Here is a 221,402-nt window from a genome sequence, read left to right as displayed (position 1 = left end):
GGACGATGCCTATCCGGAACTGGGGTATGATTCTAAATCAGTTTTTAACTATTTTTGAAGAGAGGGTTAGGCTTTAAGCTTCGCCCAACCCCGATTAGAAAGTTTACACAGTTAATGCGATAGTCCCTTTTTTTGATCGGGAAGGCATACTTTCATTCAAATGGGGTGTCTTAGCCCCCTATCAGTTAGACATTTCTTCTAAAATAGTTGTGTTGTAAACTGCATTTTCCTGATAGGTAGCCTCCCACTTTTGCTGCGGTGTCACAAAACCAATCGACCGGTGAAGGCGATTGATGTTGTAATGAGTGATAAAACGCTGCAACGTCTGCTTGGCCTCATAATAGCTGGCAAATTCATTACGCTCAATAACTTCTCTTTCCAATATGCTGTGAAACGCTTCGATGTAAGCATTCTCTTCTGGAGTAGCTACATGCGTAAACTCCTGTTTTACTTCTGATCCTCTCAGAAAGTTACGCACTCTGTGCGCAATAAATTGGCTACCATTATCATTGCGTAGGACAACTCCTTTCAGTTCATGATCACGGTTCACCCGCCGTAGTAAATTGATCAGGTCCATTTGGCGAATGCTGGGTTGAAATATCCAATCTAAAATTTTACGCGTGAAGACATCCAACACACAGAGCAGGTAATAATTTCGCCGTTCACCATGTATCCAAACATATTTGATATCCCAACATAGGTATTCAAGCGGTTTAGTGGCTTCAATGCGTCCGCTTCGGCGGTCCGATGAACTGAACAAACTCCCGTTTACCACTTGGCCGGATCACCTTTCCCAATAATAACCCGTTTTCATTCATCAGCCGATACACCCGCGCGGGCGGCCCCGTTTTTCTTATTGATGACGAATTCTTTCTTGAGTTCGTGGGCGGTATATTCGTAGCCAAATGCATTAAACTCGGTATCGAGCAATAACCGGATACGGGCTACAACTTCCTGATTTGATACCCAGGTTCCATCTAACCTCAAGGTCATCTGGCTGGGTTTAGCACCCGGCTTGCCAGTCTTCGCTTTATAATAAGAAACGCTACGCGGCAAATCCAACCATTGGCAAAGCTCGATACGGCTTGTATGCTGCTCATACTGATTCATAACGGCTATCTTTTCCGTGGTCCGATAGATGTTTTTTTTAGCAGTTCGCTTTTTACCGCCGGGCGGCCCCGCTCGATTTCCAATGCCTGCTTTGCGATAATCCGTTTCAATCGTTCGTTTTCTTCTTCCAAAGCACGGAGTTGTGGATCAACCCGAGGATAGGAGTCTCTCAAGCCTTCTTTTCCCTTAGCGAGATATTTTTGCCGCCATTTCCTGAGCAGTGAGGGGGATAAGCTATACTTGCGACAGACCTCCGTATGGCCGTCTCGAATGGATTCCTGGACAATCGAGTAGCGATCGTCCGGGAAAAGGTTCGTCTTACTTTGTTCATAGATTCCTGAAATTAAGGGACTAAACTGTTTTTACAATTTTGTCCAACCATTCAGGGGGCTAAGACAGAAACACCTAAACCGGCATACTTCTTCCGCGCGGGCGGCCCCGTTCCAATTGTAGAAGGTCGCTTCGCTAATGCCCATTTTACGGCATACTTCCGCAACAGCAACTCCTGTTTCAGCCTGTTTAAGAGCAAACACAATCTGGGCTTCTGTGAATTTGACGGTCGGCCGCTGCCGTCTTTTTCATGACAATTGCTTTTGTATTTAAAGTACAACAATTGTCCGAATCCTCTATTTTTCAATGTCCACTTATTAGGGCTAAGATCAGTCAGGTTGAGAGGAACAACTAAATGAGCAACCAGTTTTACAACTTATATTACTTTCATAAAATCCTTAATTTTACATGCATTTTTAGTTGTAAATTAGTGTTATATGTTTCTCTCTATCAATACTTTACAACTTTTATTTTAAAAATATAATCAAAATAAAAATTCAATTTTTAAAATAATGCAACTAGGGGAGAGCTGAGATGAAGTTCGTCATCAGTTTCCGTTTGGCAAGACCACTATTTCCCAGATCCGAAAAACAATTCGATGGTTCAGACTATTTACCAAAGGAATGGATTTCCTGATGAAAAGTCGGACTCTAATGAACGAGAATAAATCAATTTTAGAAAAAGCTAATTTGGCCATCAGTAAGGGGGACAATGAGGAATTTCTATCCCATTGCACAGAAGACACTCAATGGGATTTTGTAGGTGACAGAATCCTGCAAGGAAAAGAAGCTGTTCGACAATGGATGACAACGGCTTATGCAGAACCTCCCAAATTCAGGGTCGATAACCTAATTGCTGAAGGCGATTTTGTTACGGCCATTGGTAAAATCAGCCTGAAGGATGAAAGCGGGGAATTAGCCAGCTATTCTTATTGCGATGTTTGGCGGTTTCGCAACGGCAAAATGGCCGAGTTGAAAGCTTTTGTTATCAAAGCCTAGTCAACAAGTCATAACCCCTGTAAAATGGATTGTTAAAATCCGAATGAAATTTTTAGTAGAATCAGCCAGACCGGTTTTATTTAGGGACATTTTAATGTGTGCCGACTCAAATCTGTAACTTATCCGGATTGCGAACGTATAATAGACGGGTGATTTCAGTGCCTTCCCAGCTAATGTAAGTCATCGAATCCAACTCACCCGTTACCCGGTGGAAGATTAAACTTGCTGGCATTCCGTTGACAAAAGCCGGTTGGTGACGATAGTCGTCGGTCTGATTTTCCGGAATCTGAAGGACGCCCAATAAAAACTTCAGCACTTTCTCCAGGCCAAACAGGGGTTTTAGTCCAGCTGGGCGTTTGCCTCCGCCGTCGCTGAATAATTCAATGTCTGATCTGAGAAGCTGGTTGAGTGACTCACGATCCTGATGCTGCAAAGCGCCCAGAAATGCTTCCGTAAATGTGCGTTGAATGGCTGGTTCTACCGGTCGGGTTTTGTGGCTGCCGAGTTTTTCATGGGCCCGGTGCAACCACTGACGGCAGTTTTCGGCTGAGAAGCCCGTGAGTTCGGCGATCGTGCGATAGTCTTCCGAAAAACTTTCCCGCAGGATAAAAACCGCCCGTTCAATGGGATTAAGCCGTTCCAGCAGAAATAATAGACCATATTCAATGGTCGGAGGTTGATCGGCATCCAGGGTAATATACGGTTCGGGAAGCCAGGGGCCAATATAGCTTTCCCGTTGCTGTTTCAATTCCTGGAGCCGATCAATGCTCTTATTGACGGTCATCCGTCCCAGATAGGCTTTTGGCTGCTCGACGTCATGGACTGATACCCATTTTTCATAAACATCCTGAACGATATCTTCTGCTTCCTCGATGACACCGAGCATAGTATAGGCGATGCGAAACAGGTAAGGCCGCAGTTGAAGGACTTGATTTGTAATCACCATAAGCGACGGAAAGACAGTTGTTTTTCCCGACCGATCTACAACGTATCAACTAAATCAGTTAGCATGTTGATGGACTTTTTTTTGAACAATGTCGCAGATCATGTCGGAGTGAATGTTTAAGCCAATATTACCCATGTTGTAATAAAACTCAGTGGCTACGATCCAGACAATCTCACAGATCGAGCGTTCATCATAATGCTGAGCGAGTTGGTGGAATAATTCGGAGTCCATCTTGCGGTCGCGGGCCAGCCGGGTAACAAAATCGAGCAACACTTTTTCGTTTTTAGAAAAGAGTGGGCTGTCCTGATAGTCCTGCAAGGCATCAAATTTAGCCTGGTTCATGGACGCTTTGATGGTAAAGGCCCGGCCGATGTCGATGCAGAAAAGGCACATATTAATGTGGGCTACCTGTTCACGCACAAGCATAACCGTTTCAGCTGGAAGCTGAAGCTTTTTGTCAAGTTGCCCTATTTTGCCCGAAAATGAGCCGAAAGCGACTGGCATTCTGGCAGCCATAACTTTTAAGGGTGTGATAACTTTGCCGAATCGTTGGCGGGTTAAAAAGTACAGTAATTTCCAGAGTAAACTCTTAGGCTTTTCAATGGGAGCCAGAAATGGAGTGTTCATCTTTCTCAGCGTTTTCTCCTGAGACTGGATGAAGTCTATTTTGTGACAATAGTGGGCTAAAATTTCATAGACCTTTCCTATCTCCCCAATGGTTTTATCAAAAATCAGCCAGAAGTATTATCAAGACCACGATTGCTACTGCGAATTGTGGATTTCGTAATCATTCAGACAGTGTCTGAACAATTCTTCTGGTTACATTTGATTCTCTTCATTGACGGCTTTTATTATGTTGGTCTTAAATAATACGATAACCTTACTCGCGAGCCAGCGCAATCAAAATGGCACCGGCAGCCATAAGAACAGCCCCAAAAATAACTTGCCCATTTACTTTTTCCTTCAGAAAAATAACCGCCAGTACAATAGTAAACACCAGGGAAACCTTGTCGAGTGGTGAGGTTCGGGCAGCGTCACCTAGTTTCAAAGCCCGAAACGAAAGCAGCGAGGAAATGCAGGTAATAATTCCAGCTACAATAAGATAAAACCAAACCTTGCGATCAATACGGCTCACGTCCGATAGTGTACCCTGTCCAATGACAACGCCCCAGGATACCACCAGAATACAAATAGATTGGATCGCGAAAGCGATACTTGAATCGACATGCTTGATCCCCATTTTCGAGAGCGTAACTACGATCGAAGAAGCAAGGGCTGCCAATAATGAAAAAAGGATCCACATCAGATCGAGTATAATAGGTAGAGATTTATAAATGGAGAAAGTAACAAAAATGATTTAAAATCCGATTCTTAGGACAAATCTCCAAATTTTTATAAGGTGTACGCTTTTGCTGTTCTCATATAATTCATACTATACTTTCCAGCAAGTGCCAACCAACACACCTTAGTTTTATAATATAGTTACAATATACCCGTAAATTAGTAAATAGTGAATTTTTGGCTTTTTCGAGTAATAGCACATGTGAAAATAAACAATTTAAGTTTTGGTAAGTTATATAATATAAGTATAACATACATTTAACGCTATGAAAATTGCAGTAGAGGAAGGGCAGAATAAAGCCGTTTTGGCCGACGGCCTGCAACAGGTAACCATCACCCACATTGAAGAAGGGGTCAGCGAACACAAAGGCACTCCATTTTTTGCCGTTCGGTTCGAAAACGAAGATGGATATGTATCCCAGCGGTTTTACCAATCCAAAGCAGGCATGCCCGCCATTATCAAATTGTTTGACATGGTAGGCATCGATGCGCAAGAAGAAAAGGAACTTGATACCAAACAGCTGGAAGGAAAGCAACTGACCATTGAAGTAGGAGAGCGGTCCTACAACGATCCGGAAAACCATAACGAACGGACGTTAAAGCAGGCCATCAATTTTCTGGCCAGTTAATGGTTTGGCAGGTACACTGCTATTTTTCTATTCAGAAAGCTCTGGCAACTGTCAGGGCTTTTTGCATATAAACCCGGATTGGACCGAAAGTCGATCAACCCTTCGGCCAGTCTTTTCATCGATTTTCCGGATTGGTTTTCACAATCGATCATATATTGCCGACAGAATCTTTGAATCAGGCAATGGTCGGGCCCTGCCCCCGCGACATTCCTTTTTCATGCGTGCTGATGTCACCCTGGAGGTGCTCAACTACAATTCCTTTACCGGTCAGTTCATCCACGGCCTGGTTTACATCTTCCACCGGAAAATTGAGGAAGGTAAAAGTGGCCGGGGAAGGATCCTGTTTCGGGTAAAATAGTAGTTTGTTGCCACCGCCCAAGTGCAGTGTTAACAACGATATTCCTTTGTGTTCCTCAGTAACCTCCAGTCCCAGCGTCTGCTGACAAAACGTTTTGACCTTTGGGCGATCATCGACCAAAAACCTGCTGAATGCGTTGGTGGTCGTAAACATTGTAACGGCTGATTGACGTCATTTTTGAATTGCCGGATTTCTACTGGCATCGATAGCGATCAACCCGTTTAGTTTCAGGATAAACAGATAAATGATCAAAACCGGTCTAGGTATTGTACATCGTCAGCCGAAAATGGACAGATACGGCCGGGCTGACGACGTACACGCTAGTGGTCAAAGCGCATACTGAACGTCGATGGCCGGCCTTCTTTTGAAGCGGGTAATACGAACGTTATCCACTTGTCTTTCCTACGCTGGGCGACCGGCGCTCCATTGATGACCAGACGGATATTTTTAACCGGGTACGGGAATTTGATCGACAGGGTTTGTGACGTGTCGCCGGTATACTGGCCGTCCGTTCTCCCATTCTTCATCATATAATAGATCGCACCGTTGCGTAATGATAATCGTTGGCCAAAACCAGAACGCCAAAAGGCCTCAGGGGCTACCGGTGAAAGTTGGAGCGACCCGTCAAGACCATGTTCGGCCCCAAATAAAAACCGCTGAACAATCCGGATCAGATTGGCCGGATACTCATTGTACTTTTTAGCGCCGTAACCACCGTTGGCATTGTACCGCTCACGCCAGTAGTAGCTACTGTCGCGACCGGCCTGGCTCACCGCCCGAATACTGCTGATCAGCCCTTCTGCGTCACCCATATTCGCCCTCGCCCAGGCTTCCAGATACCACACCCGGCCCATTGCGGCTAGGTCCTGGTTATCAGCATAGGTAGTTTCCCAGCTCTCGTACGTTGCAGGTTTCGTTGCAATTCCGGTTGGCATGCCCTTGTAGTAGAAGCCCTTAGCACTTTTCAGTTGGGGCCATACTACCTTCTTTTGCTTTTCTGATGCAACCCCGGTAGCCAGGGCGGTCCAGTCGACATCGGTGAGGCCATGCCCCTTGACAACTCCTTTTTCGGGATGAATGTATTCGGCATACTGAGTTCCCTGCCAGAATTTTTTTTGAAAGAACGACGCCACACGATCCGCAAGCACACGGTATTTTTGGGTAGCCACCAGGTTGCCAACAACCTTGTTTAGAGCCGCCAATCGCCGGAAGGCGTCTACCACATGCCCTTGAGATACCCCGTCGAATTCCACCCGCGTAGGACGCTCGACGTAATACCCGGCGCCACCCACCGCGCCTTCCTCCGAAATCAGGGAAGCCAGGTAATCGGCCGTTCGGTTGATGGAAGGCAATTGTTCTGTAAGCCATTGCTTATCAGACGTGAATCGAAAGATCACATCGGCATTCTGAATGTAGGTAGTTCCCGCCAATGCTCTCAACGGATCCTTCGGTACCCAGTGTTGATACAAACCTCCATTGGGATCAACTTCAGCCTGATAATTTTGGGGGCCGATCTTTTTCCCGGCGTTCGCAGGAAGGATGGCCAGGGGTAGCCTCCCATCCGGCTTTTGAAAAGACTTCACATAGTCCCAATTTGCTTTTACCGTATTGATCTGTCCCAGCCACAGCAGTGCGTCACTCATCTGATGTCCGTCCAGAGAAGGATAGCTATTGCCGTAACCAAAGCCTTTTCCGTCGGCACAAACCGAAAAATAGCCATTGAAAACAGCGGGATTAACCGCTGCCAGAATATTCTGATGAGCGGCCTTATAGTAAGCTTCGGCGATGAGCGGGTCCGGCAGATAAAGGGTATCTTTCGATTGTGCCCCCACTCTTGATGAAACTGAAAAGGCAAACAGAATGATGAGTAAGCCCCATTTTGTGTATCTTACTGTACGCATCTGCGTTTTGTTTTAATCCGGCAACAAATCTCCCCTTTTTTAGATCAGTATTGCTGAAATTTGGACAGCCTCAAAGAAAAAAACGCCCAAAGACGACTGTCGTGTCAGACGTCCATTCCAACGTTCACACAGTTTATGTTTTTTCCTTGGATTGGAAAAGGGGAAAAATGGACTTCAATCAACACATCATACCTTTCTTGGCCCAACAAATTATAGGGCAAATCAAAGGTGTATTTGGGATCAATATGTCTGTTCAGAAAGGTGTATTTTTCGATTACAACTGACCTCATTCCTGAGCTGAATTACTCCGCCCCATCCTTCCCGCTATATCCATTTTTGGGAATTTTAAGCGCCAGGTACGAATATTTACTTAAACTCAAAATTGTAGGTTAAACTGGGGATGGGGGCACCGAAAATACTCAGTCGGTAGGGATTGGTTGCCTGCCCTTCGGTGCGGTAAAAGATTGAGTAGGCGTTTTTTCGCCCATACAGATTATACACTGTAAATGTCCAGTGTCCCTGCCAACGCCGGTCTTTCAGGCTGGGGCGGTAAATATTCCAGGCAAAATCCAGCCGGTGATAGGCCGGTAGGTGGTTTTGATTGCGCTCGTTATAGTACGGATAATTGCGGTTCTGGTAACGGATGAATCCTTCGGGAGCCGTATAGGGCCGACCGGTGCTGTAGGCAAAGTTGAAGGAAAAACTGTGCGTTTTATTGTAGTTGATGTTCAAACTGGTATTGAGACTGTGCGGCCGGTCATAGTTCGCCCGGTACCAGTTGCCCCCATTAATCTGCTGATCAAAATTATCGCCCTGGTTGACCCGGTTTAAGGTGCGGGCGTAGGTATAATTGATCCAGCCGGTTAATTCGCCTTTCTTTCGGGACACCATCACCTCCAGGCCATAGGCTTTACTTCGCCCCGCCAGCAACTGGGTTTCGGGGTACGGTTGCAACAGAAAATTGGCCCCCGGTTTGTAATCCAGCATATGCAGCGTACGTCGGTAGTAGACCTCGGCCGATAACTCAAAAATGTTATTTCGGGAGTTCTGAAAATACCCGGCCGACCACAATTGGCTTACCTGAGGCTGAATGTAGGTATCCGACGTTTTCCAGCGGGCTGTCGGCAGGGGAGTCATCGTATTGGTAATGACCTGTAAATACTGACGCATCAGGTTATATCCGAGTTTGAGGGAAGCGTTTGGCGTCAGAGCGTACCGGAATCCCAACCGGGGTTCCAATCCGCCGTATTGTTTGGCGATCTGCCCGGCCCCGTATACCAGCGAATCGATCACCGTGGTTGCATCGGCCACAGCTCCAATCTCATACCTACGCACCACCGACGGCCCCATCGTCAGGAAATGCGAATACCGCAGACCCGCCGAAACGGCCAGTTGATCCGAAAGACTCATTTCATCTTCAAGATGGATACCTAACTCCAGCGCCTGTTCGCGGGGTGTTTTCTGATAATTGACGGAAAGGCTGTTGCCGGGCCGGAGTTCACCGGGGTTCAACCGGTACTGAGTCACACTCAGGCCTAATTCCCACTTCTGTTGCGTGAGTTGATAGTTGAGTGTCGACTTGACCTGCCGTTGCAGCAGCGCCTGTTTAAGCTCCACTTTATTGTAGGTGCTGTCTTCGGTGGATAGGATTCGGGGAATAAACTGAGCCACCAGCGCGTTGGTTTTTATATTGAGCCGGGGGTTGATGGCGTAGAACCAGCTTACCATACCATTGGCGGTTTGCTGGGCAAATTGGGTGTTAACCGCGTTGACATTAGCCAGACTGCCCACCAGATTGGTCTGAAACAGGTCCTGACTGTAGTAGCCCAGGGCCGTAACCGTACTGCGCGGGTTGACCCGCCAAAACACCTTCGCGACCCCATCGCCAAACTTCGCCCGGATGTCATCGAAACGTGGGGAGACCAGTCGCAACAGAAAATCATTGAAAGCCCCGCGTGCCGAGACCAGCAGCCCCAGTTTGCCCTTGATGAGGGGGACGTCCGCCGTCAACCGATTGGCGACCAGGCTAATGCCCCCGCTGAGTTCAGCCCGTTCCAGGCTGGGGGTTTTCAAGTGGATATCCAAGACGGATGCGGCCCTACCGCCATAGCGGGCGGGGACATTGCCCTTGTAAAGGTCCAGGCCACTGACGGCATCGGGTGGAAATACGGAAAACAACCCAAACATGTGCGTCGGGTTGAAGATGGGCGTTTCATCCATCAGGATCAGGTTTTGATCGGTGGTGCCGCCCCGGATGTTCAAACCGTTGGCCGCTTCGCCCACGCTGGTCACGCCGGGCATCATCTGCAGACTGCGCAGAATATCGACTTCGCCCAGCGCGGCAGGCATTTTTTTTAGGGTCGCGATGTTGATCTGGCTGACGCCCAGCAGGGGTTGGCGCACATGGCGGTCGTACCCTTTGTTCGAAATGATGACTTCTTCCAACTGGCTGGCCACCGAAGGTAAAGTGATGTCCAGCTGGGTATCCTGGCGAATCGAGCGGACAGCGCGGAACGTTCGGTAGCCGATGAGTCGGACGACGATGGTGTGGGAACCCGACGCGAGTGAAAGGGAGAAATGGCCCTGCATGTCGGTGTACGTTCCGGTCGTGTGCCGGTCAAAATCGATGACGATGGCGGCCCGGTTTAGGGGCTGTTGGCTGGACGAATCGCGGACGGTGCCCGAGAGGGTGTAGCGGTTTTGAGCGGGTAAGTGAAAGGCCAAAAAGGTCAACAGCAGAGCCGTCAGTACTCGGATACGCATAATCGAGGTTCAGGTCAAAGTCGTGTTCGGGTCGGTATACGGTTTTTTTAACCAATAGATACGCGATTGGCCGGAGAGGTCTGATTGATCTTAACTGCCCGGAATAATCAGTAACAAATAACAAAATTCATAGGAATAATTTAGTTATTTAGAGGTTGAATAACTAACCTATGCGCTTTTATTCAAGGTTTCTGAAGTTGATTGGGGTGGTCAGCTTCCTCATCGGGGGCTGTGTTGATGCCATTGAGCTACCCTTTAAGGATACGACGAATCTGCTGGTAATCGAGGGAACGATCACGAACCTGCCCGAAACCCAGCGCATTCGCCTGAGCCGGGCCAAAGCCGACCCGATCACCGGGCGTTTGGGAACCATAAAAATCTCGAAAGCCATCGTTGAGGTGCTGGTTGATTCGAGTTTGGCAGTCCCCTTCACGGAGAAAGATTCGGGTACCTATCAGGCACCCCTGAGCTTTAAGGGCCAAGTGGGTCATGCCTACCAGTTACGCTTTACCCTCCCGGATGGCAGAAATTACACATCAACGACGGAGGTAATGCAACCGTCCCCGCCAATTGGTCAGCTTACCCCGCAGTTTAATGCCAACAGTCTGCCCCTCAATCAACGAATCAATGGTGTGTATGCGGCAGCCTATGATTTTTTTCTGACGACTCAGGACCCCACTGATCAACATAACTATTACCGCTGGAGCTGGAAACTCTGGGAACGGCAGGAGTGGTGCCGTACCTGCGATAACGCCTATTATTCGGAGTATTATCCTTTTGATCAGAACAGACGCTTTGAAGATTGCGTGGATGTGAGTCGGTATATTCAGTCCGAGTATTTTACGTACGATTATTCCTGCCGCACACCCTGCTGGCAGGTTTTCGAGGGCTACGATATCAATGTGTTTGACGATCAATATTCCAACGGAGGAACCATTGTCAACCGGAGGATCGCCCAGGTACCCTATTACCAGGCCGGGGGCTGTCTGGTCGATATTCGCCAGGGGGCGCTGACGGCCGGTGCCTACCGCTACTATAAGCTTTTACAGGACCAGACGCAAAATACGGGTGGATTGGCAGACACGCCCCCGACGGTTTTAAGTGGCAATGTGCATAATTTGGCCAACCGAAAGGAGGTGGTAATTGGGTATTTTACAGCCGAAGGGGTTTCATCACTGCGTTACTGGCTGGATCGCCGGGATGCCCAGACAGCCGCTCCAGGATTATATCAGGCCCTGAGTAATGGGAAAAATCCCCATCCGGAAACCAATGCCCCCGAAGATCGGGGGTATGGAATCTTTGATGGGTCAGACCGTCCACCGACGGCCGTCTGTCTCGAAAGCGACTCTCGCACCGCGTTGAAACCAACCGACTGGCGGGATTAAAAATACGTTCTAGCTACAGATGCGCTTTTGTACGTTGGGATCGTACATAAAAGCGGGGACCGGTCCGATAGATTGTGGACCTCCATCACCTTTTTTGAACGGTATTAGTTATTTTTTAGCTGGTTATGCGCTCATTAACGCTGAAGTTTTTGATTTGCTTAAGTGCTGTCGTAAGCTTGCTTACCTGTGTCGATCCGGTTGAATCGACAATCTATAGTTCGCTGAATGTACTGGTTGTGGATGGCACCATTACGGACAAAGCCGAGCCGCAGCTGATTCGACTGAGTCGCTCTCGGGCGGATCGACTCACCGGTCGCTTCGGGTATGTACCCATCACCAAGGCTAGCGTACAGATCGTAGTTGATTCAGTAGACGTAGTCATTGCCCCGGAAACAACCGATGGCCGCTATCAGCTACCGGCCGACTTCAGGGGGCAAGTCGGCCATACGTACCAACTCCGGTTTACCTTATCGGATGGCACCCGGTACGAATCAACCCCGGAGCTTCTCCAGCCGGTGGCTCCGATCAGGCAAGTTCGGGCGCTCTTTAATCCCACCAGTTTAAGCGCAACGGAACGACTGGCCAATTTTTACTATCCAGCCGCCCATGATTTTTATGTAGACTTTACCGATCCGGCGGATCAAACCAATTATTATCGGTGGGATTGGATGGATTGGGAACACCAGGACTGGTGCCGCACCTGCTCGCAGGGACTTTATCAAATCAGGGATGCGCAAGGCCACTTCATCGAAGATTGTGTCCCAGCTAATTCGAATTTCTTTACCGCTACGTTTGATTATAACTGTCGAACGGCCTGTTGGGAAATACTTTACAGTCATGACCTGGTGGTATTCAGTGATCAGAACACCAATGGAAATCCGGTGAAAGGCTTGCGCATTGGCCGGGTACCTCTGTATTCGAACGACCCTTGTCTGGTTGAAATCAGACAAAGTTCCTTAACCAAAAAGGCTTACCAGTTTTTTAATCGCCTGGATGAGCAAACGCGGGCCCTCGGGGGTGTGGCCGATAGTCAACCTGCTTTATTGGTAGGCAACGTCCATCAGGTGGCCAGGCAAAATGAGCCGGTGGTCGGTTATTTCACCGTATCCAGTGTTTCTGCCGTCCGGTACTGGTTAACCCGAAACGATGCGATTGGAATGGGTCCTGGCTTATTTGTCGCCCTGAACGGGCGTGGTCCCGTCGATGAACCCCAATCTGTTCAGGGCCGTCCCCCCCTGGCCGTTTGTGTCCCGAGTGATACCCGCACACCGGTAAAACCGCAGGGGTGGCAAGACTAATTTCTCTTCTATAATCCTTGATCTGTTGCAAAAGTCGAGGTGAAGATAGTGTGATCAACCATCAATTGATAGCTTAATAACCCTTTTCTCAAGGAAAACCACCAACCAATCTTGGTTCAGAAAATGTGTAAATAGACGCAAACTTCCCTTTATTTTGACGGAAATACACCTGGCGGCAGGTTGGCTTAAAAGAAGCTTTAACTGCACTGCCAATTTACATACAACCCATATATAACAATAACAGGCAGATGTCTGTCAAATGAAGTCGCAACAAGCGTAGGGCTTTGGTAATGTGGTACTCGATGGCTTTGGGCGATAGATGCAGGTTTTCGGCAATCTGGGCAACGGAAAGTCCTTCGAAGCGGCTTAACAGGAAAACCTGCCGCGTGGTTTCCGGAAACGTATCAATTTGTTGCTGAATCAGAGCGGTCGTTTCCGCAAAGGCCAGTTGTTGTTCGGTGGTTTCTTCGGCCGCGGTCTGGGTGTAGGCCGCATAATCGGCGTAGAGACTGGCGCTTTTCTGTTTATCCAGCAAGTCGTACAGCCGGAACCGGATTGCGCCATACAGATAACTTTCCAGATTGGTTCGCACCACCAGTTCTTCCCGCTTGACCCATAAACTCATAAAAACTTCCTGAACCAGTTCCTGTGCCGTCTCCCGGGATCGGGTGTAATTGTAAGCTACCGTAAAAAGACGCTGCCAGTAGAAATCGTAGAGTTGGGTAAAAGCATTCCGGTCACCCTGTTTCAGGGCTTGCAGCCATTCCGATTCGATTGCGCTATCGGGCGAAGACCACTTGGACATTGCATGCGGTTTTGTTCAAAAGTTGAAGGTATATGATTTTTTCTGCAATTGGAATCCCTCAAAAAAATCTTTAAAAAAGGTAAGATTCGGTTTAGGGGTTGGGGTGAGTTGTCCTACTTACAGGAAAACCCCCAACCGAATTCATGGGAAAACAATACCTGCAAACCCTGATCCGCAAACTTTTGCGCGGGAAAGCGACCGATGCTGAGAAACGGCAATTAGAAAGCTGGTGGAAGCATTTCTCCGATGATGATTCGTACCTGCGCTCGCTTTCCGAAACGGAACGCCAGTCCCTCCGCAACACGATGCTGTCGGGCATCTGGCAGCAACTCGCTGAAAAACCGCTCGACGAAAAGGCAGCGAACAAGCCTGAAAATACCGATCTGCCGGTTTCCAAATCCGGGCGGGTGTTGCAACTGCCGGTGGTACGCTGGGCGGCTGCGGCAATTGTTCTGCTGGTTTCGGGATGGCTGTTTTATCAACACCTGACCGGGCCACAAACCATTCGGACAGCATACGGCGAACAGCGCACGGTGGAACTGCCCGATGGATCGGTGGTGACGCTCAATGGCAATTCATCGCTGAGGTTTTCGGCCGATTGGGCCGAAACCGGTCAACGCGACGTCTGGCTGGAAGGGGAAGCTTTTTTCGGGGTCCAGCATACTCGTAATCACCAGAAGTTTGTCGTTCATACACCCGATCAACTGGCCGTCGAGGTGTTGGGAACCCGGTTTAACGTACAAAACCGCCGAGGTACGACGCAGGTTGTTTTGCAGGAAGGAAAAGTTAAAGTGACCGACCCGACCCAACAAACGTACACGCTGAAACCCGGCGAAGAAGTTCGCTACTCCCAGACCACAAGGCAATTAAAGCCCATTCGGGCCAATCTCAACCGCGAACTGGCCTGGAAAACCACCATCCTACTGTTCACCGATCAGCCCGTTTCCGAAGTGCTTCAGGAGATACGGGACAGTCATGGGTTGCAGGTCGAGTTGCGCAATTCGGCCGTTGGACGGGAATTATTCAGCGGTTCGATTCCAGCCGATGATGTGAAACAGGTATTGAGCAAAATCGAGAAAATCTACAATGTTACCGTCACCTTCGACGGCGATCATTACATCATTGAGTAGTCAGTTTCTATCCTTTACCCTTATGAAAACACGTGTACTTATCTGGGCCGTTATCGGTTTGTTCCTTTCCGGTTTGCCTGCCATTGGCCAGGATGTGGCCATGGCATCGGCCCGTTCGCAGCAAACAAACCGCCAGAATCAGCAGGCCTTAATCGATGTCCTGAAAAATCTGGAAAAACAACACCACGTTGTCTTTGATTACAACCGCCGGGAGTTGAAAGATAAATTTGTTGCGCCGGTCACCAACGCATCGGGTTCACTGGAACGGACGTTGCAAACCCTGCTGGCACCGTTCAATCTGGTGGTTGAAAAAAACAATCCGCATTCGTACCTGATTTACAACCGGGATCGGAAACGGCCGGAAACGAAGTCAACTGGTGATACTAAAACCGCAGAACCGCCCACCTCATCCGGCACGAATTCAGAGACACAACCACAGCCATCGTTTTCGTCGGCAGTATCTCCAACGGGCTCTTCACCCATTCAGGAACGAACCATCAGCGGAAACGTGACCGATGTGGCCCGGAACGAGTCGTTGCCGGGCGTCAGCATCATTCAGAAAGGGACGAACCACGGAACCACGACGGACAAAGACGGAGCCTTTCGGATGCAGGTTCCCAACGAAGATGTCGTGCTGGTTTTCAGTTATGTGGGCTACGAAAAACAGGAAGTGGCGGTCAGGTCGCAATCGACGCTGACCGTTCGCCTGAAAGCCGATGAAAAATCACTCGAAGAAGTTGTGGTGGTGGGCTATGGTACGGTCAAAAAATCGGACCTGACTGGTTCCGTTGCCAAGGTGGGCGAAGCCAACATTAAAGCGACCCCGATTGCCTCACTCGACCGGGCTATGCAGGGCCGGGCGGCCGGGGTGCAGGTGGTAACGAATTCAGCCCGGCCGGGTGGCAGCTCCACCATCCGCATCCGGGGTTCGGGGTCGGTTAACGCCAGCAACGACCCCCTTTACGTGATCGACGGTTTCCCGACCGGAAACCTGAACTCGATCAATACGGACGATATTGAGAGTATCGAAGTGCTGAAAGATGCGTCGGCGACGGCCATCTACGGCTCACGGGGATCAAACGGAGTCGTCCTTGTGACGACCAAACGCGGCAAGACGGGCAAGGCGGTCGTCAGCTACGATGGCTACTATGGAAGCCAAACTCCCCGGTATCTCATTCCACTGCTCAATGCGCGTCAGTTTGCGGAATTGGTGGACGAAGCCCAGACCAACAACGGCGGAAAACCGTATTTCGACGGCAGTTCCGCCGACCGGCCGCTGGCCAGCACCCTGGGTGAAGGCACCGACTGGCAGCGAACCGTCCTGCGAAATGCGCCCATCCAAAGCCATCAGCTTTCGGTGGCGGGTGGGTCGGCTACGGCCCGGTACGCGATTTCGGCCGGTTATTTCAACCAGGACGGGATCATTCCCCGCTCCAATTTCAAGCGCTACACGCTGCGCACCAACCTCGACAACGAACTCTCATCGCGGGTTAAAATAGGAATGACCATTCAGGGGGCCTATACGATCAACAATGGCCCGCGCACGGAAACCGCTGGCAACCGGGCCGTCGACGGCGTGATCGCTTCAGCCTTCAATTTTTCCCCAACCTTTCCGATCTATAACGCCGACGGCACTTACTATAAAAACGTGGGCGTTCTAAACGGTCTGGGTGCCGACAACCCGGTGGCCATGATCAACGAATTTACCGACCAAACCTCGTTGATCCGGTTGCTGGCTAACACCTACCTGGATGTAAAAATCGTGGAAGGCCTGACGTTCAGAACCAGCTTGGGGGCGGATTTACAGACCTCAAAAAATAATTTTTACATTACCCGGCTGGCTACGCTGGGCGCCAGTCTGGGGGGCAGCGGATCGGTGAGTTCGACGCAATCGATTAACTGGCTGAACGAAAATACGCTCAACTTTAGCCGCCAACTGGGTACCGACCACACCGTCAACGCCGTAGTCGGCTACACCTTTCAGGGGATCAATTCGGAATCGGTGGATGCCAACGCGAACACCTTTGCCAATGATTTCGCCCTATATAATAACTTAGGATCGGGGTCAACGCTGGTGGCTCCGAGCACGGGAGCCAGTCAATGGCGACTCATTTCGTACCTGGCCCGCGTCAATTACTCCTTCAAAGACCGCTTTCTCTTTACGCTAACCGGCCGTCGTGACGGGTCGAGCCGCTTCGGTCCAGCGAACAAATTCGGTTTCTTTCCGTCGGGAGCTTTCGCCTGGAAACTGGCCAATGAACCCTGGATGCAGAATCTGCCGGGCGTGTCGGATGCTAAAATCCGGGTCAGCTACGGCTTATCGGGGAATCAGGAAATCGGGAACTACCAGTACTTGGCCAACATCGCGTCGGCACCCTACGTTATCGGGGGAGCCTTGCAGGTGGGTGCCGCAACCGGTGGCATCGGTAACCCCGATCTGCGCTGGGAAAAAAATGCGCAATTTGATGTCGGGTTCGATGTAGGCCTGTTCAACAACCGGCTTCAGGTATCGGCGGATTACTACAACAAGCTGACCTCTGATCTTCTCTTCAGCGTGAGCGTACCCACCTCGTCCGGCTTCGCGAACACGCTCAAAAACATTGGTAGCGTTCGCAATACGGGCTTCGAACTGTCCCTCAACACCATCAATGTGGACCAAGGTGGTTTTCGCTGGACGTCGGAGTTTAATATTTCGTTCAACCGGAATAAAATCCTGACCCTCGATGGCCGACAGGAGTTTCGAACCGGTTCTGACGCGACCATTTCCAATACGGGGCAAAACCCGATTCTGCTGCGGGTAGGCAGCCCATTAGGCAATTTCTACGGTCTGGTGACGGACGGTATCTTTCAGAGCCAGGCCGAAGTAGATGCTTCTGCGCAGAAAACGGCAAAACCGGGTGACCTTCGCTATAAAGATATAAACGGCGATGGGTCGATCAGTGATCTGGACCGGGATATCATCGGCAACGCCAATCCCAATTTTTTCGGGGGCTTCAACAATACCTTTTCGTACAAAGGCATTGACCTGAATCTCTTTTTTCAGGGGTCCAGTGGCAACGAAATCATCAACTATGCGACATTCGATCTCATTAACCTGACGGGCGGCAACAACCAGTCGGCGCGGGTGCTAGAACGCTGGACACCCACCAAGGGCGGGAATACCATTCCGCGCGCCAATGCCGCCGGCGGATCGCGGCTCCTGTCCAGCCTGCACGTGGAGGACGGCTCCTACCTGCGCCTGAAAAATATTTCGCTGGGGTATACGCTACCGCTGCGCTGGGTTAGCCGGGCGGGATTCTCGTCGGTCAAAGTCTACGTGGCGGCTCAGAATTACCTGACGTTCACCAAGTACACAGGCTACGACCCGGAAGTCAATCGCTACGGCAGCTCGTCGCTCAGCCAGGGAATTGACTATGGCGGGTACCCGGCCGCTAAAACCTTATTAATTGGCCTGAACCTGAAACTCTAAACCGACCTGCGTTCATGAAAAATATCCGTCTTCTCCTCACGATTCCGGCGTTTCTGGCGTTCGGTTGCGAAAGCCAGCTGGACCTGTCGCCCGTGACCAACCTGACCAATGCCACGTATTATAAAAATGCGGATGATGCCCGGGCGGCATTGGGGGCCTGTTACAACGCCATTGGGAATCTCGACCCCAACATCGACATCACCACAACCGACGATGCCATTCCGTTCCTGACGGGGGATGCCAACCGCCCGCTACTCTGGCGGTACAACCTTACCCCGGCCAATTCGCTGATTGGAGCTTACGTACCCGCCTACCGGGGAATCAACCGTTCCAACACCGTGATCGATCGGTTACCGGGCATTGCGATGGACGAAGCGCTCAAGAAACGCTACGTCGCCGAAGCCAAATTCCTGCGGGCCCTCCACTACTTCAACCTGGTCCGGTATTACGGTGATGTGCCTTTGGTGACGGCCGAGACGGCTTCCCTGGATGGCCTGGAAATAGCCAGATCGCCGGTGGCGGATGTCTACGCCCTGATTGAAGCCGACCTGAAAGAAGCCGAGAGCGTATTGCCCAAGAGCTATTCAGCCGCCGAAACGGGCCGGGCCACACAAGGAGCCGCCAAAGGGATCTTAGCCAAAGTATACCTGACCAGAGCGGGTACAACCCCCGGTTCACCGTATTGGGCCCAGGCGGCCGCGAAAGCGAAGGAAGTGGTTGACCTGGGGGTGTATGACCTCTACGCGAATTTCGCCGATGCGTTTGCGCTGTCGGCCCGGGGCGGGCGCGAAAATATATTCGAGGTGCAATACATTACCGACGTTCGGGGGCACGGCATTGGGCGTAATTTCGGGGTTCGGCAGGCGCTGATCTATCCCAGTGGCGGAGCGGGGATCGCCCGCGTGAGTGCGTCACTGTTCAACGCCTATACTGCAGCGGATAAACGGAAAGCCGTTACCTTCCTGACCTCGTACGTATACAACAACGTAACGACCAACCTCTCGGTGACCGACCCGGACCCGACCAAGGCGGTTTCGTTCCAAAAATTGTGGGATAAAACCGCCAAAACTTCCGGCGGTGAAGGGACCAGTATTCCCATCCTCCGCTTTGCCGACGTGTTGCTGATGCAGGCCGAAGCCCTCAATGAAGCGAATAACGGCCCAACCCCCGAAGCGTACGCAGCCCTGAACCGGGTGCGGACCCGGGCCGGATTAACGCCACTCGCGGGGCTTTCCGCAGCCCAGTTCAGAGAGGCCGTCTGGCTCGAACGCCGGTTGGAACTGGCGTGTGAAAATAGCCGGCGATTCGACCTGGTCCGTACAAACCGGCTAGTGGAAGCCGTTAAAGCGGAAAACAGCTTTAACCGAAACGCGACCATTCAGCCTTTCCATAACCTGCTTCCGATTCCGCAAACCGACATGGATGCGAACCCGAAACTGGTACAGAATCCGGGCTATTGATCGTCAGCAACTTGTCTTTCGTAGACACCGTATCTACTACCCAAAACCATGGACCAAGTACATAAACGGTTGTTCAACCGTCGTACCTTTCTTAAATCGACAACCGGCGCGGTTGGTAGCCTGGGGCTGGCCGGGCCGGCATTCAGCCTGAGCCAATGGGTTGGCACGACGGATGTCCTTCCCGAACTGGCGTTTATCCGGCAACGAATGGCCGACCAGTCCCTGGTCATCGCGCCGGAAGCGAACTGGATCAGTGTCGATCAGTTGCTCCGGACCCTGGATCCGACGGGTCACTGGCCTGATCTGGAAGCGCAGTTCAAACCCGAACACGAAGGGGTCAAGCGGTACGGCCACTGCACCCGAATTCTTAAACTGGCTGGAGCCTTTCACTCCGCTACCGGCCCGCAACGCACCCAACTGGCTGACGCCCTGCACCGGTCGCTGGGTGTATGGCTGGGCAAGCCCCATCCCCCCTCGGCGGGCTGGTTCTATCAGATTGGATCGCCTTTAGCGCTGGGACAGGCCGCCCTGCTGATGGGGAACGAACTGTCTGCTTCTGAAAAAGCGCAGGTTGTAACCATCCTTAAAACCTGCGTGCGTCCCGATGGGGTATTGGACTATTCCGGCTCTCCGGCGACCGGCGAGAACCTGATGCACGAAGCCACCATTCAGGTGATAGCCGGTTGTTTAGCGAATGATCCGGTTTACGTTGCCCGATACGCCAAGCAGGCAGAGCAGGAAATTGGCCCCGGTCGGTCCGAAAGCATTCAGGTCGATTCCAGTTTCCACCAGCACGGCCCCCAGTTTTATTCCGGGGGACTTTACGGCCTTGGATTTGCCCGCGACGCGACGGCTTTAGCGCTCGCCCTGCATAAAACCGCTTTCGCCTTTGCGCCCGACAAACTGGAAACCCTAACCCGTTACGTCCTCGACGGGCTGCAACCCCTGACGCGGGGCCGTTCGCTTGATTTTACCACCGTGGGGCGGATGGTGGCCTGGCCATTAAAGCACGGCCCCGATCATGATTCCGGTTTCGGGGCAGAAGCCGCATGCGACCACCTCATACCCTTCGGCGGCAAGCGCCAGGCTGAACTCCAGGCGTTTGCCCGGCGACTAAGAGGTGAAGCGGAAGCCAAAACCGCTCCCGCGGGCAACCGGTTATTCTGGATGTCGGACTATATGGCACACAACCGACCCGGTTTTCTGGCTTCGGCCCGAATGTCGTCGCGCCGGGTGTATAGTCACGAGTCGGGCGGGAAACAGAACGAACTGGGCTATCACCTGGGCGATGGGGCGATGTGTCTGATGCAGACCGGGGATGAATACCGGAATATTTTTCCACTCTGGGACTGGCGCCGGGTTCCGGGGGTGAGTTGCGTCTATAACCCGGCCGTCCCACTGCCACTACATAGCTGGGGAATCGGCTCGTACGGCGGCAGCGATTGGGCGGGTGGGGTATCGGATGGAACGTCAGGCGCAGCCGCCATGGAAGTGCATCGGGCCGGGCTGCACGCACAGAAGGCCTGGTTTTTTCTTGATGAGGTAGTTGTCTGCCTGGGAGCAGCCATTAAATCTTATGATACCACCTTACCCGTGGTGACGAGTGTGAACCAGTGCTGGGCGAAAGGCCCCGTCACGACGAGCATGAACACCGCTGCCTTAGCCGCCGACGAAACCCATACGCACAAAACGGCGGGCTGGGTGCACCACGACGGGGTAACCTACCTGTTTCCGCAGCCGTCGAACCTGCGCATCCGGACCGAACGCAAATCGGCTCCGTGGCAAACACTCAACACGGCTCCGCACCGGGAAGCCCGGGAAGACCCCGCCAATCCGCCGGCGGCCGTCGAGGGTGAGGTGTTTAGTCTCTGGATCGAACACGAAAATGCCGCGAAAGAGGGTTTTAAGTACAGCTACGTGGTGGCACCCGGTTTGATGCCTGACGGTATTGCCGCATTTAACCAAACCAAATCGCCGACCATTGTCTCCAATACGTCCAGCTTACAGGCCGTTGCTACCCCGGACCTCGTGCAGGGAATCTTCTGGAAACCCGGTTCGCTGGTGTTGCCGGACCAGCGCAAACTGGAAGTCGATCAACCCTGTGTCGTCCAATGGCGACGAACCGCCAACGGACGCTGGACCCTCGCCGTCGGAAATCCGACGCACCGGGCCGGGAAGGTGATGGTCCGGGTACAGGATACGGCCCTTTCCACATCACCCATCGTGGCGACCTTTACCTTTCCAGAAGGGGCAGAAGCGGGACGGCCACTGGTTCAAAACTTTCCTAAAGCCTAATGCTATATGACCTCACGCCGACATTTTATTAAACTATCCGGCCTGTCGATGGCCGCCACCGCGCTTCCCCTCCGTCGATCACTTCCAGATGCTAAACCGATCATCCTGCTCAAGTCGTCGTGGAATGACAAGAACATTGGCGACATTGGACACACACCGGGGACGCTGAGGTTGCTGGAACGGTATGTGCCCGAAGCGCAGATTCTGCTGTGGCACGCAGCTCCCCGCCCCGTAACCGAAGCACTGGTCGCTAAAAATTTCCCGAAAGTTCGGCTGATTTCCGGTGGGTTTGAGCCAGACAAGCCCGATAGCCCGGTCACCAGGGCCTTCAATGAGGCCAGTTTGTATATTCATAATTCGGGCATGTCCATGAATTACGGCCTGTTCAATTTCGAATGGGGCAGTACGATGACGAACCTGGCCCCGATGCTCTACTGCCGCGAGCGAAACATTCCGTTCGGGCTGTATGGGCAGTCGTTTGACAAATTTGCGTCACCCGCCGACCTGATCTACCGCGATGTGCTGAACCAGGCCGCCTTTATCTACACCCGCGACAAAGAATCGCTCCATTTCCTGAGCGAAAACAGATTCAAACCCGCGGTGCTCGAATTCGGGCCGGACGGCTGCTTTGGCATCGACGTGCGCGACGAAGAAAAAGGGGTGGCTTATCTGAAGCAGAATGGGCTGGAAGCGGGCAAATTTCTGACCGTCGTCATTCGAACCAACACGCCCCCCCTCGATGCCGCCGGCAAAGGGAACCTGCTGAACCCGGCCGAGCCAACCCCGGAGCAGAAGGCCGAAAATCTTGACTGGATGGGCAAGATGAACCAGCTTATTTCCAATTGGGTGCGAAAAACCGGTCTGAAGGTCCTGATTGCCCCCGAATCGCTCAAAGAAACCAAATACGGCCGTACGCTGCTTTACGATACCCTCCCCAATGAGGTGAAAGCAAACGTCGTTTTCCGCGAGCCGTTCTGGAGTGCCGACGAAGCGATGTCGGTTTTCGCCCGGGCTCACACTCTGGTTGGCATGGAACCCCACTCACTCATCATGGCCCTGGCCCTGGGAGTGCCGGTTATCCACGCCCGCGCCCTGTGGCACGGGCGCAAGGGATGGATGTTCCGTGACATTGGGCTGAATGACTGGCTATTCGATATCAACAAAACGTCGGCGGAAACGATGAACGCGACGCTGATGCAGATTCACCAGAACTACCCACAGGCGAAAGAAAAAGCCCGTAAAGCCATGCTGGTGGTCGCGGAGCGGCAAAAAGCGTCCATGCAGGTCGTGCGTAAACTCGTCAAATTAGCGTCGTAAATTAGTCAATATGAACAGTTTAAGTACCTCAACCCGTCGTCAGTTTCTCAAACAGACGCCCGCCCTGATCGGGCTTCTTGACGCTATTCCGGCGCTGGCGCAATCGGTCGCAGACCGTCCGGCCGACAAAAAATCGATTATTCTCCGTTCGTCCTGGCAAACGGTCAATATTGGCGATATCGGGCACACGCCGGGCGTTCTGACGCTGCTGGAAAAATACCTGCCCGGCGTCGAAGTGCGGTTGTGGCCGTCGAGCCTCGACAATGGGGTAGAACCCCTGATGCGTCGGCGGTTTCCAAACGTACCGATCATCCGTACGCCGGAGGAAATCGCGCAGGCGTTTAAAGAATGCGTGTTTCTGCTGCACGGTTCCGGCCCCTCGCTGGTGGCAACCAGCAGCGTGGTTCGTTGGGATAAAGAAACCGGAAAACCGTTCGGGGTGTACGGCATTACGTTTCCGGGGGTCTACAGCCCTGACCCGAAAGCGATGGTGACGCCCAATCCGCAGGCCGTCGAGATGTTGAACAAGGCGAAGTTTGCCCTGTTTCGGGATTCGATCTCCCTGGATTTCGCCAAAAAGAACGGCGTTCATAATCCCGTGATGGAATTCTGCCCCGACGGGGCCTTTGCCGTCGACCTGCGAAACGATTCGGCCGCCACGGCCTTCATGAAGGAACACGGGCTGGAAGAGGGCAAGTTCATGTGTGTGATCCCGCGGACCCGTTTTACACCCTACTGGGAAATACCGAGCAAGAAAACCCCGTTCGACCAAACCCGGCACGACCGGAATCAGGCCATGCGGGAGCACGACAACGCGCCCCTGCGGGAAGCGATTATTCAGGTGGTTCGGCAAACGCCCCTCAAAATTCTGATCTGTCCGGAAGACGAAACGCAGGTCAAACTCGGCAAAGAAATACTGTACGATCCGCTACCAGATGATGTAAAGAAGAAAGTGGTCTGGCGCGACCGGTATTGGCTGACGGACGAAGCCGTTAGTACATATATCCGGTCCGCGGGTCTGTTCGGGCTGGAAATGCATTCGCCGATCATGTGCATCGGCAACGGGATTCCGGCTATAGTTGGCCGGTTTGCCGAGCAAACCAGCAAAGGCGCCATGTGGAAAGATATTGGTCTGGGCGACTGGCTGTTCGATTTTGACAAAGAAGAAGACATCGCGCGGTACGCGTCGGCGGTCCTGGCGATGGCCAAAGACCCCAAAGCCGCCCGCGCGAAGGCGGCCAAAGCCCGTCAATTCGTCGAGCAACGGCAGCGCGAAACGATGGGCTACGTGAAGCAACAGGTGATGGTGTAGCCGCAACCCCATATCAATGCGTTTTTGATTCAATTATTCGATTTCCTAAAACATGCTTAACCGACGCAATTTTCTGCAGCAGGTCCCTCCCTTGGCCGGTCTCCTTTTGGGGGTGCTTCCTGGCCTGAAAGCGAGCAATCTGGCTACCAAACCGATCCTTCTTCGCTCCTCGTGGCAAACCGCCAACATTGGCGACATCGGGCATACCCCCGGGGTGCTGACGCTGCTCGAAAAATACCTGCCCGGCGTTGAAGTGCGGCTGTGGCCAGTTAATGTGGGTGATGGCGTGGAAGCCATGCTGCGAAAGCGGTTTCCGAAGGTCCCCATTCTTCAGTCGCCCGACGAGGTTGCCCGGGCATTTACCGAATGCGGTTTTTTGCTGCACGGCTCCGGTCCGCAGCTGGTAGCGCGCAAGGACCTGGAACGATGGGTGCAGGAAACCGGTAAACCCTACGGCATCTACGGCATTACGTTTCCCGGCGTTTATGGCTTCCCCGAAGAGCGCAGCAAATTCAATCCGGTCGATATCGGCCTGTTGAGCAAAGCCCGGTTTGCGTATTTCCGCGACTCGGTTTCGCTGGCGTTTGCGAAGAAAAACGGGGTAAACTGCCCCATCATGGAGTTTTGCCCCGATGGCGCTTTTGCCGTCGATGTCCGGAACGATGCGGCTGCCGATGCGTTTTTGCGGGAACATAACCTCGAGCCCGGTAAATTCCTCTGTGCCATTCCCCAATACCGGTTCTCGCCCTGGTGGGAGTTACCTCAGAAAAAACAGGCTCCCAACGATGCCAAACGGGCGTATAACGACAAAATGAAAGAGCAGGACAACGCCCCCATCCGGGAAGCTATCATCCAGGTAGTTCGGCAAACGCCCCTGAAGGTGCTGTTGGTGCCCGAAAACGAAACCCAGGTCCGTATCGGCAAAGAAATGCTCTACGATCCGCTACCGGAAGACGTAAAAAAGAATGTGGTCTGGCGCGATCATTACTGGTTGACCGATGAAGCGGTCAGTACCTATATTCGGTCGGCGGGGTTGTTCGGGCTGGAAATGCACTCGCCCATCATGTGCATTGCCCAGGGTGTTCCGGCGATCGTTTGTCGGTTTGAAGAGCAGACCAGCAAAGGTGCCATGTGGCGCGATGTTGGCCTGGGCGACTGGCTATTCGACATGGATACGCCCGGCGACGTAGCGAAAATCGTTCCGACAGTCCTGGCGATGGCCAAGGACCCCAAAGCGGCTAAAGCGAAAGTAGAGGAGGCCCGTAAATACATCACACAACGTCAGCGTGAAACCATGGCAATTGTAAAAAAGAATCTGGCAGCCTAAAAGACGTTCATCAAAACTATACGCAGACAAAAGAATAAAGAGAATAGACAAGCGATTAACCGACTAAAAATCAACAAGATAAACGACCATCTTTTTTCTTTTGCTCAGTACTGGACATAAAATGTACAACGGAGTGGCACTCCGTTGCCGGACCTGAACAAGCATCGGTTAGTAAAGCCATTACCACAACGGAATACCACGCCGTTGTACAAATGTCCAGTACTGAGTTTCTTTTGTCTAACTGTCTCCTAGAAAAACAAAAACCGCCCCTTTCATCCATCGAGATACGAATTAAGCCCCCTGCAAGACGGATGTGAATGTATGGGCGGTAAACTGGCTCCCCTGATCAGGCCCTGGGCGGTCTGGGGCGGTTTACTAAAAGTGGGGTCTCTATCCTGATTTTGGGTCGGTGCGGAAAAGCTATCATACCGCTGCTCCATGGCTTCCCGGCGGATCAGTATGACGTTTGCTCGTTCTCTTTCCCAATTACATGTACCTGGTTTATTGACCAGAAAAACGCCATAAAATACCTGCAAGCCACCTCGGCCTTCAACGCACAGGAAGGAAATAGGCTGTAAAAAGCAAAAGTAATTTTAAGAATTTGCTTTGAATTTTGAATAAAAATTTTGTTTCAATATTATTGGGTACGTAACCGAAACCAAAAAACAAACATGATATACGGCGTTTGGTCTGAACGGAGAAAGAAGATTTCATCAAGTCTCTTTTCGCACTAGTGCGTCATGAGTAGCAATACGGACGTTTTTCAATTCTTCTAGGTTAAACGGGTTATGGCAAAATCAATCAAGCAATTGTTCAATCGACGGAGCTTTCTTGGGCTGGCCGGTCTATCGACGTCCTCGTTCGTGATGCCGACTTTCCTGAACGGCAACAAAGGTGATATTTCCCTCCCCGTCGCGCAAGAACCTACCCCGGATTACCAGACGCTGCGGGAAGGCGAGGCTTATTTCGATACGAATAAAATGGTGATCTCCGCATACAAGTCCATGCGGTACTACAAAAAGAAAGAGCTTAGCTACCATTATGATCAGATCCGCATTTACCGCATGGAGTGCCCTGATTTTAAATTTGGAATTGATTACAGTGAATATTTCCGAACCCTTGACCACAAAAAAGCAGCCCTGATTTTTCAGGGAAAAATGGAGCCTTCGCTGGATAACAAGTTTCGTTATGAAGACAAGGCCATCAAACTGGGCACGGTTTACTGCTATTGGATTGGTTCCGCTCTGGGCGTACCGGAAGGACCCTTGCCGGTGAAGGCGCGGGACCCGGAAATCTGGTGGCCCTATGAAACGGTTCAGAAACGGGCCGACGAGCTCCAAAAGAAGTTTCCTGCGCTCGTTCAGGTCAATCAAATTGGGGTAACGACCAATAAAAGACCCCTGGTTAGTCTTAAAGTGGGTCAGGGCAAGCGCTGCATTGCCCTGGTTGGGGCCGTCCATGCGGGCGAAGCCGGTCCCGAAATTATTCTTTATGTGCTGGAAAACCTCCTGGAAAACCACCCTGACTTGCTGAAAAAAGTGTCGGTGGTCGCCATTCCGTCGGCGAATCCGGATATGCGGGAGCGGCAGGTGAAAGGAAATCCCTGGTATCTGCGCCGGAATGCGAACCTGGTGGATATCAATCGGAATTTTCCGGCGAATTGGGGGGACGTGGAGACAACCTACGGGTATTCAACGGATGATCCCCAGTCGAATACATACCGTGGGGCCTTTGCGGAGAGCGAAAACGAAACCGTCGCCATCATGCAGTTTATGAAAAGTCACAAACCGGAAGTGATCTTTTCGTACCACTGTTTGGCCAGCATAGCGGGACAAACCTTAGCGGCTTCCAAGGATGGTCTGCAAAGCAAATCCTTTGTCGATCGGAGCAATGCCTATGCCAACACGCTCTGGCAGGGCATGGCTAACCGGGATGCGGCCCAGGAGAAGGTACTCTACCTTTGTACGGCGGGCAGTATGCCGACCTGGAGTTACAAAGAATTAAATACGCCCGCTTTTGATATTGAAGCACCGTTTGAAGCCGCTGATTTAGCCCAGTGTAAAACCGATCAGACCGATCGGGCGCTCTTAAAAAAGTACCAGGAAATGCATTTGCGCGGCATTACGGCCGTTCTCAAAAGCATAACTTTCTGAACCTGGTTATTCCTCAATAAAAATGGAGCTCAATTGAGGTCAATAGGTCTGTTTAAAAACAGGTATTTTATTGAAATCATTTGACCTCATTTGTGCAAGGCTATTTTAATGTAATACAAGCAATTACTTCCTAGTAGGAGTTCTTTTTACGATCAGTACAGACCACTAATTGATTCGATCACCACGAAGTAAGATTTCCTCCTCACACTATTTCCTATTCAATAATTTTCGCATATTCGGTTTTCTCCGAGATATTACCATTCCTTATTGCCATGCGGGAGTCTGGATGGTTGGGCGGGTTTGGCCTGATCGCATCTTTACTGGTTCTTTGGCATGGTGCGGGTTTATTGGCCAGTGCGCAGCAGGCTGCTTTACCAGCGCCTGAGCTACTCACCGACCGCCAGGGCCTGCCGCAGGCATTTGTTCCTGACATCGTCCAGGATCGTCAGGGTTTTATTTGGGCAGCCACACGCGATGGCCTTTGCCGCTACGATGGCAACAGGTTCAAAGTATTTCAACCCACTGCCGGGGGACGACCGTCACTCTCGTCTGCCGGAGTCAGTCGCTTAACCCTCGATTACCGCGGACAAATCTGGATTACGTCCGAATTTGGTGACCTGGACCGATTTGATCCCCGCTCGGAACACTTCAGCAATGTGTCTCAATGGCCCGCTTATCGAAAAGCGATGGGACAACAAAAACTCACTTCCTTCTGTATCGACCACCAGGAACAACTGTGGCTGGTCACGGCCATCTCCAACCGATTACTTCGGCTAGACCTGAAAACCGGCCAAATCACCCGGTTTTATCTCCCCAACCAATCTACTGGAGCGATCTTCGATATCACGGAATCCGCCGATGGTCGAATCTGGTTGGCAACCAGTCAGGGATTTTTGTATTTTGACCGGAAAATCCATCAATTTCGGCCCTACAAACTACCGGGTTCGGAGGTAGCCAGAAGCGCAGAAAATCATGGCTTCAATCAACCCATCTATCGCCTGTTTGCCGCTTCTTCCCGCCACATCTTGCTAGCCGGGCCCCGGCAACTCATCTGGTTACATCCCCGAACGGGGGCGGTTCAGACGTATCCGTTGCCGGATGGTACTCCCGACTGGGTACAGGCTAATTTCACGCAGGATCGCACCGGAAGAATTTACTTCGTGTTTGGAAATGCGCTCGCCCGGTTAACGTTTCCGAAAGGTGTGGAGATCGTGACGCGGCAGCAAGCGTCTGACTATAAAAATTGGGGCACTCGCCTGTGGGTCGACCGGTCGGATGTGTTGTGGGAAGGTACTCGGGGCGGAGGCATTCGGAAATACGACCTGCGGGCCATGCCGTTCCAGACTCAGGCCTATCAGCGTTCGTTTCACGACGACATACTGGGTGAATCGGGGCTGGCCATCCCGGCCGGTGAACGGCCATTGACTATACGGAAAAGCAGTTATGACTTTCGCTATACGGTTGGTAATAAAGGTGATTTTTGGTACAATACGGGCTCCTCCCAGATTCAGCGGGTGGATCTAAAAACAAAGCGGGTTGAACACCGCCCCTTGCCCCAGCCATTTGAAAACCGGGAGTTCGGCGATAAACCGTGTCCGTTGGCGACCGATCCGCATGGGCAGATTTGGGCAATACACGATTCGGTAGCCTGGTTCTACGAGGAACGACAGCATCGCTGGCAAACCGGGCCTTACCGAATTCCGGCGGCACAAATTGGTGTGGTGCTGGTATTTACCATTGATGAAGAAGCCTTTTGGCTGGCCACCGACCAGAAAGGGCTTTGGCGGCTGGATCGAAAATCCGGTCAGCTGCAGCAGTACGCCAATCAACCTCAAGACCCGCAATCGCTGAGTAACAATGCCTTATTTTGCTTGTCGCAGGATCCGAAGGTACCGCACCGGCTCTGGCTGGGTACCTTTGGTGGTGGACTGTGTGCGTTTGACAAACGAACCGGCCGGTTTCGGCGGTTCACCGACCGGGATGGATTGCCGAATAACGTGATTTATTCGGTGATTCCCGACCGGCACGGATCGCTGTGGATGGGGACCAACAAAGGCATTTGTCAACTGGACCTTCGAACTTTCAAAACCAGAACATTTACGCGGGACGATGGCTTGCTGGCCGATGAGTTCAACCGCTTTCACTGGTTATATTTGCCAGGAGCAGTGAGTTTGGGGAATGCCATCCCGGTCGCACAGGCTGCTCCTTCAGGCGAACGCATCGTGATGGGTGGACTCGAGGGGATCACCAGCTTTGATCCAATCCGCCTTACCGAGGATGCCTATGAACCAACCGTCGAGTTGACATCCTTACTGGTGAATAACCAGCCGGTTGATTCGCTACCCACAAAATGGTCGGATGCCAACGGGGAATACGTATCCATTCCGGCGGCTCAGGAACTGGCATTGGCCCACGATCAGAACTACCTGACAGCTGAGTTCGCCGTCATGCAATTTAACCGGCCAACCAAAAACACATACCGCTACCGACTGGAAGGTCTTGATGACCAATGGACGGCAACAAAACGACCCATTGCGGTTTACACCGCCCTGCCACCGGGTCATTACATCCTATGGCTCAATGCGTCGAATACGTCGGGGCACTGGAGCCGGTACATGCGTAAACTGACGGTAATCATCCATCCGCCATTCTGGTCGACCTGGTGGGCTTATCTGTTGTACGCTTTAGGAGCCATTGGGTTGGGCTTGGTGGGCGTACGCGTGTATGCCAACCGGGTGAGACTGAAGCAGTCGCTCGCCTTACAGCAGCGCGAAATTGCGCTCGGTCAGCAGGAAGCCAGACAACTCAGGGATATCAACCAGATGAAGTCGAACTTCTTCGCCAACATTACCCACGAGTTCCGAACGCCGTTGACGCTGATTCTGGGGCCAACCGAGCAAATGGTCAGTGAGAATCCGGAACCGAAAAATTACCGCCGACTGACAACCATCGAACAGAACGCCCATCAGTTGTTGCGACTCATTAACCAGTTGCTGGATCTTTCGAAGCTGGAAGCGAGTGTCATGCCAGTTCATGAGTCGCCCGGTGCACTGTCTGAAAGCATCGCTTACTGGCTACAACCGTTGGCGGAGCAGGCTACCTCGCAGGGACTCACCCTTACCTTTACCTCCGGGGTGGAGGGCACCCACTGGTTTGATGCCGAAAAACTGGAACGCATCGTTTCCAACCTGACGGCCAACGCCCTGAAATTTACAACAGCGGGCAGCATCCACCTTTCGCTGATGCCCGCACCTGAGGGGATACGCCTAACGATTTCCGACACTGGCTCAGGTATATCACCGGAACAGCTACCGCACATTTTTGACCGGTTTTATCAGGTAAAGCCGTCGGCCAGTGAAAAGGGAACCCCTTCCAAGCTCCGGCAGGGGACGGGGATCGGGCTGGCGCTGGTAAAGGATCTGGTCAACTTACAGGGTGGGCGAATTTCGGTGACCAGTGTAGTCAATCAGGGGACCACTTTTGTGGTGGATTTACCCTTTCGTCGCGTAGCTGAATCCGCTTCGGCCGGCGAGGTAGCTAACCTGAACGGTATCCATGAGGAACAATGGGGGAAGGCGGATGACGAAGCCGCATCGGCGGACCGTCCGCGAATCCTGATCGTGGAGGATAACGACGAATTAGCCCTCTTCCTCCTTGATAGTCTGCCTCCAACCTACCGTCTTCGCCGGGCGGTTGATGGGCGTGATGGATTGGAGCAGGCGCAGGAATACCAGCCCGACCTGATCATTTCCGATGTGCTTATGCCCCGGATGGATGGTTTTGCGCTGTGTGGCCACCTGAAAACCGACCTTCGCACCAGCCACATTCCGGTGATTCTGCTCACCGCCAAAACCTCGACCGAAAACCGGCTGGAAGGGCTTTCGCAGGGAGCCGACGATTACCTGACTAAACCCTTCCAGGTGCGGGAGCTTCACCTGCGGGTTCGTAACCAACTTGACAGCAAACGACGGCAGCGCGACTGGGTGCGGACCAGTCTGACCCAACCCGGAACGAATGCAACTCCGTCAGTTAGTCCCCCTATAGACCCGTTTCTGGACCAACTCTACGCATTGATCGAATCCCATTTAGACGACCCGATGTTTAACGTGGAAAGTCTGGTCACGGCGCTGGGCATGAGCCGTTCCAGTCTTTTTCGAAAAGTCAAATCCTTAGCGGATCTATCGGTCAATGAATTAGTTCGCAACTACCGACTGAAACGAGCCGCCCAACTCCTGCGCGAAGGCCATGCCATTACCGAGACGGCTTACCGGGTTGGCTTCGACAGCCCATCCTATTTTTCAAAATGCTTTCGGGAACTCTACCAGCTAACTCCCCGTGAGTTTATCGCGCAGGGCTGATCGTTCAGGTGAGAATGCGGCATTTGATAGCCTGCTGCACAACCTTTGACCGATTTTTTATAGTATTTGGCCTATTCATTATGGTCCCGCCCGGCTGGAATGAACAAGTTTGTGAGCGTCAAGTCCGTCCGGGCTTGACGCTCCAAATCGTTCTATTCCAGTCATTCTTATGTTTGCACGTACCCTCGAAGGTGGCTTACGGGCCGAAGCCCTAAGCGATGCTACTACCTACTTTCGGTTGAGTATCGGACCCGCCCTGCGTCAACAGCCGGGCTTTCTGCATGGTCAGTTGCTGGCCAATTCGGCGACTAATCAGTGTATGTTGCTGATGATTTGGGAGACCCAGGCCGACCGGCAGGCGGCTGACGCCAACCGATTGCTACAGACTCTTTTGGGGCACCTGCAACACTACTGTATCCAACCCCTGGTACCCGCTGATTATGAACTAAATGCGCAGGTTAGCTGAGGTCAGGTAAACCGGTAACCGACGCATTTTCCACATTTAGGCCAGGTATCTAATCAAGTAATAAACGCATGAAACTTTTGATCCGCACCATCCTGCTGCCTGTTGTTTTCCTAATTGGGGGAAACGGCCGGCTGGTCTGTGCCCAGTCCGCCGAGATTGATAGCCTGAAACGGCAATTGGCCCATCAACCCGCCGACACCAATCGGGTTCGGTTGCTGAACCAGTTGGGGCGTCTTTATTTAGACATCAAACCCGATACCACCTACCGACTCGCCCAACAGGCTTACCAGCTCGCGCAGGAACTGGACGACAAGCCGGGCCGGGCACGGGGACTAAGTATAATGGGCAGCAGCCTGGCCAGCCTGGGCGACTATCCGAAAGCCATCCGTAGTTTTCAGCAATCCTTACAGATTAGCCGCTCCATCCACGATTTGACGGCTACGTACCGAACACTTAACAACATGGCGGCTCCCTATCAGGATCAGAAGGATCATCGACAGGCGTTACGTCTGCTCCAGGAAGCCCAGCGTATTTTTGAACTGGTTCATCGGAACGATTCCCAACGGGACGCCCATAGTTATGCTACCCTGTATGGCAATTTGGGAGAAGCCTTTCTAAAGATCGACCAGTTGGATTCGGCGGACTACTACTTGCGTCAGGCCCTCCCCTTGTCGGAGCAGCAAGGCGGCCGAATCGTTCTGGAACACAATCTCTACCAGTTGGGCGATTTGCAGTTGAAACGTCATGATACAACCGCTGCCCTGGCCTACTACCGCCGGGGCCTGGTGGCGGCCCGGGAAAGTAACACAACGGTTATCCTGGCCGACATCTATTTGCGCATCGCTACCGTCTACCAGGCAAAGGGGCCGATTGATTCCTGCATTGTCAACGCCCGCCGGGCCCTCTTAGCCGGGCAGCAAAGCGGTTATTTAAATGTCATTCTTTCCACCAGTGAACTCCTTACAAAGCTCTATGAGGGACGTGATAACACCCAGGCGTTGCGCTATTATAAAGTAGCCGTTGCGGCTAAAGACAGTCTTTTCAGTCAGGAAAAACTCAAGCAACTCCTCACCCTGGGCTTTGAGGAACAGCAACGTCGGCAGGAACAGGCGGCAACAGCGGCTTTGTACCAAAACCGCATCCGACTGTACGGGCTCTCGGGCCTGGTGGCCGTGGTGGTGCTGGTAGCGGGGTTACTTTGGCGGAACAACCAGCGTCAACGGCGAAGCAATCAGTTGCTGACGCTTCAAAAAACCGAACTTGATCAGCAGCGTAGCAAAGCCGAGCAGGCGCTGCGCGAGCTCCAGACGACGCAGAACCAGCTCATTCAAAAGGAAAAAATGGCCTCCCTGGGTGAACTTACGGCAGGTATTGCCCACGAAATACAGAACCCGCTCAACTTTGTCAACAATTTCGCCGAGGTGGGTACGGAACTGGTTGACGAGTTTCGGGAGGACATGGTCCCGCAGCTTCTCCCAGCTCAAAAGGAACTGGCCGGCGCATTCCTGGAAGACCTCAGTCAAAGCCTGAACAAAATAGCCCACCACGGCCGCCGGGCCGATGCAATCGTGAAAGGCATGCTGGCGCACAGCAGGGCCACTACGGGTACCAGGGAGCCGACCAATCTCAATGCACTGGCGAACGAATACCTCCAGCTGGCCTGTCAGGGAATGCGGACAAAAGACAAAAATCCCGTTGACGTGACCATTCACACTGATTTCGAGGAGGGGCTAAGGCCGGTAATGGTGATTCCCCAGGACATTGGACGGGTACTGCTGAACGTGTATAACAACGCCTTTTATGCCGTTCAGGAAAAGAAAAACCGCCTGCCGACGACGGAAAGCTACCAGCCAACGGTCTGGCTTCGGACCTGGCAGGAGGCTGATCAGGTGATCATTGAGGTGCACGATAACGGCATGGGGATTCCTGAATCCGCGATAGAAAAGGTCTTCCAGCCATTTTTCACGACCAAGCCGACCGGCGAAGGAACCGGTCTGGGACTATCGCTCAGTTATGACCTGGTGACGAAAGGTCATGGCGGCAAACTTTCGGTGGTTTCTGAGCCGGGGCAGTTTACCCGGATGCAAATCGCCCTGCCGTTGGGCCTGATCCCGCAACCCGCGTAAGTCAATTTCCTCATTAATGGCCTGCTGACCCATTTTTGATAGTATTTGGAACATTTTTTATAGTCCTGTCGGGCCGGTTCAGCCCACATTTGTGAACACATACCTAATCCATTCGCTTATGAACTCTTTTCTACTTCCAGGCAGTTTATCGGCCCAATCGTTCAGGCAATCAGTCAGGGGCCGCAGGCTGCTGTTGCTCCTGCTTTTTTATTGTGGACTGCTCACAATGGCCTACGCTCAGTGTCCAACGGGGGATGTAGTATTAAGTTCCCAGGAAAAGATCGATGCATTTCCGGCCGGGTGCACCAATTTGCCGGGTTCATTAAACATTTTTGGTGATGATGTCAGCAGCCTGAGCGCACTGAGTGGTTTGCAAAGCATCGGAGGGTATCTGAGTATAGGTGAAACACCGGGCCTGGTCAACCTGACCGGGCTGGACAACCTCACGGCCGTCGGGGGGGATTTTTTTATTCTGGGAAATGCTTCACTCAAGAGCCTGACGGGCCTGGGTAAGTTGATTCGCATTGAAGGCGTGGCGAGAATCACAGCCAATCCTCAACTCACCAATCTAACGGGGCTGGACAACCTCACGGCTGTTGGGGGATACCTTGGAATTGATAATAATGATTTATTAAATAGCCTGACCGCCCTGGAAAAGTTGAAAAGCCTTAAGTCGCTGGATATTAGTTATAATCCGAAGCTCAGTAGCCTGACGGGGCTGGAAAACCTGAGCACGGTTACCGAATACCTGACCATTAGTAGCAATGATGTTCTCAATAACCTGACTGCCCTGAGCAAACTCACCAGCCTTGGCGGTCTGGGTGTTGTTAACAATCCTCAGCTCATCAGCCTGACTGGTCTCGATAATATTACCACTCTCACCAAAGGAAGCCTGTTAATCACGAGCAACGAGAGGCTCACCAGCCTCAGCGCGCTGAGCAAATTGACCCGTATGGATATGGATCCAGTTTCTGTAATCTATTCAATAACTATCGACAACAGTCCCGGACTCACCAACCTGACGGGGCTGGACAACCTGGTGGATTTCCAGGGTGATCTTTATATCACTAAAAACGATAACCTGGTTAGCCTGGCCGCCCTGAGCAAGCTCACCACCCTCCGGAGAATAGGAATGGATAGAAATCCCAAACTGAGCAGTCTGGCAGGACTCGACCGGGTGACAACTGTAACAGGGAACCTATCTTTAGAGAGCAACGCTGCTTTGAACAGTCTGAAAGGACTGAGTAGTCTAACCCGCATTGAGCTCAATTTAACCATCAAAGACAACCCCCAACTGAGCGAATGCGCTATCGATGCCATCTGCCGCTATTTAGCCTCTCCGCCGGGCGAAGTGACCATCTCGAACAACGCTCCTGGTTGCAACTCAGTCGACGATGTTCAGGCCAATTGCCTATCCATCACCCAGCAGCCGACCAGTTCTTCGACCGTTTGCGCAGGCTCAGCCGTGGCCGTCTCCGTCAGTGCTATCGGAGATATTCGAGGCTATCAGTGGTATAAGGATGGCGGAGTAGTCAGTGGGCAGACCTCGGCTACGCTCACCCTACCCGCCACCACCACGGCCAGTGCAGGTTCCTACGTGGTGGTGGTCAGTAGTTTGGTCAGCAGCCTGACTTCCACAGCCTTCAACCTGACAGTCAGCCCCGGCCCGGCAGCTCCGGTACTCAGTGTAGCCGCTACCCTACCCATCCTGCAAAATACGCCCTTTGTAACGGCGAACATCACGGGCTGTGACGGCGGCACGGTCGATTGGAAGGGCAGTAATGGTCAGACGGGAAGCGGCTCGGTCATCAGTGTTCCCACCGCGATAGTCACATCGATCGTCTACTCGGCAACCTGCACGACGGGCCGTTGTGCTTCACCGCCCGGCAGCACGACCGTCACCATCAGTCCACCACTGGTCAGCGGCAGCTTCGACGGTTTTGTCAATGGGGCGGATTGCAGCACGTTTCGGGGCTGGGCCTGGGATCGCAACAAAGTGAATACTCCGGTTTCGGTCGATATTCTCGACGGACCTACCGTCATCGCGTCGTTTCTAGCCGATGTGTTCCGGCAGGATTTGCAAACGGCGGGCAAGGGCAACGGCAAACACGCCTTCAGCTATGCCATCCCCGATCTGATCAAGGACGGACTGGCTCACAACCTCTCCGCCCGCGTCAGTGGCAGCAGCTTTATTCTGAAAGATTCGCCCAAATCACTGATCTGTCAGGGTACCGGAACGCCCAGCAATAAAGCCCCGGTTCCACCTTCGCCTACCGTGTTGATCGCTCCTCTAGCTGCTCAGGTTGGAGTGCCCTTCTCCGGTACCCTGGTCGCCTTCACTGATCCCGAAGGACAGCCGTTGACTTACACCCTAAGCGGTTTGCCCGACGGTTTGTCGATTAACATGACCAGCCGGTTGATCTCGGGAACCCCCACCGTTGCGGGCACATTTGTGCTGGCTTACTCGGCCAGCGATGGGGTGCTGACCAACTCAGTGAGCTTTCCGCTGACGGTCAACCCGGCCTCCACCACCACCGTCACCGGGGATTTTGAGGGCTATCTGGATAAACTGGATTGTGGCGGCATCCGCGGCTGGGTGTGGGATCGCAAAAAGCCCAACACGCCACTGACGGTCGAATTTTATCTGGATGGTCCGGGAACGGTATTGGGCAGTACCGTGGCCAATATTTACCGCCCCGATTTGAAAGACGCCGGAAAAGGCAACGGATCACATGCCTACAATTTCAGCCCGCCGGGGAGTGTGACCAACGGGACAGTCGTCCGGGCTCGGGTGCTCGGCAGTACCTACGAGTTGAAAGGCTCGCCCAGGGCGTATCAATGTGCCCCGGCACGGCTATCGGCCGAAACCGGTTCACCGCTTCAGGTGACGGTGCTGGGCAATCCAATCCGTGATCAGCTGGTCGTTGAGGTGCGGGGCGTGGAAGGACAGCCGCTAGGCCTACAGCTGACGGATCTGAGTGGTCGGCGGGTGAAGGAGTGTCAGATCGAGCAGGCGGGTGCGGTGGAGCGCCAGACGCTGAGTGTGGGTTCTGTGGCTTCGGGTCTGCTGGTGCTGCGGGTTAGCAGCGGTCAACAATCCGTTACTCTGAAGGTGCTTAAACCCTGAGGTGCTCAAGCGGTGAAATCCGCTTTCTGACTGAACTCGAATAAATGGAAATGAACCGACAGTCCCGTGAAGTTTTGCTGGACTGGCGGTTTTCTTTCATCGGAAAGGGGAGAAAGGGCATCGGACCCGATTCGCAAATCATAGCTTTTTGACCCTATTATGTCTGAAAAGAGAAATTGTGCCCAATTCGGGTCAGCGGGTCCGTTCAAAAAAGACTCTACATGCCTTTAAACAGGATCCAATTTTAAGGTTAAAATTCTGTGTTTGCCGTCCATAGAAATCAGATGGAAGTGCTGATTATAATCGGGTAAGGAATCTTATGGGTAAGCTTCGCCGATCGGCCTAGTATGGTGCGGAATACTATCGATCAATGGAACAACCCTTAAAGCTCACTGGACAGGCTAACCGATAAACAGCTGATAGACCGATATTTCGTGAACTCAATACCGGGGGCGACATAGCCCGGTTTGATCGGTTCCTGCCGAACCGGGTCCGTGCTCAGGTATTTTTTATGGCTGTCACACAAAACAGTTACCACCCGGGCTTTGGGACCCATTTTCCGTTGTAACTTGATGCGGTCTTTCATGCTGCCGGTCAGGTTGTAATGCTCACATGTTACGTAAAGTGAACGGGGCTGTCCCTGATCCGTATAGTATAATTCCAGCATGGGCGTGTTGCCAACCAACTTCCAAAGTTGTTCTAGCTTATCCTCGACATCGGCTGTCAGGGTTGTTTCTGGTGCTAAAATCATGTGAGGGGAGATTTATTTGGACGGGACAACGTAAAAAATTGGACAGGTAAACGGACCTCCTAGGCCCGGCTTTTCGTATTGAGCAGGTATTGATAGTTGATTGTCAAATTTTGCATGCAACCGGCTATGGGTAAACCATCAAAAGCCTTTACGGGTAAGTCAATGCGAGTGCCATCATCATCCATCAGGAAAGCGGATACCAGAACGTTGCCAATGGAAATAAAGCTATTCAATACGTCCATGAGTGTTTCAAATTCTGCACTACAAACACAGGGAAGATCGGAAGCCTGAAGGGTAAAATGAAGGGTCATGGCAGTAGAAAGTTAGGGTAGAGAGTCGGTCACAAACCTAGGGGAAGAAACAGAAACGTACGATAACGCCTGTTCCAAATAACATAACGCCTGTTCCAATTGCGATGAAAAGTGGCAAATGGGTGGTAGTTACAGGGCTAAAATAGGCGGGAAAGATGATTAGGGCTGTGCGGCAAATTCGCTGGGGGTAAGCTGATAGAGTTCCCGGAAACATTTGCTGAAGTAAGCGGGACTCTCAAAACCAACTTCATAGGCTGTTTGATTGACACTCTGCCCGGTTCGCAATAGTTGGGCGGCCCGTTTGAGCCGGTAATTTCGCAACAGATCATTCGCCGACAGATCGGTCAACGCTTTTACCTTCCGAAACAGGCTGGTTCGGCTCAGGCCCAGTTCCAGCATCATCTGCTCAATGCCAAACCGGGGGTCACTCAGATTCGATTCCAGCAACTCATACAACCGGTTCAGAAAAGGATCTGCCGGCTCTGTGGCCGGACGGGAATCCGACGGATTTGGATTGGCCAGACTGGCCCGCACCCACTCACGCTGCCGTTGTTTGCTTACCAGCTGGTTGCGCACCCGAAGCTGGAGTTCGGACACCTGAAACGGTTTGGTCAGGTAATCATCCGCCCCCTGTGACAAGCCCTCGATCCGACTGTCGACGGAGGCTTTGGCCGTCAGCAGAATAACCGGGATATGACTGGTCCGCAGGTCGGTTTTCAGCCGGTCGCAGAGGGTAAAACCATCCATCCCCGGCATCATCACATCCGATATAATCAGGTCCGGCAGGTACTCCAGGGCTTGCTCCAGCCCATCGAGTCCGTTGACGGCTTTGCGAATGCGGTAGTGCAGGGGCAGGCTGTTGGCAATAAACTGAGCCAGTTCGTCATTATCTTCCACGATCAGCACCCGGGATTCATTGGATTCGTCTAAAGCAGTCCAGACCGGAGTGGTGACTTCCCGGCTCGCCGGGATAACCACTTCCGGCATAACGGCTACCGAATCTGCCTGTCGGTAAGGTAACTCAACCACAAACGTGGTGCCCTGGTCTACCAGGCTCTCGACGGAAATTTGCCCGCCCTGCAATTGTACCAATTCATGAACGAGCGCCAGACCGATTCCCGTGCCCGGGGGCGTGGCCGGATTGGACTGATCAACCGAGCCCGGTCGGCCTGTCCCAGCGGGGAACCGCGCATCACCAACCGATCGCGGCCCGACCGATTGCGGCCCGACTTGATAAAAGCGGTCGAAAATATGAGGAAGATGCTCGGCTGAAATGCCCATGCCTGTATCGGCAACAGTTAGTCGGATATGCCCCGAAGCGGTTTCTAACGACACCTGAATGGAACCGTTTTTCGTAAATTTCAGGGCGTTGGCCGTCAGATTATAGACAATGCGTTCGAGCTTTTCGGCATCGAACCAATACTCTCCCGTGACTTCAGAACGGAATACCAGGCTCAATCCCTGGCTCGTGGCCTGATCACGAAGGGGTTGCAACCAGTGCCGGATGAATTCCGTCAGGTTCCCTCTGGACTCGTGAATGGACATGACACTCGCTTCCAGCTTGGATAGATCCAGGAGTTGATTGATCAGCCGTAAGAGTTGATGGGCATTCTGTTCAATGGTTTGCAATAAACGTCGACGGTTTTTAGGCTCCGTTTCTTGGCTCATCAGCTGTTCGGTCGGCCCCAGGATCAGCGTCAACGGCGTGCGAAACTCGTGGGTGATGTTAGTAAAGAAGTTGGTTTTAATCGCATCGACGGCCCGCAGCTGTTCGGATTCCTTCTGCCGCAGTTCAATAGCCTGATTTAATCGCAGCCGATTCAGGTAGATTTGCAGCAGGCCCAGGACAACGCCCAGACCCAGTAGAAAATACAGACCAAAAGCCCACCAGGTTTCCCAGAACGGTGGCAAAATCGTAATAGCCAGCATACGAACATGGCGACTCCACCGACCCGAAGTGTTGGACGCATTCAGCAACAATACGTAATCGCCCGCGGGCAGGTTGGTATAAATGGCTTCGGGTCTGTCAACCTGTTTCCAGTCGGTTTCCAGTCCTTTTAACCGGTAGCGATACCGGTTTTTGCCCGGCTGATTGAATTGCAGGGCGGCAAACTGAACCGTGAGGTAGTTCTGATTATAGGCCAACGTAAGTTGATTCGTGGCCTGTATGGGTAACGTACCGAGTATCGATCGGTTTGCGGCAGAAGCGGTATCGGGATCAACCATTCCCGGAATATCCGGCTGAATGATCTGGTTGTTGATTTGCAGTTCGGTCAGCTCAACGACGGGTTCAAATGCATCCTGACCGATCTGCCGGGGATCAAACCTGGTGAAGCCTTCCAGTCCGCCCATCAGGATTTTCCCATCCGGAAACTGGACGTAGTGGTAGCTATTGAACTCATCGGCCATGATGCCGTCATCCCGCGTAAAGGTCTCAGTCCTGAAGGTCCGGCGGTTCATCCGGCAGAGTCCTTTATTGGTTCCCATCCACAGATACCCCTGCCGATCCGCTTTCACCGAGTACACTACGTTGTTGGGCAGGCCATTGGATTTGGTAAACCGGAGGACCCGACCGGTTTTTTTATCGAAGAGACAAAGCCCATTGCCAAAGGTCCCGATCCATAGGCGATTGGGATCGTCGGGGTCGGCCGAAATACTGTAGAGTGAGTTGCTACTGAGGGAAGCCCGATCGCCCGGCCGGTTGACAAATTGGTGCAGCTGGCCGTTCCGGCGGTTCATCCGCCAAAGTCCACCTGACCGGCTGGCCAGCCAGAGAAACTGGTTATCCACCACAAGTTCCGTAATGGGATTTGTGCTTTGACCGGAAATGGGGTATGGGAAAGCCGTCCAATGTTGTTTCAGCTCATCGAACCAATACGCCGTGGTGTCATAAACCGCCCAAACGCGCCCCTGGGGGTCGGTCGTCAGCGGACAGGGAATGTACCCGGGGGCATTCCAGCGAAAGGTAACAGGTAGCGGCAACCGCTCGGCCTGACGGGTTTTACGATCCAGGCGGTAGAGATCCGACGTGCCCACATTAAACCAGAACCGGCCCGAAGAATCGAAGGCGGAGCGAAAATTATAGCTGCTCAGGCCACTCAGTGTCGCCTTGATCACCCGCCAAACGGGTGGCAAACCCAGCGAGTCGTTCGTGAGTAGGTCCTGGTAAAAATTACGGCTATACCGGCGCGTCTGGAAAGGCAAGGGTTGCAGATTGTAGGTGCGGATGCCCGAACCGGCGGTACCGATCCATAATACATTCGTGCAATCGACGAACAAACTGCTACACCCGTCGTTCAGCTGATTCCAGCGGCCCAAGACCTGGACCCCTTGCTGGTCGGTAAACCGAAACAGGGTGTTAAACTGGTCGAAGTAGACGGCTCCCTGCCGGTCCATGGTTATCCTGTGACCATCCACGTGGTTTCCCTGGGCGGGCATGCGGTACGAGCGTAACTGGCCCGTCCGGGGCTGAAGCAACGTCAGATACCGTCGGGATAGGGCCATAATCTCTCCGGTTGGCCGGCTATAGACCCGGTAAACCGTATCCTCGGGCAGCGATTGAGGATTTCCGGGTTGGTGTTGCAGGTCAACAAAGCTGCGCGTGGCTTCGTCGAACCGATTCAGCCCCTTTGCCGTAGCTAGCCAGATTTGCCCATCGGCTGCTTCTACCACATCCGTTACGTAATTACTACGAAGTGATCCGGGCTGATCAGGCTGGTGGCGAAACCACTGGCCCTTGTTTTTTTTAAGATCCCAACAAATGACGCCATCGCCAAGCGATATCAGCCAAAGCCGATCCTGTCGATCGGTCCGCAACGAATAGGCTATTTTAATTTTTGTAAGCCGGCGAAAGGCAGCTTGCCGGGACAGATTGACAAATGTTTCGCTTCGGGGATCGAATTGGTCGATATCGCCCTGTTCAGAAACGATCCAGATTTTCCCGTGGTGGTCCAGCTCGATTTGATTCAGTCCGGCAAAGGAGAGCGATGGTCGCCCGTCGGGATCGGGCTGGAAAACTTTGAACCGTTGCCCATCGTAGCGGCAGAGTCCATCGCGGGTGGCGACCCAGATGAAGCCCTGTTTATCCTGAAGAATAGAAGGCACAAAGGCCTGGGGCAATCCCTGGCGATCAGTAATCACTCCGGGTTGGGGCAGGCGAAAAGATTGCGCCAAAAGCCAATCCGATGGGGTCAGCAGACTCAGCAGAAAGACAAAAATTCGAACGAACGACGGTATATGAACAGGCAATTTGAATGACAGAGTTGGGCTTACGTATTAAAGTAGAAACATTTATTGGTTTACTAATGGGAGTCAAGTAAACCATAGTTTTAACCGGTGCGGATTCTAAATGTTTCCGAATAAGCAGATCCCCCCTGTTAATTTGCTTCTCTCCCCGGATGGTCCGCACGTTCCCGGCTATTTTTGGACCAATTGGGCAAAATGGAACATCTCTTATCGGATTTGGACCATTTGTTATCGTCTGATGCGGTATTCATACCCGACCTTTGGCCTGATCTTGGGCAAGGACGGCCCCCTTCACTTTTGGGACAATCAATGCAGCAGGTCTATTCCCCCAGCGGTAGAAGCCGGGAAAGCCGATAGGTCGGTAGGTGACCAGGCAAGATCAATGCTCCGCCAAGGGAGCCAGTTGGTGGTAGGTCCGTTCAATTCATCTTTATCATTTTACCCAGCATGAGACAACACTACACATTTGCCCGTCAACCACGACACGTCAATTTCCGCTTGTTGGGCAGGCTTCTGTCGGGCCTGCTTTTGCTGCTGACCGGGTTGAACGCGCAGGCGCAAAAAACCTGGATCGGGACGACGACGAACTGGAACACCGCCAGCAACTGGAGCCCGGCTGGCATTCCTACGGCCAGCGACAATGTCGTGATTGCCGCCAGTGCCGCTACACAGCCCGTTCTTACGGTCTCGGCGTTGGCTGGTTCCGTAGAAGTACAGAGCGGAGCCTCACTGAGTATTACCAGTGGTGGTAAGCTGACCTTAAACGGCTCCAGGGACTTTGGTAGCGGCCAAACAACAGCTTTCTACACGGTTGGCACGGTTACTAACGCGGGGCAGTTAGTGATTGGCAACACGTCAGCGGTAGGTCGGTATGGACTTATAAACAAGGGAAGCTTCTCCAACGAAACGGGGGGGGGCATCGCTATCGACCGATCAACCAGCTATGGTTTGCAAAACAGTGCTACTACAGGAAGGCAATTCACGAACTCAGGGCACATCATCATCGGGGCTAACACAACGGTGGGAATCGTAGGCCTGGCAAACGCGGCTCGCTTCGATAATAATCCAGGGGGTGTTATCTCCATTAACAGAACAGAATGGTACGGCCTGGAAAACTCTTATATATTCAATAACGCGGCTCAGATTTCCATCGGAGCCACTGTAGAGGTGGGTTACGTTGGATTTTATAACCTGGGCTCCCTGGACAATAGTGCGGGTGGCATTATCACCATTGACCGAACGTCCAAATTTGGTATGTGGAACACTGGCATCGTTAACAACGCAGCCAGAATTACGATTGGCAGCATCGCACAAGCAGCCTATTGGGGACTCTATAATCAGACTACATTCAACAACAATCCGGGCGGAGTTATCGCCATTGACCGCACAACCAACCTTGCCTTGAAGAACGAGGATAACAGGACTATTGGTTTAAGTGATCCTTCTGATGATATATATCCTTATCCTGACCGTATACCACAGCTCGCTGGCCCTGGCATCGATACATATGCCGAGTTTACCAACAAGGGTCAGATTATTATCGGAGCCATCGAACAATTCGGCTTGAATGGTATTCGTAATGTAGGCAATTTTTACAACACCGGTTGTGACGCCTATATCGAGAGCTATGGCAACGTAAGCCATTGGTTGGTACGCCGGGTAAACAAGGTAAACCAAAACTTTGATGTATATACCAATTTTAACAACTCCGGTTTCATCATTGAGTATGCGCCTTGCTGTAGTGGCAATATTACTTATAATTCAGGGGTAATACGAAATCTCAATGGGGGCTATTTTGATGTTGACCACAACACAGGCCTATTGACCACTACCCCAGGAGGTGGGCCCAATGACGGTCCCATTGTGACGGCCAACCCCTCTCTGACCATCAGCCAGGGACAGACGACTACCCTGACTGCTTCGGAAGCGCTTAGTTACCGATGGTCGACCGGGGAAACGACGGAAAGTATTTCGGTCACTACGCCGGGCACCTACTCCGTGACGGGTACCGTTGGAGAATGTTCGGGCACGACCAGTGTGGTCGTGAGTGAACGAACAGAGGCTCCTTCGGTCAGCATCAATCCCAGCAGTGCGACCCTGAGCTGTTCCACTCCCACGGTGAGTCTGACGGCCAATGGAACGGGCACCTTCCGCTGGAGTACGGGGGCGACCACTTCCCAAATCAGTGTCAGCACGGCGGGTACCTACTCAGTAACGGTAACATCATCCGATAATCGTACAGCTACGGCCAGTGTGGAAGTGAGTGGCACTACCAACGCTCCTTCGGTCAGCATCAACCCCAGCAGTGCGACCCTGAGTTGTATTAGTCCTATGGTGAGCCTGACGGCTCATGGCACGGGGAGTTTCCGCTGGAATACGGGATCGACCAATGCCCAGATCAGCGTGAGCACGGCAGGCACTTACTCCGTGACGCTCACCTCACCGGGTGGCTGTACGGCCACGGCCAGTGTGACCATCTCGGGCAGTAGTGAAGAGCCGGTGGCCCTCATCACGCCCAGCAGTGCAACACTGACCTGTGCCAATCCAAGTGTGAGTTTGGTGGCCAGTGGGGGCAACACCTACCGCTGGGAGGACAACTCCACGAGTGCCAACCGGACCATCACCACGGCAGGCACCTACTCGGTGACGGTCATCAATGGAGCCAGTTGTTCCGCCACCAAGTCGATTACCATCTCAGGCAGCAGTGAAGTACCGGTGGCTACCATCACCCCGTCGAGTGCGACCTTAACCTGTGGGAGTCCAAGTGTGAGTTTAGTGGCCAGTGGAGGCACCACCTACCGCTGGGAGGACAACTCCACCAGTGCCAACCGCACCATCACCACGGCTGGGACGTACTCAGTGACGGTCACCACCGGTGGCTGTTCGGCTTCTACCAGTGTGACCATTAGTGGAGATCCAACAAAACCGCCCATTCCGAATATGGCCAGTTCGGCCGTCATCCAGGGAGCACCGGCCGTAACGTTGACCGCCACCAATTGTAACGGAATCATCAACTGGAATGGACCGGGAGGAACTTCGGGGACCGGCACTATTACCGTTGCTACCACGACGCCCGGATCGTTTGTCTATCAGGCCACCTGTACCGTCAGTAGCTGTACCAGTGATCCCGCCAGCTTGACGGTGGAGGTAATGGCTCCGACGGTGATTGGTTCCTTTGATGGTTTCATCAACGGCGCGGACTGCTCGACCTTCCGGGGCTGGGTCTGGGACCGTAATAAACCCAATACCGCTATTTCCATCGACATCCTTGACGGAGCAGCCATCCTTGCGACAATCCTGGCGAGTGAGTTTCGGCAAGACTTGCTCGACGCGGGCAAGGGGAACGGGAAACACGCCTTTTTCTGGCCGATCCCCGAACGTCTCAAAGACGGTTTGCCGCACAGTCTCTCAGCGCGGGTGACGGGCAACAGCTTTGTGTTAAAAGATTCACCGAAAACCCTGATCTGTCAGGGGAACCTTACACCTGAAAGTAACCAACCACCGAAACCCCCAACACCGACGGTTTTGGTTACGCCCGTAGTGGCCCAGGTTGGCGTTCCTTTCTCGGCCATGTTGGTTGCCTTCACCGATCCGGAAGGCGGAACCTTGAGCTACGAACTGAGTGGTTTGCCAGAGGGCTTAAGTCTGCAACTGCCGAACCGGATCATCAGCGGCACACCGACTCAGTCGGGGATATTTGTCCTAACCTATCAGGCTACTGACCCGCTGGGAGCCAGCAACTCCGTCAGCTTCCCGTTGACGGTCAACCCGGCCTCCACCACCACCGTCACCGGGGATTTTGAGGGCTATCTGGATAAACTGGATTGTGGCGGTATCCGCGGATGGGTGTGGGATCGCAAAAAGCCCAACACGCCACTGACGGTCGAATTTTATCTGGATGGTCCGGGAACGGTATTGGGCAGTACCGTGGCCAATATTTACCGCCCCGATTTGAAAGACGCCGGAAAAGGCAACGGATCACATGCCTACAATTTCAGCCCGCCGGGGAGTGTGACCAACGGGACAGTCGTCCGGGCTCGGGTGCTCGGCAGTACCTACGAGTTGAAAGGCTCGCCCAGGGCGTATCAATGTGCCCCGGCACGGCTATCGGCCGAAACCGGTTCACCGCTTCAGGTGACGGTGCTGGGCAATCCAATCCGTGATCAGCTGGTCGTTGAGGTGCGGGGCGTGGAAGGACAGCCGCTAGGCCTACAGCTGACGGATCTGAGTGGTCGGCGGGTGAAGGAGTGTCAGATCGAGCAGGCGGGTGCGGTGGAGCGCCAGACGCTGAGTGTGGGTTCTGTGGCTTCGGGTCTGCTGGTGCTGCGGGTTAGCAGCGGTCAACAATCCGTTACTCTGAAGGTGCTTAAACCCTGAGATGCTCAAGCGGTGAAATCCGCTTTCTGATTGAACTCGAATAAATGGAAATGAACCGACAGTTCCGTGAAGTTTTGCTGGACTGTCGGTTTTCTTTCATCGGAAAGGGGAGAAAGGGCATCGGACCCGATTCGCAAATCATAGCTTTTTGACCCTATTATGTCTGAAAAGAGAAATTGTGCCCAATTCGGGTCAGCGGGTCCGTTCAAAAATTGGTTTTACACTGCAATAAAATGACCGCAGTTGTGCAAGGCTATTCCATGTAATTTAGTCACACAGGCAGTTACCCACCTTTACACCGAAAGCTGCACCAGGTCTACTCAATTAAAGGATCGGCGAAATTCAACCGGTGAAAGATGGGTGTTGGCTTTAAACAATTTACTGAACGACTGCGGGTAGTCAAACCCCAGTTCATACGCAATTTCGCTCACCGACAAACTCGTTCCGGAGAGCTTTTCTTTCGCTTTCGCAATGATCCGATCGTGCAGATGCTGCTGCGTACTTTTTCCGGTCAGTGTTTTTAACAGGCCACTCAGGTAATTAGGTGAAACATTTAAAGCTTCGGCTATGTCAGGAACGGTGGGCAGCCCATTTTTTGCTACCGTGTCATTTTTAAATAGGTCCGTCAGTAGGTCTTCCAGCCGAATCAGGATATCGTGAGTGCTGACCTTACGGGTCGTGAATTGACGCTGATAGAACCGATCGGCGTAGTTCAACAGAACCTCTACCTGGCCTACCAGGATGTTTTGAGTAAACGCATCAATGTGCGAATGATATTCCTGGCGGATGGTTTGCATGATACCGGTAATGATGGCCTCTTCCTGTTCAGAAAGGAACAAGGCTTCCTTGACCGAGTAATCAAAGAATTCGTACTGCCGGATCGTTTTGGCTAAGGGCGTATGCCATAAGAAGTCGGGATGAAAAATCAATAACCATCCCGAATGTTCTAAGTGCTCATCAGACCCCGTTTCAATACCGATCTTTTGGCCCGGCGCCATAAAGGTCATGATACCCTCATCAAAATCATACACCTGCTGTCCATATTTTAGCTTAGCACCAAAGTTCCTTTTCAGTGCGATGGCGTAAAAGTCAAGGATCCAACTTCGGGGATGATCTTCGGCAAGCTCCCTCATCTTCTCAAACTCCACCACACTCACCAACGGATGCGCCGGACCGGGAAGTTTCCTGAACTGATGAAATTCACTGATGGTTCTGATGAGGTAGGGCGGCTGGTTTACCATGACACAATATCCTTATTTTTGATGAAACGCGGCCGCAAACTCCCTGGCAAAATCAGCGGTTTTGACCTTACCTAAGGCAACGGGCCGGTTCCGGTAATAATCTTCCGCAATAATACCACTGTGATGGCCTGCCTGTAGTTCCACTAAACTTCTAGCCATATGCGGAGGCATACCGGCGGCTTCCAGGCGGTTTAGCATTTGTTCGGCCGGAACCACGATCCATTTTAAATCCGGTTTTCCGATGGTTTCACCTAAAATTCGGGCTACTTCGTTACAGCTCAGTTCGTCACTGGCGACATAGCGTACCTGGCGACCTACCGCAGGTGTTTCAAATTCCTGAGTAACGGCAGCGGCAATATCCGAAGGCGCTACCAATACGGTGCGATCCTCTCCGCCATAATTAGCGGCCATGATCCCGGCGCTTTTAATAGCTGGCACAAAGCTGAACAAATTGTAGTAGAAAGACGTGGGACGCATATGCGTAATACTCACTTCGTCCGGAAGTTCATTCAGGATCTGCTCCAGATGGTAGGCACCCGCAATTCCGCCGTTGCCTTTATCCAGATGCGCTCCCCAACTGCTTAAGTTCACCACCCGTTTGATGCCCGTTTGGCGAATGGCCTGCGCATAGTTGTTGCCGATTGTACGGAAATAGGCAATGGGGTCGAGAGTTGGGTCAAAATAGCTTACCGGCGGCACCATCGTGTAGACCGCATCAGCCCCTCTAAACGTATTGACCAGAAAACCGGCATCCTGAATGGAACCGATGGCAGCGGTAGCACCCAAACCCTGAATGGCGCTCTGCTTATCGGGGTTGCTGCTGATCACCGTTACTTTATATCCCTTTTGTACCAACGCTTCGGTGAGCGGTTTGCTGATGTGTCCTAATGAACCTGTGACAATGATTTTCATAATGCTGTTTTTTTTGCAAAAATCGTCAGTCACCGCTCCATAGGCGTAACCAAATCTATCCTTGTTGTATCAATATATATGATGAGAGCTCATCTGGCTAATTCATAAAAATAATTCGTTGAAAACCGGTTTAATTGAACGACCGTCTGAATTCCAATGGTGAAAGGTTCGTTTTCGATTTAAAGAGTTTACTAAACGATTGCGAGTGCTCAAATCCTAAGGTATATGCCACTTCACTTACCGATAAATTGGTGGTAGACAGCGTTTCTTTGGCCTTTTCAATCAGTTTATCGTGAATATAGTGCTGGGCATTCTGTCCAATCAATGACCGCAGCATATCACTCAAATAACTGGGTGTTAGGTTTAAGTGGTCCGCCAGATAGCTCACACTTGGCAATCCCTGACTCAACGACCGTTCATCGTTAAAATAATGATTCAATAAGTCCTCCAGCTTTTGCAGCAGATCGTGGTTCACGGCTTTGCGGGTTATGAACTGACGTTTGTAGAAACGATTCGCATAGTTCAGTAACAATTCAATTTGGGAAATAACCACGTCCTGACTGAAATCATCGATCCGGCTGGACAATTCTTTTTCAATCATCTGAAAGATCTCAAAGATCGTTCGCTTTTCATCTTCTGAAAGATGCAGCGTTTCCCGGGTTGAATACGAGAAGAAGCCGTAGTTTTTGATGGTTCTGGCGAGGGAATACCCTAAAAAGAAATCCGGATGAATCAGCAACGTATAGTCGGAACACGCGCTCACCTCGTTGTCATGGCTACCGACGACCTGGCCCGGAGCAGCGAATAACAGCCCCCCTTCATCAAAATCATAATAGCTCTGGCCGTACTTTAATTTGCCGTTCAGCTTGGGTTTGTACGCTATTTTATAGAAACCCAGCACATGGTGATGCGAAATCCGGGACTCATCGACCTGCGTGTAAGAACCGTTGATCAAACTGACCAATGGGTGCTGCGGTTTCTGCAAACCAAATGCCAGGTGCGCATCGGCCAGCGATTCCACTTTTTTCGGACTGTTTTCTACTTTGTTCATCTGTCAGGTTATAAAAAATGATAACCGATGCCATTTCAACGATCGGTTACCAAGAGTACATAATCAACCATTTTCGTGGTCTGTGGGTTCGCTATCCGGGTTAGCCCTGAGCCGAATTGGAAACGTCTTCCCACGCTTCCCAGGTGGCTAACCGCTCTGCATAGGCCTCACGCACCCAGGGTAAATTGTGGCTGCCGAGAAAAAACCGGAGTGGCGGTTGTGGAGCATCAACGAGTTGAAAGAGCGCCTTTGGCGTTGCGTTGGGATCGCCCCGTTCCTGGTCCCTCAACCTACCAAAGAACTCCTCTTTAAAAGTTGCATAGATGTCGAGCCCTTGTGCGAACTTTAAGGATTCCGGGGTTCCGAACTCGGTGGCATAAGCGCCCGGTTCGAGAATGGTTACATTGATCCCGAATGGTTTGACTTCTTCCGCCAGGCTTTCGTGGATGGCTTCAAATGCCCATTTCGACGAAGCGTAATATCCGATCACCGGTAAGGTTACGTGCCCAAGATTGCTGGAAGTGCCGAGGATGTGACCGCCCCCCTGCTTTCTCAATAGGGGCAGAGCCGCCTGAATAACAGAAACCGGGCCGATGACATTGGTTTCGTACAGTGCACGAATATCATCCGCGCTCGCTTCCTCAATAGTGCCAACCAGGGAATAACCGGCATTATTCAACACAATATCAATCCTGCCGAAGTGAGTGTGAGCTTGCTCCACAGCTGTTTTTGCCTGCTCAGGCCGTGTCACGTCAAGCTCCAGTGTCAGTAGGTTCTGTCCATACTTTTCCTTCAGGTCGGAAATGCTTTCCAATTTTCGGGCAGTAGCCGCCACCAGGTCGCCACGCCGAAGGGCGGCATCGGCCCAAACGCGTCCAAAACCACGGGAAGCACCCGTGATGAACCAGACTTTAGGAGAAATTACAGGGGGTGTTGCCGTTTGAAAGGCTACATTTTGATTCTGATGTATCATAGTAAATACCTTGAAATTATGATGCGTCAAAGGTCAAGGTATACCAGTCATTATCTGTAGTCTAATTGAGGGGATTTGTAGTCAAAATGAGAAAAGACCACAACATTAAAAGGGTATGATCTAAACTGTTTGGCCCCATTGAACCAATAATAATCAAAACCAATCAAATAGACCGGTCCGCTTTACCATCCGGATCACACGAGCCTTTTATCCTACACTACGGTTTCTTATCGAAAATGGCAGATTAACCACAAATTCATGACTTTCTGAGAATATTAATTCTTAACACACATCTGGGGCACATTTTGGGTCAGCATATCGGTTCAAAAAATAAGCGAAAAGCGCCACTACCGCAGACCATAATACCGCATTTGCGATTAAAGATCCAATTTAAGATTGGGAGCGCAAACTAAGTTGAGCATTGCTGACCTGGTCACCAGTAGACGTTCTTTTTTCTACGAATGAGTATGATAAAGCAATCATTCTCCGTCTCAATAAAGCGCGTGGCTGTTGCACAGCTCCGCTTTCTACATTAATTTTTCATTGTTTGAATATAGGAATAGGATCGTCTACCATCGTCCGCCCTGTCCGTTATTGTACGATTTATGTCCATTTTTGGACAAAATTTCACCACATAAATTGGTAAAACGGCGATTCTAAGGTCATTAGACCAATCTTAAAATTTTGGCCAGGTATTTGTACGACAAAGTCTATACTAATACTAACAGATTCCGCTCGACCTCGTTCGGCACCCTGATTGCAGATCCGCCTTATTTAACTTTTGAAATTGAACAGAATCAATTCTTACCGCTTTCCGCTATGAAACGACCCTTTTTAGGTGAGTTAGAAGAAGTCGTCCTGCTAACGGTGGCCGCTCTGCAGGAACTGGCATACTGCGCGTCGATTACCCAAACCATCGATCAGCAGATGGCCCGCAGCATCAGCTTCCCCACTGTCCATACCACCCTGCAACGTCTGGAAGAAAAAGGATTCGTCTCCTCCCAGATGGGTGGTGCCACTTCCGAGCGGGGAGGTCGTCAGAAACGGCTGTTCACCGTCACGGTGGCGGGTCAACGGGCGCTGATCGAGTGTCGGCAGGTGCGCAGCCAATTGTGGGAACAGATTCCAACCCCGGTGTTACAGCTATGGGGCGTATAACGAAAGGTAGTAAGGGCATTCCAGAACCCGCGGATCGCCGAACGTCGTTGGACCGACACTCGGCCCGGCAGCCGCCACGCTGGGCAGAATGGTTGCTAAGCCAGTTCAGTCCAGTCGGACTGGAGGATGAACTGCAAGGGGATCTGCAGGAGATGTACACCTACTGGGTGAAAATGGTCGGTTTGCGGGGCGCCCGTTGGCGGTATTCGCTGGCAGTCCTGCGACTAATTCGCCCCTTTAGCCGGTCTCGAACCGGGCCAACACAAGCCTATTCTCAACCCCCTATCCTGAGCCCAACTATGCTGCTGAACTATGTCAAAGTTGCCTGGCGCAACCTGCTGAGAAGCAAATCCTTTTCGTCCATTAATGTGCTGGGCCTGACCCTGGGGCTGACTTGCTGTATGCTGCTGACACTGTATATCCGCAGTGAATGGTCCTTTGATACCCACCACCAACATGCCAGGGAACTGTACCTGTTGGGGTCCCGATCGACTGTTGGGCAGAATGCCGGACGGGAGCATGCCGCGGTCTCGGCCCCCTACGGACCAGCGCTCAAAGCCGAATACCCGGAGATTATCCAGATGGCCCGATTATACATGGCCGATGAGAAATCCCTGCTTCAGGTCCGTGAGCAGGGAAAACCATTGCAGTCGTTTTATGAGACGAAGGGCTATCAGGTCGATTCAACCTTCTTCGATTTATTTACGTACGCCTTTATCGAAGGCAATCCGCACAAGGCGCTGACCGACCCCCATTCCGTCGTGCTGTCGGAAGAGGTGGCGGCTAAGTTGTTTGGCTCCGCGTCCGCGCTGGGACGACTGGTTCGGATTGGGGGCGACGCGGGCCTGAGTGAAGACTTTAAAGTAACGGGCGTATACCGTACCTCCGCCACCAACTCGCACATCGACGCTCGGTTCTTCCTGCCTATTTATACCGGCGACATCGGCCATTTCCTACGGGAAGGGCATCCGGATTTTGCCAATAACAACATGTTCCTGACGTATCTGCGCCTTCAGCCGAATACCGCCGTTCAGGCATTAGCCGCCAAGCTGCCGGCATTTATCGAAAAATACGCCCGTGCCGACCTCAAACTGGTTGGCTTCGACCAGCAGTTATTTCTCGTTCCGGTACCTGACCTTCATTTGTACGCCCATTTTCCGTCCGTTGTTACGCCCACAAACAGTGTTATCTATCTGTATATGATCGGGTCCATTGCGCTCTTTACCTTACTGATTGCCTGTATCAACTTCATGAATCTGGCCACGGCGCGGTCGGCCAAACGAGCCGCGGAAGTTGGGGTTCGGAAAGTCATGGGAGCCCATCAGGGCGCGCTGGTATGGCAATTTCTGGGCGAATCGATCGTGCTGACGTTTTTGGCATTTCTGATTGCGCTGGCCCTGGGCATTTTACTGCTACCCCTCTTCAATCAATTAACGGGCAAAGCGCTTTCGATCCGCGAATTCGTTGAGCCGCAAATTCTCCTTATTTTTCTGGGCATGGCGTTACTGACCGGCCTTCTGGCGGGCAGTTATCCCGCTTTCTATCTGTCACTCTTCAATCCGGCAAAGGTGCTTAAAGGCAAGTTCACCAACTCGCTGTCGGCAGTGGCATTGCGGAAGGGATTGGTGGTGTTTCAGTTTGTGGTGTCGGTGGGTCTTGTACTGGCGTCCTTTGTCATTCAGAAGCAGATGCACTACCTGCGCGACAAACCCCTGGGTTTTACGCAAAACCAGCAGATTGCCATTCCCTTCCGCAGTGGTGATTCGCGGACTACGTATACGGCTTTTCGGAATGAAATTCTCCAAAACAATCAGGTTGTGTCGGCGGCTGGAACCCAGTTTTACCCCGGTATTGCAAACCTGAGCGACATGGTGTTTCACCGACCTGACCAAAGCGTGGAACAGGGGCACGATATTCGCACCAACCGGGTCGATTTTGAGTATCTGCAAACCATGGGTTTCCGGCTGAAGCAGGGGCGAATGTTCTCGCGCCAGTTTCCCGGTGATACGGCCAATCGGATCGTCGTCAACGAAGCCACTCTGCGCCAATTCCAGATACCGGAGACTAACGCCATCGGACAGCATCTGAACTTTGACTGGCAGGGCGAAACGATTCCGTTTGAGATTGTGGGTGTCGTACATGATTTTCACTATGAAGACCTGCACCAGCCTATCACTCCCTATGCGTTCATGCTGAGCCGACGACCTAGTTTCAACTACATTATCGTCCACGTCAACACCGCTGACATGACCAACATACTGGGCTTTCTGGAACAGAAATGGAAAACCTTGCGACCGGATGAGCCGTTTGAATACACCTTCCTGAATGAAGATTTTCAGAAGAACTACCACGCAGAAAACCGTACCTCGCGCATTGTCCGCACGTTTACCCTCATTTCCATCCTGATTTCGTGTCTGGGCCTATTCGGGTTAGCGACATTTTCTGCTCAGCAACGGACCAAAGAAATTGGTGTGCGTAAAGTGCTTGGGGCATCGGTTGCCAGCATTGTCCTGTTACTTTCCAAAGATTTCCTGAAACTGGTCCTCATTGCCATCGGAATTGCCTCGCCCCTTGCCTGGTACGCCATGCACCAATGGCTTCAGATTTTCGAGTATCGAATCGCTATTCCATGGTGGGTATTTGTTGCGGCTGGCGCATTGGCGCTAGTACTGGCTTTTATCACCATCTCGCTGCAAAGCCTCAAAACCGCCCTAACCAATCCAGTAAAAAGCTTACGTTCTGAATAACTTAATAGCCATGAAAACTACCTTAATCGGTTTACTCGTTGCCTTTTTTCTACCCCTGGATTTTGATCAATCGGCTCCGGCCGAGGAAATCGCGGGTGTTCGGCAGGCATGCTTCAACTACATCGATACGTTCTATCAGGCCGATACCACGCTGGCTTACGCGAGTGTGCACCCAACCCTTCAGAAACGAGGCTTTTCATTTGATCAAAAAGCGGGCAGTTATTCCAAGCAGCTGGAAATGCCCTTTCCGGCACTGATCCGGCTGGCCAAGATCTGGAACAAGGACGGTAAACGAGCTACCGCAACCTCGCCCAGAAAGGTAGAGGTATTGGATATGGCCGACAAAACTGCCACCGCCAAAGTAACGGCCGTCTGGGGCATCGATTACCTGCATTTAATGAAGGACAATGGGCGCTGGATGATCGTTAATGTACTCTGGCAGTCACCCCCAAAATCGTTGTAGGCATTTCCCTTACTGCTCCCGATTGCATAAACGGATTAAGGGGTCAATACTTACTTATTTAAATCGACGACCAAAAAACATAGGCTATGGCGAGCAGGCTTTTTCAACCGCTTTTTTATTTTGCCTCAACCTTATGGGGAGTGTTTTTCATGCTATCGCCTGTAATCTGCGCACAAGACAATCCATCGTATGAGGACCGAATTGACTCTCTTTACGCCCACCTGAATCAAACAACGTCCCCGGGTATCGCCCTTGCCGTGGTTCGGGATGGGAAAATAATACTGAGCAAAGGATACGGCATGGCCGATTTGGAGCATGGTGTAAAGATGACACCAGCTACGGTTTTTGACCTGGCCTCGCTGGCAAAACAGTTTACGGGCTTGCTCATTTGCAAGCTGGCTACCGAAGGTAAAATTCGGCTCCAGGATGACATTCGAGCGTATATTCCTGAGCTGAACGATTTTGGGAAAACGATCACCATCGAACACTTGCTGCAGCACAGCAGCGGCATTCGCGATTGGTACGGCTCCTTTTATATCGCCGGCGGTCGAACCGATGATCCCATAACATTTAACCAGATACTCAATTTTGCCTACCGTCAGAAATCATTGAATAATGCGCCAGGCACCAAATACCTGTACTCCAATACGGGCTATAACTTATTGGCCGAATTGATACAGAGAGTCACGGGGAAAAGCTTTCGGAAATGGGCAAATGAGCAAATCTTTGATCCCCTTGACATGACGAGTACATTGGTACAAGATAATTACAGTGAGCTGATTTCAAACCGTGCATTTGGCTATGTCAAAGGCGCTAATGGTAGTTGGTATAAGCCCGTCAATGCCTTAACCGGTCTGGGTTCGAGTTCGGTATTCAGTAACGTTGAAGATATGGCCAAATGGCTCATTAATTTTGGCAGTGCCAGGGTTGCTGGCAGTCAGGCCCTTACCCTCATGAAAACGCCCGGACGGTTGAACGATGGCACGATCAACCGCTATTCTTCCGGCATAACCTCCGGTAGCTATCATGACCTACCCATGTTTACCAGTGCCGGTTCCTGGGCTGGTTTTAGTACCTTCGATGTTTTTTTTCCGGAACAAAAGTTTGGCGTGGTGGTACTCACAAACAGTACATTCTTCAATGCGCAAACCGCAGCGATTCAAATCACCGATATTTTCCTGGCGAATCAGTTCAAGCCACAGCCTCAAAGTGGCATGGCGGTAGATTCGGAGCAATCAAACAAGGCCCCAGTGGCGTTAGAAATGGATGCTTTCACGGGTGTTTTTAAACAAGGTAAAAGTAATTACCTCCGCATTGAAAAAGATGGCAATATTTTAACGGCATGGCTGCCGAACCTGGGTAAAGTTTCAGCGGTACGCGTTTCAGCAAACCGTTTTAGGGTAGAGGACGAAGAAGATGGCTCTGAACTCCTGTTTCAGCCTGAAAAGGTGATGACCGTGAAGTACAAAGGCCAGCAGTTTACCCGCTTGGATACCAACGAGCCAGTTATGGCCGGGCTAAAGGATTATGCCGGAGACTACTATAGTAAAGAGCTTGGGACCACCTACCAGGTTATCGTTAAAAATGATAAGCTGGAACTGGTCACCCCCAAGCGGCCCAACCTGCAGTTATCACCGGTCTGGCCGGGTGGATTTACGGCCCAAAATCCATTTATCAATTTATGCAGTTTTGAACGGGATACAAAAGGGATCGTCTGTGGTCTTCTGCTCAATGGCGATCCCAGAAGCAGTAACTACCGGTTCAAAAAAATAGCCAGTAAGGCATAGCGTGAATACGGCCTACGTTTGAAAAGAGTATCGAGTTTGTTTTAGAACCTAACCCTTATCCCACGCATATTCCCTGTTAACTTGCTCTTATTTTCATTATTTATTCTCAAAAACACTCGTGGCTAATTCCATGGTGGTTTCACCACCGTTCGCAGGATTGGATCAAATGAATCCGCTTTAATTGAGGCATAACTTGGTTCACTTAGTATTAGTAGGATATCTGTAATCCTGTAATCAATACCACCATTTACTATTTTACAATAGAGAGTTCAGTATCTAATCCCTTTTTGACCTTACCCTTTTTGTAACTTAATAAGCGGCTGCTCTGGGGCAGTATGTTCGTTCAAGAATTCATCAAGAAAGTAACCCAGTAGACGATATAAAATCAAAATAGTTGGTCATCATTTATGTAAGGCTTGTTCAGGGTACTACAAAACACGTATACGGATTTAAGGGAACACAAGAACCCATTCATTCAAAATCCTGATCCATATTCATTTTTTATGGAGCAAAGTTGTCAGTAATGGGATTAAAATTGTCAACCATTGATTAAAACCTGCACGCTTTTCTGTGATAAGGCCCGTTACCTTTGGTGCGAATAAATCCGTTTACAGCCTCAATAGATAATTGTCCAATGCAGGAAACTCATTCGTTCAAACCTTCTTTAACGTTAATCGATTCCACCATGCTGGTTGCCGGGAGCATGATCGGTTCCGGTATTTTTATTGTCAGTGCGGATATTACGCGAAATGTCGGCAGTGCAGGCTGGCTGATGTTCGTTTGGGTCATCACCGGATTCATGACCCTGACGGCAGCCCTGAGCTACGGAGAATTGAGTGCGATGTTCCCAAAAGCCGGTGGACAATACGTCTATCTGAAGGAGGCTTATAATCCGTTGATCAGTTTTTTATACGGCTGGAGTTTTTTTACGGTCATTCATACGGCTACGATTGCAGCTGTGGGAGTAGCTTTCGCCAAATTTACCGCTTATATTTTCCCGCCATTCAGTGAAGACAACGTTCTGATTGACTTAGGCTTCCTGTCTATTTCGGCTGCGCAATTGCTGTCAATCCTGGTGATTGTATTTCTCACATTTGTCAATACCCGTGGCGTAAACAGCGGTAAAATCATTCAGACCACGTTTACTTTGGCTAAGTTGCTGAGTCTATTAGGATTGATCGTTTTCGGCCTTTACGCCCTAAAACCGGAGGTCTGGAGCGCCAACTGGGCGGATGCTATCATCTGGGATCTGCACAAATTGCACCCTGACGGCAGCACGGAATCCTATACTACGCTGGCGGCCTTCGGAGCGATTGCCGCAGCCATGGTGGGGTCAATTTTTAGCAGCGATTCGTGGCATACAGTGACGTTTATCGCCGGTGAAATCAAAAATCCGAAGAAAAATATTGGACTTAGTCTCGCGTTGGGGACGCTTATTGTAACCGCAATCTACCTGTTGACAAACATTATGTATACCGGTGTTTTGTCGTTGCAGGCGATTGCGTCGGCCGACAAAGATCGGGTGGCTGTGACGGCTTCCCACGTGATCTTTGGAAACGCTGGTACGGTCATCATCGCGCTGATGATCATGGTTTCTACATTCGGCTGCAACAACGGGTTGATCATGGCCGGTGCAAGGGTCTATTATTCCATGGCAAAGGATGGATTGTTTTTCAGAAAAGTGGGCCAACTGAATGCAAAGTCTGTTCCGGGTCTGGCCTTATGGATTCAGTGCGTGCTGGCCAGTATCTGGAGTCTGAGCGGAAAATACGGCGATTTGCTCGATATGATTTCCTTTGTGGTAGTGGTCTTTTATATGCTGACCATTGCCGGAATTATTATCCTCCGCAAACGGTTACCGGATGCGCCAAGGCCGTATAAAGCCGTCGGTTATCCGGTGTTGCCGGTTATTTACATTTTGATGGGACTTGCATTCTGTATCCTACTAATTATCTATAAACCGAATTATACGTGGCCGGGCCTGATCATTACGCTCACTGGAATACCGGTTTATTTTCTCATCGTAAAAGCCAATTCGGGCAAAGGAAAAGTTACAGTAGAACCGTCAGAAACTGAATAGTAGACCATGCCATTTACAGAAGCGTAAATGGCATGGTTTTAAGCTTTTTAAACGCATGTTGCCAACAAAAGAAAACTACCGACTTTTGCTCTTATAAGCGCGAATGTAGTCACTGGGTGACATGCCGGTTGTCTTCCGGAATACGCGGTTAAAATTCGTCGCGCTGTTAAAACCGGTCGAATACGCGATCGTAGAGATGCCATCATAACTGCTGTTCATAATCCGTTTGCAGGCTTCGTTAATCCGGATTTCATTCAGAAACGTATTGTACGTTTTTCGGGTATGCTTTTTAAAGTATTTACAAAAAGCATGGGGCGTAATGTTGGCAATATCGGCAATTCGGTCGAGCGTAATATTCTCGGCGTAATGGTCGAGTGTAAACTGAAAGATGTCATTCATTCGGATACCTTCTGAATCGGAAATGGGATAACTTAAGAATCCAGTGTGCAGTGATTTCCACTCCTTCACTTCTTTTGAGAAATACTGGAATAGTTTGATCACGGCCAGAAGACGTTCCAGACTTGACTTGTTTTTTAGCTTTTTAATAACTCCTCCAACCTGAATCGCATGTTTCGGGGGAAGCTGCAGTCCATTCTGGATGGTTTTAAGAAACCGGCTGATCAGGCCCATCTCCGGCAGTTCCAGAAAGGCTTTGGGAATACGCTCCAGATCAAAAAAAATGTGAATGGCGTGGGCGTTCCCGACCTGCGGATGGATGAAATGATGCGGGTCCGATTTGAAAATATGGGGTTGATTAGCCCCCACAATGTAGACGTCGTTGGGTTTAAATGACTGGCTGTAATTTCCGACCATCAAGGTTCCGGAACCGTTAATAATCAGCGTAATCTGCAGCTGCTTGTGTCGATGAAAATAATTGTAAAAGTGTGAAAGGAAATCTTCGTCTACAATTACGGAATCCTCTTGCGGAACCGGCGGAGTAAATTGTAGTACTTTCATAGTGGTAAGATAGGAGTTGTTTAACCATTTATTCTAAGAATAATACAATACAAGTCATGAGAAGATTGCCCAGATGAATCAAGGGCTGCACTGTAACCAACTGTAGTACGAATCTTTTAATAGAGAAGGGAGTCTAAACCAATATTAGCCAAATTTTGCTTTTGGGGCAATATGCAGGATACTATTTGTTGAAGATTGGCTAATACTTATGGAAACTATGGGAGTTTAACTAGACGGTAAAATAATAGGTGGTATTTTGTGAATGTATTTTTGTATTTCTGAAATAAATCTAATTCGAAATTTGGCCACAAGGGTCGCCGGTTTTCCTCAAAGATGGCGTCTCCGGATTTCTTTTCGGATCAGAAATAATTCACGGCTGGTCTGGCCGGCGACTGAACTATTTTCCTGGGCGCGTCGCATTAAATAGGGGATGACGTCAGCAATCGGGCCGTAGGGAAGGTATTTGCTGACCTGGCAGCCCGCTTTGGCAAGATTGAACGTAATGTGATCGCTCATACCGTACAATTGGGAAAAATGAACATGCGGATGATCCAGCGGAAAGTATCTGGCCCGCAGCAGGTTGACGGCATACTGAACGCTGTATTCGTTGTGACTGGCAACAATCAAAGAAACCGTATCCAGGTGGTCGATGCAAAAGTCAATCGCTTTGTTAAAATCAACGTCACAAGCAGCTTTGTCGGGCTGAATCAGCACCGTTTCCTGCCTTTCCTGAGCCCTTTTTCGCTCTTTTTCCATGTAGGCCCCGCGAACAATTTTTGCCCCTAAAAAAGCCCCGTTTTTAGAAGCCAGCGCGTGGCTTAATTTCAGGAAATCGAGTCGGTCGTGGCGGTATAACTGGATCGTGTTGAAAACCACGGCTTTCTCTTTATTAAACGCCAGCATGATTTCCATCGTGAGCGCATCGATGGTATTCTGGATCCAGGATTCTTCGGCATCGATAAGAATTCCAATGCCCTTTTGTGCGGCAGCGGTGCAAATTTCAACCGTTCTTCGGACCACGCGATCCCATTCCTGTTTTTCAGCAGCCGTCAGCGGACTGGTGTCAATCACGGTGTTAAACCGCGAAACCAGTGCCAGCTCATTCAGTTTTTCGAGTAATTCAAACCGGGCCAATGCCGTAATCTTGATGCCAATGAGCGGCACGTTGGGCCGGTTTGACGCATAGGTGATCACCCGGATAAATTCCTCTTTTATGGTGTCAAAATCCGCTTCGGTTGCCTTGCCTTCAGCGCCGTAATCCAGAATGACCTTGACGTTGAACTGGTTCAGTTTTTCAATCAGGCCCGTTGTTTCATCGAGAGTTTCTCCGCCGACAAACTGTTCAAAAATGGTGGATCGGATCAGACTTTTGACGGGGAGTCTCCATTGAACCGCCAGTTCAGTCAGTTTTGCCCCCAACTTGACCAGCCAGTTCTGGTTCATCAGGTAAAACAACGCATTGGCTTTTCGCAGTTGAGTATCTGATTTGTACGCAAAGGCATCGGCGGTATTATCCAGCGGAACAATCGATTTTATCTTCATCATACACCTACGGTTTTTTCTACAAATCTAACTGCGGAATTCCGGGGGTACGGGTTTTGGCAATATTGGATGATACATGGACAATTTCTGACGCAGCCTAAGCCAAAGGCGCCTTTACCTTTGAAATGCCGTATTTCTAACAACTAGATCGTTATGTCAAATGGATTATTCCGTGTTCCGGAACCCACAAATGAACCTGTTTTAACGTATGCTCCCGGTACGCCCGAACGTTCTTCCTTACAGGCGGCTTTGGCCATTGCCCGCTCCCGGGAAGTCGATCTTCCAATGTACATTGGTGATGCCGAGGTCCGTACCGATAAAAAAATAGCCATCCATCCACCCCATGATCATCACCACCTGCTTGGATACTACAACGAAGGAGATCGTAGCCATGTTCAGATGGCCATTGATGCTGCCCTCGCGGTAAAAGCCGACTGGGACGCACTTGCATGGAACGAAAGGGCGGCCATTTTTCTAAAAGCCGCCGACCTCGTGGCAGGGCCGTACCGGGCCAGAATCAATGCGGCTACGATGCTAGGCCAGTCTAAAAATGCCTTTCAGGCTGAGATTGACTCCGCTTGCGAATTAATTGATTTTCTGCGGTTTAATGTGTATTATATGGCCCAAATCTATGCTTCGCAACCCAATTCAGGGGCGGGTGTCTGGAACCGGATGGACCATCGGCCGCTGGAAGGATTTGTGTTTGCCCTGACCCCGTTCAACTTCACCGCCATTGCGGCCAACTTGCCGACATCGGCGGCCATGATGGGCAATGTGGTGGTCTGGAAACCGTCGGAAAATCAGGTCTATGCCGCTCAGGTGATTATGGAGGTATTGAAAGAAGCCGGTTTGCCGGCTGGAGTGATTAACCTGATTTACGTAGATGGTCCTATGGCCGGTGACGTCATTTTTAGCCATCCCGATTTTGCCGGGATCCATTTCACCGGTTCCACCCCGGTTTTTCAAACCATCTGGAAAACCATCGGGACGAACATTGCCCGCTATAAGAGTTATCCCCGCATCGTTGGCGAAACCGGCGGGAAAGATTTTGTCCTGGTGCACCAAAGTGCGGATGCCGATGTGGTTTGCACGGCGTTGATTCGGGGCGCATTTGAGTATCAAGGACAAAAATGTTCGGCGGCTTCCCGGGCGTATATTCCCCAGTCTCTGTGGCCAGCCGTGAAGGATGGGTTGATCCGGGAGTTGCAAACGATCAAAATGGGGCCGGTCGAAGATTTCGAAAATTTTGTCAACGCGGTTATTTCGGAAAAATCATTCGATAAAATTGCAAAATACATCGATCAGGCCAAAAAAGAGGCCGGCGTTGAAATCGTCGCGGGCGGAACGTGCGACAAAACACAGGGGTATTTTATTCAACCGACGGTTTTACGCGTCGATGATCCGCAGTATGTTACCATGTGTGAAGAGCTGTTCGGGCCGGTTTTGAGCGTTTACGTATATGACGATGCGGACTACGAATCGGTCATGGCCGTCATCGATAAAACCTCGATCTACGCGCTAACGGGATCGGTGCTGGCCAACGACCGGTATGCCATCGAAAAGGCTTTGGCGGGTCTGCGAAATGCCGCCGGAAATTTTTACATCAACGATAAACCGACTGGGGCCGTGGTCGGTCAGCAACCGTTTGGCGGAGCAAGAGGCTCGGGAACCAACGACAAAGCCGGTTCGGCGCTGAACCTCCTCCGCTGGGTGTCGCCACGGACGATCAAAGAGACATTTGACCCGCCCCGGCGTTACGGTTATCCGTTTTTAAACCCGGAAGGGTCCGTATAACCCACCCAGGTAAATTTGATCGGTAAGCCAGCAGGATGTTCTCATCATCCTGCTGGCTTTTTTTTGGATTTATTTAATAGCAATCGGAAGCCATCGAAGGCTTGTGTTGACTAATGACTTGTCAAAATTTATCAGTATAAGTTACGAGTTAATGCAGAATATTATTCTATTAGTAAGGGTATCAGTAGATTATAATTCGGCAACTTAACCAAAATTGTCTTTTGATAAATAGATATTAGCCGAATGGGTTTGAGGGTATTTTGAGTACTAAAATGTTGCTTTTCTTTGCTTAACCAACACCCAAATCCGTACTGTCTATGAAGGCTAAACTACTATGGTTTTTGTTTTTATTCTGTCACGCCTGGCTGGTTTATGCGCAGGATAAATCCATTTCAGGAACGGTGATGGCGAAAGAGGACAATTCGCCGTTACCGGGGGTATCGATCGTGATCGAAGGAACATTGAAGGGAACGCAAACCGATGCTGACGGAAAATTCACCCTGCAGGTGCCGTCCGGAGCGACGTTAGTGGCTTCTTTCGTCGGGTATCAGAAGTTTCGGGTGCCGGTTACGAGTCAGACGGTTTACACGATAACACTCGAAACCGAGGCCAAGACCTTGCAGGAACTGGTGGTGGTGGGCTACGGAGCGCAGAACCGCCGGACGGTATCCGGGGCAATTTCGACGGTAAGTGCCGACCAGATCAAAAACATTCCGAGCCCGAGTCCTGATCAGATTTTGCAGGGTCGGAGTCCGGGTGTTCAGGTCAGTGCCGGTTCGGGTGAGCCGGGAACCAGCGTGATGGTTCGGGTACGGGGAGCAACGTCCATCAACGCCAGTTCGGAACCGCTGTACGTCATCGACGGTGTTCCCATTGTTTCCCAGAATTTAGCACGTACCACGTTTGGCTCACCCACGAATCCGCTTTCGGATATCAATCCGTCCGACATCGAATCCATGGAAATCCTGAAAGATGCGTCGGCAACGGCCATCTACGGAGCGCGGGCCGCCAACGGGGTGATTCTGATTACGACGAAACGCGGAAAATCCGGTAAGCCGACAGTCGCGATTTCGTTCTACGGCGGCACTTCCTCCGCCTGGCGTAATCCCAACAAACTCCGCGTCGATGGGCCGACGTTTGAAAAACTGCAAAACGAAGCGGCCGCCAATAACTGGTCGGATACCTACGGTTCGGTAACGGCTCTCAACCCGTCGGGAGTAGCTTTTAAGGCGCCTTATGCCAATCCCGATGCGGCTATCAATACGAACTGGCTCGATCCAATCATGCAAAATGGCGGGCTGTATAACATCGATGCGTCGATTTCCGGTGGCAACGAAAAGGTGAAATACCTGGTTTCGGCCAATAATTTCCGGCAGGAAGGCTTGATCAAACCGACGCTCTTTAACCGGAAATCCTTCCGGGCCAACATCGACTTTGTCGCTTCCGACGTGTTGCGGTTTGGTACGAGCATCATGTATACCAACAGCCAGCGTAACCGGGTTCAGAACGGGAACAACACCAGTTCGGCGTTAGCCAATGCGTTCTTTTATCCGAGTAACATCCCGATTTATAACGCGGATGGTACCTACAACCGACCGGTTTGGGAAAGCCCGGTGGCCCTCGCCAATGAAACCGATTACCTCATGACGACGGATCGGATTATTGGTAACTTCTTTGCCGACTGGACGATTGCCAACGGCCTGATTTTCCGGACCAACTGGAGTATTGACAATAACTACATCAATGAAAACCAGTATTCCAACACCAACCTGGTGGCGGGTGCCGGTGACATTGGCGGTACGGCAACGAGCAGCGTGGTGCATGATTTTAACTGGATCAACGAAAACGTACTGACGTATCAGTTCCGACTGGCCGACAAACACAATTTCAACCTGTTGGCCGGAACCACGATTCAGAAAAACGTCAACAACTATTCGTCGGCGACCGGTAGCGGTTTTCCGAGCAACAGTTTCCGGACCATTGCTGCGGCTGCCGTTAAAAATTCCAACGCCGATCAGACGGCCTGGAGCATTGCGTCATTCTTCGGCCGGGTCAATTACGACTACGACAAGAAGTATTTGTTCACGGGTAACTTCCGGTACGATGGTTCGTCACGGTTTGGGGCTAACCATCGCTGGGGTTTCTTCCCGTCCGCTTCCGTCGGCTGGGTGATGTCGGAAGAAAACTTTATGAAAGGGTTTAAGGCCATCTCCGAATTTAAATGGCGGATGAGCTACGGGGTTACCGGGAACCAGGGCGGTATCGGCAACTTTGCTTCCCTCGGTTTGTGGGGTGGTCAGCGCGGTGGCCTGCGCGGTGGGGGAGGGCCCACACCGGGTTCGGGCGGATCGGCCGCTTACGTCAATTATCCGGGGTTCAACCCCATCCAGTTAGCGAACCCTGACCTGAAATGGGAAACCACCGCTCAGTTTAACATCGGGTTTGATATGGCGCTACTCAGCAACAAACTGCGCTTCACCTTCGATTACTACAACAAGCAGACGAAAGACATGCTGCTGGAAGTGCCCACACCCCGTTCGACCGGCTACAGCGTGCTGTTGCAGAACTACGGAGCGATGGAGAACAAGGGCTTTGAGCTAGGCATCAACGCGTCGCCCAATGTGGGGAATAAACTAACCTGGGACATCGCGTTCAACATTTCCCATAACAAGAACCTGGTGAAAAAACTGGCAGCCCCGATCAGCGCGTTCACCCGGGATTACATCCGGATTGAGGAAGGCTACCCACTGTTTTCGTTCTACGTGCATGAGCAGAAAGGGGTTGATCCGCAAACCGGTAACATCATCTGGCGGGCCGGTGAAGATGGCAAGTTCAACATCAACCGCGACCGGTTTATCATCGGTAAAAGTGCCTGGCCGGACTTTCAGGGCGGTTTGTCGAATACCCTCAAGTACGGAAACTTCGACCTGACGGCCTTTTTTCAATACAGCTACGGGAATTACGTCTTCAACTACAACCGCTATTTCTTCGAACACGGCGGGGAGCGGACCACGGGGTACAGTGCCCAGCAACTCGATCGCTGGCAAAAACCGGGTGATGTAACCGACATTCCGCGTATGGCCCGCGTCAATTACGACATCAACTACCGGCCCTCGCGGCACGTGGAAGATGCGTCATACCTGCGGTTGAAAAACCTGACGCTGGGTTACAATATCCCGAAAACGATCGCTTCCAAAATTGGGGCCGGAAACGTCCGGGTGTATGCTTCCGGTCAGAATGTGCTGACTTTTACCAAGTACACCGGTCTGGACCCGGAAGTATCGGTGAGTCCTTCCGAAACCGTTCAGGGGGTTGATCAGGGCGTTATGCCGCAGCCGCGTGTGTGGATGGGAGGGATCAATCTAACATTTTAATTCTCAGTATGATGAAGAAGATACTAACCGCTTTATTACTCATCGCCACGGCTTCGTCCTGCAACAGCATTCTGGAGATTGAGCCATTGGCCCAAATCAGTAGCAACCAGGCTTTTACTGACCTGAACAGCGCGCAGGGCGTTGTCAACGGGCTGTACAATAACCTGCAAATCGTTTACCAGTGGCGCGTTCAGGTCATCAGCGACGTAGCCTCGGACATGTCGCAGCAGATCGATACCTGGGACGCGCTCATCGCGGCCGATGAATTCAACTGGGGAGCCGATAATTCCGAAGTCGAGGATTTGTATACGACCCTCTACCGCTGCATCGACATTTCCAACAGCATCATTGCCTACGTGCCGGGCATGACCATTGCCCAGGCGGATAAAGATGACATGATGGGTCAGGCGTATTTTGTCCGGGGGCTCGCGTATTTTGACCTGGCCCGTTTCTGGGGCGGTGTTCCGAATGTCTATGGTACGGACGGTGCGGTCATCAAACTGACGCCTTCGGTCGGTATTTCGCAGGAAGATTACGCCAAGCGAAGTACGTTGCGCCAAACCTACGACCAGGCGGAAAAGGATCTGGTGGAAGCCCTTGCTAAACTCCCCGAAACCCGCGCGACGGCGGTTTTGTCCAAAGCCAAAGCGACCAAACCGGCCGCCCGAGCCTTGCTGGCCCGCTATTACCTCTACAACCAGCAGTGGGCCAACGCCGAGAAATACGCCACGGATGCCATTGCCAATAAGCCGCTGAACACGCCGTTCGAAACGATTTTCAAGACGAAAAACAGCGCCGAAACCTTGTTTGAACTCCAGTTCAACGAGAACGACGGGCAGGGTATTCGGCAGTGGTATTATCCGTCGAGCCAGAATGGTCGGGGCGGCACGGCTTTGCACGATGCCATGTATGCTGAAATGGTGGCCAATCCGGCGGATGTCCGGGGTACGCTGGTGGCCAAAAATACCACCGCGAACGTGTATTACCCCACCAAATGGAGTGCGGCTCAGAACGCCGACAATTTCCAGTTGCTTCGAATGTCCGAGCAATACCTGATCCGGGCCGAAGCGCGGGCGGAGCAAAACAACGTGACCGGTGCCGCCGATGATCTCAACGCCGTACGGACCCGGGCGGGCATTGCCAAAACGACCGCCAGCACCAAAGCCGATCTGATTACCGCCATCTTGCAGGAACGCAAACTGGAATTTGTGGGCGAAGGCCAACGCTGGTTCGATGTGATCCGGCGCGGACTGGGCATGACGGTTTTCTCCAATGTGCGCCGGTCGAAAGGAAGTTTGCCAAGCTATTCCATCAAGGTCGCGGGTCGGCAGGTGCTGCCTTTTCCGTCTGCCGAAGTTCGGACCAATACCAACATCCAGCAGAATGAAGTGTACCGTTAATCAGTTTGTTTTCAACTAGTTCCCAGTTACCTCGACAAAACCCGTTTCCGATTCACAGTAACTTATGAAACACTCGATTTCCTTATTCCTCTTGTGCTTTGTTGCCTGTACGGTGGCATTCGCACAAAACCGTACCCTTAAACTTGACGCCGACGTAACGACCAAAGACCAGGTTACGATCAAAGGCAAGGTGGTTCCGTATACGGCCACAGCTGGTAATCAGCCGGTTTGGGATGAAAACGGTAAACCGATTGCCTCCCTGTTTTACGTGTATTACGAACGTTCGGATGTGACCGACCGAACGACGCGGCCGCTGTTTATTTCGTTCAACGGGGGGCCTGGCGCGGCTTCCTGCTGGATGCATCTCGGCTATACCGGTCCGAAACGGGTTTTGGTGGATGACGAAGGGTATCCGGTTCAGCCGTACGGTTTTAAAGACAATCCAAACTCGATTCTGGACGTAGCTGACATTGTTTACGTGGAACCGGTCAACACCGGTTTTTCGCGGGCCATCAACGACTCGATTCCGAAGTCAAAATTCTTCGGGGTAACCGCGGATATCAAGTACCTGTCGGAGTGGATTGCGACTTTCGTGAATCGGAAAAACCGCTGGCCGTCACCGAAGTATCTGATCGGTGAAAGCTACGGAACCACGCGGGTTTCGGGACTGGCGCTCGAGCTGCAAAATGTACACTGGATGTACCTGAACGGCGTCATTCTGGTGTCGCCCACGGGTCTTGGTCTGGAACGGGAAGGCCCGGTTGCTGCCGGAAACGTGCTACCGTATTTTGCGGCAGCGGCCTGGTATCACAAAGTCTTGCCAAAAGATCTGCAATCGAAAGACCTGAATGCCGTTTTACCCGAAGTCGAGCAATTTACGGTGAATGAATTGATTCCGGCGCTGGCCCGGGGCGGTTTTCTGGATGCGGAAAAGAAAAAACAACTCGTTTCCAAAGTGGCCCGGTATTCGGGTTTGTCCGAAAAAGTGGTCGCCGAAAACAACCTGGCTATACCGACCTCCTATTTCTGGAAAGAACTGCTGCGGGACAAAGGCTACAACGTGGGCCGGCTGGATTCCCGCTACCTCGGTATCGATCGACAAACGGCGGGTGAACGACCCGATTACGCGGCTGAAAATACGTCGTGGCAGCACACCTTTACGCCCGCTATCAACACCTATTTACGCGAGCACCTCAAATACAAAACCGATCTGAAATACTACATCGCCGGGCAAACCCGCCCGTGGGATCGCGAAGGATTGAACGCGGATAATACCGGCGAAAACCTGCGGCAGGCCATGGCCCAGAATCCGTACCTGAACGTGATGATTCAGTCGGGTTATTACGACGGAGCGACGGATTATTTCAATGCGAAATACAACATGTGGCACATCGATCCGAGCGGCAAAATGAAAGATCGGCTGGATTGGAAAGGGTACCGGAGTGGTCACATGATGTATCTGCGTCAGGAAGATCTTGTTACGTCCAACGAAGATATCCGTCAGTTCATCATCAAAACCACGCCCAAACCGGGACAACCCGCCAAATACACGGAAGCGGGCGGCAGCCGCTAAGGATCCGGTCAGATGTCTCAACGGTTTGTACTCCATTACTTTTAACCTGTAAAGAAGTCCATGAAGCGAATTATAATTGCCTTAGTACTCGGAATCACCACGGCTTCGTTCACGCTGGCCCAACAACAACGACGGCCCGGAGCCGGTGGGCCGCCCAGTCCGGCCGCTGGCGCACCCGCTCCAACACCGGGCGGTGCAAACTATTCTCCAAAGCCCGGCCCCAACGACCTGAAGCTGTTGATGGATTCGACCATCACAACCTCCAATACCGTGACCATCAAGGGGGTAAAGGTTCCCTATACGGCCACCGTTGGTACGCAGCCGGTCTGGGACGAAAACGGCAAACCGATTGCCGGGGTGTTTTTTACCTATTACGAACGCTCGGATGTAAAAGATCGGGCGAGCCGTCCGCTGGTGATTTCGTTCAATGGTGGGCCGGGTACGGCGTCGGTCTGGATGCACATGGCCTATACCGGGCCTAAACTGCTGAACATCGACAGCGAAGGTTATCCGGTGCAACCGTACACGATCAAGGACAATCCGAACTCAATTCTGGATGTGGCCGACATCGTGTTCATCGACCCCGTCAATACCGGTTATTCCCGCCCGGCGAACAACAGCATTCCGAAGTCGAAATTCTTCGGCGTCAATGCCGACATCAAGTACCTGGCCGACTGGCTGAGTACGTTTGTCAGCCGGAAAAACCGCTGGTCGTCCGCCAAGTATCTGATTGGTGAAAGTTACGGAACGACACGGGTTTCGGGTTTGGCGCTGGAGTTGCAAAACGCCAACTGGATGTACATCAACGGCGTCATTCTGGTGTCGCCGACCAACCTCGGGATCGAACGCCGGGGACCGGTTTCGGCCGCCAACATGCTGCCGTATTATTCCGCGACAGCCTGGTACCACAAGGCGTTAAGCGCTGATTTGCAGAAGAAAGACCTGGTGGCCCTGCTACCGGAAGTTGAGAAATTCACCATCGACGAATTGATTCCAACCCTGACGATGGGCGGTTTTGTCGATCCGGCGAAGCGGAAGCAGGTGGCCACCAAATTTGCGATGTATTCCGGGCTGTCGGAAAAGGTGGTGCTGGAACACAACCTGAACATTCCGTCGTCTTTTTTCTGGAAGGAACTGTTGCGGGATCGCGGTTATACCGTGGGTCGGCTGGATTCGCGCTACCTGGGGATCGACAGCCAGGGCGCGGGCGAACGTCCGGAGTACGCGGCTGAGCTGACGTCATGGCTGCATTCGTTCACCCCGCCGATCAACTATTATTTCCGGCAGGTACTCGGCTACAAAACCGATCTGAAATACTACATGTTCGGTCCGGTACAACCGTGGTTGCGCACGGGTGAAAACGCCGACAATACCGGCGAAAACCTGCGGCAGGCAATGGCTCAGAATCCGTACCTGAATCTGCTGGTGCAGTCTGGCTACTACGACGGTGCCTGTGATTATTTCAACGCGCAATACAACATGTGGCAGATGGACCCCAGCGGGAAACTCAAAAACCGCATGGAATGGAAGGGCTATCGCAGTGGTCACATGATGTATTTGCGGCAGGAAGATCTGGTTTCGGCCAACGAAGACATCCGCAATTTTATTAAAAAATCGACGCCAAAAGCCGGGCAACCGGCTAAGTATACGATGGCTCCCTAAACCGCTCACGGCGGTTTGCAACCCCTGTTTCCCAACCCTCTGAAGGTACTGATTTCCTGGTTCTTCAGAGGGCTTTATTGAATTCCGGCTGAACGAGACGATACAGCAAGATGAAAAATTATTTACTGAAACTAGCCATCTGGGGGCTCGGCCTGCTGCTGACGTCGCGGGTCTACGGCCAGACAACGTTGTTGAAAGCCCTGGAGAAGTCTGAGGGCGACGGACCGTACGAGCAGCTTATTATTCGGTCGGCGATTCTGATTAACAGCACCTTATCGCCCCCACTCGGGCCGGTTGACATTGTTATCGAGAAAAACCGCATCACGAATATTGTCACCGTTGGCAATGAAGTGCAACCCATCGATCCGCAACGGCGGCCCAAACTCAAACCGGGCGGAAAAGAACTGAATGCCGCCGGGATGTACATCATGCCCGGTTTTATCGATACCCACGCCCACATTGGGTCGGGAAGCCGGGGAACCCCGTCTGAGTACGTGTTCAAGCTCTGGATGGCGCACGGGGTGACGACCATTGCCGAACCGGGGAGTATGAACGGCCTGGACTGGACGATCGACGCCCGGGAAAAGAGTAACAAAAATCAGATTACCGCCCCGCGCATCCGGGCGTATACGCGTTTCGGTTTAGGAAGTCCAACGCCCATCTCTACCCCCGAACAGGCCCGGCAATGGGTCCGGAACAATGCAAAACTAGGCGCCGACGGTATTAAGTTTTTCGGGGCTGCTCCGGACATCATGACGGCGGCACTCGATGAAAACAAGAAGATGGGATTGCGCTCGATGATGCACCATTCGCAGACGGATGTCGGCCGCTGGAACGTCATGAACAGCGCCCGGGCTGGTCTGAATTCACTGGAACACTGGTACGGTTTACCCGAAGCCCTGTTTGCCGACCGCACCGTGCAGAATTATTCGCTCGACTACAATTACACCAACGAGCAAGACCGGTTTGGCGAAGCGGGAACGCTGTGGAAACAGGCCGCTGCGCCTTTTACGGAGAAGTGGAACAAAGTAATGGACGAGTTGATTGCGTTGAAGTTTACGCTGTCGCCAACGCTGAACATTTACGAAGCCAATCGCGACCTGATGCGGGCTCGGCGGGCGGAGTGGCACGAAGAATACACGATGCCGAAAGTCTGGACGTTCTTTACGCCGAGCTGGAACGCGCACGGTTCGTACTGGCATTCGTGGGGAACGGAGCAGGAAATTCAGTGGAAAGAAAATTACCGGCTCTGGATGGCTTTTCTGAACGAATATAAAAACCGGGGCGGGCGGGTAACGACGGGCACCGACTCGGGTTTCATTTACGAAATCTACGGTTTTGCGTTTATCCGGGAAATGGAATTGCTGCGGGAAGCCGGTTTTCACCCGCTGGAAGTCATCAAAGCCGCGACGCTGAACGGAGCCGAATCGCTCGGGATTGACAAAGACCTGGGCAGTGTCGAAATCGGGAAGCTGGCTGATCTGGTGATTGTTGAGGAAAATCCACTGACGAACCTGCAGGTTCTGTACGGAACCGGCGCCATCAAACTGACAAAAGAAAACGAAGTGATTCGGGTCGGTGGCGTAAAATATACCGTCAAGGACGGCGTTGTCTACGACGCCAAAAAGCTGTTGTCCGACGTGAAGAAAATGGTCGCGGACGAAAAAGCCAAAACCGGTTTTATCATTACCCAGCCCGGTATGAAACCTCCTTCCAATTGAGGTGGTATATCACACTCCTCAAAGTACGTGATCGGTTGAAAACCACGTTTACTTTCACTCAGTTCGTCGGAGGTATCCTATGACAAGATCTGTTTAGGGTTAATTTTTAGAAAAATCAATTGAACTGGGTAGCCGCATCGAAATGGAGTTCTATATGCGTCAAGAAGTAAGTTCAAAAAGCCCTCAACATTCGTTTCTCGGAAGCCTTAATTTTGGATTTGGTGGTCTGTACCAAATTGAACCCGCTTTTAATAGTAGTCAAATTTTAGCATTGGCTCAAACCTGCCTAAAAAATCCCTCCAGTCAAATGTAGCAAGTCCACTTTTGGCTGACGACCATACTGTTCAGCTTACTGGAAAAGATTCCCAACAGAGTTTGAATTTTGTGGGATCGAATCATCAAATAGCAAACGAGTGGGGATCGTTTCCAGTAGTCTGAACAGGTTTAATGTTACGATCACTATTGCCCGGCTATTTATTCCAAAATCAATTCTTTCTTCAGAAAGGAGTTTGGGTACGTCGTCAGCCAAAGGGTCGGTTGGAGTGTGGTCAAAGTTCCGTCCGTTGAAAATAACGCTACCGTTAACGGCTGGTTCAGCAGGCGGTTTTTAAGCGGGAAATAGAAGGTCACATGTCCATCGACCGTATCGACGTGTTCCCAGTTGTTGTACGGAAATGACGGGCTCCGGTCGGTGGGAGCGATGACTTCATTTCCACTGCGGATGGCCGCGAACAGTCCCTCGGTTTTGTAGTTGCCCGGTACGGCCAGGGCCAGATAACTGCCCGAATCTGCTTCGGCAATTGAAAACGAATGCGCCCAGGCCAGCTTCGCTTCTTTCTCCTTTTCAAACAGATTGCTGGCTTTCCATGCGCTTGCGGGGAGTTTTCGATTTTTGTAAAATCCCTCAATTTCCCGAACAGACAACGGGGCATTTGCCATTTTTACGTACCGATATGGTCCGCCCACCGGAACCGTCAGGTATAAAGTGCTCCCGATTCGTTTCACCGTTGCCGACTGCCAGCGAACCAGATCATTGGAAAAAGCAACCGAACCGGGCTGGTAGTCAGCGGGAATCTGGCGGAGAACGAGCTGGTCGATGCGCGTTGGATGCTGCAAATCGATCCGCAGGGCGCCGGGCTGAATGACGCCTTTCGTGTAGGTACTGGCGTAGGCGTTAAAGGCCGTGCCAGTATCGCCATCAAAGGCGTAGCGATCCCACGATCCGGTTTGAACAAACGTCGGATCGTTGAAAAAAGCGTCGCGGGCGGCCTGGACTTCCGGATATTTCGTTTTCCCCGCACGGGCCAGACTGCGCACTTCCAGCGCATTGTTGTCGTTGGCAAAACACATCGTTTCGTAAACCGCCCGGTAGTTTGATGGCATTGGGATGGGCGAAAGCGTACCCGTTTTCCGGTGCGAAGCATCCTTCTGTAACTTTCCGGGAAACGTCACCTTCATCCCGGAATCGATAGCGTCAACGGTTTTTCCATCCAGCGTTGCTTTGGTGAACGCCCGGTTTCCTGTTTTAATCTGAACGGTATGCGTTGTCCCCGGTTGTCCGAGTAGCTGAATCACCAGCGGTTTGCCGGGCTGGTCATTGATCAATTTGTAGTCAATTCCGGAAATCGAAAAATCAGTATCTTCGGCGGTTATCATAAACAGGGCCGACCGAAACGGTTGAACCTCCACCGGCACCGATTTGCCGTACTCAAAAACGCCGATGACCTTCTCGGTCGGGTGAATCTGCTTGACCGTGAAACGCGGAGCCGGTCCCAAACCGATGGAGCTATCGCAATGCATAGACCGAATCTCGCTGGTCCAGCCCAGATTCCGCAACGTGATAAACCGGGTGGTAGCGTTTCCGCGGGAAACCGCCTTGTACCCGTAATCCGTTTCAGGCAACGCAATGGCCTCCGTCAGAATGGATCGGTATTGCCGGTGGAGGTTGTAAATGCGGGCCAGGGTCGGAAATTCGTCGTCGCGCAGCAGCCAGGGATTGCCGTAAATCTCGGGCGCCATGATCAGGCTGCGGTTGAATGCCTGCAAAATCAGGTCGTCTTCCCAGAAATCCAGTGCCGAGGAAAGGCAGATGCCGTGGTCTTCGGTCAGGCGCAGCAGGTTGGGCGGGTATCCGCGCTTCATGTTTCCCTGCCGGTGGTGAATGGCCGTTGCATCATTGAAATTATTGACGTCGATGTACGTTTCCTTGCCTTCCCACAAAAAGGTCGTCGTGTATTTTTTAGCCTCCTCACTCAGTGAAATGCGGTGATTCAACACGATCAGATCGGGCGAATACCGCCGGGCTTTTTGCATGGCTTCAATGAAGTACAGTTCTTTTTCGGGACGCAAATCGCTGCAACAGGCGTCCATTTTGAAAATTTTGAACCGGTAATCCCGGCAGAGATTCGCCAATAGGTCCACGCGCTGTTGGGCTTCTTCGGGGGTGTTGCCGTAACCGTCCGGACCAATCCACAAGCCCAGGCGCGTAGCGATGCTGTCGGCGCGTTGGGCAATGGTTTTGAACCCGTTGGGATACGCTTTTCGGAACCAGGGGGAGTTCAGATTGCCGTAGGCCATTTCTTTCGGTGTCGACGAACAGTTGGGCCCGTTGTCGAACACCCCGGCATCGAGCAGAAATACGTCGAGTTGCATGCCATATTGCCGTTTCATCCAGCCGAAGAAGCCGAGGTTTTTCAATGTTTTCTGCTCATTGGAGCCGTTCCAGTTTCGGTTGATCCAGTCGAAATACATCGCCATCGAAGGCGTTTTTTCATCGGCTCCGGGATAAACGGTTTTGTCGGTTTGAGCGTAAACGGACGTGAGTATAAAAAAAGCAAACAGGCAGCAAATCAGGCGCATCATGTTGAACAAGACTATCGAATGGAGTTATTTCTTTCGCAAGCGGACGACGTAACCGCCCCCCGGCGCCAGATGAACCGGCAGAACATCCTTTTTGGTGACGGTTTTTGTCGATAATTTATAATCGGAAGCGTAGCGATCGGCATTCACGCCATCTTCGCAAATGGCAGCTTCGTAGGTACCTTCACCCAGAAAATCAAGGGAAAGCGTCAGATCGCGGGCCGTGGAGTCGGTCATGGCACCCACGAACCAGTCCTGATTCTTTTTACGGGCCGTCATCAGGTAATCGCCCACGCGGGCGTCCAGCACCCGGGTCGTATCCCAGGTGGTCGGAATACTGCCCATCAGTTCCATAAAAGCCGGTTCGGCCAGGCCCTGCGACGGATTCCCGGAAAAAAACTGAATCGGACTTTCGTAGACGATGAACATCGCCAGTTGCTGACAGCGTGTGGTCATCGACATCACATTCTCACCGATGGGCCGGAAGGTTTTGGGGGTGGCATTCGCGAGCAATCCCGGTTCGTAATCCATCGGGCCACTGAGCATCCGGATAAAGGGCAGCAGCAGGTTGTGGTCGGGCGAGGGTTTGTTGCTCCAGATGTTGAACTCCGAACCCAGCACTGCTTCGCGGGCCACGGCGTGCGGGTAGGTTCGGTTAAAACCGGCCGGTTTATAGGCCCCGTGGAACATAATCATGAGCTTGTGCCGGGCGCAGGCTTCGGCGATTTTCTGAAACAAGCGAACGGTTTTCTGGTCGTCGCGGTCGAAGAAGTCGGTCATGATAAAATCCACGCCCCAACGGTTGAATTGCTCCAGGGCGGGTTCGAGCTGCCGTTCGAGCGTCATCCCCAAGGTCCACATGCTGACGCCGATGCCTTGCTTTTTGGCGTGGGCCATGATTTCATCCATGTTGATTTCGGGCCGGATTTTGAACAGATCCTGCGTGTCGCTCCAGCCCGCGTCCATCATAATCCGCTCGAATCCAAACCGTTTGGCGAAGTCGATGTAAAACTTGTAGGTTTCAGTATTGATGCCGCTCTTGAACGGCACGTTGAACAGGTTCGAGGAGATAATCCATTCGTCGGTCGCTTTGCCAGGTTTCACCCACGAAACATCGGCCACGCGGGAAGGCGACGCCAGCCGGTACACCAAATCATTGCCGGGTAAATCCCTGTCATGTGGAGCGACGATCAGGACGCGCCAGGGGAAGCTGCGGGTTCCGGCGGTTTTGGCGATGTAATCGGCTCGTCGGGTTACGTATTTTTGGGAATATTCACCTCCCGCGATGGCTTCGTCCAGCGGATAGGGAGCAAATTCGCCCTGCATGGTTTTAGAGCCGGTTCCGGTGAGAAACATGCCCGGATAATCTTCCAGATCGGATTCGGTCAGGGCAATTTTGGGTGCGGTCGTCGGCGCGACCAAAACCGGTGTAAAAAACAGGTTCCGGCTGCTCAGGCTGTCCAGCGGTTTGAAACTGTACACTTCCTCAAAACTGGTGTGGTACCGATCCTGGTCGGGTCGCTTGACGACTTCCGGAAAATACAGCCGGTGGTTTTCGGGAAACTGAAACCGGGCGGTTTCGTTTTTGACGGTAATACTGTCTTTAAATGCTGTAACGATCCGATAAGCCACGCCGTCGTTGTACGCCCGGAAAATCAGGCTGAACGAATTGCGAAGATCAACCGTAAGTTCCTGATAAACATCCGGTATAACCTTCCGTTTTTCCGGAACGGGCGAAACAATCTGACCCCGGTTTTGCCGGGTGGTAAACTTGGGTTTCCCGGCTCGGGCAGACAGCTTTTGACCATCCTGCAAAACCAGATCGATTTCGGAGGATGCAACGATCAGCCGGTTCTGGTAATAAACCCGGTAGGTGATGGCCGGGCCGAGACTAACCGAAACTTTCAGGGCCTGGTCGGGCGAACTAAGGTCTTGGGTAGTAACGGTTTGCGTGAAGCCGGGCAAGAAACTCAGTATTCCGAAAAGGCTAATCAAATACTGGTTTATACGAGTAGGTTTCATAATCAAGGAAGAAAAACCGCCTTAAGCCTGCCGCTGAAACCTTCGGTCTGCTCAAAGGCGGTTTTTCAATGGTGTGGATCAATAGCCTGGATTTTGCGCCGACACCCCGCCCGAGCCCAGGGCGGTATTGCGGTCGATTTCGGATTGGGGAATCGGTAATAATGCGTGCTTATTAGCCTGGAAATACGGAATTGGGTCTCCACCCGCCAGCGCCAGTTTTCCGGCCGCCCGCCAGCGAAGAATGTCCCGGTTCCGAACCTGTTCACCGGCCAGTTCCACCCGCTTTTCGTGCATGACGGCTTTCAGAATTTCGTCCTTCGAGTTGCAGGGATATTTGGCGTTGGGATAGGTCGGCAGACCGGCGGTTTTCAGTTCGGCGCGGTTTCGAATGTCGTTCAGTCGGGCGATGGCGGCCTGGGCAGTTCCGGCTTCGTTTTCACACTCGGCGAGCATCAGCAGCACTTCGGCGTAGCGAATCCGGCGGTTAAGGGCGCTGGTCACGTTACCGGGCGTCGCATTCTTGTAACTCAGGGTGTATTTTTTCCAGGATTCCTGGGTCATCACGCCCCCGGCCCATTGATCACCCACTTCGTAAATCGTTGTTTTTTTGCGCGGATCACCGGTTTCAAACTCGCCTTTGAGCCCCGGCGAAGGAAGTACAATTCCGTTGCCGGTATTCATGTCGTACTGCCGGGTTCCGTTGGTCGATTCGCGGTATTGGCCCTGGGCATAATCGTCGCCTTCGTCTTCGGCAGCCGAGGGTGAGGGCGCGAAAATATACTCGAAAACCGACTCTTTATTGAATTCGGTTTCTTCCTGAAAGTTCTCCGTGCTGGTCGGCGAAAGGGCATATAAACCCGAACTTCGGACTTTTTCGAGGGCGGTTTTGGCGTTGGCGTAATCGTTTAGTTGCAGGTACGCCCGGCCCAGCAGCGTGTTGGCTGCTCCGCTGGTGGCGCGTCCGTTTTCGGCGGCTTCGTAGGTGGGGGGCAGGGCGGCTGCCGCGTCTTTCAAATCCTGAATGGCGGCTTCATACACGGCTTTCTGCGTCGATCGGGGCACAAAACCGCCAAAATCGGTTACCGGTTTGGTAATCAAGGGAACCCCGCCCCACAGGCTGGCGAGTTCGAAATACGCCAATCCCCGCAGAAACTTGGCTTCGGCCACCACCCGGTTTTTAAGCTGGCCCGACGGATCGTCCGGGTCGCTGGCAATGGTGTTGTTGATGACCACGTTGCAGCGGTGAATAACGATGTAAAAGCCTTTCCAGACCCGCTCGGTGTAGGAATTGTTGACGCCCAGCGTTCCACGCAGAATCTCGCCCCGGTCGTCGGCCAGGGTCGTGCCCACAAAATCGTCCGAGCGCAAATCGTGCAGCCAGATGTAGGCGTCGCCGACCAGGTAGCTGCCGTTCAGGGTCGTGTAAGCGGCATTGACGCCTTTTAACAATTCGGCGCTGGTTTTAAAATACGTTTCCGCCGTGACCGCATTCGGATTGACCTTGTCGAGGCTATTTTCACAACTGCTCAGCCCGATAAACCAGCCGATCAGTCCGATGAGTAGTGTCTGTTTTTTCATGGAAGTGATGTCTATCGTTGGAAGTTAAAAACCGATTTGCAAACCCACTGAAAACGAACGGGCCGCCGGGTACTGCCCGTAGTCGATGCCGTTGGTCAGGTTGCCCGCACCCCGGTTACTGCCGATTTTCATGCCAATTTCCGGATCGTAGCCCAGTGTGTAGCCGGTGAGGGTCAGCAGGTTCTGCGAGGCTACGTAAATCCTGAATTTCGAAATCGCTCCGTTCGTTTTGGCCGCCAGCACGTCCGCCGGTAACTCGTAGCCGATGTTGATGTTTTTCAGCCGCAGGTACGATGCATCCTGCAACCAGCGGGACGACACCCGGGAGTTGTCGTTCGGATCGCTCCACTTGATGCGTGGATTGGTAGTGCTCGGGTTTTCTTTGGTCCAGGCATTTTCGTAGGCGGCTAAACTACCGCCCAACGGCCACCGGAAGGCCCCGGCGTACACGCCAATCCCACTGTAAATGTCACCGCCCTGCACGCCCTGAAACAGAATCGACAGGTCGAAATGCTTGTAGGAAGCCGTCAGGTTCATGCCATACGTAAACTTGGGCAGAAACGATCCGATTACTTTCCGGTCTTTGTCATCCACAAAACCGTCGCCGTTCAGATCGCGAAACCGCACGTCGCCGGGAGCCGTTGCCTGGTTCTGGTAATAGGCATTCGCACTACCGGTTTTGGTTCGGGCGGCCGCATTATCGGCATCGACCTCGGCCTGGGTCTGGTAAATCCGGTCGAAATCCCAGCCGTAGAACGACTGGATCGGGTCGCCCGCGACGGTTCGGGTCACGGGAACACCCCAGCTGGAGAAGTAATTGCCATCACCCCCGAAAATGGCTCCGCTTGGCGAATCGAGCCGCAGGACTTTGTTGCGGACCCGGCTGATGTTTCCACTGATGCCCCAGCTAAAATCCCGCTTGCGGGGTGCACGGTAACCCAATTGCAGTTCCCAGCCCTTGTTCTGCATTTTTCCGATGTTGACGTCCGTAAACTGTACGTAGCCGAAGGAAGGGGGCGTTGGCGCTTTCAGAATCAGGTTGTCGGTTACACGGTCGAAATACTCGGCCGTCAGCGAAACCGTGTTGTGGAACAGACTCGCATCCAGACCAACGTTGAACTGGTTCGTTTTTTCCCATTCCAGATTCTGGTTGGCCAGCTTGTTGTAAAAAGCGGTGTTGACGACGGTGTTGTTGTTGAACGGATACGACGAATTGTAAATCAGCGATTGCCAAGGATAGTTGCTCAGCGCCGACGGATTCAGGCCCGTAACGCCGTAGCTGGCCCGGAGTTTCAGGTCGGAGAAAACCGCCAGTTTCTGAAAAAACGGTTCGTCGCTCACGTTCCAGCCAATGGAAGCCGCCGGGAAGTTGGCGTATTTGTTGCCCGGTGCCCAGACCGACGAGCCGTCGCGCCGGATGCTGGCGTTCAGAATGTACTTGCCCTTGTAGGCGTACCCAACCCGGGCGACGTACGACAGCAGCAGGTTTTCCTCAATCGTGTTCAACGCACTGATGTTTGTGGCCCCGTTGAGCGTTTTAATGGCCGGATTCGACTGTTTGCCGGTCATCAATTCCGTGCGAATAGAGGTCTTTTGCCCTTCGAAAACGACGACTGCGTTCAGGTGGTGGGCCGACGCGAAGGTTTTGTCGTAGGTCAGTTGCTCCGAAAACAGCAGGGACGAATACGCGTTCCGGTTGTTGGTGATGCTGGAAAGACCGTCGTTGGTTTTGAAAATATTCTGTCCGTCGTTCACCGTATAACTCTGATCGATCCCGTCTTCCAGACCGTTGGCGTAGTCCATCCCGAACGTGCTCCGGAATTTCAGCGACTCCAGGAGTTTCACATCCAGGAAGGCGCTTCCCAGAATCTTGACGGTTTTCCGCTTGAAGACGATGTTTTCAATGTCGGCAATCAGATTTGGGAACGGGTGGCCGTCGATGGCGTCGCCCCCGGCTTTGATCCAGATGCCGGTGTTGGGGTCTTTGACGGGCAGGTGGGGCAGCGCAAATTGCAGCAGCGAAAGGGGCGTGCCCTGGTCGCCGGTCTGGCCGTCGGCGTTGTTGTAAAGCTGATTGGTGTAAGCCACCAGCAGATTTTGCCCGAACGTAAACCGGGAACCTAAATCATGCGTCGAGTTCACCCGGAAGTTATACCGTTCAAAACCAACTCCTTTGACAATGCCTTCCTGCTTCATGTACCCCGCCGAGCTGTAAAACGTCGAGGTTTTGCTGCCACCCGAAACCGACACGTTATTGTTCGTCAGAAAACCGGTTTTGAAGTACAGATCCTGCCAGTTGGTGTTGGTTTGGCCGTAAGTTTGGGTTGCGCCGGGATAGGGGAGTTTATTCATTTCGGTGGCCGTATAGCGACTCGGGCGGGCGGGGGCATTTTCGAGGTTGTCGCCCGAATACATGCGGTCCATGAAGCGGTTACGTTGGTCCGTATTCATCGGGTCGAGCAGCCGCCAGGCCGATTCCACCCCCGCGTACGAGTCGACGTTGACCCGGAGCTTGCTGTCTTTCTGCCCTTTTTTGGTGGTCAGCAGGATGACGCCGTTGGTCGCCCGCGATCCGTAAATAGCTGCGGCACTGGCGTCTTTCAGGATTTCGACCGATTCAACATCCTTGTTATCAAAACTCGCCAGATTGGTGGTCGGAAAACCGTCCACGACATACAGTGGATCGGTCGAAAAACTGACCGAGCTAACACCCCGGATGCGGATATTGGGGGCTGTTCCCGGTGAACTGACGTTGGTAACGGTCAGGCCCGGCACGCGGCCCTGCAAGGCTTGTCCGACTTCGGCTACGGGCAATTCATTCAATTCTTTGGTATTGACTTTGGAAATGGCGCTCGTTACTTCCCGCTTCGTCTGGGTTCCATAACCCACCACCACCACTTCATTCAACGACCGCAAACCGGGCGTCAACTGAACCACCAATGTGGTTTGATTGCCTATAATAATCTCTTTGGTTTCGTAGCCCAGAAAGGAGAAAACCAGCGTGGCCGATGCGTTGGGAACCTGAATTCGGAACTGCCCGCTGGCATCCGTCACTGTGCCCTGCGTGGTGTTTTTTAGCAGCACGCTGACGCCCGGCAAACCGTCTCCTTTTTCGTCCGATACCTTTCCGGTAACGGTATTATCCGTCTGTTTTCTCTCCAGAGGAGCCGTAGTTGCCGGCAAAAAACCGGTTTCGATACGGTCCAGAATAATCTGTCGGCCCGATAATTCATATCGAATTCGCAGCGGCCGGAACAGTTTTTCCAGCGTTTCCTGCATGGTGCTGTTCGTCACGATCAGCGAAACCGGCTGGTTGACGTCGATAACCCGGGAACTGTAGACGAATTTAACGGTCGTTTTCTTTTCCAGCAATTGCAACACATCCTTGAATTTCCGGTCAACAATTTTCAGGCTCACGACCTGATCCAGCACGTTCTGAGCCCGGATGACGTGGGCCGAAGCGAGGTTGATGCACAGCCCCAGCAGGAGGAGTTGGTACAGGGTTAGTTTGAGCATTTTGATACACCAATGCTGAAGTTGTAGTTTCTTCTTCATACTTTTGATTGTTAAAATCTAGCCATTTTGACAATACAAATCCGGCTCATCCGGCACGATGAGGTGGGATTTTCAGGGCGTTGAAACGGCACTTTCAACGCCCTTCCTTTGATGCGGCACGCTACTTCATACGGGCATTATGTTAAAGGTTTAGGATAGATAAAGGGTTGTTATGAGTTAGTTGCAGCCTTTTCCGGTTACGACGACTTCGCCGTTCACGATCTCGTAGTGCGCCCGAATGGCCCGGCACGTCAGTTTCAGCTTTTCGTACAGCGGTTCATCCGTCAGCGAAGCCGTCACCGGACAATTGCCGAGCCGCTCGTGATCGTACGCAATCCGAATGGAATACGTCTTTTCCAACTGGCTAAAAATCTGGCTGACCGGTGTTTCATCGTACTCAAAGGCCATTTCCTGAATGGTTTCAGGTTGCCTGGCTGAAACCGGTGGTACGGTTTGCTTCACCACGTTGGCTTCCAGCTGATTGGCTTCTTTCGAGAAAACTACCTTCTGGCCGGGGTTCAGAATCAGGCCTTCCAGCCGACGGGTTTGGGCCTGGTGCGCAGCTTCGGGGCTTTTCGCTTCGTAAACGGAAACCTTACCGGTTTTAACGGTAACTTGTATACGTTTGTCGTCGGGGAAAGCCCTCACGTTGAAGCTTGTTCCCAATACTTTCGTAACGATTTCATTGGCAAACACGTAGAAAGGACGGGTTGGATCTTTGGCAATTTCAAAGAATGCTTCGCCCGTGAGGTAAATTTCCCGGACATTCCGGTTGAAATACGTGGGATAAGACAGTTTACTGCCCTTTTTTAGCAAGACAGAACTCCCATCCGGCAGTACAATCAGACGGGTTGGTTTGGTCTGGTTCTCCACTTCAACCAGGTCGTATTTTTCGGTCGCCTGCTTCACCAGTTGAGCGTATTCGGCTTTGGTTTCGCGTTCCTGCGTCATAAAATACCAACTGCCAAAACTGACTAAACCGGCCAGAACGGCGGCTGCCCAATACCATCGGGAAAGCAGCGGACGAACGACGGTTTGGGACGGTTCATCGGCATCGATGCGATCGAAGACCGACTGCTTTAAGGCCGCGATCTCGGAGTCGGGCAGGGTTGGTTCCGGCAGTTGATGAGCAACCAGTACCAGTTGCCGGGCGGTTTCCACCTCGTTGCGCTTGAAAGGGTACGTTTCCAGCCAGTTTTGCCAGAACGTCTCGGCTTCCAGGTCGGTCGAAAGCACCCAGTGGATGAAATAATCGTCCGTCGCAAATTCCTCCGGTGTATAGGGCAAATAGTTGCTCATTGATACGAAATCAGGATATAATTATCCTATTTTAAGTACAGAGAGCCGGTTTTTAGTTTACTACCAAAGAGGAAAGCACTTTTTTGCAAAAAAGTTATTGGTAAAAAGTTAGTTTATAGTTTAGTGCTTATAGTTTTGAATTAACGTATTGATTTATATACAGTTAACTCAACCTAGAAACAATAAACTATTAAAAAAGCAGGTACAGGAAAAGGAGGTGGACGAGGTGTTTGCGCAGTTTCAAAAGGGCATTTTGCAGGGTGTTGGCAACGGTTTGCTCTTTCAGGTTCAACAGCGTGGCAATCTGGCGGATTTTCAGACCTGTATAGTATTTCAGCGAAACGACCTCGTATTCCCGGTTTGATAAGGCCTGAAGTCCGCTGGAAATCTGAGCCCGTTGCTGGTCGCCCGTTTCCGACTCCATCCATTGGGTTTCGGCGGAAGGCTCACTGTTCATTTCGGCTTCGGCCCAATCAGTAGACAACGGCTGACGGTTTTTCAACTGTTTGAGCAGCGTTCTTCGCAGGCAGCTATAGAGATAAAACCGCACCTCAACGGTGGGCGAAAGCGTTTCGCGGTAGGCCCAAAGATCGACAAAAACGTCCTGAACGGCGTCTTTCGTCAAGGCCATATCCCGGGACATCCGGTAGCCATACGTCAGCAACTCCCGCACATAGGCATCGAACAACTTCCCCAGCGCATTGCGGTCACTGGCGCGCAAAGCCGTCCAGAGAAGCGATTCTTCTTCCGTCCGTTTTTCGCTGTTCGTCCTTGGGTGCATATGGCTACTAAATTCGTGCAATTTTAACGCATTTTATTTATAAATACCAGCTCGATTTTGGGAGGGCGTTCAGATAAAAGTATCTATTGTCATTTTTTATATATTGCTTCTGATGGAAACCGTTTACCAATCAACAGACAGCGACGCTGTAGCCTGAGTAGGAGGCTATACAACCAGCCATTTTATCAGGTTTTCCTCATTTTCGGATCGATCCAATTTTCAATTTAATTAATTAGTAATGCTACTCAACATTAGTTTATACGATGGAAAATGAAATTCAAAAACACCAGATTGTCATTGCAGGCGCTGGCCTTGTTGGGCTTACGTTGGCCTTATTACTGGCGAAAAAAGGTCAGAAAGTAGTTCTAATAGATGAGAAAAAACAGGCATCGGTGGGAAGCCGGGCCATATGCTTTTCAAGAAAGACGTTGGAAATATTTGATAAAATTGATGTTGCTGATGCCGTAATGAAGATTGGCGTACGGTGGCATACCGGGAGAATATTTTTTCAAGATAAAGAGGTTGATAAATTTGAAGTAATTCCAAATAATAACGCGAAGTTTCCATCTTTTATTAATATATCGCAGCAGGATTTAGAAGAGATATTACTAAAAAAAGCATTGAGTGAAAAGTATATTGATATCAAGTTGAATCACACTATCCACGACTTAAGAAGGAATGAAAAAGTTTCAAATACGGATAAGGGTTTAGATCTAAATTCAATAGTATTGGTAAATGATACGAAAGAAGTAGAATATTATTTTAATTTTTTGCTTGCCTGTGATGGGAGTAAAAGCCCCATTCGCAATTTGCTGGGGCTGCAATTAGAAGGAGAACGGTTTGAAGATGAATTCCTGATTATCGATTTTAGGATGGATTCTGATTTCCCTTCCGAGCGCTGGTTTTGGTTTTCACCCCTATACGATCCTGAAAGCACTATTTTACTCCATAAACAGCCTCACAATATTTGGCGAATTGATTTTAAGCTTGGTAAGAATATTGATAGGAACGTAATCGAAGACAAAATCTATCTATATAACAAGATTAAAAATGTGGTTGGTGATAAGGAAATTGAAATTTTATGGGTTAGCAAATACAAATTTAGCTGTAAAATGCTGCCAAAATTTGTCTATAATTCTGTAGTATTTGCCGGTGATTCGGCGCATGTTTTTAGCCCGTTTGGGGCCAGAGGGGCTAACTCGGGAATACAGGATGCGGATAATCTTGCCTGGAAACTTCATGAAATTCTAAATGATAACACGGCCAACCGTCTTTTAAATAGGTATAATAGTGAACGAACGTTGGCGGCTCGGCAAAACCTTGAATGCACCATAAATTCAACCTTGTTTATAAGTCCTCCGTCAAAAAGGGCCGAATCTGTTCGAAACCAGCTGTTGATTAAGGCTAGTTCAAATAAAGATTTCAGAAATAAGATAAATTGTGGCCGCCTAAGTGTACCAAATATGTATAACCCACTTCCTGACAGTGAGGAAGGGAAATGGGACTCCACAGAAAGAAGCCCCGGAAACTGCGCTATAGATTGTTTTATTGAAAGTGCAAAATCATACCTGGTTGAAAGTCTTCCGTATGACTTTACTATTTTGGTATCGGAAGGAATATTAACTCAGGAAGAAAAAATTAATTTAATTTCAAACAAAGTTTTCTTTTTAGAGATAAATCTGTCGATTGATAAATCGCTTTGTGAATCGTATGAGCTAACTTCAAGTTCAGCATATTTATTTACGCCTGATCAATATATTCTTGGTAGATGGAAGGATTTTGAAATCTCAAAAGTATTAATATTGATACATAATTATAAAAGAGGCAAATTTAACCCAAGAAGCAAGACTAAAAGATCTGATCAGGAATTGATTGATTTTAAAATCGCGAAAAAACTCTTGTCGGTTTAACGGATTAAATTTGTTGCCTTAAGTTGAATGGTGTCATAAAACATATCGTATCAACAGGATGATTCGAAATTAACCCAATTGATCGGTTTTTAGAGAAGTATGGTTTTCAACTACCTATGGACTCTTCAAAGATTGAAGATGTGGCTTTTTTGTTGATTATAAGTGCTTTGTTAAAATTATAACCTTCTCGAAAATTCTCACACCTCAATTTTTTACTTCACTTTTGTGTCGTCGTCGAGATGCTTGAGACGGACTATAAACAGATTCGTACCCGAAGAGCTTGCGTTCTGCGATTGACTTTTTCCATCCGGGAGCAGGAACAGCATAATTCCGACCAGAACAACACAAACCAGTAAGCCGGTTACTCCGGCCTGGTAAGCGGTTTGCCAGCCGTATCTGGAATAATAGAAAAACAGACCGCCAATGATACTGACGCCCAGGGCCGAAGCGGTTTGCTGAAAGGTTGAATAAATACCCGCTGCTGCGCCGGTATACTGAGCCGGAACGTTTTTGAGCGCAATATTCATCAGGGACGGCAGCACAAGTCCGTTTCCAAGTCCCCAAATTCCCATCAATCCGATAATCAATCCGGGATTTATTCCCGGTTTCCAAAGCTGCATTTGCAGGTAAAATGCTAAAGCCAAAAGAACAACGCCCACCTGCAGGACTCGTTTTCCGAACCGGACAATTAGTTTGGACGCTGCTACCGACGACACAATGAACAGCAGCCCCGGAATGATAAAGTACAATCCGCTGTCCAGAGCGGAAATGCCGAGGCCGTTTTGAAGGTACACGGCACTCAACAGCAGATAGGCCGTGTGCAGCATGAAATGAAACAAAACCGCTGCCAAGCCCGTGTTGAAATCCTTGATTCTAAACAACCTGACATCGATCAATGGATTTCCGTTTCTGGCGAGTTTTCGTTTTTGGTTATTGATGAAAAATGCGAAAATGCCAGCCGACAACGCCAGCAACCCGAAGCTCCACAACGGCCACCCGGCTTCGCGGCCCTGAATCAGGGGGTAAATGAGACAAAACAGGGCGACCGTCAGAATCAAAATACCCGAATAGTCAAATTGGGTACTTTGGCGGTTTTTCGTTTCGGTCACGTACTGGTGGGTTGCCCAAAGTGTCAGGATGCCGATTGGCAGGTTGATAAAGAAGATCAGTCGCCAGCCTTCAATGGCCCAGTGCGTGTCGGACAAATAACCACCCAGAACTTGTCCGATTGCGGCTGCGCTACCAAGTGTAATTCCGTATAAACCGAATGCTTTTGCCCGTTCGTTGGTGTCGGTGAAAAGCACCTGGATAAACGCTATTGTCTGGGGCACCATAAACGAAGCGCTCAGTCCCTGAAAAAACCGGGTTATGTTGAGTTGCAACGCGGAGGTCGATAACCCACAAAAACAGGAAGCAATGGTGAACGCAAACATGCCCCAGAAGAAGACCTTCTTCCGGCCAAAATGGTCGCCCGCTCTTCCACCGGTTATCAGAAATGCCGCATACCCAAGCAGATACCCGGCGATGACCAGCTGAATTTCAGCGTCTGTCGCATGGACTCCTTTTTTTATGGCCGGTATTCCAACGTTAATGATGAACACATCAATGACGGAAAGTAAGGGGGCCGATAGTACAATGATCAACTCTAACCACTTGTTATTCAGCTCTTTCATCTTAGATAAGTTTTTGGATGATTTTTTTTGCCGACTGTATTTCGGTGGGTCGTTTAAATACCGATGCGGTCGTTATCGCCCCTTCCAGGGCAAGAAAAATCGTATCGGCCAATTCCTGATCGGTTAATAGCTTTTTGTGGCCCGAATTTGCCACCAGCGTTTTGATGAAGTCTTTGCTGTGCTGTTTGGTCCGCTGGATTTCGGCCAGCACGCGCGGGTCACTCGAACCCGCTTCGTCATTGGCCTTGATGAAAGGGCATCCGCCAAACTGCCGGATTTCCTGACGCTCGGTGTGGTAGTCAAAAACCGCCAACAGTTTGTCTTTCGGATCGGATACCTCATTGACAGCGGTTTCAAGCCGGTTAAACCAGCGTTCGTGCGTGCGCTGAATGTATGCGACCAACAGATCTGTCTTCGTTTCGAAATGTTTATACAACGATGCCTTGGCGATATCGGCCTCTTCAATCACCTGGTTAATACCGGTATTGCTGTAGCCTTGCGCATAGAAAAGCCGCTCCGCAGTATCAAGTATTCTATCGACTACAACCTGTCCTCTTTGTTTCATGACACAAAGGTATCATTAAATAGACAAATCTGTCTATTTAATGAAAATTATTTGTACCGGTCGCACATGGATTTCCAGACTGACAACTAAAAACCGGGAGGAGCGCGCTTCAATAAAATTTATTTTCGACAATTCAGACCTGTTTTTCATCATCTCACCCCTGGTCGTTTGCGCAGGCTCTATCGCCAGACTAGTATTGGGCCATTTTCTAACAGCGAGTATTGGGTCCGTTTTGAAATAAGCGATAGATGATCGAACTGGTCAGGGGAGCTTCTCCTGACCAGTTTTCTTTTTTGCCACGCATGCCAAATGGCTCTATTTCGTAGCGATTTTCCTATCTTTCGGTGGATGCCATGAGAATCTTAGCCGGAAGCCAGTTTAGTTAGGATAGAACGAGTGTCTACCATCTTCAAACCACCGTTTGGCCACTCAAACAAGGTTTGTTGAGCGATTAGCTGCGTTTTTAAGCCGAGTCAATTTCGCCTGATATGCGAAAGCTCTTACCGCTAATAAATTTAAAACGATGAAACGATTCCTCCATGCTGCTCTGGCATTGTTGCTGGCCGGAGCCTGTCAGCCCGATTCGGATACCAAACGGGTTGTGATAACGGGAATAGATACGTCCAAAAAACCGGGCGATGATTTTTTCACTTACGTCAACGGTATCTGGGCCGATACCGCCCGCATACCAGCCAGTCAAACCGGCGTGGGTTCGTACTCCTTTCTGAATTACCCGCAGCGCATTCGGCTGCAGGGGATTCTGGACAGCCTCTCGGCGAGTGAAAATCCGGCCGGAAGCATCGAACAAAAAGTGGGCGATTTTTATGCGTCCGGTATGGACACCGTTGCCATTGATAAACGGGGTTACGACCCCATCAAACCGGTTCTCGCGCGCATTGAGGGCGTAACCGATGGGGCTTCGTTACTGAAGCTGGTGGCTGAAGAACAAAAGGCAGGGAATGGGTCCATCATTGGTTTTTCGGTTGGTCCGGACGACAAGCAGAGCACGGTCAACATCGCTCAGTTTTATCAATCCGGCATCGGCCTGCCCGAAAAAGCGTATTATTTCAAAACCGATTCATCGACGCTGGCCATTCAGCAGGCCTATAAAAAGTACCTCAGCCGGTTATTTGAATTGACGGGAACGGAGGCCGCAACGGCCGAAAAAAAGGCAGGCGTCGCCTATGCCATTGAAAAACAATTGGCAACAGCCCACCGGACGAACGTTGAACTCCGGGATGTAAAAGCGAATTACAATAAGCTGGCGGTCGTCGTGCTGGCAAAAAAACATCCGAATCTGAACTGGACGAAGCTGTTGAACGATCTGGGTGTCAGGGCGGATTCGGTCAACGTTGGGCAGCCTCCTTATTATGACCAGCTAAATAAGCTCTTGCAATCGGTTTCCATCAACGACTGGAAAGTCTACTTAACAGCCCACGCGCTGACCAATTATGCGAATTTTTTGAGCCAGCCGTTTGGGGAAGCATCGTTTGCCTATACAAAAATTCTGACCGGACAGGCAGTTAAAAAACCACGGGGCGAAGAAATGACCCAGGCGGTTGATGGGTCGCTGGGCGAAGCACTGGCTCAGGTGTACGTGAAAAAATACTTCCCGGAAGCGGCCCGGAAACGGATGGCGGTTTTGGTCGACAACCTGAAAAAAGCGTTCGAAGCCCGCATCGCCAGGCTGGATTGGATGAGCGATTCTACCAAGGCAAAGGCGAAAGAAAAACTGCAGGCCTTCTCGGAGAAAATTGGTTACCCGGTGAAATGGCGGGATTATTCGAAGGTGGACGTAAAAAGAGACGCTTATTTTGAAAACCGGTTGTCGGCAACGAAAAATGAGTACCTCTACAACCTGGCCAAAGTGGGACGGCCCGTCGACCGGACGGAATGGCTGACTACGCCACCCACGGTGACGGCGTACAACAATCCGCCACTCAATGAAATCGTGTTTCCGGCGGGCATTTTACAAGCGCCTTATTTCGATTTGTACGCCGATGATGCGCTGAACTACGGCGGTATCGGCATGGTGATCGGGCACGAAATAACGCACTCGTTCGACGACCAGGGAGCGCAGTATGATAAACAAGGTAACGTGAAAAACTGGTGGACCAAAGCGGACTTTGCAAAATTCAAAATGAGAACCCAGCAGGTCATTGATCAATACGATTCGTTTACCGTCCTCGATTCTGTTCACGTAAAAGGCGCCTTAACCGTGGGCGAGAATACCGCCGATATTGCCGGGGTTGCCATTGCCTATGATGCCTTTAAGTTGACCGAGCAAGGCAAAGACACCACGAAACTGGACGGTTTTACGCCTGATCAACGGTTTTTTATCTCGATAGCCCGAATCTGGCGGGTCAAAACCCGGGATGAGTATTTGCGGATGTATGTCAACACCAATCCGCACTCACCAGCCAGGTGGCGCGTAAACGGCCCCCTGATGAACTTCACGCCTTTTTACAAAGCATTCCATGTGCAACCGGGCGATAAAATGTATAAACCGGAAAAGGAACGGATCACCGTCTGGTAAGCTTTGTCCTTTTTTGAATACATGAGTAGATGTGTATCTTTAGCTATTGAAATGGAAATCCCATTCGTCAGAAGATCACCCCGTTGAAAATCCTTTTCATCCAGGCTGTTTGGTTCCTTGCCGTCTTCGCGCTGGTGAGCAGTCCGTGCCGTGGGCAGCATGTTAAGATTCTTACGACCAAAGACGGCCTGCCGCAATCCTTTGTCTCGGGGCTGGTGCAGGACCAGAAAGGGTTTATCTGGGTAGGCACGCGCAACGGGCTCGCCCGCTACGACGGTATTGAGTTTCGTCCATTCCGGTACAGCACCCTCGACAGCACCTCCCTGGCGTCCAATGTGATCGTATCCATGAAACCTTATCAGGGAAAGATCTCCATTGAATATGAATCGGGAGAAATCGACCTGTTTGATCCCGCCAGCGAAGACCTGGTGCGTTTGCTGCCGCGAAGTAGGCTAACCGGGAACTTCAAGGAGCTGCGGGTTCTCCGTCGATCCTGGGTTCTGGATTCCAAACAGGTACTCTGGGGAATCGTTCATGGCCAGGGAGTCAACAGCTACAACACCAAAAACCGGCAGATCAGGCATTTCGGAAAAAAAAACAGCGGGCTGGCGAGTGATACAATCTGGGCCATACGCAGGGATGTTGAGCACCACATGTGGGTGGTAACCGGGAAGGGAATCAGCAGCCTGAACAGCGCCACCGGTCAGGTCGTTAACTACGCACTTCCCGTATCTGCGACCTATCACATTGCCAATGATCCCACGATCAAAATCGTAGACCTGCACGGTCGCATCAACGGCGAGCTGATGTGGGGCGACCGCCAGCATCTGTTTATTTTTTCTCCCCGATCCAAAAAAATCAGAACGGTGCCGCTACCCGGTACATCGGCCCAGGGCCTGCTCTGGATTGATAGCGGCCCCGGTGGGCACGACTATTTTGAGCGGGAAGGAATCGTGTACAAATACAGCGACCAGACCGGGCTCTCGGTGGTCACCGACATGGCCGCCCGTACAGGCACCGATGTACAATCGTTCCTGGTGGACGATTCGGGGCTTATCTGGCTGGGAACGAACGCGCGCGGTCTTTTTCAAGTCGACCTGAATACGCCTTTTTTTCCTTCATTCCGGTATGAAAAGGGATTCGTCGGCGATTTGCTCGCCCGCCAGTTGGGCACATCGTTGCAGGAGGTTTTCGGCTGGACTCCCGCAAATGAGCAGAAAGCGGCATCCGGTTATCACATTCGCTCGGCAAAGGACCGCCGTGGGCAGCTTTGGGTGGGCCTGAAGGAAACGGTTGTCATGTTTGACCCGAGTGGAACGAAACGCACGGTTTTGCCCCGGGTAATGCCTTTGTTCGACCCGGCCGAACCCGGGATCACCATCAAGGGAATTGCCGTCAATGCCAGCGGGATGCCGGTGGTGGCAAATTACCGGGGCGATATTGTCGTTTACAACCAGGATAAAAACCGGTGGGACTGGCTGCTGCCTAAAGGAACGGTTCCCGGGCGGTTTGGCAGCGTGACGATCCGCGATATATTGCTTGACGATAAAAAACTCTGGATGACGACCGAGTTCGACGGGCTGCTGCACATCGATTTGAAAACCGGGCAAATGGGCCAGCTCAAATTGGATGATGTTGCCGGGGCGCTGCCTACTAATCAGTTGCTCGGCATGCAGCCAGACCCTTCACGGCCGCATTTACTCTGGATCGGCAGTTACAATGGCCTGATTAGTTTGAACAAAAACACCTTGAAAGCGGACGTTTTCGGGTTAAAGGACCGCTTGCCCGACCAGACGGTTTATTCACTCTTGCGCGACCCGTTCGGCCAACTGTGGTTGGGTACCAACAAGGGGTTATGCCGCTTCGATCCGGTGACAAAAGACGTGCGGGTGTTTCAGACGCGCCACGGTTTGCCGGGCGACGAGTTCAACCGGTTTCATCAGTTGCAACTTCCGGGCGGGCGGCTGGCCTTTGGCGGCACGGAGGGCTGGACATTATTTGAACCTTCTAAAATCAAAGATGATCGTTATCGCCCCGCTACCGCGCTGACCGGGTTGAAAATCAATAATGCCCCACTTTTTCCCTCTAAAAACAGCCTTTTAAAGAAACCGATCAATGCATTGAACGAACTGGTGCTCGCCCACGACCAAAGCACGCTGACCGTTTCGTTTGCCGGTTTGCAATTCAGCCAGCCGCAGGATTTGCGGTACCGATACCAATTGGTTGGATACGATCACGGCTGGGTCGAATCGGGACCGACGCCTTTCGCCAATTACACCAAAATACCGCCGGGCAAATACGAGTTCCAGGTCAATGCAAGCAACACAACCGGGCAGTGGAGTGATCAGATCAAATCGTTGCCGATTACCATCCACCCGCCCTGGTGGCAGACCTGGTGGGCGTATGTGGCGTATGCGCTCGTCATCGCGGGGAGTATCTGGTATTGGATGCGGTTGCAGCTGGTCAGGCTGGAACTGCGCAAATCCGTCGAACTGAAACAGCAGGAAGCACGGCAACTGCACGTCTTATCGGACATAAAATCCCGGTTTTTCAACAACGTTACGCACGATTTCCGGACACCTTTAACGCTGATCCTGTCGCCCATGCCCGGTTTGATCAGCGAAATGTCGGGGACCGCACAGGAGAAAAGGCTGGTGACGGTGAAGCGAAATGCCGAGCAATTGCTCGAACTGATGAATCAACTGCTGGATTTCTCCAAACTGGATGCCCATGTACTGACGGTCGACGAATCGCGCGGGGCGCCGGACGTTTTTGCTGAGCGGATTGTGGAGCTGTTTCGGGAAGAAGCCCTGTTGCAGGGCGTGGAGTTGAGCTTTCGGCGTAACGTACGTGGCGAATATTGGTTTGACGCACCCAAACTCGAACGGATGTTGGGTAACCTGATTGGGAATGCGATCAAATTCACACCTGCCGGCGGCCGGGTAGCGGTTTCGGTGGAAGCCATCGGGCAGTGGATTGTATTTGCCGTGGCTGACACAGGAATCGGGATTCCTGAAAACCGCATCGCGTACGTGTTCGACCGTTATTATCAGGTTGATGATACGGAACTGCACCAGTTGCTGAAAAACAAAGGTACGGGCATTGGCCTGTCGCTGGTGAAAGAATTTGCCGAGCTGCAAAACGGGAAAGTAGAGGTTGAAAGTCAGGAAGGCGAGGGGACTACGTTCCGGCTTATGATGCCTTATCAGCCCGTGGGCCACGACGTATCCGAAACCACGTTTGATCACCCGGAAACCGCCCTGCAGGTGGCGGAGCCCATTGTTTTGGGAGACGAAAAGGTGCACATCCTGCTGGTGGAAGACAATCTCGAACTGGCGGATTTTATCAATGACAGCCTGCCCGATGCCTACCAGATAAGCCGGGCGGTGAACGGAGCGGAGGGGTTCAACGTGGCGCTGGAGCAGGTGCCGGATCTGATCATCAGCGATGTGATGATGCCGGTCATGGATGGATTTACATTTTGCAAGAAGGTGAAACAACACGAGCAGACCAGCCATATTCCGGTGATCCTGCTGACCGCAAAAGCCAACGTGGATAGCCGGATCGAAGGACTTTCGCTGGGAGCCGACGATTATTTGTCAAAACCGTTTCACGTTCAGGAACTCAACCTTCGCGTGCACAACCAGCTCGAACAACAACGGCGGCTACGGCGGCAAATGCAGAAGTTGCTGTCGCCATTTTCGGGCGAAGCCGAAAATCCCACTGTACCGGACCTGGTCGATCCGTTCCTGCAAAAATTCCATAACCTGATCGAAGACCGCCTGGACGATGCTTCGCTTGGCGTGGAGCAGTGGGACGAGTTGATGGGCATGAGTCGGGTCCAGTTGCACCGAAAACTGAAAGCGGTCAGCGGTTTGCCCGCGGGCGATGTCGTCCGCAATTACCGGCTCACGCGCGCGGCCGCCTTTTTAAAGGAAGGCTATAACAGCTCCGAATCCGCTTACCGATCGGGGTTTGACAGTCCCGCTTACTTCACAAAATCCTTCCGCGAATACTACGGCAAGACGCCTTCCGAGTTTGTTGGGAAATAGGTATGCTTTAAAATCCATTATAAAAGCGGTCGACAATTCTTTTAAAGTTGCAAGGGTCAACATTAACCAAAAGCAAAATGAAAAAAGCCTACAAAAACCGCTTCCGTCTTCGTACGTTGGGAGGGAGCTTATTACTCTCCTTATTCTTATTCTCCTCTGCGGTTGACGCGCAAACCGTTCCCGCGACTAATCCAGCCAACAGACCGGCCGGCGGTGGAATGGGTAGATTGTTCCCGGTAGCGGTAAAGGACGATAGCGTTGGATTCGTACCTATTTTTGATGGGAAGACCCTGAACGGATGGGATGGGGATGTCAACTTCTGGCGTGCCGAAAATGGGATTATCATTGGCGAAACAACACCCACCAGAGTGGTTAAAGAGAATAACTTTCTGATCTGGCGCGGAGGAAAAGTAAAAGATTTTGAACTCAAATTTGACTTTAAAATAAACGGAACCAACAGTGGGATGCAGTATCGGAGTAAAGAGCTGCCGGAAGTTGGAAAATGGATTCTGAAAGGCTATCAGGCCGATCTGGATTTTACCAATCTCTTTACCGGAAACGTTCATGAAGAGCGGGGGAGAACCGGACATGTGGTATTGGCAAGGCGCGGGGAAGTAACGCGTGCGGTCGACGGACCCGCCTTCAAATCCGTGGCAAAAATTGCCGACCCGGCCCTGTTGCGGGGGGTGGCCAATATTAATGGCTGGAATTCCTATCATATTATTGCCCGAGGACCCATCATGATCCACATCATCAATAATCAGGTGATGAGCATCTGTATTGATGAAGATTCTAAAAACTTTGTTCCGGAAGGGTTAATCGGGTTTCAAATGCATTCCGGACCGCCTTTTATCGTCCAATACAAAAATATTCTGTATAAGAAATTATAGTCAAAACGGAGGGTTTGTCATTGCCCCTGACCGGTGGAACGGAATGGTGAAAACCGCTTCGTCCAGCTAGCCAGGGGCAATGATAATCAATTTGTTATCAGCATTTCAGTAAATACTTCATCCCCGCCGGGTTGTTGTCAATGGTTTCAAAAACGGACTGAATATCCTCCAGTGGCGAAATCTGCGTGATGAGCTGGTCGAGCGGAAGTTCAGCGGAAGCGGCCAGCCGAATTGCTTCGTCGAAATCTTCCGGTTCATAAACCCGGGTGCCGATCAGTTGCAGTTCCCGCCAGAAAAAGCGGAACAGATCGACCGGTTTTGGTTCGCTGTGAATCGCCACCATGACAATCCGGCCACGGGCGCGCGCCAGTTCCGTCATCACTTTGACCCCGGCAGCTACCCCCGATACTTCAAAGACGACATCAGCCATCGCTCCGTTGGTAAACGCTTCCACTGCATTGACCAGATTGGTCGTCATAGGGTCGACGGCGGGCAAATGAAGCTGTTGGCAAAGGGCGCGCCGGGTTGCGTTGGGTTCAGAAAGGAGGACGTTCGCGCCCTTGTGCCGGGCAACCAGCGCAATCAATACGCCAATCGGGCCGCCACCAATGATGACGGCATTTTCACCTGGTTGGAGTCTGCTTAGCCGTACATCATGACAGGCCACCGCCAGAGGCTCGGTGAGTGCACCTAATTCCAGCGGCATCTGTTCCGGTAAACGATGCAGGGTGTAAGCGGGTACGTTCCAGTACGTTTGCATTCCGCCGGGCGTATCGATACCGATGAATCTCAGGTTTTTGCCAATGTGTCTCTGACCATTATCCGATGGATCGGCCAGGCCGGGCTGCAGGGGTCGAACCGCTACCTTATCGCCCACCTGCCAGTCCGACACAGCTTCGCCCAACTCCGCGATTTCGGCCGATACTTCATGGCCGATTACCTGGGGCAGACGAACCCGTTGGTCCATTTTGCCGTGATAAATATGGACATCGGTGCCGCAGACACCGCAATAGGCAACCTTCAGGCGAACCATGCCGGACGAAACCGGTTCTGGATCAGTAGGTTGTACTTCAAAAGTTTGATTGCCGGAATAATAAGCAGCTTTCATGGGCAGCGAATAAAAGAGTTAGATACGAGTTTGTTAACGGTCGATCGGGCCACGTTCCAGAATCTGGAGCATATTCCCTTCCGGGTCAAAAAAATTACGAACGCGGCCTCCGCCAATGGCATTGGAAAGCTCCCCGCCCCACGTCACGCCGTGCGAATCGAGCCAGCGAATGGCCTGATCGATGTCGGCAACGCGGAGCGCCAGGTGCGACCAGCCGGGTGTCCAGGTCGTTCGGGCAGGACGTAGGGTCTGGTCTTTCGGCATGATTTCCAGCAGGGTCTGGTCAGGAGCACGCAGCATCCAGACCGGTTTGTCGTGCCGAAACCACTTTTGATAGCCAAGCACCCGACAATACCAATCCGACAGTGTTTCGACCTCATCTGCCGCAACAGCGGGGTGATCGACGCCCAGAAAAAGGGATTCGTTCATATAAAAAAGGGTAAGGGTTTTCGGAAGATAAGTTTTAAACGGATGGTGAATGACCGGCTAATTCAAGACTAAAACCGGTTTCGTTTTCGGTCAGGATGTAAGTCTTTTTCCGGACAGTCAGCGAAAGCGCCAGGTTGTTTTCATACGAGCCGGTTAATTGAACCACAGTACCCGGTTTGCTGATGATCCACCGCTGATTTTCAGCATCGACACGCCAGCGGTCAATCTCAACCAGCTCATCGGCGGCCAGCATGTGTAATCGACGGATGGAGGTTGCTTTTTGCGAATCGGTATGCCGGAATAACAAACCGCTCCCCGGCCGTCCTTCCCCGCGTTGCGCCGGTTCGGGATGATACGCATCGTGGAGGTAGGCATAAACCGGACCGGCCAATGTCCCTTCACCGATGTGCCAGAGCTTTAAACCGGTTTGGTGACGATACATCGTTAGCCTGTTTCCATCGGTCTTGACAACCGATTGACTGTCCCGGTTATTCAGGAGCCAATTCCAGATGGTACGTACCGGTTCACTGGCCCGAATGCGATCAATGACGAACGTAACATGGGAGCCAACCTGAATCCAGCAGCGCGTAAATTCCTGAATAGGTGGACCATAGGAAGCCCCGGCTTCCGACACAACCAGCGAAATGTCGTCGACTCGTTGCGTGGTGAGCAATCGGCCTCCTCGCTCAATGGCGGGCCCAATGGAGCCATCGGAATGAATGAGCCGACGGGACAGGACGTTCCGTTGTTCGAGTAACTTAATTTTCGCCAGATCTTCCTGTAAACCCAAGGTATCCTGCTCAAGTAGAAAAGTGCAGGTATTATGGGTTTGCGTAGCGCATTCCAGTCCATGAATCAGGTTGCGGTAACAGCTATGACCCGGGTCGGCCAGGAGCCGTTCGCGGTTATACACCAGCATAAAACTGTTTAAATCCCCCTGAAGATGCCCCGGGGCATGGACGCCATCATTATTTCCAGCCTGAATGGCCACGACGGATGCGCCGTTCCAGGCATCCCGCACCAGCGTGTTTCCGTTCGAGAAGGCGGTCGTTAAAGGAAGGCCCGCTTCCGCTGGCGAAACCGCTTGGGGCGAACGGAGCAACAAGGGTAAGGTGAGAAAACCCCAGTCATTCACCATACCAAACGTGGCGAGATCGTGCGGCCCCTGCGTTGGATCCGGTTCGTAATATTCCTGAAAGAGCCACCGGGCCAGTCCTGCCTGAACCGGAGCGTTGGAACGAGCCGCTACGTGCAGCAGCAAATCGCCGGAGGGCCGGAATAAGGCGGCCGAGTCGTTGAAATTAACGGCCCGCGCCCGTGGCCAATCGCCCCAGTTTTCGAGAGGTTTTCGGTACAACAGGCTCTGCGCCATCCAACCCATACCGCGCCCGTAAGCCTCCACATCCAGTTGTTGAGCCAGATCGGGGTAGGACCAAATCAGCGATTCGTAGGCAAGCATCAGGGCGTTGGCGAGGTAATTACCGTATTGCAATGACTCGCCATACGAGCCATCGGGCTGAAAAGCCTGCGCCATCCGTACGACCTCCGGAAGCAGTTCGATGAGCAACTCGTCATCGTCCAGCGCTGCCGAAGCAACCAGCGCACCGGAAGCCACAATACCCCGCCAGTTGGCCAGGTGCGTGTTTTTTGCTAACCAACGCTGGCAGAGCACAATCCCTTTGTCGTGAAGCGCCTGACGAATTTCTTCCCGCTCCGCTTCGGTAAAAACCGCACCGGCTAACGTCACTACCGCGGCTACGCCCCAGCAGAGGTGCGCTGTTTCCAGATGCCCCGTAAACGGTTCAGCATGATTGCGGAACCACGGACCTACCCACTCGGTTGTCGGCAGCCGGGTGATGTGGAGGGTGGTGCTGCGGAGCCAGGCAGCCAGGGCGTCCGTGGGTTCGAGCGCGTGCTGCATCGCGGCATCCGACAGGTATTCCGCAGCCGGATACCACCAGCCCAGCGTCGGACTTTCGGCCTGAAGTCCGGGCGTGGCCAGCCGTTGCGCGACGCGAAGCGCCAGCGCCTGCCGAAACCGCCGGATGACCGGATCGGCGCTGGACAGAATGGCCTGCTTCTCGGCTTCGGTCAAAAACAAACCGGATGTTTTTACCACTTCCATCAGAAATATCCTCCGTTGCGCACGACTTCGGTGGGCGTCATCCCGCTTTCGACCATTTCTTTGATGCCTTCTTCTTTGTGCACGATTTTTTCAGCGGCTACCAGCACATCGTATGCAATGGCCTGGGGAATTGCAATAACCCCGTCGATGTCGCCGAAAATCCAGTCGCCGGGCCGTACGATGACTTCCCCAATCTGCACCGGTTTCTGGTAATAGTACATGCGGAACCGGCCGAGCATTCCGGTGCTGGTTTTGTATTTGTGAAAGATCGGGAACTCTAAATTCAGAATGGCTTTGGTATCCCGAATGCCGTTGACGAGCGCCCCCCGGCAACCGGCTTTGAGGGCCGCCATCGTCATCACCTCCCCCCATTGCGAGGTGACCGTATCGCCCGTACAATCCCAGACAACGACCGAATCCTGATGCAGGTCTTCGAGCATCTGGGCCCGCAACTCAAACTCCCCATCGGTCGTAATATCGGGGCCTCCCTTGACGGTAAAAGCCACCCCCGCCATTTTCATTTCCTCGCGAAGCGGGGCAAAGGCCGCGGGCAGACTGGATGCGTGCATGCTGTAATTGAAGCGCAGTACGTCGTTGATTGCGCCGGTATACAGTTGCAGATACCGCATCCGCATTTCCAACACGGGAATCGGATAGGGGGGGACGGTCTGCTTGTCGTCCGAATGGTGTTTTCCGTTGGATATCATGATTGTGCAAGAAATTTCATGTTGTCAAAATTGATTTCCCGAATGAGGACGTATTCCGGTTGGTTGAGCACAAAGAGAATAACCCGGGCCACATCTTCCACTTTCAGGAATTTTTCGCGCGCGACCTTCCGGTCTCCCCAGTAGTTGCTGTCGGTAGGCCCCGGATTGACATCCGTGACCCGAATCCCTTCTTTCAACACCTGATCGGCTAAACCGCTGCTGAGTCCGCGGGCCCCGAATTTGGAGGCACAGTAAACCGGGGCCGTTGGGTTCGTCCGTTGCCCGCCCATCGATATGACCGTGACGATATGGCCCTGTTTACGCGGTTTCATTTGCTTCAGTGCTTCGCGGTTGCAGAGGAAGACACCACGCATATTGATCGTGATCATCCGCTCGTACGTCTCCAGATCGGTGGTGGACAAGTCGGTGGTGATCAGACCAATACCGGCGTTATTGAGGAGAATGTCGACCGGGCCGAAGGTTGCCTGACAGGCGGTAAAACCGGCAATAACGTCGGCTTCCTGGCTCACGTCTCCCTGAAACGATCGGAGATTTTCGTGCGTTACGTCGTCCGCTAATTGGTGTGTTCGGCTAAAATCAAAGACTTTGGCACCCTGGTCCAGCAACGCAATGGCGGCTGCTTTTCCAATTCCACTGGAACCGCCGGTAATGAAGATAACTTTGTCTTGTAAATAATTCATAGTCAGATTTGGATGCTCGTGTTGCGCGTTTTTCAATGATTATCGATCGTGGTATCAACGGTTTGTTGACGCTGCGTTGGATGCGTGATGGGAGAGCCGGAAACCGGTCGGCGGGCGCGGTACCACATTAGTCCCGATAGCAGCAGGCAGAGCAGTCCGGCACCTATCGCGACCCGGCCGCTGGTTTCGCTCAGCGACGGTACGCTCATGGCCATGAATAAAATCCCGGTTACGACCAGAGCGACAGCATACAACCGGTTCATGGTCTGCATAAAACCGGGATTCTCAGCGGGTTTCTCCGCGTCGGTCAGGGGGGTGTGAAGCCGACGAAAGAAAGCGTCGACGCGCTGTTGGTAGGCTTCTTTGGGTGAAATGAGCACGCCCGAAACCAGGAAAACGACCACACAGGCGATGATTTCGATCAGCGTTGCCCACTCCCAGGAAACCTGCGGCATCGAATTCAGCACCAGCCCTAAAACCACTCCGGTCACTAAGGTGGCAAAGGCACCCCAGGGTTGCGGCCGTTTGAGCACGATTCCCAGCACCAGAGGCAGGGTCATCGGTATGGCGAACAGGCCCGTAAAGAGCTTATTGGCCTCAAACGCACCGCCAAAACCGCCAACGAAGAGCGCGCCAACCGTAATGAGCCCGCCGAGGACCAGCGTCATCAGGCGACCGACCCAGAGCATTTCAGTGTCCGTCGCATTCGGATTGAAAAGCCGTTGGTAAATATCCCGCGTCAGAACACCCGCCGTTACGTTGTATTCGCCACTTAGCACCGACATCGTAGCGGCAAACATGGCCGCGACCATCAGCCCCATAATCCCTGCAGGTAATAGCTTCAGACAAACGCTGACGTACGCCATTTCGGGGTTTTCGAGGTTGGGGATCAGCGCTTTGGCCGCAATGGACGGAAAGAGGAAAATAACCGGAAACAGGAAGAAAAAAACCGCCGTTAACAGGCCCTGTTTCTGGCTGGCCCGTTCGTCACGGACGCTGTAAAACCGCTGGATGAACGTCCAGTTGCCACTGTATTTGACCAGAATCATGAGGTAATAAACCGTCATATACAACGGCATTCCTTTGGGACCATTCAACCAGGTGAAATGATCGGGAATGGTCGCCATCATCCTGGGCAACCCGCCGGCCGCCTGAATCGTCAGCGGAACTAAAATCAAGGTGGCAACGATGAGGATAATAAACTGGACGACATCGGTCACGACAACCGCCCACAAACCACCCACGACCGTATAAAGGGCGACAATGATTCCGCAGGCCAGAATCGATGCTTCGAGCGAAAGACCCGTTGCTGCCTTGACAAACAGGCCGAGCGCATAGAGCCGAACCATGTTGTCCAGAATTTTGAAGAGAACACCCATCCAGGAAAAGGTCTGCCGAACGGGCGCGTTGAAGCGGGTTTCCAGAAATTCCATCGGCGTCATGATGCCCGCCCGGCGCCAGCGTTTCGCAAAAACCGCAACGCCAATCAGGGCGGGCAGAACCGTGCTCCAGATCAGCGTTAATGCGACAAAACCGTGTTGGTACGCAATTCCGGCATAGGCCACGAAAATGAAGGTACTGAACTTGGTCATGAAGTTGCTGATGGCGCCCGACACCCACGGAATGGCGTTGCCCCCCTTGAAGTAGTCGCCGATGTTTTTGACGAATTTGCCCAGAAACAGCCCGATGCCCGCCATCAGGAGCATATAAATGGCAATGGCCCAGTAATCCAGTTGTTGAAGCGTCTGCACGTTTAGTTTGATTTAGGCATGTTTGGAGAATTTCGAACGTTTTTAAGCTGCACCAGCTCCGGAACCTTCGGGCTGGCTTTTGCTTTTAAATCACGGATTTGTAACGCGTCGACATCTTCTGCGACAATGGCCGACCGGTTTTCTTCGCCCGCATAATCGAGGGAAAGATTTTCCAGCGCTACATTCCTGCCGTGCCGGATGTAAAACCCGTAAGCCGGTAACCGCCCGAACATTTCACCGCGGGGATAGGCATCGGTTTTTTCGGGAACCATCGGATTGACCACCGGCGGTTCGATCGGGGCGGTTTTTCGCGTATCGTCGTCACTCCGCAGGGGGATGTTACTCCCATCGAAGCGGAGCCGGATTTGCTTCAGGGTTATATTTTCGACGGGAAAACCCGGAATGCCGGTAATTGAACAACCGTAGCCCCCAATTCGGGTACCCTGCACGTTCTCGATCAGAACATCTTTCAGCATTCCCGCAGTGGCTTGGGCATTTTTGCGGTAGGTCCGGTTTCGGGCACCCAATCGAACAAAAATGGCGGTACCCTTCACATTGCGAACCGAAATGTTCGCAATAGTGACCCGTTCGATGCGGGCGCCATCGACCGTCATGATACTGATCGCATCGACGCGCGTATCGAATACGGTGCAATTTTGAACCGTAATGTCTTCAAACGCTCCGCTCGTTTCTGTCCCGATCTTGATACCCGACGCATTGGAACTGACGATGCAATTGGTGATGGTAATATCGCGGCAGCTTTCAGTGGGCGATAAACTTTTCAGGCAAATGGCGTCGTCGCCACTGTTGATGAAGCAATTGGAAACCCGCACGAGCTGGCAGTCGACCAGATCCATGCCATCGGTGTTGCGGCCTTTCGCATCGGCATGACGGGGTTTTTCAATGTCTTTGTTTTCGCGGCTGTCCACCGTAATGCCGTCAATCACCATGTTTCGGCACGACTGGTAAAACTGCACCCACGAGCCGGAGTTACGTAACGTAATGTCGCGAACCTGGATGTTGTCGCAGTTTCGGAAATGCAGAATCCGCGGACGGCCGCTGAACGACGGCGACAGGTAAGGGCCGTTGAAATCGTCTCCCCGTCCGTCAATGATTCCCCGCCCGGTGATGGCAATATGGTGGGCCTCTTCGGCATAAATGAGCATTTTCTCTGTCACCAGTTCCCCTCCGTAGGCCGGGTATTTTGAAGCCGTACTGGGGTAATCATTCACGTCGGCACTTCCCAACAGGATAGCGCCCGCTTCAACGTAGAGCGTGACGTTACTTTTCAGGTAGATCGTGCCCGATAGAAACGTGCCGTTGTGCAGATACACTTTGCCGCCCCCGGCCGCGTGGCATCGGTCGATGGCGATTTGGATCGCTTTGGTGTCCATCGTTTTGCCATCGCCTTTGGCTCCTGTCGCGAAAACGTCCCAAACGCCGGAAGGCTTCTGGGCAAAACCGCTGACTGCGAGAAGCAGGCTGAAGAAAAGGATGTGGACGAATCTATGCATAGTACCAATGGGCTTTGACCAATTACTGGATCGTTCCTGATTCTTTGACGGATTCTTTCAGGGATGGGGTTTCAAAAAAGAACGTTTGCTTTGATAGAACCAACTGATTATTGATCAGCGTAATAGCGGATGATTGGGACCCATAAACCGACAGGAATGTGGCGACTGCCGACGTTGGACGGGAATCCGCAATGTTGGTTTTACGGGTGTTGATCAGTCGGATCAGATCCGGCGTTTGGGCGGCACTTTGCGCTTTTAAGCCCCGAATTTCCAGCTCCTCGGTGTTGTCAAAAACGACTGCCGGGCGCTGATCTTCGTTGGCGAAACGCAATTGCACCTGATCGAACGTCATGTTTCGGGCGTGCCGAACGTAAAAACCGTACGCGGGTAAGGTAGCTCCGAACATCGTTCCGACCGGGTAGGCATCCGCTTTCTCGGGAATGGGGGTTGATTTTACACCGGTGATGCCACCCTCAAATTCGAGATTCAGGTTTCGAAGCAGCACATTCTCGACCGGATAATCCGGTAGACCCGTAACCGAGCAACCCAACGACGCCAGCCGACTTCCCTGAACATTCGAGATCATTACGTCCTGAAGAACCGGTTTGTTGACCACCGTATTTGCGCCGTATTTCTTGTTCCGGGTACCCAATCGAATGAAAATTCCGGAGCGTTTGATGTTTCGCAGGCTAATGTCTGAAAAAGTAACCCGCCTGATCTGAGCTCCATCGACGGTCATGATGGCCAGGCCATCGCCCCAGGTATCGAATACCGTACAGTTCTGAACCACAACGTCTTCGATCCGACCGGCGGTTTCTGTCCCGATCTTGATGCCACTGGCACCCGAGCTGACCACACAGTTACTGATGGTGATGTTGCGGCAGGCTCTGTCGGGTGAAAAGCTTTTCAGACAGATGCCATCGTCGCCACTGGTAATGAAACAGTTGCTGACACGAACGACCTCGCAGTCGACCAAGTCCATACCGTCGGTATTTCGGTGCTTGACGGCATGTTCCCGATTGGGATTCTCCACGTCTTTGTTTTCCCGACTGTCCACCGTAATCCCGTCGATGATCAGGTTTTTACAGGCCTGGTAGGTTTGCACCCACGAAGCCGCGTTCTGCAGCGTGACTCCTTTAATCTGGACATTCTCACAACCGCGGACGTGAATGATTCGGGGACGGTATTTGAACGAAGGGCGCAGATACGGATCGTTAGGTCCCCGGTTATCGATCAAATCGCCCCGTCCGTCAATGGTACCGCGTCCTTCGATGCTGATGTTTCGGACGTTTTCAGCATAAATCAAGGCTTTGCTGGTCAGCGGATGCTCGTCGTAGGTCGGGAATTCGGATGGCTGATCCGGAAATTCAGCGGCTTTCGGGCTGCCCAATAGCGTAGCACCGGCTTCCACCCAGAGCGTGACGTTGTTTTTCAGGTAAATTGTACCGGACAGAAACTGGCCGTTGTGTAAGTACACTTTACCGCCCCCGGCTGCGTGGCATTGGTCAATGGCTTTCTGGATCGCTTTGGTATCCAGTATTTTACCGTCGCCTTTGGCCCCGGTTGCGAAGACGTCCCAAACGCCGGTTGACTTCTGGGCAAAACCGCTGATGGAAACGACAAGCCAGAGAAAGAGAATGTTGAATGCGCCCGACATGGTGAAATGAATTATACGACTTTACTTTTTTCCATAATCAGCATCGGGTAGTCCGATACGGGAAGCTGCCGGAAAATCTGCGCTTCGGCTTCCACCCGGCCTTTGCCTTCATCGGATGACTTTTGTTTGTCCGGTATTTCAAGAATCTCACCGGAGAGCAGATCAACCAAAACCGGGTCGGTGAATCCCCGGCCTTCCCAGTCCCAGAGAAACAGGTGAATGCTGTCGGTCGTTGGATTGTCGGAGGCCCTCTGGTCGGACCAGTAAGCCAGAACGGGACCGTTGTCGGTATTTAATGTTGCCGTACAGATGGTTGCCAGACTCTTCCGGACGCCGTTGCCAAACGCCTGGTATTCTTTTTCGGTCGCAGCTTCTTTCCCCGGCATCGCATGGACAATGGCCGTCCGGGAACGAACCTCGCCATGTACCAGACTACCCAGGTGTTGCAGGGCTTTATAGGCTATTTTGGGTTTGATTTCCGGTTTCTGACGGAGGATGCCTTTGTAATTTGTATTGCCTGAACCCTTCGGGTAATCGTGCAGATCCACGATCAGAAACCACAGTGTCATCGGCAGATTCAGCGAACAGTCGGTCAGCAGCCGGCGCAGCATGATTTTTGCCTGAATGGTTTCGGTCCAGGGGCCTTCGCCGATAAAACCGGTGCTGTTGGGATCCGACGGAAAACCGTTCTCGCCCTGCCAGATTTGGATTTTAGGATTATACTGATCGATGAACTGGCGGAGGGCTTTCGTTCGTTCGGTATAAGCTTCGGGCAGGGTGGTATACGGATGGAACGAGAAGATGTCGATCAATTCCCCTAACCCTTCTTTAAAAAGCTCCTGAACGTACGTGATCGGCATGCGCGAAACCACTCCTCCGACGATAATCGCATTTGGGTTGCTTTTCCGGATCAGGGGCGCGGTTTCGCGAACCAGCTGCACGTATTTTTTGGGGTCCGGTTTGTCGGGTTTCCAGAAGCCCGACAGATTGGGTTCGTTCCAGATTTCGTAATGCTGCACCTTGCCTTTGTAGCGTTTGGCAACGGCAACAACGAATTTTTGCCAGGCGGCATTTGCCACGGGGTCGGCGGCAGAGGGATAATAACCCACTTCGCCTGCCTGGTAATTGGTATTCCCGTAGCCCACGTTAAAAAATGGCTTGACGCCCCGGCTCACCAGGCCGTCAACGCTTTCGTCGAGCCAGCCCCAGTCGTATTTGCCTTTTTCCCGCTCCACACGCGCCCAACCGGTTTGTAGACGACCCCATTTGACCGGCAGATTATCCATCCACGGATACACGTCTTTGGGTTTCCACAGATCACGATCCAGCGTTTCGCAGCCGATCCCGAAGGGAGAACTTTTAATTTCGGTGGGTTTTTTCAGGCGAATCGAACCGATCTTTTTTAACGCAGCGGCAGGATTGCCGGATGAAGAAATGGATTCGGTGGCATTTCCTTTTAGCTCGAAAGAAGCGGATAGGGGCAGTAGCGACAGGGTTTTTAGAAAAGTCCGGCGGTTGTTTTCCATCGTTGATTTCATTTTTCGTTGATCATCCCAACCGGCAAAACCGGTCGGAATGACGATGATTACTGGTTTTGTTCCAACGGCTCGTTGAATACGTTACAGACGTGCAGCGAGTGGCTGTTGAAATGATACGGACCTTCGTATCCGGTGTTGCCGAGAAGGTGGCTCACCAGCGCAATCGAAAGCGGATAAAACCACGAGCCCAGCATGATGTGCGTGCGATTCGGGTCTTCGTCGCGCAGTTCGGCGGTGGCGGTATTGGCTCCTTCCTGCCAGATCCAGTGGGGGCGGGGTACCCAGTCTTTCGGCTGACTATCCCGGCGGTGGAGCAACCAGCCAACCCCGTCCGGACTTTCGTGTTGAAGCGCATGTGCCAGGTAGCGACGGCAGGCGGTTTTCACATCGTCGCGACGGTAATCGGTCAGGGCGGCCAGGTTGGCTAATTGGTAGGCCCCATCGAAATCGGGGCAGTCGGAGCCACCCGGCCAGAACGAACCATCGGCTAACTGGCAGGCCAGCGTTGAGTCGATGGAGCGTTCCAAATGCCGCAGGGGCCAGCCTAAGGCAAAATAGATAGGGATCACGTGGATGGTGCCGAAGAGGCCATTGGCGCGATCGGCGCCCAATTGCGTTCCCCAATAACCGGTTTTGCGGTCCTGCAACTCTTCGAGGGCAGGAAAAACCGCCTTCTCCATCAGCGCATCGACTTCCGAAGCCCCAAACCAGTCGCGGAGCGCAAACAGCGCCGTAGCCGCAGCCAGAACCTGATTACCCGCAGCCCAGGAATTGCGCCAGTCGTAGTGTTTCACCCAGCGGTACAGCCGATCGGCATTGAGCAGGGGTTCCAGAAACCGAAGTTCGCGTTCGGGTTTGCGATCAAGCACCCGAAGCGCCCAGATGTTCCCACGGGTGTAGTGCCAGACCGGTTCCAGCTCGTCCAGCGTTCGGATGCGGCTGAACTCCGACGGTTTTCCGGCGAAAAAACCTTGCTCGGTTTGGCGGTTTATGAATTGGTTGGCCCAACGATCCAGATCGGCGGCCGGGCGATTGTGCAGTTCGCCAAATAAATCCAGCACGTGGGCCGCATGGTAGGAACCGTAAAAGCTTTCGCCTTCACTCCGTTCCTTGCGGTAAACGCCCGGCGTATCGCCAATTTTCATTGACTTGACAAAATTCAGGGCTGTATCCTTAATCCGTTGATAACCGGCAGTTTCCATTCGTTAGGTGTTGATTCGTAAGGGATTGATGAGGTATGTTTTGTGACTCAGGATCGATTCAGAAGTCCCCGGTTTCGTAGCCATATTTCCAGTTGTGTCATCCAGGAGTCGGGCAGATCGGGTTTGAGACCAAAACCGTGTCCGCCTTTTTCGTAGAGATGCAGTTCGGCCGGCACACCCGCTTTTTTGAGGGCTTCGTAAAACCGGATGCTGTTGCTGAATTTCACCGTCGGATCGTCACCCGCATGGACCAGGAAGGTCGGCGGGGTGGCCGTTGTTACGTGTTCTTCGGGCGAGTATTCGACTCGTTGTGTAGCCGTTGGGTGATCGCCCAGCAGATTTTTTACCGAACCCGGGTGGGCCATGTCGGCCCGGAAACTAATGACTGGCCAGCAAAGTACCAGAAAATCAGGGCGTAAACCGCTGGTGTCTTTTCCCGGTTCAAACGCCTTTGTAAACCGGGTTGCGGTTATCGCGGCTACGTGTCCGCCCGCTGACGAACCCAATATGCCCAGGCGATTGGGTTGAAGACCCCACTCGGCAGCGCGCTGCCGAACCAGCCGAAGGGCTTGCTGGGCGTCCTGAAACGGCCCAATAGACCGGTCCTGCATCAGGCCATCGGCGGGTAACCGGTACGTGAGCACGAAAACCGTGACTCCCCATTGATTCAATCGTTGGGCAATGAACCGGGCATTCTCGGTATTCAGGTTCCGATATCCACCGCCCGGACAGACAATCAGACCGGTTCCGTTGGGCGAAGCGGGGCGGTAAACAAACAGTCGCGGAACAAGCACATTCGATAAGGCCGTTAAACGCCCGGCGGCATCGTAGGTCCTTCGCTCGGGTTGTGTACTGGCTACTGCATTCGGGATACCCGCTGCATACAAGGGCACTTCGGGCTCCGACTGGGCCAGGCTCCGCCCCTGAAACAGGGTGGCTGCCAGCAAAGGGAGGATTGAAAGTGCCAGTGGATGACGCATGAAGAACGGGCTTATTGATTTGGGGATAAACGAATGAGCGATTTGTCGGCAATCAAAACCGGCGAATCATAGAGCGGAATCTGGCGGAATAGGTTTTCCTTTTTCTGCCAGCTTTCCTTCGGAATTTCGTACACGGTTCCGGCGACCAGATCCACCCAAACCGGATCCTTGAACCGGGCGTTGGCAAAGGTGAAATCGCACAACGTTTGTTCGTTGTTGTTGGATGGAACATTGTCTTTGATCCAGACCGTTACGGCCTGAAGTTGACTGGTTTTATCCGCAAACGCATACAGCGATAAAGTGCTGTTATCTTCTTTTTTGACCGAATACGGATAGGTTTTCAGCCGATCCAGTCGGTCGTCGAATACCGAAATTAGGTTCTGAAACGCGTAATAAGCGGGTTTGGCGTAGGCCACGGTCATGTCCTCCCGGGCTTGCAGCAACCCCTTATGGTTCCACTCTTCGGGCGTTTTCGCATCCATGATCGTGAAGCAACACGACTCTTTATCGTGCCCCAGATCGGTCAGAAGTCGCCGTAGGATGTGTTTCGATTGGGTGAGTTCCGTCCAGGGATACTTGTTCATCGCAAAATGATCGCTCCAGGCGGACGGGCAACCCGCTTCGCCCTGCCGGATTCGTATTTTTCTGGAGCTGGAAGGCAAATTGTATTTGGCAACGACTTTCTCCAGTTCGATTTCCGGTTCCCGGTTATCCGGATTGGCAATATGCCGGTGGTGCGTGATTTCGTCGACTAGATCGAGTTTGCCTTTTTCCTGAAGGATCTTCAGAACGTTGTCGGCAAATTTGTAATCGACGCCACTGCCCAGGGCGAAGGCGCTGATTGTGGCAGTGGGCCGAACGGACCGGACGGTTTCGGCGGTGGTTATGAAGAAGTTGGCATAATCGGGAATGGCAATTTTGTAGTTCGGTTCATTCCAGATTTCCCATTCGGTTACCTTGTCGCCGTAGCGATTGACCAGGGCGGCAACGTATTTTTTCCAGCCTTCCAGCGCTTCGCCCGAATAGGGAATAGCCGCATTCAGGGTCGTGCCTCCTCCGCCCGAATAAACCGGATTGCCGTACGACAGGTTGATCCAGGGCGTAACGCCTTGTTTCACCATGTCATTCACGATCTCATCCAGCCAGGCGAAGTCGTACTGCCCTTTCACCTTCTCGCACTTCGCCCAACCCGACTGAATCCGGGCTTTTTTGACCCCCAGTTTCCCCAGATAATCTTTCCAGTTGGCGTAAACCGTATAATCCCGGTCCATGTATTCGGCACCCACCGACCAGTTGGACGAACGAATCTCCCGTGAATGCTTCGGCGCTATTTTGCCCAGGTATTTAAAATTAGGATTGGCCGATTGGCCGGTTGGGGTCGTAAGCGGCAGGGCGGTTTTTTCGGCAATTAGTACCGGATAATCCGCCACCGGAATGGCCGTAAATGTGTAACTGTTGCCCGTTTTTTTCCACTGGTTTTTCGGGATTTCATAGACCCGGCCGCTAATCAGATCAACAAAAACCGGTGTTGTAAACTTTCCTTCAATCGTTACGTCGGTTGGTTTGGGGGTGTAGGTTTCGGCCGGGCGAGCTTCACCGCTCCATAATGTGACGAGACTGCCGCCGGTCTTCCGCTGGCGGTATTGAAACGCCGAAACGGTAGTCTGGTTGACGGTTGGCCGGGTTTTATCGAGCCGTTCAATCTGGTCGTCGAACGTAGAAAAAACGTGTTGAGCCGCTTTGTAGGCCAGCTTCGGCCGCTCAATGGTTTTATCGGGGTTGGTTTTCAGGAGACCTTTGGTATTTACCCCCGTCATGTGATCGCCAGCCGCGTAGTGAATGTCGCTGATGGTGAACAGATTGGTCGCAATGCCGCGTCCGTGGTCGCCCAGCATCCGACGCAAATCCCACTTGGCCTGGCTGAGTTCGGTCCAGTCCCACTGCCGAAGGGCGCCGATGGTCACCGCGCTGGCGGTTGAGGGTGCACCGTTTTCGCCCTGCATGAAAACGACTTTCGGATTATAGCCCCAAACCAGTTTGCGCATTTCCTCAATTTTCGGATACGACTCATCGGGATTGGCGGCATACCCGTGATAGGTCAGAATATCGATCAGATCAAGCGCATTTTCCTTTTTTAACTTGTCCAGAAAAGGCTTCATGAAGGTCTCCCGCGGCACACCCGCCATGCCCAGGGCGATCAGTTTGGCACCCGGTTGAATCGACTTCACCAGTTTGGCGGTCCGGATGTAGAAGGTGGCGACTTCTTCGCCTGTATTGTCTTTGTTCAGGTCCGGTTCGTTCCAGATTTCCCATTCGGGAACCTGCCCTTTGTAGCGGGTTACGATGGCTTTGACCCAGTTATCCCAGGCTGTCAACCCTTCTTCGGAGGTTGGAATGCGTCCCCCCAGTTTTGCTTCACCGCCCCCGACGTAAAGCGGATTTCCGTAGGACAATTCAACCCAGGGCGATACACCCCGCGAGTGCGCATCCGGAATGACGGCATCGAGCCAGGCAAAGTCATAATTCCCTTTGACTTTCTCGCATTTCGACCAGCCGCCCTGCAGCCGAATCCGTTTGGCACCCAGGGGGCCTAAATACGATTTATAGGATTGGTAATCGGTATAATCCCGGTCGAGGGTTTCGCCCCCGATGGACCAGGTCGAAGAGGTGATTTCTTTCGCCGAACGGGGGCGCAATTGCCCGATCTCCCGAAAACCGGTCGGTTCGGGAGGGGTTTGGCCGAAGGATGCTGTCAGGCTCAACAGACTCGCTGCGAGAAGAGAGGGGTTCACGATGCTCATTTCCGTTGTTGAGTTAAGGGAAGCTGGCCTTGTAAAAAACCGGCGATGTAAGCCGCCTGCAACTGCATCGCCGAATCGTCGTAATGCACATGGTCGACAAAATGATCGCTGCCCAGGCTTCGGGTAAAGGTATACAGGTCAATGACCGCGACGCCGTGTTTGCGCATCACCTCGTCGGCAATGGCATTGTAAGCGTCCAGATCGCGGGCATACCGCTTGAAAGCCTTGGAGCGGGTGTTGTGCCGTTCGTCCTCCACGGATGTCGTGCGCATCCAGACCAGCCGGATATTCCGCTTGTGGAGCAGTTGCCAAATGGCTTCCAGATTTTTGCGGTAACTCACCGAGTCCACCTGAATGACGTTCGTTTCCGGGTTTCGCTTGATGTCGTGCAGGCCACAATTCAGCAGCAGAACGTCCGGCTGAAACGCTTTTTCAGCGGTTTTGATCTTCAAAAACGCCAGCACCATGCGCGAATCGCCACCGTTTGCCCCAACCGGTACGTCCAGGTTTTTGGCCGCCTGTCCATCGTCGCTTTTTCGATCGTATTGCCAGACGCCCTGCACATATTTTTCCAGAAATGGCCCGTAGCGCATCGAAATGCTGTCGCCGATGACGTAGACTGTCGGCAATGACGGAGCGGCACTGACCAGCAGGCCCGTCAGCAGGATAAACGCTAGGATTTTAGGGAATTTCATCGACAAAAGGCTTTAATAGAACCCAGATTAATCAATACCCCGGATTCTGTTTCAGGTTTTTGTTCAGATCAATTTCGCGCTGCGGAATCAGGTAGAGCATGTTGAAATCCTTAACCGGCAGCTTTTTAGCCGCCATGACGGCGACGTACCGGCCCGTCCGGACCAGGTCGAACCAGCGTTGATTTTCGAAAGCAAATTCAACCCGGCGTTCCTGCTCGATCGCCAGCCGGAAACTTGCCTGGTCGGTCGCTTTCGTATCGGCCAGCCCGGCCCGCTTGCGTACCTGGTTCAGATACATTACGGCTTCCGGGTTAAAGCCTACCTCATTCAGCGCTTCGGCGTACATCAGCAGGACATCGGCGTAACGAAGCACCGGAAAGTCGATGTCCGAATCCCCCGCCAGCGAGCCAAATTGCACATACTTGCTTACGTAGCGCTGGTTGATCGTCTGACCGGTTGCGTCGATATAGGATGACCGCATGGAGAAACTTTTACGCAGATCACCGGTTTCATAGGCCGCGTCCATGTCGGCCGTTGGGTACCGCATACTACCCCCCGTAATGCGGGATCCTTCACTGGCCTGTACGGGTCCAAAGTTGCTTCCCTGCCCCGTATTCCCCGATTTATACTGCACGTTGAACAGAATCTCGGCGTTGGTAGGCGTTGCAAAACTGAACACATCGGCATATTTAGGCAACAACTGATATTTAGCCGAGCTGATTACTTCCTTTAGTTTACCGGCAGCTGCGGCCCAGTCTTTCCGGGTCAGGTATACCTTGCCCAGCAGGGCTTTGGCCGCCCCCTGTGGTACGCGACCAACATCCGCTGTTCCGTAAGAAACCGGTAAGGCCTGTTCGGCACTTTGCAGGTCGCTGATGATGAGTTTATAAATATCCTCTGCCGACATCCGGTTCAGGCTGCTGGCCCCGTCGGGCGACGTAATTTCAGTAGTCACCAGGGGCACATCGCCGAACAGGCGGACGAGATCGAAATAGAGCAGCGCCCGGATAAACTGAGCTTCGCCCTTGTATTGTGTTTTCAGATTGGCGGCAATGTTGGCTCCTTCAATGCGGGTCAGGATGGCATTTGTCCGGCTGATTCCGATGTAGTGGTCACGCCAGGCGGCATAAATAATGTCGTTGAGGGATGTGTAGGTACGGTCGACAAACTGAAAATTGTCAACATTCACGGCTTGCCGCGTCGTCACTCCGTAATCCGCATTATCGGTCGATACTTCCCCCATCCAGTAAAGCGATGTGCCATAGACACCCGACAGCTTGAGCGCGGCATAGGACCCTACGACGGCATTGTTAAAATCGGCCGCTGTCTGGTAAAAATTGACGGTGTTCCGGTCGGTCTGGGGCGTCAGGGCCAGAAAGTTATCGTTGCAGCTCGTCAGAATGCCTGCACCGAATAGTACGAGAAAAATATGTTTGGCTTTCATGAGGAATGAGCTGGTCAGAAGGTGAGACTTAAACCGAGCGTGTACGAACGAGCGGGCGGATACCCCAGGTAATCGATGCCGGACGCCAGCATGTTATCGCCGGAGTTGCTGATTTCGGGATCGTAACCCGGGTATTTCGTGAAGGTGTACAGGTTATTGGAAGTCAGGTAAATCCGCCCACCCTGCATCCCGATTCGCTTGGCCAGATTCGACGGCAGATTATAATTCAGCGTCACGTTCCGAATCCGCAGGTACGAACCGTCGAAATTAAAGAAAGAACTATACCGCAGGTTGTTGTTCAGGGCGCCCCGGATAATGCGGGGTGAGTTGCCATCGCCGGGTTGGTCGGGCGATTTGTAGTAGTTGTCGATGACTTCGGCCAGGTTGTTCTGGACACCGTGGTACCCGCGCACAAAAACCGCCCCGGCCCAGAACACGTCTTTCCCCTGAACGCCATTCATCAGAATGTTCAACGACCAGTTTTTGTACGTAAACGTGTTGTTGAAACCATAAAAAGCGCGGGCCTGCGGGTTGCCGAGAATGGTCCGGTCGGCATCGGAAATAACGCCGTTTCCGTCGATGTCTTTATACATAAAATCGCCCAGTTTTGCCCCGGTTTGCTTGGCATGGGAGGAAAGTTGTTCCTGGGTCATGAAAATACCCTCCACCTGGTGGCCGTAGAAACTACCGATCGGTTGCCCAACCTGCGTGATGCTGACATCGCCCCGTCCGCCATCGGAAAAGAGTTGTTCGCCATCCGTACCGAGCCGCAATACTTTATTGCGGTTGAACGTGATGTTGAAGCTGCTCGTCCACTGAAAATCGCGGGTGGCTAATGGTTTGCCCGACAACGCCAGTTCGACTCCTTTGTTTTCCAGCTCACCGATATTGACCCAGGCGGAGGTGTAGCCCGTTACGGACGGAATGGCCTTGTTCAGCAACATATCCGTATTCCGGCGGTTGTAATAATCGCCTGTGAATTGCAAGCGGCCGTTGAAGAACGCCAGGTCCAGACCAATGTCCACTTGTTTGCTGGTTTCCCAGCCTAAGTTGTTGTTGGTGAAACTGTTCTGCGAAAGCCCCGGCACCTGCGTATTTCCCAGCACGTAATTCGTTGCCGATAGCAGCCCCAGGTAGCGGTAGTTGCCAATGGCGTTGTTTCCCGAAAAACCGTAGCCCGCCCGAATTTTGAAATCGTCGAACAGTTTCAGGTCTTTCAGAAACGGTTCTTCCGATAAGCGCCAGCCGACCGAGAACGAAGGGAACGTCCCCCAGCGGTTGGCCGAACCGAAGCGCGATGAACCGTCGGCACGAATGGTGGCCGTTACCAAATACCGGTCATTGTAGGCGTAGTTGACCCGGCCGAGGTACGAAAACAACGACCATTGCCCAATGCTGTAACCGCCACCCGTAATCTGACCGCCATTGATGTTTTGGAGCAGATCGTCGGCAAAATTGGTTGCTCTTGTTGTCGTTTCGGTTGTCGTCGATTTCTGGATGGTAAAACCGGCGAGCGCATCGATGGCGTGTGCCCCAAACGTCCGGCGGTAATTGATCGTATTCTCGTTCAGCCAGTTTACGTCCGAGGTGTTGACGATACTGGCGGTAGCGGGTGATACGGAAGCGCTCGACGATAAGGTAGACGGTTTAAACGTGTTCGTTGTGTAATAGTTAAAATCCGTTCCGACGCTTACTTTGAGCTTTAAACCGCTCATGATTTCGTATTCACCAAACAGGTTGCCCAGCACCCGGAACTGCGAGTTGGCACTTTTGTATTCGTTGCCAGTTTGCACCGGGTTCGGAATCGCCCCCATCCCCACGTTGGTTAGGGCGTTTGTGTTACCGTAGGTGCCGTCCGGGTTGTAAACCGGAATCAGCGGAGGCATCGACAGTGCCTCCGCCACAACGTTAAAGTCGCCGTAGTGGCCCGTCGACGGAACGTTGTCGGTAGCCGTGTAGGTAGGTGCCAGGTTCATGCTCACCTTTAACCGGGGGCTAAGCTGACCGTCGAGGTTGATCCGGGCCGAATACCGCTGGAAACCGGAACTGATCAGAATACCTTTCTGATTGAAATAACCGCCCGACATCGAATAACGTAACTTATCATTCCCCCCAACGGCACTGATCTGGTAATTCTGGATGGGAGCCGTGCGGAAAATAACCTTCTGCCAATCGGTGTCGATGGCTGGCAGGTTATTCAGGTTCTGCCATTCTTCGGGTATCCGATACGAAGTGGAGCGAACACTGTTCGGATCGGTGATTTTCGCAGTGGGGCCGCCATTGTCGAGCCAGCCGTTGTTGTGGCCTTCAATGACGAATTCGGCAAATTGCCGCGAATTCATCATTTTCAGCAATCTGGCCGGTTCCTGAACGCCCGTGTAGGCATCCACCGTAATCTGGGCTTTCCCTGATTTACCCCGTTTGGTCGAAACGATCACGACACCATTGGACCCCCGCGACCCGTATATGGCCGTGGCTGACGCATCTTTTAGTATTTCAATGGATTCAATATCGCCCGGATTGATGGTGTTCAACGGATTGCCAACACCAGAGTTATTGATCGGAAAACCGTCTACGACGAACAAAGGCTCATTTCCGCCCGATACCGAGCCAATACCACGTACCAGAATATTTGTGTTTCCACCCGGTGCGCCGGATGTCGAGGAAATCTGTAAACCCGGCACCTGCCCCTGCAAGGCCTGATCCAGACCCGAAACGGGCAGGCGCTGAATGTCTTTGGCCGTAACCGAAGCGACTGCTCCGGTCAGGTCCTTTTTTTGTTGGGTACCATACCCAATCACGACCACTTCGTTCAGGGCTTTGGTATCGGGTGCCAATTGAACGTCAATCACCGAGCGGTTATTAATGGCAATTTCCTGACTCGTATAGCCCAGGTACGAAACAACCAGCGTTGCACTGCCCGCCGGAACCGCTAAGCGGTAAGCTCCCTTGGCATCCGTTGTCGTTCCGTTGTTCCGGTCTGCCGTCGCGGGGTTTTTGACAAGGACGGTAACACCGGGTAGCGGCTGGCCTATTTCGTCAGAAACCTGACCCGTAACGGTATGGGTTGTCTGGCCAAGCAGTTGGCTTACTGTCAACAGCCAGACCAATCCCAACAGCCAGGCTCGACTTTGATAGTGAGAAAGTTTATTCATGAGGGTTTAGATATTATTTATCAATGATAAATTAGAATTTATCATTACAATACTATAATCTAGGCCCGTTATTGTCAATTATTTTTACTTATTTATTTTTTATAGAACTATTTTTAGTTTTCGGACTAATTGAATAATTATAAACCCTTGCAGACCTTGTCGGAATTAGGCCGGTTTTATACTTTAAAAGTACAATCTATGGAAGATTTACCCGGCTGACGTGCTTGTAATTTTACTTTAATCGAGTAAACTTGCATTTACTATCACAATGATACAGTATAAGTATTTTGTAACAATTTGATCTGTTCGATAAAACCGCTTTGGTAACTGGAAAATTACTAGGATACATTGGCCACAACCAACCGGCTATTTTCTTTAAGCAGCGAACCGATGGCTGGAAGGTGGATTCGAAATGACGAACGATAAATTATGGTATTAGTTATTGTCAAAGCCCTGGATATACTGGAGCTGATTGCTCAGGACCCCACCCGGGCCCATTCACTCACGGAGATTGCCGAAACGATGCAGATGAATCAGGCAACCTGTGTAAATATTTTAAAAACGCTGGTTGAAAAGAATTACCTGGAACACCTGGGACGAAAGAAAGGCTATCGTCTGGGACCGATGGCGTACAACCTGACCAATAATCTGTCGTATAGTCAGGACCTGGTTCTGGTGGCGAAAGATATCATGGAAGACCTGACCCGGCGGATCAACGAAACGTCCATTCTGGGCGTTCTTCGCAATCAGAAACGATTCATTGTCCATTTGGTCAACAGCGATCAGGATCTCCAGGTACGTAGCCGTACCGAACGTAATATTTACGAAACCGCATCAGGCCGACTTTTATTGGCCTTCATGTCCGCTAAAGAACGGGAAAGCCTCGTCAATGCAATCGGGTATCCGGGGCCGGATATTTGGCCCGGAGCTTCAACGTCGCAGGGATTAGAAGCCGAATTACGATCGATTCAGGCCCAGGAGTTGTCCGTAACCCGGTCGAAAACGCACATTATTGGTTTAGCGGTTCCCGTTCGGCGGCACAATCAGGTAATTGCCAGTTTGAGTATTTTCCTGCCTGAAATCCGGTTCAGCGATGACCGTAAAAAGGAGTTCGAATCCGAATTACGGACCGCTGCTCAATTAATCAGCCAGCGGTTATCGGCCTTGACCTGAAGCCGTTGCGGTTTCATTGAGTAGCAATACCGTAAGGCTTTTGTCCCATTCCCTCATTCAGCCTAAGGTGTCTCCGTTTGATCGGCTAATCCGGCCATTGCGCCCCGCCGGCACTTCAGCGGGTGTTTCGGTGCGGCCTTTCTGCTCACCTTTGCCGCCAGGAGTCAACCTAACCAACCTGATTACGAATGAAACGATTGTTTGTAGCCCTGCTCCTGGCGGGCACACTGGCAGTTTGTCAGCACTGCGTGTCTTTTATCCCCGCTTTATCAGACTAGACGGAGGTTATCCCAAAAACCGCCCTCACGACTAAACCGGGTGCCTTTGTGTCCGACTGAAAGCGCAGCCATTCGGTCTCCGCTTCGCTTTTTTCGCTATCTTTCCGTTTTTCGTAATCCTTAATTTGACCCTGGTGACATCATCAACAACCAACGAAAATCCGAATCCGGAGCAAGATGAAAAGCTGCGGGAGTTGACCGCGCAGAGTTGGAACCTCGAACTGGTTATTTCGGGAGCGGCTCTGTTTGCCGTGCTCCAATTGCCGGACTTGCTCGACGAAGCATTCGATTACTTCCGGTTTAATCTGATGACCCAAACTACGGGCTTACACCTTATCTTTCCTTCCCTGGTTTACAGCCTGATGCGGGCGACCGGTTATGTGTTGTTTATGGCTTTCCTGACCAATTTTGTCATGCGGGCCTATTGGGTCGGACTGGTGGGTTTGCGGGCTGTTTATCCGAGCGGTATTCATTACGACCGGATTCCCTTTACGACCAAACAATCTCAGGAACGGATGGCGGCTAAGCTGGGGCCACTTGATGCGTATGTCCACCGGCTGGACCAACGATGCAATATCGTATTTGCGGTTGCCTTTCTTTTTGTCTTCCTGTTGATTCTGGTAGCCTTCACCTACGTGCAGGTTCTGGTTATTTACTCGATTGTAAGACCTGTTGTACCCGCCCCCTATTGGTTATTGATTAAAATAGTCGCCGGTACGCTCGCGCTTGGTTACTTATTTACCAGTGTGGTGTTGAACTTGCCCAGAATCCGGTCGAATCCGAGGGGCGCAATCTGGCACGACCGATTCACGGCGATGAATAAGGTGATGTACTGGGGTCTCTACAAACCCGTCGTGTTTATTGTCAACACGTTTTATAGTCACATTCCCTACCAGAAATTAGCCCGAACGATGGTGTTGATGATGGGCTGTTTCTTTGTTGTGGTCATGGTGGAATTTTTGGTCGATTTTTCGCGGGTAAACCGGCGCACGACTAGTTTGAACCGACACCATCTCTTCTCGACCCGCGTTGATAGTCTTTACGTGAATCCGAGTGCGTATAACAATCTGCGCGCGGAAGATGCCTACATCGAGCAGGCAGCTATTCAGGCGGATGTGACCCGCGATCCGTTTATTCGCCTGTTTATCGCTTATCCGAAAGCCCTCGATACACTCCTGACCAGGCTGGCACCCGAGCCGGTCTGGAGCGATACCCTGGCAAGAGCCGAAAAACGCCGGCGGTTTGCGGCCTGGAGTCATCAGCAGATCAACCAGTTCATACACCTCACCATCAATGACTCGTTGTACCAAAATCCGGACTTATTATTCACGCAGTGGGGCCAGCATCATCAAAAAGGCTGGCAAACCGTTTTGCTGCCGACCAACCTGAGACCAGGCAAGAATTTAATCCGAATCGGTATTCAGGCCGACCCTTCAAAGCGCCCGGAAGAGATCATAACGCTTCCGTTCTGGTACATACCCGAAAAATAAGGCCCTTGTCCCGTTTTGCGGGTGCTGTCACCAGGTGTTTGGTTCTTACCAAACGTCAATAACTTATCGCCCCTGGATTCGCTGTCTTGGACCCCAATTTTACCGAATACCCGTTGCTATAACTACCTGGCTTGTGGCGAAGACACCGTCGTCCTGGTTGGCGAAATGGGGCCGGAAACAGCCATGTACCAGCTGATTTCCGGTATTGGAGGCCATCACCCGCCAAATGATCGAACGGGATTCTGGCCGAACCCAGGACCGACTGGCGCAGTTTATGTCCTTCCACGTCCGAAAACCGGTGCAGAGTTGGGGCGGCTCTTACACGCCATGAGCCACAGGGCCACAAAAAGAATACATACGGTTTTCATATTGACAGGCTGTTTACAGATGAAAGATAGGGCCACGCCCCGTTGCTCTACGTGGGAAATTGATCCTGCAAACCTACCGGTGGCCCTGCGGCTGTGCATTGGCATTGGTTAAGATCGGCGGGTCGGAATAAAAAACCGTATATTGCCACGGCCTTACCGGCAACTACTCCCGAACCGATGCGCGAAAAACTCGTCCGCTACTTTTCCGCCCTGTCTCTCCTCTCTGCCGCCGAAGCACAGCGCTACCTACGCCTGCTGGAGACTCGCCCGGATTTGATCCGGCGCATTCCCCACTATCAGTTGGCCAGGTACATTGGCGTAGCGCCGGAATCGTTGAGCCGCATCCGGAAACGGATCAGTAACCGTCGGTGAGGTAGTAGAAAGTAGTTGGTTAATTGAATCTAAACGTAAAACAGGAATGGCATCGGGTCTTTTTGCAATTTTGGATGATATAGCGGCCTTAATGGATGATGTTGCGCTGACCACTAAAGTAGCCACGCGCAAAACGGCAGGTATATTGGGGGATGATTTGGCCGTAAATGCCGAAAAGGCCACGGGGTTTTTAGCCGAACGGGAATTGCCAATTCTCTGGGCCATTACCAAAGGCTCATTGGTTAATAAACTGATTATTGTTCCGATTGCCCTGGCGCTGAATGCGTTTTTTCCGGTTGCGATCACCTTCATTTTGGTCGTGGGGGGGTGTTACCTGGCTTACGAAGGGGCAGAAAAAATAATTGAATTCTTTTTCAAAGCGAAGGAAGAAAAACCGGATACGGTTCCCGCGCGGCAGCCGGATGACGCAACCGGAGATTATGAAAAATCAAAGGTAAAATCCGCCATAACAACAGACTTTATTCTTTCGGTGGAAATCGTCATCATCGCGCTGGGAACGGTTGCGAAAGAAAATACATTGATACAGATTTTAACGGTGTCTGTAGTGGCCTTGCTGGCGACGGTTGGTGTCTACGGCATCGTAGCGCTCATTGTCCGGATGGATGATGCGGGCTATCAGCTGATCAAACGTTCGAATAGGAAAGGGTTCCTGGCAAAGCTCGGCCAGGTATTGGTTGGATCCCTACCCATCTTAATCAGGATTTTGAATGTCGTAGGAACATTGGCTCTCTTGCTGGTTGCGGGCGGAATATTTGTGCATAACATTCATTTCCTGCACGCATTATTTCCTGCACTGCCGGCCACCGTAAAAGAATTTGGCCTTGGTTTGGTGGTCGGATTGGTCATTGCAGGCATTATTGCCTTGTTCAAGACGCTTCGCCGGTTCAGCAAAACGGCGGTATTTTAATCCGGTTGGCGCTAAAATAATTTGCTTCGGGTAAGCCGCCAATGGATCGGTCGTATTACGGTTTTTCTTCCAGAAGGTCTTGCCATTCTACCGGCACATGGGTTAATTCACCAATGATTTGCCGAATCATTTCGTCGGTCATCGTTCCAACTTCGGATTTAGGAAAGTAGAGCGTCGTTAACTGGTCCGGACCAATCTTGATGTCAAGCGAAAAAATCTGGCCATAATAGGCGAGATCAGCAAACAGAAATTCCTTGAAATAAAAAGCCTGCTTTGTCAGCCAATTGATTTGAGGAAGTGTCAGATGATCCCAGACCAGGCGAACGGAATGGTCAAGAAGGCGGTATTTTTCGGGTTGGGGGAGAGGTTGGTAGTTCATCCGGGCCTATTTTAGAACCGCAAAGTTCCGAAACAAAGTCGCTTCTGGCTAGCTACTGCGCGATTTTGTTTGCAGGTTGGCAGCAATAAATTCGCAGTTGCCTGATTGATAATGGCTAAGGATTGCTGAGGTCATCGGTAAAACAAACCGCTGCTCTATTTTGGTGTCTGTTGAGCCGAAAACCATACACTTTAACCTATTTACTTTGATACTTACGATTGTGTTGACGAACTGGCAGACGATGAGGGGGTGGCTGTATGGGTTGTTGGGGGTATGTTCGGCCTGGAATTCGTGCCAGGCTCAGGAACAGTTTTTGGGCAAAACCCTGAAGGAGGTTCAAACGCAATTGAGCAAGGACCGAATCCGGTACGAGGAACAGTCATCGCCGATGGGTGATGCGACGACTCTTTCCTACAGTCCTTCTGAGTCGAACCGCAAGCGGGTCGATCTGTATATCGCCCATTTTTTACGGTTCCGCCAGGACAACAAAAATGCCTGTGACCTGATCATGAGCTATCCCATGATGCAGCAAAATTGGGTGGCCGATACGCTGAAAAACCGGCTGATTCAGGCCGGATTCAAGGCAATGGATCATTCGAGATTCTGGAATGAAACCCGCCATTGCTCAGCGCAACTGGAATACGTCAATGATTTGAATCCGTATACTCAGCAACCAACAAAGGTCAGAATGCTCCGCGTATCGTATACATCCAATCCGAAACAACCCGAATAGCCAACTCGGGCAAAACCCTGGCCCAACTCCGTCTTTTTACCGTTCTGCGTTCTTAACCTGAAAGCTAACCAGGTGATTATTAATCGCTTTTTGGCTGCAAACCGGTTGTGTCGCTGGTGGTTAATTGGTTCATAGTCAATTAGAAGTCTCATTGTTCGGGTTAAAATCAGGATGTTGTACATGAAAACTTTTCGCCTGGTTGAGCCATTCAGGCAAGTAAATTGAGCCATATACGAAATAGGCCATTGGCAAAAGCCCGGAACTTTGTCACGTAAATCAACCAACTACAACAATGACAATGATTCCAACGATACGCCTTGGCAAAAATGGCCCGCTCGTATCCAAACTTGGTTTAGGCTGTATGCGCATGTCGTCGACCTGGGGAGGCCCGGTGAATGATGAGGTCGAAAGTGTGGCAACCATTCAAATGGCGCTGGACAACGGCATTAATTTTTTGAATACCGGCGATTTTTATGGCACCGGCCATAACGAGCTGCTGGTGAGGAAAGCCGTCAGGGGTAGAAGAGACGATGCCTTCATCAGTGTCAAGTTTGGGGCAATTTTCGACAACGGCCGGTGGCTTGGTTTGGACCTGCGCCCCATCGCCATCCGGAACTTCATCAATTATTCACTGGTGCGTTTGGGGATCGATACGATTGATCTGTATCAGCCGTGCCGACTGGACAACAGCGTTCCGCTGGAAGAGGTGATTGGAACCGTCGCCGAGCTAATCAGCGAAGGAAAGGTGCGTTACCTGGGGGTATCGGAAATTACCGCCGACCAACTGCGCAAAGCCCACGGCGTACATCCCGTAGCTGCCCTGGAAATTGGGTATTCACTGGCCGATCGGCAGATCGAAGCCGACTTGCTGCCGACGGCCCGGGAACTCGGTATCGGAGTAGTTGCTTTTGCCAACACGGCCGAAGGTCTGCTCACCGGTGACCTGAAAGCACCGCTACCGGCCAGTAGCTACCAGCATCACTTTTCTCGGTTTCAGGGCGAGAACCTGATCAGGAATCTTGAAAAAGTCGAACTATTGAAGCAACTGGCAACCGAAAAGGGATACACACCAACCCAACTGGCCATCGCCTGGGTAAATGCACAGGGCGACCACATCATGCCGTTGGTCAGCATGAGTCGGCGATCGCGCCTACCGGAAAACATTCAGGCTATGGGCATCGAATTTACGGCTGACGAGATGGCCACTCTGAATGCGCATTTTTCACCGGGTGCAATCCTCGGCAGCACTTACCTCCACCGGTAATAGAATGGTGGAAAACCCGTTAGTTCGTATTATTGCACCATGACGAATCCAACCGAAATCATCCCGGGCGTACTCTTTTATTCGTATTTCTCGACCCAGCGAAAGGAGAAAGTGGGCTTTCTGAAGCACAACACCCTGGTACTACAGGTTTCGGGGCAATTCCGGCTGGAAACGGCTGACCAGACCATTTCGATGGGAAAAGGGGAGATGTTGCTGATTGGCAAAAATCAACTGGGGCAGATCACCAAAACACCTCCCCCCGGTGAAAATTATGAAACGATCGTCATTTCTCTGCAAGAAGACCTGCTCCGCAAAATAGCGCTGGAGGAACAAATCGAGGTAAACCGGAAATACGTCGGCCCACTCAACAGGCTGGTTCCCGGCGACGATTTCCTGCGGGGTTACTTTCAATCGATTGTGCCTTACGTCCGCAATCCGGCCGAAACGATCTCAACGGATATGGGCATTTTAAAAGTGAAGGAGGGCGTGAAACTGCTGCTGCATGTCATGCCCGAGCTCAGCCCCTTATTGTTTGACTTTTCGGCACCCTACAAGATCGATCTGGAAGAATTTATGCTCCGCAATTTTACCTTCAATATTCCGGTAGAAAAGTTTGCCCACCTCACCGGGAGGAGCCTTGCCGGGTTCAAGCGCGACTTCCAAAAAACATTTGGTATGTCGCCCCGCCATTGGCTTCAGGAAAAACGCCTGATGGAAGCGCGCCATCTGATTGAAAAAAAGAAAATGAAGCCATCGGCGATCTACCTGGATCTGGGATTTGAAAGTCTTTCTCATTTTTCCCATTCTTTCAAAAGCAGGTTCGGCAAGGCTCCTACCAACTGGTTATAAGTAAGCGTATTTTTTGAACGGGAGTAACCGTTTTTGTTTGATTACATTCGCCGGGCCATTCCCTTCAACGCGTCCGGTTCGTTGTCAAATGCCGAGGTCTACAGCCTGACGGCGTATTTGCTCCAGGCCAATAAAATCATCAATTCGACCTGGCGGGTTAAGTCCGATGGGCAGGTTCTGTTCCGGCCGGAAGTTTAAAAGTATAAAACTGTTTCGCAGAGTTGAGCGGAGTAAATCAGAGATTAGCAGAGGCTCCGCTTAACTCTTTTTAACTCCACTCAACTCCGCGAAACAACTTATCGAAAACCGTGAATAAAACAGAATTTGATGCCGTTGTTGTCGGTTCGGGCCCGAATGGGCTGGCCGCTGCCATTACCCTGCAACAAGCCGGGTTGTCGGTGTTGCTGCTGGAAGGCAAACCGACGATTGGCGGAGGACTGCGTTCGGCGGAATTGACATTACCCGGTTTTTTGCACGACAGCTGTTCGGCCATTCATCCGATGGCGATCAATTCGCCGTTCTTCCGGACCTTGCCGCTCGACGCCCACGGTCTGGAATACATTCAGCCGCCAGTGGCAGCCGCGCACCCGTTTGACGATGGTTCGGCAGCGGTTTTGACGCGCTCGGTGACGGAAACCGCCCGCTTGCTGGGGCCGGATGAACAGGCGTATCTGGATTTTTTTAAACCGCTGATCGACCAGTGGCCCCGCATCGACGCCGACGTACTGGGTCCGTTGACGTTTCCGAAACATCCTCTTGATTTTGCGCGGTTCGGGCTCAAAGCCTTACCTCCTTCGACCTGGTTGGGCCATTGGTTCAAAACCGCATCCGCCAAAGGCCTGTGGGCCGGGATGGCCGCGCACTCCATTCAACCCTTATCCAACTGGGCGACCTCGGCCATCGCGACGGTGCTGATGACGGCGGCTCACTTGCGGGGCTGGCCGTTGGCCAAAGGCGGTTCGCAGCAGATTGCCAATGCGCTGGCGTCCTGTTTTCAATCGTTGGGCGGAAAAATAGAGACGAATTTTTACGTGCATGACCTGGCCCAATTACCGGCGACGAAGGCGGTTTTGCTGGATGTAACGCCCCGGCAACTGCTGCAAATTGCCGGGCACCGGTTTTCATCGGTCTATCAATGGCAGCTAAACCGGTATCGCTACGGGATGGGCGTTTTTAAAGTCGATTGGGCGCTGGATGGCCCTATACCGTTTACAGCAGAAGGCTGCCGACGGGCCGGAACGGTGCACATCGGGAACACGCTGGAGGAAATTGTCGATTCGGAACGGCAAACCGCCCGGGGCAAACATCCTGAAAAACCGTTTGTTCTGCTGGCGCAGCAAAGCCTGTTTGATCCGACCCGGGCACCAGCGGGTAAACACACGGCCTGGGCGTATTGCCACGTTCCGAACGGATCAACGGTGGATCGGACGGAGGTGATCGAACGGCAGCTTGAGCGGTTTGCACCCGGTTTTCGGGAGCGGATTCTGGCCCGGCACACGATGAACACGGCGGAGTTGCAGGAGCATAATCCGAACTACATCGGGGGCGACATCAACGGCGGCATCATCGACCTCGGCCAGTTGTTTACCCGGCCGGCCCTGCGCTGGTCGCCCTACCGAACCTCCGCGAAAGGGCTGTATATCTGCTCTTCTTCGACGCCACCCGGCGGGGGCGTCCACGGGATGTGCGGCTACCGGGCCGCCCAGCGGGCCTTGAAAGACGTATTTAAACAGGATCATCACTTATGAAAAGGCCTACACTTGCCGACCCGGTTTCCGGTCGCGCGAAAACCGCTAATCAAAGCGAAGCCACCCAGGAGTCAACTTCTTTTTGTTCTAAACTAGTTATGCCCATGCGACGAGTATTTATCAAATCTTTACACAAAATATCTATAGATTTTATAAATATAAATGGATTAAAAATTCGACTTTAGCAGCTTGCCCTTGTCTGGTTGATCAGCCAGCCTGCCTTGGAGCAGAGCGTGGTCATTACGGAAGTAGTGACTGATCTGGCTGATAACCAGCCGACTCCCGGCGTGAGCGTGGCTCTGAAAGGAACGAATCAGGGAATCATCACGGATGGGAACCGGGCGTTTCAACTCACGGTGCCGGACACGAAAGGCACGCTTGTGTTCTCCTTTATTGGCTACAAAAGTCAGGAGATTCCGGCCACAAATTCATCGCTGAGCGTTCGGCTGGAACCGGATCTGCGCCAGTTGAACGAAGTGGTCGTGGTCGGTTACGGGACGCAGGATCGCAAGAACCTGGTTGGTTCGGTGACGCAGGTGACATCAAAAACCGTCCCGTGGCCAGCTTCGACCAGCAGTTACAGGGGAGAGCCGCCGGGGTGCAGCGAAGACGGTAGGAAAACCATTAAAAAAATTTAGCAAAGTTTTCAAACACCTTTCCGGTGCCGCTGGTTACTAGACTAGTAAATCGCTGATGCGTGGGGATACTGTGAAAGGTACCTGATTGAAAAAATAACCACCCATTGAGCGATACCAAAAGCCAGGTGACTTCGGTCGTCTGGCTTTCTTTTTCAGGACAAACCCATTCAGCCTGCGGTTTTCCGGTTCGAAACAAGCGCGTTTCTACTACCTCAGATGGACAAACCCGAAACCGAAACTCCGCTTTTCGTCTGATTCTCAGACCCCAAAACCGATCTTTCTGGTGTGCTTCATTCCAATGACGTTAAGTAAAAAGTATATTAAATGTAGTAACATATTGAAAAACAATCCTTACTTCGTAGTCATTGAAATTTGGTGTAATGAATGAAGCAGCGTTACAGTCAATTACTATGGTTGGTGTGGGGATGGCTTTTCTCCCCCTGTTCTGTCTTACTGGCGCAACCCAAAACGCTGCCCAGGCCCGAGTTGATAACCGACCAGCAGGGCCTGCCGCAGTCATTTGTACCGTCCATTGTGCAGGACAAGCAGGGGTTTATCTGGATGGCAACCCGCGACGGGCTGGCTCGCTACGACGGCAGCCAGTTCAAAGTGTTTCAGCCCGACCCGAACGGACGGCCATCGCTTTCGACTGCCGAAGTGGCTCAAATACAAGTAGATAAGCATGGAAAGCTCTGGATTTCGAATGAACTAAATGACCTGGATGTCTTCGATCCGGTTACGGAACAGTTTACCAATTTTTCGAAGCAATCCGATTTTAAATCCTTTAAATCAAAGGATCTTCTGGTATCCCGGTATTATGTCGACCGACATGACCAGCTCTGGAAAACATCGGCAAATGACGGGTTAATTTGCTTAGACTTGCGAACCAAACGGGTTCAGCATTTTCGACATGATCCGCAGCAGCCTCAATCATTGAGTAACAATTTTGTCATTGGAATCAGGGAAGACCGGGCTGGTAATCTTTGGGTAATTACCGTCACCGGACTCGATCGAATTGATTGGAAAACCCATGCCATCCGCCATTATTTGCACCAGCAGGTTTTAGAATCCAGTACCACCGGCGTTTGGGTCTGTAAATCCGGCGATGTAGTGATGACCACGGAACGTTGGTTATGGGTTGTCAAGCCCGCATCCGGACAGATTCGCAAGTATCCAATTCCGGCGATCGCCACCCCCGACGGGTATGTACATTTTACGGAGGATAGCCACGGGAACCTCTATTTTGCCCGTCACTCGGCCCTTTTCAGGTTTATTGATCAACAGGGCGTTCAATTGCTCGATGAAGGTGGTGACCAAAGTCAAAATTCGTACCAGGTAGCCTTTATTGATCAATCGGATGTGCTCTGGGTAGGCACTTCCGGCATGGGCGTTCGAAAATACGACCTGCGCAATCACCCCTTTAAAACCGCCCCCTACCAAACCGAATTTGTCCCGGATTTACTTTCTCCGAACTGGCTGGGAGGAGCCCTTCAACCCGGATTTTCCGGTAAAATCAAACTAACCAGTTACAATTTTCGCTACACCTTCGATCAGCGCGGCCGACTATGGTATAACATGGGTAGCTCGGACTTGTACCGCATTGATTTTCAAAAAAAGAAAACCGATCCGATTTCGTTCCCAAGGCACTTCGCAAATCCGGTCATCGGGTTCCATACCTGCCCCCTGGCCACTGACCCAAGCGGGCGGGTGTGGGCGGTTTACGATACCACCGCGTTTTGGTATGATGAGCAGCAAACCCAGTGGAGAACTTTTCCTTACCCCATTCCGCACCCACTGCTCAATGCCCACCAGATGCTGGTCGTCGATGACCAGGCCCTCTGGCTGGCTACCTCATCCGGCGGTTTGCTGCGGATCGACCGGTCCAGTGGTCGCATCAAAAAGTACAATCAGATTCGGAACAACCCGGTCTCGCTGAGCAGCAATGCGCTGCTCTGTCTGGCTTCTGATCCTACAAACCCGGACCTGCTCTGGATCGGAACCTTCGGCAGTGGGGTTTGTATTTTCAATAAAAAAACCGGTTTGTCCAAACGGTTGTCGGTGGCCGATGGGCTGCCCAATAATGTCATCTATTCGGTGATTCCCGACAGCCACGGCGATGTGTGGGCAGGTACCAACAAGGGGCTGGGGCGGATTAACCGACGAACGCTGAAAATACAGACTTATACGACCAAGGATGGCTTACTGGCGAATGAATTCAACCGGTTTCACTTTCTGCACATGCCCAGGCAGGGAACTGCTGCGGACGACCACATCCTGATGGGGGGGCTGGAGGGCATTACGGCCTTTAAACCGGGTGAAATCCGCCCGGATTCCTTTCAGCCGGTGACCGAGATCACGAGCCTTTTCATTAATAATAAACCGGTTGTGCCGGGTTTGAATTCACCCCTGGGCGAATCCCCCATTCAGGCCATTCACGAGCTAAGATTGCCCTACAATCAGAACTTTTTGACCATTGAATTTGCGGTTTTACAGTTTAACAAACGCGAAAAAAACCGGTTTCGCTACCAACTGGAGGGGCTCGATCCCGGCTGGGTGGAAAGCCGTCGACCCGAAGCGGTTTTTACGGATTTACGCCCCGGTACGTATACGTTGCGCCTGAACGCGACCAATTTAACCGGTGTCTGGAGTTCGAAAATCCGTATTCTGAAGATCATCATTCACCCGCCCTGGTGGGCTACCTGGTGGGCCTACGCGTTCTATGCTTTAGTTGTTATCTGGATTTCGTACGGGCTATTTCAAAATTACGTCAACCAGCTCAAAATGCAACAGTCGATCGCTCTGCGAGACCATGAAGCTGCAAAACTCCGGGAGCTGGATGCGATGAAAACCCGGTTTTTTGCCAACGTCACCCACGAGTTCCGCACACCCCTGACGCTGATTCTGTCGCCTGCCGAACAATTGCTGCAACAACCGCTGGAGGCCGACATCCAGCGCCGGATTTCGATCATGGAAACCCAGGCCCGGCACCTGCTGCGACTGATTAACCAGTTAATGGATTTCTCCAAGCTGGAAGCCAGCCTGATGACTCTCAACGAGTCGCTGGGTGACTTGGGCCAGTGTGTGGATCAATGGCTGGTGCCGTTTCGGGAACAGGCTGCCGGACTGGGCATCGAACTCGCCTTCGAAAACCGCCTGGCATCGCACTACTGGTTTGATGCTGGCAAACTCGAACCGATCATCTATAATCTGGTGTCGAATGCCCTGAAGTTTACGCCGAAAGGGGGCTACGTTTGGGTCCGGATTCAGCCGCTGGACGAAAAGAACGGGGTCGAACTCGTGGTGAAGGATACCGGAATTGGTATTCCCGCCGTCAGCTTACCGTTGATTTTTAACCGGTATTATCAGGTCGAAACCGGGACAGAATACATTCCCAGCCGACCGTCGGGGACGGGCATCGGACTGTCGTTGGTCAAGGAACTCGTGGAGTGCCAGCAGGGGGAGATTGCGGTGGAAAGTCAGACAGGACAAGGCACCCTCTTCCGGGTGTGGTTGCCGGTTCGGGTAGCGCAACCTGCCGAGAAAAGCCGATTGGGTGTTGAATTACCGATGGCCATTTTTAAAGAGGAGGTCGGAGACGAACGGGTTCGGATTTTGCTGGTTGAAGACAATGCTGAACTGGCGCAGTTCATCACCGAGAGCTTACCATTCTGGTATGAATTTGATCTGGCCCATAACGGACTGGAAGGGCTGACTATGGCCCTCGAACACATGCCCGATGTCGTCATCAGCGATGTGATGATGCCGGTGATGGATGGCTACACTTTGTGCAACAACCTGAAAAGTGACCAGCGAACCAGCCACATTCCGGTGGTGTTGCTGACGGCGAAGGTGTCTTATGAAGACCGGATCGAAGGCTTGACGCGGGGGGCGGATGAGTACCTGACCAAACCGTTTCACGTGCAGGAGCTTCAGTTGCGGGTGCGGAATCTGTTGGAGAACCAGCGCAGGCTGCGGGAACAACTCCATACCGAGTTGCTTCAGCCGGGTTTGCCGCAGCCTGTTCAAAATCAGGCCCCGGCATCAGTCGATCCGTTGCTGGCGGGCATCACGGAACTCATTGAATCCAATCTGGATAATGCTGCGTTTCGGGTCGAAGACATCGAGAAGTTCACGAACATGAGCCGGATGAGTCTGTACCGCAAGATGAAAGTGGTGACGGGGATGACACCCGGTGATTTTATTCGGGTATACCGGCTGAAGCGGTCAGTTCAGCTGTTGAAAGAGGGAAAAGCGATCTCGGAGACGGCCTACCTGGTCGGGTTTGATTCACCGGCGCATTTTACCAAAATGTTTCGGCAGCATTACCAGGTAAGCCCGAGGCAGTATCTGGCCAACGCCAAATAATTCCATCACAACAAGACTTTCGGAAGGATAAAACAAACCCGCCTAAGTAAAGCGGGTTTATCAGCTTTTTGGGGTATACGCTCCGTGAAAAGAAATCACTTCTCCAATTTTTACAGATTGGGTGGCAGTCCCCTTCATCGGCTTACCCTATTGTGCTTTGGGAGATTATCGCCTTCATCCCTAAATCCATCACAATTATCCCAATTCGCTCGCCAAAGTCCGGAGTTTAGGTCCATTTGCTCATTTTTGGGTCAGTGGGAAAATTGTTATAGTAATTGGGAAAATTGCGATAGTCTGTGCGTGATGAACTAGGTATGTTCGCCGGTGGAAGAAAACCACTCCATAGCTTAGTTTACTCATATGAAAAAAAATTTACTCCCGCGTAGATCGATCGGTCTGCGCCTATTCGCGGTTTTTGCGCTGCTCTTCGTTGCTCTGACGGCTTCTGCCCAGATCCATGTGACCCCAAACGGGGGTATCAGTACGCAGGATGGAACGTCCTGGGAAACCGCTTACCCCGGCACAGCCTTACCGGGCGTACTATCCAACCCCGCTAATCTAACGGTTTTGGTCGCCAGCGGTTTGTATAAACCAACGACTACCGGTGACCGCACCCAATCCTTCACCATTGCATCCGGCGTGCAGGTTTACGGCGGTTATGATCCTTCCAGCGGAAACCGTACGACCAATCCATCCAGCACGACTTTATCCGGCGATATTGACAACAATAATACGCTGGATGATGGCAATAGTTATCACGTCGTGCGGTTTTACGGAGCCAACGATCGGACTTGCCTGGATGGTTTTGTTATCACCGGCGGAAAAGCCAATGGGTCCGGTACGGATGGCTGGGGAGGGGGTATTCTCAATCTGGAGTTGACCGACCCGGAACAGCCCTCAGACCCTACAATTGCCCATTGTACTTTTACGCAAAATTCGGCGGCCGTTTTAGGAGGGGCCATGATGAACAAGGCATTCCTGCCCGGAAGCAATCCAATCATTACCTATTGTGACTTTATCGAAAACAAATGTGATGATCGCGGTGGCGCCATTTTTAATGACCGAACCGGTGATCCCGATCATCCCATCGTCATCAGTCACTGTACTTTTACCGGCAATATCGCTCCATCCGGGGGCGCACTGTATAACAATTCAGCGGGGGGGGGCACTAGTAATGCCCGGGTCAGTGATTGTACTTTTTCGCAAAATTACGCCAATTTAAGGGGTGGCGCTATTTACAATTCGGGTGCCAGTGGCGGAATTTCCAATCCCCGCATTGAACGTTGTGATTTCAGTCTGAATAAAGCAGAAGTACATGGCGGAGCGATCGTGAATGATGGTGAAGGCGGTACCTGCAGTCCGACCATTATCTCCTGTCGTTTCAGTCAGAATGAAATTCCCTCAACCGGTCGAGGTTTTGTAAAAGGGGCGGCAGCCATCCAAAATAACGGGCGGAGCGGTAATTCCAACCCTGTGATCACCAATTGCAGTTTTACCAAAAATAGATCAATTGGGTGGGGAGCGGCTATGTACGCCGATGCTGAAAATGGGGGCAGAAGTACCCCCGTCATCACCAATTGTAGCTTTAGTCAAAATAGCGGAAAGGATAACATTGGTGTCATCTTCGTAGATTGTGGTGGCCCTTTTACGCAGATAGGTATTGCTACTTTCATCAACTGCGTCTTGTTTGATAACGGCACCAACCCGATCGATACGTTTTATGGCGTCGTCATTGCAACCAACAGCCTGTTCGATGCACCCTACGCCTACACAACCGACCCGACCAACCTGACGACAACCACCTCTCCATTTGTGGATGCCGACAATGAGAACCTGCAACCGGTGGCCTGCTCGCTGCCGGTGAATGCCGGGAACAACAGCGCCGATGGCCTGACAGGAATTACCACCGATCTGGCCGGTAACCCGCGCTTTGTCAACACCATCGATATGGGAGCTTATGAATTTCAGGGGGTTACCATAACCGGCCAACCTGCGTCGGCTTCGGCGGTTTGCGCGGGCAGTTCGGTCAGTGTACCGGTTTCGGCTACGGGCGTTGGTTCCTTAACTTACCAATGGTTCAAGGATGGAAGTCCGCTTAATCCGGCCCAAACTTCGGCCACGCTCAGCCTCACCAATGTACAGGCAGCCCAGGAAGGAAGCTATCAGGTAGTCATTACCTCAACCTGTAATTCGCTGACATCCAATGCCTTTTCGCTGACGCTCACCTCCAGCCAGGTGGCACCGGTTATCAGTCTGCCTCCGAACATCTCATTGCCCGTTTTACAAAATACCCCCTTTGTTGCCCTGACCGTTTCGGGTTGCGAAGGAGGGACCCTTAGCTGGCAGGGACCCGGAGGAGTCACTGGCAGTAGCACTACCATTTCTGTACCTACCGCGACGACCGGAACGCTGGTGTATTCGGCCACCTGTACGGTGGGAAGTTGCACCAGCCCCCCCGGTTCCACAACCGTTACCATTAGCCCTTCCCTGGTGAGTGGTTCGTTCGACGGGTTTGTTAACGGAGCGGATTGCAGCACCTTTCGGGGCTGGGCCTGGGATCGTAATAAAGTCAACACCCCGGTTTCGGTCGATATTCTCGATGGGCCCAACGTCATTGCTACCGTTCTGGCCGATGTCTTTCGGCAGGATCTGCAAACGGCCGGCAAAGGCAATGGCAAACACGCCTTTAGCTGGCCGATTCCCGCCAGTTTAAAAGACGGTTTGCCCCACAACCTCTCGGCCCGCGTCGCGGGCAGCAGCTTCATTCTGAAAGACTCCCCCAAAGCCCTGATCTGCGTTGGCACCGGAACGCCGGAAAACAAAGCGCCGGTTGCGCCATCGCCCACGGTTTTGATTGCGCCCCTGGCGGCTCAGGTGGGCGTACCGTTTTCGGGAACGCTGGTGGCTTTCACCGATCCCGAAGGCCAGCCATTGATGTACGCCCTGAGCGGTTTGCCCGACGGGTTAACCATTAACATGACTAACCGCGTGATCTCGGGAATACCCACCGTTGCCGGCAATTTTGTACTGACGTATTCGGCCAATGATGGGGTGCTGACCAATTCCGTGAGTTTTCCGTTGACGGTCAACCCGGCATCGACGACGACGGTCACGGGCAGTTTTGAAGGGTATCTCGACAAAGTGGAGTGTGGCACGATTCGGGGTTGGGTCTGGGATCGCAATAAACCCAACACGCCGGTCACCGTCGAGATTTATTCCAAAACCGCTGGCGGGGTTGAAACCATCTGGGGCAGTACGGTGGCCAACATTTTCCGACAGGATCTGAAGGATGCGGGGAAAGGCAACGGGGTTCATGCCTACAGTTTCGAGGTTCCCTCGGGACTGAAGGACGGGAATCAGCGAATTATGTATGGCCGGGTACTGGGCAGTACGTACGCGTTGAAAGATTCGGGAAAACCACTGACGTGTAACGCGCCCACGCGGCTGTCGGCCGAAACCGGTTCGGCGCTTCAGGTAACGGTTTTGGGTAATCCGGTTTCGGATCAGGTCGAGGTCGAAATCCGGGGTGGGGAGGGCCAGCAACTTCACTTGCAATTAACCGACGCCAGCGGTCGGCTGGTTGGCCAGCGGCAGGCCGAAGTCGCAAAACCGGTCGAGCACCAGCGGTTTTCGGTGTCGGGACAGGCCGCAGGGCTATTGTTGTTGCGGGTCAATAGTGGACTAAAAACCGTAACCGTGAAGGTGTTGAAGCACTAAGACGCATTATTCAGGTTTGGTAAAGGCGCAGGTCGATGGTCTGCGCCTTTTCTGTTAACTGACTCATACCGAGCACATGCTCAATCCGTGAATCGTTTCACACTTCGTTTCCGGAAGCTTTCCCTTCAACAAACGCCTGAATGTTCCGGCAGGTTGTCCGGGCAATTCCCTGTAACGCATTGCGGGTAAAAAAGGCCTGATGCCCCGTAATCAGTACATTGGGGAATGTGAGCAGACGCATGAACGTGTCGTCCTGAATAATGGTGTTCGAGAGATCCTCAAAAAACAAATGACTTTCTTCTTCGTAAACGTCCAGGCCCAGATACCCGACCTGTCCGTTTTTCAGGCTTTCAATGACGGCCTGCGTATCGATGAGTGCCCCCCGGCCCGTGTTGATCAGCATCACGCCTTTTTTCATCCGGGCCAGCGTGTCTTTGTTGATAATGTGACGGGTTTCGGGCGTCAGCGGACAGTGCAACGTGAGAATATCGGACCGATTGAGCAGTTCTGGCAGGGAAACGTATTCGATCCCGAGTTGCTCGGCTTCTTCATCCCGAACAACATCATACGCCAACAGCTGACACCCAAAACCGCCCAGAATCCGGGCGGTCACTTTGCCAATCTTGCCCAGGCCCAGCAAACCGACGGTTTGCCCAAACAGGTCGAACCCCATCAACCCTTCGAGGGCAAAATTACCTTCCTTGACCCGGTTGTAAGCGCGGTGGGTTTTTCGATTCAGGGCCAGAATCAGAGCCAGCGTGTGTTCTGCCACCGAATGCGGGGAGTACGCAGGCACGCGCATCACCTGAATCCCCGCCTGGCGGGCGGCATCCAGATCAACATTATTGAAACCAGCGCACCGCAAGACAATCAATCGAACGCCCTGACGGGCTAATGTGCGGATGACGGCGGCATTGGCCTGATCGTTGACAAATAAACAGACCACCGGCGAACCGGTGACCAACTCCGCCGTGGTTTCGTCCAGCGGCACTTTCAAAAACCGCAGCTGAAAGCCGAAATCGGCGTTGGTTTGCTGAAAAAAAGTAAGATCGTAGGGCTTGGAACTGAAAAAAGTGACGTTCATAGGCATCTCAATCAGGTCAGACGTGTGGCTACTAAGGAGGTAATCCGAAACCGTTCCGGCGTTAACCGTTTATCCAATGGCAAGATAGCAGGTAAGATTGGAATGGCCGCTTGCGGAGTTTTTTTAAACCGGTCCGGTTTGCGCGTAAGCGATAGGCACTTTTGGGTGGCGGCAAAAGAGTAGGATCCGGTTATTTTCTGCACGGGATGAGGAGAAAAGTCTTGCCCAATGCGTTTCTTAGTACGAATAGTCAAAAAGTCAGTTATGCAATCGATTGGAGCCGCCTGTTTGTTCGTCCTTACCTTGACCCTTGCAAAACCCGCGTTAGCCCGGTCTGCCACCCATCCTGAACCGTCCGAAACCCGGTCTGGGGAAGACCGGAACGATACGAATCCGAAAACCGTGACCATTCTGGGGCTGGGCGATTCGATCACTCAGGGGAGTACCGATTTTGATTCGTACCTTTTTCCGCTTCAGAAAAAACTCCGGCAGGCCGGGTATCACTTCCGGTTGATTGGTCCCAAAGCGAGCGTTCATCAACCGGATTCCATATATAATGCGGGATACGGCGGTAAAACGGCCGAGTTTCTGGCAACGATGGTCGACAGCATTTACACCCGGTTTCCGGCCGATGTCGTGTTGCTTCATTCGGGCCATAACCATTTTGATACCGAAAATCCGGTAGCGGGCATTATTGCGGCCCAAAAATCAATGATCGCTAAACTGATCGCCATCAATCCCCGCGTGGTGATCTTGGTTGCTCAGGTGATTACCAGCGGCAAACTGCCGAAATACAGCTACATTCCGGCCCTGAATCAACAAATCGGCGAGATGGTCAACCAGCTGAATAACCGGCAGGTGATTCTGGTCAATCAGGCCAAAGGCTGGGAATGGGAAAAGAACACCATCGCCGATAAAGTACACCCGAACGCGCGCGGGGCCGAAAAAATGGCTCAAGCCTGGTTCAAAGCCCTGAAAAGACACTGGCCTTCCACTGACCGGAATTAACGCCATGTGCCGGTTTTTCAATCCGCCGGTTTTATTAGTTGCGAATTTCCACATGGCCTTCCGTTCCCCGGATTCGCCTTGAAACCGGTCATAAACCCAATTGAAACGATACTTTAATGGCAAAGGGCGTTACATTCGGATTCTGGCGGTAGGTTAGCCGGTGAATTGCTTCGACGCGAACCAGTTTAAAAATATTTTCAACCCCGTAACCCACTTCCGCGTAGGGATCGCGTTGAAGCGAATAAACCGGAGCCAGGGCCTGGCCGGAGGCATCGTGCGTGGCAATCAGGGTACGATTCGCCGGGCTTAAACCGCCCCATAATACGCTGGTATTGACGAACGTACGCCAGCCCAGACGCCGGATCAGCGGAACCCGGTTGGTGAGCAATCCCTCAAATTTATGTTCCAGCGAAACCGATGCGTACCGATCACTAACAAACTCAGCGTAATTCATCAGGTTGAACGCATTGCGGTTGTAAAACGGCGACTGGTTGCCAACGTGGACCTGCAAGAGCGGGTGGGGCAGGGTTGAGGGCGTAAAACCGGCCTGCACGCTGTACTGCGTCCGCCCGAGCAACCCCCACCGCAGCGTATGATCCAGCTGAAAGTGCCATTTGTGATAACCGCCAAACGATCCTCCCTCGAAAGCCGCCGTGCCGTAGGTGTAGCGAAGCGTGAGGAGGGGCGCGGTTTCGGTGGCCCGGCGCTGAATCCGGCGTTTCGTGACCCGGCGGGTGGGAACCCGCCCCGGAGCATACCGCAGTTCCAGAAAGGCTTCTTTTCCCCAGATACTCGACTGAAAAGCGGTTTGCTGCGTGTCCTGAAGGGGATGCCGGAAGGCAGGAAAAAGCGGATCGATGTGGCGGTAGCGAACCCCGGCCGTCTGAATGAAATCAACACCTAAATCCCGTTGAACAGACAGGCTTGTTTCATTCTGATAGAACGCATTTCGGTATCGACCAAACCGGCTGGTGGTTCGCAGCAGCGGATTGCCGGCCAGATCTTCGGTTCGAAAACCGAGTTGCTCCAAATCATAACTGCTCTTTAAGATGATCAGGGTCAGCGGTTGCCGCGTCGGAATGAAGTTCACTTCGCCCCCCATTTTCCAGACCTGATCGCGCGTTCCGTAGGCACCGTAGGCCGACAGCTGCCAGTTGCGGCTGAACGCGTTGTTGGTTTGCAGCCCGAGTCGCAGGCGGTTTCCTTCAATCCGGTTATACGCCCAGAGCGAAAAAACCGGTCCGATGTCAATGCCTTTGGTGAGCGGTAAATAACCGCTATTGAGCACAAACTGGCCCGCCCACCGGATGAATTTGAAAACCGGCAGGTTCCGCACGGTATCCAGAAGCGCGTGCGTTTCCTCGCTTGCCCGGGAGTCGGGGAGCGTCTGGCGTTGGGCCTGCCAGTATTCCGCCGAAGCGTTCCGGGCGTCTTCGACTACCTGCACCTCCTGGTCGAAGAATCCAACCGGCCGGGGCTGCCCCACCCGCGGCTGGCGAACCGTGGAGAGGTAATCTACCGTGGCTCCAAAGGTGTTTCTGACGACTTCAGCAACCTGAATAGTCAGGCGGGTTGTTTCCGGAAACCAGACGGTGGAAGACTCGCTGGCGGTTTCGTGCGTTTGATGCACGTCAATCTGTTTCATAAAATTGACATTGGCTGCGGCTCCCACCTGCGCGTCAATCTGCACGAGGGCAAAGCTGAGCGTATCGATCCACATTTTCCCCTTAAAGACCAGATCGCGCTCGTTTTTAGGATCAAAATCGATTTCGTAACAGGTATGCAGCCCAACCTGCGCGGTATCCGCCAGAAAATAGGTGTAGGCAACCCGTCCGCGCTCGGCGAGGGGCGATATAAAGTCTTTTTTGAACAGGCTGACGGTGTTCTGGTAAAAGTCGAGCGTGTTAAAACCAGCACCGGTAAATTGGGCAATAAAGCGATCGTCGGTCAAACCGGCACTGCTGATGCGGGTTTTCAGAATTTGCTCCTTCTGGCGTTCCGGCTGGCGTCGGGCATACAGGCTGGAAACCGTTTCGGAGAAAAAGAGCGGTACATGCTGCGATGGTTTTCCGCCTTGTTTTGGCTCGACAGCCCGCAGCATGGATTGGACCGGTTTTCGTTGCCGGAACGATTCGGCCATTTGGCTGATGTGAATGGCCAGCTGGCTATAGGCCTGGTATTCGTAGCCATCGGTCTTCCGAAAATCGTTTTGGGCACGGTGGGCATTGACCTCCCGCAGAATCGGATAAGCCGGGTTTTCGCCCGCCCGAATCACCACTTCGGTCAACTGCGTCGCAACCGGTTTCAGAACAATCTCAACGGCTTGGAAAGACTGAAAACCAGCGATCGCCATCGTTGTGGTTTGGTAGCCCATCGCCGAAACCAGCAGCGAGTCGGCCCGCTGGTTCAGGGTTAATTTGAATTGACCGTTTTCATCGGCCTGTGTGCCAATGGATTTGCCCTTCACCGCAATCGAAGCAAAGGGCACGGCGGCTCCCGACGGAGTTTCGGTGATGCGTCCTGAAAACGTCTGTGGGCTGGAAACCGGTTGGGCTAAGCTGGTTCGACTCAGCAGAAGAAGCCCTGCAAAAATCAGTTGTGGATAAGCGAAAATCCGGCCGAAGCCGTGAACGGGAAAAATCAAATGGAAATGCATTACCTTCTTGCGGTTGTTTACAGTCTGTTGGTACAGCATTGACCGCGAAGGTGGGCTTTCCCCCTATGCCCAAAAACGATGGTTTGAGTGAACGGTAGAAATAGACGGTTGAATTGATTGCATAATGACTTTAACCCGTTGAGAAAGATCGCCCGGAAAAACCGCTAAGATCGGCAAAAAAGAGGAGCGAAGCCCACCGGTTTTCGTGGCTCTTTAGTGCGTAAGCAGCGTTACGAGGGGTTCAATCAGTTTTCGGGAACCGGCGGCATCCAGATGCAAGCCATCGGGCGTCATTGTTTCGATGTCCAGACCCGGCGTTGTAAATCCATCGACAAACAGGCACTGGTTTCGTTGAGCCACTTGTTTGAACGTTTGGCTCATCGCTTTGACCCGCTCTCCACCGCCCGCGTATTTTTCCGTGGATAATGCTTTCGTGCCGTACGGCGGGGGCGAAATGATGACGATTTTGGCCTTGTTAAGAACCGGATAGGGACACGCTCTGATTCGACGAATCAGTTTCTCCAGATTGAGCGGCACTTCGGCCTGACGGTCGGCAAAAACCGCCTTGGCGTCGTTGGTGCCGAGCTCAATCAGGATAAAATCGTAAGCCTGGCCATTGGACGACTCGGCTGCTTTTTTCAGGTTGACATCCGCGACCAGCAGCGAATTCAGCGTACTGTCGCCGTTGTTTACAAAACCGATCGTTCGTCCGGACCGGCTGATATTAACGACCTTGGCGTTCGGGAACGCCGATTTTACCTGCTGGGGCCAGCTGTATGGAAAGGTACCGTTGCTATCGCCCAGGGTGAAAAGGGTGAGTCGTTTTTCGGATAAAACCGCCGGTTGGGCCACGGCTACGAAGGACGCCAGTAGTTCGGATACCAGCAGGGATAATAGGAGTAAGGATTTCATTTCCGGGTTCAGGATGGATCAGCACCCAAATATACCCAACGAAGAAACGCTTTTCGGCATGAAGGGTAATCAAACACTAACCGTATTTTGCAACCTATTCCCGTCAACCGTTAACTTGCCGGTCGATTGGGTGAAAAACCGGTTGGAAAATTTCTTGCGCGATGAAACAATACTCCTTTACGTGGCCCGTCGGCCTGATGGTACTTTGGCTGTTCGGTAGTGGCTGGTTGCGCCCGACGGCGGCTGGGTACCGGGATACCCCCAAAATGCTGTACGGCGACCAGTCCCGGCTGGGCCGACCCTACGCCAAAGATCCGCACGTTGTCAAATTCAGGGGGCGTTACCTGATGTATTTTTCCGTGCCTGCTTATACCGACTCCAGTGGCGTCAAGCACGGCTGGGGCATTGGCGTGGCCGAAAGCCGGAACCTGACCGACTGGCAGAAAATGGGGGAAATTCCCCCCGTGGCCGATTACGAAAAAGCGGGTATCTGCGCGCCCGGCGCTTTGGTGAAAGATGGGAAGGTACACCTCTTTTACCAGACCTACGGCGGTGGCCCGAAGGATGCGATTTGCCACGCGTGGTCGGAAGATGGCCTTTATTTTACGCGCAACGCTACCAACCCTATTTTTCGCCCGACGGGTTCGTGGAACTGCGGCCGGGCGATCGATGCGGAAGTATACCGGTTTAAAAACCAGTACTTTCTCTATTTTGCCACCCGTGACCCGGCCTACAAAAACCAGCTTCTGGGCGTGGCCGTTGCCCCGTTGAAAACATCCTTTAACCGGGAAGAGTGGCAACAACTGTCCACCGAAGGCCCGATTCTGAAACCGGAACTGGCCTGGGAAGGGGAGTGCATCGAAGGAGCTTCGGTGATTGAGCGAAACGGCGAACTGGTGATGTTTTACGCCGGAGCTTATAACAACTGGCCGCAGCAGATTGGCGTCGCCCGGAGCCAGGACGGAGTACGCTGGGAGCGGATGCAGGCCGAACCGTTCCTGAAAAATGGGGCGCCAGGCAGCTGGAATTCCAGCGAATCCGGGCACCCGCATATTTTTGAAGACAGCGACCGGCAAACCTACCTGTTTTACCAGGGTAACAACGACAAGGGCCGCACCTGGCTGCTATCCAATCAAAAACTAAGCTGGAACGGAAACCGCCCGGTGCTGCCGTAATCGCATCCGTCCGGCAAAAATGCGTTCAGTACGGCAGCCCACCGATGCATTCACTTTTTCTTACAATAAAATCACGGGCGTAGTACCATTTTGACTAGTACTTTTCCTAAATTGAACGTATAAATAAGACACACCTTCCCGGGGAACCACCCCATTCTGACCCGATACCATCAGCTAACCCAGTAACCATGTCCAATCTGCCGGAGACCAACAGATTGCGAGATTCCCAGCTCTGGAAAGAGCTAGTGCTTGGCAATGAGCAGGCACTGGGATCACTCATGCGGATACACTACCGATCCTTGCTGAATTACGGGCAGAAATTTATCCGGGATGAAGAATTTCTCAAGGATTGCATCCAGGAATTGTTCATCGAAATCTGGAACCGGAAACTGACGCTGTCCTGCCCCGACAACGTCAAAGCCTATCTTTTTTCGTCGCTCCGACGTAAAATCTACCGGGAGGTTCACAAGTTTCCGCTGTCCTACCAATCTGAAAGCGTGGATGCTGAAGACAGCGATGTATACGTTGAATTTTCCCCGGAATGGTGGCTCATTGAAGAAGAAAGCCTGGCCGAACGAACCCAGAAAATGGGTTATCTGCTCAACCTCCTTCCCAAGCGCCAGCGGGAGGTGATCTACTTAAAATACTACCAGGAGCTTAGCCGGGAGGAGATCGCGGAGGTCATGACCATTTCTCCCCAAACCGTATCGAACCTGATTCAAATGGCTTTCACGAATCTGCGGGACCGGATGAAAACGGTTACGATCAGTCTCTTCGTCTTTCTAACCCTCTTTCTGAGCTAGAAAAGGCTCCTTTCATAAATTTTAAAAAAATAATACAAAAATCTGGTATGAGAGACGCATTCCCTGCATCTCATCATTGAAGCGCATTGCTATGACCGATTACCGCAAGTATACCATCGAAGATTTTCTGACCGACGCGCTGTTCCGGGCGTGGGTCCTGACCGGCGACACCCAGGCGGAAACTTTCTGGCAACACTGGCTGGTCGCCAATCCGGACCGGTCGGAAAGGGTCCAGGAGGCCAGGGCGCTTTTGCTGGCGATGGCGGAAAAAAAGCAAACGCTTTCCGACCCTGAACTCGACCAGATCGTGGAGGCCACCCTTGGTAAGCTGAACCGTGAAACGGCACCGCCAACCGCCAGGCCGTTGTACCTGGTGCTGGCGAGGATGGCAGCCGCCGTGCTGCTGGTTGCCGGACTGGGCTGGCTGGTGTACAGGTTTCCGACGGCGGATTCTTTGAATGCAATCTCCACCCGGTCATCGTCGTCAGAAACCCGGGTGGAACGGAGAAACGACACGGATCGGCCGATGACGGTGCTGCTGGGTGACAAGAGTACCGTCATCCTGCAACCGGGCAGCCGGCTCTCGTTCGGTTCGACTTTGGAAAAGGCGTCGAACCGGGTTGTTTACCTCGACGGCGATGCCTTCTTTGATGTGGTGAAGGATCCGGCGCGTCCTTTCTTTGTTTATTCGAACCAGCTTATTACCAGAGTATTAGGTACTTCTTTTCGGGTAGTGGCGTATGCGCGGGAACAGCAGGCGTCGGTCAGTGTGCTGACGGGTAAGGTGGCCGTATTTGCGAAAGAAGACCTGGAAAAAATGGCGATTCGTCCGGGGGCTGGGCAACTGGTTCTGTTGCCCAATGAGCAGGTCACGTTCAGTCAGAATAAGGCCCGGTTTACCAAATCAAGGGTCCAGGGGTTGGCGAAGCTGTATCACCCGCCCCGGTTTTCGTTCGACGAAACACCCGTTACCGACGTTTTTACGGCTCTTGAGAAAGAATACGGTATCGACATTGAATACGAGCCTGAAAAAATACACGGCTATCTGTTGACGGCAACCTTTTCCGAGATGAGCCTGCACGACGAACTGGATCTCATTTGCCGCATTATCAAAGGCACGTACCATATTGAAGAAGGCCGGGTGATCATTGAAACCGATCAACAACTGCCCGCTGAAGACGCAAATCATTCACGAAACCCTACTTTATGAATAGAACCTGATCTACTAAAAACAACATGATGTCGCAACCATCATGAACTCCCCAACCCCTTTATTCTCTCCCGTTGACTTGACCTTGACCTGGGTAATCCGACGTAGTTTGCCCAGTCATCCAGTGTTGTAAAACCATTGAAATATGAACCCAAACCAGCGTTTCAAAACCCTTTGGCGCACGATTATGAAACTATCGGTACTCCAGCTCTGTATCGCCCTCGTATTTTCCAGCCTTTCTTTTGCCGGTGCCGACGCGCGTGGCCAGGAAATCCTTGAGAAAAGAGTAAGCCTTCAAATGGAGGGCATGAGCCTGAAAAAAGTGCTTTCCGCGCTCGAAAACCGGTCGGACGCCCGTTTTATTTATAACCCCAGCGAAATTCAGTCATCGCTGGAAGTGACCGTCTCAGTCCGTAACGAGCGGCTGAGCGATGTGCTGATCAAACTGCTGAGCCCGTTACAGACCTCGTTTGAGGTGAAGGGAAAACAGATCCTGCTTTTCAAAAAGAGCAGCTCTTCACTCAAGGCATCGGGGTCTATGGACATCGCGGTTGCTGAAACGCGCACGGCGCCGGCCAAAACCGTAACTGGCGTTGTGACGTCCAACACCGACAAGGCGGGAATCCCCGGCGTGAATGTTATCCTGAAAGGATCCCAGTCGGGGACGACCACCGATGCGACGGGTAAGTTTTCCCTGGACGTCAACGGCGAGGGGGCCGTCCTGATCTTTTCCTACATCGGTTTTCAGACGCAGGAGATTCCGGTCAATAACCGCAGCGTGATTGACGTGGTAATGACAGAAAGTGTGAATACCCTGCAGGAAGCGGTTGTGACGGCCCTCGGGATCAAGCGCGATAAACGATCACTGGGCTACTCCGTGGGCACGATTGAAGGCACGTCCGTTACCCAAACTCCGCAGAATAACGTGTTGAACGCCATGGCAGGCAAGGTTGCCGGTGTTCAGATCTCGCAGATGGGCGGGGGCGTTGGGTCGTCGGTGAGCATGATCATCCGCGGAGCCAATTCCCTGAACGGCGACAACCAGCCGCTGTTTGTCATCGACGGCGTACCGGTCGCCAACAAGCTCTCCAACGGGTTTGCGGGCGCCGACATGGGGAATCCCATTTCCGACATCAACCCGAACGACATTGCCAATGTATCGATCCTGAAAGGACCCAGTGCCGCAGCCCTGTATGGTTCACGGGCCGGTAATGGGGTTGTGCTGATCACGACAAAATCCGGTGCGGGGGGTAAAAAAGGGATTGGGGTGTCCCTGAATACCGCAGTTGTGGCCGATGTTCCGCTGCAGTATGTACCGGTTCAGAACAAATTCGGATCGGGCAAAACCGGTGCGCACATTCTGGAAGAACCGGAAAACGAAAGCTGGGGAGCGGCCCTCGATAAAGGTGAGCAATGGGTATTGTGGAACAGCAATGGCCAAAAAGTGCCACTGGTTTCGTATCCCAACCGGTTCAAGGATTTTTTCCAGACCGGGATCACGAACACGAACAACGTTTCGGTGAATGGGAATTACGACAAAGGAAATTTCCGGTTGTCGGTCGGAAATATGTCGAATACCGGCATCATCCCGAATACGGATCTATACCGCCTGACGCTCGCCCTGAACACCACTTACAACCTGACGGACAAGCTGCGGGCCTCGGTGAATATGAACATCACCGAATCGGGTTCCAATAACCGCCCGATCATCGACCAAAGCCGCAATGACGTCGTTCGGAGTGTTTACGAAACCGGTGCTCAGGTAAACATCAACGACCTGCGCGACTACTGGCTGCCCGGTCAGGAAGGCATCGCCCAGCGGAAATACAAGGACAAACAGAATAACCCGTTTTACCTGGTGTACGAGAATCCCACCGGTTTTAAACGCGACCGGGTGGTGAGCAAGATTCAGCTCGATTACGACATCACGAAGGCGTTTTCGGTCACCGGCCGGTACTCGCGTGACTCGTACGAAGAGATTCAGGAAGCCAAAAAGGCCTACAACAACTTCGAGGCCGTCAACGGAGCTTATCAGATTTCGAATAACTACAACAAGGAAACCAACCTTGACCTGATCCTGAGCTACAAGAAAAGCTTTGGCGACAACTGGAGCCTGAACGCACTGGCTGGGGTAAACCGGCTGGAGCAATACGGACGGAGCCTGGCGACTGCGGCAACCGCCCTGGTGGTGCCCGGTGTTTATAACATTTCCAATGGCGCTCCCGGAGCGGTTTCCTACAACAGCTTGCTGAACCGGAAGCAGCTGTATGGCGTGTATGGATCAGCCTCCGTTGGTTTCAAAGACATGGTTTACCTCGATCTGACCGCGCGTAACGACTGGACCAGTACCCTGCCGAAAGGAAACAATTCTTATTTCTATCCGTCGGCTTCGCTCAGCCTGATCGCTTCGGAAATGTTCACCATGCCTCGTTGGGTCAGCTTCGCCAAAGTACGGGCGGGTTATGCGCAGGTGGGTAACGACGTCGCGCCGTACTCGTACAGCCGAATCTACCAAACCGCCCTCGACTGGGGCGCGGCCAAAAGCATGTACATGGGCGGAACGCTCACCAACCCGAACCTGAAACCTGAAATTGCTACCTCAAGCGAGATCGGTGTTGACCTGAAGTTTCTGAACAACCGACTTGGATTGGATGCGACTTTCTACCAGCGGGGAAATAAAAACCAGGTACTGTCGATTGTAACGCCCATTGAATCCGGGGCGAACACCAAGCAGATCAACGCCGGACTGGTGGAAAGCAAAGGCTTTGAACTGGCCCTGTACACGACGCCGATCAAAACGGAGAACTTTACCTGGGACATGAACTTCACCCTGACCCGGAACCGCACGTATATCACCCGACTGGCGGATGGGATCAAGTATTTCTCCTTTGTGTCCTACTCCGGAGCCGAGGTTCGGACGTACGAAGGGGGCCAGGTGGGGGATATCTACGCAGCCCCGATCCTGCGGGTGAAAGATACCAATTCACCGTACTATAACTATCCGATCGTGACCAGCGGAGGGCTTTACCAGACCGACAACGATGTGAACAACCTGAAAAAGATCGGCAACTTCAACCACAAGTTCCTGATGGGCGTTCAACCGTCGATCACATACAAGAATATAACGTTGTTCGCAAACGTCGACTGGCGTCTGGGTGGGTCGTTCTACTCCAATACGATGATGTTCCTGGGTAATAACGGTCAGCTGGAAAAAACCCTGACCGGGGAAAGCTACGATCCGAAACGAAGCCTGGCTGAGCAGATTAAAGAAAATCCGGACAAATACCTGGGGAGCTGGGTCGGTGGCCGCAATGCCGAATACAACGGCTTTGCCTGGCCGGAAGGAAGTGTGGAAGCGGGCCGGCGGGTGCAGGATGCCAGCCTTAACCCGGGCGTACTGGTCACCAAAGATGCGAATGGCAATACGGTTTATACCGAAAACCTGGGCGGTCCCGGCAGTAAATGGCTGGATCCGTTCAGCGCCTACCGCTACGCCAATCGGCCCTTTGCCGAAAAGAACATGTACAGTGCTACGTACGTGAAAGTGCGGGAAGTTTCGATTACCTATCGCCTTCCCAAAACCTTTGTCAACCGGCTGCATCTGCAAAATGCCTCGATCGGGTTTGTTGCCAACAACATCTTCATGTGGACCGCAGCGGGTATCAAAGGCCTTGATCCGGAACGGGCTTTCCGACCCAACGGCGTGGGCTGGTCGCAGGGCGTGGAGTATTACAACGTGCTGCCTTTCACGGGTTCGTTCGGGGCTAAATTGAATGTAGACTTTTAATTGGAAGCAAAAATGAAAATGATAAAAGCCGTACGAATTTCCCTGCTGGCGACGATGTGTCTGTGGTTATCCGCCTGTAAGGACCTTACCGAGATCAACACAAATCCGAACAGTCCCGAAAATGTGTCGCCCAACTACGTTCTTACCTATTCACTGGTCAATAGCGGAAAGCTGGTCTTTGGGCTGGGTAAGAACAGCTCCAAGATCGCGGCTGCCATGCAGTACATGCAGGCGGGAACAAACGAAGGAGCCGCCGAAACGAACCAGTATGCCTGGACGCAGGAAAGCTGGGGTGGTTATTACGATATCCTGCGGAACGTGCAGATCATTTACGACAACGGCGTGCGGGATGACAATAAACTGTTTCAGGGCATCGGATTGACCATGCGGTCCATGATTTTCGGGTTGCTGACCGACATCTATGGCGATATTCCCTATTCCGAAGCCCTGAAGGCCAGCGACGGGGCATTTTTTCCAAAGTATGATAGCCAGGCGGATGTCTACAAGGGCATCCTGACCGACCTCAAAAAAGCGAACGAGTTGCTACAGAACCTGACGGCCAAGGATGCGGTGAGCGCAACGTCCGATGTGATGTATAAGGGAGATGGGGCTAAATGGCGGAAGTTTGCCAATTCGCTGCGGCTGCGTTACGCGCTTCGTCTGGCGGATAAAAAGGCGGAAATGGCGGCTCTGGGGATCAATCTGGAAACCGAGTTCAAGGAAGCGTCTGCCGGTGCCTTCACCAGCAAGGCCGACGATGCCACCCTGGCGTTTCTGGGTACCAATTCCGACAACGCCCAACCCGGCGGTCCGCTGGCATCGGCTACCTTCAACTGGCTGACCAAACCGGCAAAACCGCTCGTCGACAAGTTGCTGCAGTTGAAAGACCCGCGCTTGCAGCGCTGGGCCAATCCGGTTCGGAGAAAATGGGATGCAACCGTGACCGCGGTAACCACCAAAACCGTCACGAACCTGTTCGGGGAAACCTATTCCGTGGTCTATGTGCCAAGCGTAGCTTCCAGTGCAGATACGAATCTTTACGTTGGTTTGCCGGTCGGTCTGCCCATTACGCAGGGCATCGTCTACAACAAGGGAAATGATGTGGCGGTGTATCCCAACGAACAGAATCCCTACATTTCGTTCATTCACGACCGCTACCGGAAAAATACCGACCCTTACGTAGCGATGAATTTCATGAATTACCCGGAGGTAGAGTTCATCCTGGCCGAAGCGGCCTTGCTGGGCACTTTTGGTGCTACGGATGCGGAAGGTCACTATAAAAAGGCGGTTCAGGCGTCGATGGACAAAGAAGGAGCGCTGGCCGCTACCGGATTCAACTTCGAAACGTATTATGCGCAACCGGGCGTCAGTTACGCCAGCGCGGGGAACAAGCAGGAACGGATTTTAGAGCAAAAATGGATCTCGTCCTGGTTCAGCGTCCAATCCTGGTTCGACTGGCGACGGACGGGCTATCCCGCGCTGAAAACCGGTCCGGTGGCCCAGTTCGGCGCGGCTCTGCCGATCCGTTACATGTATCCAACCCCCAACCTGGACCCCAAATACATCGCGAATTACAATGAGGCCGTAAGCCGGTTGGGCAGTACCAACTACATTCCGGCGGGCCAGAGCAAGGATCACCACTACGCCAAAATGTGGCTCATTCAGGGTACCAACAAACCATATTAAAAAGGAAAGCCCGGTCCGAATACGACCGGGCTTTCCTTTTTCTCTGTACCCTTTATTTATATTCTTATTTCTACTTCCACTACGGCTGATACGGTTTTCCAATCACCAGTTTATCGCCCGAAAAGTCTACTTCGAATAAATGCGGATACCGCATCGTGCGACCGTTGACACTTTTATGGCTATGAACGGACATCAGCCATTTGCCCTCCAGCGTCTTAAACAGCATACCGTGCCCGTAATTCGGCGGGGTGATCGGTTCTTTTTCCTGCACCCAGGGGCCGTCCAGCGTGCCGCTTTTGGAGTAGGCAACGCCCTGCGTATACACGTCATAAATCCAACTGGTCCAGATCATGCCCAGCCGACCGGTTCCGGTGCGGAATAGCCAGGGGCCGTCCGTCACTTTGTTCGGGCCAACCTTGTCTTTATCTTTCGAATTCTCCCGACTCCACGGGCTTTCGCTGGCTTTAAAAAGCAGTTTGCTTTCACCGACCGAACCGCTTAAATCCGGTTTCAGCTCGATCTTCTCGATGGTTCCGTTCCGGTTTTGCAGCCATTCGTAACAATACACCATATACGGTTTTCCGTCCGTATCGACCCAGAAGGTGCCATCCAGCGTCGGTTTGTCGGCGGGCAAATACATCGGATCTTTCATCGGCACATAAGGTCCTTCGGCCTTGTCGCTAACCAGCACGTGGCTGGCCCGGCGCTCGATGATGTTTTCGTCGACCGTATCGATTTTCACCGCCCGGTTGGTGAAGGTGGCAAAGTAATAGTATTTGTCTTTGTACGGGTGCAGTTCGGCGGCCCAGATCATCGGGGCTTTGCCCATCCAGGATTCCGGGTCGGTTTTGGCTACGACAAAAGGCCCGGTCCATTTTTTCAAATCCGGGCTTTTCCACAATAAACCGCCCGTACCGGTCATGTAGTACGTGGATGTCTTTTTATCCGCCAGAATACAGGGGTCGCTCAGCCGAATGGAATCCAGCGGAACGTCCTGCCGAAATACCGGCATCCGGTTTTGCGAAAAAACCGGAGTCAGAAAAACCGTCGTCAATACGACCAGCCAGCCTGCTTTTTTAATCATTATATAGGGATCGATTCGCTACGCTAAAACCGGTTTGACCACCTTCCCGGCGACATCCGTCAGCCGGAACGGGCGGCCCTGAAACTGGTACGTCAGCTTGGAATGGTCGAAGCCGAGCAAATGCAGAATCGTGGCCTGCAGGTCGTGGACGTGGACTTTGTCTTTCACGGCATAATACCCGATCGGATCGGTTTCGCCGTAACTGAACCCGCGTTTCGCACCACCGCCCGCCATCCAGACCGTGAACGCATCCAGGTGGTGATCGCGCCCCATGAACGGCAGCGTCTGACCGTCGCGGTTTTCCTGCATTGGCGTACGGCCAAATTCACCGCCCCAAACCACCAGCGTTTCGTCGAGCAAACCACGCTGTTTCAAATCCTTCAGCAAAGCCGTAACGGCCTGATCGGAAGAGGTGCATTTATCGCGCAAACCGGTTTCAATCGAACCGTCCTTACTGGTGCCGTGCGTATCCCAACCCCAGTCGAACAACTGCACAAACCGCACCCCGCGTTCCACCAACCGCCTTGCCAACAGGCAGTTGCGCGCGAATGAGCCTTTATTGGGATCGACACCGTAGGCATTCAGAATGTATTCGGGTTCGCTCTTGATATCCATCGCATCCGGCACCGACATCTGCATCTTGAACGCCATTTCGTACTGCGAAATCCGGGTCAGAATTTCCGGATCTTTCACGTCGTCATACTGCTGTTGGTTGATGTCGTTGATCGCTTCGATGGTCTGTTTCCGAATGTCGCGGTTCATGCCCTTCGGATCGGAAACGTACAGAACCGGGTCGCCGTCGGTGCGGCACTGCACGCCCTGATAAACCGTTGGCAGAAAACCGCTGCCCCAGACCGACTTGCCCGCATCCGGCTGTTTTCCGCCCGACGCCAGCACGATAAATCCCGGTAAATTATCATTTTCGGACCCCAACCCATACGTTACCCACGAGCCAATGCTGGGGCGACCCAGCCGGGCGGCACCGGTGTGCATCAGCAACTGCGCCGGAGCGTGGTTAAACTGGTCGGTGTGCATCGATTTGATGAACGTGATCTCGTCGGCAACGGTCTGCAAATGCGGCAGATAATCGGAAATCCAGGCGCCCGACTGGCCGTGCTGGGCAAACTTGCCCTGCGGCCCGAGCATCTTCGGAACACCCCGAATGAACGCAAATTTCTTACCTTCCAGCAACTCCTGCGGACAGTCTTTGCCGTGGTATTTCACCAGCTCCGGTTTGTAATCAAACAGTTCCAACTGCGACGGCGAACCGGCCATGTGGATGTAAATCACCCGTTTGGCTTTCGGTGAAAACTGCGACGGGCGCGGAGTCATCGGTTCGCCCGGAGCCGTTGTGTTGGCGGCAGTTTGTTCCTGTTTTTTATCGAAAAAACCACAACTGGTCAGTGTCGATCCCAGCGCCATCGCACCCAGGCCCGTGGTACAGGTGTGCAGAAAATGCCGCCGGGTTTCGCGTTGCAAAGCCGCTTCCTGAAGTTCTTTAAGGAGTTTGTTCATCGGTTTATTCTTTCGTAATCACTTCATCCAGATTCAACATCGTATTGGCTGTCACGGTCAGGGCCGCCAGTTGGGGCGTCGCTTCTTCGCAGGACAATAGCTTTTGCGCTTCTTCCGGATTTTGGCGGTAATAGGTTTCAGTATTGCGGTACAATTTGGTCAAAACCGCCAGTTTTTTCGGCGCCAGATTTCGCAGCATGACCAGCCGAAAACCGGCCTGAATCTGCTGTTCCGGCGTTTTTCCGCGCAATTTCATGGTTTCGGCCAGTCGCTGGGCGGCTTCCACATACACCGGATCGTTGAGCGTCACCAGGGCTTGCAAGGGCGTGTTGGTGCGCAACCGCCGGAGCTGGCAGAATTCCCGGCTAGGGCTATCGAAGGTAATCATCGACGGATACGGCGCGGTGCGTTTCCAGTAGGTGTACAGCGCCCGGCGGTAGCGATCTTCGCCCTGGCTCAGCAGCCACTTTTCGCCACTGTAGGGCGATTGCCAGATGCCATCGGGCTGGGGCGGCATCACGCTCGGGCCATAGAGTTTGTTACTCAGCAAACCGGTCACGGCCAGCGCCTGATCACGAACCTGCTCGGCCGCCAGCCGGACGCGGGGTCCGCGGGCCAGCAGTTTATTGAAGGGATCTTTTTCCAGCAAAGCGGGCGAAACGTCCGAACGTTGGCGATAGGTGGCCGAAACCACCATTTTCTTCAGTAGTTTCTTTACGCTCCACTGATCGGTTTCCATGAAATCGGCGGCCAGCCAATCCAGCAGTTCGCGGTGCGTCGGCGGAATGCCCTGCGTGCCCACGTCTTCAACGGTTTCGACAATTCCGGTTCCGAACATCTGTTCCCAAAACCGGTTGACGGCTACCCGCGCGGTCAGCGGATGCTCACGGCTCACCATCCATTTTGCCAAACCCAGGCGGTTTTTGGGTAATTCCTTCGCCATTGGCGGCAGTGATTTCGGCACGTCGGGTTTCACTTCCTTGCCTTTCACCAGCCAGTTTCCGCGCTGAAAAACAAACGTTTTGCGGGCCAGATCGCCGACGCCGTCCTGCATGATGGGCGTGGTTTCGGGCCGGGTATTCAGGATGGCCATTAATTTCAAATCCATTTCGCCCAGTTCAGTCGCGGGCTGACCCGGCAACGCGGGCTGAAATGAGACCCATTTGACCTGAACCCAGTCTTTCGGCGCATCGGGATTCACCAGCGTCATGTACAGATTGTGTCGTCCCGAAACCGCCGGGAGCGCAAAAATCATGGTAGTATCGCGACCATTGGTCGGCGTTGGCGTGGCCAGTAAAACCGGACCGGTCAGGCTATCCTGGCGCAGGGTAAAAAAGGCTTTTTTAACCTTTGTACTCCACTGCATGATCAGGCGGTTTTTGCCCGTCAGATCAATGTTTTTCATTCGCCCGGAACCCCCATCGCGAACCCCGAAAAATTTGGCATCAATCAGCGACGCATTGACGTATTCATCGAAATCGTGCGAATTGATTTTCGGTTCAGTAATCCGGACAAACTTCATGACGTCCTGTGCTTGCCGGGTTTGTTTTGCGTGCCCTTTCAGCCAGCTGTTCAACTCCGCTACTTTCAGCGAATCTTCCTGTTTATAAAACCGCAGGGTCGGCGTTTCGGTCGTAACATCCTCGTCGCGGGCGTTGTTGAAGAACGCCATGTACTTGTAATATTCTTCGTTGAGAAATGGGTCATACGGGTGCGTGTGGCATTGCACACAACCAAATGTAGTTCCCTGCCAGACGTCCCAGGTCGTGTTGACGCGGTCGATGACGGCGGCCACCCGGAACTCTTCGTCCTGCGTTCCGCCCTCGTCATTGGTCATGGTGTTTCGGTGAAAACCGGTCGCAATCAACTGGTCATCCGTTGGATTGGGTAATAAGTCCCCGGCCAGTTGTTCCACGGTAAACTGGTTGAACGGTTTATCTTCGTTGAACGCTTTGATGAGCCAGTCGCGGTACCGCCAGATGGTCCGGCCCGGATCGCGTTCGTAGCCTTTGGTGTCGGCGTAGCGCGCCAGATCGAGCCACATGCCGGTCCAGCGTTCGCCATACGCCGGTGATGCCAGCAAGCGATCGACCACCTTTTCGTACGCATTGGGTGATTTATCGGCCACAAAATCAGCGACTTCCTTTTCCGTCGGCGGCAAACCGGTCAGGTCGAGCGATACCCGGCGAATCAGCGTGGCGCGGTCGGCTTCGGCAGACGGTTTTAAGCCTTCCAGTTTGAGTTTATCGAGTACAAAATGGTCGATTTCGTTTTTCGCCCAGTTCAGTTCATCGTTTTCCACGACGCCCAGCCTTGACCAGAACGTCCCGATTGTCGGCACATCCGGTTTTTCGACGGACTGGTACGCCCAGTGATCACCCCATTCGGCGCCCTGGTCGATCCATTTCCGCAACAGGTCGATTTCTTCCGGTTTCAGGGGTGGTGCTTCCAGCGGCATCCGCTCGTCGTGGTCGGTGAGCGTCAACCGGCGGATCAGTTCGCTGGCGTCGGCATCGCCCGGCACAATGGCCAGTTTCCCGGATTTGGCCGGAGCCAGCGCTTCATTTTTAAAAAGCAGGCTGTAGTTCGACGCCTTTTTGACGCCCCCGTGGCAGGCAATGCAATTTTTATTGAGCAGGGGCTTGATCTGGGTATTAAAATCCACCTTGTCCTCGAAAATTCCGAGGAACGACGAAAGCGTAAGCGCAACCACCACGGCCAACCCGCCAACTACCAGGAGTTGAGGTTTCATACTTCAGGGTTCAGGTTTCTATTGATCGACTCTTTATAAAGAGTTCGAAAAAGTTAATGTACTGTATTCTACTACAAAAATTATAAAATTTCCGGACATTTCCGCATTTCGTACCCACGGACTTCAGTCCGTTTTTAAATCAGGGTTCTTGATAGAAAGTAAAACACGGACTGAAGCAGCAGCGGCTGTCCGACCGTAGGTACGTTACTTCACCGCCGGTTCGAGCAGGCGGATCGTTCCGGCTTCGGCGTCGATTTCGGCTTCAATGCCCAGCGGAACCGTGAATTTATGGGTGATGTGGCCGATCATGGCACCGGAATAGGCCGGTTTTTTCAGGGGAACGATGTGGTCGCGGAAAACGTCTTCCAGCGTCAGCGAACCGTATCCTTTGCCGGGTTCGCAGTCGGTACATTTTCCAAACACAAAACCGCTGATCTGATCGAGCACACCCGCCAGTTTGAGTTGGGTAATCATGCGATCCATCCGGTATACATCTTCACCAATGTCTTCCAGAAACAGAATGCTGTTTTTCCAGTCGGGCAGGTATTTCGACCCCATCAGGTGACTTAACACCGTCAGGTTTCCGCCGAGCAGACGGCCGCGCACTTTGCCGGGATACAGCGTCATTACCCGGTCTTTGACCTGCGCCAGCAAATCACCCTTGTCGCGCGGATTTTCCATCAAAACCGCCTGGGCGTCCATCAGCGTTTGTCGGAAATAATTGACTGTGAATGGATTGAAAGTAGCTGATCCTACTGCGCCGTGCATCGTAACCAAGCCGGTTTGGGCGTAAATTCCGAGTAACAACGCGGTAATGTCGCTGTAGCCCACCAGAATTTTCGGGTTCCGGCGAATCACATTGTAGTCGAGCAATGGCAATAACCGGGCACACCCCCAGCCGCCGTGCATCGCCATGATGCCGTCGACCGTGGAGTCGGCAAATACTGCGTTGAGATCGGCGGCACGGTCGGCGTCGGTTCCGGCGAGGTAGCCGTAGCGATCAAAAACGTGTTTGGCAACGACGGTTTTGAAGCCCAGCACCTGCAACGATTCGACCGCGACCTGCACCGTTTCGTGCGTGAAAGCCGGAGCTGCCGGCCCCACCAGCGCGACGGTGTCCCCCGGTTTTAGGCGGGGCGGTTTGATCACGGAAAGCGGTGGGCGAAAAGCCGTGGTGGCCGCAGCGGCTGTCAGGGTTTGCAGAAAATTTCGGCGGGAAAACGACATCTTGGGCGGGAACAGTAGGACAAATGAGACAAAAACCAGTACAAGATAAGGCAGAATAGGCAGCGAATTCGTACTTTAGAATGGATTCGGGCATTTTTAAAAAATTTTAAAATATTTTTATTGGTGTTACGGATCAATATGCCGAATTTTGCCGCACCGCACGAACCCCATTCTACTATTTCGTTATGATTTCTGAACCTTCCGTTATCGAAAACACGTCGGGTCGCCAACCGGGTGAGCCGGTGCAATCGGCCATCACGTACGAGAAAATTCCCACGCATATTTACGCCGATGCGAAAGATGCGTCCCGCGCCGTAGCCCACGAAATTGCGGATCTGATCCGTGAAAAACAGCAGCAGGGCAAATTATGCGTGCTGGGTCTGGCCACCGGTTCGTCGCCTAAAACGGTGTATGCCGAACTGATCCGGCAACACCGGGAAGAAGGGCTGAGTTTTCACAACGTGGTGACGTTCAACCTGGACGAATATTACCCGATGGAACCCGACTCGCTGCAGAGCTACGTCCGGTTTATGAAGGAGCAGTTGTTCGACCACGTCGATATTCCGGAAGGCAATTATCATATTCCCGACGGAACCGTTCCGGTCAATAAAGTGGCGGAATTCAGCCGGTCTTACGAAGAAAAAATTCAATCGTACGGTGGTCTGGATTTCCAGTTGCTCGGGATTGGGGGCAACGGCCACATCGGTTTTAACGAACCGGGTTCGCTGATCAATTCGCACACCCGCCTGATGATGCTCGACCATTCGACGCGGGCGGCTGCGGCCATGGACTTCGGTAGTTTGGCCAAAACGCCGAAAAAGGCCATTACGATGGGGGTCACCTCCATTTTGGCAGCCCGGCGGGTGGTGCTGCTGGCCTGGGGGGAACGCAAAGCGCCGGTGATTCGGGCGGCTCTGGAAGGAACCGTGACGGAATCCATTCCGGCATCCTTTCTCCAAACCCACCGGAACGCGCTGTTTGTCATTGATCAGGCAGCGGCCTCGGATCTGACGCGGATGCAAACGCCCTGGCTGGTCGATACCGTGGAGTGGGACAACCACATGATTAAGAAAGCCGTGACGTATCTGTCGCGCACGCTGGGAAAACCGGTATTGAAACTGACCAACAAAGATTATAACGATAACGGGATGAGCGACTTGCTGGCTCAGGTGGGCCAGGCATACGATCTGAACATCGACGTTTTCAACCAACTCCAGCAAACCATTACGGGCTGGCCGGGTGGCAAACCGAATGCCGACGACAAGAAACGCCCCGAACGCGCCCTGCCCGCCAGCAAACGCTGCCTGATTTTCAGCCCGCACCCCGACGACGACATCATTTCGATGGGGGGAACGTTCCAGCGGCTGCACGATCAGGGGCATGAGGTTCACGTAGGGTACCAGACTTCCGGAAATATTGCCGTTGCCGACGACGAAGCCCTGCGTTTCGCGGATTACGTGGTGGATTTCAACGAGAAATTCGGCATCGACAGCCCCGAAGCGACCCAGATTTTCCGGGATGCGGCCGAGTCGCTACGCGAGAAAAAAGGCAGCGAAATGGACACCGACGAGGTTCGCTACATCAAAGGATTGATTCGGAAAGGAGAAGCAAAATCGACCTGCCGGTTTGTCGGGATCCCGGTCGAAAACGCCCACTTCCTGAACATGCCGTTCTATGAAACCGGTAAGGTGGAGAAAAAACCGCTGGGCGAAGCCGACATTCAGGTGGTAATGGACGTCATCACAAAGGTAAAACCGCACCAGATTTATGCCGCCGGTGACCTGGCCGATCCGCACGGAACGCACAAGGTTTGTCTGGATGCCATTTTCGAAGCCGTTCGCCGGTTGAAAAACGAGGATTTCATGCAGGATTGCTGGGTGTGGCTCTACCGGGGCGCCTGGGCCGAGTGGGACATTCACGAAATCGAGATGGCGGTGCCGATGTCGCCCGACCAGTTGGTGCGGAAACGGCTCGGTATTTTCAAACACCAGTCACAGAAAGACGGCGTGGTATATCAGGGCACCGATTCGCGCGAGTTCTGGCAACGGGCCGAAGAGCGCAATAAAGCCACAGCCGGACTTTACAACCAGTTGGGTCTGGCCGAATACGAAGCCATGGAAGCCTTCGTCCGCTGGCATTTTTAACGTACCCACGGACCGCCGGGCGGCCCCGTTTAGTCCGTGTCAGTTTTCGGCACCCAAATGACAAAATAGGGTGTGACTTTATGCTGCAATTACCGTCTTATAGCATGGAGTCACGGACTAAACGGGGCGGTCCGTGGGTACGTCATGAAAATTGAATACCGCCGTAACCTGCCCCATCTGCAATATGTTGGGGCAACTTTTTTTATTACCTTTTGTCTGAAAGGATCACTCCCGACTGAAGTCGTTCGCCGACTTATTGAAGAACACCAATATACGCTCCGCCAGATTCAACAGCCGTCACAGAACGAAACCGCTAACGAACACAAGCGGTATTTTGCCAAGATTGATGGCATTCTTGATCGTTGTCAGTCAGGTTACAACTGGCTTCAGAATCCGGTAATTGCCGAAATCGTGGCAGAGAAGATCAAATCTTACGACGGGGAAAAGTATGATCTGATCGCATATTGTATTATGCCTAATCACGTTCATTTGGTCGTTGATTCGTCCATACAATTGGAGGGATTAGATGGAAATATTCAGGCAATCGACCGAAATTACGAGCAACTTTTTACGGTTTTACAGCAGATAAAAGGAAATACTTATCAGGCCAATAAAGTTCTGGGACGCTCGGGCGCGTTCTGGCAACCGGAAAGTTATGATCATGTTGTCCGGAATGACCAGGAGTTGAAAAATATCATTAATTATACACTCCAGAATCCGGTGAAAGCGGGTTTGGTACCTGATTGGCGCGACTGGCCTTTCAGTTTTCTGAACGAACGTACCTACGGCCTTTAGTCCGTATTTTTTTGTAGATTGTCGACTAGTATGGAACAACTCTCCACTTCCAAAAAACACGGACTAAAGTCCGTGGGTACGGCCCGGCTGCTGTCCCTCGATACTTTCCGGGGGATTACCGTGGCGGCCATGATTCTGGTCAATAATCCCGGCGACTGGGGGCATATTTACGCGCCCCTGGGTCACGCTCACTGGCACGGCTGGACGCCCACGGACCTGGTTTTTCCGTTTTTCCTGTTTATTGTCGGCGTTTCGATTTCGTACGCTTTGCAGAATAAGCAACGGGCAGGGCTGGTCGGAAAAATTGTAAAACGCAGTTTGATTCTGTTCGGATTAGGGCTGTTTCTGAACCTGTTTCCGAAGTTTGACTTGACGACGGTCCGGATTCCGGGCGTGTTGCAGCGGATTGCGCTCGTGTATCTGGCGTGCTCATTGATTTACATCAAAACCGACACCAAAACGCAGGGCTGGCTGATCGGCATTCTGCTCGTCGGTTACTGGCTGCTGATGTCGTTCGTTCCGGTGCCGGATTTTGGATCTGCCAATCTGGACCCCGAGACCAACCTCGGCGCGTGGTTCGACCGGACGCTGCTCGGTGGACAACACCTTTGGAAAACCGCCAAAGTCTGGGACCCCGAAGGCTTGCTGAGCACGCTGCCCGCCGTTGCCACCGGTTTGTCGGGCATTCGGGCCGGAACACTCCTGAAGAGTAACCGATCCGAAGCCGAAAAAACCGCCTGGCTGTTTGTGGCCGGTTGTTTGTCACTGATCGGAGCGTATGTCTGGAACGGGTTTTTCCCGATTAACAAATCGCTCTGGACCAGCTCGTTCGTATTGCTAACATCGGGGCTGGCGTTGCAGGCGCTGGCCTTGTGCTACTGGCTGATCGATGTGCAGGGCTATCAACGCTGGACCAAACCGTTCGTTGCGTTTGGCGTCAACGCCATTACGGTTTTCTTTTTATCCGGTTTGATTCCGCGCCTGTTGAATATGATTAAAACGCAGCAACCGGACGGAACGGAAATGGGCGGGAAAGAGTGGCTGTATCAGACCTTTTTTGTGACGTATTTTGAAAGCCCGTACAACGCGTCGCTGGCCGGGGCGCTGACGTTTGTATTGATCTGGTTTGTAATTTTATACGTGATGTATCAAAAAAAGATAATAATAAAGATTTAAAATTCTATACAAATTTAGATGTTTTCATAAATTTGCGTAGGATTATTCCACCGTAATTTATGAATTATTTGTACTTAGCCCTGCTGCTCCTCTTAACAGGAGCACAGATAACATATGCCCAGCAAAAGTATCGCTCCGGTTATACTGTGAATCTTGCTGGGGATACGCTTCACGGTGTAATTCGCTATTGGGAAACGTCTCAGCGCTATACTACCTGCTGTTATAAATTAGATCAAAAATCCGCGATCACTTGTTCCGCCCCTACCGAGTTAGCAGCGTACGGTTTTGCCGATGGCCCCCACTATCGTACCATCAAACTTCCTTCGGCAGTTAATCCTGTTTTTGTTCAGGTACTGGTTGCAGGCCGGGCAACACTTTACCAGCACAAAAGCCGTTATTATGCCCAGATTAACTCCGACGAATTTAGCGAATTAGTTACCTACGACAGTACGATTTACCGCCAAAATAACCCGTACGTAGCTCAGGTAAAGCGGTTTGCTATGCTATTAAGTGTGCGTATGAGTGATTGCCCGGATGTTCAGTCAATCATTCAGCGTGCTAAGTTGACGGGTCAGAATTTGGAGGAAATATTTACAAAGTATAACGAATGCGTTGGACAGGCGAACCCGTCGATTACCACGAAAAAGCCGTGGACCTCATTTGAGTGGGGACTTGGCATTAATCACCAGATTTCTTTCTTTCGATTAAATTCAGCCTATTTTAACAGAATTGAATCGTCGTTACGCCCTTTTAAATCCACTCCCATCACGCCAGCTCTGACGCTTTTGATCAAAGCACCCCGCATATCGGAAAAATTGGCGGTTCAGGCTGGCATCGGTTTTTTCTCCGAAGCTTATTCCTCTCATGTAGAAGAGATCGATAATATTCAAATCACAACTTATAACGCCTGGTTATGGATACGGGCTATACGGGCCACTTTGCTGGGTAGGTATACATTTCCCGTAAAAAACTGGAAACCGTATATAGCGATTGGTCCTGGTGCTATTATAAAATGGCAATCTAATAGCCGATTCACCGGGGAAGTCGAATACGATAAAGTTATAAATAGCTATCGAGAACCATTTTTTGCAGCTAAACCCGTCACTTTTGGCCTCAATGGCGCTATTGGCCTGGCAGCGCCATTGAAAAAACGCTGGGGCTGGTATGGTGAAATACGGTATGAATACCTGATCGGTGGTATTGCTCAACAGGGCGTGAATCCGAGGGAACGAACTTATTATCAGTCAATCAATCTTTCTGCCGGTCTTTTATTCCATTAACGGTTTTTCAGATACTTATGTATTCTTTCAACTCTGTTTACGGGCAGCGAATTCTATCACTTTTATCTTTAATTGGATTAATTGGCCTGCTAAGTACTTGCGTTATTGAAGAGCCGAAGTCCTTAAGAAACCACGGCTTGCTCAGTCCGACCACTATCACGGACATCAATAGTACCGGAGCTACTTTTCAGGCTCAACTGCTTGAAGCGCCAAAAGGTGATATCATCGATCATGGATTTGTGTGGGAGATTGGACAAAAGACCTTTAAAAACCTACCGGCCGAACCTAATATCGAAAGAATATCACTAGGAAGTTTCTCTTCCGGCAAAACCAGAATCGAAGCTCGGGTTTCGTATGGATTAACCAAAACTAACTATATTGTAAGGACGTATATAAAGACCCGTGATGGCTATACGGTATACGGTGATTGGGAGGAATTTCCTAGCCAGGGCGGAAAAGGTCCAGTCATTCAGGAGATTAACCCTCAAAAAGCAACCTGGGGCGATACGGTTACCATTTCAGGAGAAAATTTAGGGTATCGAAAGTCGGATCTGAAAGTAATGATTGGTCAACGCGAAGCTCTGATTGTTTGGTCTACGGCAACCACCATCCGCTGTCTAATCCCAATTGATGTACCCGAAGGCGATCTCCCGGTGGCAGTCACCTCACTAACGGGAACAGCCAAAAAAGAAAACGGAATTAATGTAATGCTTTCGGGGCCTGTTGTTGACGATTTTACACCGAAAACCGCTTTTTACGAGGATCATTTAACCATTAAAGGCCGGAATTTACAAGGCGAGCCGCACACTTGGAAAATAGAATTCCTCGGCGATCAAACCGGTCAGGTTATGGAAGTACGGGTAGAGCAGGTTTCTACGACTGAAATACAACTAAAAATTCCGGCATTACCCTGGCGGTATTCTTCCCTGCGGGTTCGTCGCGAAAACTCTGCCTTATACCGGGATGTGACGCTCCCGGTTATGACGCAGAAATTCGCCATGGCTCCTCCTCAAATTCAAACAATTGATCCGACTCTATTTTCCTACAATAGTTCCTGGTCGCCGGTTAATGTGACGGGCCGTAATTTTATTCCGCCAGTTTCTGTAACGTTTGCCAATTCCAATCCATCTTTTTCCAGTTCTAATAATTATCTATCGATTTCAACCCTGGACGGTATTTATCCAAAACCGACCAGTCGTGTTAAAATACAGATTAAGGCCTGCGAGCAGGAAGTATCGCAGGAAGTGGATCTTACCTTTGACGCTTTCTGGGTAAAAAGAGCAACCCATCAAACCGAGCCATTTAGTTCGTCAGGCAATTCCAGGGTTCTGACCACATTTCAGGTAGGGGATAAAGCGTACGTACTAATTACCACGCCGAATTCAGCTCTTTGCCAACTTCTTATGTATGATCCGGTCCGGTATGAATGGAAAAAAAATAGCAGTCTGCACAGTGCTCAGATTACCAATTTTGAGACTGCTATGGCGGGGGCGTTTACAGTTGGAGAACGGGTATATGTGGTTATGGACAGCGGCAAAACCGGAAACCGTATGGCCATGTGGGAATATAGGTCAACTACGGATGAGTGGAAGGTAGTAGCAGCACCTGGGGCCGTCGAAAAAATAGCCAATCATCCGTTGGTGGTTGGATCTGTCAGGGGACTGGGTTACTGGTTACCACCGGGTGGTAACGGTACTTTACAGGAATACAATCCCGAAACGAATCAGTGGACTTCCCGAACCAGTAATCTTGCCCCAGAGATAGCTGCCAATCCGATCACAGCCTTCTCGATTGGCGATGTATTGTACGCCGTTCTGTTTCGGGCAATATCAAATTCTTACGACTTATTTTCATACACATCCAGCGGACAATGGACGTTTAAAAAGAATTTCTTACTTCCTTATTCCCAGCACTGTGCGGCTTTTTCTTCACAAGGAACCGGCTATATAATTACAGGTAAAGAACTGTATCAGTATTATCCTCAGCCCAATACGATCGTTGAATCTTTGAGCAATCCGACGCAACGTGTCATGAAAGAATCCCTGTTTTATGCTTTCCCCGGTACTAACCGCCCGTATGTTCTGTTAAGTGATGCCGAGGGCATTGAATTTTGGGAAGCTCCCAATATCAAATGATATTTGTTGAAAGCAGAGGATTATTTTTGATCAAATAATTAGCCAGAATACAAAATAGTTACTTCCACAAAACGGAAATGGGCGCCAAAGAGTGGATGTATCAGACGTTTTTTGTACCGTATTTTGAAAGTCCGTACAACGCGTCGCTGGCCGGCGCACTTACGTTTGTATTGATCTGGTTTGTCATCTTATACGTGATGTATCAGAAAAAAATCATTATCAAAGTATAAATAATACCACTAATTTCGGGTTAAATACGGGAATACGCTAAAAACCGTATCGCCAACCTGACACCATGAACAAGATTCTTGCAACCGGACTCTGCCTGGCTTTGCTGGCATCCGGTGCGAATGCGCAGCAACCTGCGAAAACCGCTCCCAAAAAGACCACTGCTCCGGCCAAAACGCTGTCCGCCAAAGCCGTTGCTGCCGGTATTCCTGCTGAACTGAAACAGCCGATTCCGTTCGATCCGGACGTAAAAGTGGGCAAATTGCCCAATGGGCTGACCTATTACATCCGCAAAAATGCTGAGCCCAAAAACCGGGCGGAACTGCGGCTGGCGGTCAATGCCGGGTCGATTCTGGAAACCGATGACCAGCAGGGACTGGCGCATTTCATGGAACACATGGCGTTCAACGGCACGAAGAATTTCCCCAAAAACGAACTGGTGAGCTTCCTGCAATCGTCGGGCATCCGGTTCGGAGCCGATCTGAACGCATCGACCGGTTTTGACGAGACGGTTTACCAACTGCCCGTTCCGACCGACTCGGCGCGCTTGTTTGAGCGGGCGTTTCAGATTCTGGAAGACTGGGCGCACAACGTGACCATGGACCCCACCGAAATCGACAAGGAACGCGGGATCATTCTGGAAGAAGCCCGGTCGGGGCGCGGGGCCGGGCAGCGGATGCGCGAGAAGTATTACCCGCTGATTCTTAACAACGCGCGTTACACCTACCGACTGCCCATCGGGAAAGATGACATTATCAAAACCTTTAAACCGGAGGCACTGCAGCGGTTTTACAAGGACTGGTACCGCCCGGATTTGATGGCCGTGGTGGCCGTCGGCGATTTCGATGTGGCGCAGGTCGAAGGCATGATCAGGGAAAAATTCGGTCGAATTCCGGCGGTGAATAACCCCAAACCGCGTCTGAAATACCCCATTCCGCCCCACAAAGACACCAAAATCGCGATAGTAACGGACCCGGAACAACCGAATACAATGGTCCAAATTATGTACAAACGCCCCGAAATCAAGGAAAAAACCTTGTACGATGTTCGCGAAGCCATCAAGCGGGTGCTGTTTAATTCCATGATCGGGAACCGGATTAACGAACTCACCCAACAGTCGGACCCGCCGTTTCTGGGCGGATACAGCAATTACGGCGGTTTTCTGGGCGATCAGGATGCGTTTAGTTCCTACGTCGTTGCCAAAGACGGGAACGTAAACCGGGCCGTTACGGCCATTCTGGACGAAAACGCCCGCGTCGACCGGTTTGGCTTTACCGAAACCGAACTGGAACGCGCCAAAAAGCAGTACCAGAAATACGTGGACCGGGCCTATCGGGAACGCGACAAAACCCGCTCGACCAGTTACGTCAGCGAATACGTCGAAAATTTTCTGCACGGCGACATCCCGGTCAGCATTTCGTTTTACAACGATTTTACTAAAAAATACCTGAACGGCATTACCGTCGGCGACGTCAACAACCTGGCGAAACAGTTCATTACGACCGAAAACCGGGTCGTGGTCATCATGGCACCCGAGAAAGACAAAGCCAAATTGCCAACGGAAAAGGAAATCCTGGCCCTGATCGACAACGCGGGTAAAAACCTGACGGCGTATGTGGACAAAACGCTGGATAAACCGCTTTTGTCGACGCTGCCCGTGGGAAATCCGGTAACAAGTGAGAAAGAAATTAAGGATATCAATGTAACGGAATGGACGCTCCGCAACGGCGTAAAAGTGGTGCTGAAACCCACGGATTTTAAAAACGATCAGATCATTTTTTCGGCTAATAGTCCGGGCGGGACATCGATCTACAACGACAAGGATTTTGAGTCGGCGCGGTTTGCATCGCCCCTCACGCAGATGAGCGGAATTGGCGAATACAGTCAGATTCAACTCGGGAAATACCTGACCGGAAAAACCGTAAGTGTGTCGCCCTACATCGGTGAAACGACCGAAGGGTTCAGCGGCAGCACCACGCCCGATGATCTGGAAACGGCCCTGCAACTCGTGTATGCCTACTTTACGGCGCCCCGCAAAGATCCCGATGTGATCAGGGGATTTCTATCGAATCAGAAAAGTGCGCTGCAAAACCAGCAGGCTACGCCCACGCCCCAGAAGGTTTTTCAGGATACGGTGCAGTCGCTGCTGGGTGCGTACCATTACCGTCGGCTGCCAATGACGCCCGATCGGCTGGAAAAAGTGGACGTGGATCGGGCCGGGGCGATTTACAAAGACCGCTTTGCCGACGCCAGCGATTTTACGTTTTTCTTCGTTGGGAATTTCAAAGAAAAAGACATGAAGCCGTTGATAGAGAAGTATTTAGGTGGACTTCCGGTAACGAACCGGAAGGAAAACTACCGTGATCTGGGCATTCGGATTCCGGCGGGAAAAATTGAAAAAACCGTGGTTAAGGGACTCGAACCGAAAAGTACGGTTCAACTGGTATTCAGCGGTGATTTTGTCTGGAATACAGATAATACCACCCAGGTCGACGCCCTGGCCGAAGTGTTGGAAATCAAGCTGATTGAAACCCTGCGGGAGGAAGAAAGTGGCGTTTACGGCGTGAGCGTCAACGGTGCCTACTCGAAAATTCCGGCACAGCGGTACACGCTACGCATCGGTTTTGGCTGCGCGCCCGAAAACGTGGACAAACTGATTGCCCGCACCCTGGCCGAAATCGACAAGCTGAAGCAGAATGGGGCGGAGAGCAAAGACATCGACAAGTTCAAGGCCGAAACCCGGCGCGAAACCGAACTGCAATTGAAGCAGAACGGTTTCTGGCTGGGGTATCTTTCCAACCAGTATTTCAACAACGACGCCCCGGACGAAATCCTGCACGAAGCGGAATTTCTGAAACAGGTAACGCCCGAAAGTACGAAGCAGGCGGCTAATCTGTATTTCGGAAAGAATTATATCAAGTTACTGCTGGTGCCGGAACGGAAACCGTAAGGAAAGTAACCACCCGAAACGATAAAAGCCCCGGATGCCGGGGCTTTTATCGTTTTAACCATACCGACTAAAACCGGTTTATTTGACCTCCGTCAACGGCGGAATGTTCTTCTCAAAACCGGCGTAACCTTTGTTCTGGTTGATGATTCCCTTCGAGTTGCCGTCGATGGCATTTTGCGGAACCGGCCACAGGACATGATACGGGCTGATTTTGAATTCGTCGCCGTGGCGGGTTACGACGCCCTTGTTGTAGAAATTGCTTTTTTCGATCACCCGGTCGTAGAAAAAGTTATTGTCGGAGAAATTCTCCAGCGAATACGTTTTTCCGTTGTAAGCGGGTTTACCGGTTTTCGCCAGAATGTAGGCAATCCGGGTCAGCTCGGTTTTACGCGGTTCTTCAAAGTAGAGTTCGCGCGCCCGTTCATCCAGAATCGTTCCGATGTTAATCGCCGACGGGGCCAGCGGGGCCGCCCCGGCCCGCGCCCGAACCTCGTTCAAATCCTTGGCGGCATTGGCCAGATCGCCCTTCCAGAAATAGGCTTCGGCCCGCAGCAGGTAGGTTTCGGCCAGTCGGAACACGTACCAGTCGGTATGACCTCCGGTGGCCTGAACGCGTTCCGGATCGGGAATAAACAGCTTATAGGCGGGCCAGTCGAACCAGCACCGGATCGTGTCGATGGTCAGCAAAGCACCGGCATCCGTCCGGAGTTGCAGGTTCTTGCCGTAAAACGAATCTTTGCCTTTGAGCGCCGGATTGTTATACACCAGATCCTGCATCCGCATCCAGTTGCCGGGCGCGTGGCGCAAATCGTTTTTATCATCCCAGACGCTGTGCGTCGAATACCAGGTGGGCCGAACCCGCCCAATGCCGCGCCCCACTTTGTTCACCTGATCGATTTCGATGGCGTAGGTGTCGATGGTGCCCCGGTTTCCGTTTGGCGTATTGATGTTGTTGTGCCAGAACGGAACGGTGTTCCGCATCAGCTGAATCCCACCGTCGGCGTTTCCATCGAGCAGCAACCGGTCAATCACCATCATCAGACCTTCGCGGTTGGCCGCAATCGACTTGTTTTCCGGCCGGTGCAAATCCCAGATCACGTTTTTGGTCGCATCTGCCTGATTCACGCCAAACCGGGTTTTCATCAGCGCGTGCGTGCCGCCGTCGATGACATTGCTGGCCGATTTGATGGCGTCGTCGAACAGGCCCAGCGAGAGGTTGATCTTCGTCAGCAAATGGCTGATCGATCCTTTGTTCACCGTCCCTTTGTCCATGACGGGCGGAACCCAGCCTTCGGCCTGCTCCAGATCCTTCTTCATTCGTTGCAGAATGACTTCCCGTTTGGTCGATTGGTAATCCAGTTTGGGCGTACTCACCTCTTCCAGAATCAGCGGCACATCGCCGAACTGGTGGGTCAGGCGGTAGTAGCGGGCTGCGCGGTGGAAATACGCCATACCCAGAATCTCGTTCTTCTGCTGTTCGGACGTATACTTCGGCTGATCGATCCGGGTGATGGCCGCATTGGCGTATTTAATGCCTTTGTAACCCTCGCTCCAGTACCAGCCAATTTTGTTGTAATCCCCGCTGTTCAACTGGGCGGTCGGCGTAATCTGCAGGTTCATGTTCTGCGCCGGACCCGATTTGTCGGTGGTTCCTTCCACGGCAATATCCGAGAAAATGGCCTCCGTCACCATCGGGGGGGCATCGCCGTACCATTCGATCCGCATATTGCGCTCGCAGGCCACCAGCGTAGCCCGCAAACCGGCGGGGTCGTTGAACGTATTTTCGGGGGCAAAAAACGAGAGCGGTTTGGGTTCCAGCCAGGACTTATCGCAGCTGGTCAGCGTGGCCGCCAGGAAAATGGTTCCCAGCACAACGCCCCGCTTTGAATTTATCGTATGAATTTTCATGATTTCTGCGAACAATAGTTTACAAGGTAATATCAATTCCAGCCGTCAGGATGCGCGGAACCGGTACGTTGTTGCCATCGCTGTCGGGTTCCGCATCCCAGTAGTTCCACTGGGGCGCGTAGTAGCCCACGTTCCGGACCGACGCAAAGAATTTGATGTTCTGGATGCTGGCCTTCTGCACCAGGGATTTCGGCAGGCTGTAGCCCACGGAAATGTTGTCGAGCCGGATGAACGAGCGGTATTTGTAAACGCCAAAACCGGTGGCTCCCCCCTCGCTCGAATACAGGCGGGCGTAATCGTTGATCGGGTTCGACTCCGTCCAGTACGGCAACACGTACGAACTGGTGCGGTCCAGAAAACCGTCGATGTTTTTGGCCTGGTTGAAACCGGCTTTGTGACCCCAGTAGGAATACAGCACAAACGATACATCGATGCTCTTGAACAGCTTGAACTCATTGCGCAACGTCCAGCGGAAACGCGGGTTGGTCCAGCCCTGAAACACCTTGTCGGCGTTGGTGTATTTGCCGTCGTTGTCGACATCCCGGATTTTGAAATCACCGGGGCGCACGCCGTATTTCGTCGCTTGCTCTTTCTCGCTGGTTTGCCACACACCGTCGACCTGGAAGTTCCAGATTTCGTCAATCGAATGGCCGATAAACCAGCGGTTGGCTACGTCGTCGATTTCCTTGCCATTGGCGTCTTTGTCGCCGTAGAGGTGAACGATCTTGTTCCGGTTTAACTGGAACGTCGCCATCGACCGCCAGGAGAAATTAGGCCGGTCGATGTTCACCGAGTTCAGGCTGAATTCAATCCCCCGGTTTTGCACTTCGCCCAGGTTGTCCATCACCCAGTCAAATCCCACGACGTTCGGCAGCGACCGCTGAACCAGCAAATCCTTCGTCGAGGATTTATAGAATTCGATTGAACCGTCGATCTTGTTGTTCAGAATACCGAAATCGAAACCGAGGTTCAGCGAAGACGTCCGCTCCCACTTCAGGTTCGGATTCTGCATGCGGTTGACGTACAACTGATTGGCCTGATAAACCGTACCGTCCTGCTTGACGTAGAGGTATTTCCCGGTGGTCAGATCCGATAAGGCGACGTAACGGCCAATGTCCCGGTTTCCGTTGCTCCCCCACGACAACCGCAATTTTCCGTAGTTCAGCCAGCTGCTTTTGAAGAATTTCTCATCCGTGAACACCCAGCCCAAAGCTGCCGAAGAAAACAGCGCGCGCGGATTTTGCTGACCAAAGGCCGAATAACCGTCCCGGCGGGTCGACAGCGTCACCATATACCGGTCTTTGAAGGAATAGAACAAGCGCGCCATCAGACCGTCACCCGTGCTGTATTCGTCGTTGCTGGAAACCGTCGGGCTCGTTCCGGTGCTGATCCCGTGATAGCCCAGCGCGTCGGTGGGCAGAAAGCCCTTGTTTGTCATGGTGTTATCCCATTTCTGGTATTTCTCCGCATTGGCCAGCAGGGTTACGTCGAAGCTGTGCTTTCCGAAGACCTTGTTCCACTTCAGGATATTGTCCACCTGCCAGTAATAAATCTTGTACTCCTGGCGGCTGGCTGTTCCGCCGGTGGCCGCATAATCCGCGTGTTTCGACGAAATGGAATTGAATTTTTCGTAAAACTCGTAGCGGGGTGTGAAATTGACCCGGTACGTAATACCGAACGGCAGGGTCACCAGCCCAAACAGGGTTGCGTTCAGCGTCGTGTATTTGACTTTCTGATCCGTCAAACTCATGTTGTAGTACGGGTGAATGCCGCCACTGGCCTCGTTGTTCGGACGCCATTTGTAACTGCCATCGTCGTTCAAGGGTGTTCCCCAGGGCGAGAGCGTCCGGGCGAGGTTATAATCCGCCACGATCGGGCTTTCATCGCGGTCGGAGAACTGGGTCGTTACGCCCACGGACAGGAATTTGCTGATCTTGGTTTCCAGATTCAAACGCCCCCGAACGGTTTTAAACCGGTCGTTGTAAAGCATCCCTTTGTTGTCCAGATACCCCAGCGAGAAGTAGTAATTCGTGCCATCGTTCCGGCCCGAAACGCTCACCGTATGATCCTGGCGCATGCCGTTCTGGAAAATCATGTTGTACCAGTCGACGCTGCGGCCCGCCTTGTAGTTTTCAATTTCGATGGGTTGCATCCCCAGCCGTTGCAGCCAGATCGTAGTCGGGTCGCCTTTGGATCCGTCATACGCCAGCCACTGGTCCAGCGTCACGCCGGCCGGCAGGTTAGCCGGATTGTCGAATTGGCCCGGTTTAAACGTGGAGTTGATGTTTTTCATCACATCGCTCCGCCACGAAACAAAACCGTCCGGGCTATACACCGGTTGGTCCCGGCCCACGCTCGCCATCCCGATATTGGAATTGATGTTGATGATCGGTTTGCCTTCTTTCCCTTTTTTCGTCGTGATGAGAATAACCCCGCTGGCGGCTTTTGCCCCAAAAACAGCCGCCGAACTGGCATCCTTCAATACGTCAATGGTTTCAATGTCGTTCGGGTTAATGTCCGACAACTCCCCGTAATAAATTGCGCCGTCCAGCACCAGCAGCGGGCTGGTGGCGGCATTGAGGGAGTTGCGGCCCCGCACCAGCAGGCTACCACCGCCTTTGGCCGACGGCGACATCCCGACGCTCAAACCGGCCACGTTGCCCCGCAGAATGTCCTGCACGGAGTTGGGGTTTTCATTTTCGAGTTTAGTGGTGTTGATCTGCGAAACCGCCCCGGTCAAATCCCGCTTTTTCTGGGTTCCGTAACCGACAACCACCACTTCATTCAGCATTTTCTGGTCGCTGGTCAGCGTTACATCGATGATGCTCAGGTTGCCGACCGGTTTTTCCTGGGATACATAGCCTACCGCCGAGAAGATCAGAATGGCGTTGTCGTCGCTGACCTTGAGTTGATACTTGCCATCGACATCGGTATTGGTTCCGGTCGTCGTGCCTTTGATCACCACCGTTACGCCGGGGATCGGCGTATTGTCTTCCTGGGTGACGACCCGGCCAGTAATGGTTTTGTCGATAAACCGCCCTGAAAGCGGGTGTACATGGGTAGCTGAAATAGCTGGAGCCAGCTGGCAGGAAAGCAGGAGTGTCATAAACAGACTCCTGAACCACCCCTGCCGAAACAGGATAGTAACGTGTAAGCCCATAAGGTGCTAGTTTAGGATTGAAAATAATTGGTGCTGGGACTGCCGGATAAAGTCAAAAGAACCGGTCGACTTACTGAAATTATTTTCTCTAGATCGTAGCGTATCGTGGCTATTATCGGACTTAAAACTACGTGTTGCGGCCAAAAAAGACTGAAAATTAGCTCGTTCCGGGTAAAATCAGGAATTAGATATTTTTGATATTATTTTTTGATTTTTAGCGAATGGCCCACTTTTTTTGAAAAAATACCTTCGTTCCATTCGATGAAACTTTGCCAAAAACGGCTCGCATTCCGACCGCGTTTCGCATCTTATTTCGGACATTCAACCGGCTCCCGGAAATACACCCTCCCTGTTAACTATAGGCTGAAACTCACCAGTTATTACTTCCCGGCTACCTTTTGCTAAATCGCTGGGCGGTTTTGGCCCAGAAAGATGTAACTTGGTCTGCTCCAGCGTCATACTATGTTTTACAAAAAATACCAACCGGCTCCCCATCTGCGCCCCTTTGTGGAATGCTACTACGTTTGGGAAAACGCGCAGTCGCTGAAACAATCCATCACCGTGGAGTCACCACCCAACGGCTTTGGTTCGCTGGTCTTCAATTACGGTGATCCGTATCAGCTTCTAACCCAGAAAAACGGCCAGACTGCGGTGCCGGTATCGTTCCTGAGCGGCCAGTCCACGGGCAGTTATCAACTGCAACTGAGCGGTCAGATTGGAATGGTCGGGGCGGTTTTCCGTCCGGCGGGCCTGAATAGCCTGTTCGGATTGCCAATGTATGAATTCACCGATGAGCGCATCGAACTGGCGGCCGTTCTCGGCGACCGAATCCAATCGATTCAGCAACACATAACCGAACCCGACAGTCCCACCGGACGGATTCAACTGCTGGAAGCGTTTTTAAATACCCAACTGGCCCGCACCGGCGCCGAAACCGACCGAACTGACTACGTTGCCAACCTGATTGTGGAGCAGCGCGGGATCATCAATATCAATGCGTTGATGGACGAACTATACGTTTGTCGCCGGCAGTTTGAACGGAAATTTCTGTTGAAGGTAGGTGTCAGTCCGAAATACTACGCCCGCATCCGGCGCATCAGTTATCTGTGTGCGCAACTGGCCCATAAACGCTGGAATGTGGACGATTGGCACGATGTCATTTACCACGCCGGGTATTATGATCAGTCGCATTTTATCCGGGAGTTCAGTGGTTTTATGGGGCGAAATCCCTCTCTTTACGTGCGGAATAACGTCGAACTGGCTAATTTTTTAAAATCCTAGGCACCGGTTTTTAAACCGCACCTAAAATGTCGCATTTATACAATGAGCCTAGCGGGTCGTCGGGTAATTTTGGGTCATCATTTAACCATACCTTGTCATGAAAACGACACAAACCGAATCATTAACCGACCTGACCCGCAAAGGTACCAGCATTGAATTTTTCTCGGCCTATCAGGAACGCGATATCGAACGCATGATGGCTCTTTTCGATCCAAACGGCGAATTCTGGCTCATGCCGCTCGGCCCCGAACCCCAGGGAACCATCGGCGAACTGGGCCGCAATTTCTGGACGGGCGTCATCGGCGCTTTCCCGGACATCGACAACACCGTTGATAAAGTGACCACAGAAGACGATAAAATTGTCTGCAATGTGGTTTTATTTGGAACGCAAACCGCCGATTTTGCCGGAATTACCAACAAAGGGTTACGGTTTAACAGCGACCATATTTTCATTTTCCGCTTCAACGAAGACGATAAAATTGTGGCCGTCGCCATCGACTGGGATCACGCCAGTTTTCAGCACCAGTTGGGGGTATGATTTTTTAAGACAAGCGAGGAGAGAAAAGAGAGGTGAGACAGGAGAACAAAGACCAGCGAGTAACACGTTTGTCTTTATTCTCCTGTCTCTCCTCTTTTGTCTCTTACCATTCACCACCAAAGCTGCCGGTTTTCGGCGTAGGAGAAAAACCGCTCCGTATTCTTCGGATTTTCGGGCAGTAAGCGGTACAAGGCACCCGCCGGAACATTCACAAACTGCAACGGTTTTGCTCCTTTTTTCTGTTCGCCCGCCAGTTGCCAGCCGTTATCCCAATAAAAAAGCCGGTAGGTTTGGTCGGCCAGCGGCACACTTCGTTTTTGATCCAGACAGATGCTGTCCATCGTCTGAAAAAGCTCCAAATCGGCTCGGTTCAGCGAAAAAGCGCCAATTTCTTCCATTAATTTAGAGCGGGTGTAGGCCACCTGAACAGCGGTTTTACGCTGCAAATCCGGTTGGAAAACCACTTTCTGCCCCGTTTCCTCGTCCAGATAAAAAGGCTTATCGATGGCCGTTATTCCTTTTCCGCCCCGGTACGTACAGGGTAAATACAGCACGCCTTTCGCCATTTTTGGAAACCGGCAGCGGTTTTTTTCGGGCTTCGACCAGGAAACCGGCACCCATTCGCCGTTCGAAAACGTGGCCAGATACACCATTTCCGGCTCCGAACCGTCTGCAAGCGTCAGATCAATGTCGGCGACCGGAAAATACTGATCCGTAACGTCGATCACCCGGTCGAACTGGAGATTATACGGAATATCGTCTTCGTCGCTCAACAGATGGGGCAGCGTGGCCTTGTTGACGGTATACGTTTTCCGAAATACCTTCCCCGCACGTCGCAACTCGTGGTAAGTAATCAGCGGATCGTAGTCGGCCGGAAACGCCGGATACCGTTCGCAACCCATAAATTTCGTCCACGAATGGTTCGAGGTGACCATCACATTCCAGGCGTGCGGGCCGCCGTTGCTGTTGCCCCACATCGGCACAAAATCCGTGGTAACCGCCATGCCCATCGCCCGCAGCGGGTACTCGATAACGGATGTCATCAGCCAGCAGTCGCCCTCTTTGTTTTTCGCCATTTCCTCCCACGCCCGGTAGCGCGCGGGTTTGGCGTTCATGCTGTACTTCAGCTCTCGGTAGAATGCAATGTTGATGTGCTTACAGACGGCGATATTCCGGTCATCGGCCCGTTGAAATGTATCCCGCAGCGAACCGAACTCGTTCAGGCATTGCTCGCGCCAGGGCGTCAGCGGTTCGTTGGCAATCCGATAGGGAAGAACGTATTCGCAAAAATCGGCGAATGATAAAGAAGCGTCCCGCAACTGTCCGGAAGCGTTTTGCAGGGCCAGATCAATGTTTTTAATGAGGTAATCGGCCTCCACGTTACCAATATCATCCGTTTCGGATTCGCCGGTCGAATTACCGTCCATGTGTTCGATCAGAAAAACCGCCGACCGACGCTGGAGACTATCGCCCGGTGCTTTATAATGCGCCAGAACATCCTGCAATAAGTTGTCTTTAACTTTCTTTTTATCACATCCACAAAGAACACTACTGAGGAATAAAATGGAAAGATAAAATACCGGTTTCATGAAAAAACAAACTGTATTAAATGGTAAGAGGAGAACACGTAACTTCATTTACAACCAGGTTTGTTTCCCGTTGGCATAAGTAAAAATCCGCTCTTTATTCGTCGGATTTTCGGGTAATAACCGATAAATGGCACCCGACGGAACATTGTCAAACTGCAATGGACGGGTTGCGTTTTTCTTCTGTTTCCCCACAAACTGCCAGCCATTATCCCAGTAAAAAAGGTTATAGGTCTGATTCAGAATGGGTGGACTCCATTTTAATCCAAGGCAAATGCTATCCATTGCCAATGTGAAATCCAGCCCTTTTTTGCCTGAGCTAAACACATCAAGTTCGTCAAATGCCATGGATTGGACTGTCTTAATAGCAATCGATGTCCTCTTTTTAAGTGCTGGTTTGCAAATGACGATTTTTCCCAACGAATCAATATATAGTGGAGCGCCGACCGGTTTTGTGCCATCACCCGATGCATAAGTACTCGGCATATATAAAACTCTCCGCGCCATTTTCCGGAATAGATACTGGTTATTTTCCATTTTAGACCAAAAAACCGGTGACCAGTCACCGTTCGAAAAAACGGACAGATATGCCATTTTAATGTCCGGATTATCAAGCTTCACCGCGATATCACCAACGGGAAGATAGAGATCGGTTACATCAATAATTCGATCGTTTAAAAGCTGATAAGGAATGTCGTCCTGATCGGAAATCAGGTGAGGCAATGTCTCCCGATTGATGGAATAGGTTTTCCGAAAAATCTTGCCGGGAAACCGTTTGGCGGTGACAATACCAAATGGATCAAATTGGCCGGGCGGGCTTTCGCAGCCCATAAAAGGCACCCATTTTTTATCCGATATTCTGAGTGCATTCCAGGCGTGGGTTTCGCCGTTATTATTCCCCCATCGGGGAACAAAGTCCGTCGCGACGGCAACGCCCAGGGCCCGCAGGGGGTAATTGAGCAAACTCGTCATTGCCCAGCAATTCCCTTTTTTGTTCTCCATCAATTGCCCCCAGGATTGATACTGTGCGGGTTCGGCAGTGGGCGAATAGGTAAATCCCGGGGTAATTTTAGAATTGATATTCGTAGTCAGATCCATGTTTGGGGGTTCGGCCAGCCGAAACGTATCGAGCAGGAAGGCAAACTGTTTCAGCCCCTGTTGCCGCCAGTCGGTCAGGGGTTCATTGGCCAGTCGATACGGCAGCACGTATTCACAGAAATCCGCGAACGAAAGCGAGCCATCCCGCAACTGCGCAGATGCGGCCTTTACAGCCAGATCAATGTTTTTAATGAGGTAATCCGAATCGACATTTCCCAAATCAGCGGTTTCGGATTTGCCGGTCGAGAGCCCGTCGATATTCTCGATTAAAAATACCGCCGATTTCCGCTGCAGGCTGTCGGCCGGCGATTGATAATGCGCCAAGACCGCTTTTAACAGGTTCTCTTTTTTCGCCTTGGTGTCGCACGAAACAACAAGAATAGAGGCAATAAAAACCAGAGAAAGCAAGAAGAATTGTTTCATATAAACCGGTTTTTGAAAGTAATTTCACCATCAATTCGTTTTAATCCGCAGTTTTTTCATTTCGTCCAGAATTTGCCGGGATGCCGGTGACGACACGGGAACGGGCATCTTTACGATGTGGTCGGCCACCGTTTTTGCGCTGGCCAAATTACCCGTTTGCTGGTACATTTTTGCCAATAAATACCGTGGATATAAACGATTCGGAATGATTAAAATCGCTTTTTTATACGCTTTTTCGGATTCGTTAACCCGATTCAGTTTTAAATACGTATTGCCCAGATTTATATAAAGAAATGGATCTGAAATCCGGGTCGAGGCCTTTTCAAGAACCGTCGCACTTTGCGCAAACTTCCCGGTCATATACAAGGCTTTGCCATATCCTAACAAAGCACCCGGTCGGTCGGGTAATTCGGTCAATGTTTCCCGGTAGGCTTCTTCCGATTTTTTATAGGCGCGACTGGAAAGTAAATTCCGTGCGTTTCTCCAGTTTGCCTGGGCTTTAATCAAATGAATTTCATTTTTCAGGACCAGGATCATCAGGTAAATAGCCACAACGGCAATCAGTTTTAAGTGGAACGACTGGCCGCTTACGAATATGGTTTTATCTTTTGACAGAAATGAAATGATGCTGATGAAAAATAAAAATATGAACCAGATGATGGGGACTTCGAAAGGATAGGAGAAAAAACCGGCGATACCAAGCGATACTAAAGCTCCCATTGATCCGATGAGAAAAGGTGATTCTGTGCGAATTTGCTGAAACCCTTTTCGGAATGTTAAAATCAGTAGAATGCCAAATAGAGCCAGCCCAACCAGGCCATTTTCGATCAAGATCTGGAGGTAATCATTGAATGTATACGGCACATAATCGGCCCGCTCAATCAGCGATGGATCGTTCAGGTGCGATTCTATAAATTCACTTTGTAAATGCCCAAAATTGGCCTTGAATTGCTCAAAACCGATTCCGAAAACAATGTTCTGATTGAATAAACCCGAGCCGATGCGCCAAACTAACGCCCTGCCATCGACAGACTCCGGTTTATAATGATAAAGTAGAACCGATCCGGTGGTCAACAAAAGGGAGATGGCAATACCAATACCGAGTCGGGCAGCGATTTTCGTCTTTGCGTACAAAGCCCAAAATTCGGTCTTGTATTTTAGATAAACCACTAATAATGAACCGGCAAACGTCCCAATCCAGGCAGAACGGGATTGCGTGGCTGGTAGGATACAACTGATGGCAACGAGCGAAAACCAGCTTGTGATGACAAGTAGTTTTGATAAAACCGGCTGCGTAGGCGGAAACAGAATAATTGCCAGCGAAAGAATAAAAACGGGACTTAAAAAAATGGCGTAAGGACCGGGATTCATGAACGTACCGGTCAGGTTGAATAGTTTATGATGGCTGGGTTTAACTCCCATCAGTTGAAGCTCTCCGTTTACCACTTCAAACAAACCGAGAAAGATCAGCAGAAGGAAGCAACCGTACTGAATGTAAATGCCAAACTGACTCTGAGAAAATAATTGCTTTAAAAGGAGTGCGATTGCAATGGATAAAAGGAAGGTGATCAGGATTTCATTATATCCGTAACCAAGAACAGCGTAATTCAGGTAACTATATAAACCATAAGCCAGAAGAAGAAAATCGATTCGGTTAATGTGTAAAGTGATTTTATAAACGACGGCGTAAGTGAAAAATAGAACAACGAACAGGGGAGGAGTAACATTAAAGAAATGGGCTTTTATATTCAGGAAATAAAGATCATTAAATTCAATAAATGGTTGGATATACAACGATAGCAGTGGAGTGAGAAGCAATGGTATAAGGAATAAATTCTGCCAAATCACCAGTGACTTCTGAATTTGTCTGCTTAATTCTCGCATGGTAAAAGTATCGATTCCGAATAGCGAAGATGTTTAGGGATACGAATGGTCCGCTTTTTACTCAGTTTGCACTCTTTTTAATAGTCATCAAATTCGGAAAGGAGTTCCAGCGTTGATAATTCCAGGTAACTCACGGAATGCTTCGGGCGCTTGCTGAGATAAATATTGGCAACCGAAACGGCAAGCACAAAAGCGATCAGAAGGACTTTTAACCAGAAGCGGTTTTTAAACGGCAGTTGATTTTCGTTCATTACCTGATCAAAATTGAACTTTGTATCTCATTTTCAGCCGCCCATTCGATTCTTGCCTGCAAAAGGTCAGTAGTGGGCGTTATTGCGGTTTTCAGCTGACCAATGTATTTGAGCATAGTTGCCTTGTCTGAACTGGAAGTAGCAAGCTGCAAAGCGGTTTCAAAATGTTGCACTGCTAAGTTACTATCAATCTCCGAATATAAGTGGCCTAACAGTGAATAATAAAAGTGATTGGTCGTGAGTTTTAATTTTTCGGCTTCGACAATGGCCGCCTGATTCCCGCTGGTTTTAGCTACGGCAAATGTCCGGTTTAAAGCGGCAATGGGTGAATATTCCAGAATCAGTAAGTTATTGTAAAGTTGCAGAATATTCTCCCATTTTTCATCCGTATTTTCTTTTTGCGTATGCCAGTAAGCGATTCCCGCTTCCAGGTGAAATTTCGATACCTGATTGCCCGTCGATGCCCTATTTAGAAAGTAGGTTCCCTGGTCGATGAGTTCTTTATTCCAAAGCGTTTCGTCCTGATCTTCGTAGAGAATGGTTTCGCCGTTTTCGTTGGTTCGGGCATCGAACCGGGAGGAATGAAAACACATCAGGGAAAGTAATGCATTGGTGGCCGGTTTATGGGTGATTTCATGGTCGACCAGTAAATGAGTCAGCCGCATCGCTTCGGCACATAACTCTTTGCGTAACGTGGTGTTTTGGGAGGTCGAATAATAACCTTCGGAAAACAGCAGATAGAGCGTGGTTAAAACCGTTTCCAGGCGGTTATTGATTTCCGAACGTGTCGGCGGTTCAATTTTTAGGTGAGCCTCTTTCAGTTTTTCCTTGGCCCGGTTGAGTCGTTTATAAATGACTTCTTTATTGGTTAAAAAAGCGTCGGCGATTTCCGGAATGCCAAAACCGCACAGCAGATTCAACGCCAGAGCAATTTGGGATTCGTTGGAAATAGCGGGATTGCAAACCGTAAAGATCATTGCCAGTTGGCTGTCGGCAATGTTTTTATAAGACAGATCGATTTCAATTTCTTCGGTTTTGGGGGAATTGTAGTGGAGTTCGGCCGAAATTTTCTGCTCAAAAAGCGAATTCCGTTTTAAGTAATTCTTGGTTTTGTTTTTAGCAACCGTGTAGAGCCAGCCGGTCGGATTTTCGGGTAATCCCTGCATGGCCCAGACTTCGGTGGCCGCCAGAAACGTATCGCTTACAATGTCTTCCGCAATGGCAATGTGTTCAATACCAAACAAATAACAAAGAACCCCAACAATATTCCGGTATTCGGTTCGGAACAAATGGGGCAAAAGGATTTGTTCTTCCATCGGTTCAAAAAAAGTGCCTTTGTAAAGATACAAAGGCACGGCGGTTAATTTACTGCGTCGGTGGAATTGCCATTCGCACCTCCACGACGGCGCCCCACTGAATGATCGGGCATCCCTTGGCGATTTCAACGGCTTCGTCGTAATCAGCGGCCCGGATCAAAAACAAACCACCCAGCGATTCCTTGATTTCGGCGTAAGGGCCGTTTAAAACCGTGTTGTTTTGCTTGACAACCCGCCCATCGGTATCCCAGCGTTTGGGCGGAGCTACCAGTTTGTTCTGGGCGGCAATGCTGCCAATCCAATCCTGAAATGGCTTGATGGCTGCCTGCATTTGTTCGGGCGAGGGACTGGCGTCTTTGCTGCTCAGATCCCGGTGAATCGCTAACAAAAATTCGTTCATGACGCTTTTTTTAATTGCATGGAAGGTCTTCAAATGGAAAATTTACTCGTTGCATCAACCAAACTGGCCAACCTGGTACGTCCCCGGCATGTTTGGAAAGGCCAGATTAAAGCGGTTCCAGGTGTTGATGCTCGAAATGGCCAGCGTCAGATCGATCAATTCCTCGTCCGTAAACTGCTCTTTTGCCCGATGATACACCGCATCCGGTGCCGTGCATTGGGTTATGGCCTCCGCCCAGGCTAAAGCGGCCCGCTCGCGCTCCGTGTAGTAGGGGGATTCCTGCCAGGCACTTAAACCGTACAGCCGCTGTTCGGTTTCGCCCTTGGCCCGCGCATCTTTGTAGTGCATATCCAGGCAATAGGCACAGCCGTTGATTTGGGAAACCCGGAAATAAACCAATAGCTGCAGCGCTTCTTCAACGGGCGATTTTTTCAGATAACCGCCAATACCGAAAAGCGTTTTCAGGGCACCTTGTCCTTTTTCGTGGACATTCAGTCGTTGTTCCATTTTGATGAAATTCAGTTGTTAAAACCCATTGACAACCGAGTTTTCAGAATTGGACAACGTGATCAAACTTTTTTTGAAAATAAACCCAGTGGACCGTTCCAGGTCGCGATGCGACCTGAACGACGCTATTTAACGAAATCATTTCAAACCGTCCAACTGAAACAAAAACTCCGACGCATTGACCAGCGTGTGGACCAGAGCCGCATAAAAGACGTTTTTGGTTTTGAGGTAGGTGTAGCCGTACCCCCAACCTGCGATGCTGGCCAAGCCCACAAAAACCAGCGAACCCGCGTGAAAATGAACCAGTCCAAAAAACACACTCGTGATTGCCAGCGAGGTATACGGACCGTGCAAAATCGCCTTGTTTTCGATGAAATAAGCCGCCAGAAATAGCAAAACCGTAATCAGCACCGGCACCCAGAGTAGCGTCGGATGCATCAGGTAACCGGTGAGCAGCGACAGCAGCAGAAAAACCGCAAAGCCCCATTTCCAATAGGTTTTCCAGACGCCGGATTCCGTGATTTTTCGCGCCAGCATATTCTGCAAAATCCCCCGCAGAAAGACTTCTTCGAACAGGGCCGTCCCGAAGAAAATCCGCACCAGTTCGCCAACCGCCACGGGCATTAAACCCAGGGAAAGCGGTTCGTACCCGCCGGTTTTCAAAAAACCGCTGGCGGTTGCAATGACCGTGGTTAGGGCAATGAACGCCAGCCAGACGCCAATGGCGGTTTTTAAGTATTTCCAGTTGAACGTCGGAAAAAAACCGATGTCGGGCAGGTGACGGATGGTGCTAAAACTGTAAACCGCCGTCAGAATCAGCACGAATTTGAGCACATTACTGAAACCCGACCCGTTGAACGGCAGGTTGGTTTTGGTGCCGAATGAAATCGACGTGGCCGGAATCAGGAAGAGGAAATAGATGATAAAATCGGTCCAGTTGACAGGTTGATGCGGTTTTTTGTACGCCAGAAAACCGAGTACCGGAAACAGCAGGTAAAAGAAAAACAACGCGGCCGAACCTTTGAACGGCGCGTGTCCGTGAAATCCGAGATACGCATACAGCAGGCCAATCAGCAAAACCGGTAGCGCAGCGGCCCGTTCCAGACAGCCGCCAATTTTCTGCTTCAGTTGCTCCGAGACTTGCGGCTGGCCAATCGTAAACGTCAGAAAGAATAGAGCGATAAAAAAAGGACTGTCCGGCAGGAGTTCGGTGAGTGGTAATTGCCGGTTGTAATAGAGGAAAAGGGCAAAGAAAACCGTGGTTAAAACCGCCCCCGTTCGCAGTTCCCGGAAATAGATCGCAGCATTTTTCATCTTCAGTCGATTCGTTCCTGATTAGTACGGAAAGAAAACCGGATGGGCTATTGCGCGGGAGAAAAACCGCTATTATTACCGATTAATAAATAATGTACGCTTGCGTGTTTCCTCTTCCGTAAATTATTTCGACTAAGCTGATTGACAGCAAGATATAAATAAATGCACATGAATCACTTTTCAAAAGCGAGCGTTCTGACGCTGATTTCTGTCCTGACTTTTGTGATTGGCTGGGAGTTGTACTGGCGCAGTCAACATCTCGCGCTTTCGTACAATGACGACGAAAGCCTTTGGGCGCACACCCGGAAGGAGATCTACCAAACCAGTCCGTCGCGACCGGTTCTGATCGGTTCTTCGCGGGTTAAATTTGACCTCGATCTGGCTGCCTGGCAGCGCGTCACCGGCGAAAAACCGGTGCAGCTGGCGCTGGTCGGAACCTCGCCCCGCCCCTTGCTAAACGACCTCGCGAACGATCCAAACTTTAAAGGCACGGTGATTATCGACGTGACCGAAGGGCTTTTCTTTACGCCCGACGGTTCATTTCCGGAACGGGAGGCCACCAAACGGGTCGAATTTTACCCCAAATGGTCGCTTTCGCAACAACTCAGTTTCCACATCAATCACTTGCTGGAAGACCATCTGTACTTCCTGGATGAAGAACGACTGTCGCTCCAGCCCTTGCTGACGGACCTGCCGATTCCGCCCCGGCCCGACACCTGGGGCGGCCCCAAATTCCCGAAGGAATTTTCGGTGACCCGGTTCGACCGGCAGAATGTGATGACGGACGCGATGGTGGCCGACACATCCATTCAAAATCAGGTAAAAGCGATGTGGCTGGAAATTGGCAGCCACAGCCCCAAACAGGGGGTCGACGGGCCGCTGCTAACGGCCATTTTAAACTCGGTAAAACAGTCGGTTGATCGGATTCGGGCGCGGGGCGGTAAGGTTATTTTTGTGCGGATGCCGTCGGACGGGCCGTTCCGCGAAGCCGAAAAAATGGGCTATCCCCGCGAAAAATACTGGGACCGGCTGCTGGCGCATACGCAAACGGCGGGCATTCATTTTGAAGATTACCCGGTTTTGTCTAAATACCAATGCCCGGAATGGTCCCACCTGGCACCGAAGGATGCCATCACCTTTACGGAGGATTTTATTCCGATTCTGCAGCAGAAAACCGGCTGGCCAATCAATGTGAACGGGGCGAAAGTACCCGCAACAACGGCTTCTCTTTCCACCCACCAATAGCTCCAAACGATCATGGTTTTCAACTCCTACAGTTTCGCCCTCTTCTTCGTTTTGCTGCTGGTGCTACACAATTTGCCTTTGCCGTGGAAGGTCAAAAAGGTTAATTTACTGCTGGCCAGTTATTTATTCTACGCCCTTTGGAACCCGCCGTTCATTCTGCTGCTCTGGCTTTCCACAGTGGTGGATTTCTACGCGGCCCGGCTGATTTCCCGCGAACAACGGCCTATGCCGCGAAAACTGCTCCTGACCATCAGCCTGGTACTAAATCTGGGCATGCTGAGTTATTTTAAATACGGCGGTTTTTTGCTGGAAAATTTTACGCTCTTATTGTCCTCGGTCGGAATCGCTTTTCAGGCCGTCAAACCCGATATAATCCTACCGGTCGGGATTTCCTTTTACACCTTCGTAACCCTGTCGTACACGCTGGATGTGTACCGTCGGAAAACCGATCCGGAACCGTCGTTCCTGAATTTTGCGCTGTTCGTGACGTATTTTCCGCACCTCGTCGCGGGGCCGATTGTCCGGCCTGAGGACCTGATTCCGCAGTTCAGAAAACCGCACCGCGCTACATCGCAACAAATGACCTGGGGTCTGTTTTTGCTGTCGCTCGGGTTGTTCATGAAAGTGGTGGTGGCCGATACGTTGCTGGCCAGTTCCGCCGATACGGTTTTTGGCGTGCCGTTTCCGGTACAGCCGCTGGATGCGTGGATGGGCGTGATGGCGTTTTCGGGACAGATTTTCTGCGATTTTGCGGGTTATTCGACCTGCGCCATCGGTATTTCGCTGTGTCTGGGCTTCATTTTGCCCGACAATTTCCGGTATCCGTACGCAGCCATCGGTTTCTCCGATTTCTGGCGCCGGTGGCATATTACGCTCTCAACCTGGCTGCGCGATTACCTGTACATTCCACTGGGTGGAAACCGAAAAGGCAACGTCAGAACGTACATCAACCTGATGATCACGATGTTATTGGGTGGTTTATGGCACGGAGCGTCCTGGAATTTCGTAATCTGGGGCGGTTTGCACGGTATTTTTCTGTGTGCCGAACGACTCATTCGGGAGTGGACCGGCCAACGCCAGCGGAGTTTTGCCGGAAAAAATCAGGCTGATCCGGGACTGACCGAGTCGATGGCACAGGCATCGATGGTGCCGGTTTCGCTGAACGGAAAGTTTCGGGATTTCGGACTGGCGTTGTTAACGCTTTTGCTGGTCGATATCACCTGGGTATTTTTCCGGGCGCCCGACTTCGGCAGCGCGATGAAGATTCTGCTGTGCATGCTTGGCGTCATTCCCGACGGCCCGGCCCTGCTGACTTCGCTCGACATCCTGAAAGTCAGTTCGGTAACGGTGGTGCTGATTGCCTGCCATTGGCTCATGCGCGATTCGTCGCTGGTGCAATTGGGGAAACGGATGCCGTGGTGGCTGTTGAGTCTGATCTGGACCGGAATGCTGATTTTACTGATTCTGACGCAGAAAAGCAGCAACTCGTTCATTTACTTTCAGTTCTGAAACCGTTACCGCGACTGAATGCGCGCCCGGTGTTGAAGGCCCCAGTCCGCCATCGCCTGAATCAGATCGTTCAGGGAGTTGCTGTATTCCGTCAGCTCGTATTCGACCAGAACCGGCGTGGAGGGATACACGTGGCGAATGATAAACTCGTTCTGTTCCAGCTCTTTAAGTTCTTTCGAGAGCAGTTTCGGCGTGATGCCTTCAACCCGGCGCTGCAGGTCCTTAAACCGTTTGGGGCCTTCGCGCAGGGCAATGATGATGGGCAGTTTCCATTTGCCGTTCAGCACATACAGAGCGTCGCGCACCCCGCCCAAACTCCGCGTACACTCCTTGCTGGAATGAATCTGTATTACTTCTTCCGTTACCATACGTAAAAAGGGAATGCTAAATTTAACGTTCTTTCCGCTATAAACCCTAAACCGCTTCGCTCTCTTACGCAGTGAATTGCAACAATTCAATCCGGTTATCGAACGGGTCATGAAAAAAAAATCGCTGCCGTCCGTCGATCTCGGAGGAATACGTGAGTTCAATACCGTGGCTTTCCAGTTCCAGCTTCGCTTCGTCCAGGTTGGTGATTTCAAAAGCCGGATGGCGTTTGGAATACGGCCCGACTGGTTCTTCACGAAAGTGCAGCTGAATGTCGCCAATCCAGAACCAGAGCGCTGCGCCGGGGTGTTCGCCCGGCACTTCTTCCAGGCCCAGCACCTGGCCATAAAAAGCCCGTGCGTCTTCCTTTTTTCCTTCCGGAATCGAAATAAGAATGTGGTCTAACCGCTTGAAATGAATCATTGTAGCCGTTCGAATTTAATAAACCGCAAAACTAACGATTCGCTTCCTGATGACGCAAATCGTGGTACGTTTCTTCGTCTATTTTCAGCATGGTGCTGCTGACGGGTCGCGCAGTTTGGTCACCCGCCAGCAACTACCAGTCGGCTGCACGCCATGTCCCGCGGAGACGGAGCCTGCCGATGCATTCTTTTTATTCTCCTGTTACAGCCACAACCGAAGAGTTAAAATGAAGTATTTGATTGGTACCTTATTATTCATAAGGTACCAATAAGGGTAGGTTAAAAATTGAGAGAAACGTTTTAGAGTAGGAGAGGTAGGGGTTTAAAAACACTTCCGTTTCAGGTTGGTTGGTATAAACCTTCATTAAAGTAAAGACCATCGATTTACTGCGATCTACGGCATCTCTTATCCACAGATTGTGCGCTGATTTTATGTTGATTTCTTTAGCATCAAATTTTTTAAATTAATACTTCCAATTTGAATTTCTTTATCGCTTGATTTGGTGTTACTTTTTGATCCATCAATTTTAATTCTATAAAAAAGATTTTGCCCTTTTAGGCTAAGTCCTGTTCGCATTACACCGTGCGCTCCTTCAACCAAGCAGAGTATTACAACATAAAAACCACTCGATTCCTTCGAGTTGATAGTTCTTTTCAACGAAGACGGTTTATGAATACAAGTATCTAAAAAAGGTTTTAAATCGGTCAGTCCGTAATTAAATAAGGATTCTTTATCAAGTGTCATTGTGTCGGGAGGAACCAATACGTTAAAGTATTTGCCAGGTAAAGGCGGAACTTCATATGAATTTACAGGAAACTCAATCTTCAATTCTAAAGGGTTATCTGTTTCATTGCTTACTCGGTTAAAAAATACAACATAATTATATACCTCCCCATCAGGGTTAGTGTATTTTGTTACACCTTTTGGAAAGCTGTTTTGTATGATCAGGCTCTTACCGATAGAATCAGTGTACTCATATTTGGTGTAAATCCAGCTGGAAGCGGATGCGTCTTGTGTTTCATACCTGGTTTTTTCTTTTGGGGAATCTGGTTTGTTTTGTCTCCCACAGGAAGCGCAAAAAACAACCATCAATACAGTACACACGTGCACGAGCCTCGTCATTTCTCTTTTTGTTTTTAAGAATTTCGATAAAGCTACCGGTTCTTATTCCGGCATCTGTTAAGGAACTGTATAAGATGGTTAACGACCTGTAAAAGTTACTTGGGCTTCCCCAAAATCCGACCAACTACCCGAAACAGGGCGCTGATGCCGTCTGTAAACGAATGCGGCTACACAAAACGGTATTCACCGGCTGAATTCCGCTAGCTGTATGGCTTTCGACCGCTGGTAGTGATTCATGTACAATCTTTTCATTCAACCCAATGGCCTTATTCGATCCTCGGCACCGGAACCGGTATTGAACAAGTACCGAAGTATTTTGTGCCCGTCAGAACCCTGTCGCTGCGTTTGAACAGATCAAAGCCCGCGCGTTGAAACGCGCTGTTGAATTCACGGAAAAAGCCGGGCGGTTTTCGCCCGCCCGGCTTTGCACACCGGATACCATCATCCGTACCCGTTTAATCAATTCAGAAAACCGGTTTTTACCTTTCACTCAAAAGTTTTCATTTCCAGGCGAACTATCGTTTAACTTATTGGCAATTACTTATTTATCCGGTTTTCAAAAACCGGACAGTTCGCTTTTCTTACGCACTACGCTAAAAGACATTGTCATGGTAAAGAAAGTCCTCAAATGGGTCGGTATCATCGTGGGCGGCCTGGTGGTTTTGCTGCTCGCTTTTTACACTTTTGTCTATTTCCAAACCGAGTCGCGGGCCAACAAAGTGTATGATGTCAACCTGCAATCGCTCACCATTCCCAGCGATTCGGCGTCCTACGCCCTGGGCAAACACATTGCCGGAATCCGGGGGTGTGCAGAATGTCACGGGGCCGATTTCAGTGGCCGGGCTTTCTTCGACGAAAGCACGCCAATCGCGGTTTTGTATTCTTCCAACCTGACCACCGGAAAAGGCGGGATTTCCTACACCGATCAGGACTGGGTTCGGGCGCTGCGGCACGGGTTGGGGAAAGACAACAAAACGCTGTGGTTCATGCCGTCGCCGGAAGTCAGCGCTCCGCTGTCGAACCGGGATATGGGGGCGTTGGTGTATTACCTGAAGAGTCAGCCACCCGTCGATAAAGTCCGTCCGGCCAAAGAAGTGAAACCCCTGGGGCGGTTTTTAGCCTTTAACGGATCTTTGCCGCTTTATCCGGCCGAAGTCATCGACCACGAAGCTCAACCCACTGAACATGTGCCGGTCGCCGTCGATGCCGTATACGGAAAATACCTGGCTGTGACCTGTTCCGGTTGCCACGGCCCTGGTTTCAAAGGTGGGCCCGGCCACGGCCCCGGCGAACCGCATATTGCGGATTTGACGCAAACCGGCAAAGTTGGGAAATGGACGTCGGACAATTTTGTTACCGCCATCAAGACAGGGAAAAGACCGGATGGAACCGTGATCAACGAGTTTATGCCCTGGAAGTATTTCGCCACCGTGTATACCGACGACGAACTGAAAGCGATTTATTTATACCTGCACGAACTGAAGTAACGGCCAGCAGTTCAACGGTTTTGACATTTTCGCCGAATCGCCATCGTAAGCCTAAAACCGCATGTCTCTTGGGAGACTTCGCCAGGTTGTGTGAAGCCATCATTCATCCGCACCCGATTTCGGGGCCGCTGGATATTCACCAGCGGTTTGCATTTCTGCGGTTTCACATCGACCGGCACCGGAATCAGGTGACCGATTTGCGGACGATGCTGGCGGTCTGGTCCAACCGGTTTTCTTGACGTACTGATTTTCGAAAATAGATTTTTAGCCTTTTGTGAAGAAAGCAACTGCTTCGCCGTATTTTAGCGGCCAAACTGCTAAACCCGTTTATGGACTTCCAGATTTTCCCCGACTACGAAACCCTTTCCCGTCATACTGCCCAGCACATTGCCGCCTTACTGAATCGCAAACCCGATGCCCTGATCTGTGCCGCTTCCGGCGATACGCCCGTTGGAACCTACCGCGCGCTGGTTCAACTGGTGAAAAACGGCGAAACCAGCGTCGATCGCTGCACCTTTGTGGGGCTGGACGAATGGGTCGGTTTAGGGCCGGAAAGCGAAGGAAGCTGCGCGAATTACCTCCAACGCGAACTCTTCGGACCGCTCAATATTCCGGCCAGCCAATGCCGTTTATTCGACGCGAAAGCCGCTGACCTCGAAGCCGAATGTGACGCCATGACCCGGTTTGTGGACGATCGGGGCGGGTTTGACCTGATTCTGGTGGGCGTCGGGTTGAACGGCCACATCGCCCTGAACGAACCCGGAACGCCGTTCAACCTGAAAGCCCACGTTTCTGAACTGGCCGAAACCACCATCGTTGTCGGGCAAAAATACTTCTCCGAACCAACACCGTTGACGCAGGGCGTTACGACCGGTTTGCAGCAGTTGATGGATGCCCGCGAAGCCATCCTGATCGCCAGTGGCAGCAAAAAAGCACCCGCCATCAAAACCGCCCTGGAAGGTCCTGTTACTGAGGAGTTTCCGGCCAGTATCATGCAAACGCATCCGAAAGGGTATGTATGGGTGGATGCCGATGCCGCCGGGGCGATGAATTAATACCACTAAAAGCCCGACGACATCTGTCGATGTTGTTCATGACCGGGAATCCTGCTGGCGGCCCGGCCCCGAGAATTCTCCGAAAGGTGGGTTCGTTAATTGCCCCGGTATACTGAGACATTGGCCTGATGTTTCGGAATACCGGGGCTTTTTTTATGCAGCCTGAATGCCCAACGACAAAGCCATCGGGGTTGTTTTCCCAACCTCTGGCAAGTGGCCAGATTCTTCTTTTTTTCTGATTACTGATACTTTATTTCGGGATTGAACCGCCTTGCTTGACTCTGTACCGGAAATGAAGTATGATTGTTCCGGATTATCGTGTTAACAATCAGTAAATCAGCCGAATATCCGGCCACGCTATACGGTTCCAATCCATACCGTTTTTATAAATATGTTTCCGTCTTTCCTTTCCCGTAAATCACGACTCATTCAGGGCAGCATCGTTCTGCTGGCGGGTGTCTGCCTGACCGCGTCGACCGAAAAGAAACCCCACGAAACGCTCGGTTTTCAGGTGCCGGAAGGCTTTACCATCGAACGGGCGGTGGCACCAGACTTGCTGTCGTATCCCATGTTTGCGAGTTTCGACGGCACCGGACGGCTTTTCGTCTTTGAATCAACCGGCCCCAATACCATGGGAACCGAGAAAATGCTGGCCGAACCCTCGTACCACATTCGGTTGCTGGAAGATTTGGACGAAGACGGTCAGTTTGAAAAAAGCCGGATTTTTGCCGATCACATCCCGTTTCCCAAAGGGGGCGTCTTTTACCAGGGCAGTTTGTACGTGGCCGAATCGCCCAATCTGGTGAAATACACCGATACGAATGCCGATGGTGTATCCGATCAAAAAGAAACCATTCTGACCGGCTGGACGCTCCACGCCAACGGCGCCACGCTGGGCGGACCGTTTTTCGGGCCCGACGGCTGGCTGTACCTCACCGATGCCCGGCGGGGCTTCTCGATTACCACCAAAGAAGGCCAGGCGCTGAAGGGAAAAAGTGCCCGGATCTGGCGGTGCCGCCCCGACGGCACCGGTCTGGAGTCGATGGCGGGGGGCGGTTTTGACAATTCCATCGAAATGGCCTTCATGCCTTCGGGCGAAACCATCGGTACGATGACGTACTTCGTCGATCCGCAGGACGGGCAACGGGATGCGCTCATGCACTGGGTGGAAGGCGGCACCTATCCCAAACCGAACGCGGTGATTGCCGAAGATGGCCTGAAACTGACCGGCGAGCTGATGCCGGTGATGACCAAAATGCCCCGGGTGGCACCCTCCGGCATCCTGCGCTACCGGGGCAGCGGTTTTGGCCCGGCCTACCGGGGCAATCTGTTCAATGCCGAATTCAATACCGGGCGGATTATGCGCCACATCGTTTCGCCCGATGGCGCTACCTACAAAACCGCCGACGAGGTCTTTCTGAAGTCGTTCAGTTCGGATTCGCACCCGACGGATGTGCTCCAGGATGCCGACGGCAGTATGCTCATGGTCGTGACGGGCGGCTGGTTTATCGAAGGATGTCCGCTCTCGCGGGTGGCCAAACCGGAGGTGGCGGGCGGTATTTACCGCATCCGAAAAACCGGTGCCGCCAAACTCAACGATGCCTGGGGAAAAAAACTGGCTTTAGCGAAAGAAGCTCCGCAGCGTTTGCTAAAATACCTGACCGATCCCAGACCGGCGGTTCGGGAGCAGGCAACGGAAGAATTAATCCGGCGCGGAAATGCGGCTGTGAATCCTCTTCTCAACGCCTTTCCGGTTTTGAAAGACGAAGACATGCGGGCGTCGGCGGTTTTTGCCCTGTCGCGCATCAACACACCAGCCGCCTGGAATGGTGTTCGGCAGTCGCTGAATGATCAAAGCCCGGTCGTTCGAACCGCTGCGGTTCGTGCGCTGGGGTTGCAAAAAGATGCCATTTCGGTAAACAAATTGATTCAGCTGGTGCAGAAAGATGCGCTGCCCGTTCGCCGTCAGGCGGCTACGGCGCTGGGGCAGATCGGCGATCCAAAAGCGGTTCCGGCCTTGCTGAACGCAGCGGCCGCTTCTACCGACCGGTTTGTGAACCACGCCATTATTCATTCGCTGATTCTGCTTAGAAATTCGGATTTGCTGGTTAAGGCGCTGGAAAGTCCTGCGTTGAAAACCCGAATAGCCGCCCTGATTGCGCTGGATCAGATGGACGGAAAACCGCTCCAGAAAACCCATTTGGCTGCGGCCCTGACCGCCCGGGAGGCCGAAATTCAGAAAACCGGTAGCTGGATCGCTTCTCATCACCCCGAATGGTCGGATGTGGTGATTGGTTTTCTGGAAAAAAGCCTGAAAAATCCGGCCCTTTCGGATGCCGACGCCAACTCGGTTCGGGATCTGATGCTGACGTTTATCAAGGAACCGGCGTTGCAGAACTTTGTGGTTGCGCAGTTAGGCAATCCGGCGACGACGTCGGCGCGGAAAGTATTGCTGTTGGATGTGATGGCGAAAGGGTCGTTGAAAAAACTTCCGGATGCCTGGGTAACCGAAATCGGGAACCAGCTCCAAACGACCGATGATGCGGTTTTGTCGCCACTGTTGGGCCTGATCGAATCCCGGCGCATCAAGGCCGTCGCCCAGAAACTGGATCAGCTGGTGCAGTCGGAAAAAACGCCGGTCGGTTTCCGGCTGAAAGCCCTGAGCGCGCGGATCACGTCGTCGCCCGCTCTTTCGGAACGGGAGTTTCAACTCCTGCTGAATTACCTCGGCCCGGAATTTGACTCGCCGGTGCGTCAGCAGGCCGTGCGGTTATTGAACCGCGCCGAACTGACCAACGACCAGTTACTGATTATTGCCCGCACCCGGATCGGCCAGACGGACGCCTTTCTGCTGCCGCCCCTGCTGGGTGCTTTTGAAGGGAATAAGGATGAAAAAGTGGGTCAGGAACTCATGACAGCCCTCAAAGCGGTTTCGGGGCGACTGGATAACCTGCCAGAACAGGATTTTCAGAACCTGCTGAAACCGTTTCCCGCATCCGTACAAACGATGGCCGAACCCTTGCTCGTCAAGCTGAAATCCCTCCATGCCGACCGGCTGGCGCATTTGCAAAAGCTGGAAACGCAACTGAAAGGGGGCGATGTGGGCGAAGGCCGCAAGCTATTTTTCGGCAAAGCGTCCTGCTACACCTGCCACTCCGTAGGGCCGGAAGGCGGGCGGTTTGGGCCCGACCTGACCAACATTGGCGAAATCCGCTCGCAACACGACATTCTGGAAGCCATTGTGTATCCGAGCGCCAGCTTTGCGCGGGAATACGAAACCTCGCGGGTGGTGACCAAAACCACTTCGTACGTGGGAATTATCAAGGAGCAACTGCCTGAATCGGTCGTGATTGAACTCGGTCCGGCGCCCGGTTTACGGATTGCCCGGTCAGAGATCACGGCCATTGAACCGCAGACCCTGTCGATGATGCCGCCGGGTCTGGACCAGCAACTCAACCCGACCGAAATGGCCCACCTGATCGCTTTTCTCGAAGCCCTTCCGTACCGGATCGACCGGATGATTCAGGCCAGTCAGAAAAAATAGCCCAAAACCGCTTCGGAGACAAAAAATAGCTTACAAATGGGGAAATTAAATCTTAAATTTCTGGCTGCAATCCTTTGCCTGTTCGTGATAACGGGCGAAACCACGGCGCAGTCGAAACGGTCAAAAACCGTCCGGCTTTTCAACGGGAAAAACCTGAAAGGCTGGTACCGGTTTGTGGAAAAACGGGGCCGCGAGAACGACGTAAAAAAGGTGTTCACGGTCGAAAAGGGACTGATTCACGTCTCGGGCGAGGAATACGGCAGCATCATTACCGACGAGGAATACGCGAATTACACGCTGACCGTGGAGTTCAAATGGGGCGACAACACCTACGCCCCCCGGGCCGACCGGGCGCGCGATAGTGGCGTGCTCCTGCACTCGACCGGGCCGGACGGCGGGTATCGCGGCATCTGGATGCGCTCCATCGAATGCCAGCTCATTGAAGGGGGAACCGGTGATTTTCTGGTGGTTGGCGACGGCACCGACAACTACGCCCTGACGGCCACCATTGCGCCGAACAAAGAAGGCGGGGGGCGCGTTTTTTCGCCGTCGGGTACGCCCGTCACCATCCACAGCGGCCGCATCGACTGGTTCGACCGCGACCCGAACTGGAAGGATGTCAAGGGATTTCGGGGCGCGAAAGACGTCGAAAAACCGCTCGGGGAGTGGAATACGATGGTGTGCGTCGCCGACGAGGATCGGATTTCCAGTTATCTGAACGGCGTGCTGGTCAATCAGGCCACGCAGGTCAAACCCTCGAAAGGCCGCATTCAGATTCAGTCCGAAGGCGCCGAACTGTTTGTTCGAAAAGTAGAATTGGTGCCTTTACGGAAATAACACCCCAATAAAACCCCAAACCGATTAACCGAAATTCGTCATGTCTGATCAGTCAACACCGATCCGCGTCCTGGTGGTGGGATGCGGAAACATGGGCTCCTCCCACGCCACGGCCTACCACAACCTGGAGGGCTTTGACATCTGCGGCATCGTCTCCACCGGCAAAAGCAAGGAAATTCTGAACGAAAAACTGGGGGGCGGTTATCCGCTGTTCAGCGATTTCGACCAGGCCCTGACAACCACCCAACCCGATGCCGTTTGTATCTCCACCTACCCCGATACGCACGAGGCATTTGCCGTCAAATCGTTTGAGGCCGGGTGTCATGTGTTTATCGAAAAACCGGTCGCCGACTCGGTGGCCGGGGCCGAGCGCGTGGTGGCAGCCGCCGTCAAAGCGGGCAAAAAGCTGGTGGTGGGCTATATCTTGCGGCATCATCCGTCCTGGGAAAAGTTTGTCGCGCTTTCCCACGAGGTGGGAAAACCGCTGGTGATGCGCATGAACCTCAACCAGCAGAGCGACACCAGCATGTGGACGCTGCACCGGAATCTGATGAAAAGCCTCAGCCCGATCGTGGATTGCGGGGTACATTACATCGACGTGATGTGCCAGATGACGCGTTCGAAACCGGTTCAGGTCTACGCCATCGGCGCCCGGCTGACGGATGAAATTCCCGCCGATAACTACAACTACGGCCAGCTGCAGATTCGGTTCGACGATGGATCGGTGGGGTGGTACGAAGCGGGCTGGGGGCCGATGGTGAGCGAAACCGCCTTTTTTGTCAAGGATGTATTCGGGCCGAAAGGCAGCGTTTCGATTGTGGCCAAAGAGGCCGGGGGCGAAGGCAAGTCGTCATCCATCGAAGCGCACACCAAAACCGAGTCGATCCGGGTGCATCATTCGGAGCTGGACGCCAACGAAAAATTCGCCAAAGCCGATACCTGGATCAATCTGGAAGACGAACCCGACCACCAGGAGCTGTGCAACCGCGAGCAGCGGTATTTTCTCAAAGCCATCCGGGAAGACATCGACCTGACGGATCACATGCAGGACGCCGTCAACAGCCTGCGGATTGCCTTCGCCTGTGACGAATCGGTGCGGACGGGCCAGGTTGTTATTCTATAAGTGGTTTATTAATACTAGTTTACGCATGAATCTTATTCCGCAAGAGATCCCGGTTGGCCTCGTTGGCCTGGGGCTGATGGGCTGCAGCATCACCACCTGTTTACTGATTGCGGGGCATCCCGTGGTGGCCGTCGCGCCGATTCCCGACGATCTGATTTATGCCCTGACCCGGATTCAGGATCACCTCGAGCGATCGCGGCAGCACGGGTTGATCGATCAGCAGCCGGATCATTATTTGAGTAAGCTAATCCTGACGGAAGATTATCAGGAGCTTCGGCCCTGTCAACTGGTCATCGAGTGCACGATCGAAAACCGGGCGATCAAGGAGTCGGTGTACCAAAAAGTGGAGCGGGTGATTGCGCCCGACGCGCTGCTGGCGAGCAATACGTCGGCGATTCCCATCAGTGTATTGCAGCAACTGACGCAGCACCCGAAGCGGTTTTTTGGGCTGCACTGGGCCGAACCGGCCCACACGACCCGGTTTCTGGAAATCATTTGCGGGGACGACAGCGCGGTTTCGCAGGGCGAATACCTGTATGAACTGGCTCATTTTTGGCGGAAAGAGCCGATTCTGGTGCGAAAAGACATTGCCGGGTTTATCACCAACCGGCTGATGTACGCCATGTACCGGGAAGCGATCAGTCTGGTGGAGAAGGGCTACGCGACGGTGGAGGATGTGGACCGTTCGTGCCGCAACAACGCGGGGTATTTCATGACATTGGTGGGCGTTTTTCGCTGGATGGATCTGACGGGGGTTCCGGCGTATCACACGGTGATGAAAGACCTGCTGCCGACGCTCAACAACAGCACGGAAGTGCCCAAACTGATTGACGACATTGTCAAAAGTGGCGGCCGGGGCGTAGCCAATGCGCACGGTTTTTACGACTACACGCCGGAAGAAGCCAAACTCTGGGAGGAAACCTTCACGGAATTCAGCTTCAAAATCCGCGAAATCGCCCTGCAATACCCGGCTGATTACGTGAAGAAAAAGCTGAAAGAGAAAGAGTAAGGGTGCTGCCGTTTGCCAACAGCGACTACCCATCATACTAAGTCATGAATCTCTTTAGTGAATCCTAAAATTCCATTTGGAATTATCGCTGTTAAAATCAAACTCTGCCAGGGTCGGTGTGCTGTCTCCAGACGATACCAGCGCTACCTTCCTGCCTGAATCCGGTACGGTTTTAGGCAGGATTCGATAGGTGCCATCCGTCAATTGATCGATTCGCCATAGTTGTTCAGGTGCGCCGGTAAATGCCGGTACGGTTATCACTTCGGCATCGGCAGTTGCCGCTAAGGCCCGGTCGGTTCCGGCCAGGACAATTTTATAATAGGGGCCGCCTAGGTAGCCGGTCGTATCCGGCGCATCGGTAATCGTCCATTGCTGATGGGGCCGGGACATGTAGTCGCCTATTCGCAAATGAATGGTACCCGTTGGCCAGTTTTTCATGACATCGGCTAATTGCTGAGCCGGAATCGGCTTAACCGGCTCATTGTTCGGCTGGCCAAACCCCCGTGGTCCAACGGCCATTCGGGTAAAATCAACGGCCAATTCCAGGCCATAGCCTCTTCGTACGGATTCAATTTCATACGTGCCTTCTTTAAACTTTTCGCCGGCAACCGGCCATCCGTCTTTCCAAACCACCGGAAGGATTCCCAGGACGCTTCGGCCCCCCTGCTCTAAATCGGCTTCATAATGGATGGACATTTTTTCAACGCCGTTCTCCAGGATGATATGGCCAAAATGCCCGGGGCCGATTAACCCTTTGCGGGTAGCCACCACCATCTTCCCACCACCCTGCAACATGCTTCGGCCGACATTATCGAGGTATGGCCCGGTTATTTTTTTCGAACGACCCACCACCACGTTGTAGGTCGAGTTGGCTCCGTCGCAGCAACTGCCATGTGTGGCCAGCAGGTAGTACCAACCGTCGCGGAAGACTAATGTGCTGGCTTCACAGACGATGGCGACATCCACCGGTTTATTGCCTGCCTTGCGTTTGCCGGTTTTGGGGTCTAATTCGATCAGACGTGTGAAGCCAAAATAGGTGCCGTACGTTAGCCAAAGGCGTCCGGTCGTGGGGTCTAACAGCACACCGGGGTCAATGGCGTCGTTCTCTTCGTAGCCATCCGAAGTAGCCACGACAACCGGTTCTGAATACTTAAAATCGGGAGATTTGGGGTCCAGGGTCTTGTTCCACATGGTCAGAATAGCGCCTTTGTGGTTGGGCGAACCACCGGTTGCTCCGTAGATGACCAGGTAACGATCGCCAATTTTGATGACATCAGGTGCCGCTCCACCACCCGGACGTACCCCGCCACCATGCCAGGTCCAGCCATCATGGGAAATTAATCCGCCACCGCCGGTGCCGAATGTGTAATACTTGCCGTCACATTCCGCGACGGTTGAGGGATCATGGATAAAGGGTCTTCCGATCTGGGCCTGTACGGTTTGGGTTATCCATAAAACGAAGAAGGATATCAGGCTGATTTCTTTTATTCTTTTCATGAACTAATTGGTTTTAATTCGCTTAAACAGACCACGATCTGTTACTCGTAACGAATACGGAAATTTTTTACGGGCGAGCCTTTTTCATCTAAAAAACGAACACAAAAATTAGCCATACCCGGTCCGTTGATGACGACTCCACGGATGATATTCTTACCCTTTTTAAGCGTTAAACGAGCCGATGTACCATTATCGGCAATCATATCCCGGTCGCCGGAAAGCAGCAAGGCTTCCTGCCCATTCAACCACCACAGGCTACCGGAATTACATCCGGCGGCCATCCGGACATTTTTAATTTCTTCGGGGCAATCGATGACCGTGACGAGCCAGACCAGGATTCCGTATTTTGGTTTGTTGATGGCGTAGGTAAAATGGTATAAATTAAAGTTGAAAGCCTTGCTGTCCAACGCATACCACTTCAGTTCCTGGGTTCCTACTCGTACGGTTTCGCCATTTTTGGGAATGGTGGTGTAATCGCCGGAAAAATTATCGGCCGAAAACGCAGTTTTAAGGTAGTTGTCCGTGAATATATTATTCCGGACGATATCTTTTTTTACAGGTTCCAGCACCAGCCATCGTTGGATAAAGCCATTGGCATCGGGTGCTTTTTGGGCGGCAGAGGCCGGTGTGAAGTGTTGGGATAGGGTATGAGTCGTATCGCTTTTTAGGGGTATGGGCGGTAAAGGTAGTCGTTGACCCGGGCCTGGTCCCTGGGCAAAAGCGGTAAAGCTACTGATTTGTAATCCTGCTAACACAATAAACGATAGAATGGGCAATACGTATTTGTGGTTTCTGTCCATTGTTGATTTCGTTTGAAATGCGTATTGTTTCTAAATATGGTGTAAGATAGGCAAACCTATCAAACAGCGTTGTGTGAATTAACTAGATTGAGCGTGAAAAATAGGGAATGAAGAATGCCTCAACCCTTTAAAAGACACTTTCCCATTCCTAACCACCGGTTTTTCGGGATTTAGAAATGGGAAAGTGTATTCGACTCGGGAAGTCCGGATGGTTTGCTTCTGAAAGTTGCTGATAGGAGTTTCCTACCTACGGCAGGCGGTTCATATTCAGGCAATTGGATCTATAAACATTCCGTCTCTACGAGACGATTCACGTTCAGTTCGAAATAGCTACCAGCTCGTCCAGCCGCCATCGACGAACAGGTTTTGCCCGGTGATGTACGAAGCAGCATCCGATAACAGGAACGTCACCGCTCCCGCGATTTCCGGCGACTGGCCGACGCGTCCCAGCGGGGTTTTCTGCGAAAGGCGTTCGACAAAAATCGGTTCGTTTTGCTGCACCGCTGGATTCGGAAACGGTCCGGGCGAAATACAGTTGCAGCGAACGCCCTGCCGACCCCAATGCACCGCCAGGTAGCGCGTCATCTGGATAATCCCGGCTTTGCCGACCCCGTATTCGATGGGGTTTTTGTTCATCGGCGCTTCGTAAGCCGCCGGATCGGGCGAGACGGAACCGTACATGCTCGAAAACAAAACCATGCTTCCGCGCCCCAGCTTTGCCATTTCCTGCCCGACCGCCCGGGCCAGCAGAAACGTGGCCGTCAGTCCGCCGTGGTTCACTTCGTCGAAATCCTGTTCCGTCAGCTCTTCCAGTTTTTTTCCGGTGGAAGCAAACGCCAGGTTGACCAAACCGTGCGGCACTCCCCGGTTTTGAATCTGTTCGGTTACGAATGCTGAAATGGCCGATCCCTGCCGAATGTCGAGTGTAGCGGGTGTTACCTGAGCATCAAAACCGCTCTTCTCAACAAAATCGAAAGCCCGGTTTTCCAGATCGGCGCAGAGCACGCGGGCGCCCGCAGCCTGCAGCAATTGGACCGTGGCCTGCCCGAGATACCCGGCGCCCCCAATTACCCAGATTTCTTTTCCCTGCAAACCGAATGTATCGGCAAATAAATCCGCCATGTTAGGAATTCAGGTACACGGTTTTTCCGCCATCGGCCAGACTTTCGTGAGCAGCCAGCAACGTCCGAATGATGCGTTCGGTTTTGACGAAATCCAGACGCGGGCGGTTTTCTTCCACCGAGCGGACAAACTCGATCAGGTTATCCCGGAACATCCCAAACCAGTTTTTGACCTCGATCAGCCGCCAGCCGTCTTTTCCAAACAGCGAAATCTGGAAGGTCAGGGCAATGTCCATGAACAGATGCACAGTGGCCTGCAATCCGTCGGCGAATTCCAGATACACCACGTCGCCACCCTCGCGCCCCACGTGCCGGACGGAAACCGGCGTCGGGTCATCGAGCACCATGAACAGTCCCTCCAGCATGTGAACGCCGTACCGAATCCAGTCTTTTTTGCCGACCGCCGTAACCAGTTGCAGCTTGCCCAACTGGCTGAATTCGTTCTTCACCGCCCGCAATTCCGTCGCGTAGCGCATCGACGAACACGACATCACAAACTTGCCGTTGGCCACCTGCTCTGCAAAGTAGGTCAGGTCTTCCAGACTGCCCGCCAGCGGTTTATCAATAAAAAGCGGAATGCCCGCTTCGATGAACGGTTTGGCCATTTCGACGTGGTTTTCCGGATCGTCGCGGCCCAGAATCACCGCATCGACCTGGCCGATCAGCTCCGTCAGGTCGTCCACGACGTTTTCGACCTGAACGGCTTTGGCGATGCTTTCCGAAATGGCCCGGTCCTGCGCCCAGACGTGCGTCACCCGCGCGCCCGGAATACCCAGCAAATCGCGATTGGCCGTCAGGTAGGCCGACACGCCGGGGTAGCCCACCCGGTTGATTTCCTCCGGATCAAAAAAACCGTTGATGATAGCCGACCAGGAGTATGGGTGGGCGTTGCCCGCACTCATGCCAATGATTCCAATTTTTACCACAGTGTTTTGGGTTGTATTCCTATCCTTTTTTCGTTCCAATTTTCAAAATGGCATAAGCCGCTCCCGCGCGAACGTCCGCATTTTCGTGTTTCAGCAAGGGCGTCAAAACCGCTACATCGACCGGAAGACCGGTTTCGGCCAGCGCAGCCACCAGTTCCAGCTGATCGCCAACGGCCGGAGACTGTTGAGCCGCCAGCATCTTGATCCGAAGCAGTCGATACGGTTCTGACCGGGTTGCTTCGGTCGATGCCGTCACCAAAGCCGCATGCACCAGATTCAGTTGAACCGCCGACGATACCGGTTCTGATAAAGCCGCTTCGGCCAGCTGCTTCCATTCAGCGGCAGTCAGCCCGCCCAACCGGCGGGTAATAAAGGTGCCCAGTTTCCGGGGAGCCACTTCTTCCTGTCGGTTCAGCGCCAGATCCAGAAATTTCCGGCGATTGGCGGGGGCGGTTTTGGCATCTGATAACGTTGCGCCCCAGAGGGTATAAAGCGACAGGGGGCGGTTTTCGCCAGAAATGGCTTTGCGGGCTGCTTCGGCATCGACCGTGGTGGGTGAAATGCCGAGTTTGGCCAGCGTTTCGGCGGCATGAATGCGGTCGGGGCCGTTGGGGTCTTTAAAGGCCGCAGCAATTGGATCGGTCCATTTTTCCTTTTCATCCGGCGTCGTAGCGGCCTGCGCCAACACCCGCCAGATACCGATGCGGTAAGGCGCTTTCGTGGAAAACTTCTGAAGTTCGTCCAGATAAACATCTTGAACGCCAGCCGGTTCGCCGATCCAGAGCAGGTATTCGGCCGCGTGGACTTTGATCCATTCCTGTTCCGTTCGCAAAACCGTTCGCAATTCCTGCAAACACTGGCTGCGCAACGCATCGGATACGGGCTGGGCCGAAGCGAAGGGTTTAGTAAGATTCGTCATGAGCAAAAAAGTAACTAGCAAGGTTCGTAACGGTTTCATTCGGTAACAAGGGTTGAAAAAACCGGGATTACTATTCGGCCCGCGGCCCGTACGGCTTCGGCCCCGGCCTCCGGAATGGAACGGTACGGCCAGCGCATCCGGCAACCGACATTCGCCCAGCCGCCAACGACGGACAGAAATTTGTCGCAGGCCGGATCAGGGTATTTCTGTTCCAGAATATACGGAATGATGTGGTCATTCATAAAGTGCTGAATCGCTTTTTCCCAGTCCAGCGCCTGCGCCAGATCGGTTTGCATGAGCCGGTACCAGTCCAGCGCGAGTTGCGGATGCAGGCAGGCAATGTTCGAATACGAACCGTGCGCTCCTTGCCGAAAACCGGTCGCCAGCCGGTGGCCCGGCACAAAAACCGCCAGTCGGTCGGCCATGTGTTTCCGCATCTGTTCGTACCAAACCGCATCTCCTCCGGCCACCTTAACGCCGACGAGTTGGGGAACCGCGTCTTTCAACCGGCCGAATTGCTCGGGCGTCAGCCGCACCTTGGCGTGTCCGGGATTATACAAAACCAGTCGTACGTCGGCCGAAACGGCGGCCATTTTCTTTAAAAAAGCGATGATTTCGGCTTCGGTGGGTGGAAACCAGTCGGGCAGAATGAGTTGCACCGCGCCCGGTTCCTGCCGGATCGCCCATTTCAGCCGACTGAGCGAAATCCAGGGGCTCATGTGGCTGACGCCGATCTGAAACGGTAATCCGGCCGCCCGACAACGCCGGGCCAGTAGCCGGTGAATGCGCCGAAATTCGCTTTCGGACTGGTTGTAAAACTCGCCCGCCGTTCCGTTGGAATAAATGCCATCGACGCCAAACGCACTGATCCGGTCGATTTCCTCCTCCAGTCGCCCGAAGTCGATGGACTCATCCTCGTTGATGGGCAACATCAGCGTGGCCCAAATCCCGCGAATATCGGCGGCTTCGAGCGGGCGGTTGACGGAAGCGGTTTTGGCCAGCATCGGCGCTACTGAAGTTTGTCGAGGGGAACCTGCGCCAGGTAAATGGCCGATTTCCCGTCGTGCGTCGAATAATACGAAACCCAGAGTTTGTTCTGGTGAATGACCATGCCCGGATAACTCGCGTCGCCACTGCTCGGGAACGGGATGGTTTTGGTGATATTGCCGTTCTGATCCGATAAATACAGCGCCATTTTATTCGGTGACGCGTAATTCCGGGAGCCGATAACCAGCTTATTGTCGTTCAGAAACAGGAAATTAGGGCCGCCGAGTCGAATGCTCATTTTGTGATACGTCCAATTGGTATAGGGGGCCGGACTTTCCGCCATGATTCCCATCTGGTCTTCCGATTCGCGCCGGATCAGGACGTACATCTTCCCGGTTTTATCGAAACGGATTGTCGATTCGTTCGGCTTACCGTTTACTTCCAAATCAGAAACTTTGTCGTATTTGATGCCGTCTTTGGTTTTCAGCAGGTAAATCACCCATTTATCGTCAGTCAGAACCTGGTAGTCAATCGCATAACCGGTTCCGTTGTGCCAGGTTGTGCGCCAGATCCAATCCAGCGAAGGCGAAATCGCCGGGTCTAAAGTCGATTTTTGCGGTTCCGAGAAATTCGCGCCCTTCAGGTCGGAAAACGAAACCATCGGTGCAATCCGCTGCACTTTATTCTTGTTGTTGACCGACGCAAAAACCGCCCCGGCCATCGTCACCATCAGTTTCTTGTCCGGCGTAATGGTCAGTTTCGGGTCGCGCAGGTCGATTTTCGGAATGGCGAGGAGGGCCACGCTGGTCCAGTCTTTTCCATCTTTGGATTTCAGCACGCGCACCTTGCCGCTGTTGGTCGTATCGACGTGCGAAAACCCTTCGCGGAACGTACAGTAAAACGCATTATTGAATAACACCAGATCCGTAAACGCGCTGTGGGGCGGCTGATCCCAGATTTTGGTGACCTTTACGTACTCAGGAAAAGAACCGTCCTGCGCCAGAATCGACGCAGAACGGCAAACGGTCAGGGTTAGGAGTAGCAGCAGTTTTTTCATCGTTGGTTGAATTACACGTCGGACTTGAGGGTAGTTTGGGATTTGAGCAGAAACAAAAGAGCCGAACAGATCAGCAGCAAAACCGCTGCAACCTGAAATAATTGACTGAAACTCACCTGCGCATCCCGCAGGACGCCACCGGCATACAGTCCCAAACCGCCGACAATGCAACTGCCCAGATTCAGAATGCCGTAGCCCGTGGCCCGGTACCGTTCGTCGGCAATCAGGCACAAAATCGGCATCATGTTGGTATCGCTGAACACCCGCGTAAAGGCGTAAAAGATGAATCCGACAATGGCGACCGGCAAAATGGCGGTGGTGCTGGCGAGAAAAATGGCCGGGGCGGCAATGCAAAGCGCAATGGCCGGGACCAGAATCCGGCCACGCGGATTGTTGCGGCTGATGCGATCGGTGAGCGCCCCGCCCGTCAGCACGCCCACCAGCGCTGCGGTGTGGAAATAGCCGGTGGCATATTGCCCGGCCTGCGACTGCGACAGATTGAATTGTTCCTGATAAAACGTGGGTAACCAGCCCACAATCAGCCAGCCGACCACGCCCAGCAAGGCCCAGAAAAGAAGCAGGATACTAAAGGCCGGTTTACTGAACAGGATTCGGACGGCTTCGCCAAACCGCACGGTTTCGGCGGGTTTCGAAACGACGGTTTTGGTTTCTGCCGATTTGGGAGCATCCCGCAGGAAGAAGGCCAGCACCACGGCGTACAGAATGCCGACCAGTCCAAAAACGCTGAACGCGGCACTCCAGTCGCGGTTTTCGGCAATCATACCACCCAGAAAACCCAGGCTCTGCCCGACCATGATCCCGGCAATGTGAATGCCCGTCGCCAGCGAGCGGGTGGCTCCCCGGTGGTAATCGACAATCAACGCCATGGCCGCCGGAATGTAACACGCTTCACTGACGCCCATCAGCGCCCGGGTCGCCAGCAACTCTTCAAAGGTCGTCGCGTGGGAGGTCAGCCAGGTGACCAGCGACCAGACGAACAGACTGCCGATAATAACCCGGCTGCGGTTGAAGCGGTCGGCCAGAAAACCGGCGTAGGGACTCAGAAAACCGTATACCCAGAGAAAAACCGCCGTGAGTAGCCCGAACTGCGCGTCCGTCATCGGAATGGCCGCCTTGATTGAATCGCGCATCGTCGTGATCATGATCCGATCCAGGTAGTTCAAACAACCGACCACGCAGAGCAGCGCAACGACAAACCAGGCCCGCGCCGGAAGGATGGCGGTTTTGGGAGAAACAGGAAGTGTATCGGTTTTCATAACAGTTCAACGGTTGCTCCAACCCCTTTCAGGAGGGGAGGTATTCAGTTCAGTTCCAGAATCGATCCGGCAATGTGGCGCGTTCCGTTGTCCAGATTAAAGTAATAAACGACCAGCACCCGTTTTTTGTCGAGTTGCACCGACCACGGATAACCGATATCGGTGCTGCCGCCGTCTTCCCGCAGGATGATTTCGGGAGCGGTTTTATAATCGGTACATTCGGCGTTCAGAATGCGGGCGCGGATGCCGAAGGGTTTATGCCGGTAGCCGTAAACCAGCAATACCCGGTTGTCGGCCAGCCGCGTGGCCTGCATCGGATGCCCCTGAAAACCCATCGACTCCCATTTAAAGCTTTTGCCACCGTCGGTCGAGCGGGCAATACACGCCTGATCGTCCATGTTGGCCGTGCGAAGAAAACCGATGATGTCGCCTTTGGGCGTTTCGTAGGCCGAAGCTTCGTTGAACGATACTTTGTCATCGATGGCTACCACACTTTCATACTTCCAGGTCAGCCCTTTGTCGTCCGAAACGATCAAATGGTTGGAGGTTTTTTTTGGGGAATTGGAATCGCTCGAAGCGACGACCCAGAAAATCCGGCCACTTTTCCCTTCGTATAACGCGCCCCGGTTATAGGCGCCGAGCGGTTTTCCGCCGAGGGGGCTGAGGTTGATTTCGGGCGCAATGTGCGTGGGGTAAATCGGTCCCTGCCAGTTTTTGCCGCCGTCGGTCGAACGCACCAGGTAACCGCCCAGAAAAACGGCCCCACTTGTTTCAAAATACGGTTTTTTCAGATTTGCCATGCCTTCGGGCCGGAGGAACGCCCAGCCGTAGCTGGCACACAGAATGTCGCCGTTTTTCAGCTGCAGCAAACACGGGTCCTGCGAACCACCGAAAGCGTGTGAATAAATCAGTTCCGGTTCTTTCGTCCAGTTTTCGCCATCTTTCGAGCGCAGGCCCACCAGGTAGCTATTCGGATCGACGTGGTTCGTTCCTTTTTCGCCAAACCCTTTCCGCTCCGGAGCCCGCCGGAAAGCAATCAACAATTCGCCGTTTGGTTTTTTGACGATCGACGGAAACGACGCGTAAAACCGCTCGTCCTGGTAAATCACGAAGTCTTTGACTTTCCGGGCGGGCGGAACATTGGTGGTTTGTGGGATAGGGGCGTTCTCCGCAACAAACGACGTCAGGCCGAGGGCTATAACGCCCGACAGCAGGAAAAACGAACAGGTACTTTTCAGGTTTAGGGTCATGGGTACGGATAGGAGTGTTTATTTTCGTTTATCAATTTGAAATTGATCGCTATTTTATTCTTCCCGATGTAACGTATGCAAAATTAAGTTTTGTAGATTAGTCATCCTGCTACTTTTGTTTCAATTTGTTGTACTATTTTTCAAAGTTATCGACGGGATTGCCATTCGCCCGGGCGGTTTTTGAATGATTGTATCAATCTTACGGGTTGGCGAACAGGTTTTCCATTTGCCAGGCTTCCAGCGTTTTGAGCGTCGCCGGGCTGCCGTGCGCCCGAATGGATACGCCTTGGCTATCGTTGCGACCCGGATACATCCGCACCGCCACGCACTGCCGACCATTCACGAAAACCTCCACGATACTTTTATCGACAAAAATCCGCAGGTCGACGAGTTCACCTTCCTTAAGCAGCACGGAAGCGGTTTCCGGCACCCGCGAGCGGACGCCTTCCAGCGTCGAAGCGTTCGAATTATCGATGGAAATGGCGCTGTATTGTACGTTTTTGACTTCGGACCGGTCCCAAAAACCGCCGTTTTTGTAGAATAAAATCCGGGTGTATTCTTCTTTTCCCGGCGACCGGAGTAAGTTCAGTTCAATCGTCGGGGAATTTTTGGGGTCAATCACCGCGTGCATTTCCAGCGCATTTCCGGAAACCGTTGGCAGCACAATTTCCTGATTGGCGGGCAATGCTGTTTCGGCCAGGGTTACTTTTTTTGACCGTAAAGAGGCCAGGTCGCCGATGGGTTCCTGAAGGAGTTTTCCGTTTTCGTCCAGCGTCAGCAGCCGGGGCAACGACATAATCCGGCCCCAGGTTTTGTCCGTTTTTCCCTCATTCACATTAAAAATGGTGACGATTCCGCCTTTTCCGTCGGGGTAAGCCGAGGGTGCGTGCACGCCGTTGGGCAGCATCGGCCCGTGATTGAAGTTGCCGCCGTCGGTGACGATGAATTTGTCGTTGACCTGATCGTAATCGCCCAGCATGTACTTGCCGCCACTCATGTGGCTGAAATGCAGGAGGATATACTTTCCCTTGTCGCCGATCGGCCAGAAATACGGACAAGCGCCGTCGTCCCCGACCATCCCGTACCCATCGTTTTCGATGAACGGGTGCAGATACTGCCAGTTGGCCAGATCCGGTGAACGGAACAGAAACAGGGCGCGAATCAATTTGCCGCCGGGCCCCACCGGGCGCTGACCAGCCAGCACGCAGTAATACTGATCGCCTTTCTTCCAGATGGCCGGATCGAAGACGTTATACGGCAGCTTTTCGCCCGGTTTTGGAATCGGAATGACCGGTTTTCCGGTTACTTTGGACCAATTCAGCAACAGGGGGTCGGACGAAGTGGCCACCATTGAGCCCGAACCCACACCGTGGTACATGGCAATCACGCGGTTGGGTTCCACGAAGGTCGAGCCCGAATACACCCGGTCTTCGGGGTTGGGATAAATGGCGTAGGGCAGGTCGCGCCAGTGAATGAGGTCGGTGCTGACCGCGTGGCCCCAATGGACGCGCGGATCTTCCGGCGGAAAACCCTGGTAGAACATATGCCAGCGACCCTGCCAGAAACACAAGCCGTTCGGATCGTTCATGATGCCTTCCGGACTGACGTAATGGTACGTGGGTCGGTGGTGATCTTTGGCGAGTTCCTGGCTGGAGACTTTAAACCGTTTCAGCAACGGATTGGTTTTTAGCTGTTTTTCCTGTTCTTCCAGCGTCGTTCCGAAGGTGAAAAACGGCACTTTCGACACCCGGCTTTCCTGCGCACTCACCGATGGAGAAAGCAGTATTCCCGTCAGCAGGCAACCCAATACTGTATGTCGTGTAGCGTGATTCTGCATAACTATACCAAAAGAGGTCCGAAAGAACTTGATCATTGTGGAAGGGCTATTTTTAAAACCGGTCGAAAAAAGTGAGATCCGCGTCGAAATGATCTATTGCTACCACCCGGTCGCCCTTCAGCCGAACCCGAATTGCCCGGGTGCGGTGGTTCAGCGTTAGTTCCCGGATGGGGAGGGGAAATGGTAGGGTGATGAATTCATTAACGGGTGGCGTCAGGAAATGCAGATAATCGCCATTTAGGGAGGCTGATTTCAACGACCTGGCCAATGAATTTCGGTCGGCCCAGGCCGGGATTCGGACCCATAAGGAAGCTGGTTTTTTAACCCGAATCCTGAGGGCCGGATGAGTATAGGGCGATTCGATGGCAATCGCATCCGATTCGAAATCAAACAACAGATTAATCCGAATACCGCTTGCTGAAACGCTTGCTATTTCCCGGTACGCTTCGCAGAGCGAGCCGACGGTTCCGCCCACGATGTCCATGTTGAATGAGATTTCTGCCGGAAAACCGGCCGGTTTGTGGCCGTAGGGAGCGGGGAAGCCAAAAGCACCCCGGTGCCGACGGGCGACGTCCCGTTTGGCGTCCTCGTTGGTCGGATTAGCCGTTTCCTTGATGAACGAAATATCCCGTAACTGACTGGGTAGCACATGAGCCCGCAGCATCAGCTCGGCTTTCTGGTAATAAACCGGAAAACCGGATTTTCCCAAAATCAATGCAGTTTCGATGATGTCGCCCGTATTGTTCACTTCGCCCCGGTCAGGATTGGCGCTGGAAGCCGGATCGCAATTTTCGATCGACCAGCCAATTTCGTCGCTAATTTGTAAAAGTCCCTTGTCAAAAAATGCCTTTACCCGAAGCATCAATGGGCGATCCGACGTCAGGTCTGCCAACTGGGCCAGCGACGACAGCACACACGTAATGGAATGCGGATGACTGCCCAACCGCTCCAGCGAAAAGCTCCCATCTTCGTAGAAATGATCGCGCAACAGCTTGTCTTTCATGGCGATGGCCAGATCGAGTGCTTGTTTGTAACCCGTTGCCCGGTAATATTTCACCAGCGGTCCGAGAGCCCGGCCCAAACCGGTGACAAAATGGGAGCGGGGCGACTTCGATTCGATGAGCAGGACCCCCCGCTTTTCAATGGCATCTTTGTCCCATCCTGATTCCGGGCTCCAGGTTTTCTGAATAAAGTCGATGCTTTTGCGGGCGGTTTCCCGGGCTTCCTCCGAATTCCGGTACTTTGCCAACGCATACAGGGCGTGGAACCCTTCGCGAATGTTGTGCGGTGCAAAACGAATCAATGATCCTCCAATTTTGTCGCGGTTGAGCGGAACCGGAATAGCGCCACTGTAGGAATAGAAGGCGGCTTTGGCGTGTTTTTCGATCACGCCCGGGGCAATTTTGTAGCCAATCGCATTTTCAGCATTCAAAAGCGCATTCAGATGCCGACCGGGAATGTGGGATTCGGTATGGGTACTGCTGAATCGGAAATAGGATTCCCCGCCGACCGTCGAGATCGCTGATCCAAAGTAAGGAATGTCGTTGTCATCGGCGTTGAACACGTTGCTCATCGTTTCGCAGCCGAGCGTAATCGCCCCTTTGAGGTCCGTGTCATTGACATCCGACAATTTTGTGTTACCGACACCGGCCGCCCGGCTGAGGGCAGTGAGCGGAAATGGCCCCACTACCAGACCTGTGCTCAACGCACCGGTTTTTTTGATCAGTTCACGGCGGGAAATCGGTTTCCTCATTTTGCTTCCTTCAGAGTAAAGGTGGAGCTGTGGGCCATCGAAACGATCATTTGCTGGTCTTTGACGGCGTTGCTGCTGCCGACGGGAACGGTTTTGTCCTGAATCCAGGCGACAATCCGCGTCTGCACCCGGCCCTTGATCACCGTCCCGGTTTCCCGATCCACCCACTGCTCGCGTTTGTACAGAATTTTGCCGCCGTGTTCGTTGAAAAACCGGTAGCGCGAACCGCCCACCTGCCGAACCTCTTCGTCGGGCAGCAACTCCTCGACCCGTACACCCAGATCACTGAGCCAGCGTTCACCCGTGGCCCGAATGAGCCGACACGCCCGACCGTTGAGTTCCGTATCGGCAATGTACGTCAGGCTCATCGGAGTCGGTTTGAGCGGGGGCAAATCCGTGCCGTTCAGCATCGGAACCCGCACATTTTCAATGCTTTCCCAGTGATCGCCCGGCCGAATTCCGTCGACCGGCAACAGCGGCACCAGAATGGATACATCCGGCGCCAGCCACCGGGCGGCCTGGCCTTTGGCAACAAGCTGGCTCACTTTTCCCTGCCGACTGGCGACCATCTGAATCTGCTGTTTTTCCTGTGGCGTTTCCTCGAACCACCGAAAACCGTTCACGTCGGCGGTCAGCGGGGCGGCTTCGTCGGGGCCGTGTTTACCCACTTTCAGCGTCAGGTCGGCCGTGGCTTCCAGGTACGGCATGTTCGTGGCCGGTCGGGGTGAGAACATCTTGAAGTGCGGATGCTCCATTTCCTTGAGCGTATTGGTAACCGGAATACCCTGCAATTCGGCCACGGTCACTTCGTACTGAAACGATTTGTCGGCCGGTAATTGCGGGGTTTTGACACCCTGATCCGGTTTCAGGTACCGAAACAACTGCTTGAGAATCCGCTCGTTCTCGGCCCAGGGACGCGACATGTTGCCGGTCCAGGAACCGTTGTCACCCACCAGAATAAACTTGCCTTTGCCGGGCCGCGTCATCACAATTCCGGGACCTTTGACGTTGCGGTCGGGATAACCCGCATCGGACGCAACCTGCATTAAAACCGTCGGATTTTTCGCTTCCGGCAAAATCTTGAGCGTGCAGCCCGAGCCGTAGTGAAAAATGGGCACATCGTAGAAATAGGGGTGGGTTTCGCCAATGAACACGTCGGAATAATGGGTGTCGTCGCTGTTCCAGTCGAGGCCGAAACCGCGCGCCAGTTTGCGCAACTGAACGTCTTCAAAATCCTCGGCGGCCCGGCCTTCGCCCCCGCTGTTGATCATGACCATCAGGCTGCCGCCTTTCTCGACATACCGCCGGAGCATCGCAATCTCGGCATCGGTCAGGACGTTGGCCGTGGGGTCGAGTTTCGGGTTGTCGGGATTAACAATGACCACGGCGTCTTTCGTGGCCAGCGTCGCGTCGGAATACGGTTCCTGCGCCATCGAAATGGCATACTCTTTTTCCAGCGCCACAAAAACCGGGTCGAAGGAATTGGTGTGCACAAAATCGTCCCAGCCGTAGCGGCCGTTGATGGTCGTCCAGGCCCCCGTCACCATGTAGTTGCCGACCTTGGTGCTGGGCCCTTTGCGGTGGTAATAATCAAACAGCAGTTTTGGACTTGGAGCCGCCTGCGGACTGTATAGAAACGGTGTAGCTTCTTTCTTCGGCTTTTTGGCGCGGGACGTCTGGCTCGAATCGGCGATGGCCGGTTTTTTAGTAGAATCCGCAATCTTTCCACCCGTTGCACCGACAGAAACCGTATAAACTAAACCCAAGACCAGAAAAAAACACTTGCGATAATTCATGCTGAATGCCATTGAGTATTGTAAAACCGTTTTGTACGCTCCTGAAAGTTCGGTCGCATAGCGACTAAATGTTTGTAGAAAACCTGGATTGGGAATGGACCTGGGTCGCATAGCGACCGAACAAACCCGCCAAAACCGGTTCGATCGCTACGCGATCACGGCGATACTGAGGACGTTTTGTCTACAAATATTTGGTCGCTATGCGATCTGTGTCTACCTCGATGTAAGCATCTATTCCCATGCAAAAGCCTTTTTCCAATCGGCTCTTTCCTCCAAAAATTAATTCCCAATTCAACGCGGAGAAACCGTCACCTCGCGCACTTTAATTGCTTTACGAATCTGGCCCTGTGGATTCTTGAAATCAAAATCCGAATAAACAATCAGGAATGAATTGTCGCCGGTGGGCAACAAACCGGTATACCCGCAGGAAACCTGGTCGTAGGTACTGTTTTTGCCAAAGGGCAGCATTTCGAAGGCATTCGTCCACTGTTCCCCTTTACCGTCGTTCGAAAACCGGATTTGTACGCCCGGACGACCGGAAGCTACCACCGTAACCCCGTTTTTCAACTGCAACAAGCGCGGAAAGACGCCGTTGGGGGCAAAGACCTCGGGTTTCGTGAACGTTTTGCCCTGATCCGTGGAACGGCTGGCATATAGCGGGCCGCTGTAAATGTCGTGCGACCGAATGACGCTGAGGTAGGTGCCGTTGGACAGGATTTCGAAAGCCGGTTCGGTAAACCAGAACTTATTTACGCCGTTCGTATCAATTTTGGTGTCCGGCTGATACGGAATGCGGCTCAGGATTTTCCAGGAATGCCCCGAATCCGTGGAGCGGTAAAAGAAAACCCCGCCTTTGGTGTCCACACTGCCGTCGTCCCGGATGTGAAAACCGGGGTACACGCAAGCCACCACCGACCGGTCGGCGGCCACTTTCAGATCGCCCCACCAGACCACCGGCACCATGCCGCGCAGGCTGTAGCGCAACGCCTGCGGATCGTCGAGCGTGGCCTGTTCGTTCTGCCAGGCTCGTTCCCCCTCTTTCCGGCGCGCCAGAAAAACGCCCTGCCGACTGGCAGGCATTTCGGTGAGTTTATAAAACGTGTGTTTGTAATTCCGGCGGGTCATCGAGCCAACCGGGCTGGGCATCGTCAATTCGGATTCCTTGACCGGTTTGGGCGTCACGATCTTGATCCGTTCGCCGTTGGGCATCAGCACTCCTTCAGCCAGGATGGTATGTTCCCAGTCGGTCGGGCCGGGTTTCCAGGTCTTGCCACCATCGGCCGAAATGGCCGTCGGCGATGAAGTGCCGCCGTAGGCTTCCATGTTGTCGTTGGCCATGTTCCACTTCACGGCGATGGTTCCGTCGATCGTGCGGGCAATGTCCGGAAACTGAAAATGGCCCCATTTTTCTTCCTTATCGGCCACGCTCACCACCACCGGTTCGCCCAGCGTGACGCGGTATTTTAGCCTGCCATTCTGTTTGTACTGAATAACGGTTTTGTCAAACGCCGGAATGCCGTTGGTAATGACGGAAAGCGGTTCGTTGCTCCGTTCGGCCCAATCGGTCGCCGGGATAGCGGTTTTCTGAGCGGTCGCAAAACCGCTCAGAATGAGGCCAAGAAACAGCAGGTAGGATTTTGTCATGTGGGTAATTGAGCAGAAAATCGTCAGCGCGGTGTAACCGTTACTTCCCGAACTTTAATGGCCTTGCGGATTTCGCCCTGCGCATTTTTGTATTTAAAATCGGAATAAACGAGCAGGAATTTATCCGGCCCCAGCGCCAGCAGATCGGGATACCCGCAGGAGACGGCATCTTTCTGGTCCGTAAAAGGCAGCATTTCAAAGGCGTCGCTCCATTGCAACCCCTTCGATCCGTTGGAAAACCGGAGTTGCATGCCCGGTCGGCCCGACGCCAGGGCGACGACCCCGTTTTTTAGCTGGAGCAATTTGGGCAATACCCCCGAACTGGTGAAAACCTTCGGCCGGCTCCAGTTCGCTCCTTTATCGACCGACCGGCTGACGTACATGGGACTATTGCCCAGGCCGTCGGACGTCCGGAGGACGCACAGGTAGGAACCATCGGCCAGAATTTCGAAAGCCGGTTCCGTAAAACCCAGCGCCAGTCGTTTGTTGCCGTTGGGGTCCTGCGTTACATCCGGCGCGTACGGAATTTTGCCGACCGCTTTCCAGGTTTTTCCCTGATCGGAAGAGCGGTAAAACAGCACGCCCGACGCCGGAACTTTGCCGTTTTCGAGCGAAAAACCGGGGTAGATACCCGTCACAATGTCGTTGGTCGATTCCATTTTCATGTCGCCCCACCACACCAGCGGAAACAGCTTGTTGTCGGTGTAGCGAACCGCCGTCGGATCAAGCAGTTGGCTGTGTTCCAGCGACCATTCTTTCTGGCCTTTTTTCAACCGATTGAGGTAAACGCCCTGTAATTTTTCAGGAAGCTGATCCAGTTTGTAATAGGAAAACGTCCGGCCGTAGTTTTCCGAAACCGTACCTACTTTTCTGGGCAATTTCAGGCTTGCGGTGTCCAGCGCGGGGGGCGTATAATTCCGGATGATATCGCCGTTGGGCAGCAATAAGCCATCGCCCGGCGGTTTGGGTCCACCGGGAAACGTCCAGGTTTTTCCGCCGTCCTTCGAAACCGCAAAACCGTCGCTGTCTTTGCCATAACTCTCGGCGTGGTCGGTGTGCATGGCCCAGGTTGCCACAATCGCTCCGTCGATGCTTCGATACAGCTTCGGGAACTGGATAAAACCCCAACCTTCCGGTTTTTCGGCGACGGTTACCACCACCGGTTCGCCCAGGGTGATCCGGTATTTTTCGCTGCCATTCTGTTTATAAAGGCCTTCCGTTTTGCCATACGCCGGAATCCCGTGCGAAATGACGGTGAAGCGGACGTTTTTTTGTTCTTCCCAGTTAACCGGCGCCGTCGGCTGGCTTTTTCCAACCCAGGGCAGCGAACCGAGCAGAACGACGAGAAAATAGTTTTTCATGGGGTTAGAAGGTTATTCTATTTCTTCTTTTCCTGCCAATCCAAAACCGGATTGGCAGGAAAAGAAGAAATAGAACTGGTCAAGGATAGGAATAGAAAAACCGGCACCGTCGGTTTGGACCTAGGATGCCGGTGGAGGAAATTAGTAGCCCGGATTCTGCTTGATTTTGGGTTCCAGACTCAGTACGTTGCTGGAAATCGGGAACAGCAGCAGGTAATCCTTGCCTTTCTGAGCCTGGAGCGACGGCACGATGTCGAACGCTTTGCCAAACCGCACCAGATCCCACCAGCGTTTGCCTTCCAGCATCAGTTCCAGCAAGCGTTCTTTCAGGATGGCCGCGTCGTTGGCTTCCTTCGTGCCGTTGACGAATTTGTAGGCATCGAACTTGGTGCCGTATGCCCGTTGGCGGATCAGGTTCATCTCCGTGCTGGGGTCTTGTCCGAGCGCATTTTTGGCTTCGGCTTTCAGCAGCAGCACGTCAGCGTAGCGGTACAGGATGATGTCATCGACGAAAAACCGCACCCCGCCTTCGACCGTTCCCTGGCCTTTCGTCTGCACCGAGATGAAGTAGTTGCGGGCGCCATTGGCTCCGGTCGTATAAACCTCGTGGAAGGTTCCGGCCCGGCGTTGATCGTCGACCGAAAACTGATTGCGGACGAGCGCACTGGGTTCCCACACGTTGTTTCCACCCGAAACGCCCACGATGGTTTTCGAAATGGCTTCGGCATTGGCCGGCAAGACTCCAACGGCCATGTAGATGTTATTGAAGTAGTTATCGGTTGCTTCCAGGTACCGGAAGCCCACCGACATCAGGATTTCCTTGCTGCCTTTGTTGGTGTATTTGAACAGGCTGGCGTAGTCGGCCAGCAGCGAAACGTCGGCTTTGCCCACTTCGTCGCAGGCTGCCAGCGCCGTCGTGAAATCGGCCTGACCACCGTTCAGGCGTTTGCCCGTCCACAAATACACATCGGCTTTCAGTGCATTGACCGACGGTTTCGACCACATGCTCCGGCCGTTCGTAAAATTGTTGTCCGGAAAGAGTTGCAGCGCTTTTTCAATGTCTTCTTTGATCAGTTTAAAGACATCCGCAACGGGCGAGCGTTCAATAAAGGTCGTTTCCGGGTCGTAACCTTCGGTGGGCAGGGTTCGCAGGGGCAGGTCGCCCCAGGTCCGGACCATGACGAAGTAGAGGTACGCCCGCATCGCGTAGGCCTGCGCTATCGTAGTGTTTTTTGCACTTTCCGAACTAAAGGTAATCGTCGGCGCGTATTTCAGAATCAGGTTAGCCGCATTGACCGCCGAATACAGACCGATCCAGTCGGGTCCGGCACCAGCCTGGCTGATGGTATTCAGGTAGAAACGGTCATAATCGAGTGTACCGGCCAGCGATTTCTGCATCACTTCACTGCGCCCTTCGCCGTAAATGAACAGGTTGAGCAGCGCTTCGTTCCGCAGTTTGACGTACATCCCGTTCAACCCGCCTTTGGCGTCGTCTTCCGTTTTCCAGAACGACGCATTCGTGATGACGCTCGTCGGTTCAACATTCAATTGATCGGTGCAGGAAGAGGTACTGATCAGCAGGCCCAGCAGCAATCCCGAAAAAAGTTTATAGCGTGATTTCATGGTTCAGCGAGTGATTAGAAGGTAAGAGAAGCCCCAAACGCGATGTTCTTCGGAATCGGATACCGACCGTTGTCCCGGGTGCCGTCTTCCGGATTCAAGCCTTTGTAAGCCGTAAAGTAATGTAGGTTGCTGCCGGTCAGGTTGAAGCGCAGGTTACTGAGTTTAAACCGCTGCAAAACCGCCGTCGGAACGCTGTAGCTCAGGGTAACTTCCCGCAGACACAGGTAATCGCCTTTTTCGTAATAGATGGAATTGGTCGTTAATTCGTGCCAGGCCGTTCCGCGCCAGTTGCTGTAGTTGCCAATCCCCGGCTGGTACTGCACCATGCTGGCAATATCACCCTGTTTTTTCCAGGATTTTTCGGCCATTTCCTTCGTCATGCTCACCCCGGCCCACTGACCGTCCATGAACGCCCGGGCGTAGTTATAAATGGTGTGGCCCGTCGCGTAATCCATCCGAATCAGGAAGTTGAAGTTCTTGTACGACAGGGTGTTGGAAATACCGCCGGTCCAGAGCGGGAACGGATTGCCCATGTAAACGCGATCCCGTTCGTCGATGATGTTGTTGCCGTCCAGATCCTGGAAGATCGCATCGCCACCGTATTTGGTTTTATCGGCGTAGGTAATCATCTGATCCACCGGTGCTGATTTGGCGGCTTCGTCCGTGGCATAGACGCCAATCTGGTTCCAGGCGTAATGGTCGCCAATCCGCCCACCTTCCTGCAAACCAGCAACCCAGATGTATGATCCGCTGGCGGCATCATACACGTTGTACCCACCGATCCGGTTGTTTGCGGTTCCGTTGAAGGGCAGCTTCAGAATTTTGTGCGTGGTTTTGGCCGCATTCAGGCCGATCTGCCACTGCAGCGCGGAAGAGGGCGACAGAACCTGCGCGCTGAGTTCGAGTTCAACCCCTTTGTTTTCGAGGCTGGCCAGGTTCGTGAAGATACTCGAAAAACCGGTCGAGGGCGGCAGCGTCAGGCTGGTCAGCAGGTTGTCGGTCACACGACGGTACACATCGACAATCAGGTTTACCCGGCTTTTGAACAGGCCGAGATCGGCACCGACGTTGAAGGTCTTGGACTGTTCCCATTTCAGATTCGGGTTTGGAATCACGGTATTTTGTACGGCAGAAACGCCCAGATAACGCGCACCGACACCGTATTCTCCCTGCGACTGGAAGTCGGAAAGACCACTGATGTTTCCGTTCACCCCGTAACTTCCGCGTAGTTTCAACTGAATCAGATCGGCGGGCAGTGCTTTCCAGAACTCTTCGTGGTGGAGGTTCCAACCGACCGAAACACCCGGGAAAAAGCCCCATTTGTGACTGGCACCCAGGTTGGAAGCACCGTCGTAGCGGGCGTTCAGCGAGAACAGGTACTTCTGCTTGTAATCGTAGTTGACCCGGCCAAAATAGCCCAGAATCACCTGATCACTGACCGAACCACCCACCGAAACCGGCGTCGTGGCCGCATTCAGCGTCGGAATCAGATCCGTAGCTGCGCCCTGGCCGCTGGCCGATAAGGCAAAGCTGTTTCGACCGAAGTAAGAAAAACCGCCTTTGATCGATAGATTATGCGATGTGGCAAACGTTTTGTCGTAGGATAAAACGGCATCCGCCTGATACTGAGTCAACTTCGTGTAAGAAGAACTGGCCGCCCGTGTCGTTACTGCCGTGGTTCCGTTGTAATAGGAGGGAAGAAACGAATAGCCATCGGTCGCCAGTTTATACATCGAAACCTGGGGTTCGAACGAAAGACCCGGCAAAATATCCCAGCGGCCACCGACCGACAGCGTCATGTTTTCGATGGAATTGCCGCGTTTGTCCTTGTTCAGGAAGTACAACGGATTTCCGTTACCCCGGTTGGAGCCCGGTGCCAGCGAACCGTCTTCGTAATACAGTTTCGAGGTCGGCACGTTGGCCGCCGAGCGGTAGAAAATCTGCGAAATATTATACACCTCGTTGTTGCTCGAACGGGTGTACATCGTCCGGCCAAAGAACGTCAGGTTGTCCCGCACCTTGAGTTCGCCGTTGAGGTTGAAGGTCAGGCGGTCGTATTTGGTCGTGATCACCGTTCCCTGATTGTTCAGATAGCCGATGCCCGCGTTGAACGTCGCTTTTTCGGAACCGCCGGTCAATGAAACGTAATGGTTGTGCGAAACCCCGTCCTGATAAATCAGTTTCTGGTAATCAGTCCCCTGAAAAATGA

General features: G+C 52.2%; 147 protein-coding genes and 1 pseudogene (1 of these 148 cut by a window edge). 68 read left to right on the top strand and 80 right to left on the bottom strand.

Features of this window, described 5'->3' with window-relative positions:
• Positions 1-181: 181 nt before the first annotated feature.
• From EHT25_RS31290 to EHT25_RS31275, 4 genes and pseudogenes are all read right to left on the bottom strand, one after another.
• Positions 182-775: an integrase core domain-containing protein gene (locus EHT25_RS31290; protein WP_124879387.1), complete on the bottom strand. Its 594-nt coding sequence runs from the start codon at positions 773-775 to the stop codon at positions 182-184.
• Between the two features lie 35 nt (positions 776-810).
• Complete coding sequence (locus EHT25_RS31285; RefSeq protein ID WP_124879386.1) at positions 811-1,110, bottom strand: hypothetical protein; 300 nt, start codon at positions 1,108-1,110, stop codon at positions 811-813.
• 5 nt (positions 1,111-1,115) lie between these two features.
• Positions 1,116-1,382: a transposase gene (locus tag EHT25_RS31280; RefSeq protein WP_229311863.1), complete on the bottom strand. Its 267-nt coding sequence runs from the start codon at positions 1,380-1,382 to the stop codon at positions 1,116-1,118.
• A gap of 171 nt (positions 1,383-1,553) precedes the next feature.
• A pseudogene (locus tag EHT25_RS31275) lies at positions 1,554-1,646 on the bottom strand (transposase); the annotation flags it as partial.
• Between the two features lie 447 nt (positions 1,647-2,093).
• Between EHT25_RS31275 and EHT25_RS31270 the strand changes: the two are divergent.
• Positions 2,094-2,438 carry a nuclear transport factor 2 family protein gene (locus tag EHT25_RS31270; RefSeq protein ID WP_229311860.1) on the top strand — a complete coding sequence of 115 codons (345 nt, stop codon included), beginning with the start codon at positions 2,094-2,096 and terminating at the stop codon, positions 2,436-2,438.
• A gap of 106 nt (positions 2,439-2,544) precedes the next feature.
• Here the strand turns inward: EHT25_RS31270 and EHT25_RS31265 are convergent, their stop codons facing one another.
• The 3 genes from EHT25_RS31265 to EHT25_RS31255 form a co-directional block, all read right to left on the bottom strand.
• Positions 2,545-3,384 carry a sigma factor-like helix-turn-helix DNA-binding protein gene (locus tag EHT25_RS31265; protein ID WP_124879385.1) on the bottom strand — a complete coding sequence of 280 codons (840 nt, stop codon included), beginning with the start codon at positions 3,382-3,384 and terminating at the stop codon, positions 2,545-2,547.
• A gap of 54 nt (positions 3,385-3,438) precedes the next feature.
• The gene (locus EHT25_RS31260; RefSeq protein ID WP_124879384.1) at positions 3,439-4,011 is read right to left on the bottom strand and encodes a carboxymuconolactone decarboxylase family protein; all 573 of its coding nucleotides are present in this window, start codon (positions 4,009-4,011) and stop codon (positions 3,439-3,441) included.
• Positions 4,012-4,264: 253 nt separating this feature from the next.
• Positions 4,265-4,687, bottom strand: coding sequence for an EamA family transporter (locus EHT25_RS31255; RefSeq protein WP_124879383.1), 423 nt, complete (start codon positions 4,685-4,687; stop codon positions 4,265-4,267).
• 304 nt (positions 4,688-4,991) lie between these two features.
• On the opposite strand from EHT25_RS31255, the gene EHT25_RS31250 reads away from it, so the two are divergent.
• Complete coding sequence (locus EHT25_RS31250) at positions 4,992-5,354, top strand: hypothetical protein (RefSeq protein WP_124879382.1); 363 nt, start codon at positions 4,992-4,994, stop codon at positions 5,352-5,354.
• 175 nt (positions 5,355-5,529) lie between these two features.
• Here the strand turns inward: EHT25_RS31250 and EHT25_RS31245 are convergent, their stop codons facing one another.
• The 3 genes from EHT25_RS31245 to EHT25_RS31235 all read right to left on the bottom strand — a co-directional run bounded on the left by EHT25_RS31245 (position 5,530) and on the right by EHT25_RS31235 (position 10,376).
• Positions 5,530-5,865 (bottom strand): VOC family protein, encoded by a 336-nt coding sequence (locus EHT25_RS31245; protein WP_124879381.1) that lies wholly within the window; start codon positions 5,863-5,865, stop codon positions 5,530-5,532.
• A 167-nt stretch (positions 5,866-6,032) separates the two neighbouring features.
• Positions 6,033-7,613, bottom strand: a complete 1,581-nt coding sequence (locus tag EHT25_RS31240; protein ID WP_124879380.1) for an alpha-L-rhamnosidase-related protein — start codon at positions 7,611-7,613, stop codon at positions 6,033-6,035.
• Between the two features lie 366 nt (positions 7,614-7,979).
• Positions 7,980-10,376: a TonB-dependent receptor gene (locus EHT25_RS31235; RefSeq protein WP_124879379.1), complete on the bottom strand. Its 2,397-nt coding sequence runs from the start codon at positions 10,374-10,376 to the stop codon at positions 7,980-7,982.
• A 170-nt stretch (positions 10,377-10,546) separates the two neighbouring features.
• Between EHT25_RS31235 and EHT25_RS31230 the strand changes: the two genes are divergently transcribed.
• Both EHT25_RS31230 and EHT25_RS31225 read left to right on the top strand, forming a co-directional pair.
• On the top strand, positions 10,547-11,761 hold the full coding sequence (locus EHT25_RS31230; RefSeq protein WP_124879378.1) for a DUF4249 domain-containing protein: 1,215 nt from the start codon (positions 10,547-10,549) through the stop codon (positions 11,759-11,761).
• Between the two features lie 125 nt (positions 11,762-11,886).
• Positions 11,887-13,059, top strand: a complete 1,173-nt coding sequence (locus EHT25_RS31225) for a DUF4249 domain-containing protein (RefSeq protein WP_124879377.1) — start codon at positions 11,887-11,889, stop codon at positions 13,057-13,059.
• Between the two features lie 214 nt (positions 13,060-13,273).
• Here EHT25_RS31225 and EHT25_RS31220 read toward each other — a convergent pair whose 3' ends face one another.
• On the bottom strand, positions 13,274-13,864 hold the full coding sequence (locus EHT25_RS31220; RefSeq protein ID WP_124879376.1) for an RNA polymerase sigma-70 factor: 591 nt from the start codon (positions 13,862-13,864) through the stop codon (positions 13,274-13,276).
• 143 nt (positions 13,865-14,007) lie between these two features.
• On the opposite strand from EHT25_RS31220, the gene EHT25_RS31215 reads away from it, so the two are divergent.
• The 12 genes from EHT25_RS31215 (at position 14,008) to EHT25_RS31160 (ending at position 38,404) form a co-directional block, all read left to right on the top strand.
• Positions 14,008-14,994 (top strand): FecR family protein, encoded by a 987-nt coding sequence (locus EHT25_RS31215; RefSeq protein ID WP_124879375.1) that lies wholly within the window; start codon positions 14,008-14,010, stop codon positions 14,992-14,994.
• Positions 14,995-15,016: 22 nt separating this feature from the next.
• Positions 15,017-18,463, top strand: a complete 3,447-nt coding sequence (locus tag EHT25_RS31210; protein ID WP_229311859.1) for a SusC/RagA family TonB-linked outer membrane protein — start codon at positions 15,017-15,019, stop codon at positions 18,461-18,463.
• A gap of 14 nt (positions 18,464-18,477) precedes the next feature.
• Positions 18,478-19,923, top strand: coding sequence for a RagB/SusD family nutrient uptake outer membrane protein (locus tag EHT25_RS31205; protein ID WP_124879374.1), 1,446 nt, complete (start codon positions 18,478-18,480; stop codon positions 19,921-19,923).
• A 48-nt stretch (positions 19,924-19,971) separates the two neighbouring features.
• Complete coding sequence (locus EHT25_RS31200) at positions 19,972-22,218, top strand: polysaccharide lyase family 8 super-sandwich domain-containing protein (protein ID WP_124879373.1); 2,247 nt, start codon at positions 19,972-19,974, stop codon at positions 22,216-22,218.
• Between the two features lie 6 nt (positions 22,219-22,224).
• On the top strand, positions 22,225-23,535 hold the full coding sequence (locus tag EHT25_RS31195; protein ID WP_124879372.1) for a polysaccharide pyruvyl transferase family protein: 1,311 nt from the start codon (positions 22,225-22,227) through the stop codon (positions 23,533-23,535).
• A gap of 10 nt (positions 23,536-23,545) precedes the next feature.
• Positions 23,546-24,847 carry a polysaccharide pyruvyl transferase family protein gene (locus EHT25_RS31190; protein WP_124879371.1) on the top strand — a complete coding sequence of 434 codons (1,302 nt, stop codon included), beginning with the start codon at positions 23,546-23,548 and terminating at the stop codon, positions 24,845-24,847.
• A gap of 52 nt (positions 24,848-24,899) precedes the next feature.
• Entirely contained in the window at positions 24,900-26,174 is a 1,275-nt protein-coding gene (locus EHT25_RS31185; protein WP_124879370.1) for a polysaccharide pyruvyl transferase family protein, read from the top strand.
• A gap of 788 nt (positions 26,175-26,962) precedes the next feature.
• Positions 26,963-28,327: a M14 family metallopeptidase gene (locus tag EHT25_RS31180; RefSeq protein WP_124879369.1), complete on the top strand. Its 1,365-nt coding sequence runs from the start codon at positions 26,963-26,965 to the stop codon at positions 28,325-28,327.
• A gap of 272 nt (positions 28,328-28,599) precedes the next feature.
• The gene (locus EHT25_RS31175; RefSeq protein WP_124879368.1) at positions 28,600-32,685 is read left to right on the top strand and encodes an ATP-binding protein; all 4,086 of its coding nucleotides are present in this window, start codon (positions 28,600-28,602) and stop codon (positions 32,683-32,685) included.
• Between the two features lie 169 nt (positions 32,686-32,854).
• A complete protein-coding gene (locus tag EHT25_RS31170; protein WP_124879367.1) occupies positions 32,855-33,151 on the top strand; it encodes an antibiotic biosynthesis monooxygenase family protein in 297 nt (98 codons plus the stop codon).
• 68 nt (positions 33,152-33,219) lie between these two features.
• The gene (locus EHT25_RS31165) at positions 33,220-35,277 is read left to right on the top strand and encodes a tetratricopeptide repeat-containing sensor histidine kinase (RefSeq protein WP_124879366.1); all 2,058 of its coding nucleotides are present in this window, start codon (positions 33,220-33,222) and stop codon (positions 35,275-35,277) included.
• 118 nt (positions 35,278-35,395) lie between these two features.
• Complete coding sequence (locus tag EHT25_RS31160; RefSeq protein ID WP_124879365.1) at positions 35,396-38,404, top strand: putative Ig domain-containing protein; 3,009 nt, start codon at positions 35,396-35,398, stop codon at positions 38,402-38,404.
• 382 nt (positions 38,405-38,786) lie between these two features.
• On the opposite strand, the gene EHT25_RS31155 is transcribed toward EHT25_RS31160, so the two are convergent.
• The 3 genes from EHT25_RS31155 to EHT25_RS31145 all read right to left on the bottom strand — a co-directional run bounded on the left by EHT25_RS31155 (position 38,787) and on the right by EHT25_RS31145 (position 43,714).
• Entirely contained in the window at positions 38,787-39,155 is a 369-nt protein-coding gene (locus tag EHT25_RS31155; protein WP_124879364.1) for a hypothetical protein, read from the bottom strand.
• 59 nt (positions 39,156-39,214) lie between these two features.
• Positions 39,215-39,466 (bottom strand): hypothetical protein, encoded by a 252-nt coding sequence (locus tag EHT25_RS31150; protein WP_124879363.1) that lies wholly within the window; start codon positions 39,464-39,466, stop codon positions 39,215-39,217.
• A gap of 159 nt (positions 39,467-39,625) precedes the next feature.
• Positions 39,626-43,714: a hybrid sensor histidine kinase/response regulator transcription factor gene (locus tag EHT25_RS31145; protein WP_124879362.1), complete on the bottom strand. Its 4,089-nt coding sequence runs from the start codon at positions 43,712-43,714 to the stop codon at positions 39,626-39,628.
• A gap of 444 nt (positions 43,715-44,158) precedes the next feature.
• On the opposite strand from EHT25_RS31145, the gene EHT25_RS31140 reads away from it, so the two are divergent.
• Positions 44,159-48,088, top strand: coding sequence for a DUF8693 domain-containing protein (locus EHT25_RS31140; protein WP_124879361.1), 3,930 nt, complete (start codon positions 44,159-44,161; stop codon positions 48,086-48,088).
• A 320-nt stretch (positions 48,089-48,408) separates the two neighbouring features.
• Here EHT25_RS31140 and EHT25_RS31135 read toward each other — a convergent pair whose 3' ends face one another.
• The 4 genes from EHT25_RS31135 to EHT25_RS31120 all read right to left on the bottom strand — a co-directional run bounded on the left by EHT25_RS31135 (position 48,409) and on the right by EHT25_RS31120 (position 52,265).
• On the bottom strand, positions 48,409-49,329 hold the full coding sequence (locus EHT25_RS31135; protein WP_124879360.1) for a helix-turn-helix domain-containing protein: 921 nt from the start codon (positions 49,327-49,329) through the stop codon (positions 48,409-48,411).
• Between the two features lie 12 nt (positions 49,330-49,341).
• Positions 49,342-50,241: an NmrA family NAD(P)-binding protein gene (locus EHT25_RS31130; protein WP_124879359.1), complete on the bottom strand. Its 900-nt coding sequence runs from the start codon at positions 50,239-50,241 to the stop codon at positions 49,342-49,344.
• 130 nt (positions 50,242-50,371) lie between these two features.
• Positions 50,372-51,292: a helix-turn-helix domain-containing protein gene (locus EHT25_RS31125; RefSeq protein WP_124879358.1), complete on the bottom strand. Its 921-nt coding sequence runs from the start codon at positions 51,290-51,292 to the stop codon at positions 50,372-50,374.
• A gap of 100 nt (positions 51,293-51,392) precedes the next feature.
• A complete protein-coding gene (locus EHT25_RS31120) occupies positions 51,393-52,265 on the bottom strand; it encodes an SDR family NAD(P)-dependent oxidoreductase (protein WP_124879357.1) in 873 nt (290 codons plus the stop codon).
• Between the two features lie 819 nt (positions 52,266-53,084).
• On the opposite strand from EHT25_RS31120, the gene EHT25_RS31115 reads away from it, so the two are divergent.
• The 5 genes from EHT25_RS31115 (at position 53,085) to EHT25_RS31095 (ending at position 60,500) form a co-directional block, all read left to right on the top strand.
• Positions 53,085-53,423, top strand: coding sequence for a PadR family transcriptional regulator (locus tag EHT25_RS31115; protein WP_124879356.1), 339 nt, complete (start codon positions 53,085-53,087; stop codon positions 53,421-53,423).
• Positions 53,411-56,170, top strand: coding sequence for an ABC transporter permease (locus EHT25_RS33570; protein ID WP_221622354.1), 2,760 nt, complete (start codon positions 53,411-53,413; stop codon positions 56,168-56,170). Before EHT25_RS31115 ends, EHT25_RS33570 begins: the two co-directional genes overlap by 13 nt.
• 10 nt (positions 56,171-56,180) lie before the next feature.
• Positions 56,181-56,633 carry a nuclear transport factor 2 family protein gene (locus tag EHT25_RS31105; protein ID WP_124879355.1) on the top strand — a complete coding sequence of 151 codons (453 nt, stop codon included), beginning with the start codon at positions 56,181-56,183 and terminating at the stop codon, positions 56,631-56,633.
• 86 nt (positions 56,634-56,719) lie between these two features.
• The gene (locus EHT25_RS31100; RefSeq protein WP_124879354.1) at positions 56,720-58,420 is read left to right on the top strand and encodes a serine hydrolase domain-containing protein; all 1,701 of its coding nucleotides are present in this window, start codon (positions 56,720-56,722) and stop codon (positions 58,418-58,420) included.
• 634 nt (positions 58,421-59,054) lie between these two features.
• Positions 59,055-60,500 (top strand): APC family permease, encoded by a 1,446-nt coding sequence (locus tag EHT25_RS31095; protein WP_124879353.1) that lies wholly within the window; start codon positions 59,055-59,057, stop codon positions 60,498-60,500.
• Positions 60,501-60,575: 75 nt separating this feature from the next.
• Here EHT25_RS31095 and EHT25_RS31090 read toward each other — a convergent pair whose 3' ends face one another.
• Positions 60,576-61,457, bottom strand: a complete 882-nt coding sequence (locus EHT25_RS31090; protein WP_124879352.1) for an AraC family transcriptional regulator — start codon at positions 61,455-61,457, stop codon at positions 60,576-60,578.
• 327 nt (positions 61,458-61,784) lie between these two features.
• Complete coding sequence (locus tag EHT25_RS31085; protein ID WP_221622353.1) at positions 61,785-63,002, bottom strand: proline dehydrogenase family protein; 1,218 nt, start codon at positions 63,000-63,002, stop codon at positions 61,785-61,787.
• 150 nt (positions 63,003-63,152) lie between these two features.
• On the opposite strand from EHT25_RS31085, the gene pruA reads away from it, so the two are divergent.
• The 6 genes from pruA to EHT25_RS31055 all read left to right on the top strand — a co-directional run bounded on the left by pruA (position 63,153) and on the right by EHT25_RS31055 (position 74,523).
• A complete protein-coding gene (gene pruA / locus EHT25_RS31080; RefSeq protein ID WP_124879351.1) occupies positions 63,153-64,793 on the top strand; it encodes an L-glutamate gamma-semialdehyde dehydrogenase in 1,641 nt (546 codons plus the stop codon).
• Positions 64,794-65,110: 317 nt separating this feature from the next.
• Positions 65,111-68,167 (top strand): SusC/RagA family TonB-linked outer membrane protein, encoded by a 3,057-nt coding sequence (locus tag EHT25_RS31075; protein WP_124879350.1) that lies wholly within the window; start codon positions 65,111-65,113, stop codon positions 68,165-68,167.
• An 8-nt stretch (positions 68,168-68,175) separates the two neighbouring features.
• Complete coding sequence (locus EHT25_RS31070) at positions 68,176-69,567, top strand: RagB/SusD family nutrient uptake outer membrane protein (protein ID WP_124879349.1); 1,392 nt, start codon at positions 68,176-68,178, stop codon at positions 69,565-69,567.
• A gap of 64 nt (positions 69,568-69,631) precedes the next feature.
• Positions 69,632-71,140, top strand: a complete 1,509-nt coding sequence (locus tag EHT25_RS31065) for a S10 family peptidase (RefSeq protein ID WP_124879348.1) — start codon at positions 69,632-69,634, stop codon at positions 71,138-71,140.
• Between the two features lie 60 nt (positions 71,141-71,200).
• Positions 71,201-72,802 carry a S10 family peptidase gene (locus EHT25_RS31060; protein WP_124879347.1) on the top strand — a complete coding sequence of 534 codons (1,602 nt, stop codon included), beginning with the start codon at positions 71,201-71,203 and terminating at the stop codon, positions 72,800-72,802.
• 110 nt (positions 72,803-72,912) lie between these two features.
• Entirely contained in the window at positions 72,913-74,523 is a 1,611-nt protein-coding gene (locus EHT25_RS31055; protein ID WP_124879346.1) for an amidohydrolase family protein, read from the top strand.
• 474 nt (positions 74,524-74,997) lie between these two features.
• Here the strand turns inward: EHT25_RS31055 and EHT25_RS31050 are convergent, their stop codons facing one another.
• The 6 genes from EHT25_RS31050 to EHT25_RS31025 all read right to left on the bottom strand — a co-directional run bounded on the left by EHT25_RS31050 (position 74,998) and on the right by EHT25_RS31025 (position 86,617).
• Positions 74,998-77,385 (bottom strand): discoidin/SUN/FTP domain-containing protein, encoded by a 2,388-nt coding sequence (locus EHT25_RS31050; protein WP_124879345.1) that lies wholly within the window; start codon positions 77,383-77,385, stop codon positions 74,998-75,000.
• Positions 77,386-77,409: 24 nt separating this feature from the next.
• Complete coding sequence (locus tag EHT25_RS31045; RefSeq protein WP_124879344.1) at positions 77,410-79,404, bottom strand: glycoside hydrolase family 97 protein; 1,995 nt, start codon at positions 79,402-79,404, stop codon at positions 77,410-77,412.
• 78 nt (positions 79,405-79,482) lie between these two features.
• On the bottom strand, positions 79,483-80,982 hold the full coding sequence (locus EHT25_RS31040) for a RagB/SusD family nutrient uptake outer membrane protein (RefSeq protein ID WP_124879343.1): 1,500 nt from the start codon (positions 80,980-80,982) through the stop codon (positions 79,483-79,485).
• A 24-nt stretch (positions 80,983-81,006) separates the two neighbouring features.
• Entirely contained in the window at positions 81,007-84,537 is a 3,531-nt protein-coding gene (locus EHT25_RS31035) for a TonB-dependent receptor (protein ID WP_124879342.1), read from the bottom strand.
• A gap of 177 nt (positions 84,538-84,714) precedes the next feature.
• On the bottom strand, positions 84,715-85,836 hold the full coding sequence (locus EHT25_RS31030; RefSeq protein ID WP_124879341.1) for a FecR family protein: 1,122 nt from the start codon (positions 85,834-85,836) through the stop codon (positions 84,715-84,717).
• Positions 85,837-86,026: 190 nt separating this feature from the next.
• Positions 86,027-86,617: an RNA polymerase sigma factor gene (locus tag EHT25_RS31025; protein ID WP_124879340.1), complete on the bottom strand. Its 591-nt coding sequence runs from the start codon at positions 86,615-86,617 to the stop codon at positions 86,027-86,029.
• A gap of 263 nt (positions 86,618-86,880) precedes the next feature.
• Here EHT25_RS31025 and EHT25_RS31020 point away from each other — a divergent pair, with 263 nt between their 5' ends.
• On the top strand, positions 86,881-88,527 hold the full coding sequence (locus EHT25_RS31020) for an FAD-dependent monooxygenase (RefSeq protein WP_124879339.1): 1,647 nt from the start codon (positions 86,881-86,883) through the stop codon (positions 88,525-88,527).
• Between the two features lie 212 nt (positions 88,528-88,739).
• Here the strand turns inward: EHT25_RS31020 and EHT25_RS31015 are convergent, their stop codons facing one another.
• Both EHT25_RS31015 and EHT25_RS31010 read right to left on the bottom strand, forming a co-directional pair.
• Positions 88,740-90,200 carry an MFS transporter gene (locus tag EHT25_RS31015; protein ID WP_124879338.1) on the bottom strand — a complete coding sequence of 487 codons (1,461 nt, stop codon included), beginning with the start codon at positions 90,198-90,200 and terminating at the stop codon, positions 88,740-88,742.
• 1 nt (position 90,201) lies between these two features.
• On the bottom strand, positions 90,202-90,765 hold the full coding sequence (locus EHT25_RS31010; protein WP_124879337.1) for a TetR/AcrR family transcriptional regulator: 564 nt from the start codon (positions 90,763-90,765) through the stop codon (positions 90,202-90,204).
• Positions 90,766-91,288: 523 nt separating this feature from the next.
• On the opposite strand from EHT25_RS31010, the gene EHT25_RS31005 reads away from it, so the two are divergent.
• The 3 genes from EHT25_RS31005 (at position 91,289) to EHT25_RS30995 (ending at position 98,243) form a co-directional block, all read left to right on the top strand.
• The gene (locus EHT25_RS31005) at positions 91,289-93,301 is read left to right on the top strand and encodes a M13 family metallopeptidase (protein ID WP_124879336.1); all 2,013 of its coding nucleotides are present in this window, start codon (positions 91,289-91,291) and stop codon (positions 93,299-93,301) included.
• Positions 93,302-93,384: 83 nt separating this feature from the next.
• Positions 93,385-97,353, top strand: coding sequence for a hybrid sensor histidine kinase/response regulator transcription factor (locus EHT25_RS31000; RefSeq protein WP_124879335.1), 3,969 nt, complete (start codon positions 93,385-93,387; stop codon positions 97,351-97,353).
• 77 nt (positions 97,354-97,430) lie between these two features.
• The gene (locus EHT25_RS30995; protein ID WP_124879334.1) at positions 97,431-98,243 is read left to right on the top strand and encodes a 3-keto-disaccharide hydrolase; all 813 of its coding nucleotides are present in this window, start codon (positions 97,431-97,433) and stop codon (positions 98,241-98,243) included.
• A 97-nt stretch (positions 98,244-98,340) separates the two neighbouring features.
• Here EHT25_RS30995 and EHT25_RS30990 read toward each other — a convergent pair whose 3' ends face one another.
• The 15 genes from EHT25_RS30990 to EHT25_RS30920 are packed head-to-tail and all read right to left on the bottom strand — an operon-like array spanning position 98,341 to position 120,050.
• Positions 98,341-99,351, bottom strand: a complete 1,011-nt coding sequence (locus tag EHT25_RS30990; RefSeq protein WP_124879333.1) for a zinc-dependent alcohol dehydrogenase — start codon at positions 99,349-99,351, stop codon at positions 98,341-98,343.
• A 33-nt stretch (positions 99,352-99,384) separates the two neighbouring features.
• Positions 99,385-99,780 (bottom strand): VOC family protein, encoded by a 396-nt coding sequence (locus EHT25_RS30985; protein ID WP_124879332.1) that lies wholly within the window; start codon positions 99,778-99,780, stop codon positions 99,385-99,387.
• Between the two features lie 34 nt (positions 99,781-99,814).
• Positions 99,815-101,905 carry a heparinase II/III domain-containing protein gene (locus EHT25_RS30980; protein ID WP_124879331.1) on the bottom strand — a complete coding sequence of 697 codons (2,091 nt, stop codon included), beginning with the start codon at positions 101,903-101,905 and terminating at the stop codon, positions 99,815-99,817.
• Positions 101,905-102,612, bottom strand: a complete 708-nt coding sequence (locus EHT25_RS30975; RefSeq protein ID WP_124879330.1) for an RraA family protein — start codon at positions 102,610-102,612, stop codon at positions 101,905-101,907. Before EHT25_RS30975 ends, EHT25_RS30980 begins: the two co-directional genes overlap by 1 nt.
• Positions 102,609-103,313 (bottom strand): SDR family oxidoreductase, encoded by a 705-nt coding sequence (locus tag EHT25_RS30970; RefSeq protein WP_124879329.1) that lies wholly within the window; start codon positions 103,311-103,313, stop codon positions 102,609-102,611. The genes EHT25_RS30975 and EHT25_RS30970 overlap by 4 nt, the downstream gene beginning before the upstream one ends.
• A 32-nt stretch (positions 103,314-103,345) precedes the next feature.
• Complete coding sequence (locus EHT25_RS30965; protein WP_124879328.1) at positions 103,346-105,064, bottom strand: sodium:solute symporter family protein; 1,719 nt, start codon at positions 105,062-105,064, stop codon at positions 103,346-103,348.
• Between the two features lie 2 nt (positions 105,065-105,066).
• Positions 105,067-106,578, bottom strand: coding sequence for a glycoside hydrolase family 28 protein (locus EHT25_RS30960; RefSeq protein WP_124879327.1), 1,512 nt, complete (start codon positions 106,576-106,578; stop codon positions 105,067-105,069).
• Between the two features lie 22 nt (positions 106,579-106,600).
• Positions 106,601-108,235 (bottom strand): glycoside hydrolase family 28 protein, encoded by a 1,635-nt coding sequence (locus EHT25_RS30955; RefSeq protein ID WP_124879326.1) that lies wholly within the window; start codon positions 108,233-108,235, stop codon positions 106,601-106,603.
• An 11-nt stretch (positions 108,236-108,246) separates the two neighbouring features.
• Complete coding sequence (locus EHT25_RS30950) at positions 108,247-109,773, bottom strand: GH39 family glycosyl hydrolase (protein ID WP_124879325.1); 1,527 nt, start codon at positions 109,771-109,773, stop codon at positions 108,247-108,249.
• Between the two features lie 47 nt (positions 109,774-109,820).
• Positions 109,821-110,975, bottom strand: coding sequence for a hypothetical protein (locus tag EHT25_RS30945; protein ID WP_124879324.1), 1,155 nt, complete (start codon positions 110,973-110,975; stop codon positions 109,821-109,823).
• A gap of 47 nt (positions 110,976-111,022) precedes the next feature.
• On the bottom strand, positions 111,023-111,955 hold the full coding sequence (locus tag EHT25_RS30940) for an alpha/beta hydrolase (RefSeq protein ID WP_124879323.1): 933 nt from the start codon (positions 111,953-111,955) through the stop codon (positions 111,023-111,025).
• Between the two features lie 11 nt (positions 111,956-111,966).
• The gene (locus tag EHT25_RS30935) at positions 111,967-114,756 is read right to left on the bottom strand and encodes a GH39 family glycosyl hydrolase (protein WP_124879322.1); all 2,790 of its coding nucleotides are present in this window, start codon (positions 114,754-114,756) and stop codon (positions 111,967-111,969) included.
• A complete protein-coding gene (locus tag EHT25_RS30930; RefSeq protein WP_124879321.1) occupies positions 114,753-115,451 on the bottom strand; it encodes an SGNH/GDSL hydrolase family protein in 699 nt (232 codons plus the stop codon). Before EHT25_RS30930 ends, EHT25_RS30935 begins: the two co-directional genes overlap by 4 nt.
• 31 nt (positions 115,452-115,482) lie before the next feature.
• The gene (locus tag EHT25_RS30925) at positions 115,483-116,895 is read right to left on the bottom strand and encodes a RagB/SusD family nutrient uptake outer membrane protein (protein WP_124879320.1); all 1,413 of its coding nucleotides are present in this window, start codon (positions 116,893-116,895) and stop codon (positions 115,483-115,485) included.
• Between the two features lie 14 nt (positions 116,896-116,909).
• Positions 116,910-120,050: a SusC/RagA family TonB-linked outer membrane protein gene (locus tag EHT25_RS30920; protein ID WP_124879319.1), complete on the bottom strand. Its 3,141-nt coding sequence runs from the start codon at positions 120,048-120,050 to the stop codon at positions 116,910-116,912.
• 429 nt (positions 120,051-120,479) lie between these two features.
• On the opposite strand from EHT25_RS30920, the gene EHT25_RS30915 reads away from it, so the two are divergent.
• From EHT25_RS30915 to EHT25_RS30900, 4 genes are all read left to right on the top strand, one after another.
• Positions 120,480-121,223: an IclR family transcriptional regulator gene (locus EHT25_RS30915; RefSeq protein ID WP_124879318.1), complete on the top strand. Its 744-nt coding sequence runs from the start codon at positions 120,480-120,482 to the stop codon at positions 121,221-121,223.
• 412 nt (positions 121,224-121,635) lie between these two features.
• Complete coding sequence (locus EHT25_RS30910) at positions 121,636-122,991, top strand: hypothetical protein (protein WP_229311858.1); 1,356 nt, start codon at positions 121,636-121,638, stop codon at positions 122,989-122,991.
• Positions 122,992-123,452: 461 nt separating this feature from the next.
• Positions 123,453-123,731: a cyclic nucleotide-binding domain-containing protein gene (locus tag EHT25_RS33075; RefSeq protein WP_221622352.1), complete on the top strand. Its 279-nt coding sequence runs from the start codon at positions 123,453-123,455 to the stop codon at positions 123,729-123,731.
• Positions 123,732-123,777: 46 nt separating this feature from the next.
• Complete coding sequence (locus EHT25_RS30900; protein ID WP_124879317.1) at positions 123,778-124,659, top strand: DUF808 domain-containing protein; 882 nt, start codon at positions 123,778-123,780, stop codon at positions 124,657-124,659.
• Positions 124,660-124,714: 55 nt separating this feature from the next.
• On the opposite strand, the gene EHT25_RS30895 is transcribed toward EHT25_RS30900, so the two are convergent.
• Complete coding sequence (locus EHT25_RS30895) at positions 124,715-125,038, bottom strand: hypothetical protein (RefSeq protein ID WP_124879316.1); 324 nt, start codon at positions 125,036-125,038, stop codon at positions 124,715-124,717.
• 205 nt (positions 125,039-125,243) lie between these two features.
• Between EHT25_RS30895 and EHT25_RS30890 the strand changes: the two genes are divergently transcribed.
• The 8 genes from EHT25_RS30890 (at position 125,244) to EHT25_RS30855 (ending at position 138,352) form a co-directional block, all read left to right on the top strand.
• A complete protein-coding gene (locus EHT25_RS30890; RefSeq protein ID WP_124879315.1) occupies positions 125,244-125,771 on the top strand; it encodes a hypothetical protein in 528 nt (175 codons plus the stop codon).
• Positions 125,772-126,069: 298 nt separating this feature from the next.
• Positions 126,070-127,035, top strand: coding sequence for an aldo/keto reductase (locus EHT25_RS30885; protein WP_229311857.1), 966 nt, complete (start codon positions 126,070-126,072; stop codon positions 127,033-127,035).
• 39 nt (positions 127,036-127,074) lie between these two features.
• A complete protein-coding gene (locus EHT25_RS30880) occupies positions 127,075-127,884 on the top strand; it encodes a helix-turn-helix domain-containing protein (protein WP_124879313.1) in 810 nt (269 codons plus the stop codon).
• A 33-nt stretch (positions 127,885-127,917) separates the two neighbouring features.
• Positions 127,918-128,082 (top strand): hypothetical protein, encoded by a 165-nt coding sequence (locus EHT25_RS30875; RefSeq protein WP_310588790.1) that lies wholly within the window; start codon positions 127,918-127,920, stop codon positions 128,080-128,082.
• 110 nt (positions 128,083-128,192) lie between these two features.
• Positions 128,193-129,632 (top strand): phytoene desaturase family protein, encoded by a 1,440-nt coding sequence (locus EHT25_RS30870; RefSeq protein WP_124879312.1) that lies wholly within the window; start codon positions 128,193-128,195, stop codon positions 129,630-129,632.
• A 221-nt stretch (positions 129,633-129,853) separates the two neighbouring features.
• Positions 129,854-130,270 carry a carboxypeptidase-like regulatory domain-containing protein gene (locus EHT25_RS30865; RefSeq protein ID WP_185731550.1) on the top strand — a complete coding sequence of 139 codons (417 nt, stop codon included), beginning with the start codon at positions 129,854-129,856 and terminating at the stop codon, positions 130,268-130,270.
• Positions 130,271-130,654: 384 nt separating this feature from the next.
• Positions 130,655-134,635 carry a hybrid sensor histidine kinase/response regulator transcription factor gene (locus EHT25_RS30860; protein WP_124879310.1) on the top strand — a complete coding sequence of 1,327 codons (3,981 nt, stop codon included), beginning with the start codon at positions 130,655-130,657 and terminating at the stop codon, positions 134,633-134,635.
• Between the two features lie 360 nt (positions 134,636-134,995).
• Positions 134,996-138,352: an immunoglobulin domain-containing protein gene (locus EHT25_RS30855; protein ID WP_124879309.1), complete on the top strand. Its 3,357-nt coding sequence runs from the start codon at positions 134,996-134,998 to the stop codon at positions 138,350-138,352.
• A 97-nt stretch (positions 138,353-138,449) separates the two neighbouring features.
• Here EHT25_RS30855 and EHT25_RS30850 read toward each other — a convergent pair whose 3' ends face one another.
• A complete protein-coding gene (locus tag EHT25_RS30850) occupies positions 138,450-139,436 on the bottom strand; it encodes a 2-hydroxyacid dehydrogenase (protein WP_124879308.1) in 987 nt (328 codons plus the stop codon).
• 264 nt (positions 139,437-139,700) lie between these two features.
• On the opposite strand from EHT25_RS30850, the gene EHT25_RS30845 reads away from it, so the two are divergent.
• Positions 139,701-140,444: a GDSL-type esterase/lipase family protein gene (locus EHT25_RS30845; protein WP_185731549.1), complete on the top strand. Its 744-nt coding sequence runs from the start codon at positions 139,701-139,703 to the stop codon at positions 140,442-140,444.
• An 88-nt stretch (positions 140,445-140,532) separates the two neighbouring features.
• Here EHT25_RS30845 and EHT25_RS30840 read toward each other — a convergent pair whose 3' ends face one another.
• Both EHT25_RS30840 and EHT25_RS30835 read right to left on the bottom strand, forming a co-directional pair.
• The gene (locus tag EHT25_RS30840; protein WP_185731548.1) at positions 140,533-143,100 is read right to left on the bottom strand and encodes a DUF5686 and carboxypeptidase-like regulatory domain-containing protein; all 2,568 of its coding nucleotides are present in this window, start codon (positions 143,098-143,100) and stop codon (positions 140,533-140,535) included.
• Positions 143,101-143,313: 213 nt separating this feature from the next.
• Positions 143,314-144,012, bottom strand: coding sequence for an SGNH/GDSL hydrolase family protein (locus tag EHT25_RS30835; protein ID WP_124879305.1), 699 nt, complete (start codon positions 144,010-144,012; stop codon positions 143,314-143,316).
• A gap of 161 nt (positions 144,013-144,173) precedes the next feature.
• Between EHT25_RS30835 and EHT25_RS30830 the strand changes: the two genes are divergently transcribed.
• From EHT25_RS30830 to EHT25_RS30810, 5 genes are all read left to right on the top strand, one after another.
• On the top strand, positions 144,174-145,187 hold the full coding sequence (locus EHT25_RS30830) for a family 43 glycosylhydrolase (RefSeq protein WP_124879304.1): 1,014 nt from the start codon (positions 144,174-144,176) through the stop codon (positions 145,185-145,187).
• Between the two features lie 188 nt (positions 145,188-145,375).
• Entirely contained in the window at positions 145,376-145,990 is a 615-nt protein-coding gene (locus EHT25_RS30825) for an RNA polymerase sigma factor (RefSeq protein ID WP_124879303.1), read from the top strand.
• 91 nt (positions 145,991-146,081) lie between these two features.
• Entirely contained in the window at positions 146,082-147,200 is a 1,119-nt protein-coding gene (locus EHT25_RS30820) for a FecR family protein (protein WP_124879302.1), read from the top strand.
• Positions 147,201-147,387: 187 nt separating this feature from the next.
• Positions 147,388-150,987, top strand: a complete 3,600-nt coding sequence (locus EHT25_RS30815) for a SusC/RagA family TonB-linked outer membrane protein (RefSeq protein ID WP_221622351.1) — start codon at positions 147,388-147,390, stop codon at positions 150,985-150,987.
• 12 nt (positions 150,988-150,999) lie between these two features.
• Positions 151,000-152,673, top strand: coding sequence for a SusD/RagB family nutrient-binding outer membrane lipoprotein (locus EHT25_RS30810; protein ID WP_124879300.1), 1,674 nt, complete (start codon positions 151,000-151,002; stop codon positions 152,671-152,673).
• 79 nt (positions 152,674-152,752) lie between these two features.
• Here the strand turns inward: EHT25_RS30810 and EHT25_RS30805 are convergent, their stop codons facing one another.
• The 4 genes from EHT25_RS30805 to EHT25_RS30790 form a co-directional block, all read right to left on the bottom strand.
• Positions 152,753-153,757 (bottom strand): glycoside hydrolase family 43 protein, encoded by a 1,005-nt coding sequence (locus EHT25_RS30805; protein WP_124879299.1) that lies wholly within the window; start codon positions 153,755-153,757, stop codon positions 152,753-152,755.
• 18 nt (positions 153,758-153,775) lie between these two features.
• Complete coding sequence (locus EHT25_RS30800; RefSeq protein WP_124879298.1) at positions 153,776-155,272, bottom strand: DUF1501 domain-containing protein; 1,497 nt, start codon at positions 155,270-155,272, stop codon at positions 153,776-153,778.
• Positions 155,273-155,276: 4 nt separating this feature from the next.
• Positions 155,277-158,024 (bottom strand): DUF1553 domain-containing protein, encoded by a 2,748-nt coding sequence (locus EHT25_RS30795; RefSeq protein ID WP_124879297.1) that lies wholly within the window; start codon positions 158,022-158,024, stop codon positions 155,277-155,279.
• Between the two features lie 204 nt (positions 158,025-158,228).
• On the bottom strand, positions 158,229-159,251 hold the full coding sequence (locus EHT25_RS30790; protein ID WP_124879296.1) for a S66 peptidase family protein: 1,023 nt from the start codon (positions 159,249-159,251) through the stop codon (positions 158,229-158,231).
• 185 nt (positions 159,252-159,436) lie between these two features.
• Here EHT25_RS30790 and nagB point away from each other — a divergent pair, with 185 nt between their 5' ends.
• The 7 genes from nagB to EHT25_RS30760 all read left to right on the top strand — a co-directional run bounded on the left by nagB (position 159,437) and on the right by EHT25_RS30760 (position 169,959).
• Positions 159,437-161,395, top strand: a complete 1,959-nt coding sequence (gene nagB, locus EHT25_RS30785) for a glucosamine-6-phosphate deaminase (protein ID WP_124879295.1) — start codon at positions 159,437-159,439, stop codon at positions 161,393-161,395.
• 144 nt (positions 161,396-161,539) lie between these two features.
• The gene (locus EHT25_RS30780; RefSeq protein WP_124879294.1) at positions 161,540-162,190 is read left to right on the top strand and encodes a transposase; all 651 of its coding nucleotides are present in this window, start codon (positions 161,540-161,542) and stop codon (positions 162,188-162,190) included.
• Between the two features lie 30 nt (positions 162,191-162,220).
• A complete protein-coding gene (locus EHT25_RS30775; protein WP_124879293.1) occupies positions 162,221-163,366 on the top strand; it encodes an acyltransferase family protein in 1,146 nt (381 codons plus the stop codon).
• A gap of 59 nt (positions 163,367-163,425) precedes the next feature.
• Entirely contained in the window at positions 163,426-164,646 is a 1,221-nt protein-coding gene (locus EHT25_RS30770; protein WP_124879292.1) for a hypothetical protein, read from the top strand.
• Between the two features lie 17 nt (positions 164,647-164,663).
• Positions 164,664-166,781, top strand: coding sequence for an IPT/TIG domain-containing protein (locus tag EHT25_RS30765; RefSeq protein ID WP_124879291.1), 2,118 nt, complete (start codon positions 164,664-164,666; stop codon positions 166,779-166,781).
• Between the two features lie 77 nt (positions 166,782-166,858).
• Positions 166,859-167,011 carry a hypothetical protein gene (locus tag EHT25_RS32850; RefSeq protein WP_185731554.1) on the top strand — a complete coding sequence of 51 codons (153 nt, stop codon included), beginning with the start codon at positions 166,859-166,861 and terminating at the stop codon, positions 167,009-167,011.
• Between the two features lie 65 nt (positions 167,012-167,076).
• Positions 167,077-169,959, top strand: coding sequence for a M16 family metallopeptidase (locus tag EHT25_RS30760; RefSeq protein WP_124879290.1), 2,883 nt, complete (start codon positions 167,077-167,079; stop codon positions 169,957-169,959).
• Positions 169,960-170,037: 78 nt separating this feature from the next.
• Here the strand turns inward: EHT25_RS30760 and EHT25_RS30755 are convergent, their stop codons facing one another.
• Together EHT25_RS30755 and EHT25_RS30750 are read right to left on the bottom strand one after the other, a co-directional pair.
• Positions 170,038-171,867 (bottom strand): RagB/SusD family nutrient uptake outer membrane protein, encoded by a 1,830-nt coding sequence (locus tag EHT25_RS30755; RefSeq protein ID WP_124879289.1) that lies wholly within the window; start codon positions 171,865-171,867, stop codon positions 170,038-170,040.
• A gap of 19 nt (positions 171,868-171,886) precedes the next feature.
• Positions 171,887-175,027, bottom strand: coding sequence for a SusC/RagA family TonB-linked outer membrane protein (locus EHT25_RS30750; protein ID WP_185731547.1), 3,141 nt, complete (start codon positions 175,025-175,027; stop codon positions 171,887-171,889).
• A gap of 462 nt (positions 175,028-175,489) precedes the next feature.
• Between EHT25_RS30750 and EHT25_RS30745 the strand changes: the two genes are divergently transcribed.
• A complete protein-coding gene (locus tag EHT25_RS30745) occupies positions 175,490-176,308 on the top strand; it encodes a DUF6597 domain-containing transcriptional factor (protein WP_124879288.1) in 819 nt (272 codons plus the stop codon).
• A 97-nt stretch (positions 176,309-176,405) separates the two neighbouring features.
• Positions 176,406-176,846 carry an ester cyclase gene (locus EHT25_RS30740; protein ID WP_124879287.1) on the top strand — a complete coding sequence of 147 codons (441 nt, stop codon included), beginning with the start codon at positions 176,406-176,408 and terminating at the stop codon, positions 176,844-176,846.
• A 110-nt stretch (positions 176,847-176,956) separates the two neighbouring features.
• Here EHT25_RS30740 and EHT25_RS30735 read toward each other — a convergent pair whose 3' ends face one another.
• The 8 genes from EHT25_RS30735 to EHT25_RS30705 all read right to left on the bottom strand — a co-directional run bounded on the left by EHT25_RS30735 (position 176,957) and on the right by EHT25_RS30705 (position 185,625).
• Complete coding sequence (locus EHT25_RS30735; RefSeq protein ID WP_124879286.1) at positions 176,957-178,435, bottom strand: hypothetical protein; 1,479 nt, start codon at positions 178,433-178,435, stop codon at positions 176,957-176,959.
• A 48-nt stretch (positions 178,436-178,483) separates the two neighbouring features.
• Positions 178,484-179,953, bottom strand: a complete 1,470-nt coding sequence (locus EHT25_RS30730) for a transglutaminase-like domain-containing protein (protein ID WP_124879285.1) — start codon at positions 179,951-179,953, stop codon at positions 178,484-178,486.
• A gap of 30 nt (positions 179,954-179,983) precedes the next feature.
• Positions 179,984-181,375, bottom strand: coding sequence for an O-antigen ligase family protein (locus tag EHT25_RS30725; RefSeq protein WP_185731546.1), 1,392 nt, complete (start codon positions 181,373-181,375; stop codon positions 179,984-179,986).
• A gap of 539 nt (positions 181,376-181,914) precedes the next feature.
• The gene (locus EHT25_RS32845) at positions 181,915-182,088 is read right to left on the bottom strand and encodes a hypothetical protein (RefSeq protein WP_185731545.1); all 174 of its coding nucleotides are present in this window, start codon (positions 182,086-182,088) and stop codon (positions 181,915-181,917) included.
• A complete protein-coding gene (locus tag EHT25_RS30720; protein WP_124879283.1) occupies positions 182,088-183,404 on the bottom strand; it encodes an RNA polymerase sigma factor in 1,317 nt (438 codons plus the stop codon). Before EHT25_RS30720 ends, EHT25_RS32845 begins: the two co-directional genes overlap by 1 nt.
• 49 nt (positions 183,405-183,453) lie before the next feature.
• Positions 183,454-183,804, bottom strand: coding sequence for a YciI family protein (locus EHT25_RS30715; RefSeq protein WP_124879282.1), 351 nt, complete (start codon positions 183,802-183,804; stop codon positions 183,454-183,456).
• Between the two features lie 54 nt (positions 183,805-183,858).
• Positions 183,859-184,311 carry a carboxymuconolactone decarboxylase family protein gene (locus tag EHT25_RS30710; RefSeq protein ID WP_124879281.1) on the bottom strand — a complete coding sequence of 151 codons (453 nt, stop codon included), beginning with the start codon at positions 184,309-184,311 and terminating at the stop codon, positions 183,859-183,861.
• Between the two features lie 138 nt (positions 184,312-184,449).
• Positions 184,450-185,625 carry a CPBP family intramembrane glutamic endopeptidase gene (locus EHT25_RS30705; RefSeq protein WP_124879280.1) on the bottom strand — a complete coding sequence of 392 codons (1,176 nt, stop codon included), beginning with the start codon at positions 185,623-185,625 and terminating at the stop codon, positions 184,450-184,452.
• Between the two features lie 168 nt (positions 185,626-185,793).
• On the opposite strand from EHT25_RS30705, the gene EHT25_RS30700 reads away from it, so the two are divergent.
• Complete coding sequence (locus tag EHT25_RS30700) at positions 185,794-186,870, top strand: hypothetical protein (protein ID WP_229311856.1); 1,077 nt, start codon at positions 185,794-185,796, stop codon at positions 186,868-186,870.
• Between the two features lie 12 nt (positions 186,871-186,882).
• Entirely contained in the window at positions 186,883-188,379 is a 1,497-nt protein-coding gene (locus EHT25_RS30695) for an MBOAT family O-acyltransferase (RefSeq protein ID WP_124879278.1), read from the top strand.
• Between the two features lie 5 nt (positions 188,380-188,384).
• Here EHT25_RS30695 and EHT25_RS30690 read toward each other — a convergent pair whose 3' ends face one another.
• The 3 genes from EHT25_RS30690 to EHT25_RS30680 all read right to left on the bottom strand — a co-directional run bounded on the left by EHT25_RS30690 (position 188,385) and on the right by EHT25_RS30680 (position 190,290).
• Complete coding sequence (locus EHT25_RS30690) at positions 188,385-188,747, bottom strand: winged helix-turn-helix transcriptional regulator (RefSeq protein WP_124879277.1); 363 nt, start codon at positions 188,745-188,747, stop codon at positions 188,385-188,387.
• 64 nt (positions 188,748-188,811) lie between these two features.
• Entirely contained in the window at positions 188,812-189,168 is a 357-nt protein-coding gene (locus tag EHT25_RS30685; RefSeq protein ID WP_124879276.1) for a VOC family protein, read from the bottom strand.
• Positions 189,169-189,597: 429 nt separating this feature from the next.
• The gene (locus EHT25_RS30680; protein WP_124879275.1) at positions 189,598-190,290 is read right to left on the bottom strand and encodes a hypothetical protein; all 693 of its coding nucleotides are present in this window, start codon (positions 190,288-190,290) and stop codon (positions 189,598-189,600) included.
• A 608-nt stretch (positions 190,291-190,898) separates the two neighbouring features.
• Between EHT25_RS30680 and EHT25_RS30675 the strand changes: the two genes are divergently transcribed.
• The 7 genes from EHT25_RS30675 (at position 190,899) to EHT25_RS30650 (ending at position 199,345) form a co-directional block, all read left to right on the top strand.
• Positions 190,899-191,777, top strand: a complete 879-nt coding sequence (locus EHT25_RS30675; RefSeq protein WP_124879274.1) for a c-type cytochrome — start codon at positions 190,899-190,901, stop codon at positions 191,775-191,777.
• A 68-nt stretch (positions 191,778-191,845) separates the two neighbouring features.
• On the top strand, positions 191,846-192,016 hold the full coding sequence (locus tag EHT25_RS32840) for a hypothetical protein (protein ID WP_185731553.1): 171 nt from the start codon (positions 191,846-191,848) through the stop codon (positions 192,014-192,016).
• A 90-nt stretch (positions 192,017-192,106) separates the two neighbouring features.
• Positions 192,107-192,832, top strand: coding sequence for a glucosamine-6-phosphate deaminase (locus tag EHT25_RS30670; RefSeq protein ID WP_124879273.1), 726 nt, complete (start codon positions 192,107-192,109; stop codon positions 192,830-192,832).
• Between the two features lie 391 nt (positions 192,833-193,223).
• Entirely contained in the window at positions 193,224-196,376 is a 3,153-nt protein-coding gene (locus tag EHT25_RS30665) for a PVC-type heme-binding CxxCH protein (protein WP_124879272.1), read from the top strand.
• Between the two features lie 36 nt (positions 196,377-196,412).
• A complete protein-coding gene (locus tag EHT25_RS30660; protein WP_124879271.1) occupies positions 196,413-197,213 on the top strand; it encodes a 3-keto-disaccharide hydrolase in 801 nt (266 codons plus the stop codon).
• 40 nt (positions 197,214-197,253) lie between these two features.
• Entirely contained in the window at positions 197,254-198,336 is a 1,083-nt protein-coding gene (locus EHT25_RS30655) for a Gfo/Idh/MocA family protein (RefSeq protein ID WP_124879270.1), read from the top strand.
• A 25-nt stretch (positions 198,337-198,361) separates the two neighbouring features.
• The gene (locus EHT25_RS30650; RefSeq protein ID WP_124879269.1) at positions 198,362-199,345 is read left to right on the top strand and encodes a 3-hydroxyacyl-CoA dehydrogenase family protein; all 984 of its coding nucleotides are present in this window, start codon (positions 198,362-198,364) and stop codon (positions 199,343-199,345) included.
• A gap of 54 nt (positions 199,346-199,399) precedes the next feature.
• On the opposite strand, the gene EHT25_RS30645 is transcribed toward EHT25_RS30650, so the two are convergent.
• The 16 genes from EHT25_RS30645 to EHT25_RS30570 all read right to left on the bottom strand — a co-directional run.
• Complete coding sequence (locus EHT25_RS30645) at positions 199,400-200,842, bottom strand: family 43 glycosylhydrolase (protein WP_124879268.1); 1,443 nt, start codon at positions 200,840-200,842, stop codon at positions 199,400-199,402.
• A gap of 41 nt (positions 200,843-200,883) precedes the next feature.
• Positions 200,884-201,642, bottom strand: coding sequence for an acetylxylan esterase (locus EHT25_RS30640; protein WP_124879267.1), 759 nt, complete (start codon positions 201,640-201,642; stop codon positions 200,884-200,886).
• A 330-nt stretch (positions 201,643-201,972) separates the two neighbouring features.
• A complete protein-coding gene (locus EHT25_RS30635) occupies positions 201,973-202,764 on the bottom strand; it encodes an SDR family oxidoreductase (RefSeq protein WP_124879266.1) in 792 nt (263 codons plus the stop codon).
• A 1-nt stretch (position 202,765) separates the two neighbouring features.
• Positions 202,766-203,689, bottom strand: coding sequence for a Gfo/Idh/MocA family protein (locus EHT25_RS30630; RefSeq protein WP_124879265.1), 924 nt, complete (start codon positions 203,687-203,689; stop codon positions 202,766-202,768).
• Positions 203,690-203,708: 19 nt separating this feature from the next.
• Positions 203,709-204,608 (bottom strand): HEAT repeat domain-containing protein, encoded by a 900-nt coding sequence (locus EHT25_RS30625; RefSeq protein ID WP_124879264.1) that lies wholly within the window; start codon positions 204,606-204,608, stop codon positions 203,709-203,711.
• Between the two features lie 35 nt (positions 204,609-204,643).
• Complete coding sequence (locus EHT25_RS30620) at positions 204,644-205,612, bottom strand: dihydrodipicolinate synthase family protein (protein WP_124879263.1); 969 nt, start codon at positions 205,610-205,612, stop codon at positions 204,644-204,646.
• Between the two features lie 5 nt (positions 205,613-205,617).
• Positions 205,618-206,652, bottom strand: a complete 1,035-nt coding sequence (locus tag EHT25_RS30615) for a hypothetical protein (RefSeq protein ID WP_124879262.1) — start codon at positions 206,650-206,652, stop codon at positions 205,618-205,620.
• Positions 206,653-206,663: 11 nt separating this feature from the next.
• The gene (locus EHT25_RS30610) at positions 206,664-207,929 is read right to left on the bottom strand and encodes an MFS transporter (RefSeq protein WP_124879261.1); all 1,266 of its coding nucleotides are present in this window, start codon (positions 207,927-207,929) and stop codon (positions 206,664-206,666) included.
• A 44-nt stretch (positions 207,930-207,973) separates the two neighbouring features.
• The gene (locus EHT25_RS30605) at positions 207,974-209,179 is read right to left on the bottom strand and encodes a sialidase family protein (protein ID WP_124879260.1); all 1,206 of its coding nucleotides are present in this window, start codon (positions 209,177-209,179) and stop codon (positions 207,974-207,976) included.
• A 199-nt stretch (positions 209,180-209,378) separates the two neighbouring features.
• Positions 209,379-211,016, bottom strand: coding sequence for a glycoside hydrolase family 32 protein (locus EHT25_RS30600; protein ID WP_124879259.1), 1,638 nt, complete (start codon positions 211,014-211,016; stop codon positions 209,379-209,381).
• Positions 211,017-211,068: 52 nt separating this feature from the next.
• Complete coding sequence (locus EHT25_RS30595) at positions 211,069-212,769, bottom strand: hypothetical protein (protein WP_124879258.1); 1,701 nt, start codon at positions 212,767-212,769, stop codon at positions 211,069-211,071.
• Positions 212,766-214,565: a hypothetical protein gene (locus EHT25_RS30590; protein WP_124879257.1), complete on the bottom strand. Its 1,800-nt coding sequence runs from the start codon at positions 214,563-214,565 to the stop codon at positions 212,766-212,768. The genes EHT25_RS30595 and EHT25_RS30590 overlap by 4 nt, the downstream gene beginning before the upstream one ends.
• 291 nt (positions 214,566-214,856) lie before the next feature.
• Positions 214,857-216,209 carry a sialidase family protein gene (locus EHT25_RS30585; RefSeq protein ID WP_124879256.1) on the bottom strand — a complete coding sequence of 451 codons (1,353 nt, stop codon included), beginning with the start codon at positions 216,207-216,209 and terminating at the stop codon, positions 214,857-214,859.
• A gap of 23 nt (positions 216,210-216,232) precedes the next feature.
• A complete protein-coding gene (locus EHT25_RS30580; protein WP_124879255.1) occupies positions 216,233-217,570 on the bottom strand; it encodes a sialidase family protein in 1,338 nt (445 codons plus the stop codon).
• A gap of 141 nt (positions 217,571-217,711) precedes the next feature.
• Positions 217,712-219,193 (bottom strand): RagB/SusD family nutrient uptake outer membrane protein, encoded by a 1,482-nt coding sequence (locus EHT25_RS30575; RefSeq protein ID WP_124879254.1) that lies wholly within the window; start codon positions 219,191-219,193, stop codon positions 217,712-217,714.
• Positions 219,194-219,207: 14 nt separating this feature from the next.
• Positions 219,208-221,402 carry the 3' portion of a SusC/RagA family TonB-linked outer membrane protein gene (locus tag EHT25_RS30570; RefSeq protein ID WP_124879253.1) on the bottom strand. 1,027 nt of this gene lie beyond the right edge of the window, so the window shows 2,195 of its 3,222 coding nt (coding positions 1,028-3,222); its start codon lies off the right edge, out of view; the stop codon is at positions 219,208-219,210.

The organism is Larkinella rosea, assembly GCF_003858635.1.
In the GTDB taxonomy this organism is placed as follows: Bacteria; Bacteroidota; Bacteroidia; order Cytophagales; family Spirosomataceae; genus Larkinella; species Larkinella rosea.
This window is presented reverse-complemented; position numbering and strand designations above follow the sequence as displayed.

Coding starts and splice junctions, on each gene's coding strand:
- EHT25_RS30800 (WP_124879298.1), bottom strand. CDS start 155,272: ATGAACAAACTCCTTAAAGAACTTCAGGAAGCGGCTTTGCAACGCGAA.
- EHT25_RS30600 (WP_124879259.1), bottom strand. CDS start 211,016: ATGCAGAATCACGCTACACGACATACAGTATTGGGTTGCCTGCTGACG.
- EHT25_RS31270 (WP_229311860.1), top strand. CDS start 2,094: ATGAACGAGAATAAATCAATTTTAGAAAAAGCTAATTTGGCCATCAGT.
- EHT25_RS31040 (WP_124879343.1), bottom strand. CDS start 80,982: ATGAAAAAACAGACACTACTCATCGGACTGATCGGCTGGTTTATCGGG.
- EHT25_RS30760 (WP_124879290.1), top strand. CDS start 167,077: ATGAACAAGATTCTTGCAACCGGACTCTGCCTGGCTTTGCTGGCATCC.
- EHT25_RS31095 (WP_124879353.1), top strand. CDS start 59,055: ATGCAGGAAACTCATTCGTTCAAACCTTCTTTAACGTTAATCGATTCC.
- EHT25_RS30880 (WP_124879313.1), top strand. CDS start 127,075: ATGACGAATCCAACCGAAATCATCCCGGGCGTACTCTTTTATTCGTAT.
- EHT25_RS30845 (WP_185731549.1), top strand. CDS start 139,701: ATGCAATCGATTGGAGCCGCCTGTTTGTTCGTCCTTACCTTGACCCTT.
- EHT25_RS31065 (WP_124879348.1), top strand. CDS start 69,632: ATGAAACACTCGATTTCCTTATTCCTCTTGTGCTTTGTTGCCTGTACG.
- EHT25_RS30805 (WP_124879299.1), bottom strand. CDS start 153,757: ATGATTAAAAAAGCAGGCTGGCTGGTCGTATTGACGACGGTTTTTCTG.
- EHT25_RS30895 (WP_124879316.1), bottom strand. CDS start 125,038: ATGAACTACCAACCTCTCCCCCAACCCGAAAAATACCGCCTTCTTGAC.
- EHT25_RS30675 (WP_124879274.1), top strand. CDS start 190,899: ATGGTAAAGAAAGTCCTCAAATGGGTCGGTATCATCGTGGGCGGCCTG.
- EHT25_RS30925 (WP_124879320.1), bottom strand. CDS start 116,895: ATGAAAGCCAAACATATTTTTCTCGTACTATTCGGTGCAGGCATTCTG.
- EHT25_RS31135 (WP_124879360.1), bottom strand. CDS start 49,329: ATGGTAAACCAGCCGCCCTACCTCATCAGAACCATCAGTGAATTTCAT.
- EHT25_RS30840 (WP_185731548.1), bottom strand. CDS start 143,100: ATGCATTTCCATTTGATTTTTCCCGTTCACGGCTTCGGCCGGATTTTC.
- EHT25_RS30900 (WP_124879317.1), top strand. CDS start 123,778: ATGGCATCGGGTCTTTTTGCAATTTTGGATGATATAGCGGCCTTAATG.
- EHT25_RS31225 (WP_124879377.1), top strand. CDS start 11,887: ATGCGCTCATTAACGCTGAAGTTTTTGATTTGCTTAAGTGCTGTCGTA.
- EHT25_RS30775 (WP_124879293.1), top strand. CDS start 162,221: ATGGAACAACTCTCCACTTCCAAAAAACACGGACTAAAGTCCGTGGGT.
- EHT25_RS30645 (WP_124879268.1), bottom strand. CDS start 200,842: ATGAAAAGAATAAAAGAAATCAGCCTGATATCCTTCTTCGTTTTATGG.
- EHT25_RS30830 (WP_124879304.1), top strand. CDS start 144,174: ATGAAACAATACTCCTTTACGTGGCCCGTCGGCCTGATGGTACTTTGG.
- EHT25_RS30825 (WP_124879303.1), top strand. CDS start 145,376: ATGTCCAATCTGCCGGAGACCAACAGATTGCGAGATTCCCAGCTCTGG.
- EHT25_RS30915 (WP_124879318.1), top strand. CDS start 120,480: ATGGTATTAGTTATTGTCAAAGCCCTGGATATACTGGAGCTGATTGCT.
- EHT25_RS31070 (WP_124879349.1), top strand. CDS start 68,176: ATGATGAAGAAGATACTAACCGCTTTATTACTCATCGCCACGGCTTCG.
- EHT25_RS30575 (WP_124879254.1), bottom strand. CDS start 219,193: ATGAAATCACGCTATAAACTTTTTTCGGGATTGCTGCTGGGCCTGCTG.
- EHT25_RS30580 (WP_124879255.1), bottom strand. CDS start 217,570: ATGAAAAACTATTTTCTCGTCGTTCTGCTCGGTTCGCTGCCCTGGGTT.
- EHT25_RS31140 (WP_124879361.1), top strand. CDS start 44,159: ATGAGACAACACTACACATTTGCCCGTCAACCACGACACGTCAATTTC.
- EHT25_RS30705 (WP_124879280.1), bottom strand. CDS start 185,625: ATGAAAAATGCTGCGATCTATTTCCGGGAACTGCGAACGGGGGCGGTT.
- EHT25_RS30940 (WP_124879323.1), bottom strand. CDS start 111,955: ATGCGTCATCCACTGGCACTTTCAATCCTCCCTTTGCTGGCAGCCACC.
- EHT25_RS31190 (WP_124879371.1), top strand. CDS start 23,546: ATGAACAGTTTAAGTACCTCAACCCGTCGTCAGTTTCTCAAACAGACG.
- EHT25_RS30595 (WP_124879258.1), bottom strand. CDS start 212,769: ATGAGGAAACCGATTTCCCGCCGTGAACTGATCAAAAAAACCGGTGCG.
- EHT25_RS30610 (WP_124879261.1), bottom strand. CDS start 207,929: ATGAAAACCGATACACTTCCTGTTTCTCCCAAAACCGCCATCCTTCCG.
- EHT25_RS30615 (WP_124879262.1), bottom strand. CDS start 206,652: ATGAAAAAACTGCTGCTACTCCTAACCCTGACCGTTTGCCGTTCTGCG.
- EHT25_RS30625 (WP_124879264.1), bottom strand. CDS start 204,608: ATGACGAATCTTACTAAACCCTTCGCTTCGGCCCAGCCCGTATCCGAT.
- EHT25_RS31015 (WP_124879338.1), bottom strand. CDS start 90,200: ATGAAAGAGCTGAATAACAAGTGGTTAGAGTTGATCATTGTACTATCG.
- EHT25_RS30605 (WP_124879260.1), bottom strand. CDS start 209,179: ATGACCCTAAACCTGAAAAGTACCTGTTCGTTTTTCCTGCTGTCGGGC.
- EHT25_RS31005 (WP_124879336.1), top strand. CDS start 91,289: ATGAAACGATTCCTCCATGCTGCTCTGGCATTGTTGCTGGCCGGAGCC.
- EHT25_RS31205 (WP_124879374.1), top strand. CDS start 18,478: ATGAAAAATATCCGTCTTCTCCTCACGATTCCGGCGTTTCTGGCGTTC.
- EHT25_RS31215 (WP_124879375.1), top strand. CDS start 14,008: ATGGGAAAACAATACCTGCAAACCCTGATCCGCAAACTTTTGCGCGGG.
- EHT25_RS30990 (WP_124879333.1), bottom strand. CDS start 99,351: ATGAAAGCTGCTTATTATTCCGGCAATCAAACTTTTGAAGTACAACCT.
- EHT25_RS31170 (WP_124879367.1), top strand. CDS start 32,855: ATGTTTGCACGTACCCTCGAAGGTGGCTTACGGGCCGAAGCCCTAAGC.
- EHT25_RS30975 (WP_124879330.1), bottom strand. CDS start 102,612: ATGATATCCAACGGAAAACACCATTCGGACGACAAGCAGACCGTCCCC.
- EHT25_RS31100 (WP_124879354.1), top strand. CDS start 56,720: ATGGCGAGCAGGCTTTTTCAACCGCTTTTTTATTTTGCCTCAACCTTA.
- EHT25_RS30885 (WP_229311857.1), top strand. CDS start 126,070: ATGATTCCAACGATACGCCTTGGCAAAAATGGCCCGCTCGTATCCAAA.
- EHT25_RS31150 (WP_124879363.1), bottom strand. CDS start 39,466: ATGACCCTTCATTTTACCCTTCAGGCTTCCGATCTTCCCTGTGTTTGT.
- EHT25_RS31055 (WP_124879346.1), top strand. CDS start 72,913: ATGAAAAATTATTTACTGAAACTAGCCATCTGGGGGCTCGGCCTGCTG.
- EHT25_RS31230 (WP_124879378.1), top strand. CDS start 10,547: ATGCGCTTTTATTCAAGGTTTCTGAAGTTGATTGGGGTGGTCAGCTTC.
- EHT25_RS31195 (WP_124879372.1), top strand. CDS start 22,225: ATGACCTCACGCCGACATTTTATTAAACTATCCGGCCTGTCGATGGCC.
- EHT25_RS31030 (WP_124879341.1), bottom strand. CDS start 85,836: ATGAGCAACTATTTGCCCTATACACCGGAGGAATTTGCGACGGACGAT.
- EHT25_RS30920 (WP_124879319.1), bottom strand. CDS start 120,050: ATGAATAAACTTTCTCACTATCAAAGTCGAGCCTGGCTGTTGGGATTG.
- EHT25_RS30710 (WP_124879281.1), bottom strand. CDS start 184,311: ATGGAACAACGACTGAATGTCCACGAAAAAGGACAAGGTGCCCTGAAA.
- EHT25_RS30650 (WP_124879269.1), top strand. CDS start 198,362: ATGAATCTTATTCCGCAAGAGATCCCGGTTGGCCTCGTTGGCCTGGGG.
- EHT25_RS31075 (WP_124879350.1), top strand. CDS start 65,111: ATGAAGGCTAAACTACTATGGTTTTTGTTTTTATTCTGTCACGCCTGG.
- EHT25_RS30985 (WP_124879332.1), bottom strand. CDS start 99,780: ATGAACGAATCCCTTTTTCTGGGCGTCGATCACCCCGCTGTTGCGGCA.
- EHT25_RS30620 (WP_124879263.1), bottom strand. CDS start 205,612: ATGCTGGCCAAAACCGCTTCCGTCAACCGCCCGCTCGAAGCCGCCGAT.
- EHT25_RS32845 (WP_185731545.1), bottom strand. CDS start 182,088: ATGAACGAAAATCAACTGCCGTTTAAAAACCGCTTCTGGTTAAAAGTC.
- EHT25_RS30750 (WP_185731547.1), bottom strand. CDS start 175,027: ATGGGCTTACACGTTACTATCCTGTTTCGGCAGGGGTGGTTCAGGAGT.
- EHT25_RS31250 (WP_124879382.1), top strand. CDS start 4,992: ATGAAAATTGCAGTAGAGGAAGGGCAGAATAAAGCCGTTTTGGCCGAC.
- EHT25_RS30810 (WP_124879300.1), top strand. CDS start 151,000: ATGAAAATGATAAAAGCCGTACGAATTTCCCTGCTGGCGACGATGTGT.
- EHT25_RS32850 (WP_185731554.1), top strand. CDS start 166,859: ATGGGCGCCAAAGAGTGGATGTATCAGACGTTTTTTGTACCGTATTTT.
- EHT25_RS30715 (WP_124879282.1), bottom strand. CDS start 183,804: ATGAACGAATTTTTGTTAGCGATTCACCGGGATCTGAGCAGCAAAGAC.
- EHT25_RS31090 (WP_124879352.1), bottom strand. CDS start 61,457: ATGAAAGTACTACAATTTACTCCGCCGGTTCCGCAAGAGGATTCCGTA.
- EHT25_RS31125 (WP_124879358.1), bottom strand. CDS start 51,292: ATGAACAAAGTAGAAAACAGTCCGAAAAAAGTGGAATCGCTGGCCGAT.
- EHT25_RS31265 (WP_124879385.1), bottom strand. CDS start 3,384: ATGGTGATTACAAATCAAGTCCTTCAACTGCGGCCTTACCTGTTTCGC.
- EHT25_RS31105 (WP_124879355.1), top strand. CDS start 56,181: ATGAAAACTACCTTAATCGGTTTACTCGTTGCCTTTTTTCTACCCCTG.
- EHT25_RS30835 (WP_124879305.1), bottom strand. CDS start 144,012: ATGAAATCCTTACTCCTATTATCCCTGCTGGTATCCGAACTACTGGCG.
- EHT25_RS30680 (WP_124879275.1), bottom strand. CDS start 190,290: ATGACGAGGCTCGTGCACGTGTGTACTGTATTGATGGTTGTTTTTTGC.
- EHT25_RS31245 (WP_124879381.1), bottom strand. CDS start 5,865: ATGTTTACGACCACCAACGCATTCAGCAGGTTTTTGGTCGATGATCGC.
- EHT25_RS31085 (WP_221622353.1), bottom strand. CDS start 63,002: ATGATGAAGATAAAATCGATTGTTCCGCTGGATAATACCGCCGATGCC.
- EHT25_RS30995 (WP_124879334.1), top strand. CDS start 97,431: ATGAAAAAAGCCTACAAAAACCGCTTCCGTCTTCGTACGTTGGGAGGG.
- EHT25_RS30720 (WP_124879283.1), bottom strand. CDS start 183,404: ATGGAAGAACAAATCCTTTTGCCCCATTTGTTCCGAACCGAATACCGG.
- EHT25_RS31060 (WP_124879347.1), top strand. CDS start 71,201: ATGAAGCGAATTATAATTGCCTTAGTACTCGGAATCACCACGGCTTCG.
- EHT25_RS31035 (WP_124879342.1), bottom strand. CDS start 84,537: ATGAAGAAGAAACTACAACTTCAGCATTGGTGTATCAAAATGCTCAAA.
- EHT25_RS31180 (WP_124879369.1), top strand. CDS start 26,963: ATGGCAAAATCAATCAAGCAATTGTTCAATCGACGGAGCTTTCTTGGG.
- EHT25_RS30850 (WP_124879308.1), bottom strand. CDS start 139,436: ATGAACGTCACTTTTTTCAGTTCCAAGCCCTACGATCTTACTTTTTTT.
- EHT25_RS31260 (WP_124879384.1), bottom strand. CDS start 4,011: ATGAACACTCCATTTCTGGCTCCCATTGAAAAGCCTAAGAGTTTACTC.
- EHT25_RS30585 (WP_124879256.1), bottom strand. CDS start 216,209: ATGACAAAATCCTACCTGCTGTTTCTTGGCCTCATTCTGAGCGGTTTT.
- EHT25_RS30765 (WP_124879291.1), top strand. CDS start 164,664: ATGTATTCTTTCAACTCTGTTTACGGGCAGCGAATTCTATCACTTTTA.
- EHT25_RS30635 (WP_124879266.1), bottom strand. CDS start 202,764: ATGGCGGATTTATTTGCCGATACATTCGGTTTGCAGGGAAAAGAAATC.
- EHT25_RS31235 (WP_124879379.1), bottom strand. CDS start 10,376: ATGCGTATCCGAGTACTGACGGCTCTGCTGTTGACCTTTTTGGCCTTT.
- EHT25_RS30945 (WP_124879324.1), bottom strand. CDS start 110,975: ATGGAAACTGCCGGTTATCAACGGATTAAGGATACAGCCCTGAATTTT.
- EHT25_RS30790 (WP_124879296.1), bottom strand. CDS start 159,251: ATGTCGTTTTCCCGCCGAAATTTTCTGCAAACCCTGACAGCCGCTGCG.
- EHT25_RS30640 (WP_124879267.1), bottom strand. CDS start 201,642: ATGGACAGAAACCACAAATACGTATTGCCCATTCTATCGTTTATTGTG.
- EHT25_RS31025 (WP_124879340.1), bottom strand. CDS start 86,617: ATGCACCCAAGGACGAACAGCGAAAAACGGACGGAAGAAGAATCGCTT.
- EHT25_RS31130 (WP_124879359.1), bottom strand. CDS start 50,241: ATGAAAATCATTGTCACAGGTTCATTAGGACACATCAGCAAACCGCTC.
- EHT25_RS31010 (WP_124879337.1), bottom strand. CDS start 90,765: ATGAAACAAAGAGGACAGGTTGTAGTCGATAGAATACTTGATACTGCG.
- EHT25_RS30935 (WP_124879322.1), bottom strand. CDS start 114,756: ATGAGCATCGTGAACCCCTCTCTTCTCGCAGCGAGTCTGTTGAGCCTG.
- EHT25_RS30855 (WP_124879309.1), top strand. CDS start 134,996: ATGAAAAAAAATTTACTCCCGCGTAGATCGATCGGTCTGCGCCTATTC.
- EHT25_RS30660 (WP_124879271.1), top strand. CDS start 196,413: ATGGGGAAATTAAATCTTAAATTTCTGGCTGCAATCCTTTGCCTGTTC.
- EHT25_RS30860 (WP_124879310.1), top strand. CDS start 130,655: ATGAAGCAGCGTTACAGTCAATTACTATGGTTGGTGTGGGGATGGCTT.
- EHT25_RS31255 (WP_124879383.1), bottom strand. CDS start 4,687: ATGTGGATCCTTTTTTCATTATTGGCAGCCCTTGCTTCTTCGATCGTA.
- EHT25_RS31120 (WP_124879357.1), bottom strand. CDS start 52,265: ATGATACATCAGAATCAAAATGTAGCCTTTCAAACGGCAACACCCCCT.
- EHT25_RS30820 (WP_124879302.1), top strand. CDS start 146,082: ATGACCGATTACCGCAAGTATACCATCGAAGATTTTCTGACCGACGCG.
- EHT25_RS31160 (WP_124879365.1), top strand. CDS start 35,396: ATGAACTCTTTTCTACTTCCAGGCAGTTTATCGGCCCAATCGTTCAGG.
- EHT25_RS30655 (WP_124879270.1), top strand. CDS start 197,254: ATGTCTGATCAGTCAACACCGATCCGCGTCCTGGTGGTGGGATGCGGA.
- EHT25_RS31165 (WP_124879366.1), top strand. CDS start 33,220: ATGAAACTTTTGATCCGCACCATCCTGCTGCCTGTTGTTTTCCTAATT.
- EHT25_RS30700 (WP_229311856.1), top strand. CDS start 185,794: ATGAATCACTTTTCAAAAGCGAGCGTTCTGACGCTGATTTCTGTCCTG.
- EHT25_RS30685 (WP_124879276.1), bottom strand. CDS start 189,168: ATGATTCATTTCAAGCGGTTAGACCACATTCTTATTTCGATTCCGGAA.
- EHT25_RS30665 (WP_124879272.1), top strand. CDS start 193,224: ATGTTTCCGTCTTTCCTTTCCCGTAAATCACGACTCATTCAGGGCAGC.
- EHT25_RS30730 (WP_124879285.1), bottom strand. CDS start 179,953: ATGAAACAATTCTTCTTGCTTTCTCTGGTTTTTATTGCCTCTATTCTT.
- EHT25_RS30960 (WP_124879327.1), bottom strand. CDS start 106,578: ATGCATAGATTCGTCCACATCCTTTTCTTCAGCCTGCTTCTCGCAGTC.
- EHT25_RS30735 (WP_124879286.1), bottom strand. CDS start 178,435: ATGAAACCGGTATTTTATCTTTCCATTTTATTCCTCAGTAGTGTTCTT.
- EHT25_RS30725 (WP_185731546.1), bottom strand. CDS start 181,375: ATGGGAGTTAAACCCAGCCATCATAAACTATTCAACCTGACCGGTACG.
- EHT25_RS31200 (WP_124879373.1), top strand. CDS start 19,972: ATGGACCAAGTACATAAACGGTTGTTCAACCGTCGTACCTTTCTTAAA.
- EHT25_RS30690 (WP_124879277.1), bottom strand. CDS start 188,747: ATGGTAACGGAAGAAGTAATACAGATTCATTCCAGCAAGGAGTGTACG.
- EHT25_RS30670 (WP_124879273.1), top strand. CDS start 192,107: ATGGACTTCCAGATTTTCCCCGACTACGAAACCCTTTCCCGTCATACT.
- EHT25_RS31155 (WP_124879364.1), bottom strand. CDS start 39,155: ATGATTTTAGCACCAGAAACAACCCTGACAGCCGATGTCGAGGATAAG.
- pruA (WP_124879351.1), top strand. CDS start 63,153: ATGTCAAATGGATTATTCCGTGTTCCGGAACCCACAAATGAACCTGTT.
- EHT25_RS30770 (WP_124879292.1), top strand. CDS start 163,426: ATGAATTATTTGTACTTAGCCCTGCTGCTCCTCTTAACAGGAGCACAG.
- EHT25_RS31210 (WP_229311859.1), top strand. CDS start 15,017: ATGAAAACACGTGTACTTATCTGGGCCGTTATCGGTTTGTTCCTTTCC.
- EHT25_RS31045 (WP_124879344.1), bottom strand. CDS start 79,404: ATGAAACCTACTCGTATAAACCAGTATTTGATTAGCCTTTTCGGAATA.
- EHT25_RS31115 (WP_124879356.1), top strand. CDS start 53,085: ATGAAACGACCCTTTTTAGGTGAGTTAGAAGAAGTCGTCCTGCTAACG.
- nagB (WP_124879295.1), top strand. CDS start 159,437: ATGATTTCTGAACCTTCCGTTATCGAAAACACGTCGGGTCGCCAACCG.
- EHT25_RS30815 (WP_221622351.1), top strand. CDS start 147,388: ATGAAACTATCGGTACTCCAGCTCTGTATCGCCCTCGTATTTTCCAGC.
- EHT25_RS30950 (WP_124879325.1), bottom strand. CDS start 109,773: ATGAAATCAACGATGGAAAACAACCGCCGGACTTTTCTAAAAACCCTG.
- EHT25_RS31020 (WP_124879339.1), top strand. CDS start 86,881: ATGGAAAATGAAATTCAAAAACACCAGATTGTCATTGCAGGCGCTGGC.
- EHT25_RS30795 (WP_124879297.1), bottom strand. CDS start 158,024: ATGAAACCTCAACTCCTGGTAGTTGGCGGGTTGGCCGTGGTGGTTGCG.
- EHT25_RS30930 (WP_124879321.1), bottom strand. CDS start 115,451: ATGAAATTCCCTAAAATCCTAGCGTTTATCCTGCTGACGGGCCTGCTG.
- EHT25_RS30590 (WP_124879257.1), bottom strand. CDS start 214,565: ATGAATTATCGCAAGTGTTTTTTTCTGGTCTTGGGTTTAGTTTATACG.
- EHT25_RS30970 (WP_124879329.1), bottom strand. CDS start 103,313: ATGAATTATTTACAAGACAAAGTTATCTTCATTACCGGCGGTTCCAGT.
- EHT25_RS30980 (WP_124879331.1), bottom strand. CDS start 101,905: ATGGAAGTGGTAAAAACATCCGGTTTGTTTTTGACCGAAGCCGAGAAG.
- EHT25_RS31285 (WP_124879386.1), bottom strand. CDS start 1,110: ATGAATCAGTATGAGCAGCATACAAGCCGTATCGAGCTTTGCCAATGG.
- EHT25_RS31185 (WP_124879370.1), top strand. CDS start 24,900: ATGCTTAACCGACGCAATTTTCTGCAGCAGGTCCCTCCCTTGGCCGGT.
- EHT25_RS31220 (WP_124879376.1), bottom strand. CDS start 13,864: ATGTCCAAGTGGTCTTCGCCCGATAGCGCAATCGAATCGGAATGGCTG.
- EHT25_RS30780 (WP_124879294.1), top strand. CDS start 161,540: ATGAAAATTGAATACCGCCGTAACCTGCCCCATCTGCAATATGTTGGG.
- EHT25_RS33570 (WP_221622354.1), top strand. CDS start 53,411: ATGGGGCGTATAACGAAAGGTAGTAAGGGCATTCCAGAACCCGCGGAT.
- EHT25_RS30955 (WP_124879326.1), bottom strand. CDS start 108,235: ATGTCGGGCGCATTCAACATTCTCTTTCTCTGGCTTGTCGTTTCCATC.
- EHT25_RS30740 (WP_124879287.1), top strand. CDS start 176,406: ATGAAAACGACACAAACCGAATCATTAACCGACCTGACCCGCAAAGGT.
- EHT25_RS31175 (WP_124879368.1), top strand. CDS start 28,600: ATGCGGGAGTCTGGATGGTTGGGCGGGTTTGGCCTGATCGCATCTTTA.
- EHT25_RS30695 (WP_124879278.1), top strand. CDS start 186,883: ATGGTTTTCAACTCCTACAGTTTCGCCCTCTTCTTCGTTTTGCTGCTG.
- EHT25_RS31050 (WP_124879345.1), bottom strand. CDS start 77,385: ATGATGCGCCTGATTTGCTGCCTGTTTGCTTTTTTTATACTCACGTCC.
- EHT25_RS30755 (WP_124879289.1), bottom strand. CDS start 171,867: ATGAAAATTCATACGATAAATTCAAAGCGGGGCGTTGTGCTGGGAACC.
- EHT25_RS31240 (WP_124879380.1), bottom strand. CDS start 7,613: ATGCGTACAGTAAGATACACAAAATGGGGCTTACTCATCATTCTGTTT.
- EHT25_RS30745 (WP_124879288.1), top strand. CDS start 175,490: ATGTTTTACAAAAAATACCAACCGGCTCCCCATCTGCGCCCCTTTGTG.